This window comes from Erwinia persicina (assembly GCF_019844095.1).
Lineage (GTDB): Bacteria > Pseudomonadota > Gammaproteobacteria > Enterobacterales > Enterobacteriaceae > Erwinia > Erwinia persicina.
In genome coordinates, this window is record NZ_CP082141.1 from 287,424 (window position 1) to 514,722 (window position 227,299).

The window sequence follows — 227,299 nt, forward strand, 5'->3', positions numbered from 1 at the left end:
AGAATCAATTCTGCTGCAACGGCTTCACTTGTCCATTGCTGGTGCGCTGGGCGGCGCTGTCGCGCTGCTCCTGCATTTTACGCTGCAAATCCTGCTGCTGGCGCTGCTGATCCTGCTGCAGCTTGAGCTTCTGCTGCGATTGCTGATTCTGCATATCCTGCTTCAGACGCTGAGTGCTCGGATTATACCCCTGTTGCTGGGGGTCATTGTTCGTGTTGCTGTTGTTATTCAACATGTTGGCCATGCCGGTTAACGGCAATGCTGCGACCATAATCACTAACCATTTCATTTTCATTTTACGTCCTCCGTGTTACTCCCTTAAGTGTAAGTCAGCTCTACGCCCTCCACTCCAGGAGTGCTCCTGATTTGCGTTAGCGTTAGCAATTCATCCATTTTTGTGTCTATTTATCAATGGCAAACATAACGTAAATATAATTAAAGGATGTAACAATGATGACACAAGCTATGCGGAAACGCCTGTCGTGGTCGCTGTTCGCCGGTTTACTGGTGTGGCAGGGGGCGGGAGCCGCGCCTGCGGTGCCACCCGTTTCCTACGGCGTCGGGGCAGATACTTTCCATCCGGTGAAGGCACAGCACGGCATGGTGGCCTCGGTAGATGCCACTGCGACGGAAGTGGGGGTGAAAATCCTTCAGCAGGGCGGTAACGCGGTTGATGCGGCCATTGCCGTCGGCTATGCGCTGGCGGTCACGCACCCGCAGGCGGGTAACCTCGGCGGCGGTGGCTTTATGCTGTTGCGCACCGCCTCCGGTAACACCACGTCCATTGATTTCCGTGAAATGGCCCCGGTGCGGGCCAGCCGCGACATGTTCCTGGACAATGCGGGGAATGCGGACAGCAAAAAATCCCTGACCTCTCATCTGGCCTCCGGCGTGCCGGGGACCGTCGCGGGCTTTTCACTGGCGAGCCAGAAATACGGCACCCTGCCGCTCAGTACCCTGATCCAGCCGGCGCTGACGCTGGCGCGCAAGGGCATTGTGGTGAATGAATCGCTGGCCGATGACCTGAATGTGTATGGCAAAGAGGTGCTGCTGGCACACCCGAACAGCAAAGCGATCTTCTTTAAAGCCGACGGTACGCCGTACCGGAAAGGAGATAAACTGGTACAGCGCAACCTGGCGCGTAGCCTTGAACTGATTGCGCAGCAGGGGCCGGATGCTTTTTACAAGGGAAAAATTGCCGATGAGATCGCGGGGGAGATGCAGCAGCACGGCGGCCTGATCAGCAAGGCTGACCTGGCAAATTATCAGGCGATCGAACGCAAGCCGATCAGTGGAACCTATCGTGGTTATCAGGTCTTCTCAATGCCGCCACCGTCTTCCGGCGGGATCCATATTGTGCAGATCCTTAATATTCTGGAAAACTTTGACCTGGCGAAAATGGGCTCTGGCAGTGCCGATGCCATGCAGGTGATGGCAGAAGCAGAAAAATATGCCTATGCCGATCGCTCCGAATATCTCGGTGACCCGGCGTTTGTTAAGGTGCCGTGGCAGGCCCTGACCAGCAAAGCCTATGCCTCTTCTCTGGCAAAGCAGATCGATCTGGCGAAAGCGCGGCCTTCCGCAGAGATCAAACCCGGCAAGCTGGCACCCTATGAAAGCAACCAGACCACACATTTCTCGGTGGTGGATAAAGACGGGAATGCAGTGGCGGTGACTTACACGCTGAACACCAACTTCGGCAGCGGTATTGTCGCGGGAAACAGCGGTATCCTGCTGAACAACGAAATGGACGATTTCTCAGCCAAACCGGGCACACCAAACGTTTACGGGCTGGTGGGCGGCGAAGCGAATGCGGTACAGCCGTACAAGCGTCCACTCTCTTCCATGTCTCCCACGATTATCGCTAAAGACGGGAAAACCTGGCTGGTGACTGGCAGCCCGGGCGGCAGCCGTATAATCACCACCGTGCTGCAGATGGTGGTCAACAGCATCGATTTCGGAATGAACGTTGCCGAAGCGACCAGTGCACCGCGCTTCCACCATCAGTGGCTGCCGGATCAACTGCGTGTAGAGAAAGGCTTCAGCCCGGACACGCTCAAACTGCTGAGTGAGAAAGGGCAGAATGTGAAAGTGATGTCGGCGATGGGCAGCACCCAGAGCATTATGCTGGGGCCGGACGGGATGCGTTACGGTGCGTCCGATCCGCGCACCATTGATGATTTAACCGCAGGGTATTGATGCGATGAGGGCGACCCTTTTATCCGGTCGCCCCGTTACCTCTCTCATGCCTGTCGTTTCTGTTGATGTGCTTCAAGCCGCTGATTAAACTGCGTTGGTGTCCAGCTTTCCTGCAGCGCCTGCGCCAGCAGCGACTGCTGGGTCTGGGGCACCAGGCCGCCAACCGGCGGGTCGCTATCCAGATTGGTTGGAAAGGAGTAGCCTTCCGCCGCTGCCGCGATCACCGCGCTGATTTTTTCCTCTGACATTCTGCGCAGGCGCAGCGCCGGGTAGAGATGCTGCAGTACCTTAATATGATTAACCTTTTCCATCGTTTTACCGAACGCGGACGACACCTGTAACAGGTTGGCAGTGCGGATATGGTCATGGGTATGGTTACTGCCAGCCGCATGGAACAGCGCCGGATTAAAGAACAACCCATCCCCTTTTTCCAGCGGGAGCTGGATGGCGTTACGCCGGAAGTATTCGATAAACGTTTCATCACGCCATGCCAGATATCCCCCCTGATACTGATGCGACCAGGGCAGCAGCTGGGTCGGGCCGGACTCCACCGGCATGTCGCTGTGCGCCACAGCCCCCTGCAGCGTCAGATACTGTGACAGGATCTGCAGCGGCAGTGGGAAACGCGCCACCTGTTCATTGCTCTGAAAACCAAGGTGATAATCCCGGTGCGGCTGCTGCGCTTTACCACCGGGGCGGACCTGATTGACCTGTGCGGTAAGGGTATAACCCGGGCCGACCCAGCTTTCGCAGATCAGCGCCAGCAGCGGGTTACAGTAGTAATCAATAAACGCATCGGCATCGCGCTCCGCCACCTTCTGTAGCGCATTCCAGATGCGCCCGTTATGGCCCGCTGCGGCAAAATGGTCGCCGCCGGTACTGTTTTCCGATTCACTCAGCAGGATCTGTTCAAACAACATGCTGCTGCGATCTACCGCCGCGATATCGCTGAACAGCCCTTTAACCACGAAGACGCCGGGGCCGGAGGAGAGCGCCCGGTGCAGTTCGCTGAGAACCGACTGGCGATCGCTGGCGGCAGCGTTTGCCAGCTCCTTATGCTGGTAAATCAGCACGTCCAGCTCGGCTTTATACGCCAGCGGGAAGTCTCTCAGCTGCGTGGTCTGCTCACAGACGGTGGCAAACTCATCCACCGACAGCTGTTTTTCAGTCAGGTAAAGTGTGTTCATTTTCCGCTCCTTACAGGGCCAGTTTATGCTGAGGTTGCAGCGCGCCGTCATCACCACAGCCCACCACGTTTTGATCGAAGTCGATGATCGCACCGGTCATCATCCCTGACTCTTCAGAGAGTAAAAATGCCACGCCGCGCGCCACTTCCCGGGGTTTCAGCAGGCGACCAAACGGCTGCGCACGCTCGGCTTTTTCCAGCCAGTCATCACCGGCCTGATGGTACTGTTTCTGAATATCATCCTCATGCGGCGTATCCATCCAGCCGATGTTCAGCCCGTTGACGCGGATGCGATTGCGCATCGCGCTGAAAGCGACATTTTTGGTCAGGGTCACCAGTGCCCCTTTCGAGGCCGCATAAGGCGTGAGGAAACTCTGTCCGCCATGGGAGGTCATGGTAATGATATTAACGATGCTGCCTTCAACATCGCTGGCAATCATCAGTTTGATTGCTGCCTGCATCAGGAAGAAAGGGGCACGGACGTTGACGGCGAAGATAGCGTCGAACAGCGCCGGGGAGGTGTCGATAATGGTGCCACGGTCGGACATGCCCGCGCAGTTAACCAGACCATGCAGTGTCCCGAAGTGCGTGGCGGCTTCTGCAATGACCCGTTCGCAGGCCTCGGGTTCGCTGATATCGGCAGTGACAAACCGGGCTTCACAGCCAAGTGCCCGGAGGGATTGCGCCTGGGCCATCCCGGCCTGCTGATTGCGGCCACAGAGAACCAGTCCGCGCGCTCCACGTTCTGCCAGTAAACGGCTGACGGCAGCACCCAGCCCCTGCGTACTGCCGGTGACCACATAAACCTGACCGTGAAACTGCTTCTCTAAGTTTAAACTCATGATTGTTATTCCTTTATTGTTAATTTTGCCGGTGCGATAAGCCTGAAAAAGAGCAGGAACACCTTATCACCAACATTTCATTAACAATACGCGTCAGGAACCTCAAAAAAACCTCAAAATCATCTCATGCTGCCTGCGACTGCTTGCTTAAGTCTGAAGCCATAAAATTGTATTTTTGCCTCATTTCGCTGCCAGTGGTGCTTATCAGCACGTTTATCCCTCACTTTTTCTTCTGTTTCCCCTACATTGTGGCGGCACAATACGCCATGTCGCCTGCGCCATGGAAACTGAGGAAGTCGTATTACAAGGAGTGTTATGAAGTACTCTGTGTGGGTCTTTACCGCTGTCGCGGCGTTGTATATTGCGGCATTTCCGGCTCTGGCTGACCCTCTTCGTGCGCCTGTGCCGCCATCGGTGCCGCTGTTAACGGCCTCCGTTCGCCCGGATGCGTTAATCATTCCGGTGACGATCCGTGGCAGGCTGTATCACTTTCTTCTGGATACCGGCATGAATACGCTGGTTGTGGATAATCTGCTGGCGAATGAGCTGACGCAGAAAGAACCCGCTGACCAGATCCCGCTGCTGTACCAGCAAACGCTGGCTGCCAGCATTCGTAGCGCGAGCGGCATTCTTCACCAGCAAGGGCTTCAGGTCTGGCGCCCGCTGGCGATTGGCATTGGCGATGCGGTGCTACCTGCTACCACCCCTTGGCTGGGAGCGGATCTCAGCGCGTTGACACAGGCGAACGGGGTTAATATAGACGGGATTGTCGGCATGGACGTGTTTCGTCAGTTTACCTGGCAGATGGATAACCTGACGCGGGAGCTTACCGTCTGGCAGCAGGAGCCGGGTGACCTGGATTATCCCGCCTGTGTGCCCTATCGCGACGGGGATGCCGCCGGGCCACAACTGGTACTGGACTACCATCAACGTCCGGTGCATATGACGCTCAATACCGGTAGCGACTACAGCTACATCGGCACGGAACTGATAAACGCCAGTCGTGAACGCCCGGAGAGTGCTGTTCTGACCGGTATCAACCAGCCTGCGCTGGGATTAGGCGGCGAAAGCGTGAGCGATGGCTACCTCCTGGGCGGCCTGCAATTTAACCAGTTACCGCTGGGTAACATGCTGGTGCGCGAGAATAAACAGGGGGCGCTGGGACTGGGGATGAACTTTCTGGTGCGTTTCGATCGTTACCTGTTTCTGCCCGATAAGATGCTGTTTTGCTACCGTGAGCAGCATTTTACCCGGGATGAGCCCGCTCCGCTGCGGGTGCTTGCCGTGCGCTTTTACGGCAAACGGGTTGAATTGTATTCCAATCCTGCCGACGCGTTACTCCCCTTTGGCCTGCAAAATGGGGATGCGCTGCTCAGAGTTAACGCCCGCCCGGTCAGGCCTGAAGAGATTCATGCGCTCCGCCACACGCTGGCTGATACGCCGGCAGGGCAGCTCACGCTGAAAATTGAGCGCCGCGGTAAAGTCAAAACCATCCACATCTGACGTGAAGCGGGGAGGGCAGAAGCGCTCCCCCGCGGGTTACGGCCGGAAGCGCGCCATAAAGAGGGCATCGACCAGCTCACCCTGACGTAACGCATAACGGCGGGCGCGGCCTTCCGTTTCAAAACCACAGCGTTGATAAAGTCCGATGGCTGCCTGATTGTCGGCAAAGACCGTCAGCTCAATGCGTTCAACGTTTAACCAGTTATCACACAAATCGATCAGGGTGCTCATCATGGCTTTGGCCACGCCCCGGCCACGATAGCGGACGTCCACGCCCAGGCCAAAAGTCGCGGTATGCCGGCGGCGGACGCGGGGGTTCACTTCCAGCGTGACCTGGCCTGCGACCACGTTGTCGATACAGGCGACCAGCATCTGCATGCCGTCCGGGACCGAAGCGAGACGTTCCTGCCACTTTTTCAGGGAAGGATGAGGAAGCTGTAGCGTATCGGCATAGGTTTCCGGCTGGCTGTAAAGCTGATGGAGGGCCAGCGCATCGTCGGGTACCACATGTCGTACGATAATCTCACTCATAGTCACTCTCCCTTAGGGTTGAATTCCCTTTTAAAATCAGGGTTTTTCAGCGGCAAATCAAGCAAAAAATAATCAGAAAATGGCTTTACAAGTGCGAATGATAATGATTATTATTGTCATGCGTTTTCAGGAGTACCTCCGGTACCGACTGGGAAAGCACGACATTGCTCACATTGCTTCAGTATTTCTTAGCCAGCTCGGGTGCTGGCTTTTTTTTGCCTGCAACCTACCCGCTTCCGCAATGCCCCTGTTTATTTCCTCGTTTTTAAATCGAATTTTTTGAACAGAGAAGACAATTTTCTCCGCTATCATCCACAGCGTCAGAGGTCCAGACTGTGTCAAAACGTTGAGGAGAATTGAATATGATTTACTTACGCAAAGCACAAGATCGCGGTCATGCTAATCATGGCTGGCTGGACAGCTACCACACCTTTTCTTTTGCCGATTATTACGATGCCAATTTTATGGGGTTCTCGGCACTGCGGGTGATTAACGAAGATGTTATCGATGGTGGTCAGGGGTTTGGTACGCACCCCCACAAGGATATGGAAATTCTGACCTATGTCCTGTCCGGTACTGTTGAGCATCAGGACAGCATGGGCAATAAAGAGCAGATCCCGGCGGGTGAGTTCCAGATTATGAGCGCCGGAACCGGCGTGCGTCACTCTGAGTACAACGCCACTAAAGACGTGCCGCTGCATCTGTACCAGATCTGGATTATCCCGGAAAAAACTGGCATTGAACCGCGTTACGCACAGCGTCGTTTTGACGATGTGCAGGGCCGCCAGCTGGTGCTCTCGCCGGATGCCCGCGACGGTTCACTGAAGGTGTTCCAGGATATGACGCTGTCGCGCTGGGCGCTGACATCCGGTGAGCAGGGTAGCGTAGATGTGGAAGAGGGGCGTCGCATCTGGATCCAGGTGGTGAAAGGGGATGTTACCGTGAACGGCGAGGCGGCGACCACCTCTGACGCTTTTGCTGTCTGGGATGAAAAGTCCTTAAATATCAAAGCCAGCAGCGATGCTGAGATCCTGCTGTTCGACCTGCCACCGGTTTAATGACAACCCGTGTCACACTTTAAGGGGCGAGACAATCGCCCCTTTGTCGTTTTTCCCCTTATTTTTGTTACACTCAGCATAATTCTGTCCCCACTAGCTGAAGTCTGATGAAGAAAAAAAGACCGGTACTACAGGATGTTGCCGATCGCATCGGTATCACCAAAATGACCGTCAGCCGCTATCTGCGTCATCCCGATCAGGTCTCTGCCGCGCTGCAGGGCAAGATTGCGGCTGCGTTAGATGAGTTGGGTTATATCCCAAATCGCGCACCTGACATGCTCTCCAACGCCACCAGTCGGGCGATTGGCGTATTGCTTCCCTCGCTGACCAATCAGGTATTTGCTGATGTGCTGCGTGGGATTGAAGCGGTCACCGATACGGCGGGTTATCAGACGCTGGTAGGGCATTTCGGTTACAGCGCCGAAAAAGAAGAGCTACAGCTGCGTTCGCTCTTGGGCTGGAATATCGACGGGCTGATCCTTACCGAACGCACCCATACGGCGGCCAGCCTGCGAATGATCGAAACGGCCGGTATCCCGGTGATAGAGATGATGGACTCTGTCTCGCCCTGTCTGGATATGGCGGTCGGCTTTGATAATGTTGAGGCGGCCCGGCAGATGACCCACGCCATTCTGCAAAGAGGGCACCGCCATACCGTCTATCTGGGGGCGCGACTTGATGAGCGAACGCTGCAGAAAGAGCAGGGTTATCGTCTGGCGATGATCGAAGCCGGCCTGGAACCCCGGAGCGTGATGATGGAGGCAGCATCATCATTCTCTGCCGGAGCGATGCTGATGTGTGAGGCGCAGAAACGCTACCCTCTCACCGATAGCCTGTTCTGCACCAACGATGATCTGGCCGTTGGCGCGATGTTTGAGTGTCAGCGCCAGGGATTACAGGTGCCGCAGCAGATGGCCATTGCCGGCTTTCACGGTCATGATATTGCCCATGTGGTCAATCCGCCGCTGGCCACAGTGCAGACGCCCCGTGAGCAGATGGGGCAGGCGTCCGCCACGCTGCTGCTGGCACGTATTCGCGGTGACGTCGCGGGCCCGTCCCCGGTGGATGTCGGCTTTACTATCCTGCTCGGCGGCAGTATCTGATACCCGGCGGGCACACCGTTGCCCGCTCCTGACTTGTCCCTTTGTGCCACCTCCTGTCTGAATCTGCTGTTTTTTTGAAGCACCTCACATTTACCAGCTTTTTCCGCCGTGGCTGTTGCCATAATCCATACACATCCAGACAATGTTACCGATAACAAATTAACTGACTCATCTGCTACCTCTCTGCCGGAGCCACAATAATGACCACTCATTCAACGCCTAATCACGTCTTTGTACTGATGGGTGTATCCGGAAGCGGCAAGTCTGCCGTTGCCAATGCCGTTGCGCATCAGCTTAACGCTGCTTTCCTCGATGGCGACTTCCTGCACCCGCGTGCCAACATTGAAAAAATGTCGGCCGGCCATCCGCTGAATGATGATGACCGCCGCCCGTGGCTGGAGTCGATCAACGATGCCGCGTTCGCCATGCAGCGCACTAACGATGTTTCACTGATCGTCTGTTCGGCGCTGAAAAAAAGTTATCGCGATATTTTGCGTAAGGGTAATAACAACCTCTCATTCGTTTATCTCAAAGGTGACTTCGATACCATTGAGTCGCGTCTGCGCGCGCGCAAAGGGCACTTCTTTAAGCCGCAAATGCTGGTGACTCAGTTTGCCACGCTGGAAGAGCCGGGCAGTGATGAGCACGATGTTCTGGTTGTTGATATTAATCAGTCCCTTGATGAGGTTGTCGCGGCAACGCTGAAAACTATTGACGGCGCGACAGTGAAAACTAAGTAGGGTGTCATGAGTACTGCAACACTGGTATTAACGGCGGCAGGGTCGGTTCTGCTGCTGCTTTTTTTAGTGATGAAGGCGAGGATGCACGCCTTTGTTGCGCTGATGTTAGTCTCTATCGGGGCGGGCCTGTTTTCCGGGATGCCGCTGGATAAAATTGCCACAACGATGGAAAAGGGCATGGGCGGCACGCTCGGATTCCTGGCGATTGTGGTGGCGCTGGGGGCGATGTTCGGCAAGATCCTGCATGAAACCGGCGCGGTCGACCAGATTGCCATCCGCATGCTGAAAACCTTTGGCGAAAGCCGCGCGCATTATGCAATGGGGATCGCCGGGCTGATTTGTGCGCTGCCGCTGTTTTTCGAAGTGGCGGTGGTGCTACTGATAAGCATTGCCTTTGCGGTAGCACGCCGTACCGGCGATAACCTGGTGAAGCTGGTGATCCCGCTGTTCGCCGGCGTTGCGGCGGCAGCGGCCTTCCTGCTGCCTGGGCCTGCACCGATGCTGCTGGCGTCCCAGATGCATGCTGATTTTGGCTGGATGATCCTGCTGGGCCTCTGCGCGGCGATCCCGGGGATGTTGATTGCCGGGCCGCTGTTTGGCCGTTTTATCAGCCAGCACGTGACCTTTGGCGTTCCGGCAGAGGGCGATCATCCCGAATTCGATGAGAGCAAGCTGCCCTCCTTTGGTTTCAGTCTGTCGCTGATCCTGTTCCCGCTGCTGCTGGTGGGCCTGAAAACCATCGGTGCGCGATTTACCGCACCGGGCTCGACGCTGTACGAGTGGCTGGAGTTTATCGGCCATCCGTTTACCGCGATCCTGCTGGCCTGCCTGGTCGCCATTTATGGCCTGGCCTACCGACAGGGCATGGACAAAGAACGCGTCATGGAGATCTGCGGCGCAGCGCTCCAGCCGGCGGGGATTATTCTGCTGGTCATTGGGGCCGGAGGGGTATTCAAGCAGGTGCTGGTGGATTCCGGCGTTGGCCCGGCACTGGGTAATGCGTTAACGGGTGCCGGTTTACCGGTGGCGCTGGCCTGCTTTGTGCTGGCGGGCGCGGTGCGTATTATTCAGGGCTCGGCTACCGTCGCCTGTCTGACCGCCGTCGGGCTGATTATGCCGGTGATCGAGCCGCTGCACTATTCCGGCGCGCAGATGGCCGCGCTGTCGATCTGCATTGCCGGGGGCTCCATTATCTGCAGCCACGTTAACGACGCTGGTTTCTGGTTGTTTGGCCGTTTTACCGGGGCAACCGAAGCGCAGACGCTGAAGACCTGGACGCTGATGGAAACGATCCTCGGCACCGTCGGCGCGATTATCGGAATGATCGCCTTCGAACTGTTGTCGTAGGAGATACTGCGGGCGGACCGTCTTTTGAGGTCCACCCGCCACCCTCAGAGTTTCAAATACGTCCGTATCCCATCCAGAAACATCTGCGTCGCCAGCATAATCAGAATCAGCCCCATCAGTCGTTCCAGCGCATTCACCCCTTTGTCCCCCAGCAGTCTTAAGAACAGTCCCGACAGCAACAGGATCACTACGGTCAGCCCCCAGGCGATCAGCAGCGCCCCAACCAGATGGCCCATATTGCTTGGGTACTGATGCGACAGCAGCATCAGTGTGGCAAGAAGTGAAGGTCCGGCGACCAGCGGGATGGCCAGTGGTACCAGAAAGGGTTCTTCTCCCGCAGAAAGCCCGGTACTGCTGCTCTCCTGCGAAGGGAAAATCATCTTAATGGCGATCAGGAACAGGATGATGCCGCCCGAGATCGACACGGTTTCCGTCCGCAGATTGAGGAAGGCGAGAATTTTTTCCCCGGCGAACAGAAACAGCAGCATGATGAACAGCGCGATCAGCATTTCGCGCATTAGCACCACCCTACGACGTTTCGGCTCCAGATGTTTTAAAACCGACATAAAAATCGGCAAATTGCCCAGCGGATCCATAATCAGCAACAATAATATCGTCGCGGAGATCATTTCAGTCATCGTTGTTGTTCTCGTTATTAATCAATGTCGCTACGTTATAAGCAGCGCTGCTAAAAAAAACCATCTAATCGATTTAATTCACTTGCCACTTTTGCTGCACCTTGTAAGGTTTAGCAATCATATTGTTTTAACTCTAACAGGTCAGGCGTCACTGTCGTAGCCAGTTTGCTTACTGCCAGCACACCGCAGCCGGAGCGTACAGTTGTACGTGAGGATGACGGGCACTGCCGGGGGTGGAAATGGCCGGTACGGGGACCCGGGATAAAGGTAAAGATGAAGACGGTTGGATTAGTAGGTTGGCGTGGGATGGTGGGCTCGGTACTGATGCAACGCATGAGTGAAGAGCGCGATTTTGATGTGATCCGTCCGGTATTCTTCTCAACGTCTCAGCACGGTCAGGCGGCCCCGGCCTTCGCGGGCCAGTCGGCTGGCACGCTGCAGGATGCCTTTGATATCGACGCGCTGAAAGCGCTGGATATTATCATTACCTGCCAGGGCGGGGACTACACCAGCGACATTTACCCTAAGCTGCGTGCGGCGGGCTGGAACGGTTACTGGATTGATGCTGCCTCAACGCTGCGTATGAAAGATGACGCCATCATCATCCTTGACCCGGTTAACCACAAGGTGATCCATGACGGTCTGAACAACGGTATCAAAACGTTTGTCGGCGGTAACTGTACCGTCAGCCTGATGCTGATGTCGCTGGGCGGCCTGTTTGAAAACAACCTGGTGGAGTGGGTGTCGGTGGCCACGTATCAGGCGGCTTCCGGCGGCGGCGCACGTCATATGCGTGAGCTGCTGACCCAGATGGGCATGTTGCATAATCATGTGGCGAAGGAGCTGCAGGATCCGGCCTCGGCCATCCTCGACATCGAGCGTAAAGTGACGGAGTTGAGCCGTGCAGGCGTGCTGCCAACCGATAACTTTGGCGTTCCGCTGGCGGGCAGTCTGATCCCGTGGATCGACAAGCAGCTGGATAACGGCCAGACGCGCGAAGAGTGGAAAGGTCAGGCCGAAACCAACAAAATCCTGCGCACCAGCAGCGTGATCCCGGTTGACGGTCTCTGCGTCCGTGTCGGCGCGCTGCGCTGTCACAGCCAGGCCTTTACACTGAAGCTGAAAAAAGACGTACCGCTCACCGACATTGAGCAGATGCTGGCCGCGCACAATGAATGGGTAAACGTGGTGCCAAACGACCGCGAGATTTCCATGCGTGAACTGACCCCGGCTGCCGTGACCGGCACACTGAACACGCCGGTTGGGCGTCTGCGCAAGCTCAATATGGGGCCGGACTACCTTTCTGCCTTTACCGTGGGCGATCAGTTGCTGTGGGGGGCTGCAGAACCGCTGCGCCGGATGTTGCGCCTTCTGGTGGCATAATATCCTTCCTGTTCCCCCGCCAGGGGCGGGGGACATGTCAGCCTGTTTCTGTGTGCATCGCCATTTTTCACGATTATTAGCCGTACCTGCCCTTTTTTTTAACTGGCGATCCTTCCCGCCAGATTTCAGCACCTCTTAACCCCTGCGGCCTGGCTGCGAGCGGGTCTAAGAAGGTTCTGATGCTCCTGCCTCATGCCTTTACAGCAGTAAACTTTGATCTAAACGAAATATATTTACGCTTTCGTCCATGGCTATTGTTTTCCCCTGGCTATGCTTAAAACGTATCTGCCCCTAAAACATTTTGAGTTTTCGATACGCTATTTCTTGCACGCTGCGGTGGTTTTTTTCCAGTGGAGGGTTTCCTGCCGGTCAGCGTGCGTTGAGCTCAATGAAGAGCAGTGCACTGGCCATGACCCTTCAATGGAGGCCGCCAGTCGCCTGCCACTCATCACGGGAAGAAAGTCATGTCAGAGCTTATGGATCGTCATGCAATTAACGCGTTAGTCTCAGGTCATTTTGCTGACCCCTTTTCACTCCTGGGTATGCATAAGACTGATAAGGGTTTAGAGGTACGCGCCCTGCTACCTGATGCGAGCGAAGTCTGGGTGATCGAAACCAGCACGGGGAATAAATGTGTGCAGCTGGAGTCCCTGGACGCCAGGGGTTTTTTTCATGGGGTGATCCCAAAACGTAAGAACCCGTTTCGCTATCAACTGGCTGTCACCTGGCACGGCCAGCAAAATCTCATTGATGATGCGTACCGTTTTGGCCCGCTTTTACCGGAAATGGACAGCTGGCTGCTGGCCGAGGGGACTCATCTGCGCCCCTATGAAACCATGGGCGCCCACGCAGACGTTATTGATGGGGTTATCGGCACGCGCTTTGCCGTCTGGGCGCCAAACGCGCAGCGCGTGTCTGTGGTCGGAGAATTTAACTACTGGGATGGCCGTCGGCATCCCATGCGCCTGCGTCGTGAAATCGGCGTATGGGAGCTGTTTATCCCGGCGGCCCGCCCCGGTCAGCTGTATAAATTTGAAATTATCGATAAAGACGGTCAGCTGAGATTAAAAGCTGACCCTTACGCCTTTGAGGCGCAGATGCGTCCGCAGACGGCGTCGATGATTTGTGGTATCCCGGAAAAGACCACCCTGTCACCGGAGCGCCAGCGTGCCAATGGCTTTGATGCGCCGATCTCCATTTATGAAGTTCACCTGGGATCCTGGCGTCGTCATACGGATAACCACTTCTGGCTGAGTTATAAAGAGCTGGCAGAGCAGCTGGTGCCTTACGCCAAAGAGATGGGCTTTACCCATCTGGAGTTGCTGCCGATCAATGAGCACCCCTTTGACGGCAGTTGGGGCTATCAGCCGCTGGGGATGTATGCCCCGACGCGGCGTTTCGGTACCCGCGACGATTTCCGCGCCTTTATCACCGCTGCCCATAATGCCGGGCTTAATGTGCTGCTGGACTGGGTTCCCGGTCATTTCCCTTCCGATGACTTTGGTCTGGCGAAGTTTGACGGCACGGAGCTGTACGAACATGGGGATCCGCGCGAGGGCTTCCATCAGGACTGGAACACGCTGATTTATAATTTTGGCCGTCGTGAGGTGAGTAACTATCTCGCCGGCAATGCACTGTACTGGATCGAGCGTTTTGGCATTGACGGGCTGCGGGTGGATGCGGTTGCTTCGATGATCTACCGTGACTACAGCCGCGCCGAAGGCGAGTGGGTGCCTAACCATTTGGGGGGGCGCGAGAATCTGGAGGCGATCTCCTTCCTGCGTTACACCAACCGGACCCTCGGCCATGCCGCACCGGGTTCCATCACCGTGGCCGAAGAGTCGACTGACTTTGATGGCGTATCGCGGCCGCCGGAAATGGGCGGGCTGGGCTTCTGGTTCAAATGGAACCTCGGCTGGATGCACGACACGCTTGATTACATGAAGCTGGATCCGATCCATCGCCGTCATCACCACAATCTGATGACCTTCGGCATGCTTTACAACTACACCGAAAACTTCGTCCTGCCGCTGTCGCACGATGAAGTCGTACACGGAAAACGTTCGATTCTTGACCGGATGCCGGGTGATGCCTGGCAGAAGTTTGCCAACCTGCGCGCTTACTACGGCTGGATGTTTGGATTCCCCGGGAAGAAGCTGTTGTTTATGGGTAATGAGTTTGCCCAGGGCAAAGAGTGGAACCACGATACCAGCCTCGACTGGCATCTGCTGGAAGGGGAAGACAACTGGCACAACGGCGTACAGCGTCTGGTGCGGGATCTGAACCACACTTACCGGGCGCATACGCCGCTCTACCAGCAGGACTTCGATCCGGCAGGATTTGAGTGGCTGGTCGTGGATGATTTCGATAACTCGGTGTTTGTCTTTATCCGCCGTGACCGCGACGGTAATGAGCTGATTGTCGCCAGTAACTTTACGCCGGTGCCCCGCTATGACTACCGCTTTGGCGTGTCCGGTGCCGGACGCTGGCGCGAAGTGCTGAACACGGATTCAGGTCACTATCACGGCGGCAACAACGGTAACCTCGGCACGGTCAGTACCGACGACTGGGGCAGCCATAACCGTAGCCACTCACTGAGTCTGACGCTGCCCGCTCTGTCTACGTTGTGGCTGGTGCGGGAGGCGGAATGACACCGTTACGGGAGGGGCTTCCAGCACCACGCGGTGCCAGCTATGACGGCAAAGGCGTGAACTTTACGCTGTTCTCCCAGCATGCGGAACGCGTCGAGCTGTGCCTGTTTGATGCCAGCGGTGTGGAAACACGCGTGGATCTTCCCGCACGAAGTGGTGATATCTGGCACGGCTATCTTCCCGCCTGTAAACCCGGGCAGCGGTATGGCTACCGCGTCCACGGCCCGTGGCAGCCCCGGCAGGGCCAGCGTTTTAATCCGGCCAAACTGCTGCTCGACCCCTGCGCACATGACGTGGAGGGCGAAGTGACCGACGACCCGTGCTTCCAGTCTGGCGGGGAGCAGCCCGATGCGACTGACAGCGGGCCACGGGCGCCGAAAGGGGTGGTGCGGGCCGATGATTTTGACTGGGGAGACGATGTTGCCCCCCGCGTGCCCTGGGGCAGCACCGTGATTTATGAGGCCCACGTGCGCGGCCTGACCAAACAGCATCCGGACATTCCGGAAGCCCTGCGTGGTACCTATGCGGCACTCGGGCATCCGGTGATGATCGACTACTTCCAGCGTCTGGGGATCACCAGCCTGGAGTTGCTGCCCGTCGCCTGCTTCGCCAGTGAACCCCGGCTGCTAAGGATGGGCCTGAGTAATTACTGGGGGTATAACCCGCTGGCCTGCTATGCGCTGGAGGGGCGTTATGCGTCCTGTGAGGAGAACCCGCGTCAGGAGTTCCAGCAGGCGGTGAAGGCACTGCATCAGGCGGGGATTGAGGTGATCCTCGATGTGGTGTTTAACCACACGGCCGAACTGGAAGAGGACGGCCCCACGCTGTCCATGCGGGGCATCGACAACCAGAGCTACTACTGGCTGGACGGCCAGGGTGGCTATCAAAACTGGACGGGCTGCGGCAATACGCAAAATCTCAGCCATCCGCAGGTCATGGCGTGGATGCTCGACTGCCTGCGTTACTGGGTCGAGGAGTGCCATGTTGATGGTTTTCGCTTTGACCTGGCCACCGTACTGGGGCGCACGCCGGACTATCAGCAGAACGCGCCGTTGTTTCAGGCCATTGCTGCGGATCCGCTACTGTCTGCCTGCAAGCTGATTGCCGAGCCCTGGGATATCGGCCCCGGCGGCTATCAGGTGGGCAACTTTCCGCCTCCGTTTGCCGAGTGGAATGACCATTTCCGCGATACCGCGCGGCGCTACTGGCTGCACGGTGAGATGACCAACGGTGACTTTGCGCGGCGCTTCGCCGGTTCGAGCGATGTGTTCGACCGCAACGGTCGCCTGCCTTCAGGCAGCATCAATTTAGTGACCGCTCACGACGGTTTCACGCTTCGCGATGTGGTGAGTTTTGAGCGTAAACACAATGAGGCCAACGGCGAAGATAACCGTGATGGCAGCAGCAACAACTTCAGCCATAACCACGGTGTGGAAGGACTAAATGCGCCGCTGCTGGTGGTGGAACACCGCCGCCGCAGCGTTCATGCCCTGCTGACCACACTGCTGTTGTCGCAGGGCACGCCGATGCTGCTGGCCGGGGATGAACACGGTCACAGCCAGCACGGAAATAATAATGCGTACTGCCAGGATAACCCGCTGACATGGTTCGACTGGCAGCAGCACGATCGCGGGCTGTTTGCTTTCACCGCCGCCCTGATCCATCTGCGTCGCCGTATTCCGGCGCTGCAGAGCGATCGCTGGTGGCAGGAGGGGGATGGCAATGTTGAGTGGCTGAACGACCAGGGACAGCCGCTGACGACTGCGCAGTGGGAACAGGGGGCACATCGGTTACAGGTCAGGCTTTCACAGCACTGGCTGATAACGATCAACGCCACCGAAGACGTGTATGACCTGGTATTACCTGAAGGGCAATGGCACGCCATACCTCCCTTCGCCGGGGATGATAACCCGATCCTGTCAACTGTCTGGCATGGGGCAGCACACGGAGTGTGTGTGTTCCAGGAACAATCATAATAGGAATCAGACATGGCCAAATTAGATAAGAACGACCCTGTAATGCTGGCAAGGCAATTACCGACTCAAACGGTGGCGTTGATCCTCGCGGGTGGCCGCGGTACGCGTCTGAAAGATCTCACCGCCAAGCGCGCCAAACCTGCCGTCCATTTTGGTGGGAAGTTTCGCATTATCGACTTTGCGCTGTCGAACTGTCTGAATTCCGGTATCCGGCGGATTGCGGTCATCACGCAATACCAGTCACATACGCTGGTACAACATATTCAGCGAGGCTGGTCATTCCTCAACGAAGAGATGAACGAATTTGTCGATCTGCTACCCGCCCAGCAGCGCCTCTCCACCGATCACTGGTATCGCGGCACCGCGGATGCCGTTACGCAGAACCTCGATATTATTCGTCGCTATCGCGCGCAGTACATCGTGATCCTGGCCGGTGATCACATCTACAAGATGGACTATTCGCGCATGCTGATTGACCACGTGGAGAATGGCGCACGCTGTACGATTGCCTGCCTGCCTGTGCCGCTGGAGGAAGCCAGCGCCTTCGGCGTGATGAAGGTGGATGAGGACAACAAGGTGGTGGAGTTCCTTGAGAAACCGGAGCAACCGCCCGCGATGCCCGGTGACAGTAGCCGTGCGTTAGCCAGCATGGGTATTTATGTTTTTGATGCCGAATATCTTTTTGGCCTGCTGGAAGAGGATCAGGAACTGCCGCAGTCGAGCCATGACTTTGGCAAAGATCTGTTGCCCAAAATCGTGGCCAGTGGCGAAGCACTGGCCCACTCGTTCAGCCTCTCCTGCGTGCAGCATGATGAGACAGCGGAGCCTTACTGGCGGGATGTCGGGACGCTGGAAGCATACTGGAAAGCCAACCTGGATCTCGCCTCGGTGATGCCGGAACTGGACATGTATGACAGTACCTGGCCAATCCGCACCCATATGGAACCGCTGCCGCCCGCTAAGTTTGTGCAGGATCGCTCGGGTAGCCATGGTATGACAATGAATTCACTGGTGTCAGGGGGCTGCATTATCTCTGGTTCCGTGGTGGTGAACTCGGTGCTGTTCTCCCGGGTTCGAATTAACTCCTTCTGCAATATTGAGTCATCGGTTTTACTGCCAGACGTTGAGGTGGGTCGTTCCTGCCGCCTGAGACGTTGTGTGATAGATCGGGCCTGCGTACTGCCAGAAGGAACGGTAATTGGTGAAAACCCGGATGACGATGCCCGGCGCTTCCACCGATCGGAAGAAGGGATCGTTCTTGTCACAAGGACAATGCTGGCGAAGCTTGGCTGGCGTTAATCAGACGCAATAACACGTCAATATGACTGTACCCGAGCGATGCAGCTAAGACTGATGCAGTTTGAGTTGCTCAGGGTATATGAAAAGGAGCCGATAATGCAGGTGCTACACGTCTGTTCAGAAATTTTCCCGCTGCTAAAAACCGGCGGACTTGCTGATGTTATTGGGGCATTACCGGCGGCGCAAATTGCAGAAGGGACGGATACCCGGGTGTTACTGCCCGGATTCCCGGCGCTGACTAAAGCCATCACTGATATTCAGGTGGTGGCGAAGCTGCAAACCTTTGCTGGCGATGTCGAGTTACATTTTGGTCATTTTGGTGGTGTTGGGATTTATTTGATCGATGCGCCGGGTCTGTACAATCGTCCCGGCAGCCCGTATCACGATGAATCGCAGTATGCTTACCCCGATAACCATATACGATTTGCCCTGCTGGGGTGGGTCGCCTGTGAGCTGGGCTGTGGGCTGGATGACTGGTGGCGACCGGATATTGTTCACGCGCATGACTGGCACGCGGGCCTTGCCTGCGCCTACCTGGCCGCGCGTGGGCGTCCGGCGAAATCGGTGTTTACGGTGCATAACCTGGCCTATCAGGGGCTGTTTGATGCCAGGCATCTGGATTTGCTGCAGATCCCATCGTCATTTTTCAGCATGCACGGTCTGGAATTCTACGGTCAGATTTCATTCCTTAAGGCCGGACTGTTTTATGCCGATCATATCACCGCGGTCAGCCCAACATACGCGCGTGAGATCACCCTGCCGGAGTATGGCTATGGCATGGAGGATCTGCTTAAACAGCGCCAGCTGGAGGGAAGGCTGACCGGGGTTCTCAACGGTGTCGATCCGGCGATCTGGGATCCCGAGCACGATCTGCTGCTGAATGCACGTTACAACCGTGATGTGCTGGATGCCAAGCTGGAGAACAAAAGGCAGTTGCAGATCACCATGGGGCTGAACGTTGACGATAAAGCGCCGGTCTTTGCCGTGGTTAGCCGCTTAACGAAACAGAAGGGGCTGGATCTGGTGCTGGAAGCCCTGCCGGGCTTACTGGAGCAGGGCGGTCAGCTGGTTCTACTGGGGGCAGGGGATGCCGAGCTGCAGCAGGGGTTCCTGGCCGCAGCGGCAGAGTATCCGGGTCAGGTTGGGGTGCAGATTGGCTATCACGAAGCGTTCTCGCACCGCATTATCGGCGGTGCTGATGTGATTATGGTGCCGAGCCGGTTTGAGCCGTGCGGGCTGACGCAGCTCTATGGATTGAAATACGGCACGCTGCCCTTAGTGCGGCGTACGGGAGGACTGGCGGATACGGTAAATGACAGCTCGCTGGAAAACCTGGCCGACGGTATCGCCAGTGGGTTTGCTTTTGAAGACAGCAATGCCTGGTCGTTATTGCGTGCTATACGACGTGCTTTTGTTCTCTGGTCCCGTCCTTCGTTGTGGCGTTATGTTCAGCGTCAGGCAATGGGGATGGATTTTAGCTGGCAGGTGGCTGCAGTGGCCTACCGCGATCTCTATCAACGTTTGTTGTAACCAGAAAATGGGAAATTGATATGAACGCACCGTTCTCCTATGCCTCACCGACGCTCAGTGTCGACGCACTCAAGCACTCGATCGCCTATAAGCTGATGTTCACCATTGGTAAAGACCCGTCAATTGCCAATAAGCATGAATGGCTGAACGCCACCCTGCTGGCCGTTCGTGACCGTATGGTCGAGCGCTGGCTGCGCTCAAACCGCGCGCAGCTTTCACAGGATGTACGCCAGGTCTATTACCTGTCGATGGAGTTTCTGGTGGGCCGCACGCTCTCTAATGCGCTGCTGGCGATGGGGATCTATGACGACGCCCGCTCGGCCCTGGAAGAGATGGGGTTTGATCTCGAAGAGCTGATCGAAGAGGAGAGCGACCCGGGATTAGGGAATGGCGGCCTCGGTCGTCTGGCCGCCTGTTTCCTGGATTCACTCGCCACGCTCGGCCTGCCCGGTCGCGGCTACGGTATCCGCTACGAATACGGGATGTTTAAGCAGAATATCGTTGACGGGCGTCAGGCCGAGTCACCGGACTACTGGCTGGAATACGGTAATCCGTGGGAGTTTCAGCGTTTTAATACCCGTTATAAAGTACGCTTCGGCGGCCGCATCCAGCAGGAGGGCAGCCGCGCCCGCTGGGTAGAAACCGAAGAGGTGCTGGCCACCGCCTATGACCAGATTATTCCCGGCTACGATACGGATGCCACCAACACCCTGAGACTGTGGGGGGCGCAGGCGAGTAATGAGATCAATCTGGGGAAATTTAACCAGGGCGACTATTTTGCCGCGGTCGAAGATAAAAACCACTCTGAAAACGTGTCGCGGGTGCTTTATCCCGATGATTCAACCTACTCCGGGCGGGAGTTACGCCTGCGACAGGAGTATTTCCTTGTGTCGGCGACGGTCCAGGATATTCTCCATCGCCACTGGGCCATGCATCAGACCTTCGATAACCTGGCCGATAAAATTGCGCTGCATCTTAACGATACGCACCCGGTACTGGCGATCCCTGAGCTGATGCGTGTGTTGATCGACGAGAACAAGTTTACCTGGGACGATGCCTTTGAAATTACCTGCCAGGTGTTCTCCTACACTAACCACACGTTGATGCAGGAAGCGCTGGAAACCTGGCCGGTGGACATGATCGGCAAAATTCTGCCGCGACATCTGCAAATCATTTTTGATATCAACGACTACTTCCTGAAAACGATCCAGGAATACTATCCTGATGACTGGGAGCTGCTGTCGCGTATCTCAATTATTGATGAGAACAATGGCCGCCGTATTCGTATGGCCTGGCTGGCGGTGGTGGTCAGTCACAAGGTGAATGGCGTATCAGAGCTTCACTCCAACCTGATGGTGCAGTCGCTGTTCGCTGATTTTGCCAAACTGTTCCCTGGCCGTTTCTGCAATAAAACCAACGGCGTCACGCCACGTCGCTGGCTGGCACTGGCGAATCCGGCGCTGTCCGACGTACTTGATGAAGCGATTGGCCGTAACTGGCGTACCGAACTGAGTCAGCTGGGCGAACTTGAGCAGCATATTGATTACCCGGAGTTTATCAAGCAGGTCAGCAGTGCCAAGCTGGTGAATAAAAAGCGCCTGGCTGCCTGGGTAAGCCAGAAAATGGATATCGTCATCGATCCGCGCGCCATGTTTGACGTGCAGATCAAGCGTATTCATGAATACAAACGTCAGCTCCTGAATGTGCTGCACGTGATCACCCGTTACAACCGTATCAAAGCCGATCCAACCGCCGACTGGGTGCCTCGCGTGAATATTTTCGCCGGGAAAGCCGCGTCAGCCTACTTTATGGCGAAGCATATTATTCATTTGATTAACGATGTGGCGCAGGTGATCAATAACGATCCACAGGTGAAAAATAAGCTCAAAGTGGTGTTTATTCCTAACTACGGTGTCAGCCTGGCGCAGATCATTATCCCGGCGGCAGACCTCTCTGAGCAGATCTCGCTGGCGGGGACGGAAGCTTCTGGCACCAGTAATATGAAGTTCGCTCTGAACGGCGCGCTGACCATTGGTACGCTGGACGGTGCGAACGTGGAGATGCAGGAGCACGTTGGGGAAGAGAATATCTTTATCTTCGGCAACACCACTCCGCAGGTGGAGCAGTTACGCAACAATGGTTATAACGGGCGTGACTTTTATGAAAAAGATGCTGAACTTCACCTGGCCCTGACGCAAATTGCCACCGGTTTATTCAGCCCGCAGGAGCCCGGACGCTACCGCAATATCTTTGATTCCCTGGTCAGTCTGGGCGACCACTATCAACTGCTGGCCGACTACCGTAGCTATGTGGATACGCAAGACAAGGTCGATAAGTTGTATCGTAATCAGGAAGAGTGGACGCGCTGTGCGGTGCACAACATTGCCAATATGGGGTATTTCTCTTCAGATCGTACCATTCAGGAATATGCGGATGAGATCTGGGGAATAAAACCCATCAGGTTGTAACGAAGAAAAGGGTCGACCGCAAAAACAGGTCGACCCTTTCGAGGCATCGCTATCGGGGGCGACCATCTTTGTGGTCGCCCCTTTTTTATGATGCCAGCGACAGTGCTGCTGGTTTTTTACCGTGTTCTGCCAGCCATGCCGTGATGCGGGCCTGCTGTTCATCGTTCAGCCACATCCCTTCTTTCGTCCGGCGCCAGATGGCATCGTCGGTCACGCGTACCCACTCATTCTCAACCAGGTAACGCAGCTCCGCTTCGTAGAAGTGGTGACCAAACAGCTCGCCCAAATCTTCAAGACGGGTGGCGTCTTTCAGCAGCAGTTCCGTATTACTGCCGTAGGTACGCGCATAGTGGCGCGCCATCTCTTCAGTAATGAACGGGAAGCGACGACGGAGTGTGGCAGCATAGTCTTCACGCGTTCCAGCAAAGCTGCCGCCCGGCAGCACGCAGTTTTTCGTCCAGGCCGCGCCGATGTTCGGATAGTACTTGCTCAGTTTCTCCATCGCATGCTCTGCCAGCTTACGATAGGTCGTCAGCTTGCCACCAAAGACCGACAACAGCGGCGTCTGGCCGGCGTCATCGTGCACGTCCAGCGTGTAGTCACGGGTGATGGCCTGTGGAGAATCAGACTCATCATCGCACAGTGGACGCACGCCGGAGTAAGTCCAGACAATATCGTCACGGGCCAGATCTTTTCTGAAGTGCGCGTTAAACACCTTCAGCAGATAGTCGATTTCGTTATCGTCAATTTTGACATTGTGCGGATCGCCTTTGTACTCAACATCGGTGGTGCCGATAATCGAGAACTCATCCATCCACGGAATCACGAACACAATACGGTTGTCTTCGTTCTGCAGAATATAGGCCTGCTTCTGGGTGTGAACGCGCGGAACCACGATGTGGCTGCCTTTGATCAGGCGGATACCGTAAGGCGACTTCAGCTTCAGACTGTCATCAAACAGCTGTTTCACCCATGGACCGGCGGCATTGACCAGCCCTTTAGCCTGCCACGTAAAGGTTTTTCCGCTGTCGATGTCTTCCGCTTCCACGGTCCACAGCCCGTTTTCACGCCAGGCACGCGTCACTCGCGTACGGGTACGTACTTCACCACCGCGTTTTTCCACTTCCTGGGCATTCAGTACCACGAGGCGGGCATCATCCACCCAGCAGTCGGAATATTCGAAACCGCGCACAATTTCAGGCTTAAGCACTGAATCTGAGCCAAAACGCAACCCTTTACTGCCCGGCAGACTGGTGCGTTTTCCCAGATGGTCGTACATAAACAGACCGACGCGGATCATCCATGCCGGGCGCAGATGCGGACGGTGTGGCAGGCGGAAACGCATCGGGAACGCAATGTGCGGGGCCATTTTCAGCAGCACTTCGCGCTCGGCCAGCGCTTCACTCACCAGACGGAATTCGTAGTGTTCCAGGTAGCGCAGGCCACCGTGGATTAATTTAGAACTGGCAGAAGAGGTGGCGCAGGCGAGATCTTGCGCCTCCAGCATCAGCACTGACAGGCCGCGCCCGGCAGCGTCTGCCGCGATGCCCGCACCGTTAATACCGCCGCCGATTACGATCAGGTCTTTGGTTTCCACGTCATCTCCTCCGATGTTCGGAATCTTTCAATAATGTTCGTTTTCGAGCATTATACTAATCGTAAACCAACATTGATGCCAGCGTTAACCTAATAAAAACATTTATGCGTGATGCAGGTAACATATTTGCTGCAAGAAAAAACGCATCTCCCTGCAAACTGCCGGGTTATTGTGCGGCGGCTTCAGGCTACAATAGGGGCAATTTGGTCACTATTTAGCTTTTAATGAGAACCCACCATGGAACAATTCGAGTGCATTAACGTCGAACAGGCACAGCAGAAACTCGCCGAAGAGAATGCGTTACTGGTTGATATTCGCGATCCGCAGAGTTTTGCCATGGCCCATGCCAGCGGTGCCTTCCACCTGACCAATGATTCCCTGCCTGCATTTATTGCCCAGGCGGCGCTGACCACCCCGGTACTGGTGATGTGCTATCACGGCAACAGCAGTAAAGGTGCCGCGCAGTATTTGTTGAATCAGGGGTTTACCCAGGCCTATAGCATCGATGGCGGTTTTGACGCCTGGCGTAACGCCTTCCCGCAGCAGATTAACTCACTGTAACGTCTGCCTTGTGTTTAGCTGGCGCTTTCCCCTGCTATTGGTAAGGGGAAGACGCTATACTGCCCGCTTTGTCTGGTTAGATTGAAAGGAAGCCGTTTCAATTATGCGCATCACCCATTTTACCCATCTGCGCCCGGCTCAGGCGTTCGTCGACTACATGGCCACGCGCGGTGTGACACTGCGCATTGAGCACGACAATGGTTATACCCTGTGGCTTGATGATGAAACGCAGCTCACGGTGGTCGAAAACGAACTTAACCAGTTTATCCGCGACCCCAATCACGTTCGCTATCAGGCCGCCAGCTGGCAGTCGGGCAGTACCGACAGTGGCATCCACTATCAGCACACCTCTCTGATGGCAAACGTGCGCGATCGCGCCGGGCCATTAACCCTGCTGGTGATGGCCGCCTGTATTCTGGTATTTATTCTGATGCAGGTCTTTGGGGATCGGGCGGTGATGAGCCTGCTTTCCTGGCCCGATGCTGACCAGCACTTTGAGCTGTGGCGCTGGTTCAGCCACGCACTACTGCATTTTTCATTGCTGCACATTTTGTTCAATCTGATGTGGTTTTGGTTCCTGGGCGGCACGCTGGAAAAGCGGCTCGGCAGCGGTAAGCTGTTCGTCATTATGGTCATTTCCTCGCTGCTGAGCGGCTGGATGCAGGCCAAGTTCAGCGGCGTTCTGTTCGGCGGGCTTTCCGGCGTGGTGTATGCCCTGATGGGGTATTCGTGGTTATGCGGTGAGCGTGCGCCGGAACGCGGCATCTTCCTGCAGCGCGGGCTGATGGTTTTTGCCGTGCTCTGGCTGCTGGTCGGTTATTTCGGCTGGTTCGGCCTGTCGATTGCCAATGCGGCCCATGTCACCGGGCTGCTGGTCGGACTGGTGATGGCCTTTGTCGATACGCGTCAGATAAAACGGTAAGAGGGGAAGATCTTGAAGCAGACACAACGACATGACGCCATCATCGATTTGGTGCGTCGTCAGGGATATGTCAGTACTGAAGAGCTGGTGGAACACTTCGACGTCAGTCCGCAGACCATCCGTCGTGACTTAAACGATCTGGCCGAACAAAACAAAATTCAGCGTCACCACGGCGGCGCGGCGCTGCCTTCCAGTTCAGAAAATACGGCCTGGCAGGATCGTAAAATGATGTGGTCGGCGGAGAAAGCCCGCATCGCGCAGCGTGTTGCCAGTCAGATCCCCGACGGGGCTTCTCTGTTTATTGATATCGGCACCACGCCGGAAGCGGTTGCCCACGCGCTGATGAACCACAGTAATCTGCGCATTGTCACCAATAATTTGAATGTTGCGGTGCTGCTGATGGCGAAGCCGGATTTTCGTCTGATCCTGGCGGGGGGCGAAGTGCGCACCCGTGACGGCGGCATTATGGGCGAAGCCACTCTCGACTATATCTCTCAGTTCCGCCTTGATTACGGCATTCTGGGGATCAGTGGCATCGATATGGACGGCTCTCTGCTGGATTTCGACTACCACGAAGTCCGCACCAAACGGGCGATTATCGAGAACTCCCGCTGCGTGATGCTGGTGGCTGACCATTCAAAGTTCGGCCGTAACGCAATGGTTAACCTCGGCAATATGGGGTTAATCGATTATCTGTTTACCGACGAAGCCCCCCCTCCGAGCGTGATGAAAACCATCGAACAGCACGAAGTCCATCTGGAGCTTTGCTAATCCAGGCAAAGAGCGACCGAAAAAAGAGTCGCTCTCTCTACATATAAAAAGCTAATGAATACAACTTCATTAGCGAATAAATTAACAGCAACTATTCCCTTTGATTATACGGGTTCGACTATCATCACTCCGCTAGTTGACCATTTGCCGATCCCCACGCCATGCAGTTCGGAGGTGATATCAATATTGGATCTGCCGGCCGGTAATTGCATTGGCTTTCCGAGCTGCCCTTGTGAGGTTGAAAAAGTAGAGGTTCCTTTCCCGGCGAACAACAGAGAGTTTATACCTCCAGGGATATACAATCTAAGAGTTGTTCCGGCAGTGCAGTTGATGGCAAGTCTTTTCGTCGCTTTATGCCCCTCGCTCTCCCTTAACGATATAACACCGTGATCGAATACCAATTCGGGCGTTTCTATTTTACACCATTCATCCCCGGAAGGAACGTACATACACGTACCTACAGGGGAGATTGCTTCCATCCATTTATGTGGTGTGCTTATGTTTTCTACTCCGACGTATCCAATACATTCGCCACCATTCCCCTTGCCGGAATGATAAATTTTAGTGATTCCACTTCCTTGTTGATTGTAGAGATCTCTGGCGGCCTCCCCGATAGAACGCTTTTTGCCTTGCATATAAACCGCTGGTACCACGATGTCTTCCCCTCCAGGGAAACCATCGTGCCGGTGTGCCAGGGCGATATACCAGCCTTCAGGAAGCATGATTTGTTCACTGATTGGACCAATATTCGCAACGCCTTGTTGAAAAAAATAAGTGGCTGTTGTAGCAGATTCTATTCTAGTTTTTATGGAAACGATAACAGGATAAAAATCCCCCCATGCGTGAAAACTAATGAAACCAGTTAGTGATATGGCATAAATCATCAAACGTATGGTGATTCTGTTTGATTTTTCCTTTTTAAATAAGACAAACATTCCGATTTCCTTCAGAAAAGTAGTACAACTATGGCTCCGTAATTATATAACAATGTTTGTGTTTTGATAATTAATTAAAAATTAGAATTTTTATGATAATTGATTCAGAACATCCCGACCACGTGACCCGCGATAGTTATACCCGTAATATCTTGCGACCCCCGGCCAGCAATAAGCTGCGAATGGAGGGTAAGCGTGGTGAGGAGTACGTTAAAATCAAGTGTTAACATTAGATTACAATGAGTAATGGAAGTGGGGTTTTTAAAATGTAATTTATTTTTTTATCGGGTTTTTTCCGCTTGGGGGGATGATTGCAAATATAATAATATCCGCTGATATTATGTGAGTCTGTTCGTGATTCGGTATCGTAGCTTTTTTTCATTTTTCCGTCTTAACTGTAAGGTGCCTGGTCACATTTTCGTCCGCCCATTTTAAGAGGGACTCTATGACGCAACAGAAATTCAACCGGGCACGCTTTGATGCGGCCCTGACACGTCAGTGGCAGCATCTTGGCTATGCCAGTGCCGCAGAGATGACGGCACATCAGTGGTGGCACGCCGTCAGCGGCGCACTGGCTGAGCTGCTGGCCGCGCAGCCGGAGGCAAAGGCAGGGAAAAAACAGCGCCATGTTAACTATATTTCCATGGAGTTTCTCATTGGCCGTCTGACCGGCAATAACCTGCTCAATCTGGGCTGGTATGACGACGTCAAAGCAGTGCTGGCGGAACACCAGTGCGACCTGAGTACGCTGCTGGAAGAAGAAACCGATCCGGCGCTGGGTAACGGCGGGCTGGGACGGCTGGCAGCCTGTTATCTCGATTCCATGGCCACCGTCGGGCAGTCAGCCACCGGCTACGGCCTCAACTATCAGTACGGGCTGTTTCGTCAGTCATTTGACGACGGGCACCAGATTGAAGCCCCGGATGACTGGCAGCGCGATCGTTACCCCTGGTTTCGGCACAATGCGGCGCTGGACGTCAGCGTGGGCATTGGCGGCACCGTCATCAAAAGCGCAGAGGGTCGCCTGTCATGGCGCCCGGCCTTTACCCTGCGCGGCGAAGCCTGGGATCTGCCGGTGACAGGCTATCGCAACGGTGTGGTGCAGCCGCTGCGGCTGTGGCAGGCCAGCCATACCCATCCGTTTGACCTGACCCTGTTTAACGACGGAAAATTCCTTGCGGCCGAACAACAGGGCATTGATGCCGCGAAGCTGACGAAAGTCCTGTATCCCAATGATAACCATCAGGAGGGTAAACGCCTGCGCCTGATGCAGCAGTATTTTCAGTGCGCCTGTTCCGTGGCCGACATTCTGCGCCGTCATCACCGGGCCGGGCGCAGCATCCACACGCTGCCGGACTATGAGGTGATTCAACTCAATGACACCCACCCCACAATTGCTATTCCTGAAATGCTGCGCGTGCTGCTGGATGAGCACCAGCTCAACTGGGAGGAGGCCTGGGCCATCACCAGCCAGACCTTTGCCTATACCAACCATACGTTGATGCCTGAAGCGCTGGAGCGCTGGGACGAGCGCCTGGTTCGCAGCCTGTTGCCGCGCCATTTCATCCTGATTAAAGAGATCAACAGGCGCTTTAAGAAGATCGTAGAGAAGCAGTGGCCAGGTGATGAAAAGATCTGGGCGAAACTGGCGGTAGTGCATGATAAGCAGGTGCGGATGGCGAACCTCTGCGTGGTCAGTGGCTTTGCTGTCAATGGCGTTGCTGCACTGCACTCTGAGCTGGTAGTAAAAGATCTGTTCCCGGAATATCACCAGCTGTGGCCGGAGAAGTTCCATAACGTGACCAATGGCATCACCCCACGCCGCTGGCTGAAGCAGTGTAATCCGGCGCTGGCCGGGCTGATTGATGACAGGCTGAAAGTGGAGTGGGCGAACAACCTGGATGCGCTGAAGGGGCTGGAAGCTTTCGCCGGCGATAAGGCTTTCCGCCAACAGTATCGCCAGATTAAGCGCGCCAATAAGCTGCGGCTGGCGGAGTATATTGCACAGCAAACCGGCATTGTGGTTAACCCGGAGGCGCTGTTCGACGTGCAGATTAAGCGCCTGCATGAGTACAAGCGCCAGCATCTGGGTCTGCTGCATATCCTGTCTCTGTACCGGCGGTTGCGTGATAATCCCGCTCTGGACATCGTCCCGCGCGTGTTCCTCTTCGGTGCCAAAGCCGCGCCGGGCTACTACCTGGCAAAAAATATTATTTATGCCATCAATAAAGTGGCGGAGAAAATTAACCATGATCCGCTGATTGGCGACAGGCTGAAGGTGGTGTTCATTCCAGACTACCGGATTACCGCTGCGGAGCTGATGATCCCGGCGGCCGATCTGTCAGAGCAAATTTCCACTGCCGGGTATGAGGCCTCTGGCACCGGGAATATGAAACTGGCGCTGAACGGCGCTCTGACCATCGGTACGCTGGACGGTGCCAATGTGGAGATCGCTGAACAGGTCGGCCCGGAGAACATCTTTATCTTTGGCCATACAACCGATCAGGTTAAGGCACTGAAAGCTGGCGGCTACGATCCGCTTAAGCTACGTAAAAAAGACAAACATCTGGATAGCCTGCTGAAAGAGCTGGAAAAGGGATTCTTTAGCGACGGTGATAAACACGCTTTTGAACTGATGCTCTACAGCCTGGGCAAAGGAGGGGACCCCTGGCTGGTGCTGGCCGATTTTGCCAGCTACTGCGAAGCACAGCTCAGAGTGGAGGCACTGTACCGTGACCAGGAAGCCTGGACTACCGCAGCGATCCTGAACACCGCCCGTACCGGGATGTTCAGCGCCGATCGCTCCGTCCGGGATTATCAGCAGCGTATCTGGCAGGCAAAACGGCTTGGGGAGGGGTGATGGACGACAAAAAGCGTGAACAGGCCGCTGAAGCCGCCGGTATTGCAGCTCGCTATATTAATGCCCGCGGACAGCCGGAAGAGGTCAGCTCCGGGACGCGTGACAAACTTCTGGCCGCGATGGCACCCCGGCCCCGTGCAGGCAGTGCGCCCCTGCCACCCTGCCAGGTGCTGATAAAAAAACGGGTACAGCGACTGCTGACCGGCGGGAAGGGGGAATACCACTGGCAGTTTGACAGCGAGCAGGGCAAAACCTGGCAGGGCACCGTATCCGCCGGAGAGAGTATTAACCTGCCGGTGAATCTGCCGGAGGGTTACCATCAGCTGCTGCTGACGCAGGGAAAAAAGCAGTGGCCCTGTCGGATTGTTATCGCACCAAAACGCTGCTATGAACCGGCAGCGCTGCAGCGCGGGGAGAAACTGTGGGGGGCCTGCGTTCAGCTTTATACGCTGCGGTCGGCGCATAACTGGGGCATCGGTGACTTTGGTGATCTGAAGCGTATGGTGAGTGATATCGCCACGCGCGGCGGCGCATTTATCGGGCTGAATCCCATTCATGCGCTTTACCCCTCTCAGCCTGAAAATGCCAGCCCGTACAGCCCCTCTTCGCGGCGCTGGCTGAATGTGATGTATATCGATGTGGCTGCCGTCGCGGATTTTCAGCACAGTCCTGCCGCTCAGCGCTGGTGGCAGAAAAAGAGTACGCAGACCGCCATCCAGACTGCACGTGACGCCGGCCGGGTTGACTATGCCCGCGTGGGGGCGCTGAAAATTGAAGGGCTGCGCTTTGCCTGGCAGCACTTTGCCGGACGTGACGCGCAGGATGCCAGCGTGGTGGACTTTGCGGGCTTTATTGAACAGGGAGGCGAGAGCCTGTTAAACCAGGCCGCCTATGATGCACTGCACTGCGCCCTGCTGAAGGAGGATCCCGCGCGCTGGGGCTGGCCGGCATGGCCGGAACACTTACAGCACGGTAACAGTGAGGCGGTACAGCAGTTTTGCCGTGAGCAGCAGGATGAGGTGCGTTTCTGGCAGTGGCTGCAGTGGCTGGCGAACCGTCAGTTTGATGAATGCTGGCAGTGTTGCCAGGCGCATCAGATGGCGGTGGGGCTCTATCGGGATCTGGCCGTAGGCGTGGCCGAAGGGGGAGCAGACACCTGGTGCGATCGTGAGCTTTACCGACTGAACGCTTCGGTGGGCGCGCCGCCGGATATCCTCGGGCCGCAGGGGCAAAACTGGGGCCTGCCGCCGATGGATCCGCACATCATGACGGCACGCGGCTACCAGCCGTTTATCGACCTGCTACGCGCCAATATGGCGAGCTGCGGTGCGCTGCGCATCGACCATGTCATGTCGCTGCTGCGTTTGTGGTGGATCCCCTACGGTGAAACGGCAAACTTTGGTGCGTATGTTCATTATCCGGTGGACGACCTGATGGCGATCCTGGCGCTGGAAAGCCAGCGTCATCAGTGCATGGTGATCGGTGAGGATCTGGGGACGGTGCCGGAGGAGATCGTCGGCAAGCTGCGCGACTGCGGGATCTATTCCTGGAAGGTGCTCTACTTCGAGCAGGAGAGTGAGGATCGTTATCGTGCGCCATCCGCCTGGCCGCGTCAGTCGATGGCCAGCGCAACCACCCACGATCTGCCGACCCTGCGCGGGTTCTGGAGCGCCGGCGATCTCACGCTTGGTGAAACGCTGGGGCTCTATCCGGATAAGGTGATACTTCGCGGGCTGTATGACCAGCGGGTCCGGCAAAAGCAGGCGCTGCTGGATGCCCTACACCGGTACGGATGCGTGCCAAAACGCTGCGGTAAGCAGGCTGATAAGATGGAGATGACGGCGGTGCTTAACCGTGGCTTACAGCGATTTATCGCCGACAGTAACAGTGCGCTGCTGGGGCTGCAGCCGGAGGACTGGCTGGATATGGCCGATCCGGTGAATGTGCCGGGGACCACCGATGAGTATCCTAACTGGCGACGTAAACTGAGCATGACGCTGGAGGCGATGTTTGCTGACAGAGGGGTAAACCTGCTGCTTAACGATTTGAATAAGCGGCGTAAACGCTGACGATAAAGGCAAACCTGCGACAGGCGGGACGACAGGGAAAAAGGTCATCTGCTGCGGGCCGTGCCTCCGGTTTTTCTCCGCGTGTGACGAGGGCGTTATCTGTCGGGGCGGACTTTTTTGGTCCGCCCCTGCTGAGGTCACCGGCCGCCATTACGCCGTAAAGGCTTTAAAAATAATCGAGCCGTTCACACCACCAAATCCAAAGCCATTAACCAGCGCATTGCGGATGGTCACCGGTTGCGCGGTGTTTTTCACGATGTTCAGCCCCTCTGCCGCCTCGTCCAGCCGGTCAATATTCAGCGACGGTGGGGCAATCTGCTCACGCATGGCCATCAGTGAGAATATGGCTCCCACGGCACCCGCCGCCCCCAGCAGATGCCCGGTGGCAGATTTGGTTGAAGAGATTGCCGCATGAGCTTTCTCTCCCAGCACCCGCTGCAGCGCATTGATTTCGGCCAGGTCACCGACCGGTGTCGAGGTAGAGTGTGCGTTGATGTAATCGATATCGCACCCTGTCATCCCTGCCTGCTGCAGGGCAATCGTCATGGCGCGGACGGCTCCCTCACCGTCTTCCGGTCCGGCGGTAATGTGATAGGCATCCGAAGTCGTGCCATAACCGACGACTTCCCCGAGGATGGTGGCACCGCGTGCCTGGGCCCGGGTCAGCTCTTCCAGCACCAGCATACCGGCACCTTCTCCCATCACAAATCCCTCCCGGGACTGGTCAAACGGCCGTGAGGCCTGCTCCGGATGGTCGTTAAATGCCGTTGAAAGGGCGCGAGCCGCCTGGAATCCACCGAGTGACACCGGATTAATACAGGATTCACAGCCGCCGACCATGGCGATATCGGCCTCGTCAAAACGAATAGCGCGAAAGCCATCCCCGATGCTTTGAATACTGGCCGCGCAGGCAGAAACCGGCGTACCCAGCATCCCTTTAAAGCCATATTTTATCGCCACGTGTGAAGCGGCAAGATTGGCGATAAACGACGGGATGGTGAAGGGCGACAGCTTGCGGCTGCCTTTTTCTGCCACGGTTTTAACCGCATTGCTGATGGCATGAAACCCTCCGATGCCGGTAGCGACGATGGTGGCAGTTCGTAGTTTTGCGGCCTCGGTCAGATGATGCAAACCGGCCTGAGTCATGGCCTCTTCCGCGGCAGCCAGCGCCAGATGGATAAAGCGATCGGCTTTTCGCTGCTCTTTCACCGGAATAAGCGCCGCGATGTCAAACCCATGCTGCGGATCCTGCTCGATGGAAGGCACCTGCCCCCCGACACGGATTGCCGTGTCGCCATAGGCCTCCTCTGGAAGGTGACGAATACCGGACTGACCGGCAATCAGCCGCTGCCAGCTGGCTTCAACGCCATTTGCTAATGGACTGACTAAGCCCATACCCGTGATCACGACTCTTCTGCCCGTATTGTTCAACATGATGACCTGTAAGTTGAGAAAACAGGTTTCAGTGTACACGTGTAAGCTGAAAGATCCAGCGTCAATCATGCCGTGATAAACGTTCGGCAGAAAGGGTTAAAGGTGAAGGCAGGCGATGTCACAGAGGGGAGGAATAAAAAAGGCCGGATAACCGGCCTGGTGAATCAGTAGAACGAGTGCTCACCGCGCTGATGCTCGGTCAGGTCACGCACGCCTTTCAGCTCTGGGAAAGCGGCCAGCATCTCTTTCTCGATGCCTTCTTTCAGGGTCACATCAACCATGGAACAGCCGTTACAGCCGCCACCAAATTGCAGGATAGCAAAGCCTTCATCGGTAATTTCCATCAGGGAAACTTTACCGCCGTGGCTGGCCAGCTGTGGGTTGATCTGTGCCTGTAACAGGTACTCAACGCGCTCCATTAATGGGGCATCGTCGTTAACTTTACGCATTTTGGCATTCGGCGCTTTCAGCGTCAGCTGCGAACCCAGATTGTCGGTAACAAAGTCGATTTCAGCATCTTCAAGATACGGGGCGCTCAGGGCGTCAACGTAAGCCGAGAGAAGAGGGAACTTCAGTTCCGTATCGGTCGCTTCAACAGCGTCAGGCGGACAGTAAGAAACACCGCACTCGGCGGTTGGCGTACCCGGGTTAATCACGAATACACGAATTTGGGTGCCATCTTCCTGCTTTGACAGCAGTTTTGCGAAGTGCTCTTGTGCAGAGTCGGTAATTAGGATCATGGCGATTGCTCAATAGTTGACTAATTTCGTTGGTTATAATACGCCCATCACCGACGCTCTACAAGGTTCGGCACAGGCACCAGATCTGTACGCTGGCGGCGCCGTGGGCCAGCAGAAGGCGGCTGATCTCGGCGGCGGTGCTGCCAGTGGTCACCACATCATCCAGCAGACTGATATGCAGACCGCGCACTTCCCTTTCAAGGCGGAAGGCACCACGCAAATTTTTGCGCCGCGCCACCGCGCCCAGGGTGTGTTGGATATGTCCGGCCCGGATGCGCGTGACGGCGCGGGGCAGATACTGACATGGCACCCGACGGGCCAGCCAGTGCGCCATGTCCTCCAGTTGATTATAGCCCCGCTGCCAGGCACGGCGGTGATGCAGTGGCACCGTTAACAGCAGGTCCGGTCGGCGCAGCCCGGTTTCACGCCGCTGCATTAACCAGCATAGCAGCATCAGCCGCGCCAGCATTACCGCATGTGCGGTGGCGCGATAAAACTTCAGCTGATTCACCAGCCGGTCCAGCGGAGGCTGCCAGGGGGTAACGCGCACCAGGTGCTGCCACGGTGGAGGGCGGCGCAGGCAGCGACCACAGGCCTTTTTCTTCATCTGGCTGGGTAATCCACAGCGCGGGCAACAGGCTGGCTGCGTCAGAAGCTGGCGCAGACAGACGCTGCACAGGCCGTGCTGTGAGTAACGGAGTGGCATCAGGCATAGCCAACAGCCCGCTGGCATTGGTAGCATGGCGACCTCACAATAAAAAACAGGACCATAACCCATGAGTACGCTTCACCGGGAGACTATTGGCCACGGCGATCGCCATCTTGTGCTGCTGCACGGATGGGGTCTGAACGCCGGGGTCTGGCATTGCATCAGCCGTCGACTCAGCGCGCATTTTTGCCTGCACCTGGTGGATCTGCCCGGCTACGGTCACAGCCAGGGCTTTGCGCCGATGACGCTGAAGGCGATGGCGGCGGAGGTGGCCACCCGGGTACCGGCCGACGCTGTCTGGCTTGGCTGGTCGCTCGGAGGTCTGGTGGCCAGCCAGGTGGCGCTGGACTTCCCGCAGCAGGTGAAAGGGCTGATCAGCGTTGCATCCTCGCCGCGCTTCAGCGCAACGGAGGACTGGCCGGGCATCAAACCCGATACGCTGGCCAATTTTCAGCAGCAACTGAGTGAGGATTTCCAGCGTACGGTGGAACGTTTCCTGGCGCTGCAAACCCTGGGGACGGACAGCGCCAGGCAGGATGCCCGCGCGCTGAAGAGCGTGGTATTTGAACGTCCGGTTCCGACAGTGGACGTGCTGAACGGGGGGCTGGAAATACTGAAGACCGCCGATCTTCGTCAGGATATGGCCGCGCTGGCGATGCCCTTCCTGCGGCTATATGGTGCGCTGGACGGACTGGTGCCGCGCCGCATTGTCCCGCTGCTGGATGCCAGTTGGCCGGACAGCCACAGTCATGTTATCGACAAGGCGGCCCATGCGCCGTTTATCTCTCACCCGGAGGCGTTCTCTCAGCGAATTATTGATTTTAGCGCTGAGGTGTGGCCCTGAAATAAGGCCAGCGTGCCGGGGCATGCGTCATGCCATTTCAGATTACTTTTTGCAACAATTCACCACGTTGCCGCTTTTTCCCGCCGGGACAATAATAACCGTGGTCGTATTTTTACGGCCTGCATCAACTGGAAATATTGCCCTAAGGAGAGGAAATTGTATGAAAAAGCTAATCACTGTCTCTGCCCTGCTGTTAACCACTTTTGCCGTGTTTACCGCTGGCGCAGCCGAGCAAATTACGCGTGAAAAAGCGCAGGAGATGAAGCTGGAGAAAATCGGAACGGTAACGACAAACTCCACAAACGACCCCATGGATGCTAACGCCCGCTTATCGAAAAAGGCCGATGAGAAGGGGGGGAAATACTACGTGATCGTCGCAGCCCAACAGGGTAATCGCGATCACGCGCTGGCTGAAGTGTATAAGTAAGAGGGTTACCTGCTCATCCCGCGGGTGGGCAGGTTCAGATTTTCAGCCAGTGAAAAGCCCAGGGTTCCAGCCGCAGTGACTGCGTACCATCAATACGATCGCCACTGGCTATATCACGGTACCAGCGCGGCTCCGGCAGCATCATGCTGACCGCTTTACTGCTCAGATTAAACACACACCACAATGACTCCTGTTCCTCCCTGGCCTGACGTTTCAGCACCAGCAGCGAATTATCGCTGTCGATGATCTTCATCGGATTATCCGGATGGAAGGCGGGCTGGCGGGTACGCAGCTGGATGAGTTGACTGAGGGCGAAATAGACCCGCTGCCGCAGTGAATCTTTTTCCGCCAGTGCCGCTTCAATCTCGCTGACAGCATATTTCTGCCGGTTAATCGCACGATTGTGTCCGGCGGCTTTGACGCCGTCCATATCATTACGTGAACCCAGGATACTTTGAATATAGACCGCCGGAACGCCTGGAAAGGCCAGCAGCAGCGCATGGGCCAGCAGGAAACGACGCAGGCGGGTCTCATCATCATCGTCCTTCTGATTCAGCGCATCCATATAGGTGACGTTAATTTCATACGGACTGGTGCTGCCATCCGGGTTGTTTTTATAGGAAACCAGTGCGCCCTCCATCGCCAGGTCTCGCACCAGCGAGACGATCTCGGTTTCCGGCAGGATCCCGCGCAGTGGATTGAGACCAATTCCGTCATGAGAAGCCAGGAAGTTAAAGAAGGTGGTGGATCCGCTGCCGCCGTCGAGCGAGGAGGCCCACTGGCGCAATGCGCGCGATGAGCCGTAGTGAATAGCGTGCAGCACCAGCGGGGGCAGCGAAAACTGATAAACCATCTGGGCTTCATCACGCCCGTTGCCAAAGTAGCTGATGTTATCTTTATGCGGCACATTCGTTTCAGTCAGCACCACGGTGCCTGGCGCCACCTCATTGGCAATAGCGCGAAACAGCTTGACCAACTGATGCGTCTTTTCCAGATGGATACAGGGGGTGCCGGGGGTTTTCCACATATAGCCCACGGCATCCAGACGGATGTAATCCGCCCCCTTTTTCAGGTAATCCAGCAGGACGTTCACCATGGCGATGAGCACCTCCGGATTAGCGAAGTTAAGGTCAATCTGATCGGCGCTAAAGGTGCTCCAGATAAAACGGGTTTCGCCACTGGCCATGTCGAACGGCGTCAGCAACGGCGATGTCCGGGGCCGGGTCACCGCACTCAGATCGGTGGTGGGGGGCATACTGATAAAGAAATCATCCCAGCCCGGATCCTGCGCCAGATAGTGCCTGAACCAGGCGCTTTCGGCTGACATGTGGTTACAGACAAAATCGAACATCAGCCGCGTAAGCTGGCGCAAATCGGCAATCTCCTGCCAGCCTCCGCACACGGGATTAACCTGGTGATAATCAATCACCGAGAAGCCATCATCGGAAGAGTACGGGAAGAAAGGCAGCAGATGCACCAGGTTGAAGCTGGATGCGAGGTGTTGCTGCCAGAAGCGGGAGAAGGTCGTCAGGGTTGGCGTATTTTCAGCATGAAACTGATCGGCATAGGTGATCAGCACCACGTCTTTTTCGTCCCAGTGCGGTTTACGCGGATGACAAACTGCCCCGCGTGCATCGGCAATCAGCGTATGCAGCCGCTGCAGGCACGATGGCGGGAAAGAGTAGTCGTAGATTTTATCTATTAAGTTATTGATAATATCCATTATTATTTTTCTGGCCACCGCGAGTGAAAATTCAGGCGTTATTTTTCACTGTAGACGCTGGTCAAAAAAACACAACTCCTCGCGCGACGTTTCGCCTTCGTGCGTAAGCGCATCAGTGACAGCGGCCATTTTTTTCACAGGATGTACAGCCGTGGGAAATATTTTTCACCGGGATCAGTGCTGGTGGCATTTTCACGCGGCGCAGGGCGGTCAGCAGCAGCGCGTTGAACAGCAGCACGATGGCAATAATCAGGCTGCTGCTGCCCGGATGCTGCCGGAAGCTGGAGACCTGATAAAACAGGGCTGCCAGGGAATACGCCAGATCCAGCCCCCACAGAATGGAGAACATCATCCAGCGGCTGCTGCTTTCACGGGCAATGGCCCCCATCACCGAAACGCAGGGCACGTACAGCAGCACAAAAATCAGATAGCTGTAGGCGGCGGCGTCACTGACGAACTTACTGTGCATTGTCCCCATGGCTCCGCTGGCCATTTCGGCGTCGCCTTTACTGGCCTCGATCGGATTGGCGAGAACGCTGAGGCTGAAGGTGGCTTTAATGCCCTGCCAGGTTTCCGTTACAGCGTCATACAGCTGTCCGCTCAGGCTGAACTGGCTGGCGTCAAAGGGCTGCTGCTGCAGCGCTTCAGCGGTGTACAGGGTGTTAAGCGTACCTACCACCACCTCTTTGGCCATCGCTCCGGTCAGCAGGCCAACGGTGGCCTGCCAGTTATCATTGTGCACGCCAATGGGGGCCAGCAGCGGGGTCAGTGTTCGGCTGACGCTGGCCAGAGCGGAATCATTCAGGTGACTGACCGCCTGACCGCTAAAAGAAAAGCTGTTCAGCGCGCCGATCAGCATACTAACCATCACGATTACTTTCCCGGCGCGCAGCACAAAGCCGCGCAGACGCTGCCAGGTCTGCAGCAGCAGACTTTTCGCGTGCGGCATATGCCACAGCGGCAGTTCCATCACAAACGGGCTGGCCTCCCCGCGCATCAGCGTATGTTTGAGTAACAGGCCGGTGGCAATGGCCGCGCAGATGCCCAGCAGATAGAGACTGAACACCACCAGCGCCCCGCCCTGGCCGAAGAAGGCCGCCGCGAAGACAGCAAAGATTGCCAGCCGGGCCCCGCAGGAGATAAACGGGGCCATCAGCACCGTGATAAGGCGTTCACGCGGGGCATCCAGCGTGCGTGCGCCCATGACTGACGGCACGTTACAGCCGAAGCCGACGATCAGCGGCACAAAGGATTTACCCGGCAGCCCCAGTGCCTGCATCAACCGATCCATCACAAAGGCGGCGCGAGCCATATAACCAGAGTCTTCCAGCAGGGAGAGAAACAGATACATCATGCCAATCTGCGGCACCAGCGGCATGACGGTATTGATCCCTCCGCCTATGCCCTGAGCCAGAAACAGCGTCAGCCACACCGGCATATGCAAGGTTACGCCCAGCCACTGCGTGCCCTGAATAAAGAGGGCCGCAGAGCCGAGGTCGAACAGAGGCTGCAGCGCCCCCCCCAGGTTGATAGCAAGAAAGAACATCAGATACATCACCAGCAGAAAGACCGGCAGGCCGAGCCAGCGGTTCAGAGTTAGCTGATCCAGGCGCTGACTGAGTACCGCCCGGATGCCTGCCTCATGGATCACCCGGTGGCACAGTGATTCGATGAACTGATAGCGGCTGCTGACGATAGTCTGCGCGGCGTCCTCCTCCAGCGTTGACTTCAGTGCCGGCAGCAACGCGGCGGCTGCGGGCATCTGCTGCTGGCTGGCGATATCGCCTTCCAGCATCTGCAGAGCCAGCCAGCGTTTCTTCTGCGGTGTCGTGGAGGCTGGCATCGCGGCTATCAATGCATCCATCACGGGTTGCAGCGATGGCGGATAAGGCACGGCCAGCGGGGTGTGCTCAGGCATCTCACGATCGATAGTATTCTTCAGGCGATCAATGCCGCGCCCGCGTGTAGAGACCATCGGCACCACCGGGCAGCCCAGTGCCTGCTCCAGAATGCTGAGATCCATCCTGGTCTGCTGGCTTTCAATAATATCCAGCATATTCAGCACGATAATACAGGATTGCCCCATCTCCAGTAGTTGCAGGGTCAGGTAGAGGTTACGCTCAAGATTACTGGCATCCACGACGTTGATCACCAGGTCGGCTTCGCCCTCCAGCAGATACTGACAGGCAATCTGTTCATCCAGCGAGGCCTGCGCAGACAGGGTGGTGAGGGAGTAGCAACCGGGAAGATCCACCAGTCGCACCTGATGTTCTGCCGTGCTGAACTGCCCCTCTTTGCGTTCGACGGTCACTCCGGCCCAGTTACCCACCCGCTGACGTGAGCCGGTCAGCTGATTAAACAGGGTGGTTTTCCCCACGTTCGGATTGCCCGTCAGTGCAATAGTGCAGGTTTTCATGCGAGATCTCCCACCGGGTTAACCGCTTCCAGCTGCAGCAGGGAGAGGTCTTTTTTACGCAACATCAGACTGATGCGGCGCGTTTCGATATGCAAAGGATCGCCCAGTGGCGCCACGCGGATCAGCTGAAAAGTGGAGCCGGGTAACAGACCCAGCGCCATTAACTTCTGACGAAATGCCGGATTGATAGCGGGTGAAAAGCCGGCGATACGGTAGAACTGCTGTGGGATCAGTTGCATGGTAGGTGCCTGTATGCTGCGTGAAGAAAAAGACACTGAGAATTTTAATGAGAGTGATTATTGCTCACATTGATATGGAGCAACTTATAGCGCAGGGAGAGGGACAAGGTTGAGGAAAAAGGGCGGGCCCGCAGGCCCGCTGTCAGCATCAGCTTTTTTTGCCAAATGCAGCGGCGAGGGCATCGCCCATCGCACTGTTACCCGCTGGCTGGGCAGCAGGGCGTTTGGGGCTGGTTTTTGCCGGTCGGGCGTTGTCGCGACCGCTGGCGGCATGATTGCCACCGCCGCGGCGTGCGCTGGTTTCACCCGGCTGTTCGTCAAGGCGCATGGTCAGCGCAATACGTTTACGCGGTAAATCCACTTCCATCACCTTCACTTTCACCACATCACCGGCTTTCACCACTTTGTGCGGATCGTCGACAAACTTATCGGACAGCGACGAGATATGCACCAGGCCGTCCTGATGAACGCCGATATCAACGAAGGCACCAAAGTTTGTCACATTGGTCACGGAGCCTTCCAGCACCATGCCTGGCAGCAGATCATTCATGGTGTCGACACCCTCAGCAAACTGCGCCGTTTTAAACTCCGGACGCGGGTCGCGGCCCGGTTTTTCCAGCTCTTTGATGATATCGCTGACGGTCGGAACGCCAAAGCGTTCGTCGGTAAAATCAACGGCTCTCAGGCTGCGTAATTCCGTCGGGTTCCCCATCAGGTCGTTAAGCGCCTGTTCGGTGGCCGCGAGGATACGCTCTACCACCGGATAGGCTTCCGGGTGCACCGTGGAGGCATCCAGCGGATTATCCCCCTGAGTGATACGCAGGAACCCGGCACACTGTTCAAACGCCTTTGGCCCCAGGCGACCGACTTTCAGCAGTTGCTGGCGGTTCTGGAAGCGGCCATTTTCGTCACGCCAGGCAACAATATTCTGGGCGATCATCTTGCTCAGACCCGCCACGCGCGCCAGCAGCGGCACGGACGCGGTATTGAGATCCACACCGACGCCGTTAACGCAGTCTTCCACCACGGCATCCAGCTTTTTCGCCAGCTGGCTCTGGCTGACGTCATGCTGGTACTGGCCCACGCCGATGGATTTCGGGTCGATCTTCACCAGCTCGGAAAGCGGATCCTGCAGGCGACGGGCGATTGACACTGCGCCGCGCAGGGAGACATCCAGCCCCGGGAACTCCAGCGCTGCCAGCTCGGAGGCGGAATAGACCGAGGCTCCGGCTTCGCTGACGATGACTTTCTGGCCCTGCACCTGCGGGAACTGTTTCTGCACTTCCAGATAGAAACGCTCAGTTTCGCGTGAAGCGGTGCCGTTACCGATAGCGACCAGCTCAACCTGGTGTCGGGTACAGAGCGCAGCGACAGCGGCGGCGGCTTTTGCTGTCTGTCCGGTATGGGGATAGATCGTGTCGGTAGCGACCAGCTTGCCGGTCGCATCAACGACCGCGACTTTCACCCCGGTACGCAGGCCGGGATCGAGGCCCATAGTGGCACGCATGCCCGCCGGGGCGGCCATCAGCAGGTCGTGCAGATTACGGGCGAAGACGTTGATCGCCTCATCTTCGGCGCGCTCGCGTACCGTGCCCATCAGCTCGGTTTCGAGGTGCAGTAACACTTTGATACGCCAGGTCCAGCTGACTACGGCCTTACGCCACGTATCTGCCGGGGCATTGTTCAGGCGCAGATTGAGGTGCTCGGTGATGATCTGCTCACCGTGGCTTTCGCGCGGCGGTTCGTCAAACTGCGGGTCGGCATTCAGCGCAAGCTGTAATATGCCTTCGTTGCGGCCCCGGAACATGGCCAGCGCGCGGTGGGAAGGCACCGTAGCTAATGCTTCGTGATGATCAAAATAGTCACGGAATTTTGCACCTTCTTCCTCTTTGCCCTCAATAACCCGGGCGACGAGATGCGCATTTTTCCACAGGTAGTCGCGGACTTTGGCCAGCAGACCGGCATCTTCGGCAAAACGCTCCATCAGGATATAGCGGGCACCGTCCAGCGCGGCTTTGGTATCCGCAACGCCTTTATCGGCATCAATATAGCCGGCTGCCAGCTGTTCAGGGTCGTGAGAAGGTTCCTGCCACAGCGTTTCTGCCAGCGGTTGCAGACCGGCTTCAATTGCGATCTGCCCACGCGTGCGGCGTTTCTGCTTGTAGGGCAGATAGAGGTCTTCTAGCTCTGTTTTACTCAACGTGGCGTTGATGGCAGCAGCCAGTTCGTCGGTCAGTTTTCCCTGATCGGTAATGGATTTCAGAATGGACTGGCGGCGGTCGGCAAGCTCACGCAGGTAACCCAGGCGTGTTTCAAGCTGACGCAGCTGGGTATCATCCAGTCCACCGGTCACTTCCTTTCGATAACGTGCGATAAACGGCACGGTGTTTCCTTCATCCAGCAGGCGAACAGCGGCTTCAACCTGTTCTGCTCTGGCCTGCAGCTCACTTGCAATCAGTTGGCTCAGTGAATCATTCATCATGGTTGGGATACTTTTTAGCGGAATAAATTGGCAACAGTTATACGGATTGCCGCCGGAGAATGCCAGTTGTCGGACGGTCTGCGGCACGGCAACGGCGTGATTAGGATTCTTTTACATAGCTGATCTCGTTGACGTACCACAGCGCCTCGCCTGCCGGGGTCTGCACAATCGCGGCATCGCCTGTTTCTTTTTTCAGCAGGGCACGCGCCATCGGCGAGTCAATCGAGATATAGTCGTTACGCCCAAAAATTTCGTCGTAGCCGACGATGCGAAAACGTTTCACATCGCCATCGTCGTTTTCTACTTCCACCCATGCACCGAAAAAAACTTTGCCATCCTGCTGAGGGGAATAGTCGACGATGCGCAGCTGTTCCAGGCACTTGGTGAGGTAGCGCACGCGACGATCGATTTCACGCAGACGCTTTTTATTGTACTGATAGTCGGCGTTTTCGCTGCGGTCACCCAGGCTGGCTGCCCAGGTCACTTTTTTCGTCACTTCGGGGCGCTCTTCACGCCAGAGAAAGTCCAGCTCCTGCTTGAGCCGGTTGTAGCCTTCGCGAGTGATCAGTTTGGTTTTCATTGTTGCGCCATTCTTCGTCGAGATATGGAGACTATTTTGTTGTGCTACGTTGCAGGATGCAAATCCGTTGTTCCGAATTATTCCATGACGTTACTGCTTGTTTGCCATGATAAATACCGATACTAATGGGCGGTGTTTAGCGTGTTTTGATGAGGCAAATTAAAGATAAGCTGCTGTTTAATATGCTTTGTAACAATTTCGGCTACAATATAAACCATTATTGACTGTTACATTCAGGCATCTTTTTTGAAAATACAGGCTCAGGCAATTGCGCCTTTGGGAGTGTCGAAATGCAAGAGAATTACAAAATCCTGGTAGTAGATGATGATATGCGTTTGCGTGCCCTGCTGGAGCGATATCTGACTGAGCAGGGTTTCCAGGTGCGCAGCGTGGCCAACGCCGAGCAGATGGACCGACTGCTGACGCGTGAATCCTTCCATCTGATGGTGCTTGATCTGATGTTACCGGGGGAAGATGGCCTGTCTATTTGCCGCCGTCTGCGCAGCCAGAGCAACCCGATGCCAATTATCATGGTCACTGCAAAGGGTGAAGAAGTGGATCGCATCGTGGGTCTGGAAATTGGTGCGGATGACTATATTCCAAAACCGTTTAACCCGCGTGAACTGCTGGCCCGTATCCGTGCGGTGCTGCGCCGTCAGGCGAATGAGCTGCCGGGCGCACCTTCTCAGGAAGAAGCGGTTATTGCATTTGGTAAGTTCAAACTGAACCTGGGGACGCGTGAAATGTTCCGTGAAGACGAGCCAATGCCGTTGACCAGCGGTGAGTTCGCTGTCCTGAAAGCGCTGGTGAGCCACCCTCGTGAGCCGCTGTCCCGCGATAAGCTGATGAATCTGGCCCGTGGCCGTGAGTACAGCGCGATGGAGCGTTCCATTGACGTTCAGATCTCCCGCCTGCGCCGCATGGTTGAAGAGGATCCCGCTCACCCACGTTACATCCAGACCGTCTGGGGCCTGGGCTACGTCTTTGTGCCGGACGGCAGTAAAGCATGAGGCGATTCCGCTTCTCTCCCCGCAGTTCATTTGCCCGTACGTTACTGTTGATCGTTACCCTGCTGTTCGTCAGCCTGGTAACGACCTATCTGGTGGTGCTGAATTTTGCTATTTTGCCCAGCCTTCAACAGTTTAATAAAGTGCTGGCCTATGAAGTGCGCATGTTGATGACCGACCGGTTACAGCTGGAAGATGGTACGCAACTGGAAGTGCCACCCGCTTTCCGTCGTGAAATTTACCGTGAACTGGGCATCTCGCTGTATACCAATGCAGCGGCGGAAGAGAACGGATTACGCTGGGCGCAGCACTACCAGTTCCTCAGCCAGCAGATGGCGCAGCAGCTGGGCGGGCCAACCGATGTTCGCGTCGAAGTGAATAAGAATTCGCCGGTGGTGTGGCTGAAAACCTGGCTATCCCCGGATATCTGGGTGCGGGTGCCGCTGACAGAGATCCATCAGGGCGACTTCTCCCCGCTGTTCCGCTACACCCTGGCGATTATGCTACTCGCTATCGGAGGTGCCTGGCTGTTTATCCGTATTCAGAATCGCCCGCTGGTTGAGCTGGAGCATGCGGCGTTACAGGTGGGTAAAGGTATCATTCCCCCCCCGCTGCGTGAATACGGTGCTTCAGAAGTGCGCTCCGTCACGCGGGCATTTAATCAGATGGCTTCGGGTGTCAAACAGCTGGCCGATGACCGTACGCTGCTGATGGCCGGGGTCAGCCACGATTTAAGAACTCCTCTGACGCGCATTCGACTGGCGACGGAAATGATGTCAGAGCAGGACGGCTATCTGGCAGAATCAATTAATAAAGACATTGAAGAGTGTAATGCGATTATCGAGCAGTTTATTGACTATCTGCGTACCGGTCAGGAGATGCAGTTTGAACGCGCCGACCTGAACAGTGTGCTGGGTGAGGTGGTCGCAGCTGAAAGCGGATATGAGCGTGAAATCGAGAATGACGTCATGTCGGCCGAGCTGATGCTGGAGATAAACCCGTTGGCCATTAAACGCGCACTGGCCAATATGGTGGTCAATGCTGCACGCTATGGCAACGGCTGGATTAAAGTCAGCTCGGGGCATGAACTTAACCGGGCCTGGTTCCAGGTGGAGGATGATGGCCCTGGTATCGAACCTGACCAGCTTAAACACCTTTTCCAGCCGTTTGTGCGTGGCGACAGCGCGCGCAGCACCAGTGGAACCGGTCTTGGACTGGCGATAGTGCAGCGCATTATTGACGCTCATCAGGGCGCGCTGGAGATTGGGAAAAGCGAGAAGGGTGGGCTGCTGATCCGTGCGTGGCTGCCCCTGCCTGCAGCCAGCCTTCCGACAGGGCCTGTTGGTCAGTCACAAAAATAAGGGTTAATCGAAATCATCAGGGGCGACACATCATCAGTGTCGTCCCGACAAGGATGCTGGTGTGGGGGCGACCCTCGTTCCTGGTCACCCCTCACTCGCGTTACAGTTCAGGCCCGGCTTTCACCAGTGCAGCACCCGCTTCGGTGTCGGTAAACTTATCAAAGTTGGTGATAAAACGCTGCGCCAGATCCCGCGCTTTAACTTCCCATGCGGCTTCATTCACATAGGTATTTCGTGGGTCAAGCAGTGCGCTGTCGACACCCGGCAGGCTCAACGGAATTTCCAGATTAAAGATCGGCAGGGTTATCGTTTCAGCATGGCCAATGTCGCCGCTGAGAATCGCGTTGATAATGGCCCGCGTGTCTTTCAGGGAAATACGCTTGCCGCTGCCGTTCCAGCCGGTATTGACCAGCCAGGCTTCTGCACCGGCAGCTTTCATCCGTTTAACGAGGACTTCGGCGTACTGTGTGGGATGCAGCATCAGGAATGCTGCGCCAAAGCAGGCGGAGAAGGTCGGGGTCGGTTCTGTTACACCACGCTCGGTACCCGCCAGCTTGGCGGTAAAACCTGACAGGAAATGATACTGGGTCTGATCGGCCGTCAGGCGCGATACCGGTGGCAGTACGCCGAAGGCATCAGCCGTCAGGAAAATGACCTTTTTCGCATGCCCGGCTTTAGAGATCGGCTTAACGATGTTATCGATATGGTAAATCGGGTAAGAGACACGGGTATTCTCTGTTTTGCTACCGTCATCAAAGTCAACGGATCCGTCACTGCGTACCACCACGTTTTCCAGCAGGGCATCCGGGCGGATAGCATGATAGATCTCTGGTTCCGCTTTTTCCGACAGCTTAATGGTTTTCGCGTAGCACCCCCCTTCGAAGTTAAATACGCCATCATCATCCCAGCCGTGCTCATCATCACCAATCAACTGGCGTTGAGGATCGGTGGACAGCGTGGTTTTTCCGGTGCCAGACAGACCAAAGAAGACGGCCACATCGCCTTTTTCCCCTACGTTAGCTGAGCAATGCATAGAGGCGATACCCTTCAGCGGCAGCAGGTAGTTCATTACCGAGAACAGCCCTTTTTTCATCTCGCCACCGTACCAGGTCCCCCCGATAAGCTGCATATTTTCCGTCAGGTTAAAGGCGACGAAATTTTCGGAGTGCAGCCCCTGCTTTTGCCAGTCGGGGTTAGTGCATTTGGCGCCGTTCATCACTACGAAATCAGGAACGAAATTTTTCAGGCTCTCTTCATCCGGGCGAATAAACATATTTTTTACGAAGTGTGCCTGCCAGGCGACTTCTGTAATAAAACGGACGCTCAGGCGAGAGTCCGGGTTGGCCCCGCACCAGGCATCCACGACAAACAGACGTTTGCCTGATAATTGCTTTGTGACAAGGGATTTTAGTGACTGCCAGGTGTCCTGTGAGAGGGGCTGGTTATCATTTTTTCCTTTGCCCTGGTCGTTCCACCACAATGTGTCGCGAGTTGTTTCATCACGTACCAGATATTTATCTTTCGGAGAACGGCCGGTGAAAATCCCGGTATCCACCGCCACTGCGCCAGACTGAGTGACGATACCGCGTTCAAATCCGCTTAAACCGGGCTGGGTTTCTTCCCTGAAAAGAGCTTCATAGCCAGGGTTATGAACCACTTCAACCGTATCAGTGATGCCATAAGCGACAAGGTCCTGCGGGGTCAGGTCGTTAGTGCGCATGTTACTGCTCCTTTGTCGGTTTTTGTACTACATCAAATTTTAGGGGGATGTCATTGGGACTGCCGTGATTCCCCGCAACGTCCGTATCAGGGCCGGGGGATGCCACGATCGCGCGCAGTTTACACCTGTCAGCAGGTAGCGAAAGGGTGAGAAAGGAAAAATGAGAAGCGGCGCTTGGTTCAGTGAAATGTACCTGCACCTGTTGCATTCATAGTGCTGGTTCGGTGCGTTTTGGTAGTGATATATATTATCCTGGCAGGGTTTGAGCGGTGAAAAACTCGGCATTTTGCGACAGGAGTATCGCATTGTTTTTCAGGGGGAAGGCGGGTAAAACGACGGGCATGGGGATGATTCTTCAAAAAAGGCCGGATAGTATCCGGCCCGGTGAAATTAATGAACCTGTTTGTCACCCTCGGAAGAATCATTGCGTATTGCTGCGATATCCACTGCATCATAAACATAATGATTGCCACAATAATCACAGTGCATATCGATGTTGCCATCTTCCTGCAGGATCTGATCCACTTCTTCTTCCGGCAGCGTGCGAAGAACCTCGCCACAGCGTTCACGGGAGCAGGTGCATTTGAACACCACATTCTGCGGATCAAAGAGCGTCACTTCTTCCTGGTGGTAGAGGCGCCACAGTACGTCATTGGCGGGCAGACCCAACAGCTCTTCCGTTTTGATCGTGTCGGTCAGCGTAGCAAGATGATTAAACTCATCCAGGCTGGCGTCCTGGGCTGGCAGTACCTGTAGCAGGATCCCGGCGGCACCCATCTGTGACTCGCTGGTACCGGTTCGGATGAACAGGCGGGTTGGCAGCTGCTCTGAACGCATAAAATAATCTTCCAGACAGGCGGCAAGTGTGTCGCCCTCCAGTCCGACCACACCCTGATAACGCTCACCTTCTTTCGGTGAAATGGTGATCACAAGGTAGCCATTACCGACCATCTCTTTCAGGCTGCTGCCGTCAGCAATCTCGCCCTGCATTCGCGCCACGCCACGCATTTCCTGATGATTATTGCCGTTGATGACCGCCATATTCAGCGGGCCGTCACCCTGCAGTTGAACGGTGATGTCACCCTCAAATTTCAGCGTAGCGGTCAGCAGGCTGGTAGCGACCAGCAGTTCACCGAGCACCTGTTGCACAGGCTGCGGGTAGTCATGGCCGTTAATCATTTCCTGCCAGGTTTGCGAGACAGTGACCAGTTCGCCACGCACAGCATGATTTTCAAACAGGTAACGGTGCATCTGGTCTTGCTGGGTCATAGTATTTCTCTCAAATTTGGCGTTACTCATCGCCAGAATGTTTAAATTTCATCAAGTCACGGCGTTCCTTTTTATCAGGGCGCCGGTCAGGGTGCGGCATGGTAAGCGCGTTCATTTTGCGCGCCAGGGCGACCTTTTCCCGCTTCTCAATGCTTTCAGCCGTTTCACGATAGAGCTGTTGTGCAACTGTGGCCGGGCCACGCTTGTCGCTTATTGCTTCAATGACTATGGTGCGCTGATCGTTACCCTGGCGAAGCGTCAGCTCGGCGGCCACTTCGACCTGTTTGCTGGGTTTACTGCGTTGGCCGTTATAGTGGACTTTACCCCCTTCCACCATTTCACGGGCATCAGCGCGGGTTTTATAGAAGCGTGCGGCCCAGAGCCATTTATCGAGCCGGACCCCTTCTGAGGGTTTCTCTTTCATCGCTGCTCCTTATGGGGATAACCCTATATAAGGGCCTTCCCAAACGCTTTCAAGTCATCGGAGGGAGGGGCCCGGGATTATTTCGGGTAAGAAGAGTACCACTGTTAAAAATAGTACAGATCCGTCGGCTCAGAAAATGGGCCGCACGGTCTGGATGTCGCTTAACGAGTGGTTAAAGCATTTTTCATAATACTGGTGGATCTCCTGCGTACGCAGGCGATTGCGGTGAATACGGCGGAGTGCCAGCAGGGTGTTGACGACCACGCACACGGCGAGTATCAGCAGCAGCAGACTGGTGGCCACGTAGTGCATCAGCGTAATGGTGTCCGGCTCGCTGTGCAGGGCAATATGGCGTGTGCCATTGGCGTCTGTGGTAATGCTGGTAATAATACCGCTGGCTTCAAATGGAGTATGCAGCAGCATACCCGCCAGCCGCTGTAATTCTGGCCACTGTTCCGGCGCATTATAATCAAACAACGAGGCGGCCGGAGCCGGCTGGTTTACCAGCTGGCGCCCCTCATCGCTGAAGATCAGGAATCCACCCGGAGGTGGACTGTTTAACGCCTCAGCAGCACGACGTGTTTCGCGATAGAAGAAGGAGGACGTCGCGGTATTAACCAGATTTTCCAGCGCCTGTGCACTGACCGGACGCAGCAGCACATTCATGCCATTGAGTGCGCCCGAGTTGGCGCGGTGAACCAGTGTTTGCCAGTCTTTGGCATTCCCCAGATTGACCAGCGCATTTTTAAGACGTACGCAATCCTGCTCCTGGTTACACAGTTCCTGCGTTCTTTGTACGATATCTGAAAAGTCATCCAGCAGGATCATGCCGGATTTCTGAATGGCCGTGGCCAGCTGCGGGTTCAGCTTGGGGTCGGTGCTGTTTTGCGGATGGAGTTGCAGATTCGTGGTATCCAGCAGCGCCGTGGCTTTATCAATAATGTCGGACTGCGGCAGGGGCAACGGCTCGGCGTTATTCCAGTACATAGCCGAACAGTCGAAAGGCATAAAGGCATAGCTGCGATTGCCCTGATAGGTGGCCGGGATCGAACACATCCCGGTGCCTTTGACTTTGAGGCTGTCACCCACATGCAGCGGAGATTTTTCTAATTCGCTGACATGAGTAAATTGCAGACTTTCCGTGCCTTTAATCCACGCAATGCTTAACTTCAGCGGCATACTCAGCGGGATCCAGACCGTCAGCAACACCAGAACAAAGAGTGACCCGGCAGCCAGCACGACGTTTTTACGCCAGCGCTGCAGCGGGAAATTACGCACTTCATCCTCAAGGGAGAGAAAACGCCCCTGGCGAACCACCTGACGGTTGAGATAAATATCAACTTCAGTGGTCTGTCCCAGATCCTGGCTGACATAGTTCTGCCAGTGCGCAGGGTAAATTAAATCAATGATGCCAAGGGAGATATTGCTGATCTGACCCTGATTGGACTCACCAAACAGACCCCAGCGCTTAGGGGCGCCGCGCAGGCAGTGAATTTCACGCAGGTCTTTATCCGTCGGACGGCGATACAGCATCCAGAGGCTGAACAGGACCATTACGGCACCTGCCAGCACCAGCCACGGCATCAGAACCAGCGGCCCCACAAGGCTGATGAAGAACAACAGCATTGCCGTGACGATAAGGACAGCTTCGCGTGTGCCATCCGGACGGCTTAGGGCATACTCTTCCTTGCTCTCTTTACGCACTTTAAGGAGTTCAATGTTCTCCCCCTCTTCTTTGCGTATTGAGGCATTCTGCCCGGTGGCACGTACCATGGGTGCCAGTGCAGGCGATTCCCAGCTGTACTGGGTAAGGGAGTGTCCATTCAGGGAAATGACCAGCGGAATGGTTTGCGTTTTAATCAGCTCAACATAGTTCTCTTCCGCAATGTACTGCTCCCACAACGGTGGCAGATGAACTTCTACTGAATCCAGATAGTAGCGCCATTTATGGGGTTCATCGGTAGAGAGGCCGTAGCGGGTAATAGATCGGGTAACGGGGTAAACATTATTGCTTTGCGACGTGAGAACCAGTTGCTCGGGGGTATTGCTGGCACCGGTGGGCAGTGTGTCACGGCGATTTTTCGCCAGTATCGAGACGTAACGCTCTACCGCTGTGCGCTCTTCGTCGCTCAGTTTCCGGTAGGGGGGACTGATGAATGGCAGTGGTTTCGCCAACGGCGGGCGATGCCGCATAGCGTACCAAAAGAAACAACCTGCCGTCACCGAACAGGCCAGCATTACAGCCAATATGATGACTATTGTGCTCATGCTCCCCTCATTCCTGCCACGATGCCCCTGTCGTTGATCCCGCTTGAGATGCTGATCATATTAACCCGAATGTGGCGAGCTATGACAGTGCTGGCAGTCCACTGTGTGATTAAAAATAGTGCTAAAAATCATAAAATTAGAATAATTGTATAGCATGGCCAAAGCTGATGGTACCAGGCATTTATCGCCGGTGGTATCGGTATATTCCTAATTATTAGCAGGATAATTGACATTCTATAAAATATTTCTCTCATGTTTACAACGATTTGTTATAAATAGGTAAAATATTCTATGCGATGATTGGATTCCTGTAGCGGCTAACGCACAATGAACCATAACACGGTCTGTGCCTACTTTCGTAGGGGCGTGACGTTTACCTTTTCGGCTTTTCCGCTGGGGCCAGTATGACCAGACAATTACAGAAACCTACCATCCTCAGTGTTGAGGCAATTGCGCGCTCCAGACTGTTTACCGTTGAATCGGTTGATCTTGAGTTCAGTAACGGCGTGCGCCGCATCTATGAGCGCATGCGCTCTTCGGGCCGTGAAGCGGTGATGATCGTTCCGATCATTGATGACCATCTGATCCTGATTCAGGAGTATGCCGTCGGGCTTGAAAGTTATGAGCTGGGTTTCCCTAAGGGACTGATTGACCGTGGTGAAACGCCTTTTGAGGCGGCCAACCGTGAACTCAAAGAGGAAGCCGGTTTTGGTGCGCATCAGTTGGAAACGCTGGGTAAATTAACTCTGGCTCCCTCTTATTTTTCCAGCAAGATGAATATCGTGGTGGCTGAAGGCCTCTATCCGGAGCAGTTGGAAGGCGATGAGCCTGAGCCCTTGCCGCAGCTACGCTGGCCCCTGAATAACCTGCTGGCGCTGCTGGATGAAGCTGATTTTTGCGAAGCGCGAAACGTCAGTGCGCTGTTTCTGGTCAGAGAGTGGCTGGTAAAGCAGGGCAGGTTGAGTTACTGAGTGGCGGAACAGGGGTTTTCCTGGGGGCACTGATTAAAAAGGCCGGGCAATTGCCCGGCCTTTTTTATTGGTTGTCAGAATAACTCGTGGCTTTCGCCGTTATCCATCAACGTTGTGCCAACGTCGTGGACAGAATACTCAGTCGGCTGTGTGCCGTTGATAAAGTACTCTGCACGGGTGTTGCCCCCTCCGTTGGCCAGTTTGCCGGTGCTGCGGTCGATGTTCACCGTTACCACACCCTCAGGCGGCGTCAGCGGCTGTACCGGCACGCCATCCAGGGCGGCTTTCATGTAATCATCCCATGCGGGTTGTGCACTTTTAGCCCCGCCCTCGTAGCCAGAGATCTGATCTTTAATCGCCCCAGAGGCCGTCGTACGCCCCAGGTCGCGGCGGTGATCATCAAAGCCAATCCAGACGGACGTCACCACGCCAGGCCCGTAGCCTGAGAACCACGCGTCTTTCGAGCTGTTAGTGGTCCCTGTTTTGCCGCCAATATCATTACGCTTCAGATCGCGGCCGGCGCGCCAGCCGGTTCCCATCCAGCCCGGCTCCCCGAAGATATTCGAGTTCATGGCACTCTTGATCAGGAACGCCAGCGGCGTGTTAATCACATGCGGTGCATACTGCGGTTCTTCATCCTGGCGAACCTGCTGCCGTGTGACCTGTTCCAGCTGCGGCTGCGGTACAGCAACGTTCGTTCCCTCTGAAGAGACGGCTACATTTTCCACGCTGTCTTCGCTCAGGGCCACCGCTTTCTTGGTTTCACCATAAATAACCGGCAGGTTGCATTCCGGGCAGGCCACTTTAGGCTTAACTTCGAACACATGATTGCCCTGCTCATCATCAATGCGCGTAATGAAGTACGGGTCAACGAGGAAGCCGCCGTTCGCCATCACCGAGTAGCCGCGAACCATCTGCAGCGGAGTGAAGGAGGCCGAGCCTAACGCCAGCGATTCGGTATGCACGATGTTCTCTGCCGGGAAGCCGAAACGCTGCAAATATTCTGCCGCATAATCGACGCCCATCGCGCGCATGGCGCGCACCATTACCACGTTTTTCGACTCTCCAAGCCCCTGGCGCAGGCGAATAGGGCCGGCATAGGTGTTCGGTGAATTTTTCGGACGCCAGTCCGCGCCGGCCCCGGCATCCCAGCGGGAAATCGGTACGTCATTCAGGATGGAGGCCAGCGTCAGACCCCGATCCATCGCGGCGGTATACAGGAAGGGTTTAATATTGGAACCGACCTGACGTAGCGCCTGGGTGGCACGGTTAAACTTGCTCAGATTGAAATCGAAGCCGCCGACCAGCGCACGTACTGCACCATCATGTGGATCCAGTGACACCAGTGAGGAGTTAACATCCGGCACCTGTGCCAGCTGCCAGCCGTTATCGACTTTACGCACCCAGATTTGCTGCCCCGCCTGTAACACCTGGCTGACCGAACGCGGAGTGGCACCCTGTAACGTGTCCGATTTGAATGGCCGGGCCCAGCGAACGCTGTCCAGATCCAGTGCAACGGTGCTGCCATCACGCATGGTGGCGGTGGCTTCCCCGGTGGTGCTGGTGGTGACAACTGCCGGGAAGAGAGGGCCGTAAACCGGCAGCGACTTCAGCGTTTTCATAATCTCGCTGTGCCCCCAGGCCTGCTCACCGACTTTCCACAACACATTGGCAGGGCCACGGTAGCCGTGACGCATATCATAGGCAATCACGTTGTCCTGCACCGATTTCTGTGCCGCCAACTGAAGCTTCCGGGTCACTGTGGTGTACACCTTGTAACCATCGTTATAGGCATTCTCACCGTACCGCTTGATCATCTCCTGGCGCACCATCTCGGTCAGATACGGTGCAGAAAAAGCGATTTTAGGAACGTGATAGTTAGCGACCAGAGGCGTATTCCGTGCCTCATTGTACTGGGCCTGAGTGATGTAGTTCTGATCGAGCATACGCGCCAGTACGGTATTACGACGCTGCACAGCACGATCGTGGGAATAGAGCGGGTTAAACGTTGACGGCGCTTTAGGCAGGCCAGCAATCATCGCAATTTCGCTTAGCGACAGCTCATCCACACGCTTGCCAAAGTAAACCTGCGCAGCCGCCCCCACGCCGTAAGCACGGTAGCCGAGGTAGATTTTGTTCAGATAGAGTTCAAGGATCTCATCTTTACTCATCATCTGCTCAATACGAATGGCGAGGAATGCCTCCTTCACCTTACGGATTAGCGTGCGCTCGGGGCTGAGGAAGAAGTTACGTGCCAGCTGCTGCGTGATGGTACTGGCACCTTGTGAGGCATGGCCAGACACCAGGGCAACGCTGGCCGCACGGAAAATACCAATCGGGTCAACGCCGTGGTGCTCATAGAACCGGCTGTCTTCCGTCGCGATAAATGCCTTCACCATCAGCGGTGGGATTTGTTGCAGGGTGAGTGGAATACGGCGTTTTTCACCATACTGGGCGATAAGCTCGTTATCGGCACTGAAAACCTGCATCGGCGTCTGCAGACGCACATCTTTCAGCGTGGCGACATCCGGGAGCTGAGGCTCTATGTATTTGTATAAACCATAGATCGAGCCGGCTCCCAGCAAGATGCAACACACTGCAAGGATCAATAAATACTTTACGAACTTCACCTGATATTTCCCATTTAAAGTCGGTTGGGCAGTTTATAAACAATCGCGCGGTAGTATAAAGGCAAGCCTGTACCTTGGATACGTCCTTTTTAACAGACGATAAGGAGATCGCGTCAATGGCTTTTCAGACATGGCAAGTCGGGCTGGACATTCAAAACGGGCAGATCTGCGCCCTGGGCATCCAGCGCCGTCGAAACGGCTGGCAACTGCGTCACTGGTGGCAGCATACGTTGCCGCAAGATACGTTAAGAAATGGTCTGGTGCAACGCCCGGACGTCGTCGTGGCATTACTGCAACAGTGGCGTAAGCAGCTTCCTGCCCGTATATCACTGCGGGTCGGCTTCCCGCCACAGCTGGTCATGCAGCACCCACTCGCTCCCCCTGCTCTGCAATTACGTGAGCCCGATCGTCACCGCTACATTGTCGCGGCTGCGAGACGATTTTTCCCCATCGCACCCGAAGCCCTGACGCTCGATTACCGCAGTGGCAGCCGCCCGGGAGAGCCTGTTTATCTGACGGCCGCCCGTCGTGACGCAGTGCAAAACTGGCTGGGCTGTTTACAGCAGGCTTCGCTTGAGCCTGATGTGCTGGAACTGACGCCGGGCGCGCTGTATGCGCTGGCCCGTACGCTGACAATTTCGCCCTCTTCGGCACTGGTTCACCGTCTCAATGACCACTGGCTGTGGTGTGCTCCACATTCTGCTGAACAGCCGTGGGGCTGGTGTTCCCTTGACGAGTCACCGGACTTTGCCGCCTTACGGCACCGCTATCTGCCGGACAGTGATGCGGTGTGGTACAGCTCGGCGCTGTCGGAAGCACCGCCGGAAGGAACGCAGGCCCTGTTGCCGCTGGCAGCAGTGCAATGCTACCAGCCTCCGCTGCCTGCCTGTGACGGGGTTTTTGCGCTGGCGACCGGTCTGGCATTGCGTCCGGAGGACTGCTGATGGTATGGGTGAATTTACTGCCCTGGCGACAGACAGAGCACCTGAGGCGCTGGCGCTTCTGGCGGTTAATGGGGGTACTGGTCATGCTTTTGCTGTGTACCTTAGCCCTCAACGGACAGTGGTTGCGACGGCTCAATCAGCAACAAGCCATTACGCTGGCACAGTGGGTGAGTGCGCAACATGAAGCGGCGGCGTTAAATGAACGCTGGCTGGCTGTAAAAAGGGTATCAGAAGAGCAGCAGAAGCAGGTGGAACGTCACTTGCTACGCCAGCAGCAGTTAACGCTTTGGGTGACTTTCTCGCGCATGCTGGGGGCCCTTTTTCCGTCGGATGTCTGGCTGACGTCACTGAACAAAACCCCGCAAAGTCTGGAGATGGCGGGCGTAGGTAAGCGCATTCAGCCGTTGTACGAGTTGCGCCAGCGCCTGGCGGAGATACCCTCGCTGACCCCGGTGGTGCTCGGCCCTCTTAAGCGCACCCGCACAGGGGAAATTACGTTCAATATGCAGACTGAACTGGTCGCAACCGGTGTGAGACGCCGATGATACATCGCCAAATCACCGGCTGGCTGCAAATGGGCGCCGGATGGCGACTGGTCAGCTTCACCGCGGCTACGCTGTTACTGCTACTTTTGCTGTGGTTCACCTGGTGGTATCCGCTACAACGTGAACAACAGCAACTTACACAACAGCTCCAACAGCAACGCCAGCATTACCGTCAGTTGCTGCAAGCACTTCCCGCCATCCCCTCACTGGTTACATTGCAGCAGCAGGTGGAAGAGGGGCGGGTTCAACTTTCCGCTCACGCAGAGGCACTGTCGTTGCCCGAGCTGCTTCACGTCAGCGGCGGCACGCTGGAGTACTGGCACCCGGCCGCAGGAGGTGGGGAACTGGCAATGCAGCTGCAATGGTCAGGATTTATGGCGCTGCTGCATTATCTTTCCAGTCTGTGTCCTGCGCCGGATATTCCTCGCTTTCGCCTGCAGCGTGAAGGGCAGCAGCTGCGGCTGCTTATGGAGATCACCCATGACCACTAAGCTGGCTTTCTGCCTGTTGCTGTTGTTAATGACATCCGTCTGTCGGGCGCGCGATCCTTTTTTTGTTGCCGATCTTCACCGCTGCCGCCCCGCGGAGGATGCCAGAGTGCCCTGGCGTCTGCTGGGAATCATCGGCCGGGAAGGCCGTTATCACGGCTGGCTGCTCTCCCCGCAGGGGAAACTTGTGCGGGCGACGACGGGCGAGGTGCTCCCCGACACCGCATGGCGAATCGCCAGCGTTGAAGAGGAGGCCATCACTCTGGCCTCATCACTGGACTGTCAGCCGCGCCTGCGGCTGGCACTAAAAGGACGACAGGATGCTGAAAACATTTTGGCTGTGGCTGATACTGATTAGCCCCGTGATGGCCAGCGATTCACGAATCTCACTGGCATTTGATTCAGCCCCGGTGGAGCAGGTTTTGCAGGCCCTGGCCGATTATCAGCAGCTCAATCTGATGGTGGCTCCCGGGGTTGAAGGCGTGCTCTCACTGCGCCTGAAGGCGGTTCCCTGGCAACAGGCGTTGCAGATGGTACTGAAAATGGGCCGTTTAAACTCAGAGCAGCAAGGGAACATTCTGCAGGTTTTTCCGGCAGGCTGGCAGCAGGAAGAGCAACGTCTTCAGGCTGCCCGCCGGGAAGCCAGTGAGCAGTCATTGCCGCTGCATACCCGAACGGTGACCCTGCACCATGCGGATGCGACGGCGGTGAATGACAGTCTGCAAAACGAACGCGCTCGTTTGATGACCCCACGGGGCAGTATTTCTCTGGACAGCCGTACCAACACGATTTTACTGCGTGATACCGACCGCGCACTGGCACAGGCTGAACGCTGGGTGCGTCAGCTGGATGTGCCGCTGGCTCAGGTAGAGCTGGCCGCGCAAATTGTCACCATCAGTGAAGAAAATCTGCGTGAAATAGGGGTTAACTGGGGGTTGAGTGGGGCGGATCAGGTGTCAGAGGCGTTGCGCACCAGTCAGCTGCGTGTGGATCTGGGCGTCGGCCGGCCGGCAGGTGTCGCAGGGCTGACACTGGCAAAACTGGATGGCCGCTTGCTGGATCTGGAATTAAGCGCCCTGCAAAGTGAGCATCAGGCCGATATTATTGCCAGTCCCCGGCTGTTTACCTCTCATCAGCAGACCGCCAGCATTAAGCAGGGCACAGAAATTCCTTACGAGGTTGCCACCGGTAACAGTGGTTCAACGACGATGGAATTCAAAGAAGCGATGCTGGGTATGGAGGTCACGCCCGTGGTGCAGGCGAATGGTCGGATTTTGCTGAAATTGCATATTTCACAAAATATGCCCGGACGAAACATGCGAAGTGGTGAAAATGAGGTACTGACAATCGATAAGCAGGAGATTGATACGCAGGTCATCCTGAAGGATGGTCAGACACTGGCGTTGGGTGGCATTTTTCAACAACAGAGCGCTACAGGGCGAACTAAGGTGCCATTACTCGGCGATCTTCCGCTACTAGGCGGTCTGTTCCGTCATGACGTTCGTGAGCAAAAAAGGCGAGAATTGGTGATCTTTATCACACCAAAGTTGATTGCCAGCGATTAATGCGATTTTTGATGCAAACTGGAGATGCGGCATGTTTTTTCCGAAATTGCTGACAGTTGCGTTTGACGCAAGGGCGGAATTAGCTTACAAGGTTTAGCGATTTTGAATTACGGGCCAGGTGCCCTTAGCAGCGAATGCTTTTTAACCGTTTTTTATCGTGCGCAACCGGCGTAGCCGATGCAACCACATCCGGCTGATAAATGAAGCGGACTGAAACGCGCCAAAATATTGCGTGCAATGGGCAAGGTAAATTTAATCGGTTGCCAAAACACCTTCAGTGTTGAGATAATTTTTAGTCTGACTCTCGCACTTATCGCTCATGAGGTTTCAGTTCATGTCCTGCCTGGTTTAAGGCGGGGTATCATTAACGAATTGTCTTAGTAATACCGAAAAAATGGCAGAGAAACGCAATATCTTTCTGGTTGGGCCTATGGGTGCCGGCAAAAGCACTATTGGGCGTCAGTTAGCTCAACAACTCAATATGGAATTTTTCGATTCCGATCAAGAAATTGAGCGACGTACCGGAGCGGATGTGGGCTGGGTTTTTGACGTCGAAGGCGAAGAAGGCTTCCGCGATCGCGAAGAAAAAATCATCAATGAACTCACTGAAAAGCAGGGCATTGTGCTGGCGACTGGTGGCGGTTCCGTCAAGTCGCGTGAAACGCGCAATCGTCTCTCCGCCCGTGGCGTAGTGGTTTATCTTGAAACGACTATCGAAAAGCAACTGGCACGAACGCAGCGCGACAAGAAACGTCCTTTGTTGCAGGTGGATTCTCCACCGCGTGAAGTGCTGGAAGCATTAGCCGATGAACGCAATCCGATGTATGAAGAGATTGCTGACGTAACCATTCGCACTGACGATCAAAGCGCGAAGGTCGTGGCTAATCAGATTATCAATATGTTGGAAAAGAGCTAAGTTTTGCTCTGAAGGCCCACTCGTGGGCACAGCAAAAAAGGTGATACAGCGTCATGGAGAGGATTAACGTTACTCTTGGGGAGCGCAGTTACCCCATTACCATCGCCGCCGGGTTGTTTGCAGATCCGGCTTCTTTTTGGCCGCTTAAAGCGGGCGATCAGGTTATGCTGGTAACCAACCAGACGCTGGCTCCTCTCTATCTTGACACGCTACGTTCCCGCCTTGAAGGCGCGGGCGTGGTGGTCGATCAGGTGATCCTGCCTGATGGTGAACAGTTTAAAACACTGACCGTCATGGACCAGGTCTTTACCGCGCTTTTGTCCAGGCCTCATGGCCGTGATACCACCCTTGTTGCTCTGGGGGGCGGTGTCATTGGTGATTTAACCGGATTTGCTGCCGCCAGCTATCAGCGTGGCGTACGCTTTATCCAGGTGCCAACAACGCTGCTGTCTCAGGTAGATTCCTCCGTGGGTGGAAAAACCGGGGTGAATCATCCGTTGGGCAAGAATATGATCGGGGCCTTCTATCAACCTGCCTCGGTCGTTATCGATCTTGACTGCCTGAACACCCTGCCTGCGCGAGAGCTTGCCTCCGGGCTGGCTGAAGTGATCAAATATGGCATCATCCTCGACGGCGAATTCTTTACCTGGCTTGAGCATAATCTGGATGCCCTTCTGGCGCTGGAACCTACCGCGATGGCGTACTGTATTCGCCGCTGCTGTGAGCTGAAAGCCGAAGTGGTGGCGGCAGATGAGCACGAGCACGGTCAGCGTGCGCTGCTGAACCTGGGTCACACGTATGGCCATGCCATTGAGGCCCATATGGGTTATGGCAACTGGCTGCACGGAGAGGCTGTGGCTGCCGGGATGGTGATGGCGGCACGCAATGCCGAACGTCTTGGACAGTTCCGCTCTCAGGATACTGAACGTATTATCACGCTCTTACAGCGTGCAGGATTACCGGTTCACGGGCCAGAAAGTATGGCGGCTTCCGATTACCTGCCACATATGCTGCGTGACAAAAAAGTGTTAGCCGGCAAGCTGCGGCTGGTTCTCCCGTTGGCTATCGGCAAAGCCGAAGTGCGCAGCGGAGTGCCGCATGATATGGTTCTGGCATCCATTCAGGATTGTCAGAAGCCGTAACGATTATCAGCCGCCAGACGATTCTGGCTGCTATTTTTCACGTTTTTGCCTGGCGCACAATGCGAAGGGCATCGCCGCTCTATGGGAGGAGGTTAAATGGACGAGTTTAAACCGGAAGACGAGTTAAAACCTGACACCAGCGACCGCCGTCCCACGCGGCCCCGTAAAACGTCTTCTGCACCCAAAGTCCCTGTTTCTCGTCAGCATATGATGATGGGGATTGGTATCCTCGTGCTGCTGTTACTGGTACTGGGCATTGGTTCTGCGCTGAAATCGCCGGACAGTGGCAGTGCGCAGCAGGCTCAGACGCCTGCGGGTAACGCGAACACGGCGAACAGCGGCGGCAGCGAGAAAAATATAGACCTGTCGGGCTCCTCATCAATGAGCGGCCAGTCTGGTCAGCCTGCGGCTCCGGAAGGCACTGTGCCGGCTGCTAATGAGCCTGCCGCATCATCGCAGAACGTGGGTGTTCCCCCGATCTCCCCAACACCGACAGAAGCACAGCCCGTGCAAACGCCGGCCAATCAGCAGCGTGTTGAGCTGCCAGGCGATCTGAACAATGCATTGAGCAATCAGCAGGGGCAGGTTGATGCTGCTGCACAGGCAGGTCAGGGCGAGTCGTCACTGCCTACCGGTGCTGCCACGGTTGCACCAGGCGCAGCGGAGACGCCACGTCCTGTTGCCAGCAAGCCTGCAACCACCACCCGCCCTGCTGCCACGCAGCATAACAAACCAGCGGCCCACACCCCTGCAGCCAGTAAACCGGCGGTGAAGCAGAGTAAGCCTGCTACCACGGCAAGCCGCAGCGGCTCAACCCCTGGCGGTAATTTTACCCTGCAACTGAGCAGTGCTTCGCGTTCAGATACGCTGAATGCCTGGGCGAAAAAACAGAATCTTAGCGGCTATCACGTTTATCAGACCACTCGTAACGGGCAACCCTGGTACGTGCTGGTCAGCGGTTCTTACGCGACCTCTTCTGAGGCCAAACGCGCAGTTGCCTCGCTACCTGCTGAAGTCCGTGCGCAAAATCCCTGGGTTAAGCCGGTCAGTCAGGTGAAGAAAGAAGCGGGCAAGTAACACCCTGCCGGGGCGACCCGGCTTTTCCGTAGTGTGTGCGTGCCGCTGGCACGCAGAGCATTCAAAGCGCAGATATGCTGTCGGTGTAACCACAGCCTGATGAGTAAATTAATTAACGACGGCATGAAAAAAAATCGCGCTTTTTTGAAGTGGGCAGGTGGCAAGTACCCGTTGCTCGATGATATCCGACGCCATCTCCCGGAAGGGGATTGTCTGATCGAACCGTTCGTTGGGGCAGGTTCGGTATTCCTCAATACGCAATATTCCCGATATATCCTTGCTGATATTAACAGCGATCTGATTAATCTTTATAACATCGTCAAAGATCGCACCGACGAATTCGTCGCGGACGCCCGCGAGCTGTTCGTGCCGGAAGCGAATGATTCAGTGGTCTATTATGCCTACCGAAAAGAGTTCAATCTGTGCCGTGATGGTTATCGCCGCGCCGTGCTTTTTTTATACCTCAACAGGCACTGCTATAACGGTCTCTGCCGGTATAACCTGAGCGGTGAATTCAACGTCCCGTTTGGCCGCTACCGCAAACCCTATTTCCCTCAGGATGAGCTCTACTGGTTTGCTGAACGTGCGCAGCAGGCGACCTTTGTCTGCGAATCCTATGATGTTACGCTGGGTAAAGTGCAACAGGGTGCCGTGGTGTACTGCGATCCCCCTTATGCGCCGTTATCGACCACGGCGAATTTTACGGCGTACCATACCAACAGTTTTAGTATGCGCGAGCAGCAGCATCTGGCCGAACTGGCCTCGGCGCTGGCGCATGAGAACAGCATTACCGTGCTAATCTCCAATCACGATACGCCGCTGACGCGTCAGTGGTATCAGGATGCCGTATTGCACGAAATCAAAGTGCGTCGTTCCATCAGCCGCAGCGGCAATACGCGCAGTAAGGTCAATGAATTGCTGGCGCTGTATACTGGCCGGTGATGACAGCCTGACATCAGGCACAACCAGGGAGAAACGGATGAAACAGTTTTTAATTGCCCCATCAATTCTTTCCGCAGATTTTGCCCGCCTGGGCGAAGACACAGCGAAAGCTCTGGCTGCTGGCGGTGATGTAGTGCATTTCGATGTGATGGATAATCACTATGTGCCAAACCTCACGATGGGGCCAATGGTACTGAAAGCCCTGCGCGATTATGGCGTCACTGCCCCGATTGACGTGCATCTGATGGTCAAACCGGTCGACCGTCTGGTACCTGACTTCGCCAAAGCCGGTGCCAGCTATATCACCTTTCATCCCGAAGCGTCTGAGCATGTTGACCGTACGCTACAGCTGATCAAAGAGCATGGCTGTAAAGCGGGCCTGGTGCTTAACCCGGCGACACCGCTCAGTATTCTCGATTATGTGATGGATAAGCTGGATGTGATCCTGCTGATGTCGGTCAATCCTGGCTTTGGCGGCCAGTCATTTATTCCCGGCACGTTGAATAAACTGCGTCAGGTCCGCAAGCTGATCGATCAGAGTGGCTATGACATCCGTCTGGAAGTGGACGGGGGCGTGAAAGTCGACAACATCGGTGAGATTGCGGCAGCAGGCGCCGATATGTTTGTCGCCGGATCCGCTATTTTTGGTCACCCTGACTATAAGAAAGTGATTGATGACATGCGCACCGAGCTGGAGAAGTCCCGTCATGGCGCCTTTCACTGACATCCGGGCTCTGGCCTTTGATCTGGATGGTACGCTGACCGACAGTGCACCCGGTCTGGCCAGTGCGGTGGATAGCGCGCTGACTGAGCTGAAACTGGCCCCTGCCGGTCTTGGGCTTGTCTCCACCTGGATTGGTAACGGGGCGGATATTCTTATGGAACGCGCCCTGACCTGGGCGCTGGGCCATACGCCGCAGGCGGATCTGCTGCGTGAGGCGCGCGCGCTGATGGACAGACATTATGCCCACAGCGTTGACGGCGGCAGTCAGCTTTACCCCGGTGTGAAAGAGACGCTGGCGGCCCTGTCCACGCACGGGCTGCCGATGGCGCTGGTCACTAACAAACCCACGCCGTTTGTTGCACCACTGCTGGCTTCTCTGGGGATTGCTGAATACTTCTCACTGATTATCGGCGGCGATGACGTGGTGGTGAAAAAACCCCATCCGGCACCGCTATTTCTGGTACTGGGGACATTTGGCCTGCTGCCGGGTGAGTTACTGTTTGTCGGTGATTCTCGCAATGATATTATGGCCGCGCAGGCGGCAGGATGTCCCTGCATTGGCCTGACCTATGGCTATAACTACGGTGAGCCGATTGCCACCAGCCATCCCGACGTCACGCTCGATCATTTTAACGATTTATTGCCCGCACTCGGGCTGTCATTATTCAGGACGGAAACATGAGCAAACCCATCGTATTTAGCGGCGCACAGCCTTCTGGTGAACTCACCATCGGTAACTATTTGGGTGCGCTGCGTCAGTGGGTACAGATGCAGGATGATTATCACTGTATCTACTGCATCGTCGATCTGCATGCCATTACGGTTCGTCAGGACCCGGTTGCGCTGCGCAAGGCGACGCTGGATACCCTGGCGCTTTATCTCGCCTGCGGTATCGACCCGCAGAAAAGCACCATTTTTGTTCAGTCACACGTGCCGGAACATACGCAGCTTGGCTGGATCCTTAACTGCTATACCTATTTCGGTGAGCTGAGCCGTATGACGCAGTTCAAGGATAAATCAGCACGTTACGAAGAGAACATTAACGCCGGCCTGTTTGACTATCCGGTGCTGATGGCGGCCGATATCCTGCTGTACCAGACGACTCAGGTACCGGTGGGTGAAGACCAGAAACAGCATCTGGAGCTGAGCCGCGATGTCGCTTCGCGCTTCAATGCGCTGTACGGTGAGATCTTCAAAGTGCCTGAGCCGTTCATTCCTAAATCAGGCGCACGTGTGATGTCGCTGCTGGAGCCGACCAGGAAGATGTCAAAGTCTGACGATAACCGCAATAACGTTATCGGCCTGCTGGAAGATCCTAAATCGGTGGTGAAGAAGATTAAGCGTGCGATGACCGACGGCGATGAGCCACCGGTGGTGCGTTATGATGTGAAAGAGAAGCCCGGGGTGTCGAACCTGCTGGACATCCTGTCTGGCGTCACCGGTAAGCCGGTTGCTGAACTGGAAGCGGAATTTGCCGGCCAGATGTACGGCCACCTGAAAGGTGCCGTCGCAGACGCCGTGTCCGGGATGTTAAGCGAGCTGCAGGAGCGTTATCACCGTTACCGCAACGATGAAGCATTCCTTGAGCAGGTGATGCGTGACGGTGCGGCGAAAGCCCGTACGCAGGCGCAGGACACGCTGAAAAAGGTCTACGAAGCGATAGGCTTTGTTGCCCAGCCATAATGCATCAGGCTGCGGGGCGTTCGTGCAAAGCGGACGCCCCGTTTAAGCATCATCCCTGTCAGGAACGTTTTTTCAGCGACAAAATGGCCCCGTCATACCAGTAAAGCGTCAGCGTATCGTTGACCGGTACCGTTACCACCGCACCCGGCCCCCAGGGCTCATTTCCGCATATCACGTTAAACCCCCCGGCCACCTGATAACCCTGTTCTGGGTCGTTTTCACCAGCTGGCGTCAGCGTGGGGCTTTTCAGGCAGTTGTCCGTGGCCGGATCGATGGGCCGCTGCGACGTCCCCTTCTCCCACAGGATATGATCAGCGGAAAACGTGACGACTGCCCCCATATACTGCGGATCATTATCCACCACAGCCTGAACTCCGCTACTGTCGACATGTACCGCATCTACCCGCCAGCTGCCTTCCAGCATGGTGTAATCTGCCGTCGCCGCCAGCAGCGGTGGGCTGATCAGCAGGCAGGCCATTATCAGATATTTCATTATTATCTCCTTGCAGTCAGGTCGTTGAAGTATAGAGGCGAATGGCACTTACAGGCTGCTGATTTCACATACGTTAACGCAGTACATCCGTTGGGGCGGCTAAACCGTGATAGGGTAAACAGAGGATGTTATTGAGGAGGGGAATGTATGCGTCCGGAATTACAGTGGATTAACCATGTTCGCCTGCCGCAGCAAGAAGGGCTGTGGCAGATTGAGATCCTGCAGGGCAGGATCGCAGGCATCGTACCGCAGCCTGCGGCCTGCGCCGCCGGGGAAGCGCTGGATGCGGAAGGCGGGCTGGCCCTTCCCCCGTTTATTGAACCGCATATTCATCTGGATACCACCCAAACGGCCGGAGAACCGGCATGGAACCAGTCAGGGACGCTGTTTGAGGGCATTGAGCGGTGGGCAGAGCGTAAGGCGCTGCTGACACACGATGATGTGAAGCAGCGGGCGCGTCAGACGCTGAAGTGGCAGATGGCGAATGGCATTCAACATGTGCGTACTCATATTGATGTCTCCGATCCCTCGCTGACGGCGCTGAAAGCGATGCTGGAAGTGAAGCAGGAGATGGCACCCTGGGTGGATATCCAGCTGGTGGCTTTCCCCCAGGAGGGGATCCTTTCGTATCCTGATGGTGAAGCGTTGCTGGAGCAGGCCATACAACTGGGTGCGGACGTAGTCGGGGCGATACCGCATTTTGAATTCACCCGTGAGTATGGCGTGGAATCGCTGCACCGCACCTTCGCCCTGGCGCAAAAATATCAGCGAATGGTCGACGTTCACTGCGATGAAATTGACGATGAGCAGTCGCGCTTTGTGGAGACGGTGGCAGCACTGGCGCTGCGTGAAAAAATGGGGGAGCGGGTGACGGCCAGCCACACGACGGCGATGCACTCCTATAACGGGGCTTATACCTCCCGTCTGTTCCGCTTGCTGAAGCTCTCAGGGATTAATTTTGTTGCCAACCCGCTGGTGAATATTCATCTGCAGGGGCGATTTGACACCTATCCTAAACGTCGGGGCATTACCCGGGTTAAAGAGATGCTGGAAGCGAATATTAACGTCTGCTTTGGTCACGATGATGTGTTCGATCCCTGGTATCCACTGGGTACGGCCAGCATGTTGCAGGTGCTGCATATGGGGATGCACGTCTGCCAGCTGATGGGCTACGAGCAGCTGGATGCCGGCATCAATCTGATTACCACACACAGTGCCAGAACGCTGCAGCTGAAGGACTACGGCATTGAAAGGGGCAACAGCGCTAATCTGGTGATTCTGCCGGCAGAAAGCGGCTTCGATGCGTTACGTCGTCAGGTACCTGTGCAGTATTCCATCCGTCATGGCCGGGTAATTGCCGAAACGGTACCCGCCACCAGCACGGTTCATCTGGACGCAAGCGAAAAGGTGGATTTCAAACGTTAAACGATGGCGGGGCGATCTTCCTGTCTGACGGTCACGTGTTGCTGATGTGCGCAGACATTGAGGCAGGCCGCGAAACACGGTCTGCCTCAACCTGGTTTTTAGTGAGAACCCATATGGCCGTGCAGCTTGTGCTTGCTGACAAAGCCGAGCAGCAGACACATCACAAACACGACGGCGTAGAGGCCGTTTGCCGTGGCCAGCGCCGCGTGAGCGCCGCCTTTCTCGACGATAGGGCCGGTCACCACGAAGGTCAGCATGGTGCCTACGGTGCCGCAGGTCAGGATAAAGTTCACCAGTTTGGGTGAAGCCACTTTGGTCTGCAGCGACCCCAGGGTGATGATGGTGGTATAGATGGCACTGGAGAAGAAGCCCAGACTCATCATGATCCATTTCAGCATCGATGCATCACTGGACGTGATAAACCAGTACATCAGCGCAGTGGCTGCCAGCGCCAGCACGGTGAGAATACGCTGAGGATCGAAGAAGCGCAGGATGGCGCTGAAGGCCCACATGCCAATCATATAGGCTGTCCAGAAGTTACCGACCAGGCTACCGGCCTGACCGATATCCATGCCCATCGTTTTGGTCGCGTAGAGCGGCACCCAACCGATAAAACCGAGCTGGCCGAGGATATAACACAGTGCAGCCACCGACAGCAGGCCCACGCCGATCCCCCATTTCTCTTTGATGACCGGCTCGCCGCTGGTGGCTTTTTTACCCAGCACCGGGAACTCAAAGCACAGGGCCAGAATAAAGATCGCCACGTAAATCACACCGATGCAGGCATAGACCCAATACCACGGCAGAGCGCGCGCAAGGATAGCGGCAGCAATAATCGGGAAAATGGTACCGGCCATGCTGAAAAAGGAGTCAGTAAACAGCAGGCGCGAGCCACGCTGACGGCCTTCATACAGATGGGTGATCAGGAACGTACCAATGGACATGGTGATACCGCTCACCACCCCGAGGACAAACATACACAGAGAGAAGACGGTCAGGCTGTGGCTGTTCATCAGCCCCAGAACGGCCAGCACCATCAGCACGAAGCCGAAGATCAGCTGGCGTTTGAGGGGGACGATTTCCATCAGCCAGGCGTTAAGAAACACCGCCAGCAGGATGCCGGCATTCAGGAAGGTAAAGGTATTGCTCATCTGAGCGACGGGCAGCTGGAAGTAGGCCGCAATATTCTCCAGAACCATACCGGTAACGATAACCACTGCACCGGTCAGCGCATAGGAGAAGAAGCTGATCCAGGTAAGCCCGATTCGATCGCGATTTGTCATAGTGGAAACCTGTTTGAAAGAGATGTTCACCGGGCGGAATGCCCGTGCCAGACAGGAGGAGTTTAACGATATTCGTGATCTGCATAAATCTTTACTGAAACTAATATTTTCATATTTCATTCATATCGTGATCATAGTCACTATTTTTCGACGCTCAGTAACGTTTGCTTTCATAACGTTGCCGCGTAAATAAAGGTAAAACGCTGGCGCGCTGGTAAGTGCCTCTTTACAATCACCGTTGGTTATATGGTTTGTCGCACTCAGTAAGGAATCTTTCATGTTGAAACGTACGTTAACCGCGGTGGCGACCGTTCTGGCACTGTCTTCGATCTCTGCCTCCGCCATGGCTGCGAAGGGGGATACGCATGTGCTGCTGACCACTTCTGCGGGTAATATTGAACTGGAACTGAACAACCAGAAAGCACCGGTGTCGGTGAATAATTTTGTGGATTACGTGAACAGTGGTTTTTACAACAACACGATTTTTCATCGCGTGATCCCAGGCTTTATGTTGCAGGGTGGCGGTTTTACCGCTGATATGCAGCAGAAGCAGCCTAAACCGCCGATTAAAAATGAAGCGGATAATGGCCTGCTGAATAAACGCGGTACCATTTCAATGGCGCGTACTGCTGATAAGGACAGTGCCACCAGCCAGTTCTTTATCAACGTGGCAGATAATGCCTTCCTCGATCACGGTCAGCGTGACTTTGGCTATGCCGTTTTCGGTAAAGTCGTTAAAGGCATGGACGTTGCCGATAAGATTGGCCAGGTACAGACCAAAGATGTCGGGCCTTACCAGAATGTTCCGGTGACCCCGGTGGTGATCCTCTCTGCGAAAGTGCTGCCATAATTCTTTCACTGGCCACTCTGTCAGGATCGCCCGCAGGCGGTCCTGGTATCAGGACCTCCCATGCTGCTTCTGATCGACAACTACGACTCCTTCACCTGGAACCTCTACCAGTATTTTTCTGAGCTGGGGGCCGAGGTATGCGTTCACCGTAATGATGAGATCACCCTTGATGAGATCGCCGCGCTGGCCCCTCAGCATCTGGTGATCTCGCCCGGGCCCTGCACTCCTGATGACGCCGGCATCTCGCTGGACGTCATCCGTCATTTCGCTGGTCACATTCCCCTTCTGGGGGTTTGCCTCGGGCATCAGGCCATTGCACAGGTACTCGGCGGGCGGGTGGTGCGCGCGCGTAAAGTGATGCACGGTAAGACGTCGCTGATTGAACACCGAGATGAGGGCGTGTTTGCCGGGCTGAATCATCCGCTGACGGTGACCCGCTATCACTCGCTGATTGTTGAAGCTGACAGCCTGCCTGAAGAATGTGAAGTCACCGCATGGACGATGGATGATCGCGGCCAGCCCGATGAGATCATGGGGTTCAGGCACCGCACACTGCCGCTGGAAGGGGTACAGTTCCATCCGGAAAGCATCCTGAGTGAACAGGGACATCAACTGCTGGCTAATTTCCTCAAACGTTGATTATCGGTTGCCTTTATTTGATTTTTTATGCATATTTTATGACTATATTTTCATGGCGCGAAAAAGCATAAATGGCGAGGTAGTGAATGACGGCGGAAAAAATGGCGGTAACACGCGCGACGTTTGACGAGGTGATTTTGCCTGTTTATGCACCAGCACAGTTTGTGCCGGTGAAAGGCAAAGGCAGCCGCGTGTGGGATCAGCAGGGCAAAGAGTACATTGACTTCTCCGGCGGCATTGCGGTGACGGCGCTGGGGCACTGCCATCCGGCGTTGGTGGAGGCGTTAAAAAGCCAGGGAGAAACCCTGTGGCATACCAGTAATGTCTTCACCAATGAGCCAGCACTGCGCCTGGCGAGCAAGCTGATACAGGCCACTTTTGCCGAGCGTGTCTTTTTCGCGAACTCCGGTGCTGAAGCTAACGAAGCCGCGTTTAAGCTGGCGCGTTACTATGCCACCAAACGCCACAGTCCGTTTAAAAGCAAGATTATTGCTTTCCATAATGCTTTTCACGGCCGCACGCTGTTTACGGTTTCCGTTGGCGGCCAGCCGAAATACTCTGATGGCTTCGGGCCCAAACCTGCTGATATCGTCCACGTGCCGTTTAACGACCTGGCTGCCGTGAAAGCGGTTATCGACGATCATACTTGCGCTATTGTGGTGGAGCCGATTCAGGGCGAAGGCGGCGTGATGCCGGCGACGCAGGAATTTATGCAGGGTCTGCGTCAGCTGTGTGATGAGCATCATGCGCTGCTGGTGCTGGATGAAGTACAGAGTGGTATGGGCCGCAGCGGCAGGCTGTTCGCCCATGAGCATTATGGTGTTCAGCCAGATATTCTGACCACGGCCAAAGCACTGGGCGGCGGTTTCCCGGTCAGCGCGATGCTGACGACCAACGAGATTGCCTCTGTCATGGCGCCGGGTGTTCATGGCACCACCTACGGTGGCAACCCGCTGGCCTGTGCCGTGGCTGAAGCGGCACTGGATATCATCAATACGCCGGCAGTGCTCAACGGTGTGGAAGAGCGTCGTCAGCTGTTTGTTGATGCGCTGGCGTCGCTGGATGCCCGCTTCGATCTGTTCAGCGATATCCGTGGCAAAGGCCTGCTGATTGGCGCGGCACTGAAACCGCAGCACGCAGGTAAAGCACGTGACCTGCTGAATGCCGCGGCAGAGGCGGGTGTGATGGTGCTGGTGGCCGGAACCGATGTGATGCGCTTTGCGCCGTCGCTGGTGATTGAACCGACCGACATTGTTGAAGGCATGGCCCGATTCGCGACGGCCGTCGAAAACGTGTTATAGGGAACGCTTTTTTCCGGTCGTCCCGTGCTGATAAAGCCCGGGGAGGTTGGGGATGAGGCGGAAAAAACAGCGGCACTCACGTCTTCGATTTACGCAGATGGCGTGACAGCCAGCGGCCATGATGTGGGCGCTGGCTCCAGGTGAGTGATGAGATGGTATGCATCACGCTGAGATGGCCAAGGATGCGTCTAACATGCCGCTCCATGATGGTTACCGGGCCCTGGTGGAAATCCTCCGGCGCATCCAGGACATTACTGCCTGAATCGGGCCCGTCGTATTCCAGACGCTGCTGGCAGCGCTGCAGGGCAATTTCACAGGACTGCAGATAGCGCTCTGCCAGCGTGGGCGTCAGCATGGTGTGTTCACGCGCCAGAATGGTCATGGCGTTAATGTGCTCCACAATAAACTGGCTGTGCGTGACCCACAGCTGCATATCGGACAGGTAACTGGAGTTAAAGCCGGGCTCCTGCATCGCCTGATGCAGGGAGTTAAACAGCGCATTGTGCGCCTGATTGACCCGCATTCGCTGGTAAGCCAGTTTCACGGCATCCTGTTCGTTTCCCAGCAGCATCTGTAATGCCTCCTGATAGGTCTCCAGCGCATCGTGCGCATTCTGCCGCATCAACCCACTTTGCCACTGTGGCCATAACCAGATCATGCCGCCAAAGGCGATCAGGCAGCCCATCAGTGTGTCCAGCAGCCTCGGCAGCAGGAACTGCGCGCCATTCAGAGCGAGCAACTGTAACGAGTAAACCGCGGTGACGGTGAAGCCCACCGTGGCCCAGCCATAGAATTTGCGGATAAACAGATAGCTCACCAGCGTAATGATCAGCATGACCAGTAGCACCCAGGACTCTGGTGCATGAAGACCCAGCGTGGCGGCAGCGATGATCAGCCCGGCCAGCGTTCCCAGTGCTCTGTGCTGAATACGCACCCGGGTGGCGCTGTAACCATTAAGGCTGACAAACATTACCGTCATCAGGATCCAGTAAGGCTTCGGCAGGTTGAAGAACAGCGCCAGGGAACTGGCAAAGGTGAGCATGACCGCATAGCGTGCAGCGGTGCGCAGGGCTGAGGATTTCAGCGACAGGTAGCTCTTCAGCGCCGGAAGCAGAGGAAGGCGACGCTGGCGGTCGGCCATCAGGTCACGGCGGTACAGCGGACGCTGAGTGCGCAGCACACGTGCGATGCGGCTGAAGTGGTAATAACAAAAGTGGCCGACGGGGTTGTCCGGGTGCTGACGAGCGATCTTTTCCAGTGCCTGAAGAGGCTTATCCATTGTAAAGCGCTCAGGATAACGATGATAAAGAATATCATCGGCCAGTACCCGCAGTCTGGCGGCAATGGTCTGTGCGTTCCAGCGGATCACCGCTTCGGCATGGCTTTTTTCCACCAGCTTTTGCACTTCTTCCGGCTGATGCAGGCTGACCGCAATATGTTCCTGCAGATCAAGCGCCACCTGGAATGCACGTGTCAGACGCTGGTAGTGGCTGTCCCGATTGGCGGACAACATATGCATCTGCTGATAGCAGGTGTTAATCAGATCGACGGCTTTCTGCTGGCGCGCCAGCAGTGGGGGCAGGGCAGTCTGTGGATCGGTAAGTCGGGTCAGCAGAGTGTATTTAGCTTCACAGTAGTCAGCCAGTTCGCGATACAGCAGGCTGAGGGTTTCACGCATCGGCTGCTCTTTCCACAGCCAGAACCAGAACCAGTTAAATGCCCCGTACCAGACGGTCCCCAAAATATATAACAGCGGCGGTTGCCACAACGGCATCCGCCCCGCCAGGCTGAGCGTGAAGATGGCGGCTATTAACGAAGCCGGCAGCAGGCGGCCATGAAGGGGGCTAATCTCACCCGTGACGCCCAGCACTAAGGCCATGATCAGCAGAATAACCGGCAACGGCACGCCCTCTAACCCGGCGTACTGGATCAGGAAGCTGCTGGAGGCGAACAGACACCCGCCGACGATGAGGCGTTTAAAGAAGCGTTTGTGGGGGGTATCCAGACCGGCGTTATTACAGCAGGCGGGCACTAAGGAGAAAAGCAGTCCGTTTTGCAGGTTGCCCAGCATCCAGCCGATCGCCACGGGTAAACACAGCACCAGCGTTTGTCTGAGCGCATAGTTAACTTCCGGGTGATAGATAATTCTCCGCCACATGAGCCACACCAAATAAAAACGGCGCGACAGGGCGTCGCGCCGTGGGTTCAGAGCCGGTTAACGTGTGCCGTATACAACGATGGTTTTACCATGTGCCGAGATCAGGTTCTGATCTTCCAGCATTTTCAGAATACGGCCTACGGTTTCACGGGAGCAGCCGACAATCTGGCCGATCTCCTGACGGGTGATTTTAATTTGCATGCCGTCCGGGTGCGTCATGGCATCGGGCTGTTTGGCCAGATTCAGTAACGTCTGGGCAATGCGTCCGGTGACATCCAGGAAAGCTAAATTACCCACTTTCTCTGACGTAACCTGCAGTCGACTCGCCATCTGTGAAGAGAGACGCATCAGAATGTCAGGATTCACCTGAATCAGCTGACGGAATTTTTTGTAAGAGATTTCAGCCACTTCACAGGCTGTTTTCGCACGTACCCATGCACTGCGTTCCTGACCTTCTTCAAAGAGGCCCAGTTCGCCAATAAAGTCGCCCTGGTTGAGGTAAGAGAGGATCATCTCTTTGCCTTCTTCATCCTTGATTAACACCGCTACAGAACCTTTAACGATGTAATAGAGGGTTTCCGCCTTTTCACCCTGATGTATCAGCGTGCTTTTGGATGGATATTTGTGAATATGGCAATGTGACAGGAACCATTCGAGTGTAGGGTCTGTTTGCGGTTTGCCGAGAACCATTCGCTGTTATCCTCTGTTTGTAATCGTGCCTAAATATACCCTCTATTCTGCGGGGGAGAAGTGCGTTACCGCTAACCTGCCGCGCGAAATATTTTAGGATATCAGGGGATGAGTCCCTGTCAGGCGTTGAAATATTCAAGCGTTCCCATAGGAATTATACGGGCCTCTGTTAAGAGCATGGCTCGTGCTGTCGTCCCGTTTTACTGTGCATTGTCTTGCCAGTAAATAATTGCAGCTTTGTTTGTAGCACAGCTTTACAAGGCTGTCTTCTGTTGTCTCGCTTCAGCATAGTTGGAAAAAGGCAGCGTTGCCGTTTTTATTGACACAGCGTACTCTGCGGTAACTGAATGAAATCGAGGATTTTGTTATGCAGGCACGTGTTAAATGGGTTGAAGGGCTGACATTTTTGGGAGAATCCTCATCGGGTCATCAGGTGTTGATGGACGGTAACTCCGGGGATAAAGCACCCAGCCCGATGGAGATGGTGCTGATGGCCGCCGGAGGCTGTAGCGCCATTGATGTGGTTTCTATTTTACAAAAAGGCCGTCATGACGTGGCTGATTGCGAAGTGAAGCTCACGTCGGAGCGCCGTGAAGATGCTCCGCGAATCTTCACGCACATTAATCTGCATTTTATTGTCAGCGGCAAAGCGCTGGGTGATAAAGCCGTCTCACGCGCCGTCGACCTTTCCGCAGAGAAATACTGTTCGGTGGCCATTATGTTGGGGCAGGGTGTCAAAATGAGTCACAGCTACGAGGTCATTGACCTCGCCTGACAGCATGTGACTGATGTCTGCGCGAGGGGCGTACAGTTCCCTCGCGTCACTCTTTTCCTCCCGCCATCTTCGCCAGCGGCACATCATGCTGAGCACGTCATCACGCGCATTTCACGCCACAGTCTGGTGAGGTGAGCGCAGTATATTTCATCCTGTTTACTGTCCTTCACGCTGATTTACCGGCGCAGTGACCGAAGGTCTGAATACTCCGGCCTGTCGTTCTATCGTTTCAACTAATCACGGAGTGATGATGAATACCAAGACGTTAATTCAGGATGTCACCGCAAAAGTGTTGCATTGGCGGCGTCATATCCACGCCCACCCGGAACTCTCTTTTCATGAACAGGGCACGGCCGACTATGTCGCTGCTGAACTGGAAAAGTTTGGTCCTCTGGCTATCAGCCGGCCCACCCCCAACAGTGTGCTGGCTGAACTTTCAGGCCCACACAGCGGGGAATGCATTGCTCTGCGGGCCGATATGGATGCCCTGCCCATTGAAGAGCTGAATCAGGAGCCGTTTACCTCGCGTCATCGCGGCGTGATGCATGCCTGCGGGCACGATGCGCATACGGCGATGCTGATGGGGGCTGCCTGGGTGTTATGCCAGCAGCAGGCGCAGATGGCAGGGAAGGTGCGATTCATCTTTCAGCATGCGGAAGAAGTGCCACCGGGGGGGGCCAGTGAGCTGGTAAAGCTCGGCGTGCTGGACGGAGTATCACAGATTTATGGTTTACACGTGTTTCCCACCCTGCCAACGGGGACGGTGGCGGTGAAAGAGGGCGTCTTCAGTGCCGCCTGTGACAATTTTGACCTGGTGTTACAGGGAAAGGGGGCGCATGCGGCGATGCCGCAGCAGAGTACGGACCCGCTGGTGTTGGGCGCGAGTGTGGTCGGGGCGTTGCAGCAAATCGTATCACGCCGGCTGGACGCGAACGATGGCGCGGTACTGACGGTGGCCAGCTTCCAGTGCGGGGACAGTTACAACGTTATCCCTGACAAAGCCCATCTGCGCGGTACGTTACGCACGCTCAGCCCCCACAACCGCAGTACGATCCCGCGCATGATGTCACAGCTGCTGGACGGGATGACGCAGGGGGTGGGGGCCAGCTATGTGCTTAAATGGACGCCCGGGTACACCACCGGCGTGAATCATCCGGATGCCTGCCGTATCGCGCGAGAGACCGTTATCGCCACCCAGGGAGAGAAGGCATTGCAGGTGATGACGACCCCGATGTTTGGCTGCGAGGATTTTTCTGCCTATCAACAGGTGATACCGGGCTGCTTCCTGTGGGTGGGATCGGGGGATCAGGAGAAAGGCACCTGCTGGGGATTACATAATCCCCATTTTCGCCTTGATGAAGATGTGTTGAGTATCGGCGTCAGCCTGCACGTCGGCTTTATTCACCGTCTGCTGATGAAAGCGTAACGCCGTCCCCAGGGGGTCAGCCGATCTTTTTGCCTTCGATAAGGTTCCGGACCAGCGGCCCCATAATCAGCTCCATGGCCAGCCCCATTTTACCGCCCGGCACCACCAGGGTTTTAATATGGGAGATAAACGACCCCTGTATCATCGACAGCAGATAGGGAAAGTCGATGTTCTCCAGCCCCTGGAAGTGGATCACCACAAAGCTTTCGTCCAGTGACGGGATGCCACGTGCGGCAAACGGGTTTGAAGTATCTACCGTCGGCACGCGCTGAAAGTTGATATGGGTGCGTGAGAACTGCGGGGTAATGAAATTGATGTAGTCCTCCATGGAACGTACGACCGAATCCATGACTGCCTCACGGGAATGACCCCGCTCGCCGGTATCCCTGACCAGCTTCTGAATCCACTCCAGGTTAACAATTGGTACGACGCCAACCAGCAGGTCGACTTTCTCGGCGACATTATGCTGTGGAGTCATCACGCCACCGTGCAGCCCTTCATAAAAAAGAACATCAGTGGGCTCCGGAAGCGGCTGCCAGGGGGTAAAGGTACCCGGCACCTGGTTCCACGGTACGGCTTCATCATAGGTGTGCAAATACTTGCGCGACTGGCCTTTTCCGCTGCGGCCATATTCGCTGAAGGTTTCTTCCAGCAGGCCGAAGTCATTGGCCTCCGGGCCAAAATAACTGATGTGTTTCCCCATATCGCGCGCCTTACGGATCGCCATATCCATCTCCGGGCGGGTGAAACGGTGAAAACTGTCCCCTTCGACCTCGGCGGCACGCAGATTAAGCTGCTGAAAAATCTTCCTGAAGGCCAGGCTGGTGGTGGTGGTTCCTGCCCCGCTGGAGCCGGTGACGGCGATAACCGGATGTTTGGCTGACATGACGAACAACTCCCTTCGATAGGTCGGACGGACGGATCATTGTTAACATGTTTCGCCCGCTAAAGTCATCTCTGCTCATCGCGAAACTGGCCGCGCGGCATGATGTTGATGGATTCATGCAGCTCAGACCACACCAGCACCACGTCGCCGCTGTTAAGCTGACGGCGGACATCCTCCACTTTCTGTTTTAACGATCGTTCCTGTTCGCCATAGTCAGTGCCTTCACGCAGCACAAAAGATTCAATGAGGTTATCAAGCGTCTCGGTATCCAGTTCTTTCCAGGGAATAATCATCAGTTGTCCAGCCAGGTAGTTAGCCATTGCGGAATACGCTGTTCCAGCCACATTTGTGGCTTACGCAGCGTTCCGCCTACAAAACCCACGTGCCCGCCGTGCTGCGTTAGCTGATACTCGATGCTGGGAGGCAGCAAAGCGACATCGGGGATCACGTCCGGGGTCATAAAGGGGTCATCTTTCGCATGGATCACCAGCAGCGGTTTGCGCACGTCGGGCAGCAGCGGCATTGCACTGCAACGATGATAGTAGTCAGTGGCATCGACAAAACCGTGCGCGCGGGCTGTGATCGCATCATCAAAATCACGGAGCAGGCGCAGCGCCTTAAGCTGCGTCAGATCGACAGGGAGAGTCCCGGGCCAGGCAATAAGTTTGCGTTCGGCATTTTGCTTCAGCAGACCCAGCAGATAACGCTGATAAACGCGCGAAAAACCCTGTTCCAGGCGCTGACTACAGGGTTCCAGCATCAGCGGGGCGGAAACCACCACGCCAGCGTCCAGCAGGCATGCCTCACCCTGTTTACCCATCAGGCAGGCGAGCATATTGCCACCCAGTGAAATGCCCACCCCAGCCGTCGGGACGGTGCCCCATTCGTCCCGTAACCATTGCAGAAAGTAGCTGGCATCCTCTGTCTCACCGGAGTGGTAAATTCGATTCAGCCGGTTAGGCACGCCGCTGCAGCCCCGAAAATGCATCACGACGCCAAGCCAGCCGCGATTTTTGCATGCCTGAAGCAGCCCATGTGCATACGGGCTGTGAAAACTCCCTTCCAGGCCATGGAACAGCACCACACGCGGTTTGTCACGTGCACCCGCCGGATCTTCGCTCCACGCCAGATCGACAAAATCACTGTCCGGTAAGGTCAGCCGCTGCCAGTGCGGTTGCAGCGTCACCCGACGGCGCAGCAGACGCGGCAAAAGGGTTTGCAGATGGGGATTACTGGCACCGGTCAGGGGACGAAAAACGTCAGGGTTCAGGTGATTAAAATTCATGTGTTCAGAGCTTGTAGGATCCATGGCTCGCTGTTAGCTTCGTCGGGTTGTTTATTTTTCAGGGGGGCGAGGAGCACCCGTTCTATGGAACTGAGTCTGTTTTTATCAATGTTAGGCTTTCTCTGGGTCGCTGCCATCACGCCAGGTCCTAATAATATGTTACTCACCGCCTCCGGTGCTAATTTTGGTTTTCTACGTTCACTGATGCTGCTGATTGGCATTATGATCGGCATGCAGGTGATGCTGCTGATGGTGGCCTTTGGCGTGGGCGGTTTAATCCTGCTTTACCCTTCGCTGCATCTGTTTTTGAAAATTGCCGGCAGCGCTTATCTGCTTTGGCTGGCATGGAAGATCGGCAGCGCCGAGTATGAAAAACTGGAAACCGAGAATGCGCCTGCCGCGCCGATGCCGTTCTGGCAGGGAGGGCTATTGCAGTTGATCAACCCAAAAGCCTGGCTGATGGCGCTCGGCGCGGTGGCCAGCTTCAGTCTGGCGGGCGAAGCGTATCGGGCCTCAGTGATCGCCATCAGTATCGGTATGGCGCTGGTCAACCTGGTGTCCGGGGTGATTTGGTTAGGTTTCGGCACGCTGATTGGCCGCATCCTGCGCAGCCGTCGAGCCTGGACCCTTTTTAACGTGTTTATGGGGCTGCTGACGGCGGCGTGCGTGCTGCTGATCTGGCACTGATCCTGGGGTATCCCCACCCCTTTTTATCGTTAAACCTCCGGCGCCAGGTCTGAGGCCAGTCTGAGCACGTCGGGCCGACAAAAGAAGTCACCCTGCTGACTTCGTTACACGCCATCGCTGGCGAGTGACGTCGGGTTTACCTCAGGCTGGCCTCATCCCTGGCTATCATTGCGCCCGCTGTGGATAAACCCACTTTTCAGCTAACCAATCCACCATTTCTCCTAAGCAAATTTTGATATAAAAAAGAATTTTTAATTACTTTATTACGATGCTCGCGCCCGGTTACAAAGGAGGTGTTCACCGACAACAATCATCTCTGGAGCGGGCTATGGCAGGTAAATTCACACTTTCAATTTTGGCAGCGGCACTGTCACTGACAGCACTCAGCGTTCAGGCAGTAGAGGTGACTGTTGCTTATCAGACCTCAGCAGAGCCAGCAAAAGTGGCCCAGGCTGATGACACCTTTGCCAAAGCGAGCGGGGCGAAAGTGGACTGGCGTAAATTTGACAGCGGTTCCAGCGTGATCCGTGCGCTGGCGTCGGGTGATGTGCAAATCGGCAATATCGGCTCCAGTCCGCTGGCCGTTGCCGCCAGTCAGCAGCTGCCGATCGAAGTATTTCTGCTGGCTTCTCAGCTTGGTAATTCCGAAGCGCTGGTGGTGAAAAAAGAGATTAAAGACCCGAAGGATTTGATCGGGAAGCGTATCGCCGTGCCGTTTATCTCTACCACGCATTACAGCCTGCTGGCGTCACTGAAACACTGGGGTATCAAACCCGGGCAGGTGCAGATCATTAACTTGCAGCCCCCGGCGATTCTGGCGGCCTGGCAGCGCGGGGATATTGATGGCGCTTACGTCTGGGCTCCGGCAGTCAATCAACTGGAGAAAGACGGTAAGGTGCTGACAGACTCCGCTCAGGTAGGGAAATGGGGTTCGCCCACGCTGGATGTCTGGGTGGTACGTAAAGACTTCGCCCAACAGCATCCGGAGGTGGTAACCGCCTTTGCCCGTAGCGCGCTGGACGCCCAGAAAGCCTACCTCGCTGACCCGCAGCAGTGGCTGAAACAGGAAGAAAACCTTAGCAAGTTGTCGCGTTTCAGCGGCGTACCGGTTGCCGACGTGCCGGGGCTGGTGGAAGGCAATACCTACCTCACGGCCAAAGAACAGGTCGCGCAGCTTAACGGCCCGGTGAATAAGGCGATTGTGGATACGGCACAGTTCCTCAAAGCACAGGGCAAAGTACCGTCGGTCGCGACGGACTACAGCAGCTACGTGACCGACCGTTTTGTCAAACCGCTCGCCCAATAACCGGAGTCGCCGCCATGCTGTCAGTCTCTCATCTTCGCGCCAGCTATGCAGGACAGCCGGCCTTACAGGATATCAACCTGTCGATCGGCAACGGAGAGCTGGTGGTGGTTCTGGGGCCGTCAGGCTGTGGCAAGACGACGCTGCTGAACCTGATTGCCGGGTTTATTCCGGCAGATGGCGGCAGCATTACGCTGGACGGGCAGCCGGTAACCGGGCCGGGGGCAGACCGCGGCGTGGTGTTTCAGCATGAAGGGCTGCTGCCGTGGCGCAATGTACTGGATAACGTGGCCTTTGGGCTGCAGCTGGCGGGGATCGAAAAAGATGCCCGCCGCAGGGTGGCCGTGCAGATGCTGAAAAAAGTCGGGCTGGAGGGCGCGGAGAAGCGTTTCATCTGGCAGCTGTCCGGCGGGATGCGCCAGCGGGTAGGGATTGCCCGTGCGCTGGCCGCCAATCCGCGCCTGCTGCTGCTGGACGAGCCTTTCGGTGCGCTTGATGCGTTCACCCGGGAGCAGATGCAGGAGCTGCTGCTGACATTATGGCGGGACAGCGGCAAGCAGATCCTGTTGATTACTCACGATATCGAAGAGGCGGTCTTTCTCGCCAGCGAGCTGATCCTGCTGTCGCCCGGGCCGGGGCGCATTGTGGAACGGCTGTCACTCGACTTTGGCCGCCGTTACGCAGAGGGCGAAGCCTGCCGGGCGATCAAATCCGATCCGGCCTTTATTGAGCGCCGTGAATACGTGCTGGGTCGTGTCTTTCAGCAGCGCGAGGTGTTTGCATGAGCTCACTGATTAATGAAAAAAGCCCGGTTCGCCGCCCGCGGTTGCGCTGGCCGCTGTCACGCGCGCTGACGCTCAGTGTTGCCACACTGCTGGTACTGCTGACGATATGGTGGGCAGTGACCGCTTTACACCTGATTGCACCGCTGTTTCTGCCGCCGCCGCAGCAGGTTTTACACCAGCTGCTGACCATCGCCAGCCCGGTCGGCTTTATGGATGCCACGCTGTGGCAGCATCTGGGGGCCAGCCTGACACGCATTGTCATTGCGCTGCTGGCGGCCACGCTGGTTGGCGTGCCGATCGGGATCCTGATGGGGCTCAATGAGACGATCCGCGGGATACTTGACCCGCTGATTGAGCTGTACCGCCCGGTGCCGCCGCTGGCCTATCTGCCGCTGATGGTGATCTGGTTTGGCATTGGCGAAACCTCGAAAATTTTACTGATCTACCTGGCGATCTTCGCGCCGATAGCGATGTCCGCCCTGGCTGGCGTGAAAAGTGCTCAGCAGGTGCGCCTGCGTGCGGCGCGTTCGCTGGGCGCCAGCCGCTGGCAGGTGCTGTGGTATGTGGTGCTGCCCGGCGCCCTGCCGGAGATCCTGACGGGTATTCGTATTGGCCTGGGCGTCGGCTGGTCGACGCTGGTGGCCGCTGAACTGATCGCCGCCACCCGGGGGCTGGGCTTTATGGTGCAGTCTGCCGGGGAGTTTCTGGCCACCGATGTGGTGCTGGCCGGGATTGCGGTGATTGCCCTGATCGCCTTTGCGCTGGAGTTGGGGCTCCGCGCCCTGCAGCGCCGTCTGACCCCCTGGCATGGAGTACAACAATGAACGAACGTATTAAAATTCAGGCTCTTGGCCCTTATATTGGTGCTCAGGTCAGCGATATCGATTTGACCCGCCCGTTAAGTGATGCCCAGTTTGAGCAGCTGTATCATGCCCTGATCCGTCATCAGGTTCTGTTCCTGCGCAACCAGCCGCTGACCCCGCTGCAGCACCGTCAGCTGGCGGCACGCTTTGGCGATCTGCATATTCACCCGGTCTATCCTCATGCGCCGGACGTGGAAGAGATCATCGTGCTGGATACTCACGACGATAACCCGCCTGATAACGATAACTGGCATACCGACGTCACCTTTATTGAAACCCCACCCGCCGGGGCGATCCTCACGGCACAGCGACTGCCGGAAACCGGCGGTGATACGCTATGGGCCAGTGGTATTGCGGCTTATCAGGCATTATCTGAGCCGCTAAAAGTACTGCTGAACGGTTTACAGGCGGAGCATGATTTCCGTAAAGCGTTCCAGGAGTACAAATATCGGGCGAGTGAGGAGGAGCATCAGCGCTGGCTGCAGGCGGTCGCGAAAAATCCACCGGTATTGCATCCGGTGATCCGCACCCACCCTGTTAGCGGCAAGAAGGCGCTGTTCGTGAATGAAGGCTTTACCACGCGTATTGTCGGGCTGAAAGAGAAGGAGAGTGAGGCGCTGCTGAACTTCCTGTTCGCACACATCACCAAACCGGATTTCCAGGTGCGCTGGCGCTGGCAGGTGGGTGATGTGGCTATCTGGGACAATCGCGTGACTCAGCATTATGCCAATGCGGATTATTTACCGGCCCGCCGCATTATGCACCGCGCCACTATTCTCGGAGATAAACCCTTTTAAACTTTCTGTGGCAGGCTGCGACAGCGTTGCAGCCGCCATTCGATCTCCCCTGGCGCTGGTATTGTCATTTCCGGACCGCTGCTTATTGATCGCTCATCAGGTTACGCGAGAAGTTATGGATATTGACGCCGGGTTTCATGCGGTAAAGCTTGGCCTTGCGTGCGCCGGTCGCTACGCTTTCCCCGGTTTCTTCAAACATCTCTGAGGCTTCAAAGCGGCGTATCAGGCTTTTACGCTGAACCGGGCGGTCGAGGATGGTCTCCGTCACCTCCTGCAGTTGGGTCAGGGTAAACGCGGCGGGCAGGCAGTATACCGGCAGCAGGGAGTAGAGCGTTTTCTGCCGCAGTCGTTTCAGCGCGTCAGCAATGATCTGCTGGTGGTCGAAAGCAATATCGCTGCGCGATGCCAGTCCGGCCAGCGGTTGCCACTGCGCGTCGCTGACGTCATCACTTTCTGCCTGACAGTCCTCTGCGGCGATCAGCGCATACCACGCGGTGGTCAGACTCCAGCCGCGCGGGTCACGTTCAGGCCCGGAGAACGTCGCCAGCTGTTCAAGCCACGGTGGATTGACGGTGGTTTTCTCACGCAGCTTGCGTAGCGCGGTTGCCCGCGTGGAGTCATCCTTCTGCATATCGATAAACCCCCCGGGAAGCCCCCACCAGCCGCGCTGCGGGTGATTAGCGCGCTGTACCAGCAGCACGCACAGCTGCTCCTGCCATAACGTAAACAGCACGCTGTCGACGGTGACAATCGGGGAGGGATAGCGTGAGGCGTCGTAGTGCGCCAGATATTCGTGTTCTGATGACATGGTATTACCTGCAGGAAGTGTCGCTCGGACACAATAGCAGTCCTGGCGGGGTGATTCAATGAAACAACGCCGAAGGATAAATTAATGTTACAGTAAATCAACGCGTTATTAACTTCATTCGCGTCAGCGTAATTTTTCGCTTGTTAATTATTGTCGCATGGACAATTATATAAGTGTCCTTGTGACATTAATTAAGAAAAAGGGGTCGGTGATGATGATACTGCAATTAACGCTTGATGGTCAGGCTGTCGCGCTGGAAACAGGGCGTTTTCCTGATGGGGCGGTCTGGGGACGGGTTTCTGCCCCGCTGGATCCCCGGGCTGAAATCCTGACGCTGCGTGCCAGCGGTATGCAGACGATGGACGATTTAATGCTGGTGGCGCAGGTGCTGGATGCGGTACGTCAGCGCTGCCTGCTGCGTCAGGCCACGCTGGAGCTGCCGTGGCTGCCATATGCCCGCCAGGATCGTACCATGCGTGACGGGGACAGCTTTGCCCTCAAGGTCTTTGCCGGTTTTCTTAATCAGCTGCGCTTTGACCGTGTAGTGGTGCTGGATCCCCACAGCGATGTGGCCGCCGGGGTGGTTGACCGTCTGGTCGCTATTCCCCAGCATCGTTGCCTGGTGCACAGCCGCAGCCTGCGCTCAGCCCTAGAGCAGGGCATGATGCTGATTGCCCCGGACGCCGGAGCACTGAAAAAAATTCATTCTCTGGCACAGCAGGTCAGTGCCAGAGAGTACGGCATTCTCGGTAAACATCGCGATATTGCCAGCGGCGCACTGAGCGGTTTTGAACTGCTGAAAGGCGACGTGACGGGAAGGGATGTCCTGATTGCCGACGACCTGTGTGATGCCGGAGGCACTTTTATCGGATCGGCCACAGTGTTACGGGCGGCTGGCGCACGTTCTGTTAGCCTGTACGTCACGCACGGACTGTTCAGCAAAGGTGTCGATCACCTGCTGAGTCAGGGTATTGACCGCATCTGGACCACCACCTCGCTGGCCGGAACCGGCCAGACTTCGGCGCGTGTTGAGCTGATTGATATTGAAACCATTTACCGCAGTGAAGGAGCAACACATGCAAATTAATCCGATTCTGGCTATCGACGGTTACAAAACTTCGCACCGTGAGCAGTATCCTCAGGGGACGAACCGGGTCTACTCCAACTTCACACCGCGTGGAAATCGCTATTTTCAGTCGCCGCTGCCGGATGATTCGCTGGTGTTCTTCGGCCTGCAGGGGTTCTTACAGTGGTTTATGGTCGACCTGTTTAATGACAAATTCTTTGCCCAGCCGGAAGAGCAGGTGGTCGGGGAGTATCAGCAACTGATGGACAGTTACCTCGGGAAAGATAGCGTCAGCGTTGAACACATCCGTGCCCTTCATCGTCTTGGCTACCTGCCGCTGGCGATTAAAAGCCTGGATGAAGGCAGTAAGGTGCCGATGAAGATCCCGGTGCTGACCATCACCAATACCGTGGATGAGTTCTTCTGGCTGGTCAATTATCTGGAGAGCGTGATGTCGGCGGAGCTGTGGAAGTCGTCCACCAATGCCACGGTGGCACACCACTATCGCCAGATCTGTCAGCGGTGGGCAGACCGCACCTGTGACGATATGGCACACATTGATTTTCAGTGCCATGACTTCTCGTTTCGGGGCATGTCCGGGCTGCACGATGCCGCACAGTCCGGTGTTGGCCACCTGCTGAGTTTTACCGGAACTGACAGCCTGCCGTCGATCCTCTACGCGCAGCAGTACTACACGCCGGCGGCAGGGACATTTATCGCCGGGAGTATCCCCGCCACTGAACACAGCGTGATGTGCATGGGGGAAGAACAGGGTGAGATCGCCACCTTCCGTCGCCTGCTGACGGAGCTGTATCCGGCCGGGTTTGTCTCGGTGGTGTCGGACACCTGGGACTACTGGAAGGTACTGACGGAATACAGCCGTGAGCTGAAGCCGGAAATTATGGCACGTGAGGGCCGTCTGGTCTTCCGCCCGGACAGCGGGGACCCGGTGGCGATCCTCTGCGGCAGCGGTGATGATGCGGATCGCGATCCCTCACGCAGTGCTGAACAGAAAGGCTCGGTAGAAGTGCTGTGGGAGATTTTTGGCGGCACGGTCAATGCCAAAGGTTACAAAGTGCTGGATCCCCATGTTGGACTGATCTACGGCGACTCGATTACCCTGGAACGCGCCGATCAGATCCTCAGCCGCCTGGAGGCAAAAGGTTTTGCCAGCAGTAATGTGGTGTTTGGCGTGGGGTCTTACACCTACCAGTACAATACCCGTGATACTTTCGGCTTCGCGATGAAGGCGACCTACGGCGAAGTGAACGGGGTGGGCCGTGAGATTTTCAAACAGCCGAAAACGGACAACGGCATGAAAAACTCTGCGCGGGGCCTGCTGCGGGTGGAGAAAGATGATGAGGGGAAATATTGTCTGCTGGACAGTCAGAGCTGGCAGCAGGAGCAGGGCGGAGAGCTGAAAATCCGCTTCCTGGATGGCAAGCTGCACAATGTTGAGGACCTGACCGCACTGCGCCAGCGGCTGGCGGCGGAGTAACCTTAGAAGAGCGCGCCGGGACGATGAACCATCGTCCCGGCGTCATTCAGGCATTCATGATCGACTCTAACTCTTCCTGGGCTTCCAGCCATTCCATTTCGCACGCTTCCAGCGCTGATTTCGCCGTTGCCTGCTGCTGCAGCGCGGCGGTCAGATCGGCTTTACAGCTCTGCTCGTAAATCGCGCTGTCAGACAGCTTATTTTCGGCATCAGCCAACTGGGCATTATGCTTTTCCATCTGCTTTTCCAGTTTCTCAATCTGCTTACGCAGTGGCTGAGTCTGGGTGCGCAGTTCAGCATCCCGGCGCTTCTGATCTTTACGCGCCTGAGCGCTGTTCGCACTGTCGGCCTTCGGGGTGGCATCAGTACTGGCCTGCCGTTGCTGGTCACTCAGCCACTGCTGATAATCTTCCAGATCCCCTTCAAAGGCTTCCACTTTGCCATCGTGCACCAGATACAGGTCATCCGTGGTGGAGCGCAGCAGGTGGCGGTCATGCGAAACGACAACCAGTGCGCCTTCAAAATCAATCAGCGCTTCGGTCAGGGCCTGGCGCATATCGAGATCAAGGTGGTTTGTCGGTTCATCCAGCAGCAGCAGATTCGGGCGCTGCCAGACCACCAGAGCCAGGACCAGGCGTGCTTTTTCGCCCCCGGAGAAACGGCGTGTCTCCTCGCTGACCTTATCACCCTGGAAACCAAAGCCGCCGAGGTAGTCACGCAGCTGCTGTTCCAGCACCTTCGGGGCCAGACGCACCAGATGCTGAAGGGGAGACTCATCGGCGCGCAGAAACTCCAGCTGGTGCTGGGCGAAGTAGCCAAGCTTAATACCCTTCGCCAGGCCGATATCGCCCTGCAGCGGTGCCAGTTCGCCTGCCAGCAGCTTGATCAGGGTCGATTTACCCGCTCCGTTACGCCCCAGCAGGCCAATGCGCGATCCGGGCACCAGGTTCAGTTTTATGGAGTTGAGGATCTTCCTGTCACCGTAGCCCGCGCTGACCTTTTCCATTTTCAGCAGGGGATTAGGCAGGCTTTCCGGTTCGCGGAAGCTGAAGGTAAACGGGTTGTCGACGTGGGCCGGTGCAATAAGCTCCATACGCTCCAGCGTTTTGATGCGGCTCTGTGCCTGCTTCGCTTTACTGGCTTTCGCCTTAAAGCGGTCAATAAAACTTTGCAGGTGCGCCACTTTCTGCTGTTGATGTTCAAACATCGACTGCTGCTGAGAAAGGCGGGTGGCGCGCTGGATCTCGAAGGAGCTGTAGTTACCGGTATATTCAAAGATCGACTGTTGTTCAATATGCAGGATTTTATCAACGACCGGATCAAGGAAGTCACGGTCGTGTGAGATCAGAACCAGCGTGCCGCTGTAGCTTTTCAGCCAGCGTTCCAGCCAGATCACCGCATCGAGATCGAGGTGGTTAGTCGGTTCATCCAGCAGCAGCAAATCAGAACGGCAGATCAGCGCCTGCGCAAGGTTAAGACGCATACGCCAGCCGCCGGAGAAATCGCTGACCGGGCGCTGCAGCTGTTCCTGGGTGAAACCAAGACCGTCAAGCAGGCTGGCCGCGCGAGACTGAATGGTCCAGGCCTGAACCGCATCCAGCTTGCCGTGCAGCGTGGCGATAGCGTGGCCGTCGTTGATCTCGTTGGCCTGCGCTAATTCAGACTCCAGCTGACGAAATTCACGGTCACCGTCGATAACATACTCGATGGCAGGAATGTCCAGCGCCGGCGTTTCCTGATTCACCCACGCGAGTGACCAGGTCCCCGGATAGCTGAAGCTGCCAGCATCGGCGCTTATCTCGTTTTTCAGCAGGGCCAGCAGCGTGGATTTGCCGCAGCCGTTTTTGCCCACCAGCCCCACTTTCTGACCGGGATTAATCGTGGCTGTTGCGTTGTCCAGCAGTACGCGGACACCGCGACGAATTTGTAACGAGGAGAATACAATCATAAGCGCCGTAAGTTCAGAGTATGTTAAATTACACCATCATAATCAGTTTTCGGAATCACAGAGTTCCGTTGCGTCGAGCATGGTAGCGGAAATCTCCGGCTATGACGACGATTTGGAGGGGAATGATGTCGCAGCCGCCTAAAGTCCTGCTGTTGTATGCCCATCCGGAGTCTCAGGATTCGATTGCTAATCGCGTTTTGTTACAGCCGGCGCATCATCTGGAGCATGTGACGGTGCACGATCTGTACGCACACTATCCTGATTTTTTTATTGATGTTCACCGTGAGCAGCAACTACTGCGGGAACACGACGTCATCGTTTTCCAACATCCTCTTTACACCTACAGCTGCCCCGCGCTGCTGAAAGAGTGGCTGGACCGCGTGTTGTCGAGGGGTTTTGCCAGCGGCCCCGGCGGTAACATGCTGGAAGGAAAATACTGGCGCAGCGTGATCACCACCGGTGAGCCCGAAGCGGCCTACCATCAGGAAGGGCTGAACCGTTATCCGATGTCGGACATTATGCGTCCGTTCGAACTCACGGCACAGATGTGCAGTATGCACTGGATGACGCCCATGGTGATTTACTGGGCGCGACGCCAGTCTGCTGATGTCATGAAAAATTATGCCCGCGCCTATGGCGACTGGTTGTCTAACCCGTTGCCACACGGAGGAGTGTAGATGGAAGGTCAAAGTCTTCTGACCGCAGGCGTGGTGTATCTGTTTGCGGCGGTGATTGCCGTGCCGATTGCAGCGCGTCTGGGTATCGGCGCGGTATTAGGCTATTTACTGGCCGGGATTGCTATCGGCCCCTGGGGGCTCGGGTTTATCAGCGACGTTGATGAAATCCTGCACTTCTCGGAGCTGGGCGTAGTGTTCCTGATGTTTATCATCGGGCTGGAGCTGAAACCCTCCAAGCTGTGGGAACTGCGAAGGTCAATATTTGGCGTCGGTGCTGCCCAGGTGATCCTCAGCGCGCTGGTGCTGGGAGGGTTACTATGGCTGACCGATTTCTCCTGGCAGGCAGCGATCGTCGGTGGCATAGGCCTGGCGATGTCATCGACCGCGATGGCCTTACAGCTCATGCGCGACAAAGCGATGAACCGCAATGAGTCCGGGCAACTTGGCTTCTCCGTGCTGTTGTTTCAGGATTTGGCGGTTATTCCTGCGCTGGCGCTGGTGCCCCTGCTCGCCGGCGGTGACAGCGGGCATACCGACTGGATGAAAGTCGGTATGAAGGTGCTGGCCTTTGGTGGCATGCTGGTCGGGGGTCGTTATCTGCTGCGGCCAATCTTCCGCTTTATCGCCGCCTCCGGCGTCCGTGAAGTCTTCACTGCGGCCGCTCTGTTGCTGGTGCTGGGTTCTGCCCTGTTTATGGATGCACTGGGGCTGTCGATGGCGCTCGGTACCTTCATTGCCGGTATCCTGCTGGCCGAAAGTGAATATCGCCACGAGCTGGAAATCGCTATCGATCCGTTTAAAGGACTGCTGTTGGGCTTGTTCTTTATTTCGGTGGGGATGGCGTTAAACCTTGGCGTGCTCTATACCCATATCATTGAAATCCTCATCGGTGTTATCACACTGGTGGCAGTGAAAACCGGCGTGCTTTATCTGCTGTCGCGCATTTACGGCCTGCGCAGTTCTGAACGATTGCAGTTTGCCGGGGTGCTCAGTCAGGGCGGGGAGTTTGCTTTCGTCCTGTTCTCGGCGGCGGCCTCTGCAAAACTGTTCAGTGGCGATCAGATGCCCCTGCTGCTGGTGACGGTGACGTTGTCGATGATGACCACACCGCTGCTGATGCAGGGGGTGGATAAGATCCTCGCACGGCGTTTCAATGAGGTGGATGACAGCCAGGAAAAACCGTTTGTTGAAGATGATAAACCGCAGGTCATTGTGGTTGGGTTCGGCCGCTTCGGGCAGGTTGTTGCCCGCCTGCTGATGGCCAACGAAAAACGCATTACGGTCCTCGAACGCGATATCAGTGCGGTCAGCCTGATGCGTAAATATGGTTACAAAGTGTATTACGGTGATGCGACTGAACTGGAGCTTCTGCGTGCCGCAGGGGCAGAAACGGCCCAGTCGATCGTGATAACCTGTAACGGCCCGGAAGATGCGATGGAGATTGTTCATCTCTGTCAGCAGCACTTCCCGCATTTGCAAATTCTGGCCCGTGCCCGTGGCCGCGTTGAGGCACACGAACTGCTGCAGGCGGGAGTCTCACAGTTTTCTCGTGAAACCTTTAGCAGTGCGCTGGAGCTGGGCCGAAAGACGCTGATGACGCTGGGCATGCACCCGCATCAGGCGTTTCGCGCACAGCAACACTTCCGTCGCCTGGATATGCGCATGCTGCGTGAGCTGATGCCGAATCATAGCGACAGTCAGCAGATCTCAAGGGTGAAGGAAGCCCGACGCGAACTGGAGGACATCTTCCAGGCCGAAATGCAGCATGAGAAACGGCAATTTGATGGCTGGGATGAGGCCGATTGATGACATCAGTCGGCCCGCAGGGCGCGGTGCTTCTCTGGCTGCACCCTGCGGCATAACGGGCTGACCGTAACTAAAGGTCATCCCCTTCAGATTTATGGGTGATTAATATGCGTAAACGTTTTATCGCTGGTGCAACCTGTCCTAAGTGTCAGGCAAAAGATACACTCGCTCTGTGGCGGGAAAATAATATCGATGTGGTGGAGTGCGTTAAGTGCGGCCACCAGATGCGCGAAGCCGACAAGCAGGCGCGTGAACAGGTGCGAACCCATGAGCAGGTCATTGGAATATTTCACCCTGAGTAACGTCGGCCGTTCAGCTTTTTTTCAGTTGTTCCTTACAGCCGCGTTGAAATTCGATACAATCGTCGCCACTTAGAGCACCAGGCTGCGAATAACAGTCAATGAATCAGGGCTCAAGCTCTCAACGGTTAGGAGTAATCATGAAAGTAGCAAAAGACCTCGTGGTCAGCCTGGCATACCAGGTACGTACAGAAGACGGTGTGTTGGTTGATGAGTCTCCGGTGAGTGCACCGCTGGACTACCTGCACGGTCATGGTTCCCTGATCTCCGGGCTGGAAAAAGCGCTGGAAGATCACGTGGTAGGCGATAAGTTTGATGTGAATATCGCGTCAAACGACGCATACGGTGCCTACGACGACAATCTGGTACAGCGCGTACCAAAAGACGTATTTATGGGCGTTGACGAATTACAGGTTGGCATGCGCTTCCTGGCAGAAACCGACCAGGGCCCGGTACCGGTAGAAATCACCGAAGTGGAAGATGAGCACGTTGTGGTTGATGGTAACCACATGCTGGCGGGTCAGAATCTGAGCTTCAACGTCGAAGTTATCGCAATTCGCGAAGCGACGGAAGAAGAGTTGGCTCATGGCCACGTTCACGGCGCTGACGGCCATCATCATGACCACGATCACGACCATGACCACGGTCAGGGTGGTTGCGGCACGGGCGGCTGTGGCTGCAGCCACTAATATTCTGCCTTTTTTCGCGCCGTGGCGGCGTTGGCTTCACGTTTGAATCCTGGTCACATAGTTATCTGTGCTGCGGATGTTTTTAAGCCTGGTCGCCTTGCTACAACGCGAAATACTGTGGAATATCAGCAATAAAAGGTCACCTCTGGGTGGCCTTTTTGCTTTTCTGCACAGGGATATTAATAGTGAGGGGGAGGTGTCTCTTCGGACTGATCCGCCAGCATGGAGGGCGCGGCCGCCTTCAACTTATCGGTCAGCAGTCGCATCTGATCGCGCAGACGAGCCATCTCCAGTTCATGCTGTACCACCGTCAGGTTGAGCTCATCAATGGTATGCTCCTGAAACGCCAGTTTGCTTTCCATCATCTCCAGCCGTTGTTCCAGTGCGTGCTGTTGCATTTTGTTTCCTCTTGTTACTACCGGCCCCGCTTCAGAGCTCGTGAATTTTCTGATTCTAACGGTAAAATGCAGGCAGAAGTAAGAGTTATGGCGTAAATTGGCCGCCAGAGGTTGAAAAGGCGCTGGATTGTCACCACACCGGTGTTGAAACTTTCGGATAATCACGCGGTCGGAAGTTAACTTCGTGTTTTTACGGTGTGATTGTTTTTGTCATCGCGCCACCAGGTACATTACAGACCGCAGGTCTGCAAACGATTTCCGAGGTGAGATGCTTCGGTTTTGGAGAAATGGATGAAATCATTGTTTAAAGTTACATTGTTAGCAACCACAATGGCTGTTGCACTGAACGCTCCTCTGGTTATGGCTGCTGATGCCGTTCCGGTTAAGCCGACTGCACAGCAGCAGGCCCCAAAAAATGCCGCATTTAAAAATGACGACCAGCAGTCGGCATATGCGCTGGGTGCCTCTTTGGGTCGCTACATGGAAAACTCCCTGAAGGAGCAGGAAAAACTGGGTATTGCACTGGATAAAGACCAGCTTATCGCCGGTGTTCAGGATGCGTTTGCGGGTAAAAGCAAACTCTCCGATCAGGAAATTGAACAAACCCTGCAAGCTTTTGAAGGTCGTGTGAAGGGCGCAGCCCAGGCCAAGGTGGAAAAAGACGCGAAAGAGAACGCCGCTAAAGGTGACGCTTTTGCGACTAAATTCGCTAAAGAAAAAGGCGTGAAGAAAACGGAATCTGGCCTGCTGTATCAGGTAGAGAAAGAAGGCACCGGTGAGACGCCGAAAGACAGCGATACCGTGGTGGTGAACTACAAAGGTACGCTGATTGACGGTACGGAGTTCGATAACTCTTACACGCGCGGTGAGCCGCTGTCATTCCGTCTGGATGGCGTTATCCCGGGCTGGACTGAAGGTCTGAAGCACGTTAAAAAAGGTGGCAAGATTAAGCTGGTGATCCCACCGAACCTGGCTTACGGCAAAAATGGCGTTCCGGGTATTCCGGCTAACTCTACGCTGGTCTTTGATGTTGAGCTGCTCGACATCAAACCCGCGGCGAAAGCGGATACTAACGCCGAGCAGGCCGCCCCGGCCGCTGGCGACGCTAAAGCCAAAAAATAAGCTGATAAACGCCACCTCCGGGTGGCTTTTTTTTTGCCTTAGCCCACTGTATTCACACCTTTTTTGCGCCATGTTGTATTTAACGACAAAGGGCAGGACACGCCTTTCCCATATTTGCTAGACTATCCCGCGCGCATTTTAATAAGAATGAGTCTGCCCTGGCGCCGTGTGACAGGCTCTTGTCAAAGGGTGGTGTCGTTCATGTCTAATTCACTTTTCGCCGGTGAGGTTGCGGATTCGGAGCTGCTGGAGCAGCACCCCTTTACCCCCGGTGATTTCGAAATTCTAAAATCTTACGAAGCTGTTGTTGACGGGCTTGCCATGCTGATCGGCTCGCACTGCGAGATCGTCCTGCACTCGCTTGAAGACCTCAAATGCTCGGCGGTACGTATTGCCAACGGTGAACATACTGGCCGTAAAATCGGTTCGCCGATTACCGATCTCGCCCTGCGTATGCTGCATGACATGAGGGGGGCGGACAGCAATGTATCCAAAGCCTATTTTACCCGGGCTAAAAGCGGCGTACTGATGAAGTCCGTTACGATCGCTATCCGCAATCGTGATCAGCGGGTCATTGGGCTGCTGTGTATCAATATGAATCTCGACGTGCCGTTCTCGCAGATAATGGCGACGTTTATGCCGCCTGAAACGCAGGAAGTCGCCTCCTCGGTCAACTTTGCCTCATCGGTCGAAGATCTGGTTATGCAGACGCTGGAGTTCACTATCGAAGAGGTCAGTGCCGATCGTAACGTGTCCAACAATGCCAAGAATCGCCAGATCGTTCTCAACATGTATGAGAAGGGCATTTTTGACATTAAAGATGCGATTAATCAGGTAGCTGACCGCCTTAATATCTCTAAGCACACCGTGTATCTCTACATCCGGCAGTTTAAAAACGGCGATTTCCACGGGCAGGAAAAGTAATGCGTTTTTGTCTGATGGTGACCGGGCCGGCCTATGGTACACAGCAGGCCAGTAGCGCCTGGTTGTTTGCCAATGCCCTGCTGGAAGAGGGACATACGCTGGACAGTATCTTCTTCTACCGTGAAGGCGTGCTCAATGCCAGCCTGTTAAACGCACCCGCCAGCGATGAGTTCGACCTCACGCGTGGCTGGCAGCAGCTACATGAACAGCAGGGTGTTCAGTTGAATATCTGCGTGGCGGCCGCGCTGCGTCGGGGAATTACCGACCGTCAGGAAGCCACTCAGCTTGGCCTGCCCGTTGCTAACCTTGCGGAGGGATTCCAACTGTCAGGCCTGGGCTCACTGGCCGAAGCGGCACTGACCTGCGATCGTCTGGTGCAGTTCTGATGGCACGTATAGCGTTTGTTTTTACCCAGGCTCCGCATGGCTCTTCCAGTGGTCGTGAAGGGCTGGATGCCGTTCTGGCCACATCAGCACTGAGCGATGAGATTGCGCTGTTCTTTGTCAGCGACGGCGTACTGCAACTGACCGCAGACCAGCAGCCACAGCATATTCTGGCGCGGAACTACATCGCTACCTTTGGCGTGCTACCGCTCTATGATGTTGAGCACTGTTATGTGTGTGCGGCCGCGCTGGCTGAAAGAGGGATAGCCGCGGGTGCCGCCAGGGTTCTGGCGACAGAGGTTCTGGCACCGGACGTCCTGCGCGCCAGACTAAACGATTACGACCGCGTCATTACTTTTTGAGGCCTCCATGCTACATACTCTGATGACCTCACCCTTTCGTACGGATATTTCTGCGCTGCTACGTCTGTTAGCCGAAGGTGACGCGGTGCTACTGCTTCAGGATGGGGTCATTGCCGCCCTGGAAGGGAATCTGGTACTTGAAGCGCTGCTAAATGCCCCCATCTCAGTGTATGCGCTGCGTGAAGATCTCGATGCGCGCGGGCTGGCTGCTCAAATTTCATCCAAAGTGACCGTAGTAGGCTATACTGGTTTCGTTGAGCTGGCAGTCAGTCATCCACAACAAATGACTTGGTAAGTACGGTAATCCTGGTTATTTCTTGACTCTTTTCTAGCCGAGCCCTAAAATTCTGCGGCCTCGTGATTCCGCGAGGCGATTTATTACGTGTTTACGAAGCAAAAGCTAAATCCCAGGAGCTATTTAATGGCAACAGTTAATCAGCTGGTTCGCAAACCACGCGTACGCAAAGTTGCAAAGAGCAACGTGCCTGCGCTGGAAGCCTGCCCGCAGAAACGTGGTGTATGTACTCGTGTATACACTACTACCCCTAAAAAACCGAACTCCGCACTGCGTAAAGTATGTCGTGTTCGTTTGACCAACGGTTTTGAAGTTACCTCCTACATCGGCGGTGAAGGTCATAACCTGCAGGAACACTCCGTGATCCTGATCCGTGGCGGTCGTGTAAAAGACTTGCCAGGTGTGCGTTACCACACCGTTCGTGGCGCGCTGGACTGCTCAGGTGTTAAAGACCGTAAGCAGGCTCGCTCCAAGTACGGCGTGAAGAAGCCAAAGGCTTAATGGTTCTCCGTTAAGTAAGGCCAAACGTTTTATCTTAAATGTCATAATAAACTCGTAGAGTTTTGGACAATCCTGAATTAACAACGGAGTATTTCCATGCCACGTCGTCGCGTCATTGGTCAGCGTAAAATCCTGCCAGATCCTAAGTTCGGATCAGAATTGCTGGCCAAATTTGTCAATATCCTGATGGTAGATGGTAAAAAATCTACTGCTGAAACTATCGTTTATAACGCGCTGGAGACCCTGGCTCAGCGTTCTGGTAAAAACGAGCTGGAAGCATTCGAAGTAGCCCTGGACAACGTCCGCCCAACCGTGGAAGTTAAATCCCGTCGCGTTGGTGGTTCTACTTATCAGGTACCAGTTGAAGTCCGTCCGGTTCGTCGTAATGCTCTGGCAATGCGTTGGATCGTAGAAGCTGCTCGTAAACGCGGTGATAAATCTATGGCTCTGCGCCTGGCGAACGAACTTTCTGATGCTGCAGAAAACAAAGGCACTGCAGTGAAGAAACGTGAAGACGTTCACCGTATGGCCGAAGCCAACAAGGCGTTCGCTCACTACCGCTGGTAACAGCTCTGTAGTTGTTATAAACCCAGCGGGCGTCCCAGTGACTCACCTGCTGGGCTTTTTTAACTTAGAACGTCTAAGAATCAGAGGAATCAAATGGCTCGTAAAACACCCATTGAGCGCTACCGTAACATTGGTATCAGCGCACACATCGACGCCGGTAAGACGACCACTACCGAACGTGTTCTGTTCTACACCGGTGTAAACCACAAAATCGGTGAAGTACATGACGGCGCGGCTACCATGGACTGGATGGAGCAGGAACAGGAACGTGGTATTACCATCACTTCCGCTGCGACCACCTGTTTCTGGTCTGGTATGGCTAAGCAGTTCGAGCCACACCACGTAAACATCATCGACACCCCGGGACACGTTGACTTCACAATCGAAGTTGAGCGTTCTATGCGTGTGCTTGATGGCGCAGTAATGGTTTACTGTGCGGTTGGTGGCGTTCAGCCACAGTCTGAGACCGTATGGCGCCAGGCTAACAAATATAAAGTTCCACGCATCGCGTTCGTTAACAAAATGGACCGCATGGGTGCTAACTTCCTGAAAGTCGTAGAGCAGATGAAAGCGCGCCTGGGTGCAAACCCGGTGCCATTGCAGCTGGCTATTGGCGCAGAAGAGAAATTCACCGGTGTTGTTGACCTGGTGAAAATGAAAGCGATCAACTGGAACGATGCCGATCAGGGCGTTACCTTCGTATACGAAGATATTCCAGCTGATATGCAGGAACAGGCTGAAGAATGGCGTGCGAAGCTGGTTGAAGCCGCAGCTGAAGGTTCTGATGAGCTGATGGAGAAATTCTTCGGCGGTGAAGAGCTGACTGAAGAAGAGATTAAAGAATCTCTGCGTAAGCGCGTTCTGAACAACGATATCATCCTGGTCACCTGTGGTTCTGCCTTTAAGAACAAAGGTGTTCAGGCGATGCTGGATGCGGTTGTTGAATACCTGCCAGCACCGACTGACGTTACCGCGATCAACGGTATGCTGGATGATGGCAAAGATACTCCGGCTGTTCGTCACTCAGACGACAACGAGCCATTTGCTGCTCTGGCGTTCAAAATCGCTACCGACCCATTCGTGGGTAACCTGACCTTCTTCCGCGTGTACTCTGGCGTGGTTAACTCAGGCGATACCGTGTTTAACCCGGTTAAATCTGCGCGTGAGCGTCTGGGCCGTATCGTACAGATGCACGCCAACAAGCGTGAAGAGATCAAAGAAGTTCGTGCAGGCGACATCGCTGCAGCTATCGGTCTGAAAGACGTGACCACTGGTGACACCCTGTGTGACCCGGACAACGTTATCATTCTGGAGCGCATGGAGTTCCCAGAGCCGGTTATCTCGATCGCTGTTGAACCAAAAACCAAAGCTGACCAGGAAAAAATGGGTCTGGCTCTGGGTCGTCTGGCGAAAGAAGATCCATCATTCCGCGTATGGACTGATGAAGAAACTAACCAGACCATCATCGCCGGTATGGGTGAGCTGCACCTGGACATCATCGTTGACCGCATGAAGCGTGAATTCAACGTTGAAGCCAACGTCGGTAAACCTCAGGTTGCTTACCGTGAAGCGATTCGCGCGAAAGTTACCGATATCGAAGGTAAACACGCCAAGCAGTCTGGTGGTCGTGGTCAGTACGGTCATGTTGTTATCGACATGTACCCACTGGAGCCGGGCGTTAACCCTAAAGGTTATGAGTTCGTCAACGACATCAAAGGCGGCGTGATTCCTGGTGAATACATCCCTGCAGTTGATAAAGGTATCCAGGAGCAGCTGAAGTCAGGCCCGCTGGCTGGTTATCCGGTAGTTGACCTGGGTGTTCGTCTGCACTTCGGTTCTTACCATGACGTTGACTCCTCAGAGTTGGCGTTTAAACTGGCTGCTTCTATTGCGTTCAAAGACGGCTTTAAGAAAGCAACACCAGTTCTGCTTGAGCCGATCATGAAGGTTGAAGTAGAGACTCCGGAAGAGAACACCGGTGACGTTATCGGTGACCTTAGCCGTCGTCGTGGTATGCTCAAAGGACAGGAATCTAACGCTACTGGCGTTCAGATTCACGCTGAAGTTCCGCTGTCTGAAATGTTCGGATACGCGACTCAGTTGCGTTCTCTGACTAAAGGCCGTGCTTCATACTCCATGGAGTTCCTGAAGTATGATGATGCGCCGAACAACGTCGCTCAGGCCGTAATTGAAGCTCGTAGCAAATAAGCTACAGTTTAAATATTGATCATATGCTCTCACCAAAGGGTGAGAGCATTAAAGTAAGGAATATTGTCGTGGCTAAAGAGAAATTTGAACGTTCCAAACCGCACGTCAACGTAGGTACTATCGGCCACGTTGACCACGGTAAAACTACCCTGACTGCAGCTATCACCACCGTTCTGGCTAAAACCTACGGCGGTTCTGCTCGTGCATTCGACCAGATCGATAACGCACCAGAAGAAAAAGCACGTGGTATCACCATCAACACGTCTCACGTTGAATATGACACCCCAACTCGCCACTACGCGCACGTTGACTGCCCAGGCCACGCCGACTATGTGAAAAACATGATCACCGGTGCTGCTCAGATGGACGGCGCTATCCTGGTTGTTGCTGCGACTGACGGCCCAATGCCTCAGACCCGTGAGCACATCCTGCTGGGTCGCCAGGTTGGCGTTCCGTTCATGATCGTATTCATGAACAAATGCGACATGGTTGACGACGAAGAGCTGCTGGAGCTGGTTGAAATGGAAGTGCGTGAGCTGCTGTCTGCTTACGATTTCCCTGGCGACGACATCCCGGTTGTTCGTGGTTCTGCACTGAAAGCCCTGCAGGGTGACGCAGAGTGGGAAGCCAAAATCATCGAACTGGCTGGTCACCTGGATAACTACATCCCAGAGCCAGAGCGTGCGATTGATAAGCCATTCCTGCTGCCAATCGAAGACGTCTTCTCTATCTCCGGCCGTGGTACTGTTGTGACCGGTCGTGTAGAGCGCGGTATCGTTAAAGTCGGTGAAGAAGTTGAGATCGTTGGTATCAAAGATACCGTGAAATCAACCTGTACCGGCGTTGAAATGTTCCGTAAGCTGCTGGACGAAGGCCGTGCGGGTGAGAACTGTGGTATCCTGCTGCGCGGTGTTAAGCGTGAAGATATCCAGCGTGGCCAGGTTCTGGCTAAGCCAGGTTCAATCAAGCCACACACCAAGTTCGAGTCAGAAGTTTATATTCTGTCTAAAGATGAAGGCGGCCGTCATACTCCGTTCTTCAAAGGCTACCGTCCACAGTTCTACTTCCGTACAACTGACGTGACCGGTACCATCGAACTGCCAGAAGGCGTGGAAATGGTAATGCCAGGCGACAACATTCAGATGGTTGTTACCCTGATCCACCCAATCGCAATGGACGACGGTCTGCGTTTCGCAATTCGCGAAGGCGGCCGTACCGTTGGTGCAGGTGTTGTTGCTAAAGTTATCGCTTAATTGTCGACACTTGTCTGGCAGAGCATACTCTGCCAGAGCAACAGAAAAGAGAGCGCTTCGGCGCTCTTTTTTTATTTGTAGAAAAGGTAAGCCTTAATATCCTGCCCACTACGGCATACAGCAGGGTAGGGCACCCACACGCCCACTTGTTTCCTCCCTTCAGCGATAAAACACACAATGCAGTTGCTTTGCCCCTGAATGTACGTATAATACGCGGGCCTGCCAATACGGCCTGGCGCGATTCAATATGAGTCGCAGACAAGTACGAAAGTGCCTGTCAACAATACTCGCGATATGCGGGTTATGTGCTCAACGATTACACTCCTCCATCAATCGTAATGGATGCGAGTAGTAATTCTTTTCGTTTATAAATAATTGGAGCTCTGGTCTCATGCAGAACCAAAGAATCCGTATCCGTCTTAAAGCGTTTGATCATCGTCTGATCGATCAATCAACTGCGGAAATCGTAGAGACTGCCAAGCGCACTGGTGCGCAGGTTCGTGGTCCTATCCCGCTGCCGACCCGCAAAGAGCGCTTTACCGTTCTGATCTCTCCGCACGTCAACAAAGATGCGCGCGATCAGTATGAGATTCGCACTCACAAGCGTCTGGTTGACATCGTTGAGCCAACCGAGAAAACGGTTGATGCTCTGATGCGTCTGGATCTGGCTGCAGGTGTTGACGTGCAGATCAGCCTGGGTTAATCAGGTCATTGAGCGATTGAGAGGTTGAAACAATGATTGGTTTAGTCGGTAAAAAAGTGGGTATGACCCGTATCTTCACAGAAGATGGCGTTTCTATCCCTGTAACCGTGATCGAAATTGAAGCAAACCGCGTTACTCAGGTCAAAGGCCTGGAAAACGACGGTTACACTGCTATCCAGGTAACTACCGGTGCTAAAAAAGCAAACCGTGTAACTAAGCCTGAAGCAGGTCATTTTGCTAAAGCTGGCGTTGAAGCTGGCCGTGGTCTGTGGGAATTCCGCACTGTTGAAGGCGCAGAGTTCACTGTAGGTCAGAGCATTAATGTTGACATTTTCGCTGACGTGAAAAAAGTTGACGTGACTGGAACATCTAAAGGTAAAGGTTTTGCCGGTACTGTAAAGCGCTGGAACTTCCGTACTCAGGATGCTACGCACGGTAACTCCTTGTCACACCGCGTACCGGGTTCTATCGGTCAGAACCAGACTCCGGGCAAAGTGTTCAAAGGCAAGAAAATGGCAGGCCAGATGGGCAACGAGCGTGTAACAGTTCAGAGTCTGGACGTTGTACGTGTTGACGCTGAGCGCAACCTGCTGCTGGTTAAAGGTGCAGTACCCGGTGCTACCGGTTGCGACCTTATCGTTAAACCAGCTGTGAAGGCGTAAGGGGATAGCAATGGAATTAGTATTGAAAGACGCGCAAAGCGCGCTGACTGTTTCCGAAACTACCTTCGGTCGTGATTTCAACGAAGCGCTGGTACACCAGGTTGTTGTTGCTTATGCAGCAGGTGCTCGTCAGGGTACTCGTGCTCAGAAGACTCGTGCTGAAGTAACTGGTTCCGGTAAAAAGCCGTGGCGCCAGAAAGGTACCGGCCGCGCTCGTGCAGGTTCTGTAAAGAGCCCAATCTGGCGTTCAGGTGGTGTGACCTTTGCTGCGAAGCCACAGGACCACAGTCAAAAAGTTAACAAAAAGATGTACCGCGGCGCGCTGAAAAGCATCCTGTCCGAACTGGTACGTCAAGATCGTCTGATCGTTGTCGAGCAGTTCTCTCTGGAAGCACCTAAAACTAAGCTGCTGGTAGAGAAACTGAAAGACATGGCTCTGGAAGACGTGCTGATCATCACTGGCGAACTGGAAGAGAACCTGTTCCTGGCCGCGCGTAACCTGTACAAGGTTGACGTACGTGATGCAGCGGGTATCGACCCAGTTAGCCTGATCGCCTTCGACAAAGTCGTTATGACTGCTGACGCAGTTAAGCAAGTTGAGGAGATGCTGGCATGATCCGTGAAGAACGTCTGCTGAAAGTACTGCGCGCGCCGCACGTATCTGAAAAAGCATCTGCTGCGATGGAAAAAACTAACACCATCGTTCTCAAAGTTGCGAAAGACGCGACCAAAGCAGAAATCAAAGCCGCTGTACAGAAACTTTTCGAAGTAGAAGTTGAAGTCGTGAACACTTTGCTGGTTAAAGGCAAAACTAAGCGTTCTGGACAGCGTATTGGTCGTCGTAGCGACTGGAAAAAAGCTTACGTCACCCTGAAAGAAGGCCAGAATCTGGACTTCGCAGGCGGCGCTGAGTAAGTCGGAGGAGAAGAACAATGGCAATTGTTAAATGTAAACCGACATCTCCGGGTCGTCGCCATGTAGTTAAAGTGGTAAACGCGGAGCTGCACAAGGGCAAACCATTCGCCCCGCTGGTTGAGAAAAACAGCAAATCCGGTGGCCGTAACAACAATGGTCGCATCACTACCCGTCATATCGGTGGTGGTCACAAGCAGGCTTACCGTATTGTTGACTTCAAACGCAACAAAGATGGTATCCCAGCGACCGTTGAACGTCTTGAGTACGATCCGAACCGCTCTGCGAACATCGCACTGGTTCTGTACAAAGATGGCGAACGCCGTTACATCCTGGCCCCTAAAGGCCTGAAAGCTGGCGACCAGATTCAGTCTGGCGTTGATGCTGCGATTAAAGCAGGTAATACCCTGCCGATGCGTAACATCCCAGTGGGTTCTACCGTGCATAACGTAGAAATGAAACCAGGCAAAGGCGGTCAGATTGCTCGCTCTGCTGGTACTTACGTGCAGATCGTTGCGCGTGAAGGTTCTTACGTTACCCTGCGTCTGCGTTCTGGTGAAATGCGTAAAGTCGAAATTGACTGCCGCGCAACCCTGGGCGAAGTCGGTAATGCTGAGCATATGCTTCGCGTTCTGGGTAAAGCCGGTGCAGCTCGTTGGCGTGGTATTCGTCCTACCGTTCGCGGTACGGCGATGAACCCAGTTGATCACCCGCACGGTGGTGGTGAGGGTAAAAACTTTGGTAAGCACCCGGTAACCCCGTGGGGCGTTCAGACCAAAGGTAAGAAAACCCGCAGCAACAAGCGTACCGATAAGTTCATCGTACGTCGCCGTAGCAAATAATTTTAGAGGATAAGCCATGCCACGTTCTCTCAAGAAAGGTCCTTTTATTGACCTGCACTTGCTGAAGAAGGTAGAGAAAGCTTTGGAAAGCGGAGACAAGAAGCCACTGCGCACCTGGTCCCGTCGTTCAACGATCTTCCCTAACATGATCGGTTTGACCATCGCTGTCCATAATGGTCGTCAGCACGTTCCTGTCTTTGTTTCCGACGAAATGGTCGGTCACAAACTGGGTGAATTTGCACCGACCCGTACTTATCGCGGCCACGCGGCTGATAAAAAAGCCAAGAAACGCTAAGGCAGGAGGAAGAGATGGAAACTATCGCTAAACATCGCCACGCTCGTTCTTCTGCACAGAAGGTTCGCCTGGTAGCGGATCTTGTACGCGGTAAGAAAGTGTCGCAGGCTCTGGACATTTTGACCTACACCAATAAGAAAGCGGCTGTACTGGTCAAGAAAGTCCTGGAATCTGCCATTGCTAACGCCGAACACAACGATGGCGCTGACATTGATGATCTGAAAGTCACGAAGATCTTCGTTGACGAAGGCCCAAGCATGAAGCGCATTATGCCTCGTGCAAAAGGTCGTGCAGATCGCATCCTGAAGCGCACCAGCCACATTACTGTGGTTGTGTCCGATCGCTGAGACTCTGGAGACTAGCAATGGGTCAGAAAGTACATCCTAATGGTATTCGCCTGGGTATTGTTAAACCCTGGAACTCTACCTGGTTCGCAAATACCAAAGAATTCGCTGACAACCTGGACAGCGACTTTAAAGTGCGTCAGTTCCTGACTAAAGAACTGGCTAAAGCATCCGTTTCTCGTATCGTTATCGAGCGTCCGGCTAAGAGCATCCGTGTGACTATTCACACCGCTCGCCCAGGCATCGTTATCGGTAAGAAAGGCGAAGATGTAGAAAAACTGCGCAAGGTCGTAGCGGATATCGCTGGCGTTCCTGCACAGATCAATATCGCCGAAGTCCGTAAACCGGAACTGGACGCTAAATTGGTTGCTGACAGCATCACTTCACAGCTGGAGCGTCGTGTGATGTTCCGTCGTGCTATGAAGCGTGCTGTACAGAACGCAATGCGTCTGGGCGCTAAAGGGATCAAAGTTGAAGTTAGTGGCCGTCTTGGCGGTGCAGAAATCGCGCGTACTGAATGGTACCGTGAAGGCCGCGTGCCACTGCACACTCTGCGTGCAGACATTGACTACAACACCTCTGAAGCCCACACCACTTATGGTGTAATCGGCGTTAAGGTATGGATCTTCAAAGGTGAGATCCTGGGTGGTATGGCTGCTGTTGAACAACCGGAACCGGCTGCTCAACCTAAAAAGCAGCAGCGTAAAGGCCGTAAGTAAGGAGAGTCGCTGATGTTACAACCAAAGCGTACAAAATTCCGTAAAGTGCATAAAGGCCGCAACCGTGGTCTGGCGCAGGGTACGGATGTTAGCTTCGGTACTTTCGGTCTGAAAGCTGTTGGCCGTGGTCGTCTGACTGCACGTCAGATCGAAGCAGCACGTCGTGCTATGACCCGTGCAGTTAAGCGTCAAGGTAAAATTTGGATCCGTGTATTCCCGGACAAACCAATTACCGAGAAGCCGCTGGAAGTGCGTATGGGTAAAGGTAAAGGTAACGTAGAGTATTGGGTTGCCTTGATCCAGCCTGGTAAAGTCCTGTATGAAATGGACGGCGTACCGGAAGAGCTGGCCCGTGAAGCATTCAAGCTGGCAGCAGCAAAACTGCCTATCAAAACCACCTTTGTAACTAAGACGGTGATGTAATGAAAGCAACAGAGCTGCGTGAAAAAAGCGTTGAAGAGCTGAACACTGAGCTACTTAACCTGCTGCGTGAGCAGTTCAATCTGCGCATGCAGGCAGCATCCGGCCAACTTCAACAGACTCACGTCTTGAAGAATGTTCGTCGTGATGTTGCACGCGTTAAGACTTTACTGACTGAGAAGGCGGGTGCGTAATGACCGATAAAATCCGTACTCTGCAAGGTCGTGTTCTGAGTGACAAAATGGAGAAATCCATCGTTGTTGCAATCGAACGTGTTGTGAAGCACCCGATCTACGGGAAATTCATCAAACGTACGACCAAACTGCACGTACATGACGAGAACAACGAATGTGGTATCGGCGACGTGGTTGAAATCCGCGAATGCCGTCCACTGTCCAAGACTAAGTCCTGGACGCTGGTTCGCGTTGTAGAGAAAGCGATTCTGTAATAGAATCTGCCGTCTCTAAAAAATAAGATAAGCGGCTCGCAAGAGCCGTTTATTTTTTCTACCCATATGTAGGAAGCAGTGTTATAATGCTGCGCCCTCAATATGGGGCTTTTATACGACCTGAATCAGGTCCCGAAGTAGTAGTTGACATTAGCGGAGCACTAAAATGATCCAAGAACAGACTATGCTGACCGTCGCCGACAACTCCGGTGCACGTCGCGTAATGTGTATCAAGGTTCTGGGTGGCTCGCACCGTCGCTACGCAGGCGTAGGCGACATCATCAAAATTACCATCAAGGAAGCAATTCCTCGCGGTAAGGTTAAGAAGGGTGATGTGCTGAAAGCGGTAGTGGTGCGCACCAGGAAGGGTGTTCGTCGCCCGGACGGTTCTGTCATTCGCTTCGATGGTAATGCATGCGTTATTTTAAATAATAACAGTGAGCAGCCTATCGGAACGCGTATTTTTGGGCCGGTAACTCGTGAACTTCGTACTGAAAAGTTCATGAAAATTATCTCTCTGGCACCAGAAGTACTCTAAGGAGCGAAAAATGGCAGCTAAAATCCGTCGCGATGACGAAGTTATCGTGCTGACCGGCAAAGATAAAGGTAAGCGCGGTAAAGTAAAAAATGTTCTGTCTTCAGGCAAACTGATTGTTGAAGGTATTAACCTGGTTAAGAAGCACTCAAAGCCGGTTCCGGCTCTGAACCAACCAGGTGGCATCGTTGAAAAAGAAGCTGCTATTCAGGTTTCTAACGTTGCTCTCTTCAACTCGGCAACCGGCAAGGCTGACCGTGTAGGCTTTAGATTCGAAGACGGCAAAAAAGTCCGTTTCTTCAAATCGAACAGCGAAACTATCAAGTAATTTGGAGTAGTACGATGGCGAAACTGCATGATTACTACAAAGACGAAGTAGTTAAACAACTCATGACTGAGTTTAGCTACAATTCTGTCATGCAAGTCCCTCGGGTCGAGAAGATCACCCTGAATATGGGTGTAGGTGAAGCGATCGCTGACAAGAAACTGCTGGACAATGCAGCAGCAGACCTGGCAGCAATCTCCGGTCAAAAGCCGTTTATCACCAAAGCACGCAAATCAGTTGCAGGCTTCAAAATCCGTCAGGGCTATCCGATCGGCTGTAAAGTAACTCTGCGTGGCGAACGCATGTGGGAGTTCTTTGAGCGTCTGATTTCTATTGCTGTTCCACGTATCCGTGACTTCCGTGGCTTGTCCGCTAAGTCATTCGATGGCCGTGGTAACTACAGCATGGGCGTTCGTGAGCAGATCATCTTCCCAGAGATCGACTATGACAAAGTCGACCGCGTTCGTGGTTTGGATATCACCATTACCACCACTGCGAAATCTGATGATGAAGGCCGCGCACTTTTGGCTGCTTTTAACTTCCCGTTCCGCAAGTAAGGCAGGGTTACTGATGGCTAAGCAATCGATGAAAGCACGCGAAGTCGTTCGCGTGAAACTGGCTGACAAGTACCGCGCTAAACGCGAGGAACTGAAAGCTATCATTTCTAGTGTGAACTCATCCGACGAAGAACGTTGGAATGCTGTTCTTAAGCTGCAAACTCTGCCGCGTGATTCCAGCCCGTCTCGTCAGCGTAACCGCTGCCGCCAAACTGGCCGTCCACATGGTTATGTGGGCAAATTCGGTCTGAGCCGTATCAAGTTGCGTGAAGCCGCCATGCGCGGTGAAGTACCTGGCTTGAAAAAGGCTAGCTGGTAATTACCAATTGAATCACGGGAGTAAAGACAGATGAGCATGCAAGATCCGATCGCGGATATGCTGACCCGTATCCGTAACGGTCAAGCCGCGAACAAAGTTGCGGTCACCATGCCTTCCTCCAAGCTGAAATTGGCGATTGCCAACGTGCTGAAGGAAGAAGGCTATATTGAAGAATTTAAAGTCGAAGGCGACACCAAGCCTGAACTGGAACTGACACTTAAGTATTTCCAGGGCAAGGCAGTGGTTGAGAGCATTCAGCGTGTAAGCCGTCCAGGTCTGCGTATCTACAAACGCAAAGACGAACTGCCTAAAGTTATGGCTGGACTGGGTATCGCTGTTATCTCTACCTCTAAAGGTGTTATGACCGATCGTGCAGCTCGCCAGGCAGGTCTTGGCGGCGAAATTATCTGCTACGTAGCTTAATCGGAGGAATAAATGTCTCGTGTTGCTAAAGCACCAGTCGCGATTCCTGCCGGCGTAGAGGTAAAACTCGACGGTCAGGTAATTTCGATTAAAGGTAAAAACGGCGAGCTGACTCGTACGCTCAACAAAGCTGTAGAAGTTAAGCATGCTGACAACACCCTGACTTTCGCTCCGCGCGAAGGTTTTGTGGATGGTTGGGCGCAGGCTGGTACTTCACGCGCTCTGCTGAACGCTATGGTTATCGGTGTTACCGAAGGCTTCACTAAGAAGCTGCAGCTGGTTGGTGTAGGTTATCGTGCAGCCGTTAAAGGCAACTCTGTGAGCTTGGCCCTTGGCTTCTCTCACCCAGTTGACCACGCGCTGCCAGCGGGAATCACTGCTGAATGTCCAACTCAGACTGAGATCGTGCTGAAAGGCGCTGATAAACAGCTGATTGGTCAGGTTGCAGCAGATTTACGCGCCTACCGTCGTCCTGAGCCTTATAAAGGCAAGGGTGTTCGTTACGCCGACGAAGTCGTGCGTACCAAAGAGGCTAAGAAGAAGTAAGGTAACACTATGGATAAGAAATCTGCTCGTATCCGTCGTGCGACCCGCGCACGTCGCAAGCTCAAAGAGCTGGGTGCTACTCGCCTGGTGGTACATCGTACCCCGCGTCATATTTACGCACAGGTAATCGCACCAAACGGTTCTGAAGTCCTGGTCGCTGCTTCTACAGTAGAAAAAGCTATCAGTGAGCAACTGAAGTACACTGGAAACAAAGACGCTGCCGCTGCTGTTGGTAAAGCAGTTGCTGAACGCGCAATCGAAAAAGGCATCACTGGTGTTTCTTTCGACCGTTCTGGTTTCCAATATCATGGTCGTGTCCAGGCACTGGCAGATGCTGCCCGTGAAGCTGGCCTACAGTTCTAAGGTAGAGGTGTAAGATGGCACACATCGAAAAACAAGCTGGCGAACTGCAGGAAAAGCTGATCGCGGTAAATCGCGTATCGAAAACCGTAAAAGGTGGTCGTATTTTCTCCTTCACAGCTCTGACTGTTGTTGGTGATGGTAACGGTCGCATCGGTTTTGGTTACGGTAAAGCGCGTGAAGTTCCAGCAGCGATCCAGAAAGCGATGGAAAAAGCTCGTCGCAATATGATCAACGTCGCGCTGAACAACGGCACCCTGCAGCACCCTGTTAAAGGCGTGCACACAGGTTCTCGTGTGTTCATGCAACCCGCTTCAGAAGGTACCGGTATTATTGCCGGTGGTGCAATGCGCGCCGTTCTGGAAGTTGCTGGGGTTCATAACGTTCTGGCTAAAGCCTACGGTTCCACCAACCCGATCAACGTGGTTCGTGCAACTCTGGATGGCCTGGCCAACATGAATTCCCCAGAAATGGTCGCTGCCAAGCGTGGCAAATCCGTTGAAGACATTCTGGGGTAATGACCATGGCTAAGACTATTAAAATTACTCAAACCCGCAGTTCGATCGGCCGTTTGCCTAAACACAAGGCAACGCTGCTTGGCCTGGGTCTGCGTCGTATTAACCACACCGTAGAGCGTGAAGACACGCCAGCTGTACGCGGTATGGTTAACGCGATTTCCTACATGGTTAAAGTGGAGGAGTAACAGATGCGTTTAAATACTCTGTCTCCGGCCGACGGTTCCAAGCACGCTTCAAAACGTCTGGGTCGTGGTATCGGTTCTGGTCTCGGCAAAACCGGCGGTCGCGGTCACAAAGGTCAGAACTCACGTTCTGGCGGTGGCGTACGTCGTGGTTTTGAAGGCGGCCAGATGCCTCTGTACCGTCGTCTGCCGAAATTCGGTTTCACCTCTCGCAAAGCAATGGTCACTGCAGAAGTTCGTCTGTCTGACCTGGCGAAAGTGGAAGGCGGTATCGTCGACCTGAATACGCTGAAAGCAGCAAACATTATCGGTATTCAGATGGAGTTCGCGAAAGTGATCCTGTCTGGCGAAGTTTCTGCACCGGTAACGATTCGCGGTCTGCGTGTCACTAAAGGCGCTCGTGCTGCAATCGAAGCTGCTGGCGGTAAAATTGAGGAATAAGTAGCAGATGGCTAAGCAACCGGGATTAGATTTTCAAAGTGCCAAGGGTGGTTTTGGCGAACTAAAACGCAGACTTCTGTTTGTGATTGGTGCGCTGATTGTTTTCCGTATTGGCTCTTTTATTCCGATCCCTGGTATCGATGCCACTGTACTTGCCAAACTGCTTGAGCAACAGCGTGGCACCATCATTGAAATGTTTAACATGTTCTCTGGTGGTGCTCTGAGCCGTGCTTCTATCTTTGCCCTGGGTATTATGCCGTATATTTCGGCCTCTATTATTATCCAGCTGCTGACGGTGGTTCATCCAGCGTTAGCTGAGATCAAGAAAGAAGGGGAGGCTGGCCGTCGTAAGATTAGTCAGTACACCCGTTACGGTACTCTGGTATTAGGTATATTCCAGGCGGTCGGTATTGCTACCGGCTTGCCGAATATGCCTGGAATGCAGGGCCTGGTATTAAACCCAGGTTTTGCTTTCTACTTTACTGCTGTTGTCAGTCTGGTTACCGGGACAATGTTCCTGATGTGGCTGGGCGAGCAGATAACTGAGCGAGGTATCGGTAACGGTATCTCTATCATTATCTTCGCTGGTATCGTTGCGGGTCTACCGCCGGCCATTGGCCATACCATCGAGCAAGCGCGGCAAGGCGACCTGCACTTCCTCCTGTTGCTGTTGGTTGCAGTTCTCGTATTTGCAGTGACCTTCTTCGTTGTTTTCGTTGAGCGTGGTCAACGCCGCATTGTGGTGAACTATGCGAAACGTCAGCAAGGCCGTCGTGTCTATGCTGCGCAGAGCACGCATTTACCGTTGAAAGTTAATATGGCCGGTGTAATACCTGCTATCTTTGCTTCCAGCATTATCCTGTTCCCGGCGACCATCGCGTCTTGGTTCGGGGGCGGAACTGGCTGGAACTGGCTGACGACTATTTCTATGTCGTTACAGCCTGGTCAACCGCTTTATGTGTTACTCTATGCGACTGCAATCATCTTCTTCTGTTTCTTCTATACAGCGTTGGTGTTTAACCCGCGTGAAACAGCAGATAACCTGAAGAAGTCTGGTGCATTTGTACCAGGTATTCGTCCGGGAGAACAGACGGCGAAGTACATCGATAAAGTAATGACCCGCCTGACATTAATCGGTGCGTTGTACATTACCTTTATCTGCCTGATCCCGGAGTTCATGCGTGATGCGATGAAAGTTCCATTCTACTTCGGCGGCACATCACTGCTGATTGTAGTGGTTGTCATCATGGACTTTATGGCTCAAGTGCAAACTCTGATGATGTCGAGTCAGTACGAGTCTGCATTGAAGAAAGCAAACCTGAAGGGCTACGGCCGTTAATTCAGGCGCTTGTGAAGTTACGGAGAGTAAAAATGAAAGTTCGTGCTTCCGTCAAGAAATTATGTCGTAACTGCAAAATCGTTCGTCGCGACGGTGTCGTTCGTGTGATTTGCAGTGCCGAGCCTAAGCATAAACAGCGCCAAGGCTGATTTAATCGCATATTTTTCTTGCAAAGTCGGGTTGAGCTGGCTAGATTAGCCAGCCAATCTTTTGTATGTCTATGCGTTTCCATTTGAGTATCCTGAAAACGGGCTTTTCGGCATGGGACGCATAAGTAATTAAATAGGAGTGCATAGTGGCCCGTATAGCAGGCATTAACATTCCTGATCATAAACATACCGTTATCGCATTAACTGCAATTTTCGGTATCGGCAAGACCCGTTCACAGGCTATCTGTGCATCTACGGGAATCGCTGAAAATGTTAAGATCAGTGAGCTGTCTGAAGAACAAATCGACATTCTGCGTGATGCAGTAGCGAAATTTGTTGTTGAAGGCGATCTGCGTCGTGAAGTCACCCTGAGCATCAAGCGTCTTATGGACCTTGGTTGCTATCGTGGTTTGCGTCATCGTCGTGGTCTTCCAGTGCGCGGTCAGCGTACCAAGACCAACGCACGTACCCGTAAGGGTCCGCGTAAACCGATCAAGAAATAATCGGGGTGATTGAATAATGGCAAAGGCACCAGTTCGTGCACGCAAGCGTGTAAGAAAGCAAGTCTCTGATGGCGTGGCTCATGTCCATGCATCTTTTAACAACACCATCGTAACTATTACCGATCGTCAGGGTAATGCGCTGGGTTGGGCAACAGCCGGTGGTTCCGGTTTCCGTGGTTCTCGTAAGTCTACGCCGTTCGCTGCGCAGGTTGCTGCAGAGCGTTGCGCAGAGGCCGTGAAAGATTACGGTATTAAGAACCTGGAAGTTATGGTTAAGGGTCCTGGTCCAGGCCGCGAATCAACAATTCGTGCCCTGAACGCTGCTGGTTTCCGCATCACTAATATTACTGATGTGACTCCGATCCCTCACAACGGTTGTCGTCCGCCGAAAAAACGTCGCGTATAACGCCCCGTTTTTTAGGAATGTTGGAGAAAGAAAATGGCAAGATATTTGGGTCCTAAGCTCAAGCTGAGCCGTCGTGAAGGCACAGACCTGTTCCTTAAGTCTGGCGTTCGCGCGATTGATACCAAGTGTAAGATTGAACAAGCTCCTGGTCAGCACGGTGCGCGCAAGCCACGTCTGTCTGACTATGGCGTGCAGTTACGTGAAAAGCAGAAAGTTCGTCGTATGTACGGCGTGCTGGAGCGTCAGTTCCGTAACTATTATAAAGAAGCAGCTCGTCTGAAAGGCAACACCGGTGAAAACCTGTTAGCTCTGCTGGAAGGTCGTCTGGATAACGTAGTTTACCGTATGGGCTTTGGTGCCACTCGTGCAGAAGCACGTCAGTTGGTTAGCCATAAATCTATTTTGGTAAACGGCCGCGTTGTTAGCATCGCTTCTTATCAGGTAACTCCGAATGACGTTGTTAGCATCCGTGAGAAAGCCAAAAAGCAGTCTCGCGTGAAAGCCGCTCTGGAGCTGGCTGAACAGCGTGAAAAGCCAACCTGGCTGGAAGTTGATGCAACTAAGATGGAAGGTGTGTTCAAGCGTATTCCTGAACGTACTGATCTGTCTGCGGACATTAACGAACACCTGATCGTCGAGCTTTACTCCAAGTAAGGCTTAGTACCAAAGAGAGGACACAATGCAGGGTTCTGTGACAGAGTTTCTAAAACCGCGCCTGGTAGATATCGAGCAAGTGAGTTCGACGCACGCCAAGGTGACCCTTGAGCCTTTAGAGCGTGGCTTTGGCCATACTCTTGGTAACGCACTGCGCCGTATTCTGCTTTCATCAATGCCGGGTTGCGCGGTGACCGAGGTTGAAATTGATGGTGTACTGCACGAGTACAGCACCAAAGAGGGCGTACAGGAAGATATCCTGGAAATCCTGCTCAACCTGAAAGGTTTGGCGGTAAGAGTTCAGGGCAAAGATGAAGTTATTCTTACTCTGAATAAATCTGGCATTGGCCCTGTGACTGCAGCCGATATCACCCATGATGGGGATGTCGAAATCGTCAAGCCGCAGCACGTGATCTGTCACCTGACCGATGAAAACGCCGCTATTAGCATGCGTATCAAAGTTCAGCGTGGCCGTGGTTATGTGCCGGCTTCTGCCCGAATTCATTCGGAAGAAGATGAGCGCCCAATCGGCCGTCTGCTGGTCGACGCCTGCTACAGCCCTGTAGAGCGAATTGCCTACAATGTTGAAGCAGCGCGTGTAGAACAGCGTACCGATTTGGACAAGCTGGTCATCGAAATGGAAACCAACGGCACTATAGATCCTGAAGAAGCGATCCGCCGTGCGGCTACCATCCTGGCTGAACAACTGGAAGCTTTCGTCGACTTACGTGATGTACGTCAGCCGGAAGTGAAAGAAGAGAAACCAGAATTCGATCCGATCTTGCTGCGCCCTGTTGACGATCTGGAATTGACTGTCCGCTCTGCTAACTGCCTTAAGGCAGAAGCTATCCACTACATCGGTGATCTGGTACAGCGTACCGAGGTTGAGCTGCTTAAAACGCCTAACCTTGGTAAAAAATCTCTTACTGAGATTAAAGATGTGCTGGCTTCTCGTGGTCTGTCTCTGGGCATGCGCCTGGAAAACTGGCCGCCCGCTAGCATCGCTGATGAATAACCCGATCACAGGTTAAGGTTTCACTGAGAAGGATAAGGTCATGCGCCATCGTAAGAGTGGTCGTCAACTGAACCGCAACAGCAGCCATCGTCAGGCTATGTTCCGCAACATGGCTGGCTCTTTGGTTCGTCATGAGATCATCAAGACGACCCTGCCAAAAGCGAAAGAGCTGCGTCGCGTAGTTGAGCCGCTGATTACTCTTGCCAAGACCGACAGCGTAGCTAATCGTCGTCTGGCATTCGCCCGTACTCGTGATAACGAGATCGTGGCAAAACTGTTTAATGAGCTCGGTCCGCGTTTCGCGAGCCGTGCAGGTGGTTACACTCGCATTCTGAAGTGTGGCTTCCGCGCTGGTGACAACGCTCCGATGGCTTACATCGAGCTGGTTGATCGTCCAGAAGCTCAAGCAGAAGCTGCAGCAGAGTAATCTGCCGCAGTACTTGAAAAAACCCCGCTTGCGGGGTTTTTTTATATCCAGAATTCCTCCTCCTTTTTAACTCACTTGCAAATACGTTATGCTGACCTCAATCTGATTTACGGAGGCAATAATGTCCTTACTCGATCAACTGGCAGAAACACATATTCTTGCTGCTCTGCGTCAGGGTGAGCTTGACGATCTTCCCGGATCGGGCAGACCGTTGCAGCTTGATGATGACAGTCATGTACCGGCAGAGCTGCGCGCTGGCTATCGCATTCTTAAAAATTCTGGTCATTTACCGCCGGAACTGGAGATGAGACGCGAAGCACTCGAGTTAGATGAATTATTACGTACAGTCGACCCCGCAGATAAGCGCTATCAGCAGCAGGAAAAACACCTACGGCTTCTGGAGATAAAGCTACGCCAGGCCGGCGTTAATACTGACTTTTTGCGAGGTGGTTATGGCAGCAAAGTGCAGCAGCATTTTCTTGAGGAGAAGTAATGTACCGTATCGGGCAACTGGCTAAACTCGCTGACGTGACACCAGACACTATCCGCTTCTATGAAAAACAGCAGATGATGGATCACGAAGTGCGCACCGGCGGCGGCTTCCGTCTTTACAGCGACAACGATTTAAAGCGTCTGAAGTTTATCCGCTATGGCCGCCAGCTGGGGTTCACTCTTGAATCTATCCGCGAACTGCTTTCCATTCGTGTCGATCCTGAACATCACACCTGTCAGGAATCCAAAACGATTGTGCAAAAGCGACTCAACGAAGTCGAGTCCATGCTCAGCGAACTGCAGCACATGCAGCGCTCACTCAAGCGGCTGAATGATGCCTGCTGTGGTACCGCGCACAGTAGCGTTTACTGTTCAATACTGGAGGCTCTGGAGAAAGGAGCGAGCTCGACAAGGGATAAAAGCACCGATTGAAATTCTGTTATCACAGGTTTATATTCTTTGACGTCATTCATCAACAGGAAAAATCATGACTGTTTACCAGCATAAGAAAGGCACTATCCGCCATAATGCGCTTGAAGCATTGCTTCATGACCCGCTGTTTAAACCGCGCGTTGAAGCCAATGAAAAAGGCAAAGGCAGCTACCGCCGCAAAGATAAACATGCGAAGAAAGGTAACTGGGAGGCCAGTGGTCAGAGCGTTAACCGCGTACTGACCACTGGCCTTCCGGCTAATCAGGCATAAAAAAACCGCCGTGAAGGCGGTTCCGTGAACGTCATGTCGCTTACAGCGGTTTATTATTTTGTTCTTTCAGCAGGTCGCGAATTTCACTTAACAGGGTTTCTTCAGCCGAGGGCTTTGCCACCGGTTTTTCCACTTCTTTCTTTTTGTACATTTTGTTCATCACTTTAATGGCCATGAAAATGGCAAAAGCCACGATGACAAAATCAAAAATGGTCTGCAGGAAAATGCCGTACTGCATTACGACCGCGGCTGTTTCTCCTTCGGCCGGCTTTAATACCCATGCAAACTGTTTGAAATCAACGCCACCGATCAATAATCCCAGCGGAGGCATGATGATGTTTGCTACGAGTGAGGACACGATTTTGCCAAACGCAGCACCGATGATGACACCGACTGCCAGGTCCACCACGTTGCCACGCATCGCGAAATCGCGAAACTCTTTGAATAAACTCATTGTTATCTCCTGTTTTTGCCAATGATGTAAGTCTAACAAACGATCGTGCATTTTCCACGGCGTGAGAGGATAAAAATCCGCTGCACCCGGCGTTGAAACAGGGTGAGCGAAGCGAGCATCACAGGAAGAAAGGGCTAGGCTGGAACAGCCTTTCAACGTCGGGCACGAATTTTTTATCCGTCAGAAACATGATCACATGGTCACCCTGCTCAATTCGAAGATTGTCATTGGCGATGATCACATCATTCCCTCGCACCACGGCACCGATAATCGTACCAGGGGGAAGCTTGATATCATCGATCTGGCGGCCCACCACTTTGGATGTCGACTCTTCACCGTGAGCAATAGCCTCAATCGCTTCCGCCACGCCACGGCGCAGTGAAGAGACGCCGACAATATCAGCCTTACGCACGTGGCCAAGCAGTGCCGAAATCGTCGCCTGCTGCGGAGAGATCGCAATATCAATGACGCTGCCCTGGACAAGATCAACATAGGCACGGCGCTGGATAAGCACCATGGCTTTCTTCGCGCCCATGCGTTTGGCCAGCATCGCCGACATGATGTTGGCTTCATCGTCGTTAGTGATGGCGATAAACAGATCGATCTGATCGACGTGTTCTTCCGCCAGCAGCTCCTGATCCGACGCATCGCCGTAAAAGACAATGGTATTTTGCAGATTCTGCGCCAGTTCGGCTGCCCGCTGCTGATCCCGTTCGATCAGCTTAACGCTGTAATGCTTTTCCAGACGCTGTGCCAGACCGAAACCAATATTGCCCCCTCCGACAATCATAATGCGCTTGTAGGGCTTTTCCAGACGCTGATATTCACTCATCACTGCCCGGATATTCTGGCTGGCGGCAATAAAGAACACCTCATCTCCCGCTTCGATGATGGTCGATCCCTGCGGTCGGATCGGGCGATCCTGACGAAATATCGCTGCCACCCGCGTATCAATATGCGGCATATGTTCGCGCATCACCGACAGCGCGTTACCGACCAGCGGGCCGCCGTAATAGGCTTTCACCACCGCCAGACTCACTTTACCTTCAGCGAAGTTCACCACCTGCAGCGCGCCCGGGTATTCAATCAAGCGGTAGATATTGTCAATCACCAGCTGCTCAGGCGAGATCAGATGATCGATGGGCACCGCCTCCGGTATAAATAATTTGTCGGCATCGCGGATATAATCCGGCGCGCGGATGCGGGCAATACGGTTCGGCGTGTTAAACAGAGAATAGGCCACCTGGCAGGCCACCATATTCGTTTCATCCGAGTTGGTGACGGCAACCAACATATCAGCATCTTCAGCGCCGGCCTCACGAAGGACCCGGGGATGCGAGCCATGCCCCTGAACCACGCGCAGGTCAAATTTATCCTGCAGCTGCCGTAAACGCAGCGCATCGGTATCGACCACGGTAATATCGTTGTTTTCACCGACCAGGTTTTCAGCAAGGGTTCCGCCGACCTGTCCTGCGCCAAGAATGATGATTTTCATTGAGCTTCAGTCTGTTGGTTGTCGTTCAGGTTAGGGTGCAGTTTACCGCGCCATAGCGATCATTGTTTTATCAATTTAGCGTAATAGAAGCCATCACCACCATCGATTTGCGGGAAGACCTGAATCCCTGGCTGGGCCTGATCACCGGTATCGCACAGACGTGCGTCAGCATGTCGCTGCAGGAACTGGGTTATCTGCAATGCATTCTCTTCGGGGAGTATAGAACACGTGGCGTACAGCATGGTGCCGCCTGTCTTCAGATGAGGCCATACCGCATCCAGTATCTGCTGTTGCAGCAGGGCCAGCTCCGGTATATCCCGGTCGCGGCGTAGCCATTTAATATCCGGGTGACGGCGGATCACGCCGGTTGCCGAGCATGGCGCGTCCAGCAGGATACGATCGAACTGAGTGTTTCCACACCAGTCCTGCGGGGTGCGCCCGTCACCCAGCTTAACCTCTGCCTGCATATTCAGCCGCTGTAAATTCTCGCTAATTCTGGCCAGCCGCTGTGCATCCACATCAACCGCCATAACTTCAGCCTGTGGAGCTGCTTCCAGAATATGCGTGGTTTTTCCCCCCGGTGCGGCGCACAGGTCGAGGATCTTCTCGCCGTTTTGCGGGTCGAGCAGCGCGACGCAGCCCTGGGCTGATGCATCCTGTACGGTCACCCAACCCTCTGCAAATCCCGGTAGCTGACCTACGGCACAGGGTGCCTCCAACCTTAAAGCATCGCTATGCTGCGGATGAGCAAAAGCAGTTTTACCACTTTCTTCCAGCAGGGCCAGCCAGGCATCACGGCTGTGATGATTCCGGTTCACGCGTAGCCACATGGGTGGGCGCTGATTATTAGCTTCCACAATGTGCTTCCACTGACCGGGCCAGGCGCGTTTCAGACGTTCCAATAGCCATTTAGGATGCAGATGCTGTTGATCACCTTCGTTCATCTGTTGCATCAGTGCTTCCTGCTGACGCTGGAACTGGCGCAGGACACCGTTAATCAACCCTTTTAGCTGCTGACGTTTCAGGGCGATGGCACCTTCTACCGTCTCCGCCAGCGCGGCATGTGCCGGAATGCGGGTGTACATCAGCTGATAAAGGCCGACCATAATCAGATAGTGGATCGTCCGTTGCTTACCGGTCATCGGGCGTGACATCAGCTTGCTGATAATCCATTCCAACTGTGGCAGGGTGCGCAGGACGCCATAGCAAAGCTCCTGTAACAGGGCAGCATCCTTTTCACCGACCATTTTCTGGGCGGCGGGCAGCACGTTACTGAGCGATTGCCCCTGCTCTACGACTTTTTCGATAGTCTGAGCGGCAACGCTGCGTAAATTGGTATTTTTTTTCATAGTGGGTTCGCAATTCTGACGAAAACCCGGTATGCGCTACCGGGCATCGTGTCAGGCAATGATATTGCCAGGGGTAAACCATTCACGGCGGGAATTAAGCAGATCCTGGGCTTTCATGGCTTTCTTGCCGGCAGGCTGCAGTTCTTCAATATTCAGTACGCCATCGGCCGTGGCGATCTGAATACCCTGTTTATCGGCCTGCAGGATTTCACCCGGCTGGTGTCCGTTAACGGCGGCCAGAACGGAGGCCTTCCACACTTTCACGGGTTGTTCATCAATGATGAAGTAGCTCACAGGCCAGGGATTAAAGGCCCGGATACAGCGCTCCAGCTGTGCGGCAGAGAGTGACCAGTCAAGGCGAGCCTCTTCTTTACTCAGTTTCTCGGCATAGCTAACCAGCGATTCATCCTGCACTTCTGGCTGTACGCTACCGTCTGCAATCTGGGTCAGTGTGGTCAACAGGCCGGTCGGGCCGAGCTGCGCCAGTTTGTCATACAGTGTGGCGCTGGTGTCTGTGGCTTCGATAGGACAGGCCAGTTTGTGCAGCATATCGCCGGTATCGAGGCCGACATCCATCTGCATAATAGTCACACCGGTTTCAGCATCACCAGCCCACAGCGAACGCTGTATCGGGGCAGCACCGCGCCAGCGCGGCAGCAGAGATCCGTGAACATTAATACAGCCCAGACGCGGCATATCCAGCACGCTCTTTGGCAGGATCAGCCCATAGGCAACCACCACCATGACATCGGCGTTCAGCGCAGCGACCAGTTGCTGGTTTTCCTCAGGACGTAAGGATTTAGGCTGAAATACCGGAATACTGTGTTGTTCAGCCAGATGTTTCACCGGGCTGGCAGTCAGCTTATTACCACGACCGGCAGGGCGGTCTGGCTGAGTGAATACGCCCACCACCTCATGTCCTGATGACAACAGCGCGTCGAGATGACGCGCTGCAAAGTCAGGGGTGCCGGCAAAAATGATTTTCAATGATTCGGACACGTGATTCCCTATAGCCAGCGAGCTTAATCGCGGGCGCTCTGGCGATACAGTTTTTCCAGCTTTTGACGAATACGCTGACGTTTCATTGGCGACAGGTAATCAATAAACAATTTACCCACCAGATGATCCATCTCGTGCTGAATACAGATTGCCAGCAGCCCATCGGCTTCCAGCTCATAGCTTTTGCCTTCACGGTCAAGCGCACGGATTTTGACTTTCTCGGAGCGCGGCACCAGGGCACGCTGTTCCGGAATAGACAGGCAGCCTTCTTCGATACCCGTTTCGCCGCTCTCTTCCAGCAACTCAGGGTTAATCAGTACCAGACGTTCGTCACGATTCTCAGAGACATCAATAACAATGATGCGCTGATGGATATCCACCTGAGTTGCGGCCAGGCCAATACCTTCTTCGGCATACATCGTATCAAACATATCATCGACGATACGCTGGATATCGGCATTCACTTCTTTTACGGGGTTCGCAACGATGCGCAGGCGCTCGTCAGGAAAATGTAATACCTGCAAGACTGACATAACTTTCCAGATCTGTGTTCAAGGGATTAGATATTTATCCCTCTTATTGTAGACATTTCGCGCTGGGATTGACAGCATTCCTGGCAGGTAACCTTCAGGGGAAGGGGCTGAATCAGGGAGCGATTTATGTCACCAGTGGAATGTGCATTGCGGCTTTCAGGCGTAGCCGGAATCTCCAGTTCACAGCGTCTGAGTTTATTGACGGCCTTACAGGCGATTGCACAACCGGATGAGCGGGCGCTGGCCTCTCTGGGATTATTACCCCATCAACAGCAGGCGTTCCTTTTATACGATACGGCAATGATTGCGCAGAGTCTGGAATGGCTGGAAGCACCGCAGCACTATTTTATTACCCCACTCAGTCCTTATTACCCGGCACAATTAAAAGCGATTGCCCAATTTCCGCTGATACTGTTTGTTGCCGGCGATCCGGCTTTACTGGCTACCCCGCAACTGGCTGTCGTGGGGAGCCGTCACTGTTCACATTATGGACGTGAGTGGGGAAGCTGGTTCAGTCAGGCTCTGGCCCTCAGCGGGCTCACCATTACCAGTGGCCTGGCATTAGGCATTGATGGCGTTGCCCACCGTGCAGCGCTGGAAGTCGGGGGTAAAACTATTGCGGTGCTGGGCAGCGGATTAAATACGCTCTACCCACCACGCCATGCGACACTGGCAGAACAGATTATTGCCGATGGTGGGGCACTGGTTTCTGAGTTCCCGCTGTGTGTGAAGCCGTTACCTGCGCATTTTCCCCGGCGTAACCGCATTATCAGCGGGCTCAGCCTGGGCGTTCTGGTGGTAGAGGCGACATTACGCAGTGGCTCACTGGTCACCGCGAAACTGGCGCTGGAACAGAATCGGGATGTTTACGCTGTTCCCGGGGCCCTGGGTAATCCTGGCAGTGAAGGAACACACTGGCTGATTCAGCAGGGAGCCTTACTGGTAGCACACCCTAATAATATTATCGAACAAATACAGAGTGACCTGACGTGGCTGCCTGATTTATCACAACTGACAAACAATTCCGCAGAGAGTGCTAATCCTCCATTGCCATTTCCCGATGTGTTGGCTAACGTAGGAGATGAGGTTACACCTGTTGACGTCGTCGCTGAACGTGCCGGCCAACCTGTGCCAGCCATCGTAGCGAAGCTGCTTGAGTTGGAGTTAGCAGGGTGGATCGCAGCTGTACCCGGCGGCTATGTCCGATTGAGGAGGGCAAGCCATGTTCGACGTACTAATGTATCTGTTTGAAACGTACATCCACAACGAAGCAGAAATGCGCGTTGATCAGGATAAATTGACGGATGATTTAGCCGAAGCAGGTTTTCATCGTGAAGATATTTATAATGCGTTGAACTGGTTGGAAAAGCTGGCGGATTATCAGGAAGGCCTGGTAGCTCCGATTCAGTTGACTTCCGATCCGCTGTCTATGCGTATCTACACCGAGGAAGAGAGTCAGCGTTTAGATGCCAACTGCCGTGGCTTTATTTTGTTCCTGGAGCAAATTCAGGTACTGAATCTGGAAACACGTGAAATGGTCATCGAACGTATCATGGCGCTTGATACCCTCGAGTTTGATCTGGACGATCTCAAATGGGTGGTGCTGATGGTGCTGTTTAACATCCCAGGATGTGAAAACGCCTACCAGCAAATGGAAGAGCTACTTTTCGACGTCAATGAAGGAATGCTGCACTGAAGATTGCCTTCGTGTACACAATGTTATGAATAAAACAGCGCTTTTCGCTGTGCGAAAAAATGAATCCTGCCCCCAGTGTGGGGCAGACCTGGTTATTCGCTCCGGGAAGCACGGTGCTTTCCTTGGGTGTTCGCTTTATCCCGAGTGTGACTATATTCGTCCACTAAAAGGTCAGGCTGACGGGCACATTGTTAAAGTGCTTGATGGCCAGTTGTGCCCGAAATGCGGTGCCGCTCTGGTGCTGCGTCAGGGGCGTTATGGCATGTTTATCGCCTGCGGTGATTATCCCGAATGCGACCACACAGAAACCATCGATAAGCCGGATGAAACCACACTCGCCTGCCCACAGTGCCAGGGGGGGAGGCTGGTACAGCGCCGCTCGCGCTACGGTAAAACCTTCCATGCCTGCGATCGCTACCCGGAATGTCAGTTTGCGGTGAATTTTACTCCGGTTGAAGGCGTCTGTGAGTTTTGCCAGTTTCCGCTACTTATTGAAAAGAAAACCGCCAGAGGTGCAAAGCGTTTCTGCGCCAGTAAAGCCTGTGGCAAACCTGTAACGTCTGAGAATGGTAGTGAAGATGAAATCCGTGGATGATTCGCTAGCGCGGTGCATGAGTCAGTTACGTCAGTCTGCAGTAATAGCTTATCCCACTGAAGCCGTATTTGGTCTGGGGTGCGATCCAGACAGTGAAAGCGCCGTAATGAAGCTGCTGGCGTTGAAACGTCGTCCGGTAGAGAAAGGGCTGATCCTGATTGCCTCTGACTATCAGCAACTGCTCCCCTATATTGCAGACGAACAACTTTCTGTTGAGCAGAAACATCGCATGTTTTCCCGCTGGCCGGGACCGGTGACCTGGGTATTGCCATCAAGAGCAACGACACCGGCCTGGCTGACAGGGCGTTTTTCTTCGCTGGCGGTGCGCGTCAGCGACCATCCTGACGTCGCGGCACTCTGTAACGGTCTCGGTAAGCCGCTGGTGTCCACCAGTGCCAATCTGACGGGGCTGCCACCCTGCCGTAACATCGCAGAAGTCCTGGCGCAGTTCGGGAGCGATTTTCCTGTGCTTCATGGGGAAACCGGTGGCCGCCTGAATCCATCAGAAATTCGTGATGTATTAACCGGTGAGCTTATTCGCCAGGGGTAAAAGAGAACACTATGTCGTTTGTCGTCTTTGGTAATCCAATTCATCACAGTAAATCACCGCGTATTCATCAACTGTTTGCTGAACAGACCGGGCTGCTACATCCCTATACACGTTTTTGTGCGCCAGTGGACGCTTTTGAGCAAGCGGTAGGGGCGTTTTTTGCCGCAGAAGGAAAAGGCGCAAATGTAACGCTGCCTTTTAAGCAGCAGGCTTACACGCTGGCCAGTGAATTAAGTGAACGTGCGGCGTTGGCGGGTGCGGTCAATACGCTGAAGAAGCTGGATGATGGCCGCCTGCTGGGCGATAACACCGACGGTATCGGGCTGCTAAGCGATCTGCAACGTCTGCAGTTGATCGAACCCGGCGATCGGATCCTGCTGATCGGGGCAGGCGGGGCGGCCCGCGGTGTGATCCTCCCTTTACTCTCTACTGATAGCCGCATTGCGATCACTAACCGCACTTATGCGAAAGCTGCAGAGCTGGAGACGTTGTTTCATCGGCATGGTGACGTCAGGGCTGTCACCCGTGATGAACTCACCACTATGCCTTTTGATCTGGTCATCAATGCGACCTCCAGCGGCGTTGCAGGCAGTGTTCCTGATCTGCCGGCTTCACTGATCAATGCACAGACCCGTTGCTATGACATGTTCTATCAGGCAGGTGAGACGCCTTTCCTGCGGTGGTGTCGTCAGCAGGGTGCGACTCAGATGGCGGATGGCCTCGGTATGCTGGTGGGGCAGGCTGCCCATGCCTTTATGTTGTGGCACGGTGTTATGCCGGACATCACGCCCGTTATTGCTGTGTTGAAAGCCGAGATGAGTGAGTGAACCAGTCGATTCAGTTTCCCGAAAGAGAATGGTGGGATGATGCAGCGCGAGCGGTGTGCTTTACCGCGCTGGTGGATGGCTTTCAGTGTGTTTGCGCTATTGGCGGCGAAGTTTTACTTCGCCGCTTTGCTACAGAAGGTGATCCCCTTAGCTGCTTCCGTCTGAACCGCTGGGAACTGGAAGATGATGCCGAGCGTGCGATCAGGCAGCAGGATGAAGATGCTCAGGGCTGGTTCTGGCTCTCTTCTGACAGGTAATCATTTTTCCAGCCCACATAGTTACTGGCAGAATAAAGCAGGCCGTCAGTCTCTTCTTTCGTCAGCGGTCTGATTTTTTTCGCCGGGCTTCCCAGATAGAGAAAGCCGCTCTCCAGTCGTTTGCCCGGAGAGACCAGGCTACCGGCACCAATCATCACGTCATCTTCGACGACGACACCATCCAGCAGAATCGCCCCCATACCGACCAGTACCCGATTGCCAATGGTGCAGCCGTGCAGCATGGCCTTATGTCCGACAGTAACATCCTCGCCGATGCTCAGTGGATGGCCTTGCGGATTAGTGGTGGACTTGTGAGTCAGATGCAGCACGCTGCCGTCCTGGATGTTAGTCCGTTTACCGATGGAGACGTGGTTAACATCTCCACGGATAACCACCAGGGGCCAGACACCGACATCATCCGCCAGAACGACATTGCCAATGACGACGCTGGTGGAATCAATCATTACACGCTCACCCAGTTGGGGGCGCACTCCTTTATAGGTACGTATGTTGTGGCTCATCATGACCTCATTGTTGATAAGATCCTTCCAGCCTGATGCCAGGCCGGTAATTGATCAATGATCGCGGCAAAAAACGCGCTAATTTTGTGCGGATCGTCTGAGATCTCAACGATAAGAGTGAAAACCCAGCAACTAAAAAGAAAGATCCAAAAAAGGCTTGTGCAATAAATTCGGATCCCTATAATGCGCAACCACTGAGACGGCACAACGGCTTACAGGCCAGCGGCTCAGGAGGTTCAGGAAGTATCTGAACCGCCGGAAAAACTTCTCAAAAAGAAGTTGACTCCGAAGGAGGAAAGCGTAATATACGCCACCTCGCGACAGGAAGCTCCGGCACTGTTCGCAACGCTCTTTAACAATTTATCAGACAATCTGTGTGGGCACTCGCAGGATTGATATCAGTCACCTCCGGGTGACAAAAAATATCAAGTCTTAAGAGTGAACACATAATGAAATTCATTATGACGTTTTACACTTGAGCATCGCTGCACTTGTTGCAGCAAATCGAACTTTTAATTGAAGAGTTTGATCATGGCTCAGATTGAACGCTGGCGGCAGGCCTAACACATGCAAGTCGAACGGTAGCACAGAGAGCTTGCTCTCGGGTGACGAGTGGCGGACGGGTGAGTAATGTCTGGGAAACTGCCCGATGGAGGGGGATAACTACTGGAAACGGTAGCTAATACCGCATAACGTCTTCGGACCAAAGTGGGGGACCTTCGGGCCTCACACCATCGGATGTGCCCAGATGGGATTAGCTAGTAGGTGGGGTAACGGCTCACCTAGGCGACGATCCCTAGCTGGTCTGAGAGGATGACCAGCCACACTGGAACTGAGACACGGTCCAGACTCCTACGGGAGGCAGCAGTGGGGAATATTGCACAATGGGCGCAAGCCTGATGCAGCCATGCCGCGTGTATGAAGAAGGCCTTCGGGTTGTAAAGTACTTTCAGTGGGGAGGAAGGCGATGAAGTTAATAACTTCGTCGATTGACGTTACCCGCAGAAGAAGCACCGGCTAACTCCGTGCCAGCAGCCGCGGTAATACGGAGGGTGCAAGCGTTAATCGGAATTACTGGGCGTAAAGCGCACGCAGGCGGTCTGTCAAGTCGGATGTGAAATCCCCGGGCTCAACCTGGGAACTGCATTCGAAACTGGCAGGCTAGAGTCTTGTAGAGGGGGTAGAATTCCAGGTGTAGCGGTGAAATGCGTAGAGATCTGGAGGAATACCGGTGGCGAAGGCGGCCCCCTGGACAAAGACTGACGCTCAGGTGCGAAAGCGTGGGGAGCAAACAGGATTAGATACCCTGGTAGTCCACGCCGTAAACGATGTCGACTTGGAGGTTGTGCCCTTGAGGCGTGGCTTCCGGAGCTAACGCGTTAAGTCGACCGCCTGGGGAGTACGGCCGCAAGGTTAAAACTCAAATGAATTGACGGGGGCCCGCACAAGCGGTGGAGCATGTGGTTTAATTCGATGCAACGCGAAGAACCTTACCTGGCCTTGACATCCACGGAATTTGGCAGAGATGCCTTAGTGCCTTCGGGAACCGTGAGACAGGTGCTGCATGGCTGTCGTCAGCTCGTGTTGTGAAATGTTGGGTTAAGTCCCGCAACGAGCGCAACCCTTATCCTTTGTTGCCAGCACGTAATGGTGGGAACTCAAAGGAGACTGCCGGTGATAAACCGGAGGAAGGTGGGGATGACGTCAAGTCATCATGGCCCTTACGGCCAGGGCTACACACGTGCTACAATGGCGCATACAAAGAGAAGCGACCTCGCGAGAGCAAGCGGACCTCATAAAGTGCGTCGTAGTCCGGATCGGAGTCTGCAACTCGACTCCGTGAAGTCGGAATCGCTAGTAATCGTAGATCAGAATGCTACGGTGAATACGTTCCCGGGCCTTGTACACACCGCCCGTCACACCATGGGAGTGGGTTGCAAAAGAAGTAGGTAGCTTAACCTTCGGGAGGGCGCTTACCACTTTGTGATTCATGACTGGGGTGAAGTCGTAACAAGGTAACCGTAGGGGAACCTGCGGTTGGATCACCTCCTTACCTGAAGATACCTTCCCGCGCAGTGTCCACACAGATTGTCTGATAAAAAAGTAACGAGCAGAAAAACCTCTACAGGCTTGTAGCTCAGGTGGTTAGAGCGCACCCCTGATAAGGGTGAGGTCGGTGGTTCAAGTCCACTCAGGCCTACCAAATTTTCACTCATGCTGCGTTATGTTTACGGCTCGCATAGTGAACTATGCGTCGCGAAAACACGCCTTGCCTGAGTAAAAATTACATCTCCTTTCTGGAATGTAATGGTAGTAAAAGGTTTCTGTAAGACTGTATGGGGCTATAGCTCAGCTGGGAGAGCGCCTGCCTTGCACGCAGGAGGTCAGCGGTTCGATCCCGCTTAGCTCCACCATACTGTTTTTCTAATAAAATACTTCAGAGTGTACTGGCTAACAGTATGCTGCGAAGTATTATGCTCTTTAACAATCCGGAACAAGCTGAAAATTGAAACGACATGTCGTTTTCATTCTCCGTAATAAGAATGAAATCTACGATATGTTCGAGTCTCTCAAATGCTCGCAACGACAACACGTGTTCCGTATGGGACGCTTGTGGGTTGTGAGGTTAAGCGACTAAGCGTACACGGTGGATGCCTAGGCAGTCAGAGGCGATGAAGGGCGTGCTAATCTGCGATAAGCGTCGGTAAGGTGATATGAACCGCAACAACCGACGATACCCGAATGGGGAAACCCAGTGTGATACGTCACACTATCATGTCATGAATACATAGTGGCATGAGGCGAACCGGGGGAACTGAAACATCTAAGTACCCCGAGGAAAAGAAATCAACCGAGATTCCCCAGTAGCGGCGAGCGAACGGGGAACAGCCCAGAACCTGAATCAGTTTGTGCATTAGTGGAAGCGTCTGGAAAGTCGCAGGGTACAGGGTGATACTCCCGTACACAAAAATGCACCTGCTGTGAGTTCGATGAGTAGGGCGGGACACGTGACATCCTGTCTGAATATGGGGGACCATCCTCCAAGGCTAAATACTCCTGACTGACCGATAGTGAACCAGTACCGTGAGGGAAAGGCGAAAAGAACCCCGGCGAGGGGAGTGAAACAGAACCTGAAACCGTGTACGTACAAGCAGTGGGAGCCTACTTGTTAGGTGACTGCGTACCTTTTGTATAATGGGTCAGCGACTTATATTCTGTAGCAAGGTTAACCGTATAGGGGAGCCGAAGGGAAACCGAGTCTTAACTGGGCGTTAAGTTGCAGGGTATAGACCCGAAACCCGGTGATCTAGCCATGGGCAGGTTGAAGGTTGGGTAACACTAACTGGAGGACCGAACCGACTAATGTTGAAAAATTAGCGGATGACTTGTGGCTGGGGGTGAAAGGCCAATCAAACCGGGAGATAGCTGGTTCTCCCCGAAAGCTATTTAGGTAGCGCCTCGTGAACTCATCTTCGGGGGTAGAGCACTGTTTCGGCTAGGGGGCCATCCCGGCTTACCAACCCGATGCAAACTGCGAATACCGAAGAATGTTATCACGGGAGACACACGGCGGGTGCTAACGTCCGTCGTGAAGAGGGAAACAACCCAGACCGCCAGCTAAGGTCCCAAAGTCATGGTTAAGTGGGAAACGATGTGGGAAGGCACAGACAGCCAGGATGTTGGCTTAGAAGCAGCCATCATTTAAAGAAAGCGTAATAGCTCACTGGTCGAGTCGGCCTGCGCGGAAGATGTAACGGGGCTAAACCATGCACCGAAGCTGCGGCAGCGATACGCAAGTATTGTTGGGTAGGGGAGCGTTCTGTAAGCCGTCGAAGGTGGACTGTGAGGTCTGCTGGAGGTATCAGAAGTGCGAATGCTGACATAAGTAACGATAAAGCGGGTGAAAAGCCCGCTCGCCGGAAGACCAAGGGTTCCTGTCCAACGTTAATCGGGGCAGGGTGAGTCGACCCCTAAGGCGAGGCCGAAAGGCGTAGTCGATGGGAAACAGGTTAATATTCCTGTACTCGGTGTTACTGCGAAGGGGGGACGGAGAAGGCTATGTTAGCCGGGCGACGGTTGTCCCGGTTTAAGCGTGTAGGCTTGAGTTCCAGGCAAATCCGGAACTCTATAAGGCTGAGGCGTGATGACGAGGCACTACGGTGCTGAAGTAACAAATGCCCTGCTTCCAGGAAAAGCCTCTAAGCATCAGGTAACATCGAATCGTACCCCAAACCGACACAGGTGGTCAGGTAGAGAATACCAAGGCGCTTGAGAGAACTCGGGTGAAGGAACTAGGCAAAATGGTGCCGTAACTTCGGGAGAAGGCACGCTGCCACCAGGTGAAGTCCCTCGCGGACGGAGCTGAAGGCAGTCGAAGATACCAGCTGGCTGCAACTGTTTATTAAAAACACAGCACTGTGCAAACACGAAAGTGGACGTATACGGTGTGACGCCTGCCCGGTGCCGGAAGGTTAATTGATGGGGTTATCCGCAAGGAGAAGCTCTTGATCGAAGCCCCGGTAAACGGCGGCCGTAACTATAACGGTCCTAAGGTAGCGAAATTCCTTGTCGGGTAAGTTCCGACCTGCACGAATGGCGTAATGATGGCCAGGCTGTCTCCACCCGAGACTCAGTGAAATTGAACTCGCTGTGAAGATGCAGTGTACCCGCGGCAAGACGGAAAGACCCCGTGAACCTTTACTACAGCTTGACACTGAACATTGAGCCTTGATGTGTAGGATAGGTGGGAGGCTTTGAAGCGTGGACGCCAGTCTGCGTGGAGCCAACCTTGAAATACCACCCTTTAACGTTTGATGTTCTAACCTGGCGCCGTAATCCGGCGTGGGGACAGTGTCTGGTGGGTAGTTTGACTGGGGCGGTCTCCTCCTAAAGAGTAACGGAGGAGCACGAAGGTTAGCTAATCACGGTCGGACATCGTGAGGTTAGTGCAATGGCATAAGCTAGCTTGACTGCGAGAGTGACGGCTCGAGCAGGTGCGAAAGCAGGTCATAGTGATCCGGTGGTTCTGAATGGAAGGGCCATCGCTCAACGGATAAAAGGTACTCCGGGGATAACAGGCTGATACCGCCCAAGAGTTCATATCGACGGCGGTGTTTGGCACCTCGATGTCGGCTCATCACATCCTGGGGCTGAAGTAGGTCCCAAGGGTACGGCTGTTCGCCGTTTAAAGTGGTACGCGAGCTGGGTTTAGAACGTCGTGAGACAGTTCGGTCCCTATCTGCCGTGGGCGCTGGAGAATTGAGAGGGGTTGCTCCTAGTACGAGAGGACCGGAGTGAACGCACCGCTGGTGTTCGGGTTGTCATGCCAATGGCATTGCCCGGTAGCTAAGTGCGGAAAAGATAAGCGCTGAAAGCATCTAAGCGCGAAACTTGCCTCGAGATGAATTCTCCCTGGGGCCCTGAGCCCCCTGAAGGGACGTTGAAGACTACGACGTTGATAGGCCGGGTGTGTAAGCGCAGCGATGCGTTGAGCTAACCGGTACTAATGACCCGTGAGGCTTAACCTTACAACGCCAGAAGCGTTCTGGCGTGGCGTTCGAGAGACGCAAAAACAATTTTCAGCCTGTACCGGATAAAGAATTAGCGGAAACGAAAGATTATTCGTTTCGTGCACAAAGAATTTGCCTGGCGGCTTTAGCGCGGTGGTCCCACCTGACCCCATGCCGAACTCAGAAGTGAAACGCCGTAGCGCCGATGGTAGTGTGGGGTCTCCCCATGCGAGAGTAGGGAACTGCCAGGCATCAAATCATTAAGGGCGACATTCGTGTCGCCCTTAAAAATTAAGTGTGCTGATATGGCTCAGTTGGTAGAGCGCACCCTTGGTAAGGGTGAGGTCCCCAGTTCGACTCTGGGTATCAGCACCAGTAATAAAGCGTGAGTTCGGTAAATCAAGAATTTGCCTGGCGGCTTTAGCGCGGTGGTCCCACCTGACCCCATGCCGAACTCAGAAGTGAAACGCCGTAGCGCCGATGGTAGTGTGGGGTCTCCCCATGCGAGAGTAGGGAACTGCCAGGCATCAAATAAAGACGAAAGCCCCGTACGAAAGTGCGGGGCTTTTTTCTTTTTGTTTTTTGCCAGCGCTGAACCAGCGCCTGTTAATACCCTGAAAAACGAATATAAAAAAAAGCCCCGGCCATGACTGGCCGGGGCTTTTTTGCTGCTGTCAGTCACGGATATTAGTGGATAACCTGTGACAGGAACGCTCGGGTGCGTTCAGACTTAGGGTTGGCAAAGAACTCCTGCGGTGGCGCTTCTTCTACGATCTCTCCGCGATCCATAAAGATCACCCGGTCTGCTACGGTTCGGGCAAAACCCATTTCGTGGGTGACGCACAGCATGGTCATACCATCCTCTGCCAGGCCAATCATGGTATCGAGCACTTCTTTGACCATTTCCGGGTCGAGCGCAGAAGTCGGTTCATCGAACAGCATAATTTTGGGTTTCATACACAGCGAGCGCGCAATGGCCACGCGCTGCTGCTGGCCACCGGAGAGCTGGCCGGGGAATTTATGCGCATGTTCAGCAATGCGTACGCGTTCCAGGTAATGCATTGCCAGTTCTTCCGCTTCTTTCTTTGGTGTCTTACGTACCCAGATCGGCGCCAGGGTACAGTTCTGCAGTACGCTCAGGTGAGGGAAAAGATTGAAGTGCTGAAAGACCATACCCACCTCGGTACGAACGCGTTCAATATTGCGCAGATCGTCGTTAAGAAGCGTCCCGTCGACGACAATACGCCCCTGCTGGTGCTCTTCAAGGTGATTAATACAGCGGATGGTAGTGGATTTCCCAGAACCAGACGGACCGCAGAGTACAATACGCTCACGGGGCTTAACCTTGAGGTTAATGTCTTTCAGGACGTGAAACTGACCGTACCACTTATTCACATTTTCGAGCGTAATCATCATTGCGTCGTCAGATGGGGTAATAATTTGCGTCATTTTAAACCTCAGTGCGGCGTACGCCCGGTGTTAAAGCGCTTTTCCAGATACTGGCTATAGCGCGACATGCTGAAACAGAAAATCCAGTAGATCAGTGCAGCGAATACATAGCCCTCAGTCGACATGCCCAACCAGGCGGGATCGACGGTGGCCTGCTGCACACTACTAAAGAGGTCAAACAGGCCGATGATGATCACCAGGCTGGTGTCTTTAAACAGAGCAATGATGGTGTTAACCAGGCCTGGGATCACCATTTTCAACGCCTGGGGCAGGATCACCAGCCCCTGCGTTTTCCAGTAACCCAGTGCCAGCGACTCGGCGGCTTCATACTGTCCCTTCGGCAGGGCCTGCAGTCCACCACGCACCACTTCGGCCACGTAGGCCGACTGGAACAGGATGACCCCGACCAGCGCGCGGATAAGCTTATCGATGGAGCTGCCTTCTGCCATAAACAGCGGCAACATCACCGATGACATAAACAGCACGGTGATCAACGGTACGCCACGCCAGAACTCGATAAACAGCACGCACAGCGTGCGGACGACTGGCATGCGCGAGCGACGCCCCAGCGCCAGCAGAATGCCGAGGGGTAATGCCCCGGCAATACCCACTGAGGCTATGATCAGGGTCAGGGTCAGTCCGCCCCACTGGCGCGTTTCGACACGCTCCAGCCCGAAGAAGCCACCATAAAGCAGGAACCAGACGGCAACCGGGTAAATAACCGCCCAGGCAGCGATATAGGTTCCCCGGCGCGGCAGGCGTTTCAGGAACATCGGAACAATTGACACCAGGCCAATGATCAGCGCCATGTTGATGCGCCAGCGGAGCTCATGGGGATATAACCCATACATAAACTGGCCAAAGCGTGCATGAATAAACACCCAGCATGCGCCGTCCTTTGTACAGTCGGCACGGGTTTCACCCAGCCAGTTCGCCTGAAACACCAGCCAGTTCAGCGCCGGAGGGATAACGGCCCATATCACCCACAGACAGAACAGCGTCAGCAGAGTGTTACCGAGACTGGAGAACAGATTTTTTCTTGCCCATCGCACGGCGCGCGATAGCGTGTTCGGGGTGACAGCCGGCGTTTGATGCGTGCTTATCGTCATAGTCCGTCTCTTAGCGCTCAATAAGGGCGATTTTGCGGTTGTAGATGTTCATTAACAGCGAAATCGACAGGCTGATAATGAGATAGACACCCATCGTGATAGCAATGGTTTCAATGGCCTGACCGGTCTGATTCAGCACCGTACCGGCAAACAGCGACACCATATCGGGATAGCCAATGGCAGCAGCCAGCGAGGAGTTCTTAACGATATTGAGATACTGGCTGGTCAGCGGCGGGATAATCACCCGCATCGCCTGCGGGATGATCACCTGGCGCAGGGTGACAGGGTGAGGGAGACCGAGAGAACGCGCAGCCTCGTGCTGTCCGTGGGGCACAGACTGGATACCGGAACGGATCACTTCGGCAATAAATGACGATGTGTAAATCGACAGTGCCAGTGTTAATGCCGCCAGCTCAGGGATCAGTACGAAACCGCCGCGAAAATTGAAGCCACGCAGCTCCGGAATATCCCAGTGCATCGGGCTACCTGCAAACAGTGCTGTCACCAGAGGAAACACGATCAGCATGGCGATGGCGATGGGCCACGTCCGTCGCAGCTGACCGGTTTTCAACTGATGCTGCCTGTTGTAGCGGAATATCCCCCACGCGATGACCAGCGCCAGCGCCAGGGCAGTCAAAAACGGCCCGGTACCCGCCACATATTCAGGCCACGGAATATACAGCCCGCGGTTACTGACATAGGCGAGGTCGAAAGCGTTCAGTGCCTGGCGTGGACCCGGCAGGTTGCGTAGTACTGCAAAGTACCAGAAGAAGATCTGCAGCAACGGGGGGATATTACGGAACGTCTCAATATAGATGTTGGACAGCTTGCGCAGTAGCCAGTTGTCAGACAGGCGGGCCAGCCCGATAAAGAAGCCAAGGAAGGATGCAAAGACGATACACAACGCAGAAACCAACAGGGTATTTGTCAGCCCCACCAGAAACACGCGCGCATAGGTATCGGATTCAGTGTAATCAATCAGGTGCTGGACGATACCAAAGCCAGCGCTACGTTCAAGGAAACCAAAGCCGGACGTGATACCCCGATTGGCCAGGTTAATAATGGTGTTGTGTATCAGGTAACCCGCAACGGCAAGCACAGCGACTATCGCAATGATCTGGTAAAGCCAGGCGCGAACCGCAGGATTACTGAATGAAAAATCCCTTTTTACGGTTGGGCGTTGAGACATGGTAAGACCTCAGTGACGAAAATTCTGGCATGGGCGCCGGCAGACCGGCACCCTGTAATCAAGGGAATTAACGTACTGGTGGCGCGTACTGAATACCGCCCTGGTTCCACAGTGCATTCTGACCACGTGCAATTTTCAGCTGGCTGTCTTTACCGACGTTACGGTCAAACACCTCCTGATAGTTGCCCACCTGTTTGATAATGTTGTAAGCCCACTTGTTATCCAGCTTCAGATCCTTGCCGAAGTCGCCTTCTGCACCCAGCAGATGAGCCATATCTGGTGTTGAGGGTTTTGCCGTCATCTGGTCGACGTTTTTAGAGGTAATGCCCATCTCTTCGGCGTTCAGCATGGCGAACAGCGACCACTTAACAATGGTGTACCAGTCATCATCACCGCGACGTACAACCGGCCCCAGTGGCTCTTTCGAGATCACTTCGGGCAGCACGATAAACTCGCTCGGTTTACCCAGTTTGATTCTCAGCGCATACAGCTGAGACTGGTCGGAAGCCAGCGTATCACAACGGCCAGTATCCAGCGCCTTAGCCGACTCATCAGAGCGGTCGAAAGTGACTGGTGTGTACTGCATTTTGTTCGCTTTAAAGTAGTCCGCCACGTTCAGCTCAGTATCGGTACCGGCCTGGATACAGACGGTGGCCCCATCCAGCTCTTTAGCGCTTTTCAGGCCCGCCTTCTGGTGGGTCAGGAAGCCGATACCGTCATAATAGTTTACGCCGGCAAAGATGAAGCCCATGCCACCATCGCGGGAGGAGGTCCAGGTGGTATTACGTGAAAGAATATCGACTTCACCGGACTGCAGCGCAGTGAAACGCTCTTTCGCGGTCAGAGGGGTATATTTCACTTTCGTAGCATCACCAAATACCGCCGCTGCCGCTGCACGGCAGACGTCCACATCGATGCCGGTAAACTTGCCGTTAGAGTCTGCATACGAGAAACCCGGCAAACCGTCACTGATACCACACTGCACAAACCCTTTCTTTTTAATGGCATCCAGTGTCGTACCTGCATGAGCCTGATTCGCAATGCTAAACAGCGTAGCGGCGGCAATCATCGTAGAGAGCATCATCTTTTTCATAAAGCATCCTGTGTGGCGGATTTATATTGTTATGTGTAGCGCACGCTCTGGTGCACTTTTCCTGTCTGCGGCCGGAGGCCATTCACTGCTTTGCAAAGGTAATGCCAGAGTTGCAGAGCGCTGAATATGTTGAAAAGCGTTACTGATAATGGGAGGTTTATTACAAGTAGTATTAATATGGCGCACCAGGATGGGGCGAAAATAGCCAGGATGGTCACAAATAGTGCATTTAGTTTCACTATATGAAAACAATGTGAGGATGGTTGCAGATTTGTTGTTTGAGTGTAAATTTTGTTGCGAAGGCCAGCGCCATCAGGCGCTGGGCGGGGAAGGATCAGAATAAGTGGTTTCTTAAGGCAGTATTAGTACAGGGAGCTGGCGCCGACAGGACGGGTTTTGAAGCGTCGGTGTAGCCACATATACTGAGAGGGAGCGCGCATAATCTCGCGTTCAATAACCCGGTTCATATACTCGGCCGCTTCCTGCTCACTTTCGATTGGATAGTCCTTTAACTCGGGCTGGATCACCAGTTCATAACCGCTGCCATCTTCCTTGCGGATCAGCACGACGGTGATCAGCGCAGGCTTGGCCATACGTGCCAGCATCCAGGTGCCGCTGGTAGTAGCGGCGTCGGGTACGGCAAACAGCGGTGCAAATACGCTGCCTTTCGGACCGTAGTCCTGGTCCGGTGCAAACCATACTGCTTCACCCTGCTTCAGTGCCTGTACCATACCACGCAGATCGCGGCGATTGATCATCGCTTTGTTCGAACGCATACGGCCTTTGGTCTGCACCCACTCCATCAATTTATTATTATGCGGGCGGTACATTGCCATCATTGGCTGGCAAAGGCCCATCGCACGTCCACCTAACTCCAGCGACATAAAGTGTACGCCGATAATCAGTGCTCCCCGGCCATCCGCCTGGGCGGCTTTCAAGTTATTCAGACCGTTAACGGTAAACCAGCGTTTCACCCGGCGATCGGACCAAAACCATGCCATACCGGTTTCCAGCAAGCCCATGCCAAGAGATTCAAAATTGCCGACAATACAACGTTCAAGCTGTTGTTCATCCATATCGGGAAAACAGAGTTCAAGGTTACGGCGGGCAATGGAGACACGACGCTTCATAAAGCGCATGGACGTACGGCCCATCCAGGTGCCCAGTTTGTTTAATACGGGATAAGGGAGTTGCACCAGCAGAAATAGCACGCTGACACCAAACCAGGTAAGCCAGTAGCGCGGACGTAAAAAGCTCCTCTGGAATTTTTGTGGCTGCTTCATAATTACTCATTCAGACATTAAGGGCGGGACCTGTAACGCAGAGTGAGGACAGTCAGCTGCGATACACTCAATCAGACACCCGTTCAGGACTAAGGTTTACTCACATTCCTCTCTTGACCAGAATTTACATTCCAGTGGATTGCGCACGTTGGTCAAATTGGTGAGGAGTGTCAACTGAGGACCTTCATCTTATGTAAAGGTACACAGATTACCCGTTACACAGCGAAAGATAGATGGGAAGTTTCCTATCAGGCGGTGCCTGCGCCTCCTGCTATCTGGCTATGGGACTCATCGCATCGCCGTTGCGATACGTTATCAATAAAAAAGCGCTTAAACCATAGGGATAAGCGCTTTAGATACAACATGATAGCCAGAGGCTATTAGTTCATGCCGTATTTTTTCAGTTTCTTACGCAGTGTACCGCGGTTGATGCCCATCATCAGGGCTGCACGGGTCTGGTTGCCACGGGTGTATTGCATCACCATGTCCAACAGAGGCTGTTCTACTTCAGCCAGTACCAGCTCATACAGATCATTTACATCCTGACCATTCAGTTGAGCAAAATAGTTCTTCAGTGCCTGTTTGACCGAATCACGAAGTGGCTTTTGGGTCACTTGATCCTGTGAGTTTACGGTAGATACGGTCAGTACGTCAGAATTTACGCGTTGTTCGAACATAGTTCTGTCAGCTCTTTATTTCTAATTACGCAAGATTTTCGAAGTATGCCTCCAACGCCTCCAGCTGTTCGCTGGCATCCTCTATGGCGTTGAATGTGCGCCGAAACTGGTCGTTTGGGGCGTGCTCCTGCAGATACCAGGAGACGTGCTTTCGGGCAATACGATATCCTTTGCGGTGACCATAAAAGTCGTGCAGTTCCCGTAAGTGCCCGATGAGCAAGCGCTTTACTTCAGCCAGTGGCATCGGCGCAAGCAGCTCCCCAGTGTCCAGATAGTGCTGGATTTCCCGGAAGATCCACGGTCTTCCCTGAGCCGCCCGTCCTATCATCAGGGCATCAGCCCCCGTATAGTCAAGTACGGCTCTGGCTTTGTGCGGGTCAGTAATGTCTCCATTCGCGATAACCGGAATGGATACGTTCTGCTTAACTGTCCGAATGCTGTCGTACTCAGCTTCGCCGTTGAACAAACACGCGCGAGTGCGTCCGTGAATTGTCAGGGCCTGAATACCACAACGCTCAGCCAATTGGGCAATCTCTACACAGTTGCGGTTGTCGCTGTCCCAGCCAGTGCGAATCTTTAAGGTGACCGGTACGTCGACTGCATTCACCACCGCCAGGAGGATAGACCTCACCAGTTCAGGATGTTGCAGCAGCGCGGAGCCTGCCATCTTGCGATTCACTTTTTTAGCGGGACAACCCATATTGATGTCGATTACCTGCGCACCCGATACTGCATTGATGCGTGCGGCTGCCGCCATCTCTTCCGGGTCACAACCCGCAATTTGCACGGTACGAATACCAGGTTCGTCACTGTGTACCATACGCAACCGCGACTTGTCGCTGCCCCAGACTTCAGGGTTTGACGACATCATCTCGGAAACAGTCATACCAGCGCCCATTGCATAGCAAAGGGTCCTGAATGGCCTGTCTGTTATCCCGGCCATCGGGGCTGCAATCAAACGATTACGAAGCTGGTGATTTCCTATGCGCATGAAAAAAAAGTGACCATAGTGTGTCCGCAAGGCGGCGTATATTACGCATTTTTTCAGGAAGATGAAAGGCCAAACTTTGAACAATCCGCTGATGCCGATCAAGGAATCACCGTGCGCGTCACAGGCATTAATTTTATAGTGATATAAAACAATAGATTAAAAAAATATGACGAATTTCTGTACAAAGATTTTTCTTTTTTTGTGACCCAGTTGGCAACATAAATCACGTCAGTTTGCCGGTAATTCGGGACATATGACGTAATGAACGGGCTGATGCAGCTCATCTGGGCTGCATCAGCGGTTTATTTTAACGACGAACTCCGGTGATGCGACACCACTCTTCTTTTTCCGCCACCGGATCCAGCGTGAAGGTGTCAGCATACGCTTCACACACACTCTCTGCCTGGCTGGCAAGCACCCCGGACAGGCCGAGATGGCCGCCATGTTTAGGCAAGACGCTAATCAGCGGCGCCAGTTCACGCAGCGGGCCGGCAAGGATATTGGCCACCACAACATCGGCACTGAGATTTTCGGGCTGTTCGTGTGGCAGATAGAGCGACAAACGCTCGGACACGCCGTTGCGCTGTGCATTGTCACGACTGGCCTGAATCGCCTGCGGATCGATATCAATACCGATAGCGGCAGCCGCACCGAGCTTCAGCGCGGCAATCGCGAGGATGCCGGAACCACAGCCGAAGTCGATTACGGTTTTACCCGTCAGATCGAGTCCATCCAGCCAGGTCAGACACAGCGAGGTCGTCGGGTGAGTGCCGGTACCAAACGCCAGGCCGGGATCCAGCATCACGTTGACAGCGGCAGGGTCGGGAACGTCACGCCAGCTTGGGCAGATCCACAGGCGCTGGCCAAAGCGCATCGGATGGAAGTTATCCATCCATTCGCGCTCCCAGTCTTTATCTTCAATCTGCTCGATTTTATGATGGAAACCGACGCCTAACAGTGGATGCTGCTCCAGGCCGGCAATCACCTCCGGCATCTCGGTTTCGGCATCAAACAGCCCAATCACGTCAGTGTCTCCCCACAGACGGGTTTCGCCCGGCAGTGGTTCAAATACCGGGTTGTCGTGGGTATCCTGGAAGGTCACCGACACCGCGCCGTTTTCAATCAGTGCGTCGCCCAGCTCTTCAGCCTGTGCACCGGTGGTATTTAACTTCATTTGTATCCAGGGCATTTTCAATCTCTTCCATCAATCAGGGTGGAGGCAGTCGTTGTTTCAGGGTCAGAATGGCCAAAACGATTGCCAATAACAAAGGCCAGCAGGCTGAGAAGCAGCGCCGGTACGATCGGGTGGAAACCCCAGAGCTGCAGCGACAGACTGGCCAGCAGGGTATAACAGGCTGCGCCCGTGATCATGCTGCTCAGCGCGCCCGCCGCATTGGCTTTCTCCCAGTAAAGCCCCAGTACCAGCGGCCAGAGGAACACGGCTTCCAGACCACCAAAGGCCAGCAGATTCAGCCAGATAATCATCTCCGGCGGATTCCAGGCAGCCAGTAGCAGCAGCAGGCCCAGAATCAGCGTGACCAGTGAGGAGAGGCGCTTGAGCAGCGGTTCATTATCCAGCTGATGCGGGCGCATACGCAGATAGAGATCTTTAACGATCGTTGCCGACGATTGTAGCAGCTGGGCGTTAATGGTGGACATGATAGCCGCCATCGGTGCCGCAAGAAAGATCCCCGCGGCCAGGGGTGGCAGAACATGGATCATCAGCCTCGGGATCACCTGGTCCGGGATCGCTAAGTCCGGGATCACCGCCCGCCCAAGAGCACCCGCAAGGTGCATACCAAACATCAGAACTGCCACCACCACCGTCCCCAGCAGGATCGCCCGATGTACGGCCTTGCTGTCCTTATAGGAAATGCAGCGGACCGCCGTGTGCGGCAGACCGATGACGCCAAAGCACACCAGCACGGAGAACGAGGCCAGGAATGTGGGGGTGAGAATATCATCCACGCCGGAGGCAGAGACCAGCTGAGGATCGATGTGTTGCAGGGTTTCAACCGCGTTATGCATTCCGCCCGCCGCATGGATGACGGCGAACAGCAGCAGGAACGTGCCGGCCAGCATCACCATCCCCTGCATGGCATCGTTCAGCACGCTGGCACGGAAGCCGCCAAATGCCGTATACAGCGCAATAGAGATACCAAAGATCAGCAGCCCGGTGTCGTAAGGAATGCCGGCAGCCGTTTCCAGCAGACGAGCACCACCGATAAACTGCACGGTCATGGCCCCGATAAAGGCCACCAGCAGACTGATGCTGGCCAGCCACACAAGCAGGGGGCTGCGATAGCGCGCATACAACATATCGTTAAGGGTGACGGCGTTATAGCGTCTGGCCAGGATAGCGAACTTCTTGCCGAGGATGCCCAGCGACAACCAGACGGCAGGCACCTGCACCATCGACAGCAGCACCCAGCCCAGCCCATATTTATAGGCTGCCCCGGGGCCGCCGATAAACGAGCTGGCGCTGATGTAAGTAGTGGTCAGCGTCATCGCCAGCACAAAGCCGCCCATTGACCGGCTGCCGAGGAAGTACTCGCTCAGAAAGCTGCCCTCACGGCGCTGACGCATGGCATAAACGGAGAGTCCGGCAACCAGCAGCAGGTAGCCAATCAGAGGCAAAATAATGTCAAGCTTCACCGTCGTCCTCCAGAGAGATATCGCGGAAGATGAAGCGAACCATCAGCCAGCAAAGAAAAATAAACACCCCAGGTATCAGCAGACAGGCCATTTCGAACCAGTGTGGGAGGCCGGTAATACCGGGTTTGTCATCAGGCAGCCCGCCCGCCAGTGCCCAGCAGGCAAGATAAGCCACCGCCAGCCAGAAGGCCCAGCGTGCTTCACGGTGCGCTTGCAGAAAGCGTTTTTCCATCCGTTTCTCCCTCAGGGTTACGGCAAGGACAGATAAAAAGAAGGGAATTTTACGACAGGATGCGCATTTGCCCAGCGATATCTTGCAAAAGTTGCAGAAAGGGGGCGAAGAAGAGTGGGCCCGTGGTACAGGCCCACTGAACAGCGGCGTAATTACTTCTCTTGCAGGCCGAGTTTTTTCTCCAGATAGTGGATATTGGTGCCACCGTGCTGGAAGTTCTCGTCTGACATGATTTTCATCTGCAGTTCGATATTGGTTTTAATCCCGTCGATGATCAGCTCCGCCAGCGCATTTTTCATGCGTGAAATTGCCACATCGCGGTTTTCACCAAAGGTAATCAGCTTGCCAATCATTGAGTCATAGTACGGCGGTACGCTATAGCCGGCGTAGATATGAGACTCCCAGCGCACGCCAAATCCACCCGGTGCATGGAATCGGGTGATTTTGCCAGGGCTTGGCAGGAAGGTGTTAGCATCTTCAGCGTTGATTCGGCATTCCACCGCATGACCGCGAATGATCACTTCTTCCTGCTTGATTGACAATGGCTGGCCAGCTGCAATGCGCAGCTGCTCTTTGATCAGGTCAACGCCGGTAATCATCTCGGTCACCGGATGTTCAACCTGGATACGGGTGTTCATTTCAATGAAATAGAACTCACCGTTCTCATACAGGAACTCGAAGGTACCAGCGCCACGATAGCCAATATCAATACAGGCTTTCGAGCAGCGTTCGCCAATGTAGCGACGCATCTCTTCGGTAATACCCGGTGCAGGTGCTTCTTCCACCACTTTCTGGTGGCGGCGCTGCATTGAGCAGTCACGTTCTGCCAGATAGATAGCGTTGCCCTGACCGTCAGCCAAAATCTGAATTTCGATATGGCGTGGGTTTTCCAGGTATTTTTCCATGTACACCATGTCGTTGTTGAAAGCCGCTTTGGCTTCCGCTTTCGTCATGTTGATGGACTGTTCCAGATCTTTGTCGCCGCGTACGACACGCATACCACGACCACCGCCGCCGCCGGAGGCTTTGATGATCACCGGGTAGCCGATACGTTTTGCGAAGGCACGGTTTTTATCCATATCTTCGGTTAACGGACCGTCAGAGCCCGGTACGGTCGGAACACCGGCTTTCTTCATGGCGGTAATCGCGGACACTTTATCGCCCATCAGGCGAATGGTGTCGGCTTTCGGTCCGATAAAGATAAAGCCAGAGCGTTCTACCTGCTCGGCAAAGTCAGCATTTTCAGACAGGAAACCGTAGCCAGGGTGAATCGCAACGGACCCGGTGATCTCAGCGGCTGAAATTAGCGCCGGGATATTCAGGTAGCTTTTCACTGAGGGTGGCGGACCAATACACACAGTTTCATCTGCCAGCAACACGTGTTTCAGGTCACGGTCAGCCGTGGAGTGCACGGCAACCGTTTTGATGCCCAGTTCTTTACAGGCGCGGAGAATACGCAGCGCGATTTCACCACGGTTAGCAATTACAATTTTATCAAGCATGGCTCGCCTCGTTATTCGATGACTACCAGCGGCTCGTCAAACTCAACAGGTTGACCGCTTTCGACCAGAATCGCTTTCACAATGCCGGATTTATCGGCTTCGATCTGGTTCATCATTTTCATCGCTTCAACGATGCACAGGGTATCACCGGCGTTAACTTTCTGACCCACTTCCACGAAGGCTTTCGCATCCGGGCTTGGGGTACGGTAGAAAGTACCAACCATTGGGGAACGTACGATATGGCCACTGATCTCAGCAGCGGCAGGCGCTTCCATTGCCGGAGCGGTCGCCGGAGCGACAGCGTTAGCCAGTGCTGGCTGCTGCTGCATCATTGGTGCCGCATAGGCCTGCTGCATCATCGGGTAACCGACGTTAACCGGTGCACGGCTGATGCGCACAGACTCTTCGCCTTCAGAGATTTCCAGTTCAGCGATGCCTGATTCTTCAACCAGTTCGATCAGTTTTTTAATCTTACGAATATCCATGAGTGTGGTTCCGTACTCTGTTTAATTAGATGGTGACAGGCGTTTAACTGCCGTCTGTAAAGCCCAGGAATAACCGTCGACGCCAAGTCCACAGATCACGCCGGAAGAAATATCAGAAAGATACGAATGATGGCGAAAGGGCTCACGGGCATGAACGTTTGACAGGTGAACCTCGATAAACGGGATGTTCACTGCCAGCAGCGCGTCACGCAGTGCCACGCTGGTATGGGTAAATGCCGCCGGGTTAATGACGATATAATCGACATTGCCTTTTGCCTCATGTATGCGATCGATGAGCGCATATTCCGCATTTGACTGGAGATGGCTCAAAGTGACGTTCAGCGCATTCGCCTGCGCGGTCAAATCGCTGACGAGATCTGCCAGCGTGGTGTGACCGTACTTTTCAGGCTCACGGGTTCCCAGCATATTGAGATTGGGGCCGTTCAAAAGCAGTACGTGCAACTTATCAGTCATCTTGCTGCTATCTCCCGCGATAATAAAGGCATCGCACAAAATACATCGCAATCGCCGATTTGTCACCTTTTCAGATGAAATTTGACGAAAGCAACCGTATGAAGTCGGGCATTATAATGATATCAACGCAATTAGCAGCTAAATACTGGTCGTATCAGCGAAGATGATCAACCACGCCGGTAAAAAAAGGCGCGGTTGATTGCTGAAGATGCGGGGCAGGACACAGTTATCCGCTGCGGCCAGGCAGCCATTTGCGCAGTTTTTTGTAACGCCATGCCAGCAGGATCGCAGCAATTAACGCATAAATCCACGGCTGGGGCGAGAGGGTTTTGACTGACCAGAGATAATGAACCGGTGCCAGTATGGCCACCAGATAGACGGCATTGTGCAATGTCTGCCATTTTTTTCCCAGTTTACGCTGTGCGCGCTGGAAGGAGGTGGCGGCCAGCAGGAGCAGGATCACCCAGCAAATAATGCCCAGCGTCAGGTAAGGACGTGAAATCAGCTCAGATCCCAGCAGGCCAAGGTTGCTGATCCCCAGTTCCAGCAGGGAGTAACTCACCAGGTGCAGTGTGGCCCAGGCGAAACACCATAAGCCCAGCAGACGACGTACGCGGATCAAAAGCGGTTGTTTTCCGTAGCGCGCCAGCGGCGTGACCGCCAGCGAGGCCAGTAAAAATTTCAGCGCCATTCTGCCGGTAAAATGCTGGATATCTTTTGCCGGGTCAGTGCTGAACCAGCCCTGATCGATCGACAACAGTAGCCACAGCAGCGGCAAAAAACCCGCCAGATGCAGCAGCACTTTTAAGCCCGTTATCTGTTTCAGCGACAGACGTACCATCTCAGAAGTTCTCCCGCAGATCGAGCCCACGGTAGAGAGAAGCAACCTGGTCAGCATAGCCATTAAACAGCAGGGTAGGCTGGCGTTTGACATCCAGAATACCGCCTGAGCCGATAAAACGTTCCGTTGCCTGCGACCAGCGCGGATGGTCAACATGAGGATTTACATTGGCAAAGAAACCGTATTCATTACCGGCGAGCTGATTCCAGGTCGTGGGCGGCATATCTTTAACGAGAGTGATTTTGACAATCGATTTGATGCCTTTAAAACCGTATTTCCAGGGAACGGTCAGGCGGATCGGCGCGCCGTTTTGCGGAGGCAGCGCTTTACCGTAAACGCCGGTGGTTAGGAGCGTCAACGGGTGCATTGCTTCATCCAGTCGCAGTCCTTCAACATAAGGGTAATCCAGGCCACCGCCGATAAAGCGATCCTGCTGGCCGGGCATCTGGTCCGGGGCATACAGGGTCTGGAAGGCCACGTAGCGAGCATTGCTGGTGGGTTCAGCCGCCTTAAGTAACTTGCCCAGCTCAAAGCCAATCCACGGGACGACCATCGACCACGCTTCTACGCAGCGCATACGATAGATGCGCTGTTCCTGAGGGAAACGCTTAAAAATATCGTCCATATCCAGTGTCATGGGTTTTCCCACTTCACCGCCAATCTCTATTTTCCAGTCGGTCGTTTTCAGCGTGCCGGCATTGGCGGCCGGATCGGCTTTATCCAGTCCGAATTCGTAGAAATTGTTATAGCCGCTCACTTTATCTTCCGGTGTCAGGGCAAGGTCGGACTGATATTGCGGCGGCTTACTGAAGTCGAGTGGCTTGCCCGCCGGGGCCGGCGGACGATCGTTCCCTTTAAACCATGACAGCACATCCGCGCGGGCAGCGGTGGGTAATGAAAGGGCCGCAGCGCTCAGGCCAAGGGTCTTAAGCAGCGTCCTGCGGCGGGTATTAAAAATGCTTTCCGGCGTGACATCATTTTCAGTCAGTTTATTAACGGTTTTCATCGGCGACCCTTGCACATGGTGGGGTAATAATGTTGAGCATGGCGCAGAGCCGGACATTACGCTAATCCCGGCTGGAAAATGTGAAATTTCCTGGACGCGTTCCCCTGCCGTCAGGCAGGGGAACGCCAGAATCAGCGGATACGCACCAGCGTGCGCCCGGTGCTCTGGTTATTCAGCAGTTTTTCGGCGGCGGTGACGGCCTCTTTCAGGGGAACCTCTGTCGTTGCCTGTTGATAAAAAGAGGGGGGCAGGACTTTTACCAGCCGCTTCCAGGCGTCACGACGGCGCGGTGCCGGTGTCATCACCGAATCCACGCCCTGCAGACGAACGTTGCGCAGGATAAACGGCATTACGCTGGTGGGCAGGGCAAAGCCACCAGCCAGGCCGCACGCCGCTACCACCCCGCCGTAATTCATCTGTGCCAGCACGCTCGCCAGCACCCGATCGCCCACGGTATCCACGGCTCCGGCCCAGCGCTGCTTTTCCAGCGGCCGGGATTCCGCAGTAAACGTACTGCGCGGCAGCACCGCCTGCGCGCCGAGCTGATACAGATAATCATGGGTTGACTCACGCCCGCTGACGGCGACCACGTGATAACCCAACGTACTGAGCAGCGCCACGGCGGTGCTCCCCACGCCACCGCTGGCACCGGTCACCAGCACCTCACCGCTATCGGGTGTAATACCGCCTTCTTCCAGCGCCATGACACACAGCATGGCGGTAAAACCGGCCGTGCCGATAATCATCGCCTTGCGCCCGTCCATGCCTTCCGGCATGGGGACCAGCCAGTCAGCATTAACCCGCGCCTGTTCGGCCAGCCCACCCCAATGATTTTCACCTACGCCCCAACCGGTTAACAGCACCTGCTGACCACTGTGGAAACGGGGATCGCTACTGGTATGAACGTTACCGGCGAAGTCGATGCCTGGCACCATCGGGAACTGGCGGATAATTTTTCCTTTACCTGTGATCGCCAGCGCATCTTTATAGTTGATGCCCGACCAGTCTATATCGACGGTCACCTCGCCTGGGGGGAGGCTGTCAGCACTTAACATCTTTACGGCTGCGATGGTTTTACCTTCTGACTGTTCCAGAACCAGTGCCTGCATGAGAATCTCCTGAAATAGTGGTGTCATTAATTAAAATAGGACTTAACGGGACTATACTCCTCAAAATCTGCTTTTATCTGACACCGGGCAAGCAATCGTAAGGTGGGGTGTGGTATTTTTCTCCGCCGGTGCTTACCTGCACAGGCTGTTATCTGGTCATTAACAATACGGTTGCGGTTCGCTGTTAATGATGTCCCGACAACCGTAGCTAAATGGGCACAAGGATGCGATTAACCACTAAGCTTTCTGCGATTATTACCCTGCTGTGTTCGCTGGCGATGTTACTGATGCTGGTGGGCAGCGTACTCAGTTTCTTTTACCTCAGCAATCAGAGGGCAGAATATCGGATCCAGCGGATGGCTGACGATGTTGACAGCATGTTACAGACTCAGTCACCCCAACAGATTGAGCAGTGGCTCAGCCATGTGATGAATCCCCTGCAAATCGAAAATATTGTGATGGAGCAGGGCGGTAAACGTCTTATTCAGGTCACCCACCAGCAGCAGCCGCTGCTGGACGATGAACCTAATCGCTACCGCGAAATGCATATCCCCCTCTCGCGGCATCCGGAGATGTCACTTCGTATTGAGTGGGTCGATTCAACCCGCACCTGGTTTTTTTCCTTAATTGGAACGACCAGTCTTTCATTGATGCTGGGTGTAGTCGTGATTATGACGATGCTGCTCTTTCAGGCCCGCCGCTGGCTTAAACGACAGCTGGAGGGCATGGAACGTCTGGAGGAACGTGCGGGGGCCATCATTAAGGGGGAACGCCATAGCGTCAGGCCGGGGTCGGTACATGAGTGGCCATCGAAAGCCAGCAGCGCGATCGATTTGTTGCTGGCTGATTTAAAAGAGGCCGGGGAACAGCACAATCGCATTGATACGTTGATTCGTTCCTTTGCAGCACAGGACGCCCGAACCGGGTTGAATAATCGATTATTCTTTGACAACCAGCTCACGACATTGCTGGAGGATCCTGAAGCAGTGGGGACTCACGGTATGGTGATGATTATCCGGCTGCCGGACTTCGATACCCTCCGTGAGCGCTGGGGGCATGCTCAGGTACAGGAATACCTGTTTGCGCTGGTCAATTTGTTATCGACGTTTGTACTGCGCTATCCCGGCGCACTGCTCGCGCGCTATTTTCGCAGTGACTTCGCGGTATTGTTGCCACATCGTAGTGTCAAAGATGCCGACAGCATCGCTTCACAGTTGATCAAAGCAGTCGATACGCTGCCCTCCACGCGCATGGTCGATCGCGACGATATGATCCATATCGGCATCAGCGGCTGGCACAGCGGCCAGACCACCCAGCAGGTGATGGAAAATGCCGAACTTGCAACGCGTCAGGCTTCATTGCAGGGGGGGAATAACTGGTCGGTGGGAGAGGGCGCGCAGCAGGACTTTGCGCGCGGCAGCGTTAAATGGCGAACCTTACTGGAAAATACCCTGAATCGTGGTGGGCCAAGGCTGTATCAAAAGCCGGCGGTAAACGCTCAGGGAGAGGTCTGTCACCGCGAAATGATGCCACGCATCTTCGATGGGGAGAAAGAACTGCTTTCAGCGGAGTACCTGCCTATGATATTGCAGTTGGGGCTGGCCGAACGTTATGACCGACAGATGGTGAAACGTATCCTGACGTTGATCACGCTGTGGCCCGAAGAAACCCTTGCCATCCCTCTTACGCTCGACTCACTCTTGCAGCGTTCATTCCTGAACTGGCTGCGCGATAATTTGCTGCAATGCACTAAATCACAAAGAAAACGTATTTTATTTGAACTTGCAGAAGCGGATGTGTGTCAACACATCAGTCGTTTAGAGCCTGTGTTCCGATTACTCTATGGTTTTGGCTGTAGCGTAGTGGTCAACCAGGCGGGGCTGACAGTGGTCAGTACGGCGTATATCAAACAGTTCCAGGTGCGGCAGATTAAGCTGCATCCGGGTCTGGTGCGGAATATTCACCGGCGTACTGAGAATCAGCTGTTTGTGCAGAGTTTGCTGGAAAGTAGTAAGCAGACGTCGGCACAGATTTTTGCCGCCGGGGTTCGCTCGCGCGAAGAGTGGCAAACGCTGGTGGAGCTGGGGGTGACGGGGGGGCAGGGCGACTTTTTTGCTTCCTCTCAGCCTGTTGACAGCAGCGTGAAAAAATATTCGCAAAGATATCGAGTTTAGTCTCACGTCAGCCAGGTTTTCACGTAGAATAGCCGGGCGATAGTGGTTCGAAACGGCTTTCTCGCCGGCCGAGGCGAAACTGAACTGTTAATGTTTATGTATGTTATGTCCGCCAGATTGTCCAAATCCCGCAGAGAATGCCTGAGTAACGGCCTCTGTAGCGTAATGTGTCGACAGGGTTGTGACGCTGGCGCGAGATAGCATGATTTTTCACCGGAGCAGAACGTTTTTGCGCCTTGTCGCTGCTTCGTGTGGTTGGTAAAGTAAGCGGATTTTATTTTCCGCCCCCAGCTTGCAGGATTATCCTTTAGTATGTTTAAAAAATTCCGTGGCATGTTTTCCAACGACTTGTCCATCGACCTGGGTACAGCCAATACCCTGATTTACGTGAAAGGGCAGGGCATTGTGCTGAACGAGCCTTCCGTCGTTGCTATCCGTCAGGATCGTGCCGGCTCCCCAAAGAGCGTAGCGGCAGTCGGTCATGACGCAAAACAGATGCTGGGTCGTACACCCGGCAATATCGCAGCTATTCGCCCAATGAAAGACGGTGTTATCGCCGACTTCTTTGTTACCGAAAAAATGCTGCAGCACTTTATCAAGCAGGTTCACAGCAACAGCTTTATGCGCCCAAGTCCGCGCGTGCTGGTGTGTGTGCCCGTGGGGGCGACCCAGGTTGAACGTCGTGCCATCCGTGAATCCGCACAGGGTGCCGGTGCGCGCGAAGTGTTTCTGATTGAAGAGCCAATGGCTGCTGCAATCGGCGCTGGTCTGCCTGTTTCTGAAGCGACGGGTTCCATGGTCGTGGATATCGGTGGCGGTACCACGGAAGTGGCGGTGATCTCGCTGAATGGCGTGGTGTATTCCTCTTCTGTCCGTATCGGCGGTGACCGCTTCGATGAAGCCATCATTAATTATGTGCGCCGTAACTACGGCTCTCTGATTGGTGAAGCCACCGCAGAGCGTATTAAGCACGAAATTGGTTCCGCTTATCCGGGTGATGAAGTCCGCGAGATCGAAGTGCGTGGTCGTAACCTGGCTGAAGGGGTGCCCCGTGGCTTTACACTGAATTCCAACGAAATACTGGAAGCGCTGCAGGAGCCGTTAACCGGCATCGTGAGCGCGGTTATGGTCGCACTGGAGCAGTGCCCGCCAGAGCTGGCGTCTGATATCTCAGAGCGCGGCATGGTGTTGACGGGCGGGGGCGCATTGCTGCGTAACCTTGATCGTCTGCTAATGGAAGAGACCGGTATTCCTGTCGTCGTTGCAGAAGATCCACTGACCTGTGTTGCGCGTGGCGGTGGTAAAGCGTTGGAAATGATTGACATGCACGGCGGCGATTTGTTCAGCGAAGAATAATTTGCCCGAAGGAGTGCCGGGGCGCTGTCCGCACTCCTTTTTCATGTTGTCGAGGAAAACGCCGAGTTTATGAAGCCGATGTTCAGCAGGGGGCCTTCCCTGCAGTTACGCTTATTTTTAGCGGTTATAGTGGCAATAGGCGTAATTGTTGCCGACAGTCGAATGGGGGCTTTCTCCCAGATCCGCACCTATATGGACACCGCAGTCAGTCCATTCTATTTTTTGGCCAACGGGCCGCGTAAAATTCTGGACAATGTTTCTGAAACATTGGCCTCCCGCCAGCAGATTGAACTGGAAAACAAAGCCTTACACCGTGAGCTGATGCTGAAAAACAGCGAGCTGCTGATGCTGGGTCAGTTCAAGCAAGAGAATGCCCGCCTGCGCGAGCTGCTGGGTTCACCTCTGCGTCAGGACGAGCAAAAAATGGTGACTCAGGTGATCTCTACGGGCACCGATCCCTATACCGACCAGGTGGTAATCGATAAAGGCAGCGTAAACGGTGTTTACGAAGGCCAGCCGGTAATCAGTGATAAAGGCGTGGTGGGTCAGGTCGTGGCGGTGGGGAAAATCACCAGCCGTGTGCTGCTGATCTGCGATGCCTCCCATGCCCTGCCGATCCAGGTATTGCGTAATGATATCCGCGTGATTGCTGCCGGCAACGGATGTACCGAAGATCTGCAGCTTGAACATCTGCCGGGCAATACTGATATTCGCGTTGGCGATGTGCTGGTGACCTCCGGCCTGGGGGGACGTTTCCCGGAAGGATATCCTGTTGCGGTTGTCTCCTCTGTGAAGGTGGATACCCAGCGTGCTTACACCGTGATTCAGGCCCGTCCTACTGCCGGTCTTCAGCGCCTGCGCTATCTGCTGCTGCTGTGGGGGGCGGATCGCAATGGCTCCATGCCGATGGCCCCGAACGAAGTCCATCGTGTCGCTAACGAACGCCTGATGCAGATGATGCCGCAGGTGTTACCGCGTGCCAGTGAAGTTGTGGGGCCTCCTGCACCTCCTGCGACATCCTCCTCTCCGGCTGCCGGGGCAACGGCTCCGGAAACGGGCGTTGCACCTGTCCGGCAGCGCACCACGCATGGAGGCCAGCCTTGAGTAGTTACCGCAGCCACGGGCGGTGGGTGATTTGGCTTTCTTTCCTGGTCGCACTCGTACTGCAAATTATGCCCTGGCCGGAAGAGTTATTGATGTACCGTCCGTCATGGCTGCTGCTGATTCTGATTTACTGGGTGCTGGCGCTACCGCACCGGGTAAACGTCGGGAGCGGATTTGTGATGGGATCTATAATGGATCTTATTTCGGGTTCGACGCTTGGCGTTCGTGCCCTGGCTTTCAGCATTGTTGCCTATCTGGTGGCATTCAAATTCCAGCTCTTTCGTAATCTGGCGTTGTGGCAGCAGGCTCTGATGGTGATGGTGCTGTCCCTGGCAATGGATGTCATTGTGTTCTGGTCTGAGTTCCTGGTGATTAACGTCTCCTTCCGCCCGGAAATATTCTGGAGTAGCGTCGTCGACGGTATTCTCTGGCCCTGGCTGTTCTTACTGATGAGAAAAATTCGCCGCCAGTTCGCCGTACAATAAAGGACAATTATGCTATCCCTGTATCTGGCTTCCGGGTCTCCACGACGTCGCGAACTGCTGACGCAACTGGGTCTGTCTTTCGAGCGCCTCGCTAACGAGGTCGAAGAAGAGCGTCTGCCTGGCGAAACGGCAGAGCAGTATGTTCGCCGTCTGGCGCGGGATAAGGCCCAGGCTGGTGTCGCTGTGGCGGAAATCGATCTCCCGGTACTGGGGGCAGATACGATTGTGGTGCTCAATAATCGTGTGCTGGAAAAACCCACTGATGTTGAGTCGGCGTCCGCCATGCTGACTATGCTCTCCGGCCAGACCCATGAGGTGATGACGGCCGTTGCCCTTGCTGACCGTCAGCAGACGCTTGAATGTCTTGTCATCACTGAGGTGACCTTCCGCACATTAACCCCGAAAGACATTGCGGATTATATCGCCAGCGGTGAACCGATGGATAAAGCCGGCGCTTATGGTATTCAGGGGCTGGGCGGCAACTTTGTCAGAAAAATTAACGGAAGCTATCACGCGGTTGTAGGACTGCCTCTGGTGGAAACAGCCGAACTGTTTAGCCACTTCCAGTCGCTGCGTGAAGTGAGAGGTCAAGATGACAGCTGAACTACTGGTAAATATTACGCCGTCAGAAACCCGAGTGGCTTACATCGACGGTGGCATTCTGCAGGAAATTCATATCGAGCGTGAGGCGCGCCGCGGCATCGTCGGTAATATCTACAAAGGCCGCGTCAGCCGTGTGCTGCCCGGAATGCAGGCTGCGTTTGTGGACATTGGTCTGGAAAAAGCGGCGTTTCTGCACGCTTCTGACATCATGCCGCATACCGAATGTGTCGCGCGTGACGAAAAGAAAAACTTTATTGTGCGTGATATCTCCGAACTGGTGCGTCAGGGTCAGGATCTGATGGTACAGGTTGTGAAAGATCCACTTGGCACCAAAGGTGCGCGGCTGACGACGGATATTACCTTACCGTCGCGCTATCTGGTCTTTATGCCGGGTGCGTCACACGTGGGCGTATCACAGCGCATTGAGAGCGAAGCCGAGCGCGATCGCCTGAAAGCGGTGGTGGCGGGCTACTGCGATGAGCTGGGCGGCTATATTATCCGCACGGCAGCAGAAGGTGTGGGTGAAGAAGAACTGGCATCTGATGCCGCTTTCCTGAAGCGCCTGTGGACGAAAGTCATTGAGCGCAAGAAACGCAATCAGACCCGCTGTCGCCTGTATGGTGAAGTCGCCCTGTCGCAACGCATCCTGCGCGACTTTGCCGGTGCCGCACTGGACCGGATTCGCATTGACTCACGTCAGACCTTTGAGCATCTGGTGGAGTTCACCGGTGAATATATTCCAGAGATGACCGCGAAGCTGGAGCTGTACACAGGAAAGCAGCCTATTTTCGACCTGTTTGATGTGGAAAATGAGATCCAGCGTTCCCTTGACCGAAAAGTTGAACTGAAATCTGGTGGGTATCTGATTATCGATCAGACCGAGGCCATGACAACCATTGATATCAATACCGGTGCTTTCGTCGGCCACCGTAATCTTGAAGAAACTATCTTCAATACTAATATTGAAGCGACACAGGCGATTGCCCGCCAGCTGCGACTGCGCAATCTCGGCGGTATCATTATCATTGATTTCATTGATATGAATAACGATGAGCACCGCAGGCGCGTGCTGCATTCCCTGGATCAGGCGTTAAGCAAGGATCGGGTAAAAACCGGGGTTAACGGCTTCTCGCAGCTGGGGCTGGTCGAGATGACGCGTAAACGGACACGTGAAAGTATTGAGCATGTTCTCTGCCAGGACTGCCCGGTCTGCAAGGGGCGTGGCACTCTGAAGACGGTGGAAACGGTGTGCTTTGAAATTATGCGTGAAATTGTTCGCGTCCATCATGCCTATGATTCCGATCGTTTCCTGGTTTATGCCTCTCCGTCCGTGGGGGAAGCGCTTAAAAGCGATGAGTCTCATGCGCTGGCTGAAGTGGAACTCTTTGTCGGTAAACAGGTTAAGGTACAAATTGAGCCGCTTTATACCCAGGAGCAATTTGACGTGGTCATGATGTAAATTCAGCTTGCCTATCCCGGTTATACGCTAATAAAACGCCATAAGCTGGGGTAAACTGCATCGTATGGCTTGAACTGCCTTGTCGGGAGTTGCTTGCGGGACAACCAACCGATTTTTAGTGACTGAGCATCCGTTGTGACGGAAGACAAGGAGAGGTATGTGAGGCAATTGCCCAGAATTTTGCTACTAACAGGCGCAACACTGGTTGTAGTGACTGCGCTATTGGTTAGTGGCTTACGTCTGCTGATGCCGCACATGAATAGCTGGCGTACGCCCATTCTTGAGCAGGTTTCAGCGGCTGCTGGCCTGAAGATACAGGCCAGTTCCCTGGAAGGTCAGTGGGAGAACTTCGGTCCGCGCCTGGAAATAAAAAACATCCAGGCTGACTTCCCCGACGGCGGTGGGCTGAAAATACAGCGCGTGACACTGGCACTGGATGTCTGGCAGTCTCTGCTGCATTTGCGCTGGCAGTTCCGCGACCTGACCTTCTGGCAGCTTAACCTGGTCACCAATACACCGTTAACGGGCGGCAATCAGCAGCAGTCAGATTTTCAAACTGAACGGCTGAACGACCTCTTCCTGCGTCAGTTTGACCATTTTGACCTCCGCGACAGCCAGATCAGTTTTGTCACTCTTTCCGGTCAGCGTGCCACGCTGGCCATTCCCCAGCTCTCCTGGCTGAACGAAGAGACCCGGCACCGTGCGGAAGGGCTGGTCAGCCTGTCCAGTTTTACCGGCCAGCATGGCGTGGTGCAACTGCGGCTGGATCTCAGCGATAAAAACGGTTACCTCAGCACGGGACGGGTCTGGATGCAGGCCGATGATGTCGATGTAAAGCCCTGGCTGGGGCAGTGGATGCGGGATAATACCAGTCTGGAAAGCGCGCGCTTCAGCCTTGCGGCCTGGATGAGTGTTGAAAACGGCGATGTACACGGCGGGGATATCTGGCTGAAGAAGGGGGGAGCTAACTGGCTGGGTGACAGGCAGCCACACCACCTCAGCGTGGATAACCTCACCGCACACGTCAGCCGTTATAACGGCGGCTGGAATATTACCGTCCCGCAAACGCGGTTTATTACCGACGGCAAACCCTGGCCACACGGTCAGTTCTCTCTGCTGTGGCTGCCGGAAAATCCGCAACTGCCTGGCCCTGACCATCGTCAGGAAGTGCGCGTCAGGGCGACCGATCTTGATCTTGAGCGCCTTGAACCTCTGATCCCACTGTTTGCCAAACTCTCCCCTCAACTGCTGGAAAACTGGCGCTCTCTCCAGCCGCGCGGACGGCTCGACGCGCTGGCGCTGGACGTGCCGCTTCAGCAGCCGGAACGGACGCGTTTTCAGGCACAATGGCGGGATATGAGCTGGCAGCAGTGGAAGATTGTTCCCGGCATGGAGCACTTCAACGGGACACTGGCGGGGGGAGTGGCTGACGGACGAATGTCGTTCACACTGCATCAGGCGACGCTACCCTATGGCGATATGTTCCGTGCACCGCTGGAGATAGCCCAGGCTTCGGGCGCACTCAGTTGGCAGTACGGAGAACAGGGGCTGACCCTGTCCGGCCAGCAGCTTGACGTTCAGGCTCGTTCACTGTGGGCGCGGGGCGATTTCCGTTACCAGCAGGCGAAAGATCAGCCGCCCCAGCTTGATATTCTCGCCGGCATTAACCTGACTCATGCCGGTGATGCCTGGCGCTATTTCCCGGAGCCCCTGATGGGAACGTCGCTAACGGACTACCTCAGCGGGGCGCTGAAAGGCGGACAGGTACAGAATGCGACGCTGCTTTTTGCCGGTAATCCGCAGCAGTTCCCGTTTAAACATAATGACGGCATGTTTGAAGTCGCCGTGCCGCTGCGTCAGGCAACCTATGAGTTCGAACCCGGCTGGCCTGCGCTGGAAAACCTGGACATTGACCTCGACTTCGCGAATAACGGCCTGTGGATGCGCGCGGCGGACATCAAGCTGGGCGAGGTTAACGGTCACAACATTTCGGCCGTGATCCCTGACTATCTGAAGGAGAAACTGATTATTGACGGCGAGATCAGCGGCGGTGGGCCGCAGATACGCGACTATTTTAATCAGTCTCCGCTGAAAGCTTCGTTAGGTTCGGCGCTTGATGAACTGCAAATCGGCGGCGATGTTAGTGGGCGCTTACATCTTGATATACCGCTGGATGGCAAGGATGTCCGGGCGACGGGCGATGTCAATTTCGCACATAACTCGCTGCTGATTAAGCCGCTGGATACCCAATTTGACGCGCTGACCGGGCACTTTACCTACGATAACGGCGACCTGAAAAGCGATGCCATGACCGCGCGCTGGTTTGGCCAGCCTGTCGGCGTCAGTTTTAACACCCGTGAAGGTGAAAAAGAGTACCAAATCGGTGTGGATCTCAAAGCCGACTGGCAGCCTGGCACCATGACCGCTGTCCCGGAGGCGGTGCGTAAAAAGCTGGGCGGCCATCTGCCGTGGCAGAGCAATGTGCTGGTGACATTACCGCATACGGGGGGAGCCCGTTACCAGATTAATATCGATGGCGATCTGAAAAATGTGAGCAGTCACTTACCCTCACCGCTCGATAAAAAGGGCGGTAATGCGCTTCCGGTTAAGGTGGTAGCGAAAGGTAATCTGGACAGCGTTGAGGTGAGTGGTTCAGTTGGCGATCGTCACCGGTTTAACAGCCGCTGGCTACTGGACAAACAGCTTAAGGTTGACCGGGGTATCTGGGAAAATGATGCGAAACAGACCCCGGCGCTGCCAGACAGCCGCGGGATGGTTCTGAATCTGCCTGCGCTCGACGGTGAGGCCTGGCTTGGCCTGATGGGGGCGGGAAGCGGCATCGGGGGCGGTGGAAAAACCGGTACCACGATGCTACCGGGCAACATCCGCGTGCATACTCCGGCACTGACGCTGGCCGGCCAGCAGTGGGATGATCTGACCGCCACACTGACTCAGAGCGTCGCCGGCGAGATGACCGTCAATGCAGAGGGCAAGTCCATTCGCGGCTCTCTGGTGACGACACAGAAAGGCCCGTGGCTGGCTAATCTGAAATACCTTTACTACAACCCGCAGTGGGAGAGTCAGGGGACATCTTCACCGCTGCCGACCGATGCCACGGCAGTAAACTTCAGCCACTGGCCTGCGCTACGGCTGAACTGTGAGGAGTGCTGGTTGCGTGGGCAGAAATTTGGCCGTATCAAGGGAGCGCTGACGCCGTCCGGTGATACGCTCAAGCTGGAGAACGGGCTGATTGACAGCGGTAATGCACAGCTGACCGTTAATGGCGAATGGGTAAATAAACCTGGCGAGCAGCGCACGTCACTGAAAGGCGTATTGAGCGGCAAAAAAATCAATGATGCAACAAACTGGTTCGGCGTCAGCTCACCGCTGCGTGATTCGCCGTTTAAATTTGAGTATGACCTGCACTGGCAGTCTGCCCCCTGGCAGCCCTCGGAAGCCTCGCTGAGCGGCGTATTAAAATCACATCTGGGTGCCGGGCAGATAGCCGATGTTTCAACCGGGCGGGCCGGACAGCTGCTGCGCCTGGTCAGCTTCGACTCGCTGTTGCGTAAGCTGCGCCTTGATTTCAGCGACACCTTCAGTCAGGGCTTCTACTTCGATTCTGTTAACGGTACGGCGTGGATTGAAAACGGTGTGATGCACACCGATAACCTGCTGGTGGACGGGCTCGAAGCTGATATTGCCATGAAAGGTAAGGTGGATCTGGTGCAGCGGCAGATTGATATGGAAGCCGTGGTGGCCCCGGAAATTTCGGCCACTGTCGGCGTGGCTACGGCCTTTGCGGTGAATCCGGTGATTGGTGCCGCAGTGTTTGCCGCCAGCAAGGTACTCGGGCCGCTGTGGAGTAAAATCTCTGTGTTGCGATACCATATCAGCGGCCCAATAGATAAACCGAAAATTGATGAAGTGCTGCGCAAACCACGCGATGTTGGCGGCAAGTGAGTTTGACGTAGCCGCTATATTGCCTCAGGCTGTCACTATCCTTCACTTTTCACGCTGCGGGTGTGTTGGCTGCTCTTTATCCCCCGGTCACTTACCTCTGTAAGCGCCGGGAAAAGCGCTGGCTGCTACCGCCCTGCACCCTGAAATCTATCGGGTATGATTGATTGTGAAAGTACCCACACAGAGCGAGAATTCATGAGTCTGAATCTGGTAAGTGAGCAGTTACTAACTGCTAACAACATTAGTCAAAGCGACCTTTTTTCTATCCTCGGCCAGCTTTCCGAGCGCAAGCTGGACTATGCCGATCTCTATTTTCAGTCCAGCTACCATGAATCCTGGGTGCTGGAAGACCGCATTATTAAAGATGGCTCCTACAATATCGATCAGGGCGTAGGCGTACGTGCCGTCAGCGGCGAAAAGACCGGCTTTGCCTATGCTGACCAGATCACGCTTAATGCACTGCATCAGAGCGCGACGGCCGCGCGCAGCATCGTGCGTGAGCAGGGCAACGGCCAGTCGCGGACGCTGGGAGCGGTCATGAACCGGGCATTGTATCCGGCTCTCGATCCACTACAGAGTCTGACACGGGAAGAAAAAATCGCGCTGCTGCACCGCGTAGACAGTGCGGCTCGTGCCGCCGACAAACGCGTGCAGGAAGTGTCTGCCAGTCTGACGGGCGTGTATGAGCTGATCCTCGTGGCCGCAACCGATGGCACCCTGGCCACCGATGTGCGTCCGCTGGTGCGTCTTTCGGTCAGTGTCCAGGTGGAAGATAACGGTAAGCGTGAGCGGGGATCCAGCGGCGGCGGCGGACGCTTTGGCTACGAATTCTTCCTGGCCAACGAAGACGGAGAAGTCCGTGCCGATGCCTGGGCGCGTGAAGCCGTGCGCATGGCGCTGGTCAATCTGAATGCGGTCGCCGCGCCAGCGGGGACGATTCCGGTCGTGCTGGGTGCAGGCTGGCCGGGTGTACTGTTACACGAAGCGGTCGGCCACGGGCTGGAAGGCGATTTTAATCGCCGGGGAACGTCGGTCTTTAGCGGTCAGATGGGCCAGCTGGTGGCTTCCGAGCTGTGTACCGTGGTGGATGATGGCACCCTTGATGGCCTGCGCGGCTCGCTGGCCGTGGATGATGAAGGCGTACCGGGTCAGTACAATGTGCTGATTGAGAACGGGATCCTGAAAGGTTATATGCAGGATAAGCTCAATGCCCGCCTGATGGGAGTGGCCCCGACCGGTAACGGTCGCCGTGAGTCTTACGCGCATCTGCCGATGCCACGCATGACCAACACCTATATGCTGGCAGGGAAGTCCACCCCGCAGGATATTATTGCAAGCGTCGAGTACGGTCTGTATGCGCCAAACTTCGGCGGCGGACAGGTGGATATCACCTCCGGTAAGTTTGTTTTCTCCACCTCAGAGGCGTACCTGATTGAAAACGGCAAGGTGACGAAGCCGGTGAAAGGGGCAACGCTGATCGGATCCGGCATCGAGGCGATGCAGCAGATATCGATGGTGGGTAACGATCTGGCGCTGGATAAAGGCGTCGGGGTCTGCGGCAAAGAGGGGCAGAGCCTGCCTGTTGGCGTCGGTCAGCCAACCCTGAAGCTGGATAAACTGACCGTAGGCGGCACCGCTTAAAAGCCGGTCGACCGGAAAAAAGGCCCGCCCCAGCCACTGAATTCAGTGCAGCGGGCGCCCTTCTTTTCGGTCACCCCGGCAGGTTATTTCCGGAACTCCTGGTAAATTTCCGCCACCTTATCGAAATAGTCGGTCAGATAGTTAATACAGACCTGAACTTTCAGCGGTAACTTATCTTTTTGCGTGTAAACCGCATAGACCGGGCGCGGCACCGACTGATAATGCGCAAACAGGATCTCCACCTGGCCTGCGTTAATCTCATCAATAATCCACATCAGCGGCACATAGGCGATACCAGTGCCGGATTTCAGCCAGCGGATCAGCGTCTGCGAATCATTAGTGGCAAAACGCCCCTGTGGGGAAAGACGGATTGAGGTGCCTTCCGGCGAGGTCAATTCAAAATCATTATCAGGGCGCACGCTGTACTGCAGCCATGAATAGTTACTGATATCCGAGGGCTTTTCCGGGGTGCCAAACTGTGCCAGATAATTTTTTGCGGCACAGACCACCATGGGCATGGAGCCTAAGCGTTTTGAAAACAGGCTGGAGTCCTGTAGCGCACCGACGCGGATCACCAAATCGAGTCCGTCTGCAATCAGGTCGGGGGCCGGTATGCCGGTCACCAGATTGACTGTCAGTCCGGGGTACTCTTTCAGCATCTCTTCGGTCATCGGAGCCAGCAGGTTTTGTGACATCGTCGACGAGCTGCCGATGCGTAGCGTACCGATGGGCGTATTGTTAAAGGCCCACAGCTGCTCATGCACCTGTTGCGCTTCGGACATCATGCGCCGGCAGCCCTGAAAGTAGATCTTACCCGCCTCGGTCAACCCCAGGCTGCGCGTACTGCGGTTAAGGAGTTTCACCTGCAGCTCATTTTCCAGCCGGGCCACAATCTGGCTCACTGCCGATACGCTTAACTGCATATGCTGTGCCGCCGCGGTAAAGGAACCCAGTTCAACGACTTTGGCGAAAACGGTCATGCCTTTCAGTCTTTCCATTATTAACCCTGGCTTAAAAGTGATTTAGATCACATTTGGTAGAAAACTTATAGTCAGGCACGTTACTATAGCATCGTCGGGTTATCGATCTCACACCCCATTCCCTTTAGATGCTGGCTCACTGAACAGGCTATTATTCACTGAGCTTCGGTACTGATGCGTCTCTTCAGTCGACATGTCGATGAAACATCATACACCTGCATACCTGCCCGCGAGGTTAACGGGAGAGGTGTGAGCGGTAGAAGCGGATAGCCTGGTCAAGTATTCATAAGGATAAGAGATGAGTGTGCTACCCGTTGTTGTGGTGTTCGGGATGTCATTTCCCCCCATTTTTTTTGAAATTATTGTGTCACTGATGGTGTTCTGGCTGGTGCGACGTCTTATTACCCCAACCGGAATCTACGATCTGGTCTGGCACCCGGCACTGTTTAATACCGCATTGTACTGCTGCCTGTTTTATCTGGTATCCCGATTGTTCGTCTGAGGTCATAGTGAAAGCTCTAACAAGAAAAATTTCCCGTTTCGCCATAACCCTGCTGCTGGTAATCATCGCCATTGTCCTGATTTTCCGCGTGTGGGTGTTTTACACCGAATCCCCCTGGACTCGTGATGCCAAATTTACGGCGGATGTGGTGGCGATTGCCCCTGATGTCAGCGGCCTGATTACCGATGTCCGCGTCCATGACAATCAGCTGGTGCAGAAAGACCAGGTGCTGTTCACCATCGACCAGCCGCGCTATCAGAAAGCACTGGAAGAAGCAGAAGCCGACGTGGCCTATTATCAGGCTGTACTGGGTGAAAAGCGCCGTGAAGCCTCGCGCCGAAATAAGCTGGGCGTCTCTGCCATGTCGCGTGAGGCGATTGACCAGGCCAATAATGATTATCAGACCACGGAACATCAGCTGGCGAAATCGGTGGCCACACGTGACCTGGCGAAACTGGATTTGGAACGTACGGTGGTCAAAGCCCCCTCAGCCGGTTGGATAACCAACCTGAATGTCTACACCGGTGAGTTTATTACCCGTGGGTCGACTTCCGTGGCGCTGGTTAAACAACATTCATTTTATGTCCTGGCCTATCTTGAAGAGACGAAACTGGATGGCATTCGTCCGGGCTACCGGGTCGAGATTACCCCACTGGGCAGCAATCACGTGCTGCACGGATCGGTCGACAGTGTGGCCGCGGGTGTGACCAACAGCAGCAGCACCGTTGACAGTAAAGGGATGGCCACTATCGACTCTAATTTGGAGTGGGTGCGTCTGGCGCAGCGCGTGCCGGTGCGTATTCATCTTGACCAGCAGCCGGGCAACCTTTATCCGTCGGGCACCACCGCTACCGTTGTGGTCACCGGTGCTCAGGATCGCCAGGATAAAGACCGTTCACCGCTGATGCAGCTGATGCATCGTCTGCGTGAGTTTGGCTGAGGCGGGGCTGGATATGCAGTGGTATCGTCTGCGCTTTCCCATCAAACTGACCTTTGCCATTCTGCTGGCGCTGATCGTCGGGTTTGAATTCAATCTGGAAACCCCCCGCTGGGCGGTGATGACCGCCGCCATCGTGGCCGGGGGGACTGCTTTTGCGGCCGGGGGCGATCCCTTCTCCGGTGCGCTGCGTCACCGCGGCATGCTCCGTATCATCGGTACCTTTATAGGCTGTATTGCTGCTGTGACGATCATGGTGGCTACCATTCGCGCGCCGGTAGTGATGCTGCTGCTCTGCTGCATCTGGGCGGGCGTTTGCGTATGGATCTCCTCTCTGATGAAAGTGGAGAACTCCTATGCCCTTGGGCTGGCAGGTTATACGGCCCTGATTATCGTGGTCAGCGTCGACGCTAATGGCTCGCTGCTGCTGGCCCCACAGTTTGCCGTTGAGCGCTGCAGTGAAATTATCATCGGCATCGTTTGCGCCATTCTGGCCGATATGCTGTTTTCACCGCGATCCATTAAGCAGGATATTGACCGGGAAATTGACGCCCTGCTGGTGGAACAGTACCGTCTGATGCAGCTCTGTGTGGCTCATGCCGATAAGGACGAGGTCGATAAATGCTGGGCAGGGCTGGTGCGTCGTACCACCGCCCTGAACGGCATGCGTAATCACCTGATGATGGAGGCCGGACGCTGGCAGAAAACTGACCGGCGTCTGCGGGTGATGAACACTCTGTCGCTGACGCTGATTACCCAGGCGTGCGAGACCTTTCTGATCCAGAACACCCGCCAGGAGTATGTTCCCAGCCAGTTCCATCTGTTTTTCGAAAAACCGGTAGAAACTATTGCTGATATTCATCAGCGGATGAAGGTGATGCGTCGGGTGATCGCCGCCAGCGGCAGCAAGAATACGCCGGGGACGATCCGCTCCTGGGTAGGTGCGGCCAGCCGCTATCTGCTTCTGCTCAAAGGTGTGCATACCAACAGCAGCATCAGCCGTATGGAAGAAGAGATACTGAACGCAGAGCCGGTGGTAAAAATGCGCTCGGCGGAAAGCCGTCATGCTCTGGTGAACGGGCTGCGCACCTTCGTGGCCATCGCGGTGGGCTCTCTGTTCTGGCTTTGGACGGGCTGGACCTCTGGCAGCGGGGCGATGGTGATGCTGGCTGTTATCACCTCTCTGGCGATGCGTACACCGAATCCGCTGATGGTGGCGAAGGATTTCCTGTACGGCATGATTGTCGCCATCCCGCTGGGGTCTCTCTATTACATGGTGGTGATGCCAGGCACGCAGCAAAGTATGCTGCTGCTCTGCATTGCGCTGGGGGTGATGGCGTTCATTTGCGGTATTCTCATTCAGCGACGTCAGATTGGGACGCTGGGTGCGCTGGTCGGAACCATTAATATTCTGACCCTGGACAATCCGATGAAATTCGAAGTCAGCCTGTTTCTTGACAGCGCACTCGGACAGGCCATTGGATGCTTTGTGGCGCTGCTGGTGATCCTGCTGATACGCGATACGTCAAAAGCCCGCGTCGGCAGGACGCTGCTGAATCGTCTGATGTATGCGGCGGTGTCTGCGTTAACGACCAACACGGCACGACGTAAAGAAAACCATCTGCCCGCGCTCTATCAGCAGCTCTTTATGTTGCTCAATATTTTTCCCAGCGATATTGATAAGTACCGGCTGGCCCTGACGCTGATTATCGCCCATCAGCGCATGCGCGATGCCGATGTACCGGTCAATGCCGATTTGTCTGCCTTTCATAAACAGATGCGCCATACTGCTGACCGGGTTATTTCGTCGACGAGTGAGGGGAAAAAACGCCATTACTTCGATCGTTTGCTGGCCGAGTTTGAGATTTACCAGCAAAAGCTGGTGCAGTATGAGGCACCTGTCGGTGTCACCGAGCCGGTGGCCCGTCTGGCTGCGGTGCTAAAAAAATATCAGAATACGCTGATCCGGATCTGATGATGCCGCTGGCAGCGCCTGCTGCCAGCATTTTTGCCGTGACATTCCTGCCGCTCATGCCATTACGTCATAAAACGACCGCCGTTTGCCATCTATACTTATTTTCAGGCAAATAACCCCTATCAGGAGATGAGTCATGGCCCTCTCAACGCTTAAGGATAACGAACTGTTTCAGACAGGCTTTCTGGTCGGCGGCGTCTGGCAGCAGGCGGCCAGCACCTTTGATGTCTTTAACCCGGCGACGGGTGACGTGATTGCCCGGGTGGCAAAAGCGGGTAAAACAGAAACTGAGCAGGCCATCGCGGCGGCGGCGGCGGCTTTCCCCGCCTGGCGTGCAAAAACGGCCAAAGAGCGTGCAGAGATTTTGCAGCGCTGGTATCAACTGATGATTGAGCATAAAGCCTGGCTGGGACAACTGATGACCGCCGAACAGGGTAAGCCCCTTAAAGAGGCGGAAGGTGAGGTGGAGTACGCCGCCAGCTTTATTCAGTGGTTTGCTGAACAGGCGAAGCGTGCCAATGGTGAAATTATCCCCCCGGCTAAGGCCGGTAGCCGGATTTTTGCCACCCGTGAACCCGTCGGCGTCGTTGCAGCGATTACCCCGTGGAATTTCCCGATGGCTATGCTGACCCGTAAGCTTGGTCCGGCACTGGCGGCGGGCTGTACCGGTATTATCAAGCCCGCAAATAACACGCCACTGTCTGCCTTTGCCCTGCTCGCTCTGGCGAAAAAAGCGGGAGTTCCTGACGGCGTGCTGAACGCAGTGGCGGGGGATACGCAGGCGATCAGCGATGCGATTATGGCCAGCCCGGTCGTTCGCAAGATCTCCTTCACCGGATCGACGGAAGTCGGCAAGCTCCTGATGAGAAAGGCGGCAGACACGCTGAAGAAAGTGTCCATGGAGTTGGGCGGTAATGCCCCTTATATCGTTTTTGATGATGCGGATATTGATGCGGCCGTTAAAGGGGCAATTGCTAACAAGTTCCGCAATGCCGGGCAGGTGTGCGTCAGCGTCAATCGCTTCTTTATTCACAACAGCGTATATGACCGTTTTGTCAGCCAGCTCGCCGCTGAAGTGGATAAGCTGAAAGTGGGCAACGGCATGGAAGAAGGGGTGATCGTCGGGCCACTGATTGAGGCTTCTGCGCTGGAAAAAGTCGAAGAGCACGTCAATGATGCTGTAGCAAAAGGCGGCAGGGTGGTGACGGGCGGTGCGCGACATGCGCTGGGTGGGAATTTCTGGCAGCCTACCGTGATAGCCGAAGCCAGTGAAAGCATGAAGCTGGCGCAGGAAGAGACTTTCGGACCGGTGGCCGCCTGTTTCCGTTTCGATGAAGAAGATGAGGTGATCCGCCGGGCTAATGACACCGAGTTCGGTCTGGCGGCCTACTTTTACACCCAGGATTTGCAGCGGGTATTCCGCGTGTCTGCCGCGCTGGAAAGCGGTATGGTAGGGATCAATGAGTGCGCAGTCTCTACTGAGCTGGCCCCGTTTGGCGGCGTCAAAGAGTCGGGTCTGGGACGTGAAGGATCGGTGCTGGGACTGGACGAATTTATGGAAGTCAAAGCCCTGCATCTTGGCGGGCTTTAGCCCTGGGAATGGCAAGGTGTTCTGCGGAGCAGCCAGTATGAGAAAAGAGCGTTTTGATTTTAACGAAATCGTCGATCAGGCCCATTTCTACCGTCAGTTCAGCGAACGATTCGGGCTGGCAGTAGGGGAGATAGCCGACCTGGACAGCCTCTGGGATGCCATTATTCAGCCACGGATACCTTTGCCGCTGGAAATAGAGTTTATCCATCTCGGAAGCGGTCAGAAGCGGCGTTACGGTGCATTGATTCTGTTGTTTGATGAAGCTGAGGAGGAGCTTGATGGTCAGCTGCACTTTAATGTCAGATAACCGGAAATAAAAAGGGCCCCGGCGAACGGGGCCAAAAGGTTCGTCCGGCCTGTCCTTTAAGGGGCAGGCTGTCGACGAGGAATTACTTATAAAGCTCGGCGGTGGCGTGCCAGCTGTCCTGATTACGCGCTTCAATAATGCGATAAGCGCGAGCGCCTTCGCTATCAGCCTTCGCTGACAGCTGTTGACGGATATCCGATGGCGTCCCCGCCACGCCGCTTAACGTAATTGTCCCCGCAGATTGCAAATTTTCAGCCTGCTGGCTGTTCACCAGCTGTGCAGCAGATGCGCCAGCACTGATGACGGAAAGCAGACCCAATGCAGCGATGGTTGTTTTCATTTTCATATTAATCTCCTCATTGTGACCTACAACCTGCGGATGCAATATCATGACCGCAGTCATGTCACGCCGGGCGCACCGGGCACCCGATACGGTGTTATTTATACAGTTGTGCAGTGGCGTGATAGTTATCGCCGTTACGCGCTTCGATGATGCGATAAGAGGTTGCACCCTGACGATCGGCTTTTTCAGAAAGCTGATGGCGGATATCCATTGGCGTTCCGGCAATACCGCTGACGCTCACGGTACCTGCAGCCTGCAGGTTCTGGCTGGCAACCTCCTGGTCAGTCACCAGATTTGCGGCAGCTGCACCAAATGAAAGAATAGAAGCAAGACCTAACGCGGCAATAGTAAAAGTGGTTTTCATGATTAAAACTCCAGAATGAAGGTTTCGCGGCAACCGAAAGGGCTAAAAAGCGTTTGTTATACTTGGGGTTACCGTATTTAAATAATTAATTAACTAATATGCAGGCAGGGAAACTGTCGTGCTTATTTGTAAAGCAAAGCAGTGGCGTGCCAGTTACCGTTCTCGTAGTTTTCGATAACGCGGTAAGCGCTTGCCCCTTTCTCTTCTGCTTTAGTATTCAGTGCTTCACGCACGTCCATCGGTGAACCAGCAATGCCACTGACGCTGACCACACCCATTGATTGCAGGTTTTTTGCCTGATCGGCGCTAACCGATTCAGCGGCAAAAGCCCCAAATGACAGTGCAGACAACACGCTAAAAGCGGCAATAGTCGTTTTAATGTTCATAGTATTTTCCTCGTCAGCTGTTTTTATCTTTTTGAATACTGTGATTTGCATCACGAAAACAAGTATAGATCTAATAACGTAAAAAATTAATAGCACGCTAATAATGTTTTGATGGGATTCTTCCTACCACTTTCAGTTTTTAATAACCACGCGTTATAAAAAACGCTTATACTTTAACCATCAGCTGTTAAATTGCTGTGAAAACATTAACCTGCGTGAAGTTAGCGATCTGTGCTTTTATTAGGGGCCGATCATAGCGATGAAATAAATCCTGAAGGTCTTAGTAGCAGGCTGTAGGCAGAAAAGGCAGTGGAATGTGTCGTTATGCAGGGATTTAGCAGGGGATCAAAAAAGGCCGGTGAGACACGGCCTTTGGCTGGAAGAGGGGGTAGCAAGTGTAGCCAGCAGGTTAACGTCTGGTGCGGCTTATAACTCTTGTTCAAACAGAACCAGCACCGCATCGTGCAGCTGCTTCACCGTAAAGGCGCGTGCGGGCGTAATAAAGATGGTGTCATCTCCGGCAATGGTGCCAAGGATGCCTTCCGCTTTACCCAGGGAGTCGAGCAGACGGGCAATCAGCTGAGCGGCTCCCGGGCTGGTGTGGATAACCACCACCGCCTCATTATGGTCGATATCCAGTACCAGATTTTTGAGAGGGCTGGTCGTGGTCGGAACGCCCATTTCCGCCGGCAGGCAATAAACCATCTCCATTTTGGCATTGCGGGTGCGAACCGCACCGAACTTTGTCAGCATTCGGGAGACCTTCGACTGATTAATATTCTCGAAGCCGTCTTCCTGAAGTGCGCTGACAATCTCGCCCTGTGAGCTGAATTTTTCTTCCTTGAGTAAGGCCTTGAAAGCCTTAATCAGTTCTTCTTGCTTAGATGGGTTACGCATAGGTTACCGATAAAAGGGAGTGATTAAAGGATCCCCGCAGCGGGATATGACATTATTATGCATTTAAATGAATTTTTATGCAAATAAGAAATGATTCAGTAGGCCATCTCTGCCGACGGGAAGGTAGTTTAACAAACTTTGGCGTTGAAAAGAATTTGCTGAAGCCGTGCTGAAATACGCACGATGTGAACAGTTTGTTATAATGATGAGGTTGTCCGCATCAGCGCTAAAGGTGTAATGTAACGCCGCATCACAATGCAAATGTAGATGGATTTCCCGGCAAATGTAATGTTCAAAATATAATAAGGAGTTTAGGATGAAAGTTGCAGTCCTCGGTGCAGCAGGTGGTATTGGTCAGGCTCTGGCCCTCCTGCTTAAAACTCAGCTTCCGGCTGGCTCAGAACTCTCTCTGTACGACATCGCCCCAGTGACCCCAGGTGTAGCGGTTGATTTAAGCCATATCCCTACCTCCGTCAGTATTGAAGGCTTCAGCGGTGAAGATGCAACCCCCGCGCTAAAAGGTGCTGACGTGGTACTGATTTCTGCCGGTGTGGCCCGTAAACCCGGTATGGATCGTTCAGATCTTTTCAACGTTAATGCCGGTATCGTGCGTAATCTGATTGAGCAGGTGGCTTCGACCAGCCCGAAAGCGCTGATCGGCATCATTACCAATCCGGTAAACACGACCGTTGCTATCGCTGCTGAAGTGCTGAAAAAAGCGGGCGTTTACGATAAAAATAAACTGTTTGGCGTGACCACGCTGGACATTATCCGCGCTAATACTTTTGTTGCCGCGCTCAAAGGCAAGCAACCTCAGGATCTGAATGTTCCGGTCGTCGGTGGGCACTCTGGCGTCACTATCCTGCCACTGCTGTCACAGATCCCCGGCGTAACATTTAGCGAACAGGAAGCGGCAGATCTGACTAAACGTATTCAGAACGCGGGTACCGAAGTCGTGGAAGCGAAAGCGGGTGGCGGTTCTGCAACGCTTTCCATGGGGCAGGCTGCTGCGGTGTTTGGTTTGTCCCTGGTCCGTGCCCTGAAGGGTGAAAGCAATGTTGTGGTCTGTGCTTATGTTGAAGGGGATGGCGAATACGCGCGTTTCTTCTCACAGCCGGTGCTGTTGGGTAAAAATGGCATTGAAGAACGCCGGCCAATTGGCCAGTTAAGTGCGTTTGAAAAACAGTCTCTGGACGGTATGCTCAATACGCTGAAGAGTGATATTACGCTCGGCGAAGACTTCGTTAAGTAATCGTCTTATACCGGGGCAGCAGGCTGACGCTGGGCTGCCGCCCCTGATATCAGGGTTTAAGAGGAAGGATCGTTACTGGCTCTGACCCGGATTCTCATCAGGATATTCCTGCACCGTAACAGGTAAGGTCAGTTTTTTATCCTCACGGCTGATTTCCACGTTAATCACGGTCCCCGGACGAATTTCCGCTACCTGGTCCATGGTTTCCATCGGAGAAATAGCCGGGACGTTATTCACTCGCGTAATCACATCGTTCACGCGGATACCGGCTGCATCGGCAGGTCCGCCCGCTTTCACTATCGTCACCACAATTCCCTGGCCCTGTGGGTGCTCCATACTGGAATTTTGACCGCTAAACCGTCGGAACTCCTGGCCGGTAATGCCAATGTAACCTCGGATCACACGCCCGTCGCGGATCAGTTTTTCCATCACCTTGGTGGCCAGTTTGGTCGGTATGGCAAAGCCCAGCCCTTCCGGTGTTTCACCGTTGCTACTTTTATCAAAGGACAGGGTGTTGATACCCATCAGCTCACCCAGCGAGTTGATCAGCGCCCCGCCTGAGTTACCCCGGTTAATCGAAGCATCTGTCTGCAGGAAATCCTGATGTCGGGAAGGGCTCAGGCCGACGCGACCCGTGGCACCAATGATACCCTGCGTCACTGTCTGGCCGATGTTATACGGGTTACCAATTGCCATCACCAAATCGCCAACATGCGCGATGCGCTGCGGGTTGATGGGGATCACGGGAAGATTAGTGGCATTGATTTTCAACACCGCTAAATCGGTCAGGGAGTCCGATCCGACCAGCATAGCTTCGAAGTAGCGGCCATCCTGCAGGTTGACAATAATCTGGCTGGCATCGTTAATCACATGTTTATTGGTCAGGATATAGCCGCGGGGATCCATGATGACGCCGGAACCCAGCACATCACTCGCTCCGCTGGCGCTGCGGTTGTAGACATAGACCACGGCAGGCGCTGCGCGTCGCACGCCTGTGTTGTAGCTGACGGGCTCTTCGCTGGTACTGTCATTTGAATGTGACAGCAGGTCGCTACCCAGCCGGAGGCCAGGTACGGCAACGAGAAGCAGCGCAGCCACAATCAGGCCAAGGATCACTGAACGCAAAATTTTAAGAAACATGGTCTTAGGCGGTGAATGAATGGACGAAGGGCAGGATAGCATGAGTTACGCAGACACAGTAGCCTGTGTCTGCGCAGGTATTAAGGCAACAGGAGATAGATATTCTCGTTGCCACGCATCACGCTCAGTGCCAGCAGCGGTGGTTTTGCCTCCAGCAATTTTCGCAATTCTGCCAGATTCTGCACCGGCGTGCGGTTGACGCCGACGATCACATCCTCTTTTTGCAGGCCAAACTGAGCGGCAGGCGTGGATTTTGCCACTTCATCCACCTTCACCCCTTTTGTGCCATCTTTCGCTGCGCCATCACTGAGCGTGGCACCCTGCAGGGCGGGCGTAAGCAGGGCGGCGCTGGCGCTGCTCTGGGTACTGTTATCCAGTTTGACGGTGACAGTCTGCGGCTTGCCGTCACGGACCAGGCCGATTTTGACTTCCTGACCCGGTGGCGTGGTGCCGATTTTCACCCGCAGTTCAGCAAAGTTGGTGACCGCTTTGTCATTAACGCTGGTGATAATATCACCCGCCTTGATTCCCGCTTTTGCCGCCGCCGACTGTGGCAATACCTCATTGACGAAAGCGCCGCGCTGCACGTCGATATTAAAGGCTTTCGCCATATCAGCCGTCATCTCGGTGCCTTTAATGCCTAACTGACCGCGTTTCACTTCGCCAAACTGGATCAGTTGCTGCGCCAGACCCATGGCCATATTGCTCGGGATAGCGAAGCCGATACCAATATTGCCACCGCTTGACGCCAGAATAGCGGTATTCAGGCCAATCAGTTCGCCGTTCAGGTTCACCAGCGCGCCACCGGAGTTTCCACGGTTAATCGCGGCATCGGTCTGAATAAAGTTCTCCAGCCCTTCAAGGTTCAGACCGCTGCGGCCCAGGGCTGACACGATACCGGACGTCGCCGTCTGACCCAGACCAAACGGATTACCGATAGCCACGGCGAAATCCCCGACTTTCAGTTTGTCAGAATCAGCGATTTTAACCTGGGTGAGGCGAGTGGCACCCTTCAGCTGGATCAGGGCAATATCGGTCTGCTCGTCACGGCCGACCAGTTTGGCATCGAACTCGCGGCCATCGCTCAACTGAACACTGATTTTGTTCGCACCGCTGACGACATGATTGTTGGTTAATACATAGCCTTTAGCGGCATCAATGATGACGCCAGAGGCCAGGCCTTCAAACTCTTCGGATTTATCATCGCCCTGTGCACCGTCCTGACCATTCTGGTCAAAGAAGCGCTTTAATGGATCCGGGATCGGCTGCGGCTGACTGTCGCTGTCCGTTCCCTCAACATGCACACTGACGACGGCAGGCAATACAGCCTCCAGCATGGGAGCAAGGCTGGGCAAAGGCTCCCCCTGAATCTGCGAGGGGAGTGCGGCATGGGTTGCCGGTACCACCATCATATTGACGCCAATACTCAATGCTAATGCACTTAACAGAAATGATGTCTTCTTCATCGGGGCTCAGCTCTCGCTATCAGGGGAAGGGGGGAACCGACATCGCAGGCAATATGTTGAGTCGATCAGGTATGGCAGTTGAAAAAAGGGGGTGCACTGCACCCCGGAATAATTTACTTCGTCGCGCGTTCACCACGCAACAGGCCAGAGGCACTGTCCGGATAGTCGCGCGGCATCTGTACGGGCACCTGATCGTTATCCGCTTCGGATTCGGTCAGCTGATAAGCAAAGGGATTTTTCTCACCCGGCAGGTTTGGCAGCAGGTCATTCGATCCTTTAGCCATATGCTGATACAGCTGACGATAGTCGCGTGCCATATTGTCCAGCAGCTCAGCGCTGTGGGCAAAATGGTTGGTCAGCTCTTCACGGTAATCTGCCAGTTCGGCTTTGCTCTTCTCCAGTTCATACTGCAGGCTGCGTTGCTCACGCAGTTTCCTGTTACCGAAACGCATGGCGACCGCGCCGATAATAATTCCTACTACTAACCCAATAAGCGCATATTCCCAGGTCATAATCACTCCCATATTGTCTTCGTTGTTCCGTAGGACCTTTCCAACTCATACCCGCCACTATAACCGCTAATCTCACGGAAGTGGAATCCTGCGGCAGCTTCGCTTAGTGTAGAACGACTTTTTTTTCGACGATCGACCGCGAGTCAGGCCATTTTTCAGGGAATGTGACGAAATGATGCAAACGATGTCTCCTCTGGCGCTTTATCAGCAAGCGCTGGAAAACGGCGAGTATCAGGCCGATGAAGTACAGCGTGCCGCCATCACCCGTTTAGACGGGATATATCAGGTGTTAACCCGGAATAGCGCCTCAGCGGCACCTGCCGGCGGAGGGCTGTTGAACCGGCTCAATAAACTGCTGGGTAAAAGTAAAAACGACGTCCAGACACCGGCTCAGGGTCTGTATATGTGGGGCGGCGTCGGGCGTGGCAAGACATGGTTGATGGATATGTTTTTTCGGGCAATTCCTGGTGAGCGCAAGCAACGTCTGCATTTCCACCGGTTTATGCTGCGTGTCCATCAGGAACTGACCGAACTGCAGGGGCAGAGCGATCCACTGCAGATCGTTGCCGACCGTTTCAAAGCAGAAACCGATCTGCTCTGCTTCGACGAGTTTTTTGTCTCGGACATCACGGATGCCATGCTGCTGGGGACGCTAATGGAAGCCCTGTTCAGCCGTGGGATTACGCTGGTGGCCACCTCCAATATTCCTCCGGACGACCTTTATCGTAACGGGCTGCAGCGGGCGCGCTTTGTCCCGGCCATTGAGATGATCAAGCAGCACTGCGACGTTATGAATGTGGACGCGGGGATCGACTATCGTCTGCGTACGCTGACGTCTGCCCACCTGTGGATGACCCCGCTGGGGGATGAGACCATAAAAGAGATGGAGCGGATGTTTATTGCCCTCGCCGGGAAACCGCGTGAAGACCACGAACCGCTGGAGATTAATCATCGGCAACTGCCGACGCTGGGCATGGCCGAAGGCGTGCTGGCGATGAATTTCCTCGCGCTGTGTGGCGAAGGACGCAGTCAGCACGACTATATTGAACTGTCACGCCGTTTCCACAGCGTATTGCTGTATGATGTTCCGGTGATGATTTACAAGACGGAAGACCAGGCACGGCGATTCCTGGCGCTGGTGGATGAATTTTACGAGCGTCATGTCAAGCTGGTGGTCTCGGCAGAAACATCACTTTATGAGATTTATCAGGGTACGCGGCTGAAGTTTGAGTATCAGCGCTGCGTCTCCCGCCTGCAGGAGATGCAGAGCGAAGAGTACCTGCGGTTGCCGCATTTACCCTGATGTTCGCATTACTGTGACGTGATAGTAATTTTATCGCAGAAAACGTTCGATCTTTATGGGCGACTTCTCTATAATCTTGCGACCCCACGTTACAACAAAGGTTTTTTTCCCAAAACTCTTTGTGTTCCGGTAACTCTATCCGAAGGGGTGGGCTTACTGGTCAAGATGGTCGTGTGAGCTCCAACCGTTTATTCAAGCGTTTGGGATTTCACCAACGTGTAACTTAATTTGGGTAAGCTTTTAGATGAAAACTTTTACAGCTAAGCCAGAAACCGTCCAACGTGACTGGTATGTTGTTGACGCAACAGGCAAAACCTTAGGTCGTTTAGCGACTGAACTGGCTCGTCGTCTGCGCGGTAAGCACAAAGCGGAATACACTCCGCACGTCGATACAGGTGATTACATCATCGTTCTGAACGCTGAGAAAGTTGCCGTAACGGGTAACAAGCGTACTGACAAGATTTATTACCATCACACCGGCTTCGTCGGTGGTATCAAGCAAGCGACCTTCGAAGAGATGATTGCTCGCCGTCCTGAGCGTGTGATTGAAATCGCGGTTAAAGGCATGCTGCCAAAGGGCCCGCTGGGCCGTGCTATGTACCGTAAACTGAAAGTTTACGCGGGCAACGAGCACAACCATGCGGCACAGCAACCGCAAGTTCTTGACATTTAATCGGGATTACAGGCAATGGCTGAGAATCAAAACTACGGCACTGGTCGCCGCAAAAGCTCTTCCGCACGCGTCTTTATTAAGCCGGGTAGCGGTAACATCGTTATCAACCAGCGTTCTTTAGAACAGTACTTCGGTCGCGAAACTGCCCGCATGGTAGTTCGTCAGCCGCTGGAACTTCTGGACATGGTCGGTAAATTTGATCTGTACATCACTGTTAAAGGTGGTGGTATCTCTGGTCAGGCTGGTGCGATCCGTCACGGTATCACACGCGCTCTGATGGAGTACGACGAGTCACTGCGTGGCGAACTGCGTAAAGCAGGCTTCGTTACTCGTGATGCTCGTAAGGTTGAACGTAAGAAAGTCGGTCTGCGTAAAGCACGTCGTCGTCCTCAGTTCTCCAAACGTTAATTTTTCCTGCTCAGGCAGAATCAATTATCGGAAAACCCGGTGCCTGGCGCCGGGTTTTTTATTTTCTTCCGGTGCAAAAAGCGCGAAACACACACCGCTTTACCATTTTCCCCCTCAATTCCGTGTGTGGTCCCCCACAAGCTGACTAAAATCTGGTAAACTGTGTGTCACTTTGTGCCCATTGGCCAGGTAAAAATGTCTGTATCCTGTACATCAGGAAAGGGTTAATTTTCGGGCCGGTGGCAATAATGAGTCGCCACGTGGATGGCTATTCGCAGTAATTTTCTCGATAAACTTGGAGGTTTACATGGCTGTCGCTGCCAACAAACGTTCGGTAATGACGCTGTTTTCTGGTCCGACTGACATTTTCAGCCACCAGGTACGCATTGTACTGGCTGAGAAGGGTGTTAGTGTCGAGATCGAGCAGGTTGAAACGGATAACCTGCCGCAGGATCTGATCGACCTCAACCCATACCGTACCGTGCCCACCCTCGTTGATCGCGAGCTGACGCTGTATGAATCGCGCATCATCATGGAATACCTGGACGAACGTTTCCCGCATCCTCCGCTGATGCCGGTTTACCCGGTGGCACGTGGTGAAAGCCGCCTGATGATGCACCGTGTTGAGCAGGACTGGTACAGCCTGATGCGTAAAGTCGAAAACGGCACCGCACAGGAAGCTGAAGCTGCACGTAAGCAGCTGCGGGAAGAGTTGCTGGCTATCGCGCCACTGTTCGCCCGTACGCCGTTCTTTATGAGCGAAGAGTTCAGCCTGGTCGATTGCTATCTGGCTCCGCTGTTATGGCGTTTACCGCAGATGGGTATTGAGCTGATTGGTGCCGGGTCTAAAGAGCTGAAAGGCTATATGACCCGCGTTTTTGAGCGTGATTCCTTCCTCGCTTCTCTGACAGAAGCGGAACGTGAAATGCGCCTGCAAACGCGGGGCTGATTACGATGGAAATGTCCCAACTGACTGCACGTCGTCCCTATCTGCTGCGCGCCTTCTATGAGTGGTTGCTGGACAACAATCTCACGCCACATCTGGTTGTCGACATCAACTTGCCCGGCGTGATGGTGCCCCTGGAATATGCCCGCGATGGTCAGATCGTTCTGAACATTGCCCCGCGTGCGGTGGGCAATCTCGAGTTGGGCAATGATGGCGTTAGCTTCAGCGCCCGTTTTGGCGGCGTTCCCCGTCAGGTTTCCGTGCCTATGGCTGCGGTCCTGGCGGTTTATGCGCGTGAAAACGGTGCCGGTACGATGTTCGAACCAGAGCCGGCGTATGAAGAAGCCAGTGAGTTTGATGCTTCACATGCGCAGGATGATGGGGCGCCAGAAACGGTCATGTCAGTGATCGATGGTGATCGTCCCGATGATGCAGGTGCTGATGACGACAACGATCCCGACGATGAACCGCCCCCGCGCGGCGGTCGTCCGGCGCTTCGCGTCGTAAAATAAAAACGGGCCTTCGGGCCCGTTTTTTTACACTGTCGATCCGGGAGCGCCTGGCTCCCGGTGTCATCAGTAGACGTCGCGCAGGTAGCGCTTCTCTTTTTTCAGCTGGTCAACGTAATCGGCAGCACGCTCTGCAGATAATCCGCCAAACTGAGTAATCACCTCATACAACGCCTTATCAACGTCTTTTGCCATGCGTGAGGCATCACCACAGACATAGAAGTAAGCCCCTTCCTGCAGCCAGGCATACAGTTCGGCACCCTGTTCCAGCATCCGCGTCTGAACGTAGATTTTTTCCGCCTGATCGCGTGAAAATGCCAGATCCAGACGGGTCAGCAGTCCACTTTCCTGCCAGGCTTTCAGCTCATCCTGATAGATGAAGTCATGCTCCTGATGCTGATCGCCAAAGAACAGCCAGTTTTTCCCTTTGGCACCGACGGCCTCGCGCTCTTCCAGGAAGGCACGGAAGGGGGCAATACCGGTCCCCGGACCGATCATAATCAGGGGGGCATCACCGTTCGCTGGCACGCGGAAGGCTTTATTCGGTGAAATAAAGATGGCCGGTTTTTCACCCCGTTTGACACGCTCGGCCAGATAGGTTGAACAGACGCCGCTGCGGGCACGGCCAGCGCTGTGATAACGGACGGAAGCGATCGTCAGGTGCACCTGGTTCGGATGGGCTTTCTGACTGGATGAAATAGAGTAAGCGCGATGCTGTAGCGGACGCAGCAGGCCAACAAACTCAGGAATACTCAGTGAACGGGTCACATCCAGCTGCAGCAGGTCGAGAGTATCTTTCCCCCACAGCCACACACCCAGCGCATCCTTATCGTCGTGCTGTAAGACATGACGCAGTTCCTGGTTGGTGGTGTTCTGGCCCACCCATTCAATCAGCTTGCGCGATGGCTCAGAAATCTCGAACTGGTAGGTCAGCAGATCGCCCAGGCTACGGTCAAAGCCGGGAACCGGGTTATCGTAGTCAGACTTCAGCTGTGTCAGCAACAGCTTCACTAGCGCCGGGTCGTTGACCGGGATCACGCCCAGCGCATCACCCGCTTCGTACTTCAGCCCGCTGTCGGTCAGATCGAACTCGAAGTGGCGGATATCCTTGCCAGACTTCTCACCGGACAGACGCTTGTTGGTCGCCAGAGCGGCGGCATACGGATTATTTTTATTGCTGCCCGGGATGACCGGTGCTTCCGGCGCGCTCTCCAGCGCCGTACCGCTGCTGCCTGCACTGGCGGCAAACTGCGGCATCGAGCTGGCGATCCACGCGTTGGAGGGTTCTTCATAGTCGATATCGCAGTCGATACGATCACAGACGCGTTTTGCACCCAGTTGCTCAAGGCGCATATCAATAAATTTACCCGCCTGGCAGAAACCATCGTAGCCGGTATCGCCAATGGCCAGAACGGCAAAGTGCATCTGCTCCAGACGCGGTGCGGTACTGGCAGAGATGGCCTGCCAGAACAGCTGGGCGTTATCCGGCATCTCGCCTTCGCCGTAAGTCGAGGTGATCACCAGCACATGACGCATGGTGACAAACACGTCGATATCCACTTCACCCAGCCCCTGGACAACCGGTACCAGGCCCTTCGCCCGCGCGGCTTTCGCCGCGTTTTGCGCTAAGGCTTCCGCATTACCTGTCTGGGAACCAAACAGGATATGCAACTGAGTGGTGGCGGAAGAGGCCGCAGAGCCTGCGGCCTGCGGCTGGTTTTCCAGCACCAGCAGACGTGAGTGTAATCCGGCAAGGAAGCCTGCCAGCCAAAATTTCTGCTCGCCGTTAAACGGCGCGTCTTCAGGAATATAAGGAATCTTCATCAGTTTTATCTACTCAATCCCGTTAAATACTCGCCAAACTTCGGGCCGCAGAGGCGTTGGCTGCCAGCCCGAAACAGGGAAAGTATGAGTCACTGTTCATAGTCAAATAGTTAAGCTAACTTGCCGACGGCGGCTGCCAGTTCAGGCAGTGCAGCACGCGCGAACAGCTCCTCAAAGTCAGGCAGTCGGCCCAGCACGTCCCGGTTACACGCATCCTGATACATGATCCAGCCGTAAGTCGCCAGGCTGTCCATGGAGCGGATATTACGCTGCGTGAGCGCTGCTTTATAATCTGTCATACGCTTTGCACCAATCAGGCAGGCCAGCTCTTCATCACTGTAGCTCTCGATGGCCGCCCGGCCGTGGCGTTGCAGTTTGCTGATCAGGCTGAAATCTTCAGTCATCAGCAGGTTACGTACCGCTTTCTCAACGGCCGGATCCTCCACAGCGGTGCCTTTCGGCAGGCGTGAAAGCGCCAGCTGCTGTGCAGAATTGAGGACGGTGTAGTTATTCAACAGCACCAGCATTTCAGGGGTATCTGTCGCACCGTAGCCCGGGACTGCACCGTTAGCAATAGGCTTCCCTTCGCGCCATGCGGCTTTAAACTTCGCCACCTGATGCCCGGCCAGCGCTGTGGAGAGCTCTTCCAGCAGATCCTTACGGCTTTTCGCTTTCAGGATCTCAGCGGCATCCTGGTAAAGCAGCAGAGAGCGCGGCATGACATAAACGAAGTGCTGACACTCGCTTTCCCAGTGATCGAGCAGCCACTGCGCACGTGGGGAAGAGGTGGCTTCCAGATGCCAGTTCAGCATCGTCAGTACCGCATCTTTGTGCACGCGCGCCATTTCACTGTCATCCGCGATGGAACCCAGCATCACGGAGTCCGCCGCAGCAGAACCCGCCAGCGTGCCGTACGGGTCATACTGATAAGCGAAACCGCCGCTCATACCGTTACCAAAGCCAGTACCGTAAGTACCGAGGTTCAGCACTGCACCGTTAGTCATATATTCGCAGCAGAAATCACCGACGCCTTCGACCACAGCAGTAGCACCCGAGTTACGTACGGCGAAGCGGTCACCGGCCTGGCCCTGCGCGAACAGACGTCCCCCGGTGGCACCGAACAGAGCGAAGTTACCGATCAGCACGTTACCTTCCGCATCTTCCGATCCGCCGCCCGGAGACATCACCACGATTTCTCCGCCACACTGCCCTTTACCGACACCGTCGTTACAGGTGCCGTAATGCTCAAGGCGCATGCCATCGTTACAGAACACGCCATAAGACTGACCGGCAGATCCGGAGGTGAAAATCGTCACAGTCGACGGAGCCAGATAGCGACGGCCGCGATCGTCCAGCAGTGCAGCCGGGATACGGCTCAGGTGTTCGGCATTCAGCGTGTGGTTCAGCAGGCGTTCAATATCAATAGCCAACTGGCCCCCCACGCTCTTGTTACGGTTGTTCAGGGTGATCCCGTCACCCAGTGTGATCCCGGTCGATCCCTGGCTGACCAGGCGATCGTTAACCAGATCGATCCAGCCATTGTCCAGTTCGAAATCTTTTTCCAGATAAACCGGATGGGCAATTTTCACCTCAGGCACCACGGTTAACATGGCGCGCAGATCCAGCTTACCGACTTCCAGCGGGTGGTCCATCAGGTGGAGCAGATCAGACCGGCCGCGTGCCTCACGCAGTGAACGCAGGCCAAGACGTGCCAGCATCTCACGCACCTCGTGCGCCACGTTGATGAAATACTGCGCCAGCTGGCGAGGGTCACCATCGAAGGCTTCGGCATTGGTGGTCAGTCCGGCCGGGCACTTCACGTTGCAGTTTTTCGCCATCACGCACTTCAGCATCATGAGTGCCGTGGTGCCGAATTCAAAGCTGTCGCCGCCCAGCAGTGCGGATTTCACCACGTCACTGCCCGTCTGCTGTGCGCCTGAGCAGCGCAGTAGCACTTTCTCACGCAGGCCGTTGGCACACAGCGCCTGATGGACTTCTGCGATGCCGATCTCTGCCACACGTCCGGTATATTTCAGACTGGTGACTGAAGCGGCCCCGGTACCGCCAGTGTTACCGGCCACGTTGATGACATCAGCGCCGGCTTTCGCCACGCCAACCGCGATAGTACCGATCCCTTCAGAGGAAACCAGTTTAACGATCACGCGTACACGGGCAGCTTTACAGTCGTGGATCAGCTGGGCCAGATCCTCAATAGAGTAAGTGTCATGGTGCGGAGGAGGGGAGACCAGCTCCACGCCTGGCGTACCGCCACGGGCCGCGGCGATTTCTACCGTCACCTTGGCCGCCGGTAACTGACCGCCTTCACCCGGTTTTGCCCCCTGGCCGATTTTAATCTCCAGTTCTTCCAGCATCGGATCGGCCAGATAGGCGGCCCAGACGCCAAAACGACCGGACGCCAGCTGTTTAATGCGTGATGCCCGGATGGTGCCGTGACGGGAATAGTGCTCGCCCCCTTCCCCACAGTTACTCATTCCGCCCACCATGTTGGTGCCATGAGCGACGGCCTCATGTGCCGGCGCTACCAGTGCACCGTGGCTCATCGCCCCGGAGGCAAAGGTGCGGGTAATCTCATGGGCTGGCTGCACTTCGCTTAACGGCAGCGCGGGAGAAAGGGTAAAGATGCGTGACAGATAGTCAGCTGCTTTGCCGTTCGCCTTCAGAAGCAGGGCTTCTGCGGTGACTTCCGCATGTTCAATGGCGTCCCCGAAGCGTTTTTTCAGCACCACGGAGAGCGTGGTGAGGCGGTCGTGCTCACTTTTCAGGCCGACAATGGCATCGGTGAGGCGCAGTGTGAACAGACCTTCTTGTGACTCGTCTGCTTCGCATTCCAGTCCGCGCACCGCAAAGCCGTTATTTACCAGCGAGTAACGCCCCAGCTTACGCGTGAACTCGGCTTCGCTGTCGACGTGGGTCAGGTCAGCCGGCAGGGCGAGAATATCACGCAGTGCCGCCGGGCGGCGCTTACGCTCTTCCAGCATCAGGCTGGAGAACTGACGGTAATCGGGGGTGATAGTGAAGTTGTCTATCACCTCGTCCGGGATACGTTCGAAGCTGCTGTCCGTAAAGGATTTCGCTTTGATATTAAACGCGTTGTCCAGCTTGGCCAGCGTCATCAGGCGGATAAAGTTATCCTCCTCGCGCGCTTTATCCGAGAAGCGAATCGGCTGCTCAGTCATATCGATAAAGGTACGTACGGCGATAGTGCCGTAGGAGTGACCGGCCCCCTCTGCACGTTCCTTAAACAGGCCCAGCAACGGCACTTCTGACTCTCCCTGAATACGCAATGCACTCTGGTGCCAGTCAACGGCCATTTGCGCGATGGTGGCGAAGCCTGCACCCCCTACCGGGGTTTTAATATTCGGAAAATACTTCTTCAGCACGCGATCTTCGGTATCGAGGAAATTCGGCTCAAAGAACTCACCGCAGCTGTAGCTTTCAACGGTACACAGGCCGACTTTGCCCATGGTCTTCATCAGCGCTTTTTCAGCCGCTTTGGCGTAGCGTTTGAATGCCTTGTTACCTTCTTCACCTTCACCGTATTTTTCTTCAGCACGCATCTGCACGCCCAGCGGATACACCGCTGACGCACCGAAGCCGAGGGTGGCAGCAATGTGGTGCGAAGAGATGCTCTGGCCGCTTTCCACCACCAGTGACACATCCAGGCGCAGGCCTTCCTGCACCAGGCGCTGGTTGATGGCTGATACCATCAACAGCATCGGGATAGCAGCACGGGTTGAGGAGATATGGCGGTCCGTGATGACGGCGATACCGCCCTGCTCACGGGCGAAATCCACCACCTCCTGTGCCAGCGCATCAATGGCCTGCTCCAGCGCATTCGCATTGGCGGCACGGCTGATCGGGTCGGTGCCGATAACGGGCTCATAGAGCATTTCAAAACGGGCATACGGGGCCACGGTCTGCTCGCGCAGCTGCAGCATATCCAGATGCGTCAGGATCGGTGTTGGCACCACAATCTGGTGACCTTTACTGCGCCCAAGATGCGGTTTCGCACCCAGTGCAACGCGCAGGGTCATGCCATCCACTTCACGAATGGAATCCAGCGGCGGGTTGGTGACCTGAGCAAATCGCTGAGAGAAGTAATGCGCCATTCCCCCTTCATGGTCGGACAGGGCGTTAATCGCGTTGCCGTAACCCATGGCAGAGATTTTCTCTGCGCCGGTGGTCAGCATCGGGTCCATCATAAATTTGAAGCTTTCCTGGTTGTAGTAGTAAGCCACAAAACGCTGATAGGTTTTGAGGTCACCGCTATAACGCAGAGGGGAACCCTGTTGCTCCGCCGGGATCACCGGCAGTTCCTGTAATGTCACCCGTGACTCAGCCAACAGCGCCGGATAATCGGCCACCGCCGCCAGCTTTTCCAGGGCTTCTACGGTGGTATAGCTGCGTTTTTCACGGTGATCGTAATACAGCATGCCGCCCGCTTCGATACGGCCACGGCGCAGGACGCTCTCGGGTGGGAAGGCAATCTGACCCGCTTCCGACATCGCACCAATATACTCCGCCGTTTCCACAGAGCGCAGCGGGCGCAGGCCGAGACGGTCAAGACGAGCCCCGATCACTTCACCGTTGCCGAAAATCAGCGCGGCCGGGCCGTCATTCTTCTCTTCATACAGGGAGAAGTATTCCAGCATTGCGCGGACTTCAGCGGAGAGAGAGGGATCGTTTTCCCACGCTGGCGGCATCATGGAAACCACCGCAGTGATCAGGTCCAGGTTATCTTCCATCAGACGGCTGTGGATACTTTGATCCAGGCGTGAGCTGTCTGACTGGCCTTTAGGGCGCACGATTTTCTTACCGCGCGCCAGCGCCAGCGCTGCTTCCGCAATACGGTTTTTACGGTCGGTGTTCAGCTCGCCGTTGTGCGCCATCAGCCGGAACGGCTGCGCCATGGTGGTATGCGGATCGGTGTTAGTCGAAAAGCGGGTATGGAAGAACAGACCGCGGACCTGGTGGTCTGTGTCGGTCAGATCCTGGAAATAGGGGATCACCTCGTTCGAATTCAGGCGGGCTTTAAAGACCTGCGTGCGGGAAGATAGCGACAGTGGATAGAGGCCGCCAAACTCACTTTCGGTAAAGGCGCGGGCTTCGATATCCAGCAGGGCACGGTAGATACGTTTTTCAAAGTCAATCTGATTGCTGATATCGTCCGGGGCAGTAAACACCCATTGCACGATAGGCAGCTGGAACTGAATCGCCGCCGGACGCAGTACGCTGGTATCCAGGGGCATATCACGTTTGAGGAGGATTGGCAGTTTATAAGCGGCCAGGGTTTCTTCCACCAGGCGCTCGGCGTTGGCACGCAGCGTACTGTCCTTCGGCACAAAGAAGTTGCCGACGCCATAACGGCCGGCTTCCAGTGGCTGTCCGGTAATTTTGCGGAAGAAATGCAGAGAGAGGTCGACGTTAACCCCGGCGCCGTCACCTACGCCTTCGGCAGACATGCCCCCGCGATGAGGAACAGTACACAGGGCACTGTGTGCCATCTGCAGAACCTCATGAGTTTGCTCGCCGTCCTTACGAGTAATGAAACCCACACCGCAGCTGTCACTGTCTTTTGATGGATCATACAAGCCATAGGGATAAGGTTTTGAGTTGGACATTGAGGGCCTCCTTAACTGCTTTTGACATTACCACTGTTCTTCAGGCTCAGAGCGCCACGGAGTGTCTTCTCTGGTTCTGTATCATTTTCTTGCCGCTAAAACGCAGACACCGTGACTCCGAACATTTCATCAAGGGACATTGACCTGACACGTCCTTGAATGAGTTGCTCACGAAATTCCGGGTCTCAAATTGGAGATAACTTACATCACGAGGGAGTCTACTTGCTGCATAGATATGCCGAGACACTGGCCCGTCAGGAAAGCTTCCAGCGGATTTCCAACTTATCGGGAAAGCGAACTCAGGTCAAATAGCGATCTTACTGATACCTTTTCATGCCTTTTTGGTATTAACTCATTGATTTTAAGAGTTTTAATGCGATATTTTAACCCTATTGAAGGGAGGGCGAAGGGGAGAGAAGTGTGAGCTGACTCACTATAGGGCAGTACGCAAATCTCTGCACCATGCTGGTGCTGGGGGTAATGCCAGCATAATATGCTGCTGTGATGGTTATGGCCGCAGGAACGCACTGTTTTTAACTGTTGCGATTATTTGAATTAAACAGGGGGGCATCATTAGTAAAATTAATCAGAAGTTACGTGATTAATATTTCATTTATTATGAATGGTTATTCGTTAGGTGTGACAAGGGAATGCGCAGGATACAGGGCATCGCTATGAAAACTATCAACATGAGAAAGGCGCGCCGAATCCAGAGCGGCCTTACAGATTATGCAGTTATAAAATTTAGTCAATATCCCCGTTGGCAACTTTTTACGCGAAAGGGGAACGCCGGACATTTCCAGCGTTAACCCAGGCAGGAGAGGGGTTGCTTCCTTTCCCGTCCCTTCAGCAGCATGGGGGGCGATAATCCTGTGGTAACGGCTGAAGGGATGTCGGTGCTGCTGCACGGTTATCGTGCACTCTCCCGAGGGCCGGACGGCGAGATAGCGCGTTGGTCTTTTGGTCAATTCCGGTATGATTGCCGTTATCACGCTGGAAGGGATCCTTTATGAAACAAATTCGTTTATTAGCGCAGTACTATGTTGATTTGATGGTCAAACTTGGGCTGGTACGCTTCTCTTTGCTGCTGGCATCCGCACTGGTCGTGCTGGCCATGATAGTGCAGATGGCGGTGACGATGGTGCTTCGCGGCCATGTCGAAAGCATTGATATGGTGCGGTCGGTTTTTTTCGGTCTGCTGATCACCCCGTGGGCCGTCTATTTCCTGTCGGTGGTCGTGGAACAGTTAGAGGAATCGCGTCAGCGTCTGGCCAGGCTGGTGGATAAGCTGGAGGAGATGCGCAATCGTGACCTTGAGCTGAACCAGCAAATGCAGGGCAATATTACCCAGCTCAACCAGGAGATTGCCGACCGCATCAAGGCCGAAGAGGCACGTCTGCAGGTGATGGCAAAGCTCAAAGAGGAGATGGCGCGGCGTGAAGAGGCACAAATCGAACTTGAACAACAATCCTCCTTCCTGCGCTCCTTCCTCGATGCTTCACCCGATCTGGTGTTCTACCGCAACAGTGACCAGCAATTCTCTGGTTGTAACCGTGCCATGGAACTGTTGACCGGAAAAAGCGAAAAACAGCTTATCGGTTTAACGCCGAAAGAGGTCTATGACGACGATGCGGCAACTAAGGTGCTGGAAACCGATGAGAAAGTGTTCCGCCATAATGTCTCTCTGACCTACGAACAGTGGCTGGATTATCCCGACGGCCGCAAAGCCTGCTTTGAGATACGCAAAGTCCCTTATTATGACCGCGTGGGCAAACGGAGCGGGTTAATGGGGTTTGGACGCGATATAACCGAGCGTAAGCGTTACCAGGACGCGTTAGAGAACGCAAGCAGGGAGAAGACCACCTTTATCTCTACGATCAGCCATGAGCTTCGTACGCCGCTTAATGGCATTGTTGGCCTGAGCCGCATTCTGCTGGATACGGATCTCAATCACGAGCAGCTGAAATACCTGAAAACGATTCATGTCTCTGCCATTACGTTGGGCAATATTTTTAATGATGTGATTGAAATGGACAAAATCGAGCGGCGAAAAGTGCAGCTGGACAATCAGCCCATCGATTTCACTGGCTTCCTGGCCGACCTGGAAAATATCTCCGGCCTGCTGGCTGAACCAAAAGGGCTGAAATTTGTTCTGGCACCTGACCTGCCGCTGCCGCAAAAAATTATCGCCGATGGGACCCGTCTGCGCCAGATCCTGTGGAACCTGATCGGTAACGCGGTGAAGTTTACTCAGCAGGGGGAAATCGTGGTGCGTGTCGGCTATCAACAGGATGACTGTCTGTGCTTTGAAGTGCAGGACTCTGGCATGGGTATCCCGCAGGATGAGCAGGATAAAATTTTCGCCATGTATTACCAGGTAAAAGATCAACGTGGCGGCAAACCCGCGACCGGCACAGGTATCGGTCTGGCCGTTTCCCGCCGTCTGGCACAAAGTATGGGCGGTGATATCCGCGTACAAAGTTCACCAGGGCAGGGTTCCTGCTTCACCCTGACGCTCAATGCGCCCCGTGTGGAAGAAGAGCGGCAAGATGAAGAGACGGAAGACGATCTGCCACTGCCTGCGTTGCATATCTTACTGGTTGAGGATATTGAGCTGAATGTGGTGGTTGCCCGCTCAGTTCTGGAAAAACTGGGCAGCAGCGTAGAAGTGGCGATGACCGGGCAGGCCGCGCTGGAGATGTTTGACCCGGATGAGTTTGATCTGGTGCTGCTGGATATCCAACTGCCCGATATGACCGGTCTGGACGTGGCACGTATTATTCATCAGCGTCACGCAGGCGAACAGCTTCCGCCACTGGTGGCCCTGACGGCGAACGTGCTGAAAGATAAACGCGAATATTTTGATGCCGGTATGGACGATGTACTGAGCAAACCCCTGGCGGTTCCTGCTCTCACGGCCATGATTAAAAAATACTGGGATTTTCAGACTGATGATTTATCTACTGAACAGGATGGCATGATGGATGATAAAAAACTGGCACTGCTGGATGTTCCGATGCTGGAGCAATATATCGAACTGGTCGGGCCGACCCTTATCCACCAAAGTCTGGCGATGTTCGAGCAGATGATGCCTGGCTATCTGGCCGTGCTGGACTCCAACATGATGGCTCGTGACCAGAAAGGGATTGCAGAGGAAGGGCACAAAATTAAGGGCGCAGCAGGATCTGTGGGCTTGACGCATTTGCAGCAGATTGCAAAACAGATTCAGAGCCCGGAATTACCCGCCTGGTGGGATAATGTTCAGGAATGGATTGATGAACTGAAACTGGAGTGGCGCAAGGATGTTGAGGTATTACGGCAGTGGGTGACGGATGCTGAAAAAAAATGACCCCGACCGAAGCCGGGGTGCGCGAATACTGCGCCAACACCAGGGAAATTGGTAACCTGTGCTGTTCTGATTAGAATCGTCTGGAGCACAGGTTTGGTATTGGGTGAACATTAAAAAGCTCAGTCACTACTTTAGCAAATCTCTCACCACTTGTTACTGGATTCATTAAAATGTGTGATGTTGAGCAGTGTTCCTAAATAGAAGACCCGATTTTAGATATGTAGTCAAGCAAGTAATGAATATTTACGATGATCTGCATAAATATTGTACAGTCAGGCTTTTGTTGAAGTAAGCAGAGGAGCGGAACCGTCTCCTCTGGCTGACAGGATTTTCGTTGTCATCGGGAAGGAAGCCGGAAAGGCGTTGGTGATATTTTAATGTATTGTTTTATAAGTGCTTTATTGTTTATTTGATCCTTGTTTCCGAAACGTTTTGGTTTCTGCTAGCAAAAATTCTCACATTACTGTCCCGTATCAGATAAAAGCTGACTCCGTTCAGCAAGATTAACTGCTCGTACCAGCCGCAATTTATGAGTAAAAAACGTCAATTATTGCCGGAACGGAGTGTTTATTTCATTTGCAGTGCCATGATTTCGGAAAGCGACCTGCTGAAATTTATAAGCAGAGTGAACCAATTGATTTAATGCATTTTCAGCAGCTGACAGAATCGTCGTGGAGTATATATAAACGGCGTGATTTAATGGAACCGATTCCGGTTATGTAGGGTTAATTAACAATGGTGGAGTATTGCTGGTGAATTTTCATACTGATAAATATGGGCGGGATCCTCAGTAATGAGACGCAATAAATCACGGGGTTTTACACGGATTAAAGCAATTTTACTCCGCCTGGTGCTGGGCGTTGCGGGTCTATGGCTGAGCGGCATTATCCTCTTTGCCTTTGTGCCAGTGCCGTTTTCTGCGGTGATGGTTGAGAGGCAGGTCAGTGCCTGGCTCAACGGTGATTTTGACTATGTGGCGCACTCTGACTGGGTGGGGATGGATGAGATTTCGCCGTGGATGGCGCTGGCCGTCATTGCCTCTGAAGATCAAAAATTCCCGACCCACTGGGGCTTTGACGTGGCCGCTATCCAGTCAGTGCTGGACAGCAGCGGTGAAAAGGCCGGCATGCGCGGTGCTTCCACACTTTCACAGCAGACCGCCAAAAATATGTTTCTCTGGGATGGACGTAGCTGGGTGCGTAAAGGCCTGGAAGCCGGCCTGACCGTGGGCATCGAAACCGTCTGGACGAAGCGTCGCATTCTGACCGTCTATTTGAATGTGGCAGAAATGGGGCAGGGGGTATTTGGTGTGGAGGAGGCCTCTCAGCGCTATTTCCACAAGCCGGCCAGCCGCTTGAGCCTGTCCGAAGCAGCGCTGCTGGCCGCGGTTCTGCCTAATCCGATACGTTACCGCGCAGATGCACCTTCAGGCTATGTACGCCAGCGTCAGCAGTGGATCATGCGTCAGATGCGTCAGCTGGGCGGAGAAGGGTTCCTCAGGGAACATCAGCTGCGTTAAAACCGCAGGCCGGGCTCAGGCCGGTGGCGTGGCGGAACGGATAAAGAGAGTTAAACGGAGACCGACCGTCAGGGTCGGCCTGTTGAGGATGGAGATGAGGAGATTACTCTTCGTCAAACCCGGCGTTAAACAGGTCGATGACTGCCGCCAGTGCTTTAGTTTCTTCCGGTCCGCTGGCTTCAACTTCGATATGTCCGCCTTTGGCGGAGTCGAGCATCAGCAGCGCAATCACGCTACTGGCTTCAGCTTCTGTACCGCTCTCATTACGCAGCAGCACTTCAGCGTCAAAGCTCTGCACCAGCTCGAACAGCTTCATCGCTGGTCGGGCGTGCATTCCCAGTTTATTTTTTATCTCAACGGTTTGCTTCACAGTCATGATTTGCGTTTTTCCAGCGTGCGATGACGGGACTGAACGTTTTTACCCCGCGAGCGGAAATAGTCCGCCAGCTGCTCGGCAATATACACCGAACGGTGTTTGCCGCCTGTGCATCCAATGGCAACAGTCAGATAGCTGCGGTTATTGGTTTCCAGCATCGGTAACCACAGTTCCAGATAGCTGCGGGTCTGGTAGATAAAATTATGCACTTCCGTGTGGCGATCGAGGAAAGCCGCCACGGGACGATCGAGTCCGGTCATCGGACGCAGTTTGGGATCCCAGTGGGGGTTGGGCAAAAAGCGCACATCAAACACGTAATCAGCATCAATTGGAATACCGTGCTTGAAGCCGAATGATTCAAACACCATCGTCAGCTCGCGTTCACGTTTACCTAACAGGCGTGTACGAAGCATCTCTGCCAGTTCATGGACTGACATTTCTGAGGTATCAATAATCAGATCGGCGCGGGAACGCAGAGGCTCCAGCAGATCGCTCTCTTCATCAATGGCGCTTTCCAGCGACAGGTTTTTGCTGGAGAGGGGATGCAGACGACGCGTATCGCTGTAACGACGAATTAAGGTATTACGGTCAGCATCCAGGAACAGAAGTTGTGGCGAAAAACAGTCCGGCAAACTGTTGAGTGCGGTTTCAAACACTTCCGGTGATTCCGGCATGTTGCGGACATCAATACTTACCGCAGCAGATATGTTGCGTTCGGCCAGCGAGTTCGCCAGGTCAGGCAGCAGGACGACGGGCAGGTTGTCCACGCAGTAAAACCCCATGTCTTCCAGTGCGCGTAATGCCACTGACTTTCCTGAGCCTGAACGACCGCTGACGATCATCAGCACCATTTCACAATTCCCCTCATTTAACCTGCCTGACTAGCTCTGTTCGTGATCTTCCGTGATGATCGCGTAGAGATCTTCATCGCTCTGGGCGGATCGCAGACGCCGCAGTACGGTTTTGTCTGCGAGGCGCTTGGCCACCAGAGACAACGTATGCAGATGTGTTTTACATTGATCGGCTGGCACCAGCAGGGCAAACAGCAGGTCCACAGGCTGATTATCAATGGCATCGAACGCGATGGGCTGATCAAGGCGAATAAAAACCCCTACAGCACGCAGCGTATCTTCCTCCAGCTTGCCATGCGGGATGGCAATGCCATTACCGATACCGGTACTCCCCATCCTCTCACGCGTCAGAATAGCTTCAAAAATTGTCTGATGCGGAAGGTTAAGCTGTTTAGCTGCCAGTTCGCTGATAATTTCCAGCGCCCGTTTTTTGCTTTGGCAATGTACACCATTACGGGTACATGAGACGCTCAGCACGGAGCCCAGTTCCAGTTTCAAATCATTGTTCATCATAGTTTCACTTAACTTTTCACTGCCGCAGGCAAGTCACTCTTCTCCCTGGTTCGAAGTAAGAGATTAACATGACGTATTGATTAACGGCTCATATCCCCGGAAGAATACGAGCCGATACTGCTTTCAGCTTAACCTTAAAAGGGGTCATTGCTGAAAAACCATCAATGCATGGTGAATTTAGTGTTGTTTGAGCTTGTCTTTATGTTTATTTAACTGGCGAGTCAGCTTGTCGATCAGCCCATCAATCGCCGCGTACATATCTTTATCTTCCGAGGTGGCGTGCAGCTCCCCGCCGTTCACATGCAGCGTAGCATCTGCAATCTGTGTCACTTTCTCCACTTTCAACACAATATAGACCTGATTAATGCGATCAAAATAATGTTCCAGTTTGGCAAACTTTTCAGTCAAAAATTCGCGCAGTGGTTCGGTGATTTCAACGTGTTGTCCAGTGATATTGAGCTGCATAGTGTCTTCCTTCTCAGTTCGTTCAGACCAGCTGTTTGCGCTGATTTGATGGCGGGATGGATAAAGACTCTCGGTATTTTGCCACAGTGCGCCTTGCGACCATAATTCCCTGTTCGGAAAGCATGGAGGTCAGCTTGCTGTCGCTGAGTGGTTTGACGGGATTCTCCGCCGAGATTAACTTTTTCACCAGCGCACGGATAGCCGTGGATGAGGCTTCGCCTCCGCCCTCGGTGTTGACGTGACTGGAGAAAAAATACTTCAGTTCAAAGATGCCCCGTGGGCTGTGCAGATATTTCTGGGTGGTCACACGGGAAATCGTCGATTCATGCATTTCAACGGCACTGGCGATATCCGCAAGCACCATGGGACGCATATGCTCTTCACCTTGCTCAAAAAAAGCCTGCTGCTGTTCAACGATGCAGCGCGTGACTTTCAGCAGCGTATCGTTACGACTTTCCAGACTTTTTATCAGCCATTTCGCTTCCTGCAGATTACTGCGGATAAACTGCGAATCACTGTCGCTGCGTGAGCTGGAACCTAACGATGCATAGTGCTGGTTGATTTTCAGGCGCGGCACGCTATCTGCATTCAGTTCAACCGTCCAGCGGTTGCTGACTTTGCGGACCAGCACATCAGGGATGACATACTCGGGTTCCTGAGTATTAATCGACTGCCCTGGACGCGGGTCAAGGGTCTGAATTACCTGCATCGCACCTTTTAGCACCTCTTCCTTAAGGCGGGTGACGCGCATCAGACTCCGAAAATCATGATTCGCCAGCAGGTCGAGATGGTCGCTGACAATCAGGCGAGCCTCTTTCAGCAGGGGAAAGTCGGCAGAAAACTGTGAAAGCTGAACCAGCAGACAGTCGCGTAAATCACGCGCACAAACGCCAATCGGATCAAAGCGCTGTACACGTTTCAGCACCGCTTCCACTTCGTCGATAGTCAGGTCGTCGCTGCCCATGCTTTCCAGAATTTCTTCCAGCGAGGCCGTCAGATACCCCGTATCGTCCACCGCATCCACAATCGAGGTGGCGATCGCCCGGTCGGTGTCGGTGAACGGCGTCAGTTCCACCTGCCACATCAGATAATCCTGCAGCGTCTGGGTAGTTTCACCCTGATAGACGGGCAGTTCATCATCGTGATAATCCGTCCCGGTACCGGAGGGGGTCCCTGCGGTATAAATTTCGTCCCAGGTGGCGTCCAGCGGCAGTTCTTCAGGCATGTCCTTCTGTTCCAGCGCTTCCCGGGTATCCAGCGCTTCAGTTTCCTGATATTCGCGGGTATCGACTTCTTCATGAATGTCGGTTTGTTCAAGCAACGGGTTACTTTCCAGCGCCAGCTGAATTTCCTGCTGTAGTTCAAGCGTAGAGAGTTGCAGCAGGCGAATGGCCTGCTGCAACTGTGGCGTCATGGCAAGCTGTTGACTCAGCCTGAGTTGTAAACCTTGCTTCATGTTCAGAGTCTTAATTCCCCAGAAAACCTACCGAATGCAAACACCTTATCAGAGTCTGAACTCTTCGCCCAAATAGACACGCTTAACTTGTTCATCGGCCAGGATCGCTTCCGGGGTGCCGTGGGCGATAAGATGCCCCTGGCTGACGATATAGGCACGCTCACAGACGGCAAGCGTCTCACGGACGTTGTGGTCGGTGATCAGAACCCCCAGGCCACTGTCGCGCAGATGTTCAATGATCTTCTTGATATCAATGACGGAAATCGGATCAACACCCGCAAAGGGCTCATCCAACAGGATGAACTTCGGATTGGCGGCCAGTGCGCGGGCAATCTCTACGCGGCGACGTTCACCGCCGGAAAGTGCCTGGCCCAGGCTGTCACGCAGATGCGCGATATGAAACTCTTCCAGCAGTTCATTCGCGCGGTCTTCGCGCTGTTCGCTGGTAAGATCTTCACGGATCTGCAGTACCGCCATCAGGTTATCAAACACGCTCAGACGACGGAAAATAGACGCTTCCTGTGGCAAATAGCCAATACCCCGACGCGCGCGCGCGTGCAGCGGCAGAATGCTGATATCTTCATCATCAATGATAATGCGGCCGGCATCACGAGGGACAATGCCTACGACCATATAAAACGTCGTGGTTTTACCCGCGCCGTTCGGGCCAAGCAGACCCACGATTTCGCCAGACTTGACCTGCAGGCTGACATCTTCAACCACGCGACGGCCTTTGTATGCCTTCGCCAGGTTTTCCGCAATTAAGGTTGCCATGTTCGTTAGTTACTCTTTTTCTGACCGTTTGACGGTGTGCCTTTGTCCTGCAGCTGTGACGGCACCAGTACGGTAGTGACACGTTTGCCGGAGCTGCCGAAGGCCTGCATTTTTTGCTCTTTCACCAGATAGGTGATGCGGTCGCCTTTGACGTTGCTGTCCAGCTGTTCCAGGTAAGCATTGCCTGTTAATTCCACCAGGTCTTTTGCCAGTTCGTAATGCATTTTTTGCGCATGGCCCTGTACGGGTTTTCCGCTGTCCTGCATCTGGTAAAAGGTCGCCGGGTTGCCGTAGGCATCCACGATGGTTTTATTGCTGTCGCCGCCCGGACGGGTTACCACGACTTTATCCGCCGTAATTTTGATGGTTCCCTGGGTCACAATGACTTTACCGGTAAAGGTGGCCACATTGCCCTGCATATCCAGCGCCTGATTTTCCGAGTCAACGTTGACCGGTTTCTCTGAGTCACCGGTCAGGGCAAAAGCCGGAACGCTCGCCGCGAACAGGAGGGTAGCAGTCAGTAATTTAAGGCTTTTGTTCATTTTGAATTTCATAAGATGTTTTGACCTTTTCAATCAACTCGGCAGTTTTCTTCCGTAAATTTCCACGCATCTTCATACCTGTAGAGTTAAAGCTGCGGCCATAAAGCGTGACCTGATCGTCAGAGGTAACATCCTGCGTCGTCAGGTTGATCTGAGCGTTATCGGTTTTGATACGCTCAAGCTGTGCGTCTTTTGTCAGGCTGTTTACTTCCACATGACCATAAAGATACAACATGCGATCGTTCGTCAGTTTGGCCTTATCCCCCCGTACCGACCAGGTGGGAACCTTATTTTCGTCGTAGGTCGTCATTACCGGGTTATCGAACCAGCTCACTGCGTCGGCTGAAAAATAGGTAACTTTGTCAGAGACCAGCTTATAGCTCAGTGCCCCCGCAGGGTTATAAACGACCGTATGTGAATTATCGCTCATATAGGTCGGTTCATTGTTGTCATTCTTTACCGCGTCGTCATTGTCATCCGTCGCGGTCAGATTCCAGCCAATCAGCACAATGGCGATCAGCGCCAGAATCATCGTTATCCAGCGTCTCGTTTTACTCATACCGACTGCCCTTTGGCCTCATCAAACTTACCCTGTGCAATCAACAGGAGATCGCAAATTTCCCGTACTGCGCCACGGCCACCCGCAATCCGCGTCACATAATCGGCGCGTGGAAGTAAAACGGGATGGGCGTCAGCAACGGTTACGCTCAGGCCGACCTCGGCCATAACCGGCCAGTCAATCAGGTCATCGCCAATATAGGCAACCTGCTCTGCATTGAGTGACAGTGTATCCAGAAGTTCACGGAAGGCCAAAAGCTTATCCGTCTGTCCCTGGTAAAGATGAGTAATCCCCAGTGTGGCACAGCGATCTTCCAGCAGTTTGGCTTTACGGCCGGTAATAATCGCAACCTCAATATCGCTGGTTAGCAGGCAGCGAATGCCATAGCCATCGCGAACATTGAAGGCCTTCAGCTCTTCACCACTGTTGCCCTGGTAAATGATGCCGTCCGACATTACACCGTCCACATCGCAGATCAGCAATTTAATCTTCTGCGCGCGGGAAATGACCTGCTGGCTAACCGGGCCGTAGCAGGTCTCTACGGTGGCTGATGAATCACGCATTGCTCTCGACTTCCTTTGTTAAACGACGCCAGCCCGCAGCATGTCATGCATATGCACCACGCCCAGCAGTGTGTCGCCATCGGCGACCATGACACAGGTAATATTCTTACTCTGCATCAGATTCAATGCATCGACAGCCAGCGTATTGGGCCGGACGCGGATACCGCCCGGCGTCATGACACTTTCAATGCCAGCGTGCTGGATATCGATGCCCATATCAAATACGCGGCGTAAATCCCCGTCGGTAAAAATGCCTTCGATTTTCATTAAATCGTTGCAGATGACCGTCATTCCCATATTTTTACGCGTTATTTCCAGCAATGCATCCCGCAGTGAGGCATCGCGGCTTACGTGCGGCATTTCGCTACCGGAGTGCATAATATCATCAACGCGCAGCAGCAGTTTACGCCCCAGCGCACCGCCAGGGTGGGAGAGTGCGAAATCTTCCGGCGTAAAGCCCCGTGCTTTCAACAGTGCGACGGCCAGGGCATCGCCCATCACCAGGGTTGCCGTCGTGCTGGTGGTCGGAGCCAGCCCCAGCGGACAGGCTTCCTGCGGCACTTTAACACAGAGATGCACATCCGCTGCGCGGCCCATTGCACTTTCCGGCCGCCCTGTCATGCAGATCAGCGTAACCCGCAGGCGTTTCAGCACCGGAATCAGTGCCAGGACTTCAGAGGATTCACCGGAGTTGGATATCGCGATCACCACGTCACTGGCGCTCACCATGCCGAGATCGCCATGGCTGGCTTCCGCAGGATGAACAAAGAAAGCCGGGCTGCCGGTGCTGGCAAAGGTGGCAGCGATCTTTTTCCCTACATGCCCGGATTTACCCATCCCCATCACTACCACTTTACCTGAACAGTGATAGATCAGTTCGCAGGCGCGGGTGAAGTCGTCATTGATGTACTGGTCGAGCTGCTCCAGCCCTTCACGTTCAATTCGCAGTACTTCTTTCCCGGCCTGTTGAAAGTCAAAGTCGGGATGGGCAGTGATATGCACCATAATTTTCCAGTCCTTTTACCAGAAGGTCACTGAGGGGAAGCCGTAAAGCATCCCTACCCAGACGATAAATCCGCACAGCAACAACGCGCCAGCCAGCCGACCAATGCGGCGACTGCGCTGCAAACAGATCAGAGTAAAGATGGCACTGACACCGAGCATTACCCAATAGTCACGGGCAAAGATAGCGGGGTCGAGTGTACCGGGGTGGATCAGCGCCGGGAGACCCAGCACAATCGCGGTATTATAGATGTTAGAACCAATCAGATTACCGATGGCGATATCATCTTCGCCTTTTAATGCGCCGGCGATGACGGTGGCCAGTTCAGGCAGGCTGGTGCCTACCGAAATGATCGTCAGACCAATGACCAGTTCACTGACGCCAAAATAGTCAGCGATGACCGTGGCGTTGTCGATCACCATCCGCGTGGACATTGGCAGCACAATCAGCGCGACCGCCAGCCACAGGAAGGCGACGGTATTACCGACTTCGTCGCGGGGCAGTTCAGCCAGTTGCTCACGCGTCAGCGAATCGTTGTTGTCGCGTTCAGCCCGGCGGGCAATTTTGATGATGAACCAGAGATAGAGTGCCGCGATAGCGATCAGGGCCAGGCCATCGTTACGGCTCAGTTCATTATCGAACAGCGTCACGCCGCACAGCAGGGTGACCAGCAGCATCAGCGGCAGTTCACGGCGCACCAGGTTCGAATGCACGCTTAAGGGATGGAGGAGTGCCGCGCCTCCCAATATCAACAAAATATTGGTAATATTCGACCCCATCGCGGTCCCCACTGCGATATCCATCTGTCCGTGCGAGGCGGCAGAGAAAGAGACGATCAATTCAGGCAGTGAAGTTCCGATCCCCACGACCGTCATCCCGATGATCAGCGGCGGGATGCCGACAGAACGACATAAGATGGCGGCGCTAAACACCAGACGATCGGCTCCATAAACCAGTAAGACTAAACCGATAATCAGTAGTGCTGTAGCGACGAGCATGAAGTGTCCTTTTAGTGAGGTAATATCGTCAAAGACGGGTAGCGGCAATGAAATCAGGCAAGGTTATTTTAGTGGCCATGATTTTGACGATCTCAGGACAAAAAGTAAAACTTATGGCAGCTTTAGCTACGCAACAGAGGTAAGTTTCTGTAAAAATGCCCGGTCCGAGGGTTAATACGTTACCATCGGGAGTAAATTAATCGTCTTAGAATAGAGGTCGAGGTAACTATGAGCCAGACGGAGATGAATCTGGTGGATGTCCAGGGGGTGAGTTTTTCCCGTGGCAACCGGCTGATTTTCGATAACATCTCGCTTACGGTGCCCAAAGGAAAAGTTACCGCTATCATGGGGCCATCCGGCATTGGTAAAACCACGTTACTGCGGCTTATTGGGGGGCAAATCCCGCCCGATAGTGGCCAGATCTGGTTTAACGGTGAGAATATCCCGACGCTTTCCCGTTCGCGGCTTTATGAGGCGCGAAAAAAAATGAGTATGCTGTTCCAGTCTGGGGCCTTATTTACCGATTTAACGGTGTTTGACAACGTGGCATGGCCGTTACGGGAACACTCCAGGTTACCGCTGCCGTTATTGAACAGCACGGTGATGATGAAACTGGAGGCCGTTGGGTTACGGGGGGCGGCGAACCTCAAGCCCTCTGAACTTTCAGGCGGTATGGCGCGGCGTGCTGCGCTGGCGCGGGCTATCGCGCTGGAACCCGATCTCATCATGTTCGACGAACCGTTTGTGGGGCAGGATCCCATTACTATGGGCGTGCTGGTCAAATTAATCGATGAGCTGAATCACGCTTTAGGCGTCACCTGTATTGTGGTGTCTCACGACGTACCTGAAGTGCTCAGTATTGCTGACTACGCGTATATCATTGCCGATCAAAAAGTGATTGCGCAGGGCACCGCGCCTGAATTACGTGAAAATAACGATGCCCGTGTTCGACAGTTTATTGATGGCATTGCCGATGGGCCAGTGCCGTTCCGCTTCCCGGCAGGGGATTATCTGCAAGACTTGGTCGGCTCAGGGAGGGGGAAAGAGTGATGTTTATACGCGCACTGGCATCACTGGGGCGACAAGGGATTAACACCTGTGCCTCCTTCGGCCGCGCAGGATTAATGTTATTCCATGCGTTATTTGGCATTCCCCGCTTTCGTAAACATACGCCGTTGCTGATAAAACAGTTATACAGCGTTGGTGTGCTGTCGTTACTGATTGTCGTGGTGTCAGGATTGTTCATCGGGATGGTGCTGGGGCTGCAAGGCTATCTGGTGTTGAAAACCTACAGCGCCGAAACCAGCCTGGGAATGATGGTGGCGATATCCCTGCTACGCGAACTGGGGCCCGTGGTCACCGCGCTGCTGTTTGCCGGACGCGCCGGATCGGCGTTGACCGCTGAAATTGGTTTGATGAAGGCCACCGAACAGCTTTCCAGTATGGAAATGATGGCCGTTGACCCCTTGCGTCGCATCATCTCGCCGCGTTTCTGGGCCGGGGTGATCAGTATGCCGCTGCTGACCCTGATTTTTGTCGCGGTAGGCATTCTGGGCGGTGGGCTGGTGGGGGTGAGCTGGAAGGGGATCGATCCCGGGTTCTTCTGGTCAGCGATGCAGAATGCGGTCGATCTGCGTACCGATATTATTAACTGCGTGATCAAAAGTGCCGTGTTCGCGGTGACCGTGACCTGGATTGCGCTGTTTAACGGCTATGACGCCATTCCGACCTCTGAAGGGATCAGTCGGGCAACGACGCGTACCGTAGTACATGCTTCACTGGCTGTGCTCGGTCTGGATTTTGTGCTTACGGCACTGATGTTTGGGAACTGATTCGATGCAAACGAAAAAAAGCGAAATTTGGGTAGGTGCCTTTTTAATGCTGGCGCTGTGCGCGATTATTTTTCTCTGTCTGCGCGTGGCTGACCTTAAATCACTTGGTAATGAGCCCACCTGGAAGCTCTATGCGACTTTCGATAATATCGGTGGGCTGAAAGCCGGTTCACCGGTGAAAGTGGGGGGGGTGGTGATCGGTCGTGTGGTGGATATCAGTCTCGATCCGAAAAATTACTCACCCAAAGTCACCATGGATATTGAAGATAAGTACAACAATATTCCTGATACCAGTTCACTCGCGGTGCGAACGTCCGGTCTTTTGGGTGAGCAATATCTTGCCATGAATATCGGTTTTGACGACCCGGAAATGGGCACTGCTACACTGAAAGATGGCGGTACCATTCAGGACACGAAATCCGCCATGGTACTGGAAGATCTGATAGGTCAGTTCCTGTACAAAAGTGGCAGTGGTGATGATAAAGACAAAAATGCAGCTGCATCTGACGAACAGCCAGCTTCAGAGCCTGCACCGGCAGCGAACAATTCAGGAGAGGTCAAATAATGTTTAAACGTTTACTGATGGTTGCGATGCTGATCGTCGCACCACTGGCGGCAAATGCAGCGGCGGATCAAACCGACCCCTATAAATTAATGGGTGAGGCTGCGGAAAAAACCTTTACGCGCCTTAAAACGGAACAACCTAAAATCAAGCAGGATCCGAACTATCTGCGTCAGATCGTTCGTGAAGAACTGTTGCCGTATGTGCAGATTAAATATGCTGGTGCGCTGGTGCTGGGCCGCTACTACAAAGAGGCTACGCCTGCACAGCGTGAGGCTTATTTCAAAGCCTTCGGTGATTACCTGGCCCAGGCATACGGTCAGGCACTGGCCATGTATAACGGACAGACTTACCAGATCGCCCCCGCGCAGCCCCTGGGCGATGCCAATATTATTGCCATTCGTGTCACCATCATCGACCCGAACGGGCGTCCACCGGTCCGTCTGGACTTCCAGTGGCGTAAAAACAGTGTGAGCAACCACTGGCAGGCGTACGACATGATCGCTGAAGGCGTCAGCATGATCACCACGAAACAGAATGAGTGGAGTGATATCCTGCGCAAGAAAGGCATTGATGGATTAACAGAACAGCTGAAATCCTATGCTAACCAGCCGATTACTCTTAATAAGCAGTCGTAATGAGCGATCAACTGCGTTGGGAGGTGGAGTCGGATATTCTGCGCCTCTCGGGAGAACTGGAGCGCGAAACGCTGTTACCCCTCTGGCAACAGCGTGATGCGGTGATGCAGTGGGTTGAGACGATTGATGTCTCCGGACTGGAGCGCGTTGACTCTGGTGGGCTGGCTTTGCTGGTCCACCTGCGGCAGATTGCCATACAGCGGGGACGGGTTCCCCGGTTTACCGGCATTACCGACAAGCTCCGTTCGTTGATCACGCTGTACAACTTGCAGAAAATTATCCCGGGCAGTGAGTAAATCACTGCCGCAGGTGTTTCCCGCCAGACCTCAGCGGAACTTCATGAGTTTGCTCATTTTTCCTTCAGGAACCGGCTCCCCGGTTCCTTCCTCCCTGTACTGTCTGAGTGGTTATCCCATCCCGTTTACACTTTTTCTCTTACCGCAGGCATTTTTTGCTTGTTTAAGAGTGGGGCGGATTCCACTAAGATGTGTGCCTGTTTAATATCAAGTGAATTTGAAAACATCATGGAAAATAGTGAAATTCAGTCCGTGCTGATGGGCGCGTTACCGCTGCAGGAAGTCCACGTAACGGGTGATGGCAGCCATTTCCAGGTTATCGCCGTGGGTGAGCTGTTTGGTGAGTTGAGCCGCGTTAAGAAACAGCAGACGGTTTACGCCCCCCTGATGGCATATATTGCGGATAATCGCATTCATGCGGTATCCATCAAGACTTACACCCCTGAAGAGTGGGCGCGCGACCGTAAGCTAAACGGTTTCTAAGCTGTGCAGAGTATGTCTCGCCTCGCGGGGTGAGCGTCTGTGCAGCAGATTTTTTGACTGACAACAGAGAGCAGTTGCAATGGATAAATTTCGTGTACAGGGTCCGACCCGACTGAGTGGTGAAGTCACAATCTCCGGCGCTAAAAATGCCGCATTGCCGATCCTGTTCGCTGCTTTGCTGGCTGAAGAGCCGGTAGAGATTCAGAATGTCCCGAAACTGAAAGACATCGATACCACCATGAAACTGCTCAGTCAGTTGGGTGTGAAAGCGGAACGCAATGGTTCCGTGCATCTGGATGCCAGTGACGTCAATATTTTCTGTGCGCCTTATGACCTGGTGAAAACCATGCGGGCTTCTATCTGGGCTCTGGGGCCGCTGGTGGCACGTTTTGGTCAGGGACAGGTATCACTGCCTGGTGGTTGTGCGATCGGTGCCCGTCCGGTCGATCTGCATATTACCGGTCTGGAACAGCTTGGCGCAGAGATTAAGCTGGAAGAGGGCTATGTGAAGGCCTCCGTCGATGGCCGCCTGAAAGGGGCACATATCGTGATGGATAAGGTCAGCGTTGGCGCGACGGTGACCATCATGAGTGCCGCGACGCTGGCAACCGGTACCACGATTATTGAGAACGCCGCGCGTGAGCCGGAAATCGTCGATACCGCCAACTTCCTCAACACCCTGGGAGCCAAAATCACTGGCGCAGGCAGCGATCGCATTACCATTGAGGGCGTAGAGCGCCTGGGCGGTGGTGTCTATCGCGTGTTGCCTGACCGCATTGAAACCGGTACGTTCCTGGTGGCCGCTGCCATTTCCGGCGGCAAGGTTGTCTGCCGTGCGGCCCAGCCAGATACACTGGATGCGGTACTGGCCAAACTGCGCGAAGCGGGCGCCGAAATCGAAGTGGGCAGCGACTGGATCAGTCTGGACATGCACGGTAAACGGCCTAAAGCGGTTAACCTGCGCACGGCACCTCATCCTGGCTTCCCCACCGATATGCAGGCGCAGTTCAGCCTGTTGAATCTGGTGGCGGAAGGGACGGGAGTGATCACGGAAACCATCTTCGAAAACCGATTCATGCATGTACCTGAACTGGTTCGCATGGGCGCTCACGGTGAGATTGAAAGCAACACGCTGATTTGCCATGGCGTAGAGAAACTGTCCGGTGCCCAGGTGATGGCGACCGATCTCCGTGCCTCAGCCAGTCTGGTGCTGGCAGGTTGTATTGCGGAAGGCACGACCGTGGTCGACCGTATTTACCATATTGACCGGGGATATGAGCATATCGAAGACAAGCTGATTGCTCTCGGGGCCAATATTCAGCGCGTCAGCGGCGAAGAGTAACTTTTTCTGCCATGAAACGAGGGCCGGTAGCGAATACCGGCCCTTTTTTTATCCTCGCATCAGTTTTTTACGATCGATAAGTTGGTGCGTTACCGGGTCGTAATAGCGGCTGGGCCAGATCTCTGCGGGGTGTACGTTCAGCGCATCAGCGATTATCCATTCCCCTTTCGGCCACGGACGACACAGCGTATTCGCGAGCGTTGAAGAGCTTAAGCCCGCCAGTCGCGACTGAGCCGCCAGGGTGGTGCCTTTTTTGCGTAGCGCGGCGATGATATCGGCAGGATGCCAGTCTTGTGGGGTTTGTTTCATGTGCTTATCCTCCATGTGCACTTTTCTCAGACGGTGGCAGCATGTTGCCAGTGCCAGCCTGTTGTCGGTATTTCCTGGTAAACCGACGGGTTATAATTTGCTATAACAGGATTTTTTTAGCAAGTTCTTTCCATTAAGTTCCAGTTAATTTTGAATGTAAGATGCTTTTTTGCGTAACGCTACGCAAAACAGGGAGCTCTTTAACAAGATGATTTCAGCCAGACGGGGGAGAGAGACGATTTCTGGACAGGCCAGGACAGATAAAAAAAGGAAAGCGCGGCCTGCCGCACTTTCCTCATTGTATCAGTGGTTAAAACTCGCGCTGAACGGACATATGTGCAATCGCTTCGAGCGCACTGCGCCACGGTGATTCAGGCAGGATTTTTAGCGCGGCAATGGCTTTATCCGCCTCCTGCTCTGCCGCACTCCGCGTCCATTCCAGTGAGCCACACTGGCGCATCGCTTCCAGAACGGGTTCCAGTAAATGACGACCGTTACCGTCTTCGATAGCAGAACGGATCAGGCTGGCCTGTTCCGGCGTTCCGTTACGCATGGCGTGAAGCAGAGGCAGGGTCGGTTTCCCTTCACTCAGGTCATCACCGACATTTTTACCCAGCGTTTTGCCATCGGCGCTGTAATCCAGCAGATCGTCAATAAGCTGGAATGCTGTGCCAATGAAACGGCCGTAATCCTGCAATGCCTGCTCCTGAGCTTCGCTGGCACCCGCCAGAATGGCAGATGACTGCGCTGCCGCTTCGAACAGACGTGCGGTTTTGCTGTAAATGACCCGCATGTAGCTCTCTTCCGTGATATCCGGGTCGTTGCAGTTCATCAACTGCAGAACTTCGCCTTCTGCAATCACGTTGACCGCTTCCGACATCAGTGCCAGCACTCTCAGCGAGCCGAGGCTGGTCATCATCTGGAAGGCGCGCGTGTAGATAAAGTCACCAACCAGCACGCTGGCAGCGTTGCCAAAAGCCGCGTTAGCGGTGGCTTTACCGCGACGCATATCTGACTCGTCCACGACGTCATCGTGCAGGAGCGTCGCGGTGTGAATAAATTCAATCAGTGCCGCGACCGTGATGTGCTGTTTACCGTCATAATTATTGATGGCGCGGGCTGCAAGCACCGCGATCATCGGACGAATGCGCTTACCTCCGCCGCTGATAATGTAATAGCCCAGCTGATTGATGAGGGATACATCCGAGTTCAGCTGGTCGAGTATTGTCGCATTGACGTCCGCCATATCTTGCGCGGTGAGTTCGTTTATCTGTTCTAAGTTCATCAGTCTGTTCAGCTATCGCTCAGTTCGCTGCTATGATAAGCGCCTTTACCCGTGCCGGTGGCATGAAATGTATGACAGATTGTACTGCAAAAACGCGGCGGTGAAACGCCCCCATTCATGTTGCGTTTTTTTTCTGCAATACAGCGCAACAGACACTTGTCTTTACCGAGGAAGTTGCGTAGAATTCGCGCCCTATTGTGAATATTTATAGCGCAGCCTGAAATCAAAGAAGGCAAGCGCGAGAGCGGAGTTTATATGTACGCTGTTTTCCAAAGTGGTGGTAAACAACACCGAGTAAGCGAAGGCCAGACCATTCGCCTGGAAAAGCTGGACATCGCAACCGGCGAAGTCGTTGAATTCGACCAGGTTCTGATGATTGCCAATGGCGAAGACGTTCAAATCGGCGCGCCTTTAGTTTCAGGCGGCGTGATCAAAGCGGAAATCGTAGCTCACGGTCGTGGCGACAAAATCAAGATTGTTAAGTTCCGTCGCCGTAAGCATTACCGTAAGCAGCAGGGTCACCGTCAGTGGTTCACTGATGTGAAGATCACTGGCATCAGCGCATAACAGGAGATCTGAAAAATGGCACATAAGAAAGCTGGTGGCTCGACCCGTAACGGTCGCGACTCCAATGCAAAACGTCTGGGCGTAAAACGTTTCGGCGGCGAATCTGTACTGGCTGGTAGCATCATCGTTCGTCAGCGTGGCACTAAATTCCACGCGGGCACCAACGTAGGCTGCGGTCGTGACCACACCCTGTTTGCTACTGCAAACGGCAAGGTCCAATTCGAAGTTAAAGGCCCGAACAACCGTAAGTACATCAGCATCGTTGCTGAGTAATTAGGTTTTCGTGCCGCGGAACGGCTTTCACGTCGTTCACTGCTGCGAAAAGAGAAGCCCCGCACTAGACTGCGGGGCTTTTTACATTCTGTCAGGGAACACCGATGTCAGCGATCAAACAGCAGGCAGGAATGGGCATTGCGCTTGCGCTGGTGACCGCTATGAGCTGGGGTTCATTACCGATTGCCATGAAAGTGGTGCTGCAGGTAATGGATCCGTTCACCGTCGTGTTCTACCGCTTTTCCTTTGCTGCTTTAGGCCTGGGCACGATCCTGGCGCTGAAGCGACAGCTGCCGCCGCGTGATTTTTTTCGACATCCGCGCTGGCTGGTGTGGATTGTCGTTGCCACCGCCGGACTGGTGGGTAACTTCGTGTTGTTTGGCTCTTCGTTGCAGTATCTCAGCCCTACAGCCTCACAGGTGATCGCCCAACTGGCTCCGCCAGGCATGATGCTGGCCAGCGTCTTTATCCTGAAAGAGAAGATGCGGGGCAGCCAGGTGATTGGCGTAGCCATGCTACTCTGCGGACTGGTAATGTTTTTTAATACCAGCCTGGTAGAAATCTTTACCCGCCTGACCGATTACACCTGGGGTGTGATCCTCGGCATCAGTGCGGCGCTGGTCTGGGTCATCTATGGTGTGACGCAAAAAATATTACTGCGTCGACTGGGCTCGCAGCAGATCCTGTTTTTGCTGTACACTTTATGTGCAGTGACGTTATTGCCTTTGGCTCATCTTGAACTGATAGGGCAATTAGATAGCTGGCAACTGGGCTGTCTGATTTTTTGTGTGCTCAATACCCTCGTGGGATATGGCGCACTGGCGGAAGCCTACGCACGCTGGCAGGCGGCGCAGGTCAGCGCAATTGTGACGCTGACGCCACTGTTTACTCTGCTGTTTTCAGAATTTTTATCGCTTGGCTGGCCCGACTTTTTTGCGATTCCGCAGCTCAATACCTTAGGGTTTGTCGGCGCAATTGTTGTGGTGTCAGGCGCCATGTTTTCCGCAATTGGTCATCGCTTATGGCCACGGCGGAGCAATCCCGTACCGGTGCCATCTGCATCGGGCCACGGGCGTATGAGTGACGGAGAAGTAAAATGAAGTTTGTTGATGAAGCGACGATTCTGGTAGTGGCTGGCGATGGCGGTAATGGCTGCGTGAGCTTCCGTCGTGAGAAATATATTCCGCGCGGTGGCCCGGACGGCGGTGATGGTGGTGATGGCGGCGATGTCTATATGCAGGCCGATGAAAACCTCAATACCCTGATCGATTACCGCTTTGAAAAATCCTTCCGTGCGGAACGCGGGCAGAACGGTCAGAGCCGTGACTGTACCGGTAAGCGTGGTGTCGATATCGTGGTCAAGGTGCCTGTCGGAACCCGTATTATTGACCAGGGCACCGGTGAAACCCTTGGCGATATGACGCACCATCAGCAAAAGATGATGGTCGCAAAAGGCGGCTGGCACGGTCTGGGTAACACCCGTTTCAAGTCATCCGTAAACCGTACCCCTCGCCAGAAAACCATGGGTACGCCGGGCGAAAAGCGCGATCTGCAGCTGGAGCTGATGCTGCTGGCCGATGTCGGTATGCTCGGTCTTCCCAACGCGGGTAAATCGACCTTTATCCGTGCGGTTTCCGCGGCCAAGCCAAAAGTGGCTGACTATCCGTTTACTACCCTGGTGCCAAGCCTTGGCGTAGTGCGTATGGACAGCGAGCAGAGCTTCGTCGTGGCCGATATTCCAGGGTTGATTGAAGGCGCTTCGGACGGTGCCGGTCTGGGGATCCGTTTCCTGAAGCACCTTGAGCGTTGCCGCGTGCTGCTGCACACCATTGACCTTGCTCCGATTGATGAAAGCGATCCGATTGAGAACGCGCGCATTATCCTGGGTGAACTGGAAAAATACAGCGATAAGCTGTTCCAGAAGCCACGCTGGCTGGTATTTAACAAGGTTGATCTGCTGGATCAGGAAGAAGCGGAAGCGCGGGCTAAAGCGATTGCTGATGCTTTAGGCTGGACGGAGAAATATTATCTGATCTCGGCGGCTAACCGCTCTGGTGTTAACGCGCTGTGCTGGGATCTGATGTCCTTTATCAATGCCAACCCGAAAGAAGCCGAACTGGAAGCGAAACAGCCAGAGAAAGTGGAATTCATGTGGGATGACTATCACCGTCAGCAACTGGAAGAGACACAGCCTGAAGTTGAAGACGAAGATGATGACTGGGATGACGACTGGGACGAAGACGACGAAGAAGGTGTCGAAACGGTCTATCAGCGTTAATCGACGCGAAAAAACGGGATGCCTCTGGCGTCCCGTTTTACTTTTCGGCGTACAGAATCAGCCAATGATGGCGGTGGTGAGCCGGGCCATACAGCATAGCTGATCCTGACCGTTAACGATCTCAATCTGCCACACCTGATTCAGGCTGCCGCGATGCAGCGCGCGACAGATACCGCGAACCGTTCCGCTGTAAACCGCGCGCAGATGGCTGGCACTGACTTCAATCCCGACTACGTTCTGTCCCGGTTGCGAACAGAGCCATCCCGCCATGGATCCCAGCGATTCTGCCAGCGCGACAGAAGCACCACCGTGCAGCAGTCCAAAAGGCTGCTGTGTCCGGGCATCCATCGGCATGGTGGCTTCAAGCCAGTCCGCTTCCAGACGGGTAAAGACCATTCCCAGACCTGCAATAAGAGTACCTTCAGCCATCTTATTCAGTTCTGCCAGGCTGCTTTGCCGTTTCCACATATCAGGCACCGAGGGTCGCTCCGCCATCAACAACAATATCCTGCATCACTATATGGCTGGCGCTGTCTGACGCCAGGAACAGTACCGTACTGGCAATTTCCTGTGGCTGAGCGATTTTTTGCAACGGAATGCCCAGTTTGTACTGATCGGGGTAGCCTGCAATCATCTGCTGTTCGTCTTCCGGCTTATGCCACAGGCTTCGCTGCATCGCGGTGTCTGTTGAACCCGGTGATACGATATTACAACGTACGCCAAACGGGGCCATTTCCAGCCCGACGGTGAGGCAAAGGCTGCGCAGAGCGGCCTTCGACGCACCATAGGCTGACATTCCAATACGCGGGGCATGGGCAGCATTTGAAGCGATGGTAACAATCGCCCCGGCACGCTGCTGACGGAACAGCGGCAGCGTTTGCTGGAACAGGTTAAACGCACCGCCAGCGTTGACTGCCAGGCACGCCTGCCAGTCTTCCACCGTCAGTTCATCGGTCGTGCCGGTGCGTAAAATCCCGGCGGCATTCACCAGCACATCCAGGTGCGGCGTTTCAGCCAGCAGACGCTGACAGACCTCTTTTACCTGGCCGGCATCGGCAACGTCGACAATGGCGCAGCGGAACGGGTAATCGCCCTGCGTAAACTGCCGATCCAAACCCACTACGGAGGCACCCGCAGCAACAAACGCCAGCGCGGTATGATAGCCAATACCCTGACCTGCACCGGTCACCCACACCTGTCTGCCGCTGAAATCAAAGCCACATGACATTACGCGCTCTCCCGTGAAAGCAGTGCCCACCAGCCGTCAATACTGGGGTTCTTTGCCAGCGCGATAAAGTCGATATCGCTGTGCGCCTGGCGCCAGCGGGCGGCCAAAGCCATCATGCGTACGGAGTCCAGTCCGTAGTCCACCAGGTTCTCACTGTCTTCGATGTCTTCACTGTCATCATCCAGCAGCGGTATCACCACGGCGCGTAACTGTGCTTTGCTTTGTGGCAGTGGCAGCAGGGTTTCTGTCATGACGACGCGGCCGCTGCGGCCAGCGGTGTAGGTCAGCGACATCATGTGCTCTTCGCGGCTAAAGTCAGCCAGGGCATCGGCCACCATAAATGGCTTGATGTTGCGCATAAACGCATCCGTAGCGGTAGTGAGACAGCCGATATGTGCATACACACCGCAAATAATCAGCTGATCGCGTCCGCTTTCATGGAGGATCGACTCCAGGGGGGAGCGATGGAACGCGCTGTAGCGCCATTTGACCAGCACCTGGTCATCGTTGTCCGGTGCCAGGGCTGCTACCACTTTCTGCTGTTCAGGATGTCTGTTCAGTCCCGGTCCCCACATATCATTCAGCAGAGCGCGATCTTCGGCACTTTGTTCGTTCGGCTGTGCGGTGTAGAAAACCGGGATCCCCTGAGATTTGCAGTATTCACGCAGACGGGCGATGTTGGCCACCACCTGCTCGATCAGAGGGCTGCCTTCGCCCCAGAAATTGAGGAAATATTCCTGCATATCGTGGATCAGCAGTGCGGCGCGCGCTGGCTCAAATGCCCAGTTAACCTTGTTAGTCGGCAGTTCGGCTGCGGTTGGCAGCGCGTAAGAATGTAGCGTTGGGATCGCCATGATGTCTCTCCTGAAAAGTTATCCGTTTTGCTGAGTGGCCAGCTGCTGGCGCAGGCGTTTTTTGTCGACTTTCCCCACCGGGGTCAGTGGCAATGCCTCTACGCATTCAATACGATCCGGCAGTTTAAATTCGGCCACGCCCAGCTCGCGCAGGTGACGCCGGAGTACCACCGGCTTGAGCACACGACGTGCGACAATGAAGGCACAGCTTTTTTCGCCCATCAGACTGTCCTCCATTGACACCAGGGCCGCATGGATCACATCTTCGTGGCGCAGCAGCAGGTTTTCGACCTCCTCCGCGGCGATCTTCTCGCCCCCCCGGTTGATCTGATCTTTCTCACGGCCCTGCACGGTTATGTAGCCATCTTCGGCGATAGCAATCAGATCGCCGGAGCAGTAGAAGCCCTGCGCATCAAAACTGGCGGCATTATGTTCCGGGCTGTTGTAGTAACCCCGGAAGGTATAGGGACCGCGCGTCATCAGACGGCCGGTTACCCCTGGGGGCAGCGGGTGCCCCTGTTCATCGGCAACCCAGACTTCGTCATCGTCAGAAATGGGGCGGCCCTGTGTGGTGAGAATATGCGACATGTCATCATCAAGGCGGGTGTAGTTGACCAGACCTTCCGCCATACCAAAGACCTGCTGCAGTTGGCAGCCGATGTCCGTCTGAATGCGTGCCGCCAGCGATTCGCTGAGTCTTGCCCCGCCTACCTGTAGCAGGGTGAGTGAGGCCAGTGCCTGGTTACTGCCCCACTCCTGAATCGCCTGTAACCACAGGCTGACGGCCGGTGGCACCAGCGCGGCGACGTTGACCTGATGCTGTTCAATCAGCGGAAAGCAGAGGCTGGCGCTGGGATCGTTCGCCATCACCACGCAGCCGCCAGCGTAAAACACGCCGAGGGAGCCTGGTGAACTCAGGGCATAGTTGTGCGCAGCGGGCAGGGCATTCAGATAACGCGTCTGTTCGCTGAATTGACAAATTTCGACGCTGCCCCGGATGCTGTAGTAATAATCATTGTGGGTCCGCGGGATCAGCTTCGGTGTGCCGGTGCTGCCACCAGACAGCTGGAAGAAGGCAACCTCATCGGCGGCAGACGGGCGGGCAACAACGTCGCCGTTATCCTCGTCCATCATGGCTGACAGTGACAGCGCAGCACTGTTGTCATTGTGCATCGCCACCACCTTCAGTGCCGGAATGTCCTGCTGAAGCTGAGTGAGATACTCATCGCTGGCAAACAGGCTGTGCTGCCGGTCGGCAATCAACAGCGCGGGCTGGATCTGCAGCGCATAGGCGCTCAGTTCATTGCGCTGATGGCTGAACAGCGCATTCACCGGGGCGACACCTATTTTCAACAGAGCGAAAAACGTTATGTAAAACTCGGCAACATTACCCAGTTGTACCAGGGCCGTGTCACCGCACTTCAAACCCCGGCGTGATAACGAGGCGGCCAGACGATCTGACTGCTGCGCCAGATCCTGATAACGCAAGCGGCGTGCGCCATCAATAACAGCAATGGCGCTGCTGCCGGCATGGCGTTGCAGGATGTCCGTGAGCGGCAGATCCAGCCAGTAGCCTTTAGCACGATATCGGGCGGCCAGATCGTCCGGCCAGCGGGTATAAGGGATTGTCATGGCAGCACTCTTTAGTTAAGGCCAAATGCCCGTAGCATGGTGTTCAGTTTGACGCCGGTTTCCCGCCATTCTGATTCCGGGCAGGAGGCGGGCACAATGCCGGCACCGGCAAACAGGCGAACGCGATTGCCGTTGACCTTCCCGCAGCGGATGGTGACGACCCATTCGCCGTTACCCTGTTCATCGCACCAGCCGACAATGCCGCCAAACAGGCCGCGATTGAACGGTTCCAGTTCGGCAATCAGCTGCTGTGCAGTGGCATGAGGGAAGCCGCTCAGGGCCGGCGTCGGATGCAGCAGGCAAGCCAGCGAAAGCGCGGTATCGGTTTGATTGCCCGCTTCGCCTTCAATCGCCGTGCCCAGATGCCAGAGCGTTGAGGTTGTTATTAGCTCAGGAGTTGAGGGCACGGTGAGGCGTGCGCTGCGCGGCTGTAAGACATCACGCATCGCGTCTGTCACCAGCTTATGTTCGTAACGATCCTTAACCGAGGCCATCAGCTGCTCGCCGGCAAGGCGATCTTTCTGCGGATCGCTGTCGCGACGAGCAGAACCGGCCAGAGGATGGGTGTAATAGCGGTTGTCGTGCTTACGCAACAGCAGTTCCGGGCTGGCACCAAGCAGAGAGCCTCCTTCTGGCAGAGGAACATGAAAGTTATAGCTACCCGGGTTCTGCGTCATCAGCCGGGTCATCAGGTTGGCAATGTCCACTTTCTCAGCGGTAACGATGTCCATCAGTCGTGACAGCACGACCTTATCCAGCTTCCGTGCGCCGGTGGCAGCGACGGCCTGGCTCACCATCTGCATAAATGCCTGCTGCTCTGGCAGGGCAGTGCGGCGAACCACTTCAGGTAACTGGCTTTTTGGCGCCCCCATTTGCTGCAGGAATGCTTTGCCATCGAAGTACAGGCTGGATTCCGGGATAAACAGTGAAGAAGGTTGGCTGGGATCAAAAGGGATAGCTCCGACGACGATCGGTTTTTCAATCCCCTGGTGCTTCGCATCACGTAATCGCTGGCGGATTTCCTGCTGGAATTCACCTTCCAGCGATTCTCCTCCCAGGGCGGGGGCAGTGACGGTCGTAAAGCAGCCCTGCGCGACCAGACTGCGCCAGGGAGACATAAAGAAAAAGCTACTGGCGGCGGCCTGCGAGGCAAACTGTAGCGTACTGTGTGACGTTAACGATTCCATCGTGCATCCTCATTTAAATGATAAACGTAGTAAGAACCATTATCATTTGCTTTCAGCTGCAGTAAGCTACGTCGATTATCTGAGAGTGTCAATAAAGGTAAATTAATTTAGTTAGCGTAAGGAATTTTTTACACACACAGCGTTAAGTACCGCTATGCGTGAAATTGGCAGTGAAATAGCCGCCGTCACGATCCCCTATGAAAGGTAAGCATTACTGATTAAATTAGCGGCGGTGTTCGCAGGGGGGAGGGTTAATCGAGGTGAGCGGGCAGCCAGCAGCCAGCATCAAGGCCACTGCGATCGCTGCGGTTAGTCAGGCTGAGGTGGCCATGATGAATTTGAACAATACGCTGGACGATATTTAGCCCCAGCCCACTGCCACCATAGCGCTGGTCCATCCGGCGAAAAGCCTTGATCGCCTCATTTACGGCACCGGCATCAATCCCTGTGCCCTCATCACGGACGGTGGCCCGGCTGCCGGTATCATGATCTTCAAGCAGTAGCGTCACCGTGCTGCCCTCAGGGCTGTAGCGTGAGGCATTCTCCAGCAGATTACGCAGCATCAGCCTGAGGAGTACCGCATCGCCCTGTACCGTGCGCGTGGTGGTTGTGATGACTCTGAGTGTCTGCTGTCGCAGAGCCAGCAGTTCATCCATTTCCTGGCGCAGGGGATCGACGATCTGGTGCCAGTTCAGCGTCAGATAGTGACCACTGGCCAGCGCCTGGCCCGCACGGGACAGCATCAGCAGTTGTTCAATCACGTGCATCAGCTGATCGATGCGTTCAACCAGCATCGGTCCCTGTTTAACCCCCTCCTGCTCCAACAGTTCCAGGTGCAGGCGTAATCCTGCCAGCGGCGTTCTCAGTTCGTGAGCCGCATCGGCGGTAAACAGGCGCTCCTGCTGTAAGGTATGATCAAGACGGCCCAGAAGCTGATTAAGAGCCCCGGTGACGGCGACGATTTCATCCATCTCAGAATGTAATGGCAGGGGAGAAAGATTGTCAGCAGACCGCGCGACCAGACTTTTTTGCAGCGAACGCAGCGGACGGATTATCCAGCTGATGGCCCAGAAAGAGAGTAACAGCGTAAAGCAGACCATCACCAGTGATGGCAGCAGCAGCGAGGCAATGGCTTCACGGATCTCATTTTCAACATGATCATTACGCGCGTGTGCAGAAAGCGTCTCATTGACCAGGAAGCTGATCTGTTCGCGGCTTTCGTGCCAGAGCCAGAACGCACTCATCAGTTGACAGCTGAGAAGGATCAGCGCCAGCATCATCAGTAAACGCCGACGCATACTGTTCATTCGCGCTCTTCCAGCCGGTAACCGACGCCGCGCACTGTTTTTATACGATCTTTCCCTAATTTACGACGCAGGTTGTGAATATGCACTTCAAGCGTATTGGAACCGTTGTCATCCTGCCAGCTGTAAAGATCCTGCTGAAGCGTTTCCCGGTGCACAGTTTGCCCGATGCGCATCAGCAGACGTGTCAGCAGGGAAAACTCTTTCGGTGTGACCTCAACAGGGTGGCCGTCAACCATCACCTGTTGAGAAGAGAGGTTGAGGGCAATATCACCATGCTGTAACAGATTATCGCTTCTTCCCTGATAGCGTCGGATCAGCGCGCGGGCACGGGCCTTCAACTCCACAAGGGCAAAAGGTTTTATCAGGTAGTCATCAGCCCCCGCATCGAGGCCGTCCACGCGGTCGGACAGGGCATCACGCGCCGTCAGGATCAGAACGGGCAGGTCAACATGCTCTTTGCGCCACTGGCGCAGCAGGTCGGTACCATCGCGGTCCGGCAGACCGAGATCCAGCACGATCAGACTGTACTGACCGCTCTGTATATACGCCACGGCCTGAGCGGCGTTAACAGCGCAATCCACGGCGTAACCCTCACCCGTTAGAGCAAGGGTTAATCCCTGTTGCAGCAGCATATCGTCTTCAACGATCAGTATTTTCATCGGCTCAGTTATTCTGATAAACGTCTTTGTACAGACGGCTTTCGAAGCGGACAAGCGGAATACGGCGCTGGCGCTGATCCTCCGGTGGCACAGCATAACCGGAAAGGAACTGCACAAACGCCACGCGCTGACCGCTGGCTGTCGTCATAAAGCCGGCGAGGTTATAAACCCCCTGCAGAGAGCCTGTTTTTGCCGACACTTTGCCATCAACGCCTGCTTCGTGCAGGCCGCCGCGATAGCGTAAGGTCCCGTCATAACCCGCCAGCGGCAGCATGGAAATGTAATTCAGCTGTGCATCATTCTGTGCGATATATTGCAGCACCTGCATCATGGTTGCAGGTGAGATCAAATCGTGGCGTGACAGGCCCGACCCATCAACCTGGATACTGTTACCCAGATCGATATTCGCCTTCTGCCGCAGGATCTGACGCACGGCATCCGATCCGGCACGCCACGTTCCCGGCACGCCGAAGCGTTCATGGCCAATGGTGCGGAAAACGGTATCCGCGATCATGTTGTCGGACTTCTTCAGCATGATCTTCAGCAGATCGTGCAGCGGCGCGGACTGTGCTTCTGCCAGTACGGTTCCGGGTTGCGTGGCCAGGGTCTGTCGAACCAGATGACCTGTGTAATCAATCCCGGCCGTTTGCAGCTCCGCTTTCAGGATCGCACCGGCATAGCTGGCCCCATCCTGAATGGCAAAGGCCAGCGGTAACGGTTCGGCACGCTGGGTCAGACAGCCGGTAAGCGTAAAGCGATTCAACTCACCCGGCACCACATCAAGCTCACAGTACTGTGCATCCGGAGAACCCTTAGCCAGCGTGCGAACTTCGCTGAACATATTAACCGGATACCAGGACGCTACACGAATAAAGGCTTTATCGCCTGGATTCGGTGCGCTGTACAGGGAAACGGAAAAACAGTTACGATCAACAATAGCGGCCCCCGGTGGGGCGCTGAAGCATTGTGTCATGTCATTCCACGGCCAGCCCGGCGCTTTATCGTGGCTGGCAAAGACCGACGTATCAATCACCAGATTGCCATCAATATGCTCAACGCCCTGTTTTTTCAACGCGTTGACCATATTTCGCAGATCCTGCCTGGTCAACGTGGGATCGCCGCCAAATCGTGCGACCAGGTCACCGCGCAGCGTATTGCCGCTGAGGCTGCCTTTGGTTTCCAGCTGCGTATGGAAACGGTAATCTGGCCCAAGCTGTAACAGGGCTGCGAGCGCGGTGATCACCTTCATGGTACTGGCCGGTAAGGCCATCTGTTGGCTGTGATAGTCGATCGATGGCGTGGTAGCGCCAATTTTCTGCACAACCAGTGCAAGGTTCGCGCCATCGGGAAGATATTGAGTATAGTCTTCCACAGGCGCAGCCTGCGCTTGCAGCATAAATGCGCAGGTAAAGCCGGTGACAATTCGTGAAAATCGCATAATCTCGCGGTAACTGACAGGTGATGCTGTCATACTACGGTGCATTGTGGTGGAAAGTAAACGATGACCCCCAGTGAACTCTGGGGTAAAATACGTATCAAATTGCAAAATCGATCCTGGCCTGGAGCTCGCTCCGGGTCAGGCTTCTTTCGTTTCAAATCAGTAGTAAGCGCCGCAGGACGCCTTTCTGCACGCCACCCGTCAGGATGACGACACTTTGAACAGGAAAGATTTTAAGAGGTATTGAGATGAACCAGATTCCGATGACGTTAAGGGGCGCGGAAAAACTGCGCGAAGAGCTCGAAGAGCTGAAAACCGTTAAACGCCCCAGAATTATTGCCTCAATTGCTGATGCACGTGAACACGGTGATTTGAAAGAAAATGCCGAATATCACGCAGCACGCGAAGAGCAGGGGTTCTGTGAAGGCCGTATTCAGGAAATCGAGGCTAAGCTGTCTAATGCCCAGGTGATCGATGTCACCAAGATGGCAGGCAATGCTAATGGCCGCGTTATTTTCGGTGCCACCGTGACCGTGCTGAATGTCGATACAGATGAAGAGTCAACCTACCGTATCGTGGGGGATGACGAAGCCAACTTTAAACAGAATCTGATTTCTGTAAATTCGCCGATGGCGCGTGGCCTGGTGGGTAAAGTGGCGGATGACGTGGCCATTATTAAAACCCCCGGTGGCGACGTGGAATATGAAATCATAAAAGTGGAATATCTCTGATTTCTTCCCTCACAAAATATCCGGTGTATTGCTGAATGTTTTGTAAAGATAAGAAAAAGGCCGCTGTGCGGCCTTTTATCAGAGTCAGGAGCATGGCACTTTCTCCCGTCCTGAGCTTAAGATAAGCAGATCGGTTGTCAAACCGTTCGGCTAATCAACGCGGAATGGCGATCTTGCGTTCCTTCGTTGGGCGGTACAGCACCAGCGTCTTGCCGATAACCTGCACGTTAACTGCACGTGTTTCGCGCACGATGGCCTCGACCACCAGGGCTTTCGTCTCACGATCTTCTGTGGCGATTTTTACCTTGATAAGTTCATGGTGCTCAAGGGCTTGTTCGATCTCGGCCAGCACCCCTTCGGTCAAACCATTGTTGCCCAGCATAACGACGGGCTTCAGAGGATGGGCCAGGCCTTTCAGGTGCTGTTTTTGTTTGGTACTCAGATTCATCGTATTTTTTACTTACATTGGGATTGAAAACGGGTCATTCTACCGCCATCTCTGGTGTATCACCAAATCGGCAACGCTGATTTGCGCGGTTTATTTATCGCTTACGTTGAATCATAGTTGGAAATTGTATGACTGGTAAAAAGCGTTCGGCCAGTTCCAGCCGCTGGCTACAGGAACACTTTAGCGATAAATATGTGCTTCAGGCACAGAAAAAAGGGCTGCGTTCGCGCGCCTGGTTTAAACTTGACGAAATACAGCAAGGCGACAAGCTGTTCAAGCACGGGATGACTGTGGTTGACCTCGGCGCGGCTCCCGGCGGCTGGTCGCAATATGTTGTAACGCAGATTGGGTCAAAAGGTCGCGTCATCGCCTGTGATATCCTGCCGATGGATCCTATTGTCGGTGTCGATTTCCTTCAGGGCGACTTTCGTGATGAACTGGTGCTGAAAGCCCTGCTGGAACGCGTAGGGGATACCAAAGTTCAGGTTGTGATGTCAGATATGGCTCCCAATATGACCGGTACGCCTGCGGTGGATATTCCCCGTTCAATGTATTTATGTGAGCTCGCGTTAGAAATGTGCCGTGACGTTCTGGCACCTGGCGGCAGCTTTTTAGTGAAAGTGTTTCAGGGAGATGGCTTTGAAGAATACCTCCGGGAAATTCGCTCCCTGTTTACGAAAGTAAAAATTCGTAAGCCGGACGCTTCGCGCTCTCGATCGCGTGAAGTGTACATTGTAGCGACAGGGCGCAAACCTTAACCCGAATAACTGGAACGGCTGTCAGCACCTCAGCGGTTTCAAGTGTGAAGGATATGGAGTACCCTACGCTGTCTGTTAACACAGTTGTAATATGAGGTTAATCCCTTGAGTGACATGGCGAAAAACCTGATTCTCTGGTTAGTCATCGCAGTCGTGCTGATGTCTGTATTCCAGAGCTTTGGGCCCAGCGAGTCGAATGGCCGTCGGGTTGATTATTCAACCTTCCTGTCAGAAGTGAACCAGGATCAGGTCCGCGAGGCACGTATTAACGGGCGTGAGATTAACGTAACCAAAAAAGACAGTAATCGATACACGACCTACATTCCCGTCAACGATCCCAAGTTGCTCGATAACCTGTTGACTAAAAATGTGAAAGTAGTGGGCGAACCACCGGAAGAGCCGAGCCTGCTGGCGTCGATCTTCATCTCCTGGTTCCCAATGCTCCTACTGATTGGTGTCTGGATCTTCTTTATGCGTCAGATGCAGGGCGGCGGCGGAAAGGGCGCGATGTCCTTTGGCAAGAGCAAGGCCCGCATGTTGACCGAAGATCAAATCAAAACCACTTTTGCTGACGTTGCCGGTTGTGACGAAGCAAAAGAAGAAGTCAGCGAGCTGGTGGAATACCTGCGTGAGCCAAGCCGCTTCCAGAAACTCGGCGGTAAAATTCCGAAAGGCGTACTGATGGTCGGTCCTCCGGGTACCGGTAAGACCTTGCTGGCGAAAGCGATTGCTGGCGAAGCAAAAGTGCCTTTCTTTACCATTTCCGGTTCTGACTTCGTCGAAATGTTTGTTGGTGTGGGTGCATCCCGTGTCCGTGACATGTTTGAACAGGCTAAAAAAGCAGCGCCATGCATTATCTTCATCGATGAAATCGATGCAGTAGGCCGTCAGCGCGGTGCCGGTTTAGGCGGTGGTCACGATGAACGTGAGCAGACCCTGAACCAGATGCTGGTTGAAATGGATGGCTTCGAAGGTAATGAAGGTATCATCGTCATTGCTGCGACGAACCGTCCTGACGTTCTTGACCCGGCGCTGCTGCGTCCAGGTCGCTTTGACCGTCAGGTGGTGGTTGGCCTGCCAGATGTGCGTGGACGTGAACAGATTCTGAAAGTCCATATGCGTCGTGTGCCATTGTCTACCGATATCGAAGCCGCCATCATTGCTCGTGGTACGCCTGGCTTCTCCGGTGCTGACCTGGCTAACCTGGTCAACGAAGCTGCTCTGTTTGCTGCCCGTGGCAACAAACGTGTGGTTTCGATGGTTGAGTTTGAAAAAGCCAAAGATAAAATCATGATGGGTGCAGAACGTCGCTCCATGGTGATGACTGAAGCGCAGAAAGAATCGACTGCCTATCACGAAGCAGGCCATGCGATTATTGGTCGCCTGGTGCCAGAGCACGACCCGGTTCACAAAGTGACGATTATCCCGCGTGGACGCGCACTGGGTGTGACCTTCTTCCTGCCTGAAGGTGATGCAATCAGCGCCAGCCGTCAGAAACTGGAAAGTCAGATTTCCACGCTGTACGGTGGCCGTCTGGCAGAAGAGATTATCTACGGTGTGGAACATGTTTCTACCGGTGCGTCTAACGACATCAAAGTCGCGACATCAATTGCCCGTAACATGGTCACACAGTGGGGCTTCTCTGAGAAATTGGGTCCATTGCTGTATGCAGAAGAAGAGGGTGAAGTTTTCCTTGGTCGTTCTGTCGCAAAAGCTAAGCACATGTCTGATGAAACCGCGCGCATCATTGACCAGGAAGTGAAGTCTCTGGTTGAAGTGAACTATAAACGTGCCCGCGTGATCCTCGGAGAAAATCTGGATATCCTTCACTCGATGAAAGATGCCCTGATGAAGTATGAAACGATTGATGCGCCACAGATCGACGACCTGATGGCGCGTCGTGAAGTCCGTCCGCCAGCAGGCTGGACAGATCCGGGTAGCAGCAATAATTCTGACAGCAATGGCACGCCGCAGGCGCCGCGTCCGGTCGATGAGCCGAACACGCCAAACCCAGGCAATACCATGTCAGAGCAGTTAGGCGACAAGTAATTCGTTGCGCTGTAAACTGCAGTAACGATGAACCCCGGCAATGTCCGGGGTTTTTTTATACATATTTACCGGAGCCATTTGTTATGAAGCTGTATGCCAGAGATTCTGTGCTCGACCTTTCGCATCCTCACGTTATGGGGATCCTGAACGTCACCCCTGACTCTTTCTCTGACGGCGGCAAGCATAATGAATTAATCCAGGCACTGACCCATGCTAATGAGATGATTAACGCCGGGGCCACGATTATTGATGTGGGTGGCGAGTCGACGCGCCCCGGAGCAGAGGAAGTGAGCGTTGAGCAGGAGCTGGAGAGGGTTATCCCGGTGGTAGAGGCCATTGCGCAGCGTTTTGAAGTGTGGATTTCAGTCGATACGTCAAAACCGGAAGTGATCCGCGAATCCGCCCGCGTAGGCGCGCATATCATCAACGATATCCGTTCCCTGCAGGAGCCTGGCGCGCTTGCCGCTGCTGCCGAAACCGGCCTGCCGGTCTGCCTGATGCACATGCAGGGCGAGCCAAAGACCATGCAGCAGGCACCTCACTACCCCAACGTTTTGCGCGCTGTGGATGATTTTTTTGTCACGCAAATCGCCCGCTGCGAAGCCGCCGGGATAAAAAAATCGCAACTGCTGCTCGACCCGGGTTTCGGTTTCGGTAAGAATCTGTCCCACAATTATCAACTGCTGGCGCACCTGGCTGATTATCACCACTTTGGTCTGCCGCTGCTGGTCGGTATGTCACGTAAAAGTATGGTCGGTCAGCTCCTGAACGTGGGGCCATCGCAGCGTCTGACGGGCAGTCTTGCCTGTGCAGTCATTGCTGCGATGCAGGGGGCCCATATTCTGCGCGTGCACGATGTGAAAGAAACCGTAGAGGCGATGCGTGTCGTCGAAGCCACACAGTCTGCAAGGGAAGAAAAATAGAATGAGTGAACGTAAATATTTCGGTACAGACGGCATCCGCGGCAAAGTGGGTGAATCTCCGATCACGCCTGATTTCGTGCTGAAGCTGGGCTTTGCCGCCGGTAAAGTGCTGGCGCGCCATGGTTCCAAAAAGATTATTATCGGTAAGGACACGCGTATCTCTGGTTATATGCTGGAGTCGGCGCTGGAAGCCGGTCTGGCAGCAGCCGGTTTGTCAGCCGCGTTCACCGGTCCGATGCCGACCCCCGCGATTGCCTACCTGACCCGCACCTTCCGTGCGGAAGCTGGCATTGTTATTTCCGCTTCGCACAATCCGTTTGATGATAATGGCATCAAATTCTTCTCTACCGAAGGTACCAAGCTGCCGGATGAAGTGGAGGAGGCGATTGAAGCAGAAATGGAAAAACCGATTACCTGCGTGGAGTCTGCTGAACTGGGCAGGGCCAGCCGCATCGTTGATGCTGCCGGGCGTTATATTGAGTTCTGCAAAGGCACCTTCCCCAGTGAACTGAGCCTGAACGGCATGAAAATCGTGGTCGACTGCGCCAACGGTGCCACCTATCACATCGCGCCAAACGTGCTGCGCGAGCTGGGCGCGACGGTGATTGCTATTGGCGTGCAGCCAGACGGCATGAACATCAATGAAGCGTGCGGGGCCACCGACCTGCGCCTGCTGCAGGAACGCGTCCTGGCAGAAAAAGCCGATGTGGGCCTGGCCTACGACGGTGACGGTGACCGCATCATGATGGTGGATCACCTTGGCCATAAAGTCGACGGCGACCAGATCCTCTATCTGATTGCCCGCGAAGGTCTGCGTCAGGGCCAGCTGCGCGGCGGTGTGGTGGGGACACTGATGAGTAATATGGGCCTGGAACTGGCGCTGAAACAGCTGGGCATTCCGTTTGCCCGTGCGAAAGTGGGCGACCGCTATGTGCTGGAAAAATTGAAAGAGAAGGGCTGGCGCCTGGGCGCTGAAAATTCCGGCCATGTGATCCTGCTGGACAAAACCACTACCGGTGACGGCATCGTGGCGGGGCTGCAGGTACTGACAGCGATGGTACGCAACCATATGAGCCTGCATGACCTGTGCAGCGGGATGAAACTGCTGCCGCAGATTCTGGTCAATGTGCGCTTCAGCGGCACCCACGATCCGCTGGAAGATGCCACCGTGAAGGCCGTTACGGCAGAAGTTGAAACCGAACTGAAAGGCCGCGGCCGTGTACTGCTGCGTAAATCCGGTACGGAGCCATTGATCCGCGTGATGGTCGAAGGAGAAGACGAAGCGCAGGTCACTGCACTGGCGCACCGCATCGCCGACGCGGTAAAAGCGGTATAAGCGATCGCGGTAGATCGACATAAAAGATCTGACCCAGCGATAGACGTAGGGGACGGCCCATTTTTGCGGTTGTCTCTTACCCTGAACGGTCTGGAAACCGGCGCGATCCGGTAGTAAACTCACCATTTCGCTGGTTTTTTCCGCACTCGGACAGGGCGAATAAAATTGCCCTTGCACGTGCGGCTACCTTTGGTTAGTATTCACACCCGCTTCATAGGCAGGTTGTGAACTGCTTATTAAGACTAACTGGCTTGAAGCTTTTGATGTGCGTTTAACGCACCAGGAACAAGGTTGATTATGTACGAAGCTCTTTTAGTAGTTTTCCTTATTGTGGCAATCGGCCTTGTGGGTCTGATCATGCTTCAGCAAGGTAAAGGCGCTGATATGGGAGCATCATTTGGTGCAGGCGCTTCTGGTACGCTGTTCGGTTCTAACGGTTCTGGTAACTTTATGACCCGTATGACTGCAGTGCTGGCGACCCTGTTCTTCATTATCAGTCTGGTTCTGGGTAACATCAACAGCAACAAAACCCAGAAAGGAAGCGAGTGGGAAAACCTGACTCAGCCGGCACAGTCCCAACAGACTACGCCTGCTAAACCGGCAGCGCCGGGCAGCGATATCCCGCAGTAAGCAGTACAGTACCTCAGCAGTACAAGCAGTAACGATTTCGATGCGACAGAAATAAAATAGTCGCCTCTTTAGTGCCGTGGTGGTGGAATTGGTAGACACGCTACCTTGAGGTGGTAGTGCCCGCATGGGCTTACGGGTTCAAGTCCCGTCCTCGGTACCAAATCTCAGTTGTGCTTGCAAATTCTGCAAGTTTTGCGTAGTATTCGGACGCGGGGTGGAGCAGCCTGGTAGCTCGTCGGGCTCATAACCCGAAGGTCGTCGGTTCAAATCCGGCCCCCGCAACCACTTTCCCTTAGAGTTCTTTTTCAAATAAACTGTATACATCACATGGGTATCTCAGTTGATTTTGAAAAAAATTCTCTTGGATTGTGCCGAGCCGCCAATGGCGGTGTACAGGGTCCAGTCGCATTAAGCCCCGATATTTCGGGGTTTTTTGTTATCAGGAAGCAGCATCACTGGGCTATAGGCCCTTTTTTTACGTCTTGGGGGTGGGATTGTCCACATTAGAGCAAAAATTAACAGAGCTGATCTCAGCACCGGTAGAAGCGCTAGGCTACGAACTGGTTGGTATTGAGTTTGTACGCGGTCGCACATCCACCTTGCGCATCTATATTGATAGTGAAGATGGCATCAATGTTGATGATTGCGCTGATGTGAGTCACCAGGTCAGTGCGGTATTCGACGTCGAAGACCCGATTACTGTGGCTTATAACCTCGAAGTTTCCTCGCCTGGTCTTGACCGCCCGATGTTTACCGCAGAACATTATGTACGTTTTACTGGCGAAGAAGTGAGCCTGGTGCTGCGTATGGCGGTCCAGAACCGTCGCAAATGGCAGGGTATCATTAAGTCTGTTGAAGGCGAGATGATTACTGTTGCCGTTGAGGGTAACGACGAAGTGTTCGCGCTGAGTAACATCCAGAAGGCGAACCTGGTTCCCCACTTTTAAAAGTCCGGATTGAGGCATACCAGGATGAACAAAGAAATCTTAGCTGTTGTAGAAGCGGTCTCTAATGAGAAGTCCCTCCCACGCGAGAAGATTTTCGAAGCGCTGGAGAGCGCGCTGGCCACAGCCACCAAGAAAAAATACGAGCAGGAAATTGACGTTCGCGTCAGTATCGATCGCAAAAGTGGCGATTTCGATACCTTCCGTCGTTGGCTGATTGTGGACGAAGTGACGATGCCGACGCGTGAAATCACGCTGGAAGCCGCCGTCTACGAAGATGAATCACTGGGCCTGGGTGGCTTTGTTGAAGACCAGATCGAATCTGTCACCTTTGACCGTATTACGACCCAGACTGCCAAGCAGGTTATCGTACAGAAAGTTCGTGAAGCTGAGCGCGCGATGGTCGTCGATCAGTTCCGCGAGCAGGAAGGCGAAATCATCACTGGCGTGGTGAAGAAAGTAAACCGCGATAATATCTCGCTCGAAGTGCGACCAAACGATGGTTCTAATACCAACGCAGAAGCCGTGATCATTCGTGAAGATATGTTGCCACGTGAAAACTTCCGCCCGGGTGACCGTATCCGTGGTGTGTTGTACGCTGTGCGCCCTGAAGCGCGTGGTGCTCAGCTGTTCGTCAGCCGTTCCAAACCGGAAATGCTGATCGAACTGTTCCGCATTGAAGTGCCGGAAATTGCTGAAGAAGTTCTTGAAATTAAAGCCGCTGCGCGCGATCCAGGCTCACGAGCCAAAATCGCGGTGAAAACCAACGACAAGCGTATCGACCCGGTCGGCGCTTGCGTAGGTATGCGTGGTGCGCGTGTTCAGGCGGTATCCAGTGAGCTGGGTGGCGAGCGTATTGATATCGTGCTGTGGGATGATAATCCTGCGCAGTTCGTGATCAACGCAATGGCCCCGGCGGATGTCGCCTCTATCGTGGTGGATGAAGATAATCACACCATGGATATCGCAGTAGAAGCCGGTAATCTGGCTCAGGCGATCGGCCGTAATGGCCAAAACGTGCGTCTGGCTTCACAGTTAAGTGGCTGGGAGCTAAACGTGATGACGGTCGACGACCTGCAGGCCAAGCATCAGGCTGAAGCTCATGCTGCCATCGACGTCTTTACCAAACATCTCGATATCGACGAAGACTTCGCTACCGTTCTGGTCGAAGAAGGCTTCTCTTCTCTGGAAGAGCTGGCTTATGTGCCGATTAACGAGCTGCTGGAAATCGACGGTCTTGATGAAGAGACAGTAGAAGCGTTGCGCGACCGAGCTAAAAACGCGTTAACCACCCTGGCACTGGCCAAGGAAGAGAGCCTCGGCGACAGTCAACCAGCGGAAGATTTACTGAACCTGGAAGGTCTGGAGCGCGAGATGGCCTACAAGCTGGCAGCTAAAGGCGTACGTACGCTGGAAGATCTTGCCGAGCAGGGTGTGGACGACCTGTCAGATATTGAGGGCCTGAACGATGAACGGGCTGGTGAGCTGATTATGGCTGCACGAAATATTTGTTGGTTCGGCGACGACGCGTAATAAACTGTAGCAGGAAGGAACAGCATGACGACAGATGTAACCGTAAAATCGCTGGCCGCAGAGATTCAGACACCGGTAGAACGCCTGGTACAGCAATTTGCTGACGCAGGGATCCAAAAGTCTGAAACTGACTCTGTTACCCAGCACGAAAAAGAGACATTGCTGACCCATCTGAACCGCGAACATGGCGGCGGATCTGGTAAGCTTACTCTGCAGCGCAAAACGCGCAGCACCTTGAATGTTCCAGGCACCGGGGGCAAAAGTAAGTCGGTGCAAATCGAAGTCCGCAAAAAACGCACTTATGTAAAAGGCGATCCGGCCGATGCTGAACAGGCAGAAGCGGAAGCCCAGGCAGAGCGTGAAGCGGAAGAACTGGCTCGTCGCGAGGCTGAAGAACAGGCCCTGCGCGCAGCTCAAGACAAAGCAAAGCGTGAAGCCGAGGAGCAGGCCAAGCGTGAGGCAGCTGATAAAGCCAAACGTGAAGCAGCGGAAAAAGATAAAGTGAGCAATCAACATACCGACGAAATGACCCGGGCCTCTCAGTCCGACAAAGCCCGCCGCGAAGCGGAATCGGCAGAGCTGAAGCGTAAAGCGGAAGAAGAAGCGCGTCGCAAGATCGAAGAAGAAGCGAAGCGCGTAGCCGAAGAGGCACGTAAAATGGCGGAAGAGAAAGGCGAAGAGTGGACACAGGTTAAAGAAGTCGAAGACACTTCTGATTATCACGTGACCACTTCAACTCATGCTCGTGCAGCAGAAGACGAAAATGACGCGCAGGTCGAAGGTGACCGCCGTACACGTACTGCTGTTCGTCCGGCTAAAGCCCCGGTTCGCAAGAAAGGCAACAAGCATTCTGAAGCGAAAACTGACCGTGAAGAAGCGCGTGCGCAGGTTCGCGGTGGTAAAGGCGGCAAGCGTAAGCCAAGCACCCTGCAGCAGGGCTTCAATAAGCCAGCACAGGCGGTTAACCGTGACGTGATTATCGGTGAGACTGTCACCGTAGCGGAACTGGCTAACAAGATGGCGGTGAAAGGTTCCCAGGTCATCAAAGCGATGATGAAAATGGGCGCCATGGCCACCATCAACCAAGTCATCGATCAGGAAACTGCTCAGATGGTCGCGGAAGAAATGGGTCACAAAGTGACACTGCGCCGCGAAAACGAGTTGGAAGAAGCGGTCATGAGCGACCGTGATACCGATGCGGTGCATGAGTCTCGTGCACCGGTCGTGACCATCATGGGTCACGTTGACCACGGTAAAACCTCTCTGCTGGACTACATTCGCTCCACGAAAGTCGCCTCTGGCGAAGCGGGCGGGATTACTCAGCACATCGGTGCCTACCACGTTGAAACTGACAACGGTATGGTAACCTTCCTGGATACCCCAGGCCACGCCGCGTTTACCTCAATGCGTGCTCGTGGTGCTCAGGCAACGGATATCGTTATCCTGGTCGTTGCTGCAGATGATGGCGTGATGCCACAGACTATCGAAGCTATCCAGCATGCGAAAGCGGCCAAAGTGCCGGTTGTCGTTGCGGTGAACAAATGCGATAAGCCTGATGCCGATCCAGACCGTGTTAAAACTGAACTGACTCAGTATGGGATTATCCCGGAAGAGTGGGGCGGCGAAAACATGTTCGTCAGCGTTTCAGCGAAAGTCGGTACCGGTATTGATGACCTGCTGAACGCTATCCTGCTGCAGGCGGAAGTGCTGGAACTGAGCGCTGTTCGTCAGGGTATGGCAAGCGGTGTGGTTATCGAATCCTTCCTGGATAAAGGTCGTGGTCCGGTCGCAACGGTTCTGGTTCGTGAAGGTACGCTGAACAAAGGCGACATCGTTCTGTGTGGCTTCGAATACGGCCGTGTGCGTGCGATGCGTGACGAGATGGGCCGTGAAGTGATGACTGCCGGTCCTTCTATTCCGGTTGAGATCCTCGGCCTGTCCGGTGTGCCGGCAGCGGGTGATGAAGCGACCGTTGTACGTGACGAGAAGAAAGCGCGTGAAGTGGCACTGTATCGTCAGGGCAAATTCCGTGAAGTTAAGCTGGCACGTCAGCAGAAATCTAAGCTGGAGAACATGTTTGCGAACATGACTGAAGGCGAAGTTTCTGAGCTGAACATCGTGCTGAAAGCTGACGTACAGGGTTCTGTCGAAGCTATCTCCGAGTCACTGCTGAAGCTTTCTACTGATGAAGTGAAAGTGAAAATCATCGGTTCCGGCGTAGGTGGTATCACTGAAACCGACGCGACGCTGGCTGCAGCTTCTAACGCCATCCTGGTAGGCTTCAACGTACGTGCTGATGCTTCAGCGCGCCGCGTGATCGACTCAGAAAGCCTGGATCTGCGTTACTACTCCGTCATCTATAATCTGATTGACGAAGTGAAAGCCGCGATGAGCGGGATGCTGGCACCAGAGTACAAACAGCAGATCATCGGTCTGGCAGCGGTACGTGACGTGTTCAAATCACCGAAATTCGGTGCCATCGCCGGTTGTATGGTGACGGAAGGTAATATTAAACGTCACAACCCAATCCGTGTTCTGCGTGACAACGTGGTGATCTACGAAGGCGAGCTGGAATCTCTGCGCCGCTTCAAAGATGACGTTAACGAAGTCCGTAACGGCATGGAATGTGGTATCGGCGTGAAGAACTACAACGATGTGCGTGTTGGCGATATGATCGAAGTCTTCGAAATTATCGAAATCCAGCGCACCATCGACTAAGTCGACGTCCGCAATCAGCAACACTAATTGGGAGGCTTCTGGCCTCCCAATCTTTTATAAGAGAGATAAAATTATGGCGAAAGAATTCGGTCGCCCGCAGCGTGTTTCTCAGGAACTGCAAAAAGAGATCGCCATGATCCTGCAGCGTGAGATTAAAGACCCGCGCCTGGGCATGATGGTAACGGTTTCCGGCGTGGATGTGTCACGTGACCTGGCCTACGCCAAGGTGTTCGTGACCTTCCTGAACGATAAAGACGAAGAAGCTATCAAAGGCGGCCTGCGTGCCCTGGGTGACGCTGCCGGCTATATCCGCTCCCTTCTCGGTAAAGCGATGCGTTTGCGTATCGTGCCTGAGCTGACGTTTTTCTACGACAACTCGCTGGTTGAAGGGATGCGCATGTCTAATCTGGTAACGAACGTGGTCAGAAATGACGAAGAGCGTCGTGGCCCGGTTGAAGATGGCCAGGAAGAGAATCAGGAAGAAGGCAAAGCAGAGTAATGAGTCGTCCTCGTCGTCGCGGTCGCGATATCCACGGCGTTCTGTTGCTGGACAAGCCTGGCGGTTTGTCCTCCAACGACGCGCTGCAGAAAGTCAAACGCCTGTATAACGCCAATCGTGCGGGCCATACCGGCGCGCTCGATCCTCTGGCGACTGGCATGCTGCCGATCTGTCTGGGGGAAGCGACCAAGTTTTCCCAGTATCTGCTGGAATCAGATAAGCGTTATCGGGTCATTGCCCGTCTCGGGCAGCGCACCGATACCTCCGATGCCGATGGAGTGATTGTCAGCGAGCGCCCGGTCGCGTTCAGTGCCGACACGCTGGCGCAGGCGCTGGACAGTTTCCGCGGTGAAACGCAGCAGATCCCGTCCATGTATTCAGCGCTGAAATACCAGGGCCGCAAGCTGTATGAATATGCCCGTGAAGGCATTGAAGTGCCGCGCGAGTCGCGCAGTATTACGGTCTATGAGCTGCTGTTTATTCGTCACGAAGGTCATGAGCTTGAGCTGGAAATCCATGTCTCAAAAGGCACTTACATTCGCACCATCATTGACGATCTTGGCGAAAAGCTGGGCTGCGGTGCGCATGTTACCTACCTGCGTCGGTTGCAGGTGGCCACGTACCCCATCGAAAAAATGGTGACGCTGGAACAGCTCAATGCCCTGACGGAAGAAGCTCATCGCAGCGAACAGTCTCCTGCTGATTTGCTGGACGCACTGCTGATGCCAATGGACAGCCCGGCAGCGGAATATCCCGTGGTGAATCTGCTCAGTTCGGTCGCGGCTTACTTTAAGCAGGGGATGCCGGTTCAGGCCGCAGGCGCCCCTGCCAGCGGGCTGGT

Annotated in this window: 224 protein-coding genes, 5 tRNA genes and 4 rRNA genes (1 of these 233 running past the window's edge); 149 read left to right on the plus strand and 84 right to left on the minus strand. The window is 54.4% G+C overall.

Annotated features, from left to right (window positions below):
* Positions 1-4: 4 nt before the first annotated feature.
* A complete protein-coding gene (locus K6L24_RS01240) occupies positions 5-295 on the minus strand; it encodes a DUF2756 domain-containing protein (RefSeq protein WP_062747695.1) in 291 nt (96 codons plus the stop codon).
* Between the two features lie 155 nt (positions 296-450).
* On the opposite strand from K6L24_RS01240, the gene ggt reads away from it, so the two are divergent.
* Complete coding sequence (gene ggt / locus K6L24_RS01245) at positions 451-2,199, plus strand: gamma-glutamyltransferase (protein ID WP_222681872.1); 1,749 nt, start codon at positions 451-453, stop codon at positions 2,197-2,199.
* 44 nt (positions 2,200-2,243) lie between these two features.
* Here the strand turns inward: ggt and K6L24_RS01250 are convergent, their stop codons facing one another.
* Positions 2,244-3,386, minus strand: a complete 1,143-nt coding sequence (locus K6L24_RS01250) for a phytanoyl-CoA dioxygenase family protein (protein ID WP_118665319.1) — start codon at positions 3,384-3,386, stop codon at positions 2,244-2,246.
* A gap of 10 nt (positions 3,387-3,396) precedes the next feature.
* Positions 3,397-4,227: an SDR family oxidoreductase gene (locus tag K6L24_RS01255; protein ID WP_062747689.1), complete on the minus strand. Its 831-nt coding sequence runs from the start codon at positions 4,225-4,227 to the stop codon at positions 3,397-3,399.
* Positions 4,228-4,542: 315 nt separating this feature from the next.
* Here K6L24_RS01255 and K6L24_RS01260 point away from each other — a divergent pair, with 315 nt between their 5' ends.
* Positions 4,543-5,730: an aspartyl protease family protein gene (locus K6L24_RS01260; protein ID WP_062747687.1), complete on the plus strand. Its 1,188-nt coding sequence runs from the start codon at positions 4,543-4,545 to the stop codon at positions 5,728-5,730.
* A 36-nt stretch (positions 5,731-5,766) separates the two neighbouring features.
* Here the strand turns inward: K6L24_RS01260 and K6L24_RS01265 are convergent, their stop codons facing one another.
* Entirely contained in the window at positions 5,767-6,261 is a 495-nt protein-coding gene (locus K6L24_RS01265; protein ID WP_222681873.1) for a GNAT family N-acetyltransferase, read from the minus strand.
* 362 nt (positions 6,262-6,623) lie between these two features.
* Between K6L24_RS01265 and K6L24_RS01270 the strand changes: the two genes are divergently transcribed.
* From K6L24_RS01270 to gntU, 4 genes are all read left to right on the plus strand, one after another.
* A complete protein-coding gene (locus K6L24_RS01270) occupies positions 6,624-7,319 on the plus strand; it encodes a pirin family protein (protein ID WP_222681874.1) in 696 nt (231 codons plus the stop codon).
* 107 nt (positions 7,320-7,426) lie between these two features.
* Positions 7,427-8,422: a gluconate operon transcriptional repressor GntR gene (gene gntR, locus K6L24_RS01275; protein WP_222681875.1), complete on the plus strand. Its 996-nt coding sequence runs from the start codon at positions 7,427-7,429 to the stop codon at positions 8,420-8,422.
* A gap of 200 nt (positions 8,423-8,622) precedes the next feature.
* The gene (gene gntK, locus K6L24_RS01280) at positions 8,623-9,162 is read left to right on the plus strand and encodes a gluconokinase (RefSeq protein WP_187510429.1); all 540 of its coding nucleotides are present in this window, start codon (positions 8,623-8,625) and stop codon (positions 9,160-9,162) included.
* A 6-nt stretch (positions 9,163-9,168) separates the two neighbouring features.
* Positions 9,169-10,509 carry a gluconate transporter gene (gntU, locus tag K6L24_RS01285; RefSeq protein WP_062747675.1) on the plus strand — a complete coding sequence of 447 codons (1,341 nt, stop codon included), beginning with the start codon at positions 9,169-9,171 and terminating at the stop codon, positions 10,507-10,509.
* Positions 10,510-10,553: 44 nt separating this feature from the next.
* On the opposite strand, the gene K6L24_RS01290 is transcribed toward gntU, so the two are convergent.
* A complete protein-coding gene (locus K6L24_RS01290) occupies positions 10,554-11,147 on the minus strand; it encodes a YhgN family NAAT transporter (RefSeq protein WP_062747673.1) in 594 nt (197 codons plus the stop codon).
* A 273-nt stretch (positions 11,148-11,420) separates the two neighbouring features.
* On the opposite strand from K6L24_RS01290, the gene asd reads away from it, so the two are divergent.
* The 6 genes from asd (at position 11,421) to glgP (ending at position 22,454) form a co-directional block, all read left to right on the plus strand.
* Entirely contained in the window at positions 11,421-12,530 is a 1,110-nt protein-coding gene (asd, locus tag K6L24_RS01295) for an aspartate-semialdehyde dehydrogenase (protein WP_222681876.1), read from the plus strand.
* 464 nt (positions 12,531-12,994) lie between these two features.
* Positions 12,995-15,181 carry a 1,4-alpha-glucan branching enzyme gene (glgB, locus tag K6L24_RS01300; RefSeq protein ID WP_222681877.1) on the plus strand — a complete coding sequence of 729 codons (2,187 nt, stop codon included), beginning with the start codon at positions 12,995-12,997 and terminating at the stop codon, positions 15,179-15,181.
* Positions 15,178-17,157 carry a glycogen debranching protein GlgX gene (glgX, locus tag K6L24_RS01305; RefSeq protein ID WP_062747667.1) on the plus strand — a complete coding sequence of 660 codons (1,980 nt, stop codon included), beginning with the start codon at positions 15,178-15,180 and terminating at the stop codon, positions 17,155-17,157. Before glgB ends, glgX begins: the two co-directional genes overlap by 4 nt.
* Positions 17,158-17,169: 12 nt before the next feature.
* Positions 17,170-18,456 (plus strand): glucose-1-phosphate adenylyltransferase, encoded by a 1,287-nt coding sequence (gene glgC, locus K6L24_RS01310; protein WP_062747665.1) that lies wholly within the window; start codon positions 17,170-17,172, stop codon positions 18,454-18,456.
* Positions 18,457-18,552: 96 nt separating this feature from the next.
* On the plus strand, positions 18,553-19,986 hold the full coding sequence (gene glgA, locus K6L24_RS01315) for a glycogen synthase GlgA (RefSeq protein ID WP_222681878.1): 1,434 nt from the start codon (positions 18,553-18,555) through the stop codon (positions 19,984-19,986).
* Between the two features lie 20 nt (positions 19,987-20,006).
* On the plus strand, positions 20,007-22,454 hold the full coding sequence (gene glgP / locus K6L24_RS01320) for a glycogen phosphorylase (protein ID WP_062747661.1): 2,448 nt from the start codon (positions 20,007-20,009) through the stop codon (positions 22,452-22,454).
* A gap of 85 nt (positions 22,455-22,539) precedes the next feature.
* Here glgP and glpD read toward each other — a convergent pair whose 3' ends face one another.
* Positions 22,540-24,051, minus strand: a complete 1,512-nt coding sequence (gene glpD / locus K6L24_RS01325; RefSeq protein WP_118665329.1) for a glycerol-3-phosphate dehydrogenase — start codon at positions 24,049-24,051, stop codon at positions 22,540-22,542.
* A gap of 237 nt (positions 24,052-24,288) precedes the next feature.
* Here glpD and glpE point away from each other — a divergent pair, with 237 nt between their 5' ends.
* The 3 genes from glpE (at position 24,289) to K6L24_RS01340 (ending at position 26,305) form a co-directional block, all read left to right on the plus strand.
* Positions 24,289-24,612: a thiosulfate sulfurtransferase GlpE gene (gene glpE / locus K6L24_RS01330; protein ID WP_062747656.1), complete on the plus strand. Its 324-nt coding sequence runs from the start codon at positions 24,289-24,291 to the stop codon at positions 24,610-24,612.
* Positions 24,613-24,715: 103 nt separating this feature from the next.
* On the plus strand, positions 24,716-25,534 hold the full coding sequence (gene glpG, locus K6L24_RS01335) for a rhomboid family intramembrane serine protease GlpG (RefSeq protein ID WP_062747654.1): 819 nt from the start codon (positions 24,716-24,718) through the stop codon (positions 25,532-25,534).
* Between the two features lie 12 nt (positions 25,535-25,546).
* Positions 25,547-26,305: a DeoR/GlpR family transcriptional regulator gene (locus tag K6L24_RS01340; RefSeq protein ID WP_062747653.1), complete on the plus strand. Its 759-nt coding sequence runs from the start codon at positions 25,547-25,549 to the stop codon at positions 26,303-26,305.
* A 104-nt stretch (positions 26,306-26,409) separates the two neighbouring features.
* Here K6L24_RS01340 and K6L24_RS01345 read toward each other — a convergent pair whose 3' ends face one another.
* Positions 26,410-27,240: a hypothetical protein gene (locus tag K6L24_RS01345; RefSeq protein ID WP_222681879.1), complete on the minus strand. Its 831-nt coding sequence runs from the start codon at positions 27,238-27,240 to the stop codon at positions 26,410-26,412.
* Between the two features lie 445 nt (positions 27,241-27,685).
* Here K6L24_RS01345 and malP point away from each other — a divergent pair, with 445 nt between their 5' ends.
* Both malP and malQ read left to right on the plus strand, forming a co-directional pair.
* Positions 27,686-30,100 carry a maltodextrin phosphorylase gene (malP, locus tag K6L24_RS01350; RefSeq protein WP_118665333.1) on the plus strand — a complete coding sequence of 805 codons (2,415 nt, stop codon included), beginning with the start codon at positions 27,686-27,688 and terminating at the stop codon, positions 30,098-30,100.
* Entirely contained in the window at positions 30,100-32,169 is a 2,070-nt protein-coding gene (gene malQ / locus K6L24_RS01355; protein WP_191927932.1) for a 4-alpha-glucanotransferase, read from the plus strand. Before malP ends, malQ begins: the two co-directional genes overlap by 1 nt.
* A 150-nt stretch (positions 32,170-32,319) precedes the next feature.
* On the opposite strand, the gene fabF is transcribed toward malQ, so the two are convergent.
* From fabF to gntX, 3 genes are all read right to left on the minus strand, one after another.
* Positions 32,320-33,603, minus strand: coding sequence for a beta-ketoacyl-ACP synthase II (fabF, locus tag K6L24_RS01360; RefSeq protein ID WP_062747744.1), 1,284 nt, complete (start codon positions 33,601-33,603; stop codon positions 32,320-32,322).
* A 164-nt stretch (positions 33,604-33,767) separates the two neighbouring features.
* Positions 33,768-34,343: a Fe-S biogenesis protein NfuA gene (gene nfuA / locus K6L24_RS01365; protein WP_062747646.1), complete on the minus strand. Its 576-nt coding sequence runs from the start codon at positions 34,341-34,343 to the stop codon at positions 33,768-33,770.
* Positions 34,344-34,401: 58 nt separating this feature from the next.
* The gene (gntX, locus tag K6L24_RS01370) at positions 34,402-35,085 is read right to left on the minus strand and encodes a DNA utilization protein GntX (protein ID WP_191927934.1); all 684 of its coding nucleotides are present in this window, start codon (positions 35,083-35,085) and stop codon (positions 34,402-34,404) included.
* A 34-nt stretch (positions 35,086-35,119) separates the two neighbouring features.
* Here gntX and bioH point away from each other — a divergent pair, with 34 nt between their 5' ends.
* Together bioH and K6L24_RS01380 are read left to right on the plus strand one after the other, a co-directional pair.
* Positions 35,120-35,896: a pimeloyl-ACP methyl ester esterase BioH gene (gene bioH, locus K6L24_RS01375; RefSeq protein ID WP_062747644.1), complete on the plus strand. Its 777-nt coding sequence runs from the start codon at positions 35,120-35,122 to the stop codon at positions 35,894-35,896.
* A gap of 160 nt (positions 35,897-36,056) precedes the next feature.
* Entirely contained in the window at positions 36,057-36,323 is a 267-nt protein-coding gene (locus K6L24_RS01380; RefSeq protein WP_062747642.1) for a YdgH/BhsA/McbA family protein, read from the plus strand.
* Positions 36,324-36,357: 34 nt separating this feature from the next.
* Here the strand turns inward: K6L24_RS01380 and K6L24_RS01385 are convergent, their stop codons facing one another.
* The 5 genes from K6L24_RS01385 to greB all read right to left on the minus strand — a co-directional run bounded on the left by K6L24_RS01385 (position 36,358) and on the right by greB (position 43,763).
* Entirely contained in the window at positions 36,358-38,046 is a 1,689-nt protein-coding gene (locus K6L24_RS01385) for an alpha-amylase family glycosyl hydrolase (RefSeq protein ID WP_187510421.1), read from the minus strand.
* 112 nt (positions 38,047-38,158) lie between these two features.
* Entirely contained in the window at positions 38,159-40,462 is a 2,304-nt protein-coding gene (feoB, locus tag K6L24_RS01390) for a Fe(2+) transporter permease subunit FeoB (protein ID WP_191927937.1), read from the minus strand.
* Complete coding sequence (gene feoA / locus K6L24_RS01395; RefSeq protein WP_062747636.1) at positions 40,459-40,701, minus strand: ferrous iron transporter A; 243 nt, start codon at positions 40,699-40,701, stop codon at positions 40,459-40,461. The genes feoB and feoA overlap by 4 nt, the downstream gene beginning before the upstream one ends.
* Positions 40,702-40,849: 148 nt before the next feature.
* Positions 40,850-43,183, minus strand: a complete 2,334-nt coding sequence (locus K6L24_RS01400; protein WP_222681880.1) for a Tex family protein — start codon at positions 43,181-43,183, stop codon at positions 40,850-40,852.
* 100 nt (positions 43,184-43,283) lie between these two features.
* Complete coding sequence (gene greB / locus K6L24_RS01405) at positions 43,284-43,763, minus strand: transcription elongation factor GreB (protein ID WP_062747632.1); 480 nt, start codon at positions 43,761-43,763, stop codon at positions 43,284-43,286.
* A 290-nt stretch (positions 43,764-44,053) separates the two neighbouring features.
* Between greB and ompR the strand changes: the two genes are divergently transcribed.
* On the plus strand, positions 44,054-44,773 hold the full coding sequence (gene ompR, locus K6L24_RS01410) for an osmolarity response regulator transcription factor OmpR (RefSeq protein ID WP_001157751.1): 720 nt from the start codon (positions 44,054-44,056) through the stop codon (positions 44,771-44,773).
* Positions 44,770-46,131 (plus strand): two-component system sensor histidine kinase EnvZ, encoded by a 1,362-nt coding sequence (gene envZ / locus K6L24_RS01415; protein ID WP_062747630.1) that lies wholly within the window; start codon positions 44,770-44,772, stop codon positions 46,129-46,131. The genes ompR and envZ overlap by 4 nt, the downstream gene beginning before the upstream one ends.
* A 100-nt stretch (positions 46,132-46,231) precedes the next feature.
* On the opposite strand, the gene pckA is transcribed toward envZ, so the two are convergent.
* The 4 genes from pckA to K6L24_RS01435 form a co-directional block, all read right to left on the minus strand.
* Positions 46,232-47,851, minus strand: a complete 1,620-nt coding sequence (pckA, locus tag K6L24_RS01420) for a phosphoenolpyruvate carboxykinase (ATP) (RefSeq protein WP_118665339.1) — start codon at positions 47,849-47,851, stop codon at positions 46,232-46,234.
* Between the two features lie 390 nt (positions 47,852-48,241).
* The gene (gene hslO, locus K6L24_RS01425; RefSeq protein ID WP_062747740.1) at positions 48,242-49,120 is read right to left on the minus strand and encodes an Hsp33 family molecular chaperone HslO; all 879 of its coding nucleotides are present in this window, start codon (positions 49,118-49,120) and stop codon (positions 48,242-48,244) included.
* Between the two features lie 22 nt (positions 49,121-49,142).
* The gene (hslR, locus tag K6L24_RS01430; RefSeq protein WP_062747625.1) at positions 49,143-49,544 is read right to left on the minus strand and encodes a ribosome-associated heat shock protein Hsp15; all 402 of its coding nucleotides are present in this window, start codon (positions 49,542-49,544) and stop codon (positions 49,143-49,145) included.
* A gap of 129 nt (positions 49,545-49,673) precedes the next feature.
* Positions 49,674-51,812, minus strand: coding sequence for an intracellular growth attenuator family protein (locus tag K6L24_RS01435; protein ID WP_222681881.1), 2,139 nt, complete (start codon positions 51,810-51,812; stop codon positions 49,674-49,676).
* Between the two features lie 404 nt (positions 51,813-52,216).
* On the opposite strand from K6L24_RS01435, the gene nudE reads away from it, so the two are divergent.
* Positions 52,217-52,783, plus strand: coding sequence for an ADP compounds hydrolase NudE (gene nudE / locus K6L24_RS01440; protein ID WP_222681882.1), 567 nt, complete (start codon positions 52,217-52,219; stop codon positions 52,781-52,783).
* A 74-nt stretch (positions 52,784-52,857) separates the two neighbouring features.
* Here nudE and mrcA read toward each other — a convergent pair whose 3' ends face one another.
* The gene (gene mrcA, locus K6L24_RS01445) at positions 52,858-55,413 is read right to left on the minus strand and encodes a peptidoglycan glycosyltransferase/peptidoglycan DD-transpeptidase MrcA (RefSeq protein ID WP_062747619.1); all 2,556 of its coding nucleotides are present in this window, start codon (positions 55,411-55,413) and stop codon (positions 52,858-52,860) included.
* Between the two features lie 116 nt (positions 55,414-55,529).
* On the opposite strand from mrcA, the gene pilM reads away from it, so the two are divergent.
* From pilM to trpS, 12 genes are all read left to right on the plus strand, one after another.
* Complete coding sequence (gene pilM / locus K6L24_RS01450; RefSeq protein ID WP_062747617.1) at positions 55,530-56,357, plus strand: type IV pilus biogenesis protein PilM; 828 nt, start codon at positions 55,530-55,532, stop codon at positions 56,355-56,357.
* A complete protein-coding gene (locus tag K6L24_RS01455; protein ID WP_137269238.1) occupies positions 56,357-56,902 on the plus strand; it encodes a PilN domain-containing protein in 546 nt (181 codons plus the stop codon). The genes pilM and K6L24_RS01455 overlap by 1 nt, the downstream gene beginning before the upstream one ends.
* The gene (locus K6L24_RS01460) at positions 56,899-57,393 is read left to right on the plus strand and encodes a HofO family protein (protein ID WP_222681883.1); all 495 of its coding nucleotides are present in this window, start codon (positions 56,899-56,901) and stop codon (positions 57,391-57,393) included. The genes K6L24_RS01455 and K6L24_RS01460 overlap by 4 nt, the downstream gene beginning before the upstream one ends.
* Positions 57,383-57,748: a HofP DNA utilization family protein gene (locus tag K6L24_RS01465; RefSeq protein ID WP_222681884.1), complete on the plus strand. Its 366-nt coding sequence runs from the start codon at positions 57,383-57,385 to the stop codon at positions 57,746-57,748. Before K6L24_RS01460 ends, K6L24_RS01465 begins: the two co-directional genes overlap by 11 nt.
* Positions 57,711-58,955 (plus strand): DNA uptake porin HofQ, encoded by a 1,245-nt coding sequence (gene hofQ / locus K6L24_RS01470; RefSeq protein ID WP_222681885.1) that lies wholly within the window; start codon positions 57,711-57,713, stop codon positions 58,953-58,955. The genes K6L24_RS01465 and hofQ overlap by 38 nt, the downstream gene beginning before the upstream one ends.
* 394 nt (positions 58,956-59,349) lie before the next feature.
* Positions 59,350-59,871, plus strand: a complete 522-nt coding sequence (aroK, locus tag K6L24_RS01475) for a shikimate kinase AroK (RefSeq protein ID WP_048917675.1) — start codon at positions 59,350-59,352, stop codon at positions 59,869-59,871.
* A 53-nt stretch (positions 59,872-59,924) separates the two neighbouring features.
* The gene (aroB, locus tag K6L24_RS01480; RefSeq protein ID WP_222681886.1) at positions 59,925-61,013 is read left to right on the plus strand and encodes a 3-dehydroquinate synthase; all 1,089 of its coding nucleotides are present in this window, start codon (positions 59,925-59,927) and stop codon (positions 61,011-61,013) included.
* A gap of 96 nt (positions 61,014-61,109) precedes the next feature.
* Positions 61,110-62,090 carry an SPOR domain-containing protein gene (locus K6L24_RS01485; protein ID WP_062747606.1) on the plus strand — a complete coding sequence of 327 codons (981 nt, stop codon included), beginning with the start codon at positions 61,110-61,112 and terminating at the stop codon, positions 62,088-62,090.
* A gap of 123 nt (positions 62,091-62,213) precedes the next feature.
* A complete protein-coding gene (dam, locus tag K6L24_RS01490; protein ID WP_118665920.1) occupies positions 62,214-63,032 on the plus strand; it encodes an adenine-specific DNA-methyltransferase in 819 nt (272 codons plus the stop codon).
* A 37-nt stretch (positions 63,033-63,069) separates the two neighbouring features.
* Positions 63,070-63,756, plus strand: coding sequence for a ribulose-phosphate 3-epimerase (gene rpe, locus K6L24_RS01495; RefSeq protein ID WP_062747604.1), 687 nt, complete (start codon positions 63,070-63,072; stop codon positions 63,754-63,756).
* Positions 63,740-64,438, plus strand: a complete 699-nt coding sequence (locus tag K6L24_RS01500; RefSeq protein ID WP_062747602.1) for a phosphoglycolate phosphatase — start codon at positions 63,740-63,742, stop codon at positions 64,436-64,438. The genes rpe and K6L24_RS01500 overlap by 17 nt, the downstream gene beginning before the upstream one ends.
* On the plus strand, positions 64,435-65,439 hold the full coding sequence (gene trpS, locus K6L24_RS01505; protein WP_118665351.1) for a tryptophan--tRNA ligase: 1,005 nt from the start codon (positions 64,435-64,437) through the stop codon (positions 65,437-65,439). Before K6L24_RS01500 ends, trpS begins: the two co-directional genes overlap by 4 nt.
* A 58-nt stretch (positions 65,440-65,497) precedes the next feature.
* Here trpS and K6L24_RS01510 read toward each other — a convergent pair whose 3' ends face one another.
* Complete coding sequence (locus K6L24_RS01510) at positions 65,498-65,932, minus strand: hypothetical protein (protein ID WP_062747597.1); 435 nt, start codon at positions 65,930-65,932, stop codon at positions 65,498-65,500.
* Positions 65,933-66,079: 147 nt separating this feature from the next.
* Here K6L24_RS01510 and K6L24_RS01515 point away from each other — a divergent pair, with 147 nt between their 5' ends.
* Positions 66,080-67,357, plus strand: a complete 1,278-nt coding sequence (locus tag K6L24_RS01515) for a cytosine deaminase (RefSeq protein WP_062747595.1) — start codon at positions 66,080-66,082, stop codon at positions 67,355-67,357.
* Positions 67,358-67,455: 98 nt separating this feature from the next.
* Here the strand turns inward: K6L24_RS01515 and tsgA are convergent, their stop codons facing one another.
* Positions 67,456-68,640: an MFS transporter TsgA gene (gene tsgA, locus K6L24_RS01520; RefSeq protein WP_062747593.1), complete on the minus strand. Its 1,185-nt coding sequence runs from the start codon at positions 68,638-68,640 to the stop codon at positions 67,456-67,458.
* 277 nt (positions 68,641-68,917) lie between these two features.
* Here tsgA and ppiA point away from each other — a divergent pair, with 277 nt between their 5' ends.
* The 3 genes from ppiA to argD all read left to right on the plus strand — a co-directional run bounded on the left by ppiA (position 68,918) and on the right by argD (position 71,430).
* Positions 68,918-69,490, plus strand: coding sequence for a peptidylprolyl isomerase A (gene ppiA, locus K6L24_RS01525; protein WP_062747592.1), 573 nt, complete (start codon positions 68,918-68,920; stop codon positions 69,488-69,490).
* Positions 69,491-69,550: 60 nt separating this feature from the next.
* Entirely contained in the window at positions 69,551-70,129 is a 579-nt protein-coding gene (locus tag K6L24_RS01530; protein ID WP_118665355.1) for an aminodeoxychorismate synthase component II, read from the plus strand.
* Between the two features lie 86 nt (positions 70,130-70,215).
* Positions 70,216-71,430 carry a bifunctional acetylornithine/succinyldiaminopimelate transaminase gene (argD, locus tag K6L24_RS01535; RefSeq protein WP_137269242.1) on the plus strand — a complete coding sequence of 405 codons (1,215 nt, stop codon included), beginning with the start codon at positions 70,216-70,218 and terminating at the stop codon, positions 71,428-71,430.
* 76 nt (positions 71,431-71,506) lie between these two features.
* Here argD and K6L24_RS01540 read toward each other — a convergent pair whose 3' ends face one another.
* Positions 71,507-73,588: a YccS/YhfK family putative transporter gene (locus K6L24_RS01540; protein WP_062747585.1), complete on the minus strand. Its 2,082-nt coding sequence runs from the start codon at positions 73,586-73,588 to the stop codon at positions 71,507-71,509.
* A 57-nt stretch (positions 73,589-73,645) separates the two neighbouring features.
* The gene (gene crp, locus K6L24_RS01545) at positions 73,646-74,278 is read right to left on the minus strand and encodes a cAMP-activated global transcriptional regulator CRP (protein WP_011412109.1); all 633 of its coding nucleotides are present in this window, start codon (positions 74,276-74,278) and stop codon (positions 73,646-73,648) included.
* Positions 74,279-74,645: 367 nt separating this feature from the next.
* Here crp and K6L24_RS01550 point away from each other — a divergent pair, with 367 nt between their 5' ends.
* A complete protein-coding gene (locus tag K6L24_RS01550; RefSeq protein WP_062747583.1) occupies positions 74,646-75,053 on the plus strand; it encodes an OsmC family protein in 408 nt (135 codons plus the stop codon).
* Positions 75,054-75,300: 247 nt separating this feature from the next.
* Entirely contained in the window at positions 75,301-76,479 is a 1,179-nt protein-coding gene (locus K6L24_RS01555; RefSeq protein ID WP_222681887.1) for an amidohydrolase, read from the plus strand.
* 16 nt (positions 76,480-76,495) lie between these two features.
* On the opposite strand, the gene K6L24_RS01560 is transcribed toward K6L24_RS01555, so the two are convergent.
* From K6L24_RS01560 to K6L24_RS01570, 3 genes are all read right to left on the minus strand, one after another.
* Positions 76,496-77,365 carry a phosphoribulokinase gene (locus tag K6L24_RS01560; RefSeq protein ID WP_062747579.1) on the minus strand — a complete coding sequence of 290 codons (870 nt, stop codon included), beginning with the start codon at positions 77,363-77,365 and terminating at the stop codon, positions 76,496-76,498.
* A 65-nt stretch (positions 77,366-77,430) separates the two neighbouring features.
* The gene (locus tag K6L24_RS01565) at positions 77,431-77,658 is read right to left on the minus strand and encodes a YheU family protein (RefSeq protein ID WP_062747576.1); all 228 of its coding nucleotides are present in this window, start codon (positions 77,656-77,658) and stop codon (positions 77,431-77,433) included.
* Positions 77,658-78,674 (minus strand): hydrolase, encoded by a 1,017-nt coding sequence (locus tag K6L24_RS01570; RefSeq protein WP_118665359.1) that lies wholly within the window; start codon positions 78,672-78,674, stop codon positions 77,658-77,660. Before K6L24_RS01570 ends, K6L24_RS01565 begins: the two co-directional genes overlap by 1 nt.
* Positions 78,675-78,734: 60 nt before the next feature.
* Here K6L24_RS01570 and K6L24_RS01575 point away from each other — a divergent pair, with 60 nt between their 5' ends.
* The 5 genes from K6L24_RS01575 (at position 78,735) to tauD (ending at position 83,085) form a co-directional block, all read left to right on the plus strand.
* A complete protein-coding gene (locus K6L24_RS01575; protein WP_062747572.1) occupies positions 78,735-79,337 on the plus strand; it encodes a LysE family translocator in 603 nt (200 codons plus the stop codon).
* Positions 79,338-79,665: 328 nt separating this feature from the next.
* On the plus strand, positions 79,666-80,643 hold the full coding sequence (gene tauA / locus K6L24_RS01580; RefSeq protein WP_062747570.1) for a taurine ABC transporter substrate-binding protein: 978 nt from the start codon (positions 79,666-79,668) through the stop codon (positions 80,641-80,643).
* A gap of 14 nt (positions 80,644-80,657) precedes the next feature.
* On the plus strand, positions 80,658-81,425 hold the full coding sequence (gene tauB / locus K6L24_RS01585) for a taurine ABC transporter ATP-binding subunit (protein WP_222681888.1): 768 nt from the start codon (positions 80,658-80,660) through the stop codon (positions 81,423-81,425).
* Positions 81,422-82,249 (plus strand): taurine ABC transporter permease TauC, encoded by an 828-nt coding sequence (tauC, locus tag K6L24_RS01590; RefSeq protein ID WP_191927945.1) that lies wholly within the window; start codon positions 81,422-81,424, stop codon positions 82,247-82,249. Before tauB ends, tauC begins: the two co-directional genes overlap by 4 nt.
* Positions 82,246-83,085 (plus strand): taurine dioxygenase, encoded by an 840-nt coding sequence (gene tauD / locus K6L24_RS01595; RefSeq protein ID WP_062747564.1) that lies wholly within the window; start codon positions 82,246-82,248, stop codon positions 83,083-83,085. The genes tauC and tauD overlap by 4 nt, the downstream gene beginning before the upstream one ends.
* An 82-nt stretch (positions 83,086-83,167) precedes the next feature.
* On the opposite strand, the gene K6L24_RS01600 is transcribed toward tauD, so the two are convergent.
* A complete protein-coding gene (locus tag K6L24_RS01600) occupies positions 83,168-83,893 on the minus strand; it encodes an NUDIX hydrolase (protein ID WP_062747562.1) in 726 nt (241 codons plus the stop codon).
* 211 nt (positions 83,894-84,104) lie between these two features.
* Here K6L24_RS01600 and prs point away from each other — a divergent pair, with 211 nt between their 5' ends.
* Together prs and K6L24_RS01610 are read left to right on the plus strand one after the other, a co-directional pair.
* Positions 84,105-84,980, plus strand: a complete 876-nt coding sequence (gene prs, locus K6L24_RS01605) for a ribose-phosphate diphosphokinase (RefSeq protein ID WP_137269248.1) — start codon at positions 84,105-84,107, stop codon at positions 84,978-84,980.
* Entirely contained in the window at positions 84,970-86,457 is a 1,488-nt protein-coding gene (locus K6L24_RS01610; protein ID WP_062747558.1) for a nicotinate phosphoribosyltransferase, read from the plus strand. The genes prs and K6L24_RS01610 overlap by 11 nt, the downstream gene beginning before the upstream one ends.
* 46 nt (positions 86,458-86,503) lie before the next feature.
* On the opposite strand, the gene K6L24_RS01615 is transcribed toward K6L24_RS01610, so the two are convergent.
* Positions 86,504-88,405: an ABC transporter ATP-binding protein gene (locus tag K6L24_RS01615; protein WP_222681889.1), complete on the minus strand. Its 1,902-nt coding sequence runs from the start codon at positions 88,403-88,405 to the stop codon at positions 86,504-86,506.
* Positions 88,406-88,530: 125 nt separating this feature from the next.
* Between K6L24_RS01615 and kefG the strand changes: the two genes are divergently transcribed.
* The 4 genes from kefG (at position 88,531) to slyD (ending at position 91,876) form a co-directional block, all read left to right on the plus strand.
* On the plus strand, positions 88,531-89,082 hold the full coding sequence (kefG, locus tag K6L24_RS01620; RefSeq protein WP_062747553.1) for a glutathione-regulated potassium-efflux system ancillary protein KefG: 552 nt from the start codon (positions 88,531-88,533) through the stop codon (positions 89,080-89,082).
* Positions 89,083-90,888, plus strand: coding sequence for a glutathione-regulated potassium-efflux system protein KefB (gene kefB / locus K6L24_RS01625; RefSeq protein WP_062747551.1), 1,806 nt, complete (start codon positions 89,083-89,085; stop codon positions 90,886-90,888).
* Positions 90,889-90,989: 101 nt separating this feature from the next.
* A complete protein-coding gene (locus K6L24_RS01630) occupies positions 90,990-91,190 on the plus strand; it encodes a YheV family putative zinc ribbon protein (RefSeq protein WP_162901020.1) in 201 nt (66 codons plus the stop codon).
* Positions 91,191-91,327: 137 nt separating this feature from the next.
* Positions 91,328-91,876 (plus strand): peptidylprolyl isomerase, encoded by a 549-nt coding sequence (gene slyD / locus K6L24_RS01635; protein WP_062747547.1) that lies wholly within the window; start codon positions 91,328-91,330, stop codon positions 91,874-91,876.
* 179 nt (positions 91,877-92,055) lie between these two features.
* Here the strand turns inward: slyD and K6L24_RS01640 are convergent, their stop codons facing one another.
* Entirely contained in the window at positions 92,056-92,274 is a 219-nt protein-coding gene (locus K6L24_RS01640) for a protein SlyX (protein ID WP_062747545.1), read from the minus strand.
* 291 nt (positions 92,275-92,565) lie between these two features.
* Between K6L24_RS01640 and fkpA the strand changes: the two genes are divergently transcribed.
* From fkpA to K6L24_RS01840, 40 genes are all read left to right on the plus strand, one after another.
* Positions 92,566-93,396, plus strand: a complete 831-nt coding sequence (gene fkpA / locus K6L24_RS01645) for an FKBP-type peptidyl-prolyl cis-trans isomerase (RefSeq protein ID WP_062747543.1) — start codon at positions 92,566-92,568, stop codon at positions 93,394-93,396.
* Between the two features lie 201 nt (positions 93,397-93,597).
* Positions 93,598-94,320 (plus strand): helix-turn-helix transcriptional regulator, encoded by a 723-nt coding sequence (locus K6L24_RS01650; RefSeq protein WP_062747541.1) that lies wholly within the window; start codon positions 93,598-93,600, stop codon positions 94,318-94,320.
* Complete coding sequence (tusD, locus tag K6L24_RS01655) at positions 94,320-94,706, plus strand: sulfurtransferase complex subunit TusD (RefSeq protein WP_118665369.1); 387 nt, start codon at positions 94,320-94,322, stop codon at positions 94,704-94,706. Before K6L24_RS01650 ends, tusD begins: the two co-directional genes overlap by 1 nt.
* On the plus strand, positions 94,706-95,065 hold the full coding sequence (gene tusC, locus K6L24_RS01660) for a sulfurtransferase complex subunit TusC (RefSeq protein ID WP_118665371.1): 360 nt from the start codon (positions 94,706-94,708) through the stop codon (positions 95,063-95,065). The genes tusD and tusC overlap by 1 nt, the downstream gene beginning before the upstream one ends.
* 7 nt (positions 95,066-95,072) lie before the next feature.
* A complete protein-coding gene (gene tusB, locus K6L24_RS01665; RefSeq protein WP_062747533.1) occupies positions 95,073-95,360 on the plus strand; it encodes a sulfurtransferase complex subunit TusB in 288 nt (95 codons plus the stop codon).
* A gap of 126 nt (positions 95,361-95,486) precedes the next feature.
* The gene (rpsL, locus tag K6L24_RS01670; RefSeq protein WP_003852912.1) at positions 95,487-95,861 is read left to right on the plus strand and encodes a 30S ribosomal protein S12; all 375 of its coding nucleotides are present in this window, start codon (positions 95,487-95,489) and stop codon (positions 95,859-95,861) included.
* Positions 95,862-95,957: 96 nt separating this feature from the next.
* Complete coding sequence (gene rpsG / locus K6L24_RS01675) at positions 95,958-96,428, plus strand: 30S ribosomal protein S7 (protein ID WP_004160604.1); 471 nt, start codon at positions 95,958-95,960, stop codon at positions 96,426-96,428.
* A gap of 93 nt (positions 96,429-96,521) precedes the next feature.
* On the plus strand, positions 96,522-98,636 hold the full coding sequence (gene fusA / locus K6L24_RS01680) for an elongation factor G (RefSeq protein ID WP_062747531.1): 2,115 nt from the start codon (positions 96,522-96,524) through the stop codon (positions 98,634-98,636).
* Between the two features lie 68 nt (positions 98,637-98,704).
* Positions 98,705-99,889, plus strand: coding sequence for an elongation factor Tu (gene tuf / locus K6L24_RS01685; protein WP_118665375.1), 1,185 nt, complete (start codon positions 98,705-98,707; stop codon positions 99,887-99,889).
* A gap of 391 nt (positions 99,890-100,280) precedes the next feature.
* Complete coding sequence (gene rpsJ / locus K6L24_RS01690; RefSeq protein ID WP_001181005.1) at positions 100,281-100,592, plus strand: 30S ribosomal protein S10; 312 nt, start codon at positions 100,281-100,283, stop codon at positions 100,590-100,592.
* 32 nt (positions 100,593-100,624) lie between these two features.
* A complete protein-coding gene (gene rplC / locus K6L24_RS01695) occupies positions 100,625-101,254 on the plus strand; it encodes a 50S ribosomal protein L3 (protein WP_048917638.1) in 630 nt (209 codons plus the stop codon).
* 10 nt (positions 101,255-101,264) lie between these two features.
* Positions 101,265-101,870 carry a 50S ribosomal protein L4 gene (rplD, locus tag K6L24_RS01700; protein WP_023656564.1) on the plus strand — a complete coding sequence of 202 codons (606 nt, stop codon included), beginning with the start codon at positions 101,265-101,267 and terminating at the stop codon, positions 101,868-101,870.
* Complete coding sequence (rplW, locus tag K6L24_RS01705; RefSeq protein ID WP_062749336.1) at positions 101,867-102,169, plus strand: 50S ribosomal protein L23; 303 nt, start codon at positions 101,867-101,869, stop codon at positions 102,167-102,169. Before rplD ends, rplW begins: the two co-directional genes overlap by 4 nt.
* Positions 102,170-102,186: 17 nt before the next feature.
* Positions 102,187-103,008, plus strand: a complete 822-nt coding sequence (rplB, locus tag K6L24_RS01710; RefSeq protein WP_118665377.1) for a 50S ribosomal protein L2 — start codon at positions 102,187-102,189, stop codon at positions 103,006-103,008.
* A 16-nt stretch (positions 103,009-103,024) separates the two neighbouring features.
* On the plus strand, positions 103,025-103,303 hold the full coding sequence (gene rpsS / locus K6L24_RS01715; RefSeq protein ID WP_004160590.1) for a 30S ribosomal protein S19: 279 nt from the start codon (positions 103,025-103,027) through the stop codon (positions 103,301-103,303).
* A gap of 14 nt (positions 103,304-103,317) precedes the next feature.
* Positions 103,318-103,650, plus strand: coding sequence for a 50S ribosomal protein L22 (gene rplV / locus K6L24_RS01720; protein WP_000447532.1), 333 nt, complete (start codon positions 103,318-103,320; stop codon positions 103,648-103,650).
* Positions 103,651-103,667: 17 nt separating this feature from the next.
* Positions 103,668-104,366, plus strand: a complete 699-nt coding sequence (gene rpsC, locus K6L24_RS01725) for a 30S ribosomal protein S3 (protein WP_002919766.1) — start codon at positions 103,668-103,670, stop codon at positions 104,364-104,366.
* Between the two features lie 12 nt (positions 104,367-104,378).
* Complete coding sequence (rplP, locus tag K6L24_RS01730; RefSeq protein ID WP_002438716.1) at positions 104,379-104,789, plus strand: 50S ribosomal protein L16; 411 nt, start codon at positions 104,379-104,381, stop codon at positions 104,787-104,789.
* Positions 104,789-104,980, plus strand: a complete 192-nt coding sequence (gene rpmC / locus K6L24_RS01735) for a 50S ribosomal protein L29 (protein ID WP_048917635.1) — start codon at positions 104,789-104,791, stop codon at positions 104,978-104,980. Before rplP ends, rpmC begins: the two co-directional genes overlap by 1 nt.
* Positions 104,980-105,234: a 30S ribosomal protein S17 gene (gene rpsQ / locus K6L24_RS01740; RefSeq protein WP_048917634.1), complete on the plus strand. Its 255-nt coding sequence runs from the start codon at positions 104,980-104,982 to the stop codon at positions 105,232-105,234. The genes rpmC and rpsQ overlap by 1 nt, the downstream gene beginning before the upstream one ends.
* A 166-nt stretch (positions 105,235-105,400) precedes the next feature.
* Positions 105,401-105,772, plus strand: coding sequence for a 50S ribosomal protein L14 (gene rplN, locus K6L24_RS01745; RefSeq protein WP_015960712.1), 372 nt, complete (start codon positions 105,401-105,403; stop codon positions 105,770-105,772).
* 10 nt (positions 105,773-105,782) lie between these two features.
* Positions 105,783-106,097, plus strand: a complete 315-nt coding sequence (gene rplX / locus K6L24_RS01750) for a 50S ribosomal protein L24 (protein WP_048917632.1) — start codon at positions 105,783-105,785, stop codon at positions 106,095-106,097.
* 14 nt (positions 106,098-106,111) lie between these two features.
* The gene (gene rplE / locus K6L24_RS01755; RefSeq protein WP_013204126.1) at positions 106,112-106,651 is read left to right on the plus strand and encodes a 50S ribosomal protein L5; all 540 of its coding nucleotides are present in this window, start codon (positions 106,112-106,114) and stop codon (positions 106,649-106,651) included.
* A 13-nt stretch (positions 106,652-106,664) separates the two neighbouring features.
* On the plus strand, positions 106,665-106,970 hold the full coding sequence (gene rpsN, locus K6L24_RS01760; RefSeq protein WP_062749332.1) for a 30S ribosomal protein S14: 306 nt from the start codon (positions 106,665-106,667) through the stop codon (positions 106,968-106,970).
* Positions 106,971-107,000: 30 nt separating this feature from the next.
* Positions 107,001-107,393 carry a 30S ribosomal protein S8 gene (gene rpsH, locus K6L24_RS01765; RefSeq protein WP_048917630.1) on the plus strand — a complete coding sequence of 131 codons (393 nt, stop codon included), beginning with the start codon at positions 107,001-107,003 and terminating at the stop codon, positions 107,391-107,393.
* Between the two features lie 12 nt (positions 107,394-107,405).
* Positions 107,406-107,939: a 50S ribosomal protein L6 gene (gene rplF, locus K6L24_RS01770; protein ID WP_048917629.1), complete on the plus strand. Its 534-nt coding sequence runs from the start codon at positions 107,406-107,408 to the stop codon at positions 107,937-107,939.
* 9 nt (positions 107,940-107,948) lie between these two features.
* Positions 107,949-108,302 (plus strand): 50S ribosomal protein L18, encoded by a 354-nt coding sequence (gene rplR / locus K6L24_RS01775; RefSeq protein ID WP_004160572.1) that lies wholly within the window; start codon positions 107,949-107,951, stop codon positions 108,300-108,302.
* Between the two features lie 14 nt (positions 108,303-108,316).
* The gene (gene rpsE, locus K6L24_RS01780; protein WP_004160571.1) at positions 108,317-108,817 is read left to right on the plus strand and encodes a 30S ribosomal protein S5; all 501 of its coding nucleotides are present in this window, start codon (positions 108,317-108,319) and stop codon (positions 108,815-108,817) included.
* A gap of 5 nt (positions 108,818-108,822) precedes the next feature.
* Complete coding sequence (gene rpmD / locus K6L24_RS01785; RefSeq protein WP_004160569.1) at positions 108,823-109,002, plus strand: 50S ribosomal protein L30; 180 nt, start codon at positions 108,823-108,825, stop codon at positions 109,000-109,002.
* Between the two features lie 3 nt (positions 109,003-109,005).
* Positions 109,006-109,440 carry a 50S ribosomal protein L15 gene (gene rplO / locus K6L24_RS01790; RefSeq protein WP_048917627.1) on the plus strand — a complete coding sequence of 145 codons (435 nt, stop codon included), beginning with the start codon at positions 109,006-109,008 and terminating at the stop codon, positions 109,438-109,440.
* Between the two features lie 7 nt (positions 109,441-109,447).
* Positions 109,448-110,779 carry a preprotein translocase subunit SecY gene (gene secY, locus K6L24_RS01795; protein WP_004160567.1) on the plus strand — a complete coding sequence of 444 codons (1,332 nt, stop codon included), beginning with the start codon at positions 109,448-109,450 and terminating at the stop codon, positions 110,777-110,779.
* A 32-nt stretch (positions 110,780-110,811) separates the two neighbouring features.
* Positions 110,812-110,928 (plus strand): 50S ribosomal protein L36, encoded by a 117-nt coding sequence (gene rpmJ, locus K6L24_RS01800; RefSeq protein ID WP_020322760.1) that lies wholly within the window; start codon positions 110,812-110,814, stop codon positions 110,926-110,928.
* Between the two features lie 146 nt (positions 110,929-111,074).
* Positions 111,075-111,431, plus strand: a complete 357-nt coding sequence (gene rpsM, locus K6L24_RS01805) for a 30S ribosomal protein S13 (RefSeq protein WP_048917626.1) — start codon at positions 111,075-111,077, stop codon at positions 111,429-111,431.
* 16 nt (positions 111,432-111,447) lie between these two features.
* Positions 111,448-111,837, plus strand: coding sequence for a 30S ribosomal protein S11 (gene rpsK / locus K6L24_RS01810; RefSeq protein ID WP_004160563.1), 390 nt, complete (start codon positions 111,448-111,450; stop codon positions 111,835-111,837).
* A 33-nt stretch (positions 111,838-111,870) separates the two neighbouring features.
* Positions 111,871-112,491 carry a 30S ribosomal protein S4 gene (rpsD, locus tag K6L24_RS01815; RefSeq protein ID WP_048917625.1) on the plus strand — a complete coding sequence of 207 codons (621 nt, stop codon included), beginning with the start codon at positions 111,871-111,873 and terminating at the stop codon, positions 112,489-112,491.
* A gap of 25 nt (positions 112,492-112,516) precedes the next feature.
* On the plus strand, positions 112,517-113,506 hold the full coding sequence (locus K6L24_RS01820; RefSeq protein ID WP_002919219.1) for a DNA-directed RNA polymerase subunit alpha: 990 nt from the start codon (positions 112,517-112,519) through the stop codon (positions 113,504-113,506).
* A 40-nt stretch (positions 113,507-113,546) separates the two neighbouring features.
* Positions 113,547-113,933, plus strand: coding sequence for a 50S ribosomal protein L17 (rplQ, locus tag K6L24_RS01825; RefSeq protein ID WP_003850180.1), 387 nt, complete (start codon positions 113,547-113,549; stop codon positions 113,931-113,933).
* 121 nt (positions 113,934-114,054) lie between these two features.
* Positions 114,055-114,426 carry a DnaJ family domain-containing protein gene (locus K6L24_RS01830; RefSeq protein WP_062749330.1) on the plus strand — a complete coding sequence of 124 codons (372 nt, stop codon included), beginning with the start codon at positions 114,055-114,057 and terminating at the stop codon, positions 114,424-114,426.
* On the plus strand, positions 114,426-114,857 hold the full coding sequence (gene zntR, locus K6L24_RS01835; RefSeq protein WP_062749328.1) for a Zn(2+)-responsive transcriptional regulator: 432 nt from the start codon (positions 114,426-114,428) through the stop codon (positions 114,855-114,857). The genes K6L24_RS01830 and zntR overlap by 1 nt, the downstream gene beginning before the upstream one ends.
* 55 nt (positions 114,858-114,912) lie before the next feature.
* Complete coding sequence (locus tag K6L24_RS01840; RefSeq protein WP_062749326.1) at positions 114,913-115,128, plus strand: alternative ribosome-rescue factor A; 216 nt, start codon at positions 114,913-114,915, stop codon at positions 115,126-115,128.
* A 40-nt stretch (positions 115,129-115,168) separates the two neighbouring features.
* Here the strand turns inward: K6L24_RS01840 and mscL are convergent, their stop codons facing one another.
* The 5 genes from mscL to def form a co-directional block, all read right to left on the minus strand.
* Positions 115,169-115,582, minus strand: coding sequence for a large-conductance mechanosensitive channel protein MscL (gene mscL, locus K6L24_RS01845; protein WP_062749324.1), 414 nt, complete (start codon positions 115,580-115,582; stop codon positions 115,169-115,171).
* 118 nt (positions 115,583-115,700) lie between these two features.
* Positions 115,701-117,077: a Trk system potassium transporter TrkA gene (gene trkA, locus K6L24_RS01850; protein WP_062749321.1), complete on the minus strand. Its 1,377-nt coding sequence runs from the start codon at positions 117,075-117,077 to the stop codon at positions 115,701-115,703.
* 59 nt (positions 117,078-117,136) lie between these two features.
* Positions 117,137-118,426, minus strand: a complete 1,290-nt coding sequence (gene rsmB, locus K6L24_RS01855) for a 16S rRNA (cytosine(967)-C(5))-methyltransferase RsmB (RefSeq protein WP_118665379.1) — start codon at positions 118,424-118,426, stop codon at positions 117,137-117,139.
* Positions 118,427-118,477: 51 nt separating this feature from the next.
* A complete protein-coding gene (gene fmt, locus K6L24_RS01860) occupies positions 118,478-119,425 on the minus strand; it encodes a methionyl-tRNA formyltransferase (RefSeq protein WP_062749317.1) in 948 nt (315 codons plus the stop codon).
* Between the two features lie 23 nt (positions 119,426-119,448).
* The gene (def, locus tag K6L24_RS01865; RefSeq protein ID WP_062749315.1) at positions 119,449-119,958 is read right to left on the minus strand and encodes a peptide deformylase; all 510 of its coding nucleotides are present in this window, start codon (positions 119,956-119,958) and stop codon (positions 119,449-119,451) included.
* A 126-nt stretch (positions 119,959-120,084) separates the two neighbouring features.
* Here def and dprA point away from each other — a divergent pair, with 126 nt between their 5' ends.
* The 6 genes from dprA to K6L24_RS01895 are packed head-to-tail and all read left to right on the plus strand — an operon-like array spanning position 120,085 to position 123,883.
* Positions 120,085-121,209: a DNA-protecting protein DprA gene (gene dprA / locus K6L24_RS01870; RefSeq protein ID WP_137270133.1), complete on the plus strand. Its 1,125-nt coding sequence runs from the start codon at positions 120,085-120,087 to the stop codon at positions 121,207-121,209.
* Positions 121,181-121,654, plus strand: coding sequence for a DUF494 family protein Smg (gene smg, locus K6L24_RS01875; protein WP_062749311.1), 474 nt, complete (start codon positions 121,181-121,183; stop codon positions 121,652-121,654). Before dprA ends, smg begins: the two co-directional genes overlap by 29 nt.
* Positions 121,655-121,679: 25 nt before the next feature.
* Positions 121,680-122,249, plus strand: a complete 570-nt coding sequence (locus K6L24_RS01880) for a DNA topoisomerase family protein (protein ID WP_062749309.1) — start codon at positions 121,680-121,682, stop codon at positions 122,247-122,249.
* Complete coding sequence (gene tsaC / locus K6L24_RS01885) at positions 122,233-122,799, plus strand: L-threonylcarbamoyladenylate synthase type 1 TsaC (protein WP_118665381.1); 567 nt, start codon at positions 122,233-122,235, stop codon at positions 122,797-122,799. The genes K6L24_RS01880 and tsaC overlap by 17 nt, the downstream gene beginning before the upstream one ends.
* Before the next feature lie 11 nt (positions 122,800-122,810).
* Positions 122,811-123,626, plus strand: a complete 816-nt coding sequence (aroE, locus tag K6L24_RS01890) for a shikimate dehydrogenase (RefSeq protein ID WP_062749305.1) — start codon at positions 122,811-122,813, stop codon at positions 123,624-123,626.
* A complete protein-coding gene (locus K6L24_RS01895) occupies positions 123,623-123,883 on the plus strand; it encodes a DUF1488 family protein (RefSeq protein WP_222681890.1) in 261 nt (86 codons plus the stop codon). Before aroE ends, K6L24_RS01895 begins: the two co-directional genes overlap by 4 nt.
* Here K6L24_RS01895 and K6L24_RS01900 read toward each other — a convergent pair.
* On the minus strand, positions 123,850-124,404 hold the full coding sequence (locus K6L24_RS01900) for a gamma carbonic anhydrase family protein (RefSeq protein WP_222681891.1): 555 nt from the start codon (positions 124,402-124,404) through the stop codon (positions 123,850-123,852). The two genes, K6L24_RS01895 and K6L24_RS01900, sit on opposite strands and share 34 nt — an antisense overlap.
* Before the next feature lie 513 nt (positions 124,405-124,917).
* On the opposite strand from K6L24_RS01900, the gene K6L24_RS01905 reads away from it, so the two are divergent.
* The 7 genes from K6L24_RS01905 to rrf (K6L24_RS01935) all read left to right on the plus strand — a co-directional run bounded on the left by K6L24_RS01905 (position 124,918) and on the right by rrf (K6L24_RS01935) (position 130,440).
* Positions 124,918-126,457: ribosomal RNA gene (locus K6L24_RS01905) — 16S ribosomal RNA — on the plus strand.
* Positions 126,458-126,530: 73 nt separating this feature from the next.
* Positions 126,531-126,607: transfer RNA gene (locus tag K6L24_RS01910), tRNA-Ile, on the plus strand.
* Positions 126,608-126,742: 135 nt separating this feature from the next.
* A tRNA-Ala gene (locus K6L24_RS01915) sits at positions 126,743-126,818 on the plus strand.
* Between the two features lie 210 nt (positions 126,819-127,028).
* Positions 127,029-129,932 (plus strand): 23S ribosomal RNA (locus K6L24_RS01920).
* Between the two features lie 117 nt (positions 129,933-130,049).
* A 5S ribosomal RNA gene (gene rrf, locus K6L24_RS01925) occupies positions 130,050-130,165 on the plus strand.
* A gap of 48 nt (positions 130,166-130,213) precedes the next feature.
* A tRNA-Thr gene (locus tag K6L24_RS01930) sits at positions 130,214-130,289 on the plus strand.
* A 35-nt stretch (positions 130,290-130,324) separates the two neighbouring features.
* Positions 130,325-130,440 (plus strand): 5S ribosomal RNA (rrf, locus tag K6L24_RS01935).
* Together the 16S, 23S and 5S rRNA genes with 3 tRNA genes alongside form the textbook arrangement of a ribosomal RNA operon.
* Before the next feature lie 161 nt (positions 130,441-130,601).
* Here rrf (K6L24_RS01935) and K6L24_RS01940 read toward each other — a convergent pair.
* The 16 genes from K6L24_RS01940 to acuI all read right to left on the minus strand — a co-directional run bounded on the left by K6L24_RS01940 (position 130,602) and on the right by acuI (position 146,009).
* On the minus strand, positions 130,602-131,363 hold the full coding sequence (locus K6L24_RS01940; RefSeq protein WP_062744528.1) for an amino acid ABC transporter ATP-binding protein: 762 nt from the start codon (positions 131,361-131,363) through the stop codon (positions 130,602-130,604).
* An 8-nt stretch (positions 131,364-131,371) separates the two neighbouring features.
* Complete coding sequence (locus K6L24_RS01945) at positions 131,372-132,472, minus strand: amino acid ABC transporter permease (protein ID WP_062744527.1); 1,101 nt, start codon at positions 132,470-132,472, stop codon at positions 131,372-131,374.
* Positions 132,473-132,482: 10 nt separating this feature from the next.
* On the minus strand, positions 132,483-133,661 hold the full coding sequence (locus tag K6L24_RS01950) for an amino acid ABC transporter permease (RefSeq protein WP_118665385.1): 1,179 nt from the start codon (positions 133,659-133,661) through the stop codon (positions 132,483-132,485).
* Between the two features lie 67 nt (positions 133,662-133,728).
* Positions 133,729-134,754: an amino acid ABC transporter substrate-binding protein gene (locus K6L24_RS01955; protein ID WP_062744525.1), complete on the minus strand. Its 1,026-nt coding sequence runs from the start codon at positions 134,752-134,754 to the stop codon at positions 133,729-133,731.
* 362 nt (positions 134,755-135,116) lie between these two features.
* On the minus strand, positions 135,117-136,037 hold the full coding sequence (gene lpxP / locus K6L24_RS01960) for a kdo(2)-lipid IV(A) palmitoleoyltransferase (RefSeq protein WP_062744524.1): 921 nt from the start codon (positions 136,035-136,037) through the stop codon (positions 135,117-135,119).
* Positions 136,038-136,417: 380 nt separating this feature from the next.
* Positions 136,418-136,714 (minus strand): DNA-binding transcriptional regulator Fis, encoded by a 297-nt coding sequence (gene fis, locus K6L24_RS01965; RefSeq protein ID WP_000462905.1) that lies wholly within the window; start codon positions 136,712-136,714, stop codon positions 136,418-136,420.
* Between the two features lie 25 nt (positions 136,715-136,739).
* Positions 136,740-137,705 (minus strand): tRNA dihydrouridine synthase DusB, encoded by a 966-nt coding sequence (gene dusB, locus K6L24_RS01970; RefSeq protein ID WP_118665387.1) that lies wholly within the window; start codon positions 137,703-137,705, stop codon positions 136,740-136,742.
* A gap of 307 nt (positions 137,706-138,012) precedes the next feature.
* Positions 138,013-138,894 (minus strand): 50S ribosomal protein L11 methyltransferase, encoded by an 882-nt coding sequence (gene prmA / locus K6L24_RS01975; RefSeq protein ID WP_062744522.1) that lies wholly within the window; start codon positions 138,892-138,894, stop codon positions 138,013-138,015.
* Between the two features lie 2 nt (positions 138,895-138,896).
* Positions 138,897-140,360 carry a sodium/pantothenate symporter gene (gene panF, locus K6L24_RS01980; protein WP_222681892.1) on the minus strand — a complete coding sequence of 488 codons (1,464 nt, stop codon included), beginning with the start codon at positions 140,358-140,360 and terminating at the stop codon, positions 138,897-138,899.
* Positions 140,350-140,592, minus strand: coding sequence for a YhdT family protein (locus K6L24_RS01985; RefSeq protein ID WP_062744520.1), 243 nt, complete (start codon positions 140,590-140,592; stop codon positions 140,350-140,352). Before K6L24_RS01985 ends, panF begins: the two co-directional genes overlap by 11 nt.
* A gap of 152 nt (positions 140,593-140,744) precedes the next feature.
* A complete protein-coding gene (gene accC / locus K6L24_RS01990; RefSeq protein WP_062744519.1) occupies positions 140,745-142,094 on the minus strand; it encodes an acetyl-CoA carboxylase biotin carboxylase subunit in 1,350 nt (449 codons plus the stop codon).
* Positions 142,095-142,105: 11 nt separating this feature from the next.
* Complete coding sequence (accB, locus tag K6L24_RS01995) at positions 142,106-142,579, minus strand: acetyl-CoA carboxylase biotin carboxyl carrier protein (RefSeq protein ID WP_062744518.1); 474 nt, start codon at positions 142,577-142,579, stop codon at positions 142,106-142,108.
* 21 nt (positions 142,580-142,600) lie between these two features.
* Entirely contained in the window at positions 142,601-143,053 is a 453-nt protein-coding gene (aroQ, locus tag K6L24_RS02000; RefSeq protein ID WP_062744544.1) for a type II 3-dehydroquinate dehydratase, read from the minus strand.
* A gap of 226 nt (positions 143,054-143,279) precedes the next feature.
* Entirely contained in the window at positions 143,280-143,894 is a 615-nt protein-coding gene (gene msrQ / locus K6L24_RS02005) for a protein-methionine-sulfoxide reductase heme-binding subunit MsrQ (RefSeq protein WP_062744517.1), read from the minus strand.
* A gap of 1 nt (position 143,895) precedes the next feature.
* Positions 143,896-144,900, minus strand: coding sequence for a protein-methionine-sulfoxide reductase catalytic subunit MsrP (gene msrP / locus K6L24_RS02010; RefSeq protein ID WP_062744516.1), 1,005 nt, complete (start codon positions 144,898-144,900; stop codon positions 143,896-143,898).
* Between the two features lie 131 nt (positions 144,901-145,031).
* Positions 145,032-146,009 (minus strand): acrylyl-CoA reductase (NADPH), encoded by a 978-nt coding sequence (gene acuI, locus K6L24_RS02015; protein WP_222681893.1) that lies wholly within the window; start codon positions 146,007-146,009, stop codon positions 145,032-145,034.
* A gap of 224 nt (positions 146,010-146,233) precedes the next feature.
* On the opposite strand from acuI, the gene csrD reads away from it, so the two are divergent.
* From csrD to tldD, 8 genes are all read left to right on the plus strand, one after another.
* Complete coding sequence (csrD, locus tag K6L24_RS02020; protein ID WP_222681894.1) at positions 146,234-148,183, plus strand: RNase E specificity factor CsrD; 1,950 nt, start codon at positions 146,234-146,236, stop codon at positions 148,181-148,183.
* A 312-nt stretch (positions 148,184-148,495) separates the two neighbouring features.
* Complete coding sequence (gene mreB / locus K6L24_RS02025; RefSeq protein WP_003855260.1) at positions 148,496-149,539, plus strand: rod shape-determining protein MreB; 1,044 nt, start codon at positions 148,496-148,498, stop codon at positions 149,537-149,539.
* A 69-nt stretch (positions 149,540-149,608) separates the two neighbouring features.
* Positions 149,609-150,643, plus strand: coding sequence for a rod shape-determining protein MreC (gene mreC, locus K6L24_RS02030; protein ID WP_062744513.1), 1,035 nt, complete (start codon positions 149,609-149,611; stop codon positions 150,641-150,643).
* On the plus strand, positions 150,640-151,128 hold the full coding sequence (gene mreD / locus K6L24_RS02035) for a rod shape-determining protein MreD (RefSeq protein WP_062744512.1): 489 nt from the start codon (positions 150,640-150,642) through the stop codon (positions 151,126-151,128). Before mreC ends, mreD begins: the two co-directional genes overlap by 4 nt.
* Positions 151,129-151,137: 9 nt before the next feature.
* The gene (locus tag K6L24_RS02040; RefSeq protein ID WP_062744511.1) at positions 151,138-151,731 is read left to right on the plus strand and encodes a Maf family protein; all 594 of its coding nucleotides are present in this window, start codon (positions 151,138-151,140) and stop codon (positions 151,729-151,731) included.
* Positions 151,721-153,190: a ribonuclease G gene (gene rng / locus K6L24_RS02045; protein ID WP_062744510.1), complete on the plus strand. Its 1,470-nt coding sequence runs from the start codon at positions 151,721-151,723 to the stop codon at positions 153,188-153,190. The genes K6L24_RS02040 and rng overlap by 11 nt, the downstream gene beginning before the upstream one ends.
* A gap of 159 nt (positions 153,191-153,349) precedes the next feature.
* Positions 153,350-157,153, plus strand: coding sequence for an AsmA2 domain-containing protein YhdP (gene yhdP / locus K6L24_RS02050; protein ID WP_062744509.1), 3,804 nt, complete (start codon positions 153,350-153,352; stop codon positions 157,151-157,153).
* A 195-nt stretch (positions 157,154-157,348) separates the two neighbouring features.
* Positions 157,349-158,794 (plus strand): metalloprotease TldD, encoded by a 1,446-nt coding sequence (gene tldD / locus K6L24_RS02055; protein ID WP_062744508.1) that lies wholly within the window; start codon positions 157,349-157,351, stop codon positions 158,792-158,794.
* An 83-nt stretch (positions 158,795-158,877) separates the two neighbouring features.
* Here tldD and aaeR read toward each other — a convergent pair whose 3' ends face one another.
* The gene (gene aaeR, locus K6L24_RS02060) at positions 158,878-159,792 is read right to left on the minus strand and encodes an HTH-type transcriptional activator AaeR (protein ID WP_062744507.1); all 915 of its coding nucleotides are present in this window, start codon (positions 159,790-159,792) and stop codon (positions 158,878-158,880) included.
* A gap of 280 nt (positions 159,793-160,072) precedes the next feature.
* On the opposite strand from aaeR, the gene aaeX reads away from it, so the two are divergent.
* The 5 genes from aaeX (at position 160,073) to K6L24_RS02085 (ending at position 165,086) form a co-directional block, all read left to right on the plus strand.
* A complete protein-coding gene (gene aaeX / locus K6L24_RS02065; protein ID WP_062744506.1) occupies positions 160,073-160,276 on the plus strand; it encodes a p-hydroxybenzoic acid efflux pump operon protein AaeX in 204 nt (67 codons plus the stop codon).
* 7 nt (positions 160,277-160,283) lie between these two features.
* Positions 160,284-161,216: a p-hydroxybenzoic acid efflux pump subunit AaeA gene (gene aaeA, locus K6L24_RS02070; protein ID WP_062744505.1), complete on the plus strand. Its 933-nt coding sequence runs from the start codon at positions 160,284-160,286 to the stop codon at positions 161,214-161,216.
* Positions 161,217-161,229: 13 nt separating this feature from the next.
* On the plus strand, positions 161,230-163,188 hold the full coding sequence (aaeB, locus tag K6L24_RS02075; protein ID WP_222681895.1) for a p-hydroxybenzoic acid efflux pump subunit AaeB: 1,959 nt from the start codon (positions 161,230-161,232) through the stop codon (positions 163,186-163,188).
* A gap of 136 nt (positions 163,189-163,324) precedes the next feature.
* Positions 163,325-164,779, plus strand: coding sequence for an NAD-dependent succinate-semialdehyde dehydrogenase (locus K6L24_RS02080; protein ID WP_062744503.1), 1,455 nt, complete (start codon positions 163,325-163,327; stop codon positions 164,777-164,779).
* A gap of 37 nt (positions 164,780-164,816) precedes the next feature.
* Positions 164,817-165,086: a barstar family protein gene (locus K6L24_RS02085; RefSeq protein ID WP_062744502.1), complete on the plus strand. Its 270-nt coding sequence runs from the start codon at positions 164,817-164,819 to the stop codon at positions 165,084-165,086.
* Positions 165,087-165,168: 82 nt separating this feature from the next.
* Here the strand turns inward: K6L24_RS02085 and yhcN (K6L24_RS02090) are convergent, their stop codons facing one another.
* From yhcN (K6L24_RS02090) to argR, 4 genes are all read right to left on the minus strand, one after another.
* A complete protein-coding gene (gene yhcN, locus K6L24_RS02090; RefSeq protein WP_062744501.1) occupies positions 165,169-165,432 on the minus strand; it encodes a peroxide/acid stress response protein YhcN in 264 nt (87 codons plus the stop codon).
* A gap of 91 nt (positions 165,433-165,523) precedes the next feature.
* Complete coding sequence (yhcN, locus tag K6L24_RS02095) at positions 165,524-165,793, minus strand: peroxide/acid stress response protein YhcN (RefSeq protein WP_222681896.1); 270 nt, start codon at positions 165,791-165,793, stop codon at positions 165,524-165,526.
* Between the two features lie 122 nt (positions 165,794-165,915).
* Positions 165,916-166,179, minus strand: a complete 264-nt coding sequence (gene yhcN, locus K6L24_RS02100; RefSeq protein WP_062744499.1) for a peroxide/acid stress response protein YhcN — start codon at positions 166,177-166,179, stop codon at positions 165,916-165,918.
* A gap of 426 nt (positions 166,180-166,605) precedes the next feature.
* The gene (argR, locus tag K6L24_RS02105; protein WP_062744498.1) at positions 166,606-167,076 is read right to left on the minus strand and encodes a transcriptional regulator ArgR; all 471 of its coding nucleotides are present in this window, start codon (positions 167,074-167,076) and stop codon (positions 166,606-166,608) included.
* A gap of 316 nt (positions 167,077-167,392) precedes the next feature.
* Here argR and mdh point away from each other — a divergent pair, with 316 nt between their 5' ends.
* On the plus strand, positions 167,393-168,328 hold the full coding sequence (mdh, locus tag K6L24_RS02110) for a malate dehydrogenase (protein WP_137269581.1): 936 nt from the start codon (positions 167,393-167,395) through the stop codon (positions 168,326-168,328).
* A 72-nt stretch (positions 168,329-168,400) separates the two neighbouring features.
* Here the strand turns inward: mdh and degS are convergent, their stop codons facing one another.
* The 3 genes from degS to zapG form a co-directional block, all read right to left on the minus strand.
* Complete coding sequence (degS, locus tag K6L24_RS02115) at positions 168,401-169,468, minus strand: outer membrane-stress sensor serine endopeptidase DegS (RefSeq protein ID WP_174522421.1); 1,068 nt, start codon at positions 169,466-169,468, stop codon at positions 168,401-168,403.
* 80 nt (positions 169,469-169,548) lie between these two features.
* Complete coding sequence (gene degQ / locus K6L24_RS02120) at positions 169,549-170,934, minus strand: serine endoprotease DegQ (RefSeq protein WP_062744495.1); 1,386 nt, start codon at positions 170,932-170,934, stop codon at positions 169,549-169,551.
* 113 nt (positions 170,935-171,047) lie between these two features.
* Complete coding sequence (gene zapG, locus K6L24_RS02125) at positions 171,048-171,446, minus strand: Z-ring associated protein ZapG (protein ID WP_062744543.1); 399 nt, start codon at positions 171,444-171,446, stop codon at positions 171,048-171,050.
* Between the two features lie 175 nt (positions 171,447-171,621).
* On the opposite strand from zapG, the gene zapE reads away from it, so the two are divergent.
* The 5 genes from zapE (at position 171,622) to sspB (ending at position 175,288) form a co-directional block, all read left to right on the plus strand.
* Entirely contained in the window at positions 171,622-172,749 is a 1,128-nt protein-coding gene (gene zapE / locus K6L24_RS02130) for a cell division protein ZapE (RefSeq protein ID WP_222682285.1), read from the plus strand.
* A gap of 244 nt (positions 172,750-172,993) precedes the next feature.
* A complete protein-coding gene (rplM, locus tag K6L24_RS02135) occupies positions 172,994-173,422 on the plus strand; it encodes a 50S ribosomal protein L13 (protein ID WP_056231094.1) in 429 nt (142 codons plus the stop codon).
* Positions 173,423-173,437: 15 nt separating this feature from the next.
* Positions 173,438-173,830, plus strand: coding sequence for a 30S ribosomal protein S9 (gene rpsI / locus K6L24_RS02140; protein ID WP_034890399.1), 393 nt, complete (start codon positions 173,438-173,440; stop codon positions 173,828-173,830).
* A gap of 307 nt (positions 173,831-174,137) precedes the next feature.
* The gene (sspA, locus tag K6L24_RS02145; RefSeq protein WP_048914440.1) at positions 174,138-174,779 is read left to right on the plus strand and encodes a stringent starvation protein SspA; all 642 of its coding nucleotides are present in this window, start codon (positions 174,138-174,140) and stop codon (positions 174,777-174,779) included.
* Positions 174,780-174,784: 5 nt separating this feature from the next.
* Entirely contained in the window at positions 174,785-175,288 is a 504-nt protein-coding gene (gene sspB, locus K6L24_RS02150) for a ClpXP protease specificity-enhancing factor (protein WP_062744494.1), read from the plus strand.
* Between the two features lie 63 nt (positions 175,289-175,351).
* Here sspB and K6L24_RS02155 read toward each other — a convergent pair whose 3' ends face one another.
* Both K6L24_RS02155 and K6L24_RS02160 read right to left on the minus strand, forming a co-directional pair.
* Complete coding sequence (locus K6L24_RS02155; RefSeq protein ID WP_062744493.1) at positions 175,352-177,109, minus strand: sulfite reductase subunit alpha; 1,758 nt, start codon at positions 177,107-177,109, stop codon at positions 175,352-175,354.
* A gap of 110 nt (positions 177,110-177,219) precedes the next feature.
* Positions 177,220-182,751, minus strand: coding sequence for a glutamate synthase-related protein (locus tag K6L24_RS02160; protein ID WP_222681897.1), 5,532 nt, complete (start codon positions 182,749-182,751; stop codon positions 177,220-177,222).
* Positions 182,752-183,760: 1,009 nt separating this feature from the next.
* On the opposite strand from K6L24_RS02160, the gene arcB reads away from it, so the two are divergent.
* Together arcB and mtgA are read left to right on the plus strand one after the other, a co-directional pair.
* On the plus strand, positions 183,761-186,100 hold the full coding sequence (arcB, locus tag K6L24_RS02165) for an aerobic respiration two-component sensor histidine kinase ArcB (RefSeq protein ID WP_062744491.1): 2,340 nt from the start codon (positions 183,761-183,763) through the stop codon (positions 186,098-186,100).
* A gap of 793 nt (positions 186,101-186,893) precedes the next feature.
* Positions 186,894-187,619: a monofunctional biosynthetic peptidoglycan transglycosylase gene (gene mtgA / locus K6L24_RS02170; RefSeq protein ID WP_137269578.1), complete on the plus strand. Its 726-nt coding sequence runs from the start codon at positions 186,894-186,896 to the stop codon at positions 187,617-187,619.
* A gap of 103 nt (positions 187,620-187,722) precedes the next feature.
* Here the strand turns inward: mtgA and npr are convergent, their stop codons facing one another.
* From npr to K6L24_RS02225, 11 genes are all read right to left on the minus strand, one after another.
* Entirely contained in the window at positions 187,723-187,995 is a 273-nt protein-coding gene (npr, locus tag K6L24_RS02175; protein ID WP_062744489.1) for a PTS phosphocarrier protein NPr, read from the minus strand.
* Positions 187,992-188,846, minus strand: coding sequence for an RNase adapter RapZ (gene rapZ / locus K6L24_RS02180; RefSeq protein ID WP_062744488.1), 855 nt, complete (start codon positions 188,844-188,846; stop codon positions 187,992-187,994). Before rapZ ends, npr begins: the two co-directional genes overlap by 4 nt.
* A 30-nt stretch (positions 188,847-188,876) precedes the next feature.
* A complete protein-coding gene (gene ptsN / locus K6L24_RS02185) occupies positions 188,877-189,359 on the minus strand; it encodes a PTS IIA-like nitrogen regulatory protein PtsN (RefSeq protein ID WP_062744487.1) in 483 nt (160 codons plus the stop codon).
* Positions 189,360-189,536: 177 nt separating this feature from the next.
* Positions 189,537-189,824, minus strand: coding sequence for a ribosome hibernation promoting factor (hpf, locus tag K6L24_RS02190; protein ID WP_062744486.1), 288 nt, complete (start codon positions 189,822-189,824; stop codon positions 189,537-189,539).
* Positions 189,825-189,846: 22 nt separating this feature from the next.
* Positions 189,847-191,280: an RNA polymerase factor sigma-54 gene (rpoN, locus tag K6L24_RS02195; RefSeq protein ID WP_222681898.1), complete on the minus strand. Its 1,434-nt coding sequence runs from the start codon at positions 191,278-191,280 to the stop codon at positions 189,847-189,849.
* 48 nt (positions 191,281-191,328) lie between these two features.
* Positions 191,329-192,054 (minus strand): LPS export ABC transporter ATP-binding protein, encoded by a 726-nt coding sequence (gene lptB / locus K6L24_RS02200; RefSeq protein WP_062744484.1) that lies wholly within the window; start codon positions 192,052-192,054, stop codon positions 191,329-191,331.
* Between the two features lie 5 nt (positions 192,055-192,059).
* On the minus strand, positions 192,060-192,608 hold the full coding sequence (lptA, locus tag K6L24_RS02205; RefSeq protein WP_062744483.1) for a lipopolysaccharide ABC transporter substrate-binding protein LptA: 549 nt from the start codon (positions 192,606-192,608) through the stop codon (positions 192,060-192,062).
* Positions 192,580-193,155 carry an LPS export ABC transporter periplasmic protein LptC gene (gene lptC, locus K6L24_RS02210; RefSeq protein WP_062744482.1) on the minus strand — a complete coding sequence of 192 codons (576 nt, stop codon included), beginning with the start codon at positions 193,153-193,155 and terminating at the stop codon, positions 192,580-192,582. Before lptC ends, lptA begins: the two co-directional genes overlap by 29 nt.
* On the minus strand, positions 193,152-193,718 hold the full coding sequence (kdsC, locus tag K6L24_RS02215; protein ID WP_062744481.1) for a 3-deoxy-manno-octulosonate-8-phosphatase KdsC: 567 nt from the start codon (positions 193,716-193,718) through the stop codon (positions 193,152-193,154). Before kdsC ends, lptC begins: the two co-directional genes overlap by 4 nt.
* Before the next feature lie 18 nt (positions 193,719-193,736).
* Positions 193,737-194,723 (minus strand): arabinose-5-phosphate isomerase KdsD, encoded by a 987-nt coding sequence (kdsD, locus tag K6L24_RS02220; protein WP_062744480.1) that lies wholly within the window; start codon positions 194,721-194,723, stop codon positions 193,737-193,739.
* A gap of 15 nt (positions 194,724-194,738) precedes the next feature.
* On the minus strand, positions 194,739-195,719 hold the full coding sequence (locus tag K6L24_RS02225) for a calcium/sodium antiporter (RefSeq protein ID WP_062744479.1): 981 nt from the start codon (positions 195,717-195,719) through the stop codon (positions 194,739-194,741).
* A gap of 228 nt (positions 195,720-195,947) precedes the next feature.
* On the opposite strand from K6L24_RS02225, the gene mlaF reads away from it, so the two are divergent.
* The 7 genes from mlaF (at position 195,948) to murA (ending at position 200,872) form a co-directional block, all read left to right on the plus strand.
* On the plus strand, positions 195,948-196,769 hold the full coding sequence (gene mlaF, locus K6L24_RS02230; RefSeq protein ID WP_062744478.1) for a phospholipid ABC transporter ATP-binding protein MlaF: 822 nt from the start codon (positions 195,948-195,950) through the stop codon (positions 196,767-196,769).
* Complete coding sequence (gene mlaE / locus K6L24_RS02235; protein ID WP_062744477.1) at positions 196,769-197,551, plus strand: lipid asymmetry maintenance ABC transporter permease subunit MlaE; 783 nt, start codon at positions 196,769-196,771, stop codon at positions 197,549-197,551. Before mlaF ends, mlaE begins: the two co-directional genes overlap by 1 nt.
* A gap of 4 nt (positions 197,552-197,555) precedes the next feature.
* Entirely contained in the window at positions 197,556-198,116 is a 561-nt protein-coding gene (gene mlaD, locus K6L24_RS02240; RefSeq protein ID WP_062744476.1) for an outer membrane lipid asymmetry maintenance protein MlaD, read from the plus strand.
* Positions 198,116-198,751: a phospholipid-binding protein MlaC gene (mlaC, locus tag K6L24_RS02245; protein WP_062744475.1), complete on the plus strand. Its 636-nt coding sequence runs from the start codon at positions 198,116-198,118 to the stop codon at positions 198,749-198,751. The genes mlaD and mlaC overlap by 1 nt, the downstream gene beginning before the upstream one ends.
* On the plus strand, positions 198,751-199,047 hold the full coding sequence (gene mlaB, locus K6L24_RS02250; RefSeq protein ID WP_062744474.1) for a lipid asymmetry maintenance protein MlaB: 297 nt from the start codon (positions 198,751-198,753) through the stop codon (positions 199,045-199,047). The genes mlaC and mlaB overlap by 1 nt, the downstream gene beginning before the upstream one ends.
* Positions 199,048-199,275: 228 nt before the next feature.
* Entirely contained in the window at positions 199,276-199,530 is a 255-nt protein-coding gene (ibaG, locus tag K6L24_RS02255) for a BolA family iron metabolism protein IbaG (protein ID WP_062744541.1), read from the plus strand.
* A gap of 79 nt (positions 199,531-199,609) precedes the next feature.
* Positions 199,610-200,872 carry a UDP-N-acetylglucosamine 1-carboxyvinyltransferase gene (gene murA, locus K6L24_RS02260; RefSeq protein ID WP_062744473.1) on the plus strand — a complete coding sequence of 421 codons (1,263 nt, stop codon included), beginning with the start codon at positions 199,610-199,612 and terminating at the stop codon, positions 200,870-200,872.
* Between the two features lie 48 nt (positions 200,873-200,920).
* On the opposite strand, the gene K6L24_RS02265 is transcribed toward murA, so the two are convergent.
* Both K6L24_RS02265 and ispB read right to left on the minus strand, forming a co-directional pair.
* Entirely contained in the window at positions 200,921-201,181 is a 261-nt protein-coding gene (locus K6L24_RS02265; RefSeq protein ID WP_062744472.1) for a helix-turn-helix domain-containing protein, read from the minus strand.
* Positions 201,182-201,491: 310 nt separating this feature from the next.
* The gene (gene ispB, locus K6L24_RS02270) at positions 201,492-202,466 is read right to left on the minus strand and encodes an octaprenyl diphosphate synthase (RefSeq protein ID WP_062744471.1); all 975 of its coding nucleotides are present in this window, start codon (positions 202,464-202,466) and stop codon (positions 201,492-201,494) included.
* A 255-nt stretch (positions 202,467-202,721) separates the two neighbouring features.
* Here ispB and rplU point away from each other — a divergent pair, with 255 nt between their 5' ends.
* The 4 genes from rplU to cgtA all read left to right on the plus strand — a co-directional run bounded on the left by rplU (position 202,722) and on the right by cgtA (position 205,584).
* Positions 202,722-203,033 (plus strand): 50S ribosomal protein L21, encoded by a 312-nt coding sequence (gene rplU, locus K6L24_RS02275; RefSeq protein WP_062744470.1) that lies wholly within the window; start codon positions 202,722-202,724, stop codon positions 203,031-203,033.
* A gap of 15 nt (positions 203,034-203,048) precedes the next feature.
* Positions 203,049-203,306 (plus strand): 50S ribosomal protein L27, encoded by a 258-nt coding sequence (rpmA, locus tag K6L24_RS02280; RefSeq protein ID WP_013204035.1) that lies wholly within the window; start codon positions 203,049-203,051, stop codon positions 203,304-203,306.
* Between the two features lie 113 nt (positions 203,307-203,419).
* Positions 203,420-204,406: a DMT family transporter gene (locus K6L24_RS02285; protein WP_062744540.1), complete on the plus strand. Its 987-nt coding sequence runs from the start codon at positions 203,420-203,422 to the stop codon at positions 204,404-204,406.
* Complete coding sequence (gene cgtA, locus K6L24_RS02290) at positions 204,403-205,584, plus strand: Obg family GTPase CgtA (protein WP_062744469.1); 1,182 nt, start codon at positions 204,403-204,405, stop codon at positions 205,582-205,584. The genes K6L24_RS02285 and cgtA overlap by 4 nt, the downstream gene beginning before the upstream one ends.
* 57 nt (positions 205,585-205,641) lie before the next feature.
* Here the strand turns inward: cgtA and K6L24_RS02295 are convergent, their stop codons facing one another.
* The 8 genes from K6L24_RS02295 to dacB all read right to left on the minus strand — a co-directional run bounded on the left by K6L24_RS02295 (position 205,642) and on the right by dacB (position 213,889).
* On the minus strand, positions 205,642-206,052 hold the full coding sequence (locus tag K6L24_RS02295) for a hotdog fold thioesterase (protein WP_062744539.1): 411 nt from the start codon (positions 206,050-206,052) through the stop codon (positions 205,642-205,644).
* Position 206,053: 1 nt separating this feature from the next.
* Positions 206,054-206,812, minus strand: a complete 759-nt coding sequence (dhbA, locus tag K6L24_RS02300) for a 2,3-dihydro-2,3-dihydroxybenzoate dehydrogenase (protein WP_137269573.1) — start codon at positions 206,810-206,812, stop codon at positions 206,054-206,056.
* Positions 206,812-207,666 carry an isochorismatase gene (locus K6L24_RS02305; protein WP_062744467.1) on the minus strand — a complete coding sequence of 285 codons (855 nt, stop codon included), beginning with the start codon at positions 207,664-207,666 and terminating at the stop codon, positions 206,812-206,814. The genes dhbA and K6L24_RS02305 overlap by 1 nt, the downstream gene beginning before the upstream one ends.
* A gap of 18 nt (positions 207,667-207,684) precedes the next feature.
* Complete coding sequence (locus K6L24_RS02310; protein ID WP_191927564.1) at positions 207,685-209,298, minus strand: (2,3-dihydroxybenzoyl)adenylate synthase; 1,614 nt, start codon at positions 209,296-209,298, stop codon at positions 207,685-207,687.
* Between the two features lie 11 nt (positions 209,299-209,309).
* Positions 209,310-210,485, minus strand: coding sequence for an isochorismate synthase (locus K6L24_RS02315; protein ID WP_222681899.1), 1,176 nt, complete (start codon positions 210,483-210,485; stop codon positions 209,310-209,312).
* Between the two features lie 251 nt (positions 210,486-210,736).
* Positions 210,737-211,792, minus strand: coding sequence for a two-component system sensor histidine kinase PmrB (gene pmrB / locus K6L24_RS02320; protein WP_062744464.1), 1,056 nt, complete (start codon positions 211,790-211,792; stop codon positions 210,737-210,739).
* On the minus strand, positions 211,789-212,451 hold the full coding sequence (gene pmrA, locus K6L24_RS02325) for a two-component system response regulator PmrA (RefSeq protein WP_062744463.1): 663 nt from the start codon (positions 212,449-212,451) through the stop codon (positions 211,789-211,791). Before pmrA ends, pmrB begins: the two co-directional genes overlap by 4 nt.
* A 4-nt stretch (positions 212,452-212,455) precedes the next feature.
* On the minus strand, positions 212,456-213,889 hold the full coding sequence (gene dacB / locus K6L24_RS02330) for a serine-type D-Ala-D-Ala carboxypeptidase (RefSeq protein ID WP_062744538.1): 1,434 nt from the start codon (positions 213,887-213,889) through the stop codon (positions 212,456-212,458).
* Between the two features lie 248 nt (positions 213,890-214,137).
* On the opposite strand from dacB, the gene greA reads away from it, so the two are divergent.
* Complete coding sequence (gene greA / locus K6L24_RS02335; protein WP_062744462.1) at positions 214,138-214,620, plus strand: transcription elongation factor GreA; 483 nt, start codon at positions 214,138-214,140, stop codon at positions 214,618-214,620.
* Positions 214,621-214,774: 154 nt separating this feature from the next.
* On the opposite strand, the gene yhbY is transcribed toward greA, so the two are convergent.
* Positions 214,775-215,068 (minus strand): ribosome assembly RNA-binding protein YhbY, encoded by a 294-nt coding sequence (gene yhbY / locus K6L24_RS02340; protein WP_062744461.1) that lies wholly within the window; start codon positions 215,066-215,068, stop codon positions 214,775-214,777.
* Between the two features lie 128 nt (positions 215,069-215,196).
* Here yhbY and rlmE point away from each other — a divergent pair, with 128 nt between their 5' ends.
* The 12 genes from rlmE to truB all read left to right on the plus strand — a co-directional run.
* Entirely contained in the window at positions 215,197-215,826 is a 630-nt protein-coding gene (gene rlmE, locus K6L24_RS02345; RefSeq protein ID WP_137269569.1) for a 23S rRNA (uridine(2552)-2'-O)-methyltransferase RlmE, read from the plus strand.
* 114 nt (positions 215,827-215,940) lie between these two features.
* Positions 215,941-217,875 (plus strand): ATP-dependent zinc metalloprotease FtsH, encoded by a 1,935-nt coding sequence (gene ftsH / locus K6L24_RS02350; RefSeq protein WP_062744459.1) that lies wholly within the window; start codon positions 215,941-215,943, stop codon positions 217,873-217,875.
* Positions 217,876-217,958: 83 nt separating this feature from the next.
* Entirely contained in the window at positions 217,959-218,798 is an 840-nt protein-coding gene (gene folP, locus K6L24_RS02355) for a dihydropteroate synthase (RefSeq protein WP_062744458.1), read from the plus strand.
* A gap of 1 nt (position 218,799) precedes the next feature.
* On the plus strand, positions 218,800-220,134 hold the full coding sequence (gene glmM, locus K6L24_RS02360; protein WP_062744457.1) for a phosphoglucosamine mutase: 1,335 nt from the start codon (positions 218,800-218,802) through the stop codon (positions 220,132-220,134).
* 297 nt (positions 220,135-220,431) lie between these two features.
* A complete protein-coding gene (secG, locus tag K6L24_RS02365) occupies positions 220,432-220,764 on the plus strand; it encodes a preprotein translocase subunit SecG (protein ID WP_062744456.1) in 333 nt (110 codons plus the stop codon).
* A gap of 73 nt (positions 220,765-220,837) precedes the next feature.
* Positions 220,838-220,924, plus strand: a tRNA-Leu gene (locus K6L24_RS02370).
* 48 nt (positions 220,925-220,972) lie between these two features.
* A tRNA-Met gene (locus K6L24_RS02375) sits at positions 220,973-221,049 on the plus strand.
* 209 nt (positions 221,050-221,258) lie between these two features.
* Positions 221,259-221,711 (plus strand): ribosome maturation factor RimP, encoded by a 453-nt coding sequence (gene rimP / locus K6L24_RS02380; RefSeq protein WP_048914488.1) that lies wholly within the window; start codon positions 221,259-221,261, stop codon positions 221,709-221,711.
* Positions 221,712-221,735: 24 nt separating this feature from the next.
* Positions 221,736-223,241: a transcription termination factor NusA gene (gene nusA, locus K6L24_RS02385; RefSeq protein ID WP_062744455.1), complete on the plus strand. Its 1,506-nt coding sequence runs from the start codon at positions 221,736-221,738 to the stop codon at positions 223,239-223,241.
* Positions 223,242-223,265: 24 nt separating this feature from the next.
* A complete protein-coding gene (gene infB, locus K6L24_RS02390) occupies positions 223,266-225,959 on the plus strand; it encodes a translation initiation factor IF-2 (RefSeq protein WP_118665416.1) in 2,694 nt (897 codons plus the stop codon).
* Positions 225,960-226,032: 73 nt separating this feature from the next.
* Positions 226,033-226,458 carry a 30S ribosome-binding factor RbfA gene (gene rbfA / locus K6L24_RS02395; protein WP_062744453.1) on the plus strand — a complete coding sequence of 142 codons (426 nt, stop codon included), beginning with the start codon at positions 226,033-226,035 and terminating at the stop codon, positions 226,456-226,458.
* On the plus strand, positions 226,458-227,299 hold the 5' portion of the coding sequence (truB, locus tag K6L24_RS02400) for a tRNA pseudouridine(55) synthase TruB (RefSeq protein ID WP_062744452.1). It continues 103 nt past the right edge of the window; 842 of the gene's 945 nt are visible here — the first part of the coding sequence; it begins with the start codon at positions 226,458-226,460; its stop codon lies off the right edge, out of view. Before rbfA ends, truB begins: the two co-directional genes overlap by 1 nt.

Excerpts from the sequence above, each read along its gene's own strand:
- K6L24_RS01385 (WP_187510421.1), bottom strand. The coding sequence starts at position 38,046 with ATGGATATTATCAATAACTTAATAGATAAAATCTACGACTACTCTTTC.
- yhcN (WP_062744501.1), bottom strand. The coding sequence starts at position 165,432 with ATGAAAATGAAAACAACCATCGCTGCATTGGGTCTGCTTTCCGTCATC.
- fis (WP_000462905.1), bottom strand. The coding sequence starts at position 136,714 with ATGTTCGAACAACGCGTAAATTCTGACGTACTGACCGTATCTACCGTA.
- K6L24_RS01985 (WP_062744520.1), bottom strand. The coding sequence starts at position 140,592 with ATGGAAAAACGCTTTCTGCAAGCGCACCGTGAAGCACGCTGGGCCTTC.
- tsaC (WP_118665381.1), top strand. The coding sequence starts at position 122,233 with ATGAAATCCGTGGATGATTCGCTAGCGCGGTGCATGAGTCAGTTACGT.
- degQ (WP_062744495.1), bottom strand. The coding sequence starts at position 170,934 with ATGAAGAAGACATCATTTCTGTTAAGTGCATTAGCATTGAGTATTGGC.
- rpmD (WP_004160569.1), top strand. The coding sequence starts at position 108,823 with ATGGCTAAGACTATTAAAATTACTCAAACCCGCAGTTCGATCGGCCGT.
- K6L24_RS01830 (WP_062749330.1), top strand. The coding sequence starts at position 114,055 with ATGTCCTTACTCGATCAACTGGCAGAAACACATATTCTTGCTGCTCTG.
- mlaE (WP_062744477.1), top strand. The coding sequence starts at position 196,769 with ATGTTTATACGCGCACTGGCATCACTGGGGCGACAAGGGATTAACACC.
- lptA (WP_062744483.1), bottom strand. The coding sequence starts at position 192,608 with ATGAAATTCAAAATGAACAAAAGCCTTAAATTACTGACTGCTACCCTC.
- accB (WP_062744518.1), bottom strand. The coding sequence starts at position 142,579 with ATGGATATTCGTAAGATTAAAAAACTGATCGAACTGGTTGAAGAATCA.
- rpsH (WP_048917630.1), top strand. The coding sequence starts at position 107,001 with ATGAGCATGCAAGATCCGATCGCGGATATGCTGACCCGTATCCGTAAC.
- kdsD (WP_062744480.1), bottom strand. The coding sequence starts at position 194,723 with ATGGTGCATATCACTGCCCATCCCGACTTTGACTTTCAACAGGCCGGG.
- hslO (WP_062747740.1), bottom strand. The coding sequence starts at position 49,120 with ATGACCCAGCAAGACCAGATGCACCGTTACCTGTTTGAAAATCATGCT.
- csrD (WP_222681894.1), top strand. The coding sequence starts at position 146,234 with ATGCGATTAACCACTAAGCTTTCTGCGATTATTACCCTGCTGTGTTCG.
- tsgA (WP_062747593.1), bottom strand. The coding sequence starts at position 68,640 with ATGACAAATCGCGATCGAATCGGGCTTACCTGGATCAGCTTCTTCTCC.
- folP (WP_062744458.1), top strand. The coding sequence starts at position 217,959 with ATGAAGCTGTATGCCAGAGATTCTGTGCTCGACCTTTCGCATCCTCAC.
- mlaC (WP_062744475.1), top strand. The coding sequence starts at position 198,116 with ATGTTTAAACGTTTACTGATGGTTGCGATGCTGATCGTCGCACCACTG.
- aaeB (WP_222681895.1), top strand. The coding sequence starts at position 161,230 with ATGCAGTGGTATCGTCTGCGCTTTCCCATCAAACTGACCTTTGCCATT.
- gntR (WP_222681875.1), top strand. The coding sequence starts at position 7,427 with ATGAAGAAAAAAAGACCGGTACTACAGGATGTTGCCGATCGCATCGGT.
- hpf (WP_062744486.1), bottom strand. The coding sequence starts at position 189,824 with ATGCAGCTCAATATCACTGGACAACACGTTGAAATCACCGAACCACTG.
- slyD (WP_062747547.1), top strand. The coding sequence starts at position 91,328 with ATGAAAGTAGCAAAAGACCTCGTGGTCAGCCTGGCATACCAGGTACGT.
- aroQ (WP_062744544.1), bottom strand. The coding sequence starts at position 143,053 with ATGACTGATAAGTTGCACGTACTGCTTTTGAACGGCCCCAATCTCAAT.
- dacB (WP_062744538.1), bottom strand. The coding sequence starts at position 213,889 with ATGCGATTTTCACGAATTGTCACCGGCTTTACCTGCGCATTTATGCTG.
- greB (WP_062747632.1), bottom strand. The coding sequence starts at position 43,763 with ATGAAAACCAAACTGATCACTCGCGAAGGCTACAACCGGCTCAAGCAG.
- sspA (WP_048914440.1), top strand. The coding sequence starts at position 174,138 with ATGGCTGTCGCTGCCAACAAACGTTCGGTAATGACGCTGTTTTCTGGT.
- msrP (WP_062744516.1), bottom strand. The coding sequence starts at position 144,900 with ATGAAAACCGTTAATAAACTGACTGAAAATGATGTCACGCCGGAAAGC.
- rplU (WP_062744470.1), top strand. The coding sequence starts at position 202,722 with ATGTACGCTGTTTTCCAAAGTGGTGGTAAACAACACCGAGTAAGCGAA.
- aroK (WP_048917675.1), top strand. The coding sequence starts at position 59,350 with ATGGCAGAGAAACGCAATATCTTTCTGGTTGGGCCTATGGGTGCCGGC.
- mlaB (WP_062744474.1), top strand. The coding sequence starts at position 198,751 with ATGAGCGATCAACTGCGTTGGGAGGTGGAGTCGGATATTCTGCGCCTC.
- aaeX (WP_062744506.1), top strand. The coding sequence starts at position 160,073 with ATGAGTGTGCTACCCGTTGTTGTGGTGTTCGGGATGTCATTTCCCCCC.
- K6L24_RS01500 (WP_062747602.1), top strand. The coding sequence starts at position 63,740 with ATGGCGCCTTTCACTGACATCCGGGCTCTGGCCTTTGATCTGGATGGT.
- trkA (WP_062749321.1), bottom strand. The coding sequence starts at position 117,077 with ATGAAAATCATCATTCTTGGCGCAGGACAGGTCGGCGGAACCCTTGCT.
- tusC (WP_118665371.1), top strand. The coding sequence starts at position 94,706 with ATGGCACGTATAGCGTTTGTTTTTACCCAGGCTCCGCATGGCTCTTCC.
- K6L24_RS01640 (WP_062747545.1), bottom strand. The coding sequence starts at position 92,274 with ATGCAACAGCACGCACTGGAACAACGGCTGGAGATGATGGAAAGCAAA.
- K6L24_RS02225 (WP_062744479.1), bottom strand. The coding sequence starts at position 195,719 with ATGCTCGTCGCTACAGCACTACTGATTATCGGTTTAGTCTTACTGGTT.
- rplM (WP_056231094.1), top strand. The coding sequence starts at position 172,994 with ATGAAAACTTTTACAGCTAAGCCAGAAACCGTCCAACGTGACTGGTAT.
- rpsD (WP_048917625.1), top strand. The coding sequence starts at position 111,871 with ATGGCAAGATATTTGGGTCCTAAGCTCAAGCTGAGCCGTCGTGAAGGC.
- K6L24_RS02155 (WP_062744493.1), bottom strand. The coding sequence starts at position 177,109 with ATGAAGATTCCTTATATTCCTGAAGACGCGCCGTTTAACGGCGAGCAG.
- K6L24_RS01530 (WP_118665355.1), top strand. The coding sequence starts at position 69,551 with ATGCTGCTTCTGATCGACAACTACGACTCCTTCACCTGGAACCTCTAC.
- rplO (WP_048917627.1), top strand. The coding sequence starts at position 109,006 with ATGCGTTTAAATACTCTGTCTCCGGCCGACGGTTCCAAGCACGCTTCA.
- K6L24_RS01510 (WP_062747597.1), bottom strand. The coding sequence starts at position 65,932 with ATGAAATATCTGATAATGGCCTGCCTGCTGATCAGCCCACCGCTGCTG.
- rpmJ (WP_020322760.1), top strand. The coding sequence starts at position 110,812 with ATGAAAGTTCGTGCTTCCGTCAAGAAATTATGTCGTAACTGCAAAATC.
- rng (WP_062744510.1), top strand. The coding sequence starts at position 151,721 with ATGACAGCTGAACTACTGGTAAATATTACGCCGTCAGAAACCCGAGTG.
- infB (WP_118665416.1), top strand. The coding sequence starts at position 223,266 with ATGACGACAGATGTAACCGTAAAATCGCTGGCCGCAGAGATTCAGACA.
- glgC (WP_062747665.1), top strand. The coding sequence starts at position 17,170 with ATGGCCAAATTAGATAAGAACGACCCTGTAATGCTGGCAAGGCAATTA.
- rpe (WP_062747604.1), top strand. The coding sequence starts at position 63,070 with ATGAAACAGTTTTTAATTGCCCCATCAATTCTTTCCGCAGATTTTGCC.
- feoA (WP_062747636.1), bottom strand. The coding sequence starts at position 40,701 with ATGCAACTGATCCCACAGCAGTTCTACCGTATCGCCGGCTTTTCACCC.
- rplX (WP_048917632.1), top strand. The coding sequence starts at position 105,783 with ATGGCAGCTAAAATCCGTCGCGATGACGAAGTTATCGTGCTGACCGGC.
- mlaD (WP_062744476.1), top strand. The coding sequence starts at position 197,556 with ATGCAAACGAAAAAAAGCGAAATTTGGGTAGGTGCCTTTTTAATGCTG.
- yhbY (WP_062744461.1), bottom strand. The coding sequence starts at position 215,068 with ATGAATCTGAGTACCAAACAAAAACAGCACCTGAAAGGCCTGGCCCAT.
- rpsN (WP_062749332.1), top strand. The coding sequence starts at position 106,665 with ATGGCTAAGCAATCGATGAAAGCACGCGAAGTCGTTCGCGTGAAACTG.
- K6L24_RS01485 (WP_062747606.1), top strand. The coding sequence starts at position 61,110 with ATGGACGAGTTTAAACCGGAAGACGAGTTAAAACCTGACACCAGCGAC.
- rpsC (WP_002919766.1), top strand. The coding sequence starts at position 103,668 with ATGGGTCAGAAAGTACATCCTAATGGTATTCGCCTGGGTATTGTTAAA.
- tauC (WP_191927945.1), top strand. The coding sequence starts at position 81,422 with ATGAGCTCACTGATTAATGAAAAAAGCCCGGTTCGCCGCCCGCGGTTG.
- secG (WP_062744456.1), top strand. The coding sequence starts at position 220,432 with ATGTACGAAGCTCTTTTAGTAGTTTTCCTTATTGTGGCAATCGGCCTT.
- K6L24_RS02315 (WP_222681899.1), bottom strand. The coding sequence starts at position 210,485 with ATGGAATCGTTAACGTCACACAGTACGCTACAGTTTGCCTCGCAGGCC.
- prmA (WP_062744522.1), bottom strand. The coding sequence starts at position 138,894 with ATGCCCTGGATACAAATGAAGTTAAATACCACCGGTGCACAGGCTGAA.
- gntU (WP_062747675.1), top strand. The coding sequence starts at position 9,169 with ATGAGTACTGCAACACTGGTATTAACGGCGGCAGGGTCGGTTCTGCTG.
- malQ (WP_191927932.1), top strand. The coding sequence starts at position 30,100 with ATGGACGACAAAAAGCGTGAACAGGCCGCTGAAGCCGCCGGTATTGCA.
- accC (WP_062744519.1), bottom strand. The coding sequence starts at position 142,094 with ATGCTTGATAAAATTGTAATTGCTAACCGTGGTGAAATCGCGCTGCGT.
- yhcN (WP_062744499.1), bottom strand. The coding sequence starts at position 166,179 with ATGAACATTAAAACGACTATTGCCGCTTTTAGCGTGTTGTCTGCACTG.
- yhcN (WP_222681896.1), bottom strand. The coding sequence starts at position 165,793 with ATGAAAACCACTTTTACTATTGCCGCGTTAGGTCTTGCTTCTATTCTT.
- K6L24_RS02295 (WP_062744539.1), bottom strand. The coding sequence starts at position 206,052 with ATGTGGAAACGGCAAAGCAGCCTGGCAGAACTGAATAAGATGGCTGAA.
- rplB (WP_118665377.1), top strand. The coding sequence starts at position 102,187 with ATGGCAATTGTTAAATGTAAACCGACATCTCCGGGTCGTCGCCATGTA.
- mdh (WP_137269581.1), top strand. The coding sequence starts at position 167,393 with ATGAAAGTTGCAGTCCTCGGTGCAGCAGGTGGTATTGGTCAGGCTCTG.
- lpxP (WP_062744524.1), bottom strand. The coding sequence starts at position 136,037 with ATGAAGCAGCCACAAAAATTCCAGAGGAGCTTTTTACGTCCGCGCTAC.
- kefG (WP_062747553.1), top strand. The coding sequence starts at position 88,531 with ATGTCGCAGCCGCCTAAAGTCCTGCTGTTGTATGCCCATCCGGAGTCT.
- K6L24_RS01515 (WP_062747595.1), top strand. The coding sequence starts at position 66,080 with ATGCGTCCGGAATTACAGTGGATTAACCATGTTCGCCTGCCGCAGCAA.
- rlmE (WP_137269569.1), top strand. The coding sequence starts at position 215,197 with ATGACTGGTAAAAAGCGTTCGGCCAGTTCCAGCCGCTGGCTACAGGAA.
- rpsL (WP_003852912.1), top strand. The coding sequence starts at position 95,487 with ATGGCAACAGTTAATCAGCTGGTTCGCAAACCACGCGTACGCAAAGTT.
- K6L24_RS01260 (WP_062747687.1), top strand. The coding sequence starts at position 4,543 with ATGAAGTACTCTGTGTGGGTCTTTACCGCTGTCGCGGCGTTGTATATT.
- zapG (WP_062744543.1), bottom strand. The coding sequence starts at position 171,446 with ATGACCTGGGAATATGCGCTTATTGGGTTAGTAGTAGGAATTATTATC.
- K6L24_RS01945 (WP_062744527.1), bottom strand. The coding sequence starts at position 132,472 with ATGACGATAAGCACGCATCAAACGCCGGCTGTCACCCCGAACACGCTA.
- aroE (WP_062749305.1), top strand. The coding sequence starts at position 122,811 with ATGTCGTTTGTCGTCTTTGGTAATCCAATTCATCACAGTAAATCACCG.
- rpsS (WP_004160590.1), top strand. The coding sequence starts at position 103,025 with ATGCCACGTTCTCTCAAGAAAGGTCCTTTTATTGACCTGCACTTGCTG.
- K6L24_RS01460 (WP_222681883.1), top strand. The coding sequence starts at position 56,899 with ATGATACATCGCCAAATCACCGGCTGGCTGCAAATGGGCGCCGGATGG.
- acuI (WP_222681893.1), bottom strand. The coding sequence starts at position 146,009 with ATGCAGGCACTGGTTCTGGAACAGTCAGAAGGTAAAACCATCGCAGCC.
- kdsC (WP_062744481.1), bottom strand. The coding sequence starts at position 193,718 with ATGCGTGATTCATCAGCCACCGTAGAGACCTGCTACGGCCCGGTTAGC.
- kefB (WP_062747551.1), top strand. The coding sequence starts at position 89,083 with ATGGAAGGTCAAAGTCTTCTGACCGCAGGCGTGGTGTATCTGTTTGCG.
- K6L24_RS02085 (WP_062744502.1), top strand. The coding sequence starts at position 164,817 with ATGAGAAAAGAGCGTTTTGATTTTAACGAAATCGTCGATCAGGCCCAT.
- asd (WP_222681876.1), top strand. The coding sequence starts at position 11,421 with ATGAAGACGGTTGGATTAGTAGGTTGGCGTGGGATGGTGGGCTCGGTA.
- tusB (WP_062747533.1), top strand. The coding sequence starts at position 95,073 with ATGCTACATACTCTGATGACCTCACCCTTTCGTACGGATATTTCTGCG.
- glgX (WP_062747667.1), top strand. The coding sequence starts at position 15,178 with ATGACACCGTTACGGGAGGGGCTTCCAGCACCACGCGGTGCCAGCTAT.
- rpoN (WP_222681898.1), bottom strand. The coding sequence starts at position 191,280 with ATGAAGCAAGGTTTACAACTCAGGCTGAGTCAACAGCTTGCCATGACG.
- K6L24_RS01465 (WP_222681884.1), top strand. The coding sequence starts at position 57,383 with ATGACCACTAAGCTGGCTTTCTGCCTGTTGCTGTTGTTAATGACATCC.
- tauD (WP_062747564.1), top strand. The coding sequence starts at position 82,246 with ATGAACGAACGTATTAAAATTCAGGCTCTTGGCCCTTATATTGGTGCT.
- rplQ (WP_003850180.1), top strand. The coding sequence starts at position 113,547 with ATGCGCCATCGTAAGAGTGGTCGTCAACTGAACCGCAACAGCAGCCAT.
- K6L24_RS01820 (WP_002919219.1), top strand. The coding sequence starts at position 112,517 with ATGCAGGGTTCTGTGACAGAGTTTCTAAAACCGCGCCTGGTAGATATC.
- K6L24_RS01560 (WP_062747579.1), bottom strand. The coding sequence starts at position 77,365 with ATGTCAGCCAAACATCCGGTTATCGCCGTCACCGGCTCCAGCGGGGCA.
- rplE (WP_013204126.1), top strand. The coding sequence starts at position 106,112 with ATGGCGAAACTGCATGATTACTACAAAGACGAAGTAGTTAAACAACTC.
- aroB (WP_222681886.1), top strand. The coding sequence starts at position 59,925 with ATGGAGAGGATTAACGTTACTCTTGGGGAGCGCAGTTACCCCATTACC.
- K6L24_RS01940 (WP_062744528.1), bottom strand. The coding sequence starts at position 131,363 with ATGACGCAAATTATTACCCCATCTGACGACGCAATGATGATTACGCTC.
- rplP (WP_002438716.1), top strand. The coding sequence starts at position 104,379 with ATGTTACAACCAAAGCGTACAAAATTCCGTAAAGTGCATAAAGGCCGC.
- K6L24_RS01575 (WP_062747572.1), top strand. The coding sequence starts at position 78,735 with ATGGAACTGAGTCTGTTTTTATCAATGTTAGGCTTTCTCTGGGTCGCT.
- lptC (WP_062744482.1), bottom strand. The coding sequence starts at position 193,155 with ATGAGTAAAACGAGACGCTGGATAACGATGATTCTGGCGCTGATCGCC.
- K6L24_RS01400 (WP_222681880.1), bottom strand. The coding sequence starts at position 43,183 with ATGATGAATGATTCACTGAGCCAACTGATTGCAAGTGAGCTGCAGGCC.
- K6L24_RS01270 (WP_222681874.1), top strand. The coding sequence starts at position 6,624 with ATGATTTACTTACGCAAAGCACAAGATCGCGGTCATGCTAATCATGGC.
- dhbA (WP_137269573.1), bottom strand. The coding sequence starts at position 206,812 with ATGTCATGTGGCTTTGATTTCAGCGGCAGACAGGTGTGGGTGACCGGT.
- msrQ (WP_062744517.1), bottom strand. The coding sequence starts at position 143,894 with ATGGTACGTCTGTCGCTGAAACAGATAACGGGCTTAAAAGTGCTGCTG.
- rbfA (WP_062744453.1), top strand. The coding sequence starts at position 226,033 with ATGGCGAAAGAATTCGGTCGCCCGCAGCGTGTTTCTCAGGAACTGCAA.
- npr (WP_062744489.1), bottom strand. The coding sequence starts at position 187,995 with ATGACTGTGAAGCAAACCGTTGAGATAAAAAATAAACTGGGAATGCAC.
- mlaF (WP_062744478.1), top strand. The coding sequence starts at position 195,948 with ATGAGCCAGACGGAGATGAATCTGGTGGATGTCCAGGGGGTGAGTTTT.
- K6L24_RS01380 (WP_062747642.1), top strand. The coding sequence starts at position 36,057 with ATGAAAAAGCTAATCACTGTCTCTGCCCTGCTGTTAACCACTTTTGCC.
- K6L24_RS01950 (WP_118665385.1), bottom strand. The coding sequence starts at position 133,661 with ATGTCTCAACGCCCAACCGTAAAAAGGGATTTTTCATTCAGTAATCCT.
- argR (WP_062744498.1), bottom strand. The coding sequence starts at position 167,076 with ATGCGTAACCCATCTAAGCAAGAAGAACTGATTAAGGCTTTCAAGGCC.
- K6L24_RS01555 (WP_222681887.1), top strand. The coding sequence starts at position 75,301 with ATGATGAATACCAAGACGTTAATTCAGGATGTCACCGCAAAAGTGTTG.
- K6L24_RS01240 (WP_062747695.1), bottom strand. The coding sequence starts at position 295 with ATGAAAATGAAATGGTTAGTGATTATGGTCGCAGCATTGCCGTTAACC.
- K6L24_RS01610 (WP_062747558.1), top strand. The coding sequence starts at position 84,970 with ATGCAAATTAATCCGATTCTGGCTATCGACGGTTACAAAACTTCGCAC.
- fkpA (WP_062747543.1), top strand. The coding sequence starts at position 92,566 with ATGAAATCATTGTTTAAAGTTACATTGTTAGCAACCACAATGGCTGTT.
- K6L24_RS01540 (WP_062747585.1), bottom strand. The coding sequence starts at position 73,588 with ATGTGGCGGAGAATTATCTATCACCCGGAAGTTAACTATGCGCTCAGA.
- lptB (WP_062744484.1), bottom strand. The coding sequence starts at position 192,054 with ATGGCAACCTTAATTGCGGAAAACCTGGCGAAGGCATACAAAGGCCGT.
- ibaG (WP_062744541.1), top strand. The coding sequence starts at position 199,276 with ATGGAAAATAGTGAAATTCAGTCCGTGCTGATGGGCGCGTTACCGCTG.
- rplV (WP_000447532.1), top strand. The coding sequence starts at position 103,318 with ATGGAAACTATCGCTAAACATCGCCACGCTCGTTCTTCTGCACAGAAG.
- rpsE (WP_004160571.1), top strand. The coding sequence starts at position 108,317 with ATGGCACACATCGAAAAACAAGCTGGCGAACTGCAGGAAAAGCTGATC.
- zntR (WP_062749328.1), top strand. The coding sequence starts at position 114,426 with ATGTACCGTATCGGGCAACTGGCTAAACTCGCTGACGTGACACCAGAC.
- smg (WP_062749311.1), top strand. The coding sequence starts at position 121,181 with ATGTTCGACGTACTAATGTATCTGTTTGAAACGTACATCCACAACGAA.
- rplC (WP_048917638.1), top strand. The coding sequence starts at position 100,625 with ATGATTGGTTTAGTCGGTAAAAAAGTGGGTATGACCCGTATCTTCACA.
- rplF (WP_048917629.1), top strand. The coding sequence starts at position 107,406 with ATGTCTCGTGTTGCTAAAGCACCAGTCGCGATTCCTGCCGGCGTAGAG.
- aaeR (WP_062744507.1), bottom strand. The coding sequence starts at position 159,792 with ATGGAAAGACTGAAAGGCATGACCGTTTTCGCCAAAGTCGTTGAACTG.
- K6L24_RS01550 (WP_062747583.1), top strand. The coding sequence starts at position 74,646 with ATGCAGGCACGTGTTAAATGGGTTGAAGGGCTGACATTTTTGGGAGAA.
- ompR (WP_001157751.1), top strand. The coding sequence starts at position 44,054 with ATGCAAGAGAATTACAAAATCCTGGTAGTAGATGATGATATGCGTTTG.
- ispB (WP_062744471.1), bottom strand. The coding sequence starts at position 202,466 with ATGAACTTAGAACAGATAAACGAACTCACCGCGCAAGATATGGCGGAC.
- prs (WP_137269248.1), top strand. The coding sequence starts at position 84,105 with ATGATGATACTGCAATTAACGCTTGATGGTCAGGCTGTCGCGCTGGAA.
- rplD (WP_023656564.1), top strand. The coding sequence starts at position 101,265 with ATGGAATTAGTATTGAAAGACGCGCAAAGCGCGCTGACTGTTTCCGAA.
- gntX (WP_191927934.1), bottom strand. The coding sequence starts at position 35,085 with ATGCTACCAATGCCAGCGGGCTGTTGGCTATGCCTGATGCCACTCCGT.
- K6L24_RS01565 (WP_062747576.1), bottom strand. The coding sequence starts at position 77,658 with ATGATTATTCCCTGGAAAGAACTGGATACCGAGACGCTTGATAACCTC.
- glgB (WP_222681877.1), top strand. The coding sequence starts at position 12,995 with ATGTCAGAGCTTATGGATCGTCATGCAATTAACGCGTTAGTCTCAGGT.
- rpsI (WP_034890399.1), top strand. The coding sequence starts at position 173,438 with ATGGCTGAGAATCAAAACTACGGCACTGGTCGCCGCAAAAGCTCTTCC.
- ppiA (WP_062747592.1), top strand. The coding sequence starts at position 68,918 with ATGTTGAAACGTACGTTAACCGCGGTGGCGACCGTTCTGGCACTGTCT.
- argD (WP_137269242.1), top strand. The coding sequence starts at position 70,216 with ATGACGGCGGAAAAAATGGCGGTAACACGCGCGACGTTTGACGAGGTG.
- rpmC (WP_048917635.1), top strand. The coding sequence starts at position 104,789 with ATGAAAGCAACAGAGCTGCGTGAAAAAAGCGTTGAAGAGCTGAACACT.
- pilM (WP_062747617.1), top strand. The coding sequence starts at position 55,530 with ATGGCTTTTCAGACATGGCAAGTCGGGCTGGACATTCAAAACGGGCAG.
- K6L24_RS02265 (WP_062744472.1), bottom strand. The coding sequence starts at position 201,181 with ATGAAACAAACCCCACAAGACTGGCATCCTGCCGATATCATCGCCGCG.
- def (WP_062749315.1), bottom strand. The coding sequence starts at position 119,958 with ATGTCAGTCTTGCAGGTATTACATTTTCCTGACGAGCGCCTGCGCATC.
- K6L24_RS01900 (WP_222681891.1), bottom strand. The coding sequence starts at position 124,404 with ATGAGCCACAACATACGTACCTATAAAGGAGTGCGCCCCCAACTGGGT.
- K6L24_RS02080 (WP_062744503.1), top strand. The coding sequence starts at position 163,325 with ATGGCCCTCTCAACGCTTAAGGATAACGAACTGTTTCAGACAGGCTTT.
- rpsK (WP_004160563.1), top strand. The coding sequence starts at position 111,448 with ATGGCAAAGGCACCAGTTCGTGCACGCAAGCGTGTAAGAAAGCAAGTC.
- K6L24_RS01880 (WP_062749309.1), top strand. The coding sequence starts at position 121,680 with ATGAATAAAACAGCGCTTTTCGCTGTGCGAAAAAATGAATCCTGCCCC.
- envZ (WP_062747630.1), top strand. The coding sequence starts at position 44,770 with ATGAGGCGATTCCGCTTCTCTCCCCGCAGTTCATTTGCCCGTACGTTA.
- rsmB (WP_118665379.1), bottom strand. The coding sequence starts at position 118,426 with ATGAAAAAAAATACCAATTTACGCAGCGTTGCCGCTCAGACTATCGAA.
- fusA (WP_062747531.1), top strand. The coding sequence starts at position 96,522 with ATGGCTCGTAAAACACCCATTGAGCGCTACCGTAACATTGGTATCAGC.
- fabF (WP_062747744.1), bottom strand. The coding sequence starts at position 33,603 with ATGTTGAACAATACGGGCAGAAGAGTCGTGATCACGGGTATGGGCTTA.
- K6L24_RS01345 (WP_222681879.1), bottom strand. The coding sequence starts at position 27,240 with ATGTTTGTCTTATTTAAAAAGGAAAAATCAAACAGAATCACCATACGT.
- nudE (WP_222681882.1), top strand. The coding sequence starts at position 52,217 with ATGACCAGACAATTACAGAAACCTACCATCCTCAGTGTTGAGGCAATT.
- K6L24_RS01290 (WP_062747673.1), bottom strand. The coding sequence starts at position 11,147 with ATGACTGAAATGATCTCCGCGACGATATTATTGTTGCTGATTATGGAT.
- K6L24_RS01265 (WP_222681873.1), bottom strand. The coding sequence starts at position 6,261 with ATGAGTGAGATTATCGTACGACATGTGGTACCCGACGATGCGCTGGCC.
- rpsG (WP_004160604.1), top strand. The coding sequence starts at position 95,958 with ATGCCACGTCGTCGCGTCATTGGTCAGCGTAAAATCCTGCCAGATCCT.
- K6L24_RS01615 (WP_222681889.1), bottom strand. The coding sequence starts at position 88,405 with ATGATTGTATTCTCCTCGTTACAAATTCGTCGCGGTGTCCGCGTACTG.
- sspB (WP_062744494.1), top strand. The coding sequence starts at position 174,785 with ATGGAAATGTCCCAACTGACTGCACGTCGTCCCTATCTGCTGCGCGCC.
- K6L24_RS01955 (WP_062744525.1), bottom strand. The coding sequence starts at position 134,754 with ATGAAAAAGATGATGCTCTCTACGATGATTGCCGCCGCTACGCTGTTT.
- rapZ (WP_062744488.1), bottom strand. The coding sequence starts at position 188,846 with ATGGTGCTGATGATCGTCAGCGGTCGTTCAGGCTCAGGAAAGTCAGTG.
- K6L24_RS01255 (WP_062747689.1), bottom strand. The coding sequence starts at position 4,227 with ATGAGTTTAAACTTAGAGAAGCAGTTTCACGGTCAGGTTTATGTGGTC.
- dprA (WP_137270133.1), top strand. The coding sequence starts at position 120,085 with ATGTCACCAGTGGAATGTGCATTGCGGCTTTCAGGCGTAGCCGGAATC.
- K6L24_RS02040 (WP_062744511.1), top strand. The coding sequence starts at position 151,138 with ATGCTATCCCTGTATCTGGCTTCCGGGTCTCCACGACGTCGCGAACTG.
- hslR (WP_062747625.1), bottom strand. The coding sequence starts at position 49,544 with ATGAAAGAGAAACCCTCAGAAGGGGTCCGGCTCGATAAATGGCTCTGG.
- K6L24_RS02160 (WP_222681897.1), bottom strand. The coding sequence starts at position 182,751 with ATGTCCAACTCAAAACCTTATCCCTATGGCTTGTATGATCCATCAAAA.
- rpsJ (WP_001181005.1), top strand. The coding sequence starts at position 100,281 with ATGCAGAACCAAAGAATCCGTATCCGTCTTAAAGCGTTTGATCATCGT.
- nfuA (WP_062747646.1), bottom strand. The coding sequence starts at position 34,343 with ATGATCCTAATTACCGACTCTGCACAAGAGCACTTCGCAAAACTGCTG.
- nusA (WP_062744455.1), top strand. The coding sequence starts at position 221,736 with ATGAACAAAGAAATCTTAGCTGTTGTAGAAGCGGTCTCTAATGAGAAG.
- K6L24_RS02305 (WP_062744467.1), bottom strand. The coding sequence starts at position 207,666 with ATGGCGATCCCAACGCTACATTCTTACGCGCTGCCAACCGCAGCCGAA.
- dusB (WP_118665387.1), bottom strand. The coding sequence starts at position 137,705 with ATGCGCATAGGAAATCACCAGCTTCGTAATCGTTTGATTGCAGCCCCG.
- feoB (WP_191927937.1), bottom strand. The coding sequence starts at position 40,462 with ATGAAAACCTGCACTATTGCACTGACGGGCAATCCGAACGTGGGGAAA.
- crp (WP_011412109.1), bottom strand. The coding sequence starts at position 74,278 with ATGGTTCTCGGCAAACCGCAAACAGACCCTACACTCGAATGGTTCCTG.
- malP (WP_118665333.1), top strand. The coding sequence starts at position 27,686 with ATGACGCAACAGAAATTCAACCGGGCACGCTTTGATGCGGCCCTGACA.
- glmM (WP_062744457.1), top strand. The coding sequence starts at position 218,800 with ATGAGTGAACGTAAATATTTCGGTACAGACGGCATCCGCGGCAAAGTG.
- glpG (WP_062747654.1), top strand. The coding sequence starts at position 24,716 with ATGCGCATCACCCATTTTACCCATCTGCGCCCGGCTCAGGCGTTCGTC.
- glgA (WP_222681878.1), top strand. The coding sequence starts at position 18,553 with ATGCAGGTGCTACACGTCTGTTCAGAAATTTTCCCGCTGCTAAAAACC.
- K6L24_RS01570 (WP_118665359.1), bottom strand. The coding sequence starts at position 78,674 with ATGGATCCTACAAGCTCTGAACACATGAATTTTAATCACCTGAACCCT.
- degS (WP_174522421.1), bottom strand. The coding sequence starts at position 169,468 with ATGTTTCTTAAAATTTTGCGTTCAGTGATCCTTGGCCTGATTGTGGCT.
- mreB (WP_003855260.1), top strand. The coding sequence starts at position 148,496 with ATGTTTAAAAAATTCCGTGGCATGTTTTCCAACGACTTGTCCATCGAC.
- rplR (WP_004160572.1), top strand. The coding sequence starts at position 107,949 with ATGGATAAGAAATCTGCTCGTATCCGTCGTGCGACCCGCGCACGTCGC.
- cgtA (WP_062744469.1), top strand. The coding sequence starts at position 204,403 with ATGAAGTTTGTTGATGAAGCGACGATTCTGGTAGTGGCTGGCGATGGC.
- rplN (WP_015960712.1), top strand. The coding sequence starts at position 105,401 with ATGATCCAAGAACAGACTATGCTGACCGTCGCCGACAACTCCGGTGCA.
- hofQ (WP_222681885.1), top strand. The coding sequence starts at position 57,711 with ATGCTGAAAACATTTTGGCTGTGGCTGATACTGATTAGCCCCGTGATG.
- tusD (WP_118665369.1), top strand. The coding sequence starts at position 94,320 with ATGCGTTTTTGTCTGATGGTGACCGGGCCGGCCTATGGTACACAGCAG.
- pmrA (WP_062744463.1), bottom strand. The coding sequence starts at position 212,451 with ATGAAAATACTGATCGTTGAAGACGATATGCTGCTGCAACAGGGATTA.
- mtgA (WP_137269578.1), top strand. The coding sequence starts at position 186,894 with ATGAGACGCAATAAATCACGGGGTTTTACACGGATTAAAGCAATTTTA.
- secY (WP_004160567.1), top strand. The coding sequence starts at position 109,448 with ATGGCTAAGCAACCGGGATTAGATTTTCAAAGTGCCAAGGGTGGTTTT.
- K6L24_RS01435 (WP_222681881.1), bottom strand. The coding sequence starts at position 51,812 with ATGAGCACAATAGTCATCATATTGGCTGTAATGCTGGCCTGTTCGGTG.
- ggt (WP_222681872.1), top strand. The coding sequence starts at position 451 with ATGATGACACAAGCTATGCGGAAACGCCTGTCGTGGTCGCTGTTCGCC.
- greA (WP_062744462.1), top strand. The coding sequence starts at position 214,138 with ATGAACCAGATTCCGATGACGTTAAGGGGCGCGGAAAAACTGCGCGAA.
- tauB (WP_222681888.1), top strand. The coding sequence starts at position 80,658 with ATGCTGTCAGTCTCTCATCTTCGCGCCAGCTATGCAGGACAGCCGGCC.
- bioH (WP_062747644.1), top strand. The coding sequence starts at position 35,120 with ATGAGTACGCTTCACCGGGAGACTATTGGCCACGGCGATCGCCATCTT.
- rplW (WP_062749336.1), top strand. The coding sequence starts at position 101,867 with ATGATCCGTGAAGAACGTCTGCTGAAAGTACTGCGCGCGCCGCACGTA.
- zapE (WP_222682285.1), top strand. The coding sequence starts at position 171,622 with ATGCAAACGATGTCTCCTCTGGCGCTTTATCAGCAAGCGCTGGAAAAC.
- pmrB (WP_062744464.1), bottom strand. The coding sequence starts at position 211,792 with ATGAACAGTATGCGTCGGCGTTTACTGATGATGCTGGCGCTGATCCTT.
- glpE (WP_062747656.1), top strand. The coding sequence starts at position 24,289 with ATGGAACAATTCGAGTGCATTAACGTCGAACAGGCACAGCAGAAACTC.
- arcB (WP_062744491.1), top strand. The coding sequence starts at position 183,761 with ATGAAACAAATTCGTTTATTAGCGCAGTACTATGTTGATTTGATGGTC.
- K6L24_RS01840 (WP_062749326.1), top strand. The coding sequence starts at position 114,913 with ATGACTGTTTACCAGCATAAGAAAGGCACTATCCGCCATAATGCGCTT.
- K6L24_RS01250 (WP_118665319.1), bottom strand. The coding sequence starts at position 3,386 with ATGAACACACTTTACCTGACTGAAAAACAGCTGTCGGTGGATGAGTTT.
- rpmA (WP_013204035.1), top strand. The coding sequence starts at position 203,049 with ATGGCACATAAGAAAGCTGGTGGCTCGACCCGTAACGGTCGCGACTCC.
- tauA (WP_062747570.1), top strand. The coding sequence starts at position 79,666 with ATGGCAGGTAAATTCACACTTTCAATTTTGGCAGCGGCACTGTCACTG.
- glgP (WP_062747661.1), top strand. The coding sequence starts at position 20,007 with ATGAACGCACCGTTCTCCTATGCCTCACCGACGCTCAGTGTCGACGCA.
- K6L24_RS01650 (WP_062747541.1), top strand. The coding sequence starts at position 93,598 with ATGTCTAATTCACTTTTCGCCGGTGAGGTTGCGGATTCGGAGCTGCTG.
- rpsQ (WP_048917634.1), top strand. The coding sequence starts at position 104,980 with ATGACCGATAAAATCCGTACTCTGCAAGGTCGTGTTCTGAGTGACAAA.
- ftsH (WP_062744459.1), top strand. The coding sequence starts at position 215,941 with ATGGCGAAAAACCTGATTCTCTGGTTAGTCATCGCAGTCGTGCTGATG.
- dam (WP_118665920.1), top strand. The coding sequence starts at position 62,214 with ATGAAAAAAAATCGCGCTTTTTTGAAGTGGGCAGGTGGCAAGTACCCG.
- ptsN (WP_062744487.1), bottom strand. The coding sequence starts at position 189,359 with ATGATGAACAATGATTTGAAACTGGAACTGGGCTCCGTGCTGAGCGTC.
- tldD (WP_062744508.1), top strand. The coding sequence starts at position 157,349 with ATGAGTCTGAATCTGGTAAGTGAGCAGTTACTAACTGCTAACAACATT.
- K6L24_RS01455 (WP_137269238.1), top strand. The coding sequence starts at position 56,357 with ATGGTATGGGTGAATTTACTGCCCTGGCGACAGACAGAGCACCTGAGG.
- murA (WP_062744473.1), top strand. The coding sequence starts at position 199,610 with ATGGATAAATTTCGTGTACAGGGTCCGACCCGACTGAGTGGTGAAGTC.
- gntK (WP_187510429.1), top strand. The coding sequence starts at position 8,623 with ATGACCACTCATTCAACGCCTAATCACGTCTTTGTACTGATGGGTGTA.
- trpS (WP_118665351.1), top strand. The coding sequence starts at position 64,435 with ATGAGCAAACCCATCGTATTTAGCGGCGCACAGCCTTCTGGTGAACTC.
- K6L24_RS01600 (WP_062747562.1), bottom strand. The coding sequence starts at position 83,893 with ATGTCATCAGAACACGAATATCTGGCGCACTACGACGCCTCACGCTAT.
- mscL (WP_062749324.1), bottom strand. The coding sequence starts at position 115,582 with ATGAGTTTATTCAAAGAGTTTCGCGATTTCGCGATGCGTGGCAACGTG.
- mreC (WP_062744513.1), top strand. The coding sequence starts at position 149,609 with ATGAAGCCGATGTTCAGCAGGGGGCCTTCCCTGCAGTTACGCTTATTT.
- pckA (WP_118665339.1), bottom strand. The coding sequence starts at position 47,851 with ATGCGCACTAACGACCTGACCCCGCAGGACCTTGTCGCTTATGGCATC.
- K6L24_RS02310 (WP_191927564.1), bottom strand. The coding sequence starts at position 209,298 with ATGACAATCCCTTATACCCGCTGGCCGGACGATCTGGCCGCCCGATAT.